The organism is Rhodococcus sp. IEGM1428 (genome assembly GCF_050321865.1).
Classification (GTDB): Bacteria; Actinomycetota; Actinomycetes; order Mycobacteriales; family Mycobacteriaceae; genus Rhodococcoides.
Genome location: NZ_JBNQFW010000001.1, coordinates 182910 through 409916, shown reverse-complemented (window position 1 = coordinate 409916; position 227007 = coordinate 182910). Strand labels below are relative to the sequence as shown.

221 protein-coding genes, 3 tRNA genes and 2 pseudogenes (1 of these 226 cut by a window edge) are annotated in these 227007 nt (G+C 62.7%); 100 read left to right on the top strand and 126 right to left on the bottom strand.

All coding sequences use genetic code 11. The annotated features are described in order from the left end of the window. On the bottom strand, positions 1-541 hold the 5' portion of the coding sequence (locus ACQR3T_RS02040; protein WP_428692391.1) for an SDR family NAD(P)-dependent oxidoreductase. The gene continues 155 nt to the left of window position 1, outside the view; only the first 541 of its 696 coding nucleotides appear in the window; the start codon lies at positions 539-541; the stop codon falls past the left edge of the window. A 101-nt stretch (positions 542-642) separates the two neighbouring features. On the opposite strand from ACQR3T_RS02040, the gene ACQR3T_RS02035 reads away from it, so the two are divergent. After that, positions 643-1512: a helix-turn-helix transcriptional regulator gene (locus ACQR3T_RS02035; RefSeq protein WP_032377201.1), complete on the top strand. Its 870-nt coding sequence runs from the start codon at positions 643-645 to the stop codon at positions 1510-1512. A 12-nt stretch (positions 1513-1524) separates the two neighbouring features. On the opposite strand, the gene ACQR3T_RS02030 is transcribed toward ACQR3T_RS02035, so the two are convergent. After that, complete coding sequence (locus tag ACQR3T_RS02030) at positions 1525-2442, bottom strand: LysR family transcriptional regulator (RefSeq protein WP_428692390.1); 918 nt, start codon at positions 2440-2442, stop codon at positions 1525-1527. 118 nt (positions 2443-2560) lie between these two features. Here ACQR3T_RS02030 and ACQR3T_RS02025 point away from each other — a divergent pair, with 118 nt between their 5' ends. From ACQR3T_RS02025 to ACQR3T_RS02010, 4 genes are all read left to right on the top strand, one after another. After that, positions 2561-3409 (top strand): SDR family NAD(P)-dependent oxidoreductase, encoded by an 849-nt coding sequence (locus ACQR3T_RS02025; protein WP_428692389.1) that lies wholly within the window; start codon positions 2561-2563, stop codon positions 3407-3409. Beyond that, complete coding sequence (locus ACQR3T_RS02020) at positions 3409-4185, top strand: SDR family oxidoreductase (protein WP_428692388.1); 777 nt, start codon at positions 3409-3411, stop codon at positions 4183-4185. The genes ACQR3T_RS02025 and ACQR3T_RS02020 overlap by 1 nt, the downstream gene beginning before the upstream one ends. An 84-nt stretch (positions 4186-4269) precedes the next feature. Then, on the top strand, positions 4270-4869 hold the full coding sequence (locus ACQR3T_RS02015) for a sulfite oxidase-like oxidoreductase (protein WP_032377203.1): 600 nt from the start codon (positions 4270-4272) through the stop codon (positions 4867-4869). 1 nt (position 4870) lies between these two features. Continuing rightward, positions 4871-5623, top strand: a complete 753-nt coding sequence (locus ACQR3T_RS02010) for a ferredoxin reductase (protein ID WP_428692387.1) — start codon at positions 4871-4873, stop codon at positions 5621-5623. A 41-nt stretch (positions 5624-5664) separates the two neighbouring features. On the opposite strand, the gene ACQR3T_RS02005 is transcribed toward ACQR3T_RS02010, so the two are convergent. The 5 genes from ACQR3T_RS02005 to ACQR3T_RS01985 form a co-directional block, all read right to left on the bottom strand. Further along, entirely contained in the window at positions 5665-6825 is a 1161-nt protein-coding gene (locus ACQR3T_RS02005; RefSeq protein WP_428692386.1) for an alpha-hydroxy acid oxidase, read from the bottom strand. Between the two features lie 106 nt (positions 6826-6931). Next, positions 6932-7726 carry an ABC transporter ATP-binding protein gene (locus tag ACQR3T_RS02000; protein ID WP_428692385.1) on the bottom strand — a complete coding sequence of 265 codons (795 nt, stop codon included), beginning with the start codon at positions 7724-7726 and terminating at the stop codon, positions 6932-6934. Further along, positions 7723-8496 (bottom strand): ABC transporter permease, encoded by a 774-nt coding sequence (locus tag ACQR3T_RS01995; RefSeq protein WP_428692384.1) that lies wholly within the window; start codon positions 8494-8496, stop codon positions 7723-7725. Before ACQR3T_RS01995 ends, ACQR3T_RS02000 begins: the two co-directional genes overlap by 4 nt. Next, positions 8493-9305: an ABC transporter permease gene (locus ACQR3T_RS01990; RefSeq protein ID WP_428692383.1), complete on the bottom strand. Its 813-nt coding sequence runs from the start codon at positions 9303-9305 to the stop codon at positions 8493-8495. The genes ACQR3T_RS01995 and ACQR3T_RS01990 overlap by 4 nt, the downstream gene beginning before the upstream one ends. Continuing rightward, on the bottom strand, positions 9302-10297 hold the full coding sequence (locus ACQR3T_RS01985; protein WP_428692382.1) for an ABC transporter substrate-binding protein: 996 nt from the start codon (positions 10295-10297) through the stop codon (positions 9302-9304). Before ACQR3T_RS01985 ends, ACQR3T_RS01990 begins: the two co-directional genes overlap by 4 nt. A gap of 165 nt (positions 10298-10462) precedes the next feature. Between ACQR3T_RS01985 and ACQR3T_RS01980 the strand changes: the two genes are divergently transcribed. Beyond that, positions 10463-11329, top strand: coding sequence for an alpha/beta fold hydrolase (locus ACQR3T_RS01980; protein WP_428692381.1), 867 nt, complete (start codon positions 10463-10465; stop codon positions 11327-11329). Here the strand turns inward: ACQR3T_RS01980 and ACQR3T_RS01975 are convergent. Beyond that, positions 11316-11732, bottom strand: a complete 417-nt coding sequence (locus ACQR3T_RS01975; protein ID WP_094608197.1) for a MerR family transcriptional regulator — start codon at positions 11730-11732, stop codon at positions 11316-11318. The genes ACQR3T_RS01980 and ACQR3T_RS01975 overlap by 14 nt on opposite strands. Positions 11733-11863: 131 nt before the next feature. On the opposite strand from ACQR3T_RS01975, the gene ACQR3T_RS01970 reads away from it, so the two are divergent. Continuing rightward, positions 11864-12589 carry an SDR family oxidoreductase gene (locus ACQR3T_RS01970; protein ID WP_428692380.1) on the top strand — a complete coding sequence of 242 codons (726 nt, stop codon included), beginning with the start codon at positions 11864-11866 and terminating at the stop codon, positions 12587-12589. Positions 12590-12683: 94 nt separating this feature from the next. On the opposite strand, the gene ACQR3T_RS01965 is transcribed toward ACQR3T_RS01970, so the two are convergent. Further along, on the bottom strand, positions 12684-13634 hold the full coding sequence (locus tag ACQR3T_RS01965) for an alpha/beta hydrolase (protein ID WP_428692379.1): 951 nt from the start codon (positions 13632-13634) through the stop codon (positions 12684-12686). A 41-nt stretch (positions 13635-13675) separates the two neighbouring features. Beyond that, positions 13676-14473, bottom strand: a complete 798-nt coding sequence (locus tag ACQR3T_RS01960) for an SDR family NAD(P)-dependent oxidoreductase (protein ID WP_428692378.1) — start codon at positions 14471-14473, stop codon at positions 13676-13678. Positions 14474-14549: 76 nt separating this feature from the next. Between ACQR3T_RS01960 and ACQR3T_RS01955 the strand changes: the two genes are divergently transcribed. Further along, complete coding sequence (locus ACQR3T_RS01955) at positions 14550-15113, top strand: TetR family transcriptional regulator (protein WP_428692377.1); 564 nt, start codon at positions 14550-14552, stop codon at positions 15111-15113. Continuing rightward, positions 15110-16423, top strand: coding sequence for a lipase family protein (locus ACQR3T_RS01950; protein WP_428692376.1), 1314 nt, complete (start codon positions 15110-15112; stop codon positions 16421-16423). Before ACQR3T_RS01955 ends, ACQR3T_RS01950 begins: the two co-directional genes overlap by 4 nt. 43 nt (positions 16424-16466) lie before the next feature. On the opposite strand, the gene ACQR3T_RS01945 is transcribed toward ACQR3T_RS01950, so the two are convergent. From ACQR3T_RS01945 to ACQR3T_RS01935, 3 genes are all read right to left on the bottom strand, one after another. Further along, positions 16467-17630 (bottom strand): epoxide hydrolase family protein, encoded by a 1164-nt coding sequence (locus ACQR3T_RS01945; protein WP_032378259.1) that lies wholly within the window; start codon positions 17628-17630, stop codon positions 16467-16469. A 138-nt stretch (positions 17631-17768) separates the two neighbouring features. Beyond that, complete coding sequence (gene uvrA, locus ACQR3T_RS01940; protein WP_428692375.1) at positions 17769-20201, bottom strand: excinuclease ABC subunit UvrA; 2433 nt, start codon at positions 20199-20201, stop codon at positions 17769-17771. Positions 20202-20210: 9 nt separating this feature from the next. After that, the gene (locus ACQR3T_RS01935) at positions 20211-20567 is read right to left on the bottom strand and encodes a hypothetical protein (RefSeq protein WP_428692374.1); all 357 of its coding nucleotides are present in this window, start codon (positions 20565-20567) and stop codon (positions 20211-20213) included. A gap of 390 nt (positions 20568-20957) precedes the next feature. On the opposite strand from ACQR3T_RS01935, the gene ACQR3T_RS01930 reads away from it, so the two are divergent. Together ACQR3T_RS01930 and ACQR3T_RS01925 are read left to right on the top strand one after the other, a co-directional pair. After that, complete coding sequence (locus tag ACQR3T_RS01930) at positions 20958-21584, top strand: hypothetical protein (protein ID WP_428692373.1); 627 nt, start codon at positions 20958-20960, stop codon at positions 21582-21584. After that, the gene (locus ACQR3T_RS01925) at positions 21581-22774 is read left to right on the top strand and encodes a PrsW family intramembrane metalloprotease (RefSeq protein ID WP_032377217.1); all 1194 of its coding nucleotides are present in this window, start codon (positions 21581-21583) and stop codon (positions 22772-22774) included. The genes ACQR3T_RS01930 and ACQR3T_RS01925 overlap by 4 nt, the downstream gene beginning before the upstream one ends. A 194-nt stretch (positions 22775-22968) precedes the next feature. Here ACQR3T_RS01925 and ACQR3T_RS01920 read toward each other — a convergent pair whose 3' ends face one another. Further along, the gene (locus ACQR3T_RS01920; protein ID WP_032377218.1) at positions 22969-23421 is read right to left on the bottom strand and encodes a MarR family winged helix-turn-helix transcriptional regulator; all 453 of its coding nucleotides are present in this window, start codon (positions 23419-23421) and stop codon (positions 22969-22971) included. A gap of 62 nt (positions 23422-23483) precedes the next feature. On the opposite strand from ACQR3T_RS01920, the gene ACQR3T_RS01915 reads away from it, so the two are divergent. The 3 genes from ACQR3T_RS01915 to ACQR3T_RS01905 all read left to right on the top strand — a co-directional run bounded on the left by ACQR3T_RS01915 (position 23484) and on the right by ACQR3T_RS01905 (position 25946). Next, complete coding sequence (locus ACQR3T_RS01915; RefSeq protein ID WP_428692372.1) at positions 23484-23852, top strand: VOC family protein; 369 nt, start codon at positions 23484-23486, stop codon at positions 23850-23852. A 73-nt stretch (positions 23853-23925) separates the two neighbouring features. Beyond that, a complete protein-coding gene (locus ACQR3T_RS01910; protein ID WP_428692371.1) occupies positions 23926-24384 on the top strand; it encodes an EVE domain-containing protein in 459 nt (152 codons plus the stop codon). A 380-nt stretch (positions 24385-24764) separates the two neighbouring features. Then, entirely contained in the window at positions 24765-25946 is a 1182-nt protein-coding gene (locus tag ACQR3T_RS01905) for a lipase family protein (protein WP_428692370.1), read from the top strand. 183 nt (positions 25947-26129) lie between these two features. Here ACQR3T_RS01905 and ACQR3T_RS01900 read toward each other — a convergent pair whose 3' ends face one another. Both ACQR3T_RS01900 and ACQR3T_RS01895 read right to left on the bottom strand, forming a co-directional pair. Next, positions 26130-26903 carry a TIM barrel protein gene (locus ACQR3T_RS01900; protein ID WP_032377220.1) on the bottom strand — a complete coding sequence of 258 codons (774 nt, stop codon included), beginning with the start codon at positions 26901-26903 and terminating at the stop codon, positions 26130-26132. Between the two features lies 1 nt (position 26904). Beyond that, complete coding sequence (locus ACQR3T_RS01895; RefSeq protein ID WP_428692369.1) at positions 26905-27927, bottom strand: Gfo/Idh/MocA family oxidoreductase; 1023 nt, start codon at positions 27925-27927, stop codon at positions 26905-26907. Positions 27928-28069: 142 nt separating this feature from the next. Between ACQR3T_RS01895 and ACQR3T_RS01890 the strand changes: the two genes are divergently transcribed. After that, positions 28070-29038, top strand: coding sequence for a LacI family DNA-binding transcriptional regulator (locus tag ACQR3T_RS01890; protein ID WP_428692368.1), 969 nt, complete (start codon positions 28070-28072; stop codon positions 29036-29038). Between the two features lie 163 nt (positions 29039-29201). Here ACQR3T_RS01890 and ACQR3T_RS01885 read toward each other — a convergent pair whose 3' ends face one another. Continuing rightward, positions 29202-29342, bottom strand: coding sequence for a hypothetical protein (locus tag ACQR3T_RS01885; RefSeq protein WP_176457443.1), 141 nt, complete (start codon positions 29340-29342; stop codon positions 29202-29204). A gap of 98 nt (positions 29343-29440) precedes the next feature. Beyond that, positions 29441-30457 carry a LacI family DNA-binding transcriptional regulator gene (locus tag ACQR3T_RS01880; RefSeq protein WP_428693032.1) on the bottom strand — a complete coding sequence of 339 codons (1017 nt, stop codon included), beginning with the start codon at positions 30455-30457 and terminating at the stop codon, positions 29441-29443. A gap of 217 nt (positions 30458-30674) precedes the next feature. On the opposite strand from ACQR3T_RS01880, the gene ACQR3T_RS01875 reads away from it, so the two are divergent. Continuing rightward, positions 30675-32150 carry a sugar porter family MFS transporter gene (locus tag ACQR3T_RS01875; protein WP_428693031.1) on the top strand — a complete coding sequence of 492 codons (1476 nt, stop codon included), beginning with the start codon at positions 30675-30677 and terminating at the stop codon, positions 32148-32150. Between the two features lie 28 nt (positions 32151-32178). Beyond that, the gene (locus ACQR3T_RS01870) at positions 32179-32535 is read left to right on the top strand and encodes a universal stress protein (protein ID WP_428692367.1); all 357 of its coding nucleotides are present in this window, start codon (positions 32179-32181) and stop codon (positions 32533-32535) included. Between the two features lie 123 nt (positions 32536-32658). Here ACQR3T_RS01870 and ACQR3T_RS01865 read toward each other — a convergent pair whose 3' ends face one another. The 8 genes from ACQR3T_RS01865 to iolC are packed head-to-tail and all read right to left on the bottom strand — an operon-like array spanning position 32659 to position 41811. Further along, positions 32659-34155 carry a CoA-acylating methylmalonate-semialdehyde dehydrogenase gene (locus ACQR3T_RS01865; protein ID WP_428692366.1) on the bottom strand — a complete coding sequence of 499 codons (1497 nt, stop codon included), beginning with the start codon at positions 34153-34155 and terminating at the stop codon, positions 32659-32661. A 24-nt stretch (positions 34156-34179) separates the two neighbouring features. Continuing rightward, on the bottom strand, positions 34180-35049 hold the full coding sequence (locus ACQR3T_RS01860) for a sugar phosphate isomerase/epimerase family protein (protein WP_032378264.1): 870 nt from the start codon (positions 35047-35049) through the stop codon (positions 34180-34182). Between the two features lie 5 nt (positions 35050-35054). Further along, positions 35055-36089: a Gfo/Idh/MocA family protein gene (locus tag ACQR3T_RS01855; protein WP_032377226.1), complete on the bottom strand. Its 1035-nt coding sequence runs from the start codon at positions 36087-36089 to the stop codon at positions 35055-35057. Positions 36090-36111: 22 nt separating this feature from the next. Further along, on the bottom strand, positions 36112-37035 hold the full coding sequence (locus tag ACQR3T_RS01850) for a sugar phosphate isomerase/epimerase family protein (protein ID WP_428692365.1): 924 nt from the start codon (positions 37033-37035) through the stop codon (positions 36112-36114). 42 nt (positions 37036-37077) lie between these two features. Continuing rightward, positions 37078-39036 carry a 3D-(3,5/4)-trihydroxycyclohexane-1,2-dione acylhydrolase (decyclizing) gene (iolD, locus tag ACQR3T_RS01845; protein ID WP_428692364.1) on the bottom strand — a complete coding sequence of 653 codons (1959 nt, stop codon included), beginning with the start codon at positions 39034-39036 and terminating at the stop codon, positions 37078-37080. Next, positions 39033-39914, bottom strand: coding sequence for a 5-deoxy-glucuronate isomerase (iolB, locus tag ACQR3T_RS01840; RefSeq protein WP_428692363.1), 882 nt, complete (start codon positions 39912-39914; stop codon positions 39033-39035). The genes iolD and iolB overlap by 4 nt, the downstream gene beginning before the upstream one ends. A gap of 3 nt (positions 39915-39917) precedes the next feature. Further along, positions 39918-40820, bottom strand: a complete 903-nt coding sequence (locus ACQR3T_RS01835) for a Cgl0159 family (beta/alpha)8-fold protein (RefSeq protein WP_032377230.1) — start codon at positions 40818-40820, stop codon at positions 39918-39920. After that, entirely contained in the window at positions 40813-41811 is a 999-nt protein-coding gene (gene iolC / locus ACQR3T_RS01830; protein WP_428692362.1) for a 5-dehydro-2-deoxygluconokinase, read from the bottom strand. The genes ACQR3T_RS01835 and iolC overlap by 8 nt, the downstream gene beginning before the upstream one ends. 190 nt (positions 41812-42001) lie before the next feature. Here iolC and ACQR3T_RS01825 point away from each other — a divergent pair, with 190 nt between their 5' ends. Next, positions 42002-42772 (top strand): GntR family transcriptional regulator, encoded by a 771-nt coding sequence (locus tag ACQR3T_RS01825; protein WP_052070270.1) that lies wholly within the window; start codon positions 42002-42004, stop codon positions 42770-42772. 38 nt (positions 42773-42810) lie between these two features. On the opposite strand, the gene ACQR3T_RS01820 is transcribed toward ACQR3T_RS01825, so the two are convergent. Continuing rightward, entirely contained in the window at positions 42811-43809 is a 999-nt protein-coding gene (locus ACQR3T_RS01820) for a Gfo/Idh/MocA family oxidoreductase (protein WP_428692361.1), read from the bottom strand. Between the two features lie 78 nt (positions 43810-43887). Here ACQR3T_RS01820 and ACQR3T_RS01815 point away from each other — a divergent pair, with 78 nt between their 5' ends. The 6 genes from ACQR3T_RS01815 to ACQR3T_RS01790 all read left to right on the top strand — a co-directional run bounded on the left by ACQR3T_RS01815 (position 43888) and on the right by ACQR3T_RS01790 (position 49922). Then, a complete protein-coding gene (locus tag ACQR3T_RS01815) occupies positions 43888-44922 on the top strand; it encodes a Gfo/Idh/MocA family protein (protein WP_032378267.1) in 1035 nt (344 codons plus the stop codon). Between the two features lie 142 nt (positions 44923-45064). Then, the gene (locus ACQR3T_RS01810) at positions 45065-46099 is read left to right on the top strand and encodes a substrate-binding domain-containing protein (protein WP_428692360.1); all 1035 of its coding nucleotides are present in this window, start codon (positions 45065-45067) and stop codon (positions 46097-46099) included. 66 nt (positions 46100-46165) lie between these two features. Next, complete coding sequence (locus ACQR3T_RS01805; RefSeq protein WP_057478888.1) at positions 46166-47224, top strand: ABC transporter permease; 1059 nt, start codon at positions 46166-46168, stop codon at positions 47222-47224. Positions 47225-47227: 3 nt separating this feature from the next. Continuing rightward, the gene (locus tag ACQR3T_RS01800) at positions 47228-48046 is read left to right on the top strand and encodes an ATP-binding cassette domain-containing protein (RefSeq protein WP_428692359.1); all 819 of its coding nucleotides are present in this window, start codon (positions 47228-47230) and stop codon (positions 48044-48046) included. Positions 48047-48125: 79 nt separating this feature from the next. Then, a complete protein-coding gene (locus ACQR3T_RS01795; protein ID WP_428692358.1) occupies positions 48126-49289 on the top strand; it encodes a Gfo/Idh/MocA family protein in 1164 nt (387 codons plus the stop codon). A 96-nt stretch (positions 49290-49385) separates the two neighbouring features. Further along, positions 49386-49922 (top strand): hypothetical protein, encoded by a 537-nt coding sequence (locus ACQR3T_RS01790; RefSeq protein ID WP_428692357.1) that lies wholly within the window; start codon positions 49386-49388, stop codon positions 49920-49922. A 241-nt stretch (positions 49923-50163) separates the two neighbouring features. Here ACQR3T_RS01790 and ACQR3T_RS01785 read toward each other — a convergent pair whose 3' ends face one another. Then, entirely contained in the window at positions 50164-50712 is a 549-nt protein-coding gene (locus ACQR3T_RS01785; protein WP_428692356.1) for a dihydrofolate reductase family protein, read from the bottom strand. A gap of 475 nt (positions 50713-51187) precedes the next feature. Here ACQR3T_RS01785 and ACQR3T_RS01780 point away from each other — a divergent pair, with 475 nt between their 5' ends. Beyond that, complete coding sequence (locus ACQR3T_RS01780; RefSeq protein ID WP_428693030.1) at positions 51188-51679, top strand: ATPase; 492 nt, start codon at positions 51188-51190, stop codon at positions 51677-51679. Further along, positions 51676-52107, top strand: a complete 432-nt coding sequence (locus ACQR3T_RS01775) for a hypothetical protein (RefSeq protein ID WP_428692355.1) — start codon at positions 51676-51678, stop codon at positions 52105-52107. Before ACQR3T_RS01780 ends, ACQR3T_RS01775 begins: the two co-directional genes overlap by 4 nt. 166 nt (positions 52108-52273) lie before the next feature. Here ACQR3T_RS01775 and ACQR3T_RS01770 read toward each other — a convergent pair whose 3' ends face one another. Next, positions 52274-53329, bottom strand: coding sequence for an Ldh family oxidoreductase (locus ACQR3T_RS01770; RefSeq protein WP_428692354.1), 1056 nt, complete (start codon positions 53327-53329; stop codon positions 52274-52276). Positions 53330-53420: 91 nt separating this feature from the next. Here ACQR3T_RS01770 and ACQR3T_RS01765 point away from each other — a divergent pair, with 91 nt between their 5' ends. The 3 genes from ACQR3T_RS01765 to ACQR3T_RS01755 are packed head-to-tail and all read left to right on the top strand — an operon-like array spanning position 53421 to position 55710. Further along, complete coding sequence (locus ACQR3T_RS01765) at positions 53421-53735, top strand: putative quinol monooxygenase (protein ID WP_428693029.1); 315 nt, start codon at positions 53421-53423, stop codon at positions 53733-53735. 42 nt (positions 53736-53777) lie between these two features. Continuing rightward, on the top strand, positions 53778-55193 hold the full coding sequence (locus ACQR3T_RS01760) for an NAD-dependent succinate-semialdehyde dehydrogenase (RefSeq protein WP_428692353.1): 1416 nt from the start codon (positions 53778-53780) through the stop codon (positions 55191-55193). A 58-nt stretch (positions 55194-55251) separates the two neighbouring features. Further along, positions 55252-55710, top strand: a complete 459-nt coding sequence (locus tag ACQR3T_RS01755) for a cupin domain-containing protein (protein WP_269608052.1) — start codon at positions 55252-55254, stop codon at positions 55708-55710. A gap of 92 nt (positions 55711-55802) precedes the next feature. Here the strand turns inward: ACQR3T_RS01755 and ACQR3T_RS01750 are convergent, their stop codons facing one another. After that, on the bottom strand, positions 55803-56507 hold the full coding sequence (locus ACQR3T_RS01750; protein ID WP_428692352.1) for a GntR family transcriptional regulator: 705 nt from the start codon (positions 56505-56507) through the stop codon (positions 55803-55805). Between the two features lie 86 nt (positions 56508-56593). Between ACQR3T_RS01750 and ACQR3T_RS01745 the strand changes: the two genes are divergently transcribed. Further along, positions 56594-58033 (top strand): CitMHS family transporter, encoded by a 1440-nt coding sequence (locus ACQR3T_RS01745; protein ID WP_428692351.1) that lies wholly within the window; start codon positions 56594-56596, stop codon positions 58031-58033. A gap of 8 nt (positions 58034-58041) precedes the next feature. Then, positions 58042-58449, top strand: coding sequence for a universal stress protein (locus tag ACQR3T_RS01740; protein ID WP_428692350.1), 408 nt, complete (start codon positions 58042-58044; stop codon positions 58447-58449). Between the two features lie 648 nt (positions 58450-59097). On the opposite strand, the gene ACQR3T_RS01735 is transcribed toward ACQR3T_RS01740, so the two are convergent. The 6 genes from ACQR3T_RS01735 to prpD form a co-directional block, all read right to left on the bottom strand. After that, a complete protein-coding gene (locus ACQR3T_RS01735) occupies positions 59098-60126 on the bottom strand; it encodes a methionine synthase (RefSeq protein ID WP_428692349.1) in 1029 nt (342 codons plus the stop codon). After that, complete coding sequence (locus ACQR3T_RS01730; RefSeq protein ID WP_428692348.1) at positions 60123-61124, bottom strand: putative oxygenase MesX; 1002 nt, start codon at positions 61122-61124, stop codon at positions 60123-60125. Before ACQR3T_RS01730 ends, ACQR3T_RS01735 begins: the two co-directional genes overlap by 4 nt. Before the next feature lie 230 nt (positions 61125-61354). Next, entirely contained in the window at positions 61355-62308 is a 954-nt protein-coding gene (locus tag ACQR3T_RS01725; RefSeq protein WP_428692347.1) for a LysR family transcriptional regulator, read from the bottom strand. Positions 62309-62358: 50 nt separating this feature from the next. Then, complete coding sequence (locus ACQR3T_RS01720) at positions 62359-63480, bottom strand: bifunctional 2-methylcitrate synthase/citrate synthase (protein WP_428692346.1); 1122 nt, start codon at positions 63478-63480, stop codon at positions 62359-62361. After that, a complete protein-coding gene (prpB, locus tag ACQR3T_RS01715) occupies positions 63480-64391 on the bottom strand; it encodes a methylisocitrate lyase (RefSeq protein ID WP_428692345.1) in 912 nt (303 codons plus the stop codon). The genes ACQR3T_RS01720 and prpB overlap by 1 nt, the downstream gene beginning before the upstream one ends. After that, positions 64391-65893 carry a 2-methylcitrate dehydratase PrpD gene (prpD, locus tag ACQR3T_RS01710; protein ID WP_428692344.1) on the bottom strand — a complete coding sequence of 501 codons (1503 nt, stop codon included), beginning with the start codon at positions 65891-65893 and terminating at the stop codon, positions 64391-64393. The genes prpB and prpD overlap by 1 nt, the downstream gene beginning before the upstream one ends. A gap of 180 nt (positions 65894-66073) precedes the next feature. Between prpD and ACQR3T_RS01705 the strand changes: the two genes are divergently transcribed. The 3 genes and pseudogenes from ACQR3T_RS01705 (at position 66074) to ACQR3T_RS01695 (ending at position 70652) form a co-directional block, all read left to right on the top strand. Beyond that, positions 66074-67501, top strand: a complete 1428-nt coding sequence (locus tag ACQR3T_RS01705) for a short-chain fatty acyl-CoA regulator family protein (protein WP_428692343.1) — start codon at positions 66074-66076, stop codon at positions 67499-67501. A gap of 1247 nt (positions 67502-68748) precedes the next feature. Next, positions 68749-68880, top strand: a pseudogene (locus ACQR3T_RS01700) (transcriptional regulator); the annotation flags it as partial. A 329-nt stretch (positions 68881-69209) separates the two neighbouring features. After that, complete coding sequence (locus ACQR3T_RS01695) at positions 69210-70652, top strand: amino acid permease (RefSeq protein ID WP_428692342.1); 1443 nt, start codon at positions 69210-69212, stop codon at positions 70650-70652. Between the two features lie 50 nt (positions 70653-70702). Here the strand turns inward: ACQR3T_RS01695 and ACQR3T_RS01690 are convergent, their stop codons facing one another. Beyond that, complete coding sequence (locus ACQR3T_RS01690; protein WP_428692341.1) at positions 70703-72196, bottom strand: PucR family transcriptional regulator; 1494 nt, start codon at positions 72194-72196, stop codon at positions 70703-70705. Between the two features lie 157 nt (positions 72197-72353). On the opposite strand from ACQR3T_RS01690, the gene ACQR3T_RS01685 reads away from it, so the two are divergent. From ACQR3T_RS01685 to ACQR3T_RS01665, 5 genes are all read left to right on the top strand, one after another. Beyond that, positions 72354-73754 (top strand): NAD(P)/FAD-dependent oxidoreductase, encoded by a 1401-nt coding sequence (locus ACQR3T_RS01685; protein WP_428692340.1) that lies wholly within the window; start codon positions 72354-72356, stop codon positions 73752-73754. A gap of 21 nt (positions 73755-73775) precedes the next feature. After that, complete coding sequence (locus ACQR3T_RS01680; RefSeq protein WP_428692339.1) at positions 73776-74123, top strand: cupin domain-containing protein; 348 nt, start codon at positions 73776-73778, stop codon at positions 74121-74123. A 25-nt stretch (positions 74124-74148) separates the two neighbouring features. Continuing rightward, positions 74149-75645: a CoA-acylating methylmalonate-semialdehyde dehydrogenase gene (locus ACQR3T_RS01675; RefSeq protein WP_428692338.1), complete on the top strand. Its 1497-nt coding sequence runs from the start codon at positions 74149-74151 to the stop codon at positions 75643-75645. A gap of 618 nt (positions 75646-76263) precedes the next feature. Continuing rightward, positions 76264-76911 carry a TetR/AcrR family transcriptional regulator gene (locus ACQR3T_RS01670; protein WP_428692337.1) on the top strand — a complete coding sequence of 216 codons (648 nt, stop codon included), beginning with the start codon at positions 76264-76266 and terminating at the stop codon, positions 76909-76911. Continuing rightward, positions 76908-78446 carry an MDR family MFS transporter gene (locus ACQR3T_RS01665; RefSeq protein ID WP_428692336.1) on the top strand — a complete coding sequence of 513 codons (1539 nt, stop codon included), beginning with the start codon at positions 76908-76910 and terminating at the stop codon, positions 78444-78446. The genes ACQR3T_RS01670 and ACQR3T_RS01665 overlap by 4 nt, the downstream gene beginning before the upstream one ends. Positions 78447-78657: 211 nt before the next feature. On the opposite strand, the gene ACQR3T_RS01660 is transcribed toward ACQR3T_RS01665, so the two are convergent. Then, complete coding sequence (locus ACQR3T_RS01660) at positions 78658-79026, bottom strand: winged helix-turn-helix transcriptional regulator (protein WP_269605391.1); 369 nt, start codon at positions 79024-79026, stop codon at positions 78658-78660. Positions 79027-79166: 140 nt separating this feature from the next. On the opposite strand from ACQR3T_RS01660, the gene ACQR3T_RS01655 reads away from it, so the two are divergent. Continuing rightward, entirely contained in the window at positions 79167-79829 is a 663-nt protein-coding gene (locus tag ACQR3T_RS01655; RefSeq protein WP_057477930.1) for an SDR family NAD(P)-dependent oxidoreductase, read from the top strand. Between the two features lie 92 nt (positions 79830-79921). Here the strand turns inward: ACQR3T_RS01655 and ACQR3T_RS01650 are convergent, their stop codons facing one another. Beyond that, the gene (locus ACQR3T_RS01650) at positions 79922-80356 is read right to left on the bottom strand and encodes a MarR family winged helix-turn-helix transcriptional regulator (RefSeq protein ID WP_428692335.1); all 435 of its coding nucleotides are present in this window, start codon (positions 80354-80356) and stop codon (positions 79922-79924) included. A 62-nt stretch (positions 80357-80418) separates the two neighbouring features. Between ACQR3T_RS01650 and ACQR3T_RS01645 the strand changes: the two genes are divergently transcribed. After that, positions 80419-81420 carry an amidohydrolase family protein gene (locus ACQR3T_RS01645; RefSeq protein ID WP_428692334.1) on the top strand — a complete coding sequence of 334 codons (1002 nt, stop codon included), beginning with the start codon at positions 80419-80421 and terminating at the stop codon, positions 81418-81420. Positions 81421-82173: 753 nt separating this feature from the next. On the opposite strand, the gene ACQR3T_RS01640 is transcribed toward ACQR3T_RS01645, so the two are convergent. After that, on the bottom strand, positions 82174-83295 hold the full coding sequence (locus ACQR3T_RS01640) for an ABC transporter permease (protein WP_428692333.1): 1122 nt from the start codon (positions 83293-83295) through the stop codon (positions 82174-82176). Then, complete coding sequence (locus ACQR3T_RS01635) at positions 83292-84353, bottom strand: hypothetical protein (protein WP_428692332.1); 1062 nt, start codon at positions 84351-84353, stop codon at positions 83292-83294. The genes ACQR3T_RS01640 and ACQR3T_RS01635 overlap by 4 nt, the downstream gene beginning before the upstream one ends. Positions 84354-84451: 98 nt before the next feature. On the opposite strand from ACQR3T_RS01635, the gene ACQR3T_RS01630 reads away from it, so the two are divergent. The 9 genes from ACQR3T_RS01630 (at position 84452) to ACQR3T_RS01590 (ending at position 95170) form a co-directional block, all read left to right on the top strand. Further along, positions 84452-85060 (top strand): TetR/AcrR family transcriptional regulator, encoded by a 609-nt coding sequence (locus tag ACQR3T_RS01630; RefSeq protein ID WP_428692331.1) that lies wholly within the window; start codon positions 84452-84454, stop codon positions 85058-85060. Between the two features lie 1757 nt (positions 85061-86817). Continuing rightward, positions 86818-87582 (top strand): aKG-HExxH-type peptide beta-hydroxylase, encoded by a 765-nt coding sequence (locus ACQR3T_RS01625; protein WP_269604740.1) that lies wholly within the window; start codon positions 86818-86820, stop codon positions 87580-87582. Further along, complete coding sequence (locus ACQR3T_RS01620) at positions 87579-88619, top strand: radical SAM/SPASM domain-containing protein (protein WP_428692330.1); 1041 nt, start codon at positions 87579-87581, stop codon at positions 88617-88619. The genes ACQR3T_RS01625 and ACQR3T_RS01620 overlap by 4 nt, the downstream gene beginning before the upstream one ends. Next, the gene (locus ACQR3T_RS01615) at positions 88579-88893 is read left to right on the top strand and encodes a hypothetical protein (protein ID WP_428692329.1); all 315 of its coding nucleotides are present in this window, start codon (positions 88579-88581) and stop codon (positions 88891-88893) included. The genes ACQR3T_RS01620 and ACQR3T_RS01615 overlap by 41 nt, the downstream gene beginning before the upstream one ends. 63 nt (positions 88894-88956) lie before the next feature. Continuing rightward, positions 88957-89136, top strand: a complete 180-nt coding sequence (locus ACQR3T_RS01610; protein WP_269604746.1) for a hypothetical protein — start codon at positions 88957-88959, stop codon at positions 89134-89136. A gap of 91 nt (positions 89137-89227) precedes the next feature. Beyond that, complete coding sequence (locus tag ACQR3T_RS01605; protein WP_428692328.1) at positions 89228-91663, top strand: B12-binding domain-containing radical SAM protein; 2436 nt, start codon at positions 89228-89230, stop codon at positions 91661-91663. Next, positions 91660-92466, top strand: a complete 807-nt coding sequence (locus tag ACQR3T_RS01600) for an aminoglycoside phosphotransferase family protein (RefSeq protein ID WP_428692327.1) — start codon at positions 91660-91662, stop codon at positions 92464-92466. Before ACQR3T_RS01605 ends, ACQR3T_RS01600 begins: the two co-directional genes overlap by 4 nt. A 128-nt stretch (positions 92467-92594) precedes the next feature. Beyond that, positions 92595-93929, top strand: coding sequence for a PP2C family protein-serine/threonine phosphatase (locus ACQR3T_RS01595; RefSeq protein ID WP_428692326.1), 1335 nt, complete (start codon positions 92595-92597; stop codon positions 93927-93929). Further along, complete coding sequence (locus tag ACQR3T_RS01590) at positions 93926-95170, top strand: MFS transporter (RefSeq protein ID WP_269604754.1); 1245 nt, start codon at positions 93926-93928, stop codon at positions 95168-95170. The genes ACQR3T_RS01595 and ACQR3T_RS01590 overlap by 4 nt, the downstream gene beginning before the upstream one ends. Before the next feature lie 13 nt (positions 95171-95183). Here the strand turns inward: ACQR3T_RS01590 and ACQR3T_RS01585 are convergent, their stop codons facing one another. The 8 genes from ACQR3T_RS01585 to ACQR3T_RS01550 all read right to left on the bottom strand — a co-directional run bounded on the left by ACQR3T_RS01585 (position 95184) and on the right by ACQR3T_RS01550 (position 103185). Then, the gene (locus ACQR3T_RS01585; protein WP_428692325.1) at positions 95184-95699 is read right to left on the bottom strand and encodes a GNAT family N-acetyltransferase; all 516 of its coding nucleotides are present in this window, start codon (positions 95697-95699) and stop codon (positions 95184-95186) included. 281 nt (positions 95700-95980) lie between these two features. Then, positions 95981-96847, bottom strand: coding sequence for a hypothetical protein (locus ACQR3T_RS01580; protein WP_428692324.1), 867 nt, complete (start codon positions 96845-96847; stop codon positions 95981-95983). Positions 96848-96965: 118 nt separating this feature from the next. Then, entirely contained in the window at positions 96966-97457 is a 492-nt protein-coding gene (locus ACQR3T_RS01575; RefSeq protein WP_428692323.1) for a Mov34/MPN/PAD-1 family protein, read from the bottom strand. Then, positions 97454-98875 (bottom strand): ThiF family adenylyltransferase, encoded by a 1422-nt coding sequence (locus tag ACQR3T_RS01570; protein ID WP_428692322.1) that lies wholly within the window; start codon positions 98873-98875, stop codon positions 97454-97456. The genes ACQR3T_RS01575 and ACQR3T_RS01570 overlap by 4 nt, the downstream gene beginning before the upstream one ends. Before the next feature lie 11 nt (positions 98876-98886). Then, on the bottom strand, positions 98887-99882 hold the full coding sequence (locus ACQR3T_RS01565; RefSeq protein ID WP_428692321.1) for an SMODS domain-containing nucleotidyltransferase: 996 nt from the start codon (positions 99880-99882) through the stop codon (positions 98887-98889). A 10-nt stretch (positions 99883-99892) separates the two neighbouring features. Further along, a complete protein-coding gene (locus ACQR3T_RS01560; protein ID WP_428692320.1) occupies positions 99893-100480 on the bottom strand; it encodes an SLATT domain-containing protein in 588 nt (195 codons plus the stop codon). Between the two features lie 217 nt (positions 100481-100697). Beyond that, entirely contained in the window at positions 100698-101873 is a 1176-nt protein-coding gene (locus tag ACQR3T_RS01555) for a site-specific integrase (protein WP_428692319.1), read from the bottom strand. A gap of 1063 nt (positions 101874-102936) precedes the next feature. Then, positions 102937-103185 (bottom strand): hypothetical protein, encoded by a 249-nt coding sequence (locus tag ACQR3T_RS01550; protein ID WP_428692318.1) that lies wholly within the window; start codon positions 103183-103185, stop codon positions 102937-102939. A gap of 84 nt (positions 103186-103269) precedes the next feature. Here ACQR3T_RS01550 and ACQR3T_RS01545 point away from each other — a divergent pair, with 84 nt between their 5' ends. Then, a complete protein-coding gene (locus ACQR3T_RS01545) occupies positions 103270-104037 on the top strand; it encodes a GAF and ANTAR domain-containing protein (protein ID WP_428692317.1) in 768 nt (255 codons plus the stop codon). 128 nt (positions 104038-104165) lie between these two features. On the opposite strand, the gene ACQR3T_RS01540 is transcribed toward ACQR3T_RS01545, so the two are convergent. Next, positions 104166-104870, bottom strand: coding sequence for a TetR/AcrR family transcriptional regulator C-terminal domain-containing protein (locus tag ACQR3T_RS01540; protein ID WP_428692316.1), 705 nt, complete (start codon positions 104868-104870; stop codon positions 104166-104168). Between the two features lie 721 nt (positions 104871-105591). Here ACQR3T_RS01540 and ACQR3T_RS01535 point away from each other — a divergent pair. Further along, positions 105592-105714, top strand: coding sequence for a hypothetical protein (locus ACQR3T_RS01535; protein ID WP_428692315.1), 123 nt, complete (start codon positions 105592-105594; stop codon positions 105712-105714). A 265-nt stretch (positions 105715-105979) separates the two neighbouring features. On the opposite strand, the gene ACQR3T_RS01530 is transcribed toward ACQR3T_RS01535, so the two are convergent. Genes ACQR3T_RS01530 through ACQR3T_RS01485 form a run of 10 tightly spaced genes read right to left on the bottom strand, consistent with a single transcriptional unit; the run spans position 105980 to position 115723 of the window. Beyond that, on the bottom strand, positions 105980-107356 hold the full coding sequence (locus ACQR3T_RS01530; protein WP_428692314.1) for an FAD-binding oxidoreductase: 1377 nt from the start codon (positions 107354-107356) through the stop codon (positions 105980-105982). Further along, positions 107353-108177, bottom strand: a complete 825-nt coding sequence (locus ACQR3T_RS01525; protein ID WP_428693028.1) for a sulfurtransferase — start codon at positions 108175-108177, stop codon at positions 107353-107355. Before ACQR3T_RS01525 ends, ACQR3T_RS01530 begins: the two co-directional genes overlap by 4 nt. A 23-nt stretch (positions 108178-108200) precedes the next feature. Next, a complete protein-coding gene (locus ACQR3T_RS01520) occupies positions 108201-108884 on the bottom strand; it encodes an alpha/beta hydrolase (RefSeq protein ID WP_428692313.1) in 684 nt (227 codons plus the stop codon). A 10-nt stretch (positions 108885-108894) separates the two neighbouring features. Beyond that, entirely contained in the window at positions 108895-110004 is a 1110-nt protein-coding gene (locus tag ACQR3T_RS01515) for an acyl-CoA dehydrogenase family protein (protein ID WP_428692312.1), read from the bottom strand. Next, the gene (locus ACQR3T_RS01510; protein WP_428692311.1) at positions 110004-111032 is read right to left on the bottom strand and encodes an ABC transporter substrate-binding protein; all 1029 of its coding nucleotides are present in this window, start codon (positions 111030-111032) and stop codon (positions 110004-110006) included. Before ACQR3T_RS01510 ends, ACQR3T_RS01515 begins: the two co-directional genes overlap by 1 nt. A 31-nt stretch (positions 111033-111063) precedes the next feature. Beyond that, positions 111064-112038, bottom strand: a complete 975-nt coding sequence (locus ACQR3T_RS01505; protein WP_428692310.1) for an ABC transporter substrate-binding protein — start codon at positions 112036-112038, stop codon at positions 111064-111066. Further along, on the bottom strand, positions 112035-112754 hold the full coding sequence (locus ACQR3T_RS01500) for an ABC transporter ATP-binding protein (RefSeq protein ID WP_428692309.1): 720 nt from the start codon (positions 112752-112754) through the stop codon (positions 112035-112037). The genes ACQR3T_RS01505 and ACQR3T_RS01500 overlap by 4 nt, the downstream gene beginning before the upstream one ends. A gap of 5 nt (positions 112755-112759) precedes the next feature. After that, positions 112760-113620, bottom strand: a complete 861-nt coding sequence (locus ACQR3T_RS01495) for an ABC transporter permease (RefSeq protein WP_428692308.1) — start codon at positions 113618-113620, stop codon at positions 112760-112762. 37 nt (positions 113621-113657) lie between these two features. Beyond that, positions 113658-114644, bottom strand: coding sequence for a ketopantoate reductase family protein (locus ACQR3T_RS01490; RefSeq protein WP_428692307.1), 987 nt, complete (start codon positions 114642-114644; stop codon positions 113658-113660). Then, positions 114641-115723, bottom strand: coding sequence for an LLM class flavin-dependent oxidoreductase (locus ACQR3T_RS01485; protein WP_428692306.1), 1083 nt, complete (start codon positions 115721-115723; stop codon positions 114641-114643). Before ACQR3T_RS01485 ends, ACQR3T_RS01490 begins: the two co-directional genes overlap by 4 nt. Before the next feature lie 375 nt (positions 115724-116098). On the opposite strand from ACQR3T_RS01485, the gene ACQR3T_RS01480 reads away from it, so the two are divergent. Then, entirely contained in the window at positions 116099-116692 is a 594-nt protein-coding gene (locus ACQR3T_RS01480) for a CGNR zinc finger domain-containing protein (protein ID WP_428692305.1), read from the top strand. 681 nt (positions 116693-117373) lie between these two features. On the opposite strand, the gene mobF is transcribed toward ACQR3T_RS01480, so the two are convergent. Next, a complete protein-coding gene (mobF, locus tag ACQR3T_RS01475; RefSeq protein WP_428692304.1) occupies positions 117374-121417 on the bottom strand; it encodes a MobF family relaxase in 4044 nt (1347 codons plus the stop codon). A 328-nt stretch (positions 121418-121745) separates the two neighbouring features. Here mobF and ACQR3T_RS01470 point away from each other — a divergent pair, with 328 nt between their 5' ends. The 5 genes from ACQR3T_RS01470 to ACQR3T_RS01450 all read left to right on the top strand — a co-directional run bounded on the left by ACQR3T_RS01470 (position 121746) and on the right by ACQR3T_RS01450 (position 125472). Next, positions 121746-122279 (top strand): hypothetical protein, encoded by a 534-nt coding sequence (locus tag ACQR3T_RS01470; RefSeq protein WP_428692303.1) that lies wholly within the window; start codon positions 121746-121748, stop codon positions 122277-122279. Beyond that, a complete protein-coding gene (locus tag ACQR3T_RS01465) occupies positions 122276-122482 on the top strand; it encodes a hypothetical protein (protein ID WP_428692302.1) in 207 nt (68 codons plus the stop codon). Before ACQR3T_RS01470 ends, ACQR3T_RS01465 begins: the two co-directional genes overlap by 4 nt. Before the next feature lie 434 nt (positions 122483-122916). Then, positions 122917-123549, top strand: a complete 633-nt coding sequence (locus tag ACQR3T_RS01460) for a hypothetical protein (protein WP_428692301.1) — start codon at positions 122917-122919, stop codon at positions 123547-123549. Beyond that, complete coding sequence (locus ACQR3T_RS01455) at positions 123546-124757, top strand: PrsW family intramembrane metalloprotease (protein WP_428692300.1); 1212 nt, start codon at positions 123546-123548, stop codon at positions 124755-124757. The genes ACQR3T_RS01460 and ACQR3T_RS01455 overlap by 4 nt, the downstream gene beginning before the upstream one ends. Before the next feature lie 346 nt (positions 124758-125103). Beyond that, on the top strand, positions 125104-125472 hold the full coding sequence (locus ACQR3T_RS01450; RefSeq protein WP_428692299.1) for a histone-like nucleoid-structuring protein Lsr2: 369 nt from the start codon (positions 125104-125106) through the stop codon (positions 125470-125472). Between the two features lie 218 nt (positions 125473-125690). On the opposite strand, the gene ACQR3T_RS01445 is transcribed toward ACQR3T_RS01450, so the two are convergent. The 10 genes from ACQR3T_RS01445 to ACQR3T_RS01400 form a co-directional block, all read right to left on the bottom strand. After that, entirely contained in the window at positions 125691-125858 is a 168-nt protein-coding gene (locus tag ACQR3T_RS01445) for a hypothetical protein (RefSeq protein WP_155290501.1), read from the bottom strand. After that, positions 125855-126193, bottom strand: coding sequence for a hypothetical protein (locus tag ACQR3T_RS01440; protein WP_141214736.1), 339 nt, complete (start codon positions 126191-126193; stop codon positions 125855-125857). The genes ACQR3T_RS01445 and ACQR3T_RS01440 overlap by 4 nt, the downstream gene beginning before the upstream one ends. Before the next feature lie 200 nt (positions 126194-126393). Next, positions 126394-126729, bottom strand: a complete 336-nt coding sequence (locus ACQR3T_RS01435; protein WP_428692298.1) for a hypothetical protein — start codon at positions 126727-126729, stop codon at positions 126394-126396. Positions 126730-127058: 329 nt separating this feature from the next. Further along, complete coding sequence (locus tag ACQR3T_RS01430; RefSeq protein ID WP_428692297.1) at positions 127059-127595, bottom strand: DnaB-like helicase N-terminal domain-containing protein; 537 nt, start codon at positions 127593-127595, stop codon at positions 127059-127061. Positions 127596-127703: 108 nt separating this feature from the next. Next, positions 127704-128009: a hypothetical protein gene (locus ACQR3T_RS01425; RefSeq protein ID WP_032389898.1), complete on the bottom strand. Its 306-nt coding sequence runs from the start codon at positions 128007-128009 to the stop codon at positions 127704-127706. Between the two features lie 175 nt (positions 128010-128184). Beyond that, a complete protein-coding gene (locus tag ACQR3T_RS01420; protein WP_428692296.1) occupies positions 128185-128751 on the bottom strand; it encodes a hypothetical protein in 567 nt (188 codons plus the stop codon). Between the two features lie 440 nt (positions 128752-129191). Then, positions 129192-130067 carry a DUF2637 domain-containing protein gene (locus ACQR3T_RS01415; RefSeq protein ID WP_428692295.1) on the bottom strand — a complete coding sequence of 292 codons (876 nt, stop codon included), beginning with the start codon at positions 130065-130067 and terminating at the stop codon, positions 129192-129194. Further along, complete coding sequence (locus tag ACQR3T_RS01410) at positions 130064-130414, bottom strand: hypothetical protein (RefSeq protein WP_428692294.1); 351 nt, start codon at positions 130412-130414, stop codon at positions 130064-130066. Before ACQR3T_RS01410 ends, ACQR3T_RS01415 begins: the two co-directional genes overlap by 4 nt. Next, the gene (locus tag ACQR3T_RS01405; RefSeq protein ID WP_428692293.1) at positions 130414-131202 is read right to left on the bottom strand and encodes a ParA family protein; all 789 of its coding nucleotides are present in this window, start codon (positions 131200-131202) and stop codon (positions 130414-130416) included. The genes ACQR3T_RS01410 and ACQR3T_RS01405 overlap by 1 nt, the downstream gene beginning before the upstream one ends. Positions 131203-132372: 1170 nt before the next feature. Continuing rightward, on the bottom strand, positions 132373-132570 hold the full coding sequence (locus tag ACQR3T_RS01400; protein WP_032368532.1) for an excisionase family DNA-binding protein: 198 nt from the start codon (positions 132568-132570) through the stop codon (positions 132373-132375). Between the two features lie 139 nt (positions 132571-132709). On the opposite strand from ACQR3T_RS01400, the gene ACQR3T_RS01395 reads away from it, so the two are divergent. Both ACQR3T_RS01395 and ACQR3T_RS01390 read left to right on the top strand, forming a co-directional pair. Further along, entirely contained in the window at positions 132710-133345 is a 636-nt protein-coding gene (locus ACQR3T_RS01395) for a helix-turn-helix domain-containing protein (protein ID WP_428692292.1), read from the top strand. 220 nt (positions 133346-133565) lie between these two features. After that, positions 133566-134537 carry a tyrosine-type recombinase/integrase gene (locus tag ACQR3T_RS01390; protein WP_428692291.1) on the top strand — a complete coding sequence of 324 codons (972 nt, stop codon included), beginning with the start codon at positions 133566-133568 and terminating at the stop codon, positions 134535-134537. Between the two features lie 1198 nt (positions 134538-135735). Here the strand turns inward: ACQR3T_RS01390 and ACQR3T_RS01385 are convergent. The 10 genes from ACQR3T_RS01385 to ACQR3T_RS01340 all read right to left on the bottom strand — a co-directional run bounded on the left by ACQR3T_RS01385 (position 135736) and on the right by ACQR3T_RS01340 (position 145850). Next, positions 135736-136731: a hypothetical protein gene (locus ACQR3T_RS01385; RefSeq protein WP_428692290.1), complete on the bottom strand. Its 996-nt coding sequence runs from the start codon at positions 136729-136731 to the stop codon at positions 135736-135738. Next, the gene (locus tag ACQR3T_RS01380) at positions 136724-138628 is read right to left on the bottom strand and encodes a hypothetical protein (protein ID WP_428692289.1); all 1905 of its coding nucleotides are present in this window, start codon (positions 138626-138628) and stop codon (positions 136724-136726) included. The genes ACQR3T_RS01385 and ACQR3T_RS01380 overlap by 8 nt, the downstream gene beginning before the upstream one ends. After that, positions 138625-139551 carry a phosphoribosyltransferase-like protein gene (locus ACQR3T_RS01375; RefSeq protein ID WP_428692288.1) on the bottom strand — a complete coding sequence of 309 codons (927 nt, stop codon included), beginning with the start codon at positions 139549-139551 and terminating at the stop codon, positions 138625-138627. Before ACQR3T_RS01375 ends, ACQR3T_RS01380 begins: the two co-directional genes overlap by 4 nt. A 299-nt stretch (positions 139552-139850) precedes the next feature. Further along, positions 139851-139927 (bottom strand) — tRNA-Leu (locus tag ACQR3T_RS01370). Positions 139928-139972: 45 nt separating this feature from the next. Beyond that, complete coding sequence (locus ACQR3T_RS01365; RefSeq protein WP_428692287.1) at positions 139973-141424, bottom strand: short-chain fatty acid transporter; 1452 nt, start codon at positions 141422-141424, stop codon at positions 139973-139975. A 116-nt stretch (positions 141425-141540) separates the two neighbouring features. Next, positions 141541-142485 carry a Ppx/GppA phosphatase family protein gene (locus tag ACQR3T_RS01360; protein WP_269595965.1) on the bottom strand — a complete coding sequence of 315 codons (945 nt, stop codon included), beginning with the start codon at positions 142483-142485 and terminating at the stop codon, positions 141541-141543. Then, positions 142482-143012, bottom strand: coding sequence for a DUF501 domain-containing protein (locus ACQR3T_RS01355; protein WP_428692286.1), 531 nt, complete (start codon positions 143010-143012; stop codon positions 142482-142484). The genes ACQR3T_RS01360 and ACQR3T_RS01355 overlap by 4 nt, the downstream gene beginning before the upstream one ends. Continuing rightward, positions 143009-143560 carry an FtsB family cell division protein gene (locus ACQR3T_RS01350; protein ID WP_032377245.1) on the bottom strand — a complete coding sequence of 184 codons (552 nt, stop codon included), beginning with the start codon at positions 143558-143560 and terminating at the stop codon, positions 143009-143011. The genes ACQR3T_RS01355 and ACQR3T_RS01350 overlap by 4 nt, the downstream gene beginning before the upstream one ends. A gap of 192 nt (positions 143561-143752) precedes the next feature. Further along, positions 143753-145039: a phosphopyruvate hydratase gene (gene eno, locus ACQR3T_RS01345; protein WP_008718800.1), complete on the bottom strand. Its 1287-nt coding sequence runs from the start codon at positions 145037-145039 to the stop codon at positions 143753-143755. An 88-nt stretch (positions 145040-145127) separates the two neighbouring features. Next, positions 145128-145850 carry a lytic transglycosylase domain-containing protein gene (locus ACQR3T_RS01340; protein WP_428692285.1) on the bottom strand — a complete coding sequence of 241 codons (723 nt, stop codon included), beginning with the start codon at positions 145848-145850 and terminating at the stop codon, positions 145128-145130. 148 nt (positions 145851-145998) lie between these two features. Here ACQR3T_RS01340 and efeU point away from each other — a divergent pair, with 148 nt between their 5' ends. The 6 genes from efeU (at position 145999) to ACQR3T_RS01310 (ending at position 152702) form a co-directional block, all read left to right on the top strand. After that, complete coding sequence (gene efeU / locus ACQR3T_RS01335) at positions 145999-146919, top strand: iron uptake transporter permease EfeU (RefSeq protein WP_428692284.1); 921 nt, start codon at positions 145999-146001, stop codon at positions 146917-146919. Between the two features lie 14 nt (positions 146920-146933). Next, positions 146934-148073, top strand: a complete 1140-nt coding sequence (gene efeO, locus ACQR3T_RS01330) for an iron uptake system protein EfeO (protein WP_428692283.1) — start codon at positions 146934-146936, stop codon at positions 148071-148073. Then, the gene (efeB, locus tag ACQR3T_RS01325; RefSeq protein WP_080730481.1) at positions 148054-149304 is read left to right on the top strand and encodes an iron uptake transporter deferrochelatase/peroxidase subunit; all 1251 of its coding nucleotides are present in this window, start codon (positions 148054-148056) and stop codon (positions 149302-149304) included. The genes efeO and efeB overlap by 20 nt, the downstream gene beginning before the upstream one ends. A gap of 369 nt (positions 149305-149673) precedes the next feature. After that, on the top strand, positions 149674-151404 hold the full coding sequence (locus ACQR3T_RS01320; RefSeq protein WP_428693027.1) for a DEAD/DEAH box helicase: 1731 nt from the start codon (positions 149674-149676) through the stop codon (positions 151402-151404). A 1-nt stretch (position 151405) separates the two neighbouring features. Then, the gene (locus ACQR3T_RS01315) at positions 151406-151948 is read left to right on the top strand and encodes a hypothetical protein (RefSeq protein WP_428692282.1); all 543 of its coding nucleotides are present in this window, start codon (positions 151406-151408) and stop codon (positions 151946-151948) included. A gap of 112 nt (positions 151949-152060) precedes the next feature. Continuing rightward, positions 152061-152702 carry a dihydrofolate reductase family protein gene (locus tag ACQR3T_RS01310; protein ID WP_428692281.1) on the top strand — a complete coding sequence of 214 codons (642 nt, stop codon included), beginning with the start codon at positions 152061-152063 and terminating at the stop codon, positions 152700-152702. Between the two features lie 111 nt (positions 152703-152813). Here ACQR3T_RS01310 and ACQR3T_RS01305 read toward each other — a convergent pair whose 3' ends face one another. The 3 genes from ACQR3T_RS01305 to ACQR3T_RS01295 form a co-directional block, all read right to left on the bottom strand. Next, positions 152814-153728, bottom strand: a complete 915-nt coding sequence (locus tag ACQR3T_RS01305; protein ID WP_428692280.1) for a MazG family protein — start codon at positions 153726-153728, stop codon at positions 152814-152816. Positions 153729-153730: 2 nt separating this feature from the next. Then, positions 153731-157309 (bottom strand): transcription-repair coupling factor, encoded by a 3579-nt coding sequence (mfd, locus tag ACQR3T_RS01300; protein ID WP_230594600.1) that lies wholly within the window; start codon positions 157307-157309, stop codon positions 153731-153733. A 216-nt stretch (positions 157310-157525) separates the two neighbouring features. Beyond that, complete coding sequence (locus ACQR3T_RS01295; protein WP_428692279.1) at positions 157526-158095, bottom strand: TetR/AcrR family transcriptional regulator; 570 nt, start codon at positions 158093-158095, stop codon at positions 157526-157528. 55 nt (positions 158096-158150) lie between these two features. On the opposite strand from ACQR3T_RS01295, the gene ACQR3T_RS01290 reads away from it, so the two are divergent. After that, positions 158151-159131 carry an alpha/beta fold hydrolase gene (locus tag ACQR3T_RS01290; RefSeq protein ID WP_428692278.1) on the top strand — a complete coding sequence of 327 codons (981 nt, stop codon included), beginning with the start codon at positions 158151-158153 and terminating at the stop codon, positions 159129-159131. Position 159132: 1 nt separating this feature from the next. Here ACQR3T_RS01290 and ACQR3T_RS01285 read toward each other — a convergent pair whose 3' ends face one another. Continuing rightward, entirely contained in the window at positions 159133-159777 is a 645-nt protein-coding gene (locus ACQR3T_RS01285; protein WP_032377254.1) for a ScbR family autoregulator-binding transcription factor, read from the bottom strand. Between the two features lie 189 nt (positions 159778-159966). Further along, a complete protein-coding gene (locus tag ACQR3T_RS01280) occupies positions 159967-160599 on the bottom strand; it encodes a TetR/AcrR family transcriptional regulator (RefSeq protein ID WP_080730482.1) in 633 nt (210 codons plus the stop codon). A 244-nt stretch (positions 160600-160843) separates the two neighbouring features. Between ACQR3T_RS01280 and ACQR3T_RS01275 the strand changes: the two genes are divergently transcribed. The 8 genes from ACQR3T_RS01275 (at position 160844) to ACQR3T_RS01240 (ending at position 168338) form a co-directional block, all read left to right on the top strand. Continuing rightward, positions 160844-160914: transfer RNA gene (locus tag ACQR3T_RS01275), tRNA-Gln, on the top strand. 54 nt (positions 160915-160968) lie between these two features. After that, positions 160969-162441, top strand: a complete 1473-nt coding sequence (gene glmU / locus ACQR3T_RS01270; protein WP_032377256.1) for a bifunctional UDP-N-acetylglucosamine diphosphorylase/glucosamine-1-phosphate N-acetyltransferase GlmU — start codon at positions 160969-160971, stop codon at positions 162439-162441. Further along, the gene (locus ACQR3T_RS01265; RefSeq protein WP_032377257.1) at positions 162438-163421 is read left to right on the top strand and encodes a ribose-phosphate diphosphokinase; all 984 of its coding nucleotides are present in this window, start codon (positions 162438-162440) and stop codon (positions 163419-163421) included. The genes glmU and ACQR3T_RS01265 overlap by 4 nt, the downstream gene beginning before the upstream one ends. A 182-nt stretch (positions 163422-163603) precedes the next feature. Then, positions 163604-164236, top strand: a complete 633-nt coding sequence (locus ACQR3T_RS01260) for a hypothetical protein (protein ID WP_230592568.1) — start codon at positions 163604-163606, stop codon at positions 164234-164236. 18 nt (positions 164237-164254) lie between these two features. Further along, positions 164255-165451: a sensor histidine kinase gene (locus tag ACQR3T_RS01255; RefSeq protein WP_428692277.1), complete on the top strand. Its 1197-nt coding sequence runs from the start codon at positions 164255-164257 to the stop codon at positions 165449-165451. After that, entirely contained in the window at positions 165448-166110 is a 663-nt protein-coding gene (locus tag ACQR3T_RS01250) for a response regulator (RefSeq protein ID WP_032404276.1), read from the top strand. The genes ACQR3T_RS01255 and ACQR3T_RS01250 overlap by 4 nt, the downstream gene beginning before the upstream one ends. A 93-nt stretch (positions 166111-166203) precedes the next feature. Further along, the gene (locus ACQR3T_RS01245) at positions 166204-166956 is read left to right on the top strand and encodes an ABC transporter ATP-binding protein (RefSeq protein WP_032377260.1); all 753 of its coding nucleotides are present in this window, start codon (positions 166204-166206) and stop codon (positions 166954-166956) included. Then, positions 166953-168338 (top strand): FtsX-like permease family protein, encoded by a 1386-nt coding sequence (locus ACQR3T_RS01240; RefSeq protein ID WP_428692276.1) that lies wholly within the window; start codon positions 166953-166955, stop codon positions 168336-168338. The genes ACQR3T_RS01245 and ACQR3T_RS01240 overlap by 4 nt, the downstream gene beginning before the upstream one ends. Positions 168339-168414: 76 nt before the next feature. On the opposite strand, the gene ACQR3T_RS01235 is transcribed toward ACQR3T_RS01240, so the two are convergent. After that, entirely contained in the window at positions 168415-169410 is a 996-nt protein-coding gene (locus ACQR3T_RS01235) for an aldo/keto reductase (protein WP_428692275.1), read from the bottom strand. 101 nt (positions 169411-169511) lie between these two features. Here ACQR3T_RS01235 and ACQR3T_RS01230 point away from each other — a divergent pair, with 101 nt between their 5' ends. Then, a complete protein-coding gene (locus ACQR3T_RS01230; RefSeq protein ID WP_428692274.1) occupies positions 169512-170363 on the top strand; it encodes a helix-turn-helix transcriptional regulator in 852 nt (283 codons plus the stop codon). Between the two features lie 4 nt (positions 170364-170367). Here ACQR3T_RS01230 and egtD read toward each other — a convergent pair whose 3' ends face one another. Genes egtD through egtA form a run of 4 tightly spaced genes read right to left on the bottom strand, consistent with a single transcriptional unit; the run spans position 170368 to position 174640 of the window. Then, complete coding sequence (egtD, locus tag ACQR3T_RS01225) at positions 170368-171336, bottom strand: L-histidine N(alpha)-methyltransferase (RefSeq protein ID WP_428692273.1); 969 nt, start codon at positions 171334-171336, stop codon at positions 170368-170370. Further along, complete coding sequence (egtC, locus tag ACQR3T_RS01220; RefSeq protein WP_032377263.1) at positions 171333-172082, bottom strand: ergothioneine biosynthesis protein EgtC; 750 nt, start codon at positions 172080-172082, stop codon at positions 171333-171335. Before egtC ends, egtD begins: the two co-directional genes overlap by 4 nt. Continuing rightward, a complete protein-coding gene (egtB, locus tag ACQR3T_RS01215; protein WP_196249095.1) occupies positions 172083-173387 on the bottom strand; it encodes an ergothioneine biosynthesis protein EgtB in 1305 nt (434 codons plus the stop codon). Continuing rightward, positions 173384-174640 (bottom strand): ergothioneine biosynthesis glutamate--cysteine ligase EgtA, encoded by a 1257-nt coding sequence (egtA, locus tag ACQR3T_RS01210; RefSeq protein WP_428692272.1) that lies wholly within the window; start codon positions 174638-174640, stop codon positions 173384-173386. The genes egtB and egtA overlap by 4 nt, the downstream gene beginning before the upstream one ends. A 145-nt stretch (positions 174641-174785) precedes the next feature. Between egtA and ACQR3T_RS01205 the strand changes: the two genes are divergently transcribed. Further along, positions 174786-175991: an aminotransferase class V-fold PLP-dependent enzyme gene (locus ACQR3T_RS01205; RefSeq protein ID WP_428692271.1), complete on the top strand. Its 1206-nt coding sequence runs from the start codon at positions 174786-174788 to the stop codon at positions 175989-175991. Here ACQR3T_RS01205 and ACQR3T_RS01200 read toward each other — a convergent pair. Beyond that, complete coding sequence (locus tag ACQR3T_RS01200) at positions 175898-176833, bottom strand: DMT family transporter (RefSeq protein ID WP_428692270.1); 936 nt, start codon at positions 176831-176833, stop codon at positions 175898-175900. The genes ACQR3T_RS01205 and ACQR3T_RS01200 overlap by 94 nt on opposite strands. A 73-nt stretch (positions 176834-176906) precedes the next feature. Here ACQR3T_RS01200 and ACQR3T_RS01195 point away from each other — a divergent pair, with 73 nt between their 5' ends. The 3 genes from ACQR3T_RS01195 (at position 176907) to pth (ending at position 179033) form a co-directional block, all read left to right on the top strand. After that, positions 176907-177503 carry a TetR/AcrR family transcriptional regulator gene (locus tag ACQR3T_RS01195; RefSeq protein WP_428692269.1) on the top strand — a complete coding sequence of 199 codons (597 nt, stop codon included), beginning with the start codon at positions 176907-176909 and terminating at the stop codon, positions 177501-177503. A 191-nt stretch (positions 177504-177694) separates the two neighbouring features. Beyond that, on the top strand, positions 177695-178357 hold the full coding sequence (locus tag ACQR3T_RS01190) for a 50S ribosomal protein L25/general stress protein Ctc (RefSeq protein WP_032377266.1): 663 nt from the start codon (positions 177695-177697) through the stop codon (positions 178355-178357). Between the two features lie 88 nt (positions 178358-178445). Beyond that, positions 178446-179033, top strand: a complete 588-nt coding sequence (gene pth, locus ACQR3T_RS01185) for an aminoacyl-tRNA hydrolase (RefSeq protein WP_230594531.1) — start codon at positions 178446-178448, stop codon at positions 179031-179033. Between the two features lie 91 nt (positions 179034-179124). Here the strand turns inward: pth and ACQR3T_RS01180 are convergent, their stop codons facing one another. Further along, on the bottom strand, positions 179125-180759 hold the full coding sequence (locus tag ACQR3T_RS01180; protein ID WP_032377268.1) for a fatty acyl-AMP ligase: 1635 nt from the start codon (positions 180757-180759) through the stop codon (positions 179125-179127). Between the two features lie 218 nt (positions 180760-180977). Here ACQR3T_RS01180 and ACQR3T_RS01175 point away from each other — a divergent pair, with 218 nt between their 5' ends. Together ACQR3T_RS01175 and pnuC are read left to right on the top strand one after the other, a co-directional pair. Then, positions 180978-182612 carry a peptide chain release factor 3 gene (locus tag ACQR3T_RS01175; RefSeq protein ID WP_428693026.1) on the top strand — a complete coding sequence of 545 codons (1635 nt, stop codon included), beginning with the start codon at positions 180978-180980 and terminating at the stop codon, positions 182610-182612. 6 nt (positions 182613-182618) lie between these two features. Then, a complete protein-coding gene (pnuC, locus tag ACQR3T_RS01170; RefSeq protein ID WP_094608285.1) occupies positions 182619-183272 on the top strand; it encodes a nicotinamide riboside transporter PnuC in 654 nt (217 codons plus the stop codon). Between the two features lie 166 nt (positions 183273-183438). On the opposite strand, the gene ACQR3T_RS01165 is transcribed toward pnuC, so the two are convergent. Then, on the bottom strand, positions 183439-183663 hold the full coding sequence (locus tag ACQR3T_RS01165; RefSeq protein WP_230592570.1) for a hypothetical protein: 225 nt from the start codon (positions 183661-183663) through the stop codon (positions 183439-183441). 70 nt (positions 183664-183733) lie between these two features. On the opposite strand from ACQR3T_RS01165, the gene ACQR3T_RS01160 reads away from it, so the two are divergent. Continuing rightward, positions 183734-184084: a hypothetical protein gene (locus ACQR3T_RS01160; protein ID WP_230594533.1), complete on the top strand. Its 351-nt coding sequence runs from the start codon at positions 183734-183736 to the stop codon at positions 184082-184084. Between the two features lie 10 nt (positions 184085-184094). Here the strand turns inward: ACQR3T_RS01160 and ACQR3T_RS01155 are convergent, their stop codons facing one another. From ACQR3T_RS01155 to ACQR3T_RS01140, 4 genes are all read right to left on the bottom strand, one after another. Further along, positions 184095-185093, bottom strand: a complete 999-nt coding sequence (locus ACQR3T_RS01155; RefSeq protein ID WP_428692268.1) for an enoyl-CoA hydratase/isomerase family protein — start codon at positions 185091-185093, stop codon at positions 184095-184097. Positions 185094-185142: 49 nt separating this feature from the next. Beyond that, the gene (locus ACQR3T_RS01150; RefSeq protein ID WP_032377272.1) at positions 185143-185826 is read right to left on the bottom strand and encodes a DUF4166 domain-containing protein; all 684 of its coding nucleotides are present in this window, start codon (positions 185824-185826) and stop codon (positions 185143-185145) included. 109 nt (positions 185827-185935) lie between these two features. Further along, on the bottom strand, positions 185936-187732 hold the full coding sequence (locus ACQR3T_RS01145) for an ABC-F family ATP-binding cassette domain-containing protein (RefSeq protein ID WP_032377273.1): 1797 nt from the start codon (positions 187730-187732) through the stop codon (positions 185936-185938). After that, positions 187732-188667 (bottom strand): 4-(cytidine 5'-diphospho)-2-C-methyl-D-erythritol kinase, encoded by a 936-nt coding sequence (locus ACQR3T_RS01140; protein ID WP_032378281.1) that lies wholly within the window; start codon positions 188665-188667, stop codon positions 187732-187734. Before ACQR3T_RS01140 ends, ACQR3T_RS01145 begins: the two co-directional genes overlap by 1 nt. 95 nt (positions 188668-188762) lie before the next feature. Here ACQR3T_RS01140 and ACQR3T_RS01135 point away from each other — a divergent pair, with 95 nt between their 5' ends. The 3 genes from ACQR3T_RS01135 (at position 188763) to ACQR3T_RS01125 (ending at position 191185) form a co-directional block, all read left to right on the top strand. Then, positions 188763-189752, top strand: a complete 990-nt coding sequence (locus tag ACQR3T_RS01135) for a helix-turn-helix transcriptional regulator (RefSeq protein WP_032377274.1) — start codon at positions 188763-188765, stop codon at positions 189750-189752. A gap of 12 nt (positions 189753-189764) precedes the next feature. Next, a complete protein-coding gene (locus ACQR3T_RS01130; RefSeq protein ID WP_032377275.1) occupies positions 189765-190580 on the top strand; it encodes a DNA/RNA non-specific endonuclease in 816 nt (271 codons plus the stop codon). Between the two features lie 101 nt (positions 190581-190681). Further along, the gene (locus ACQR3T_RS01125) at positions 190682-191185 is read left to right on the top strand and encodes a hypothetical protein (RefSeq protein ID WP_037175379.1); all 504 of its coding nucleotides are present in this window, start codon (positions 190682-190684) and stop codon (positions 191183-191185) included. Between the two features lie 3 nt (positions 191186-191188). Here ACQR3T_RS01125 and rsmA read toward each other — a convergent pair whose 3' ends face one another. From rsmA to ACQR3T_RS01110, 3 genes are all read right to left on the bottom strand, one after another. Continuing rightward, positions 191189-192064 carry a 16S rRNA (adenine(1518)-N(6)/adenine(1519)-N(6))-dimethyltransferase RsmA gene (gene rsmA, locus ACQR3T_RS01120; protein ID WP_428692267.1) on the bottom strand — a complete coding sequence of 292 codons (876 nt, stop codon included), beginning with the start codon at positions 192062-192064 and terminating at the stop codon, positions 191189-191191. A gap of 18 nt (positions 192065-192082) precedes the next feature. Continuing rightward, complete coding sequence (locus ACQR3T_RS01115; protein WP_032378282.1) at positions 192083-193210, bottom strand: resuscitation-promoting factor; 1128 nt, start codon at positions 193208-193210, stop codon at positions 192083-192085. A gap of 101 nt (positions 193211-193311) precedes the next feature. Next, on the bottom strand, positions 193312-194139 hold the full coding sequence (locus tag ACQR3T_RS01110; RefSeq protein WP_428692266.1) for a TatD family hydrolase: 828 nt from the start codon (positions 194137-194139) through the stop codon (positions 193312-193314). A 21-nt stretch (positions 194140-194160) separates the two neighbouring features. On the opposite strand from ACQR3T_RS01110, the gene metG reads away from it, so the two are divergent. After that, entirely contained in the window at positions 194161-195705 is a 1545-nt protein-coding gene (gene metG / locus ACQR3T_RS01105) for a methionine--tRNA ligase (protein WP_428692265.1), read from the top strand. Positions 195706-195776: 71 nt separating this feature from the next. Here metG and ACQR3T_RS01100 read toward each other — a convergent pair whose 3' ends face one another. After that, positions 195777-197156 carry a WS/DGAT/MGAT family O-acyltransferase gene (locus tag ACQR3T_RS01100; RefSeq protein WP_428692264.1) on the bottom strand — a complete coding sequence of 460 codons (1380 nt, stop codon included), beginning with the start codon at positions 197154-197156 and terminating at the stop codon, positions 195777-195779. Positions 197157-197327: 171 nt separating this feature from the next. On the opposite strand from ACQR3T_RS01100, the gene ACQR3T_RS01095 reads away from it, so the two are divergent. Together ACQR3T_RS01095 and ACQR3T_RS01090 are read left to right on the top strand one after the other, a co-directional pair. Next, the gene (locus ACQR3T_RS01095; RefSeq protein ID WP_428692263.1) at positions 197328-198347 is read left to right on the top strand and encodes an alpha/beta hydrolase; all 1020 of its coding nucleotides are present in this window, start codon (positions 197328-197330) and stop codon (positions 198345-198347) included. Positions 198348-198361: 14 nt separating this feature from the next. Next, the gene (locus ACQR3T_RS01090; protein WP_032377281.1) at positions 198362-198790 is read left to right on the top strand and encodes an SRPBCC family protein; all 429 of its coding nucleotides are present in this window, start codon (positions 198362-198364) and stop codon (positions 198788-198790) included. 4 nt (positions 198791-198794) lie between these two features. On the opposite strand, the gene rsmI is transcribed toward ACQR3T_RS01090, so the two are convergent. Further along, complete coding sequence (rsmI, locus tag ACQR3T_RS01085; protein WP_428692262.1) at positions 198795-199619, bottom strand: 16S rRNA (cytidine(1402)-2'-O)-methyltransferase; 825 nt, start codon at positions 199617-199619, stop codon at positions 198795-198797. A gap of 107 nt (positions 199620-199726) precedes the next feature. On the opposite strand from rsmI, the gene ACQR3T_RS01080 reads away from it, so the two are divergent. Continuing rightward, positions 199727-201238 (top strand): dolichyl-phosphate-mannose--protein mannosyltransferase, encoded by a 1512-nt coding sequence (locus ACQR3T_RS01080; protein WP_032404897.1) that lies wholly within the window; start codon positions 199727-199729, stop codon positions 201236-201238. A 24-nt stretch (positions 201239-201262) separates the two neighbouring features. On the opposite strand, the gene ACQR3T_RS01075 is transcribed toward ACQR3T_RS01080, so the two are convergent. The 3 genes from ACQR3T_RS01075 to ACQR3T_RS01065 form a co-directional block, all read right to left on the bottom strand. After that, a complete protein-coding gene (locus tag ACQR3T_RS01075) occupies positions 201263-201685 on the bottom strand; it encodes a DoxX family protein (RefSeq protein ID WP_032377283.1) in 423 nt (140 codons plus the stop codon). A gap of 66 nt (positions 201686-201751) precedes the next feature. Next, positions 201752-202120, bottom strand: a complete 369-nt coding sequence (locus ACQR3T_RS01070; protein ID WP_032377284.1) for a GntR family transcriptional regulator — start codon at positions 202118-202120, stop codon at positions 201752-201754. 10 nt (positions 202121-202130) lie between these two features. After that, a complete protein-coding gene (locus ACQR3T_RS01065; RefSeq protein ID WP_428692261.1) occupies positions 202131-202799 on the bottom strand; it encodes an SDR family oxidoreductase in 669 nt (222 codons plus the stop codon). Between the two features lie 62 nt (positions 202800-202861). Here ACQR3T_RS01065 and arsC point away from each other — a divergent pair, with 62 nt between their 5' ends. Both arsC and soxR read left to right on the top strand, forming a co-directional pair. Further along, entirely contained in the window at positions 202862-203209 is a 348-nt protein-coding gene (arsC, locus tag ACQR3T_RS01060) for an arsenate reductase (glutaredoxin) (protein WP_428692260.1), read from the top strand. 61 nt (positions 203210-203270) lie between these two features. Then, the gene (soxR, locus tag ACQR3T_RS01055; protein ID WP_080730484.1) at positions 203271-203771 is read left to right on the top strand and encodes a redox-sensitive transcriptional activator SoxR; all 501 of its coding nucleotides are present in this window, start codon (positions 203271-203273) and stop codon (positions 203769-203771) included. Here soxR and ACQR3T_RS01050 read toward each other — a convergent pair. From ACQR3T_RS01050 to ACQR3T_RS01025, 6 genes are all read right to left on the bottom strand, one after another. Beyond that, positions 203687-204589: an SDR family oxidoreductase gene (locus ACQR3T_RS01050; RefSeq protein WP_428692259.1), complete on the bottom strand. Its 903-nt coding sequence runs from the start codon at positions 204587-204589 to the stop codon at positions 203687-203689. The genes soxR and ACQR3T_RS01050 overlap by 85 nt on opposite strands. A 74-nt stretch (positions 204590-204663) precedes the next feature. Next, positions 204664-204834 carry a hypothetical protein gene (locus ACQR3T_RS01045; protein ID WP_165430185.1) on the bottom strand — a complete coding sequence of 57 codons (171 nt, stop codon included), beginning with the start codon at positions 204832-204834 and terminating at the stop codon, positions 204664-204666. Between the two features lie 74 nt (positions 204835-204908). Continuing rightward, positions 204909-205583: a ScbR family autoregulator-binding transcription factor gene (locus ACQR3T_RS01040; protein ID WP_032404301.1), complete on the bottom strand. Its 675-nt coding sequence runs from the start codon at positions 205581-205583 to the stop codon at positions 204909-204911. 188 nt (positions 205584-205771) lie between these two features. After that, the gene (locus ACQR3T_RS01035) at positions 205772-206206 is read right to left on the bottom strand and encodes an effector binding domain-containing protein (protein ID WP_242459024.1); all 435 of its coding nucleotides are present in this window, start codon (positions 206204-206206) and stop codon (positions 205772-205774) included. After that, positions 206203-206658: a GyrI-like domain-containing protein gene (locus ACQR3T_RS01030; protein ID WP_032377291.1), complete on the bottom strand. Its 456-nt coding sequence runs from the start codon at positions 206656-206658 to the stop codon at positions 206203-206205. Before ACQR3T_RS01030 ends, ACQR3T_RS01035 begins: the two co-directional genes overlap by 4 nt. Before the next feature lie 139 nt (positions 206659-206797). Further along, positions 206798-207997 (bottom strand): MFS transporter, encoded by a 1200-nt coding sequence (locus ACQR3T_RS01025; RefSeq protein WP_428692258.1) that lies wholly within the window; start codon positions 207995-207997, stop codon positions 206798-206800. An 85-nt stretch (positions 207998-208082) separates the two neighbouring features. Between ACQR3T_RS01025 and ACQR3T_RS01020 the strand changes: the two genes are divergently transcribed. Continuing rightward, on the top strand, positions 208083-208973 hold the full coding sequence (locus ACQR3T_RS01020; protein ID WP_037175413.1) for a LysR family transcriptional regulator: 891 nt from the start codon (positions 208083-208085) through the stop codon (positions 208971-208973). A gap of 129 nt (positions 208974-209102) precedes the next feature. Here the strand turns inward: ACQR3T_RS01020 and ACQR3T_RS01015 are convergent, their stop codons facing one another. From ACQR3T_RS01015 to ACQR3T_RS00985, 7 genes are all read right to left on the bottom strand, one after another. Then, a complete protein-coding gene (locus ACQR3T_RS01015; RefSeq protein ID WP_428692257.1) occupies positions 209103-209984 on the bottom strand; it encodes a glycosyltransferase family 2 protein in 882 nt (293 codons plus the stop codon). Positions 209985-210225: 241 nt separating this feature from the next. Beyond that, positions 210226-210762, bottom strand: coding sequence for an acyltransferase (locus tag ACQR3T_RS01010; RefSeq protein ID WP_428692256.1), 537 nt, complete (start codon positions 210760-210762; stop codon positions 210226-210228). A 130-nt stretch (positions 210763-210892) separates the two neighbouring features. Further along, positions 210893-210965, bottom strand: a tRNA-Ala gene (locus ACQR3T_RS01005). Between the two features lie 55 nt (positions 210966-211020). Further along, a complete protein-coding gene (gene sepX / locus ACQR3T_RS01000) occupies positions 211021-211890 on the bottom strand; it encodes a divisome protein SepX/GlpR (RefSeq protein WP_032377294.1) in 870 nt (289 codons plus the stop codon). A 145-nt stretch (positions 211891-212035) separates the two neighbouring features. Continuing rightward, entirely contained in the window at positions 212036-212683 is a 648-nt protein-coding gene (locus ACQR3T_RS00995; protein ID WP_428692255.1) for a GNAT family N-acetyltransferase, read from the bottom strand. 72 nt (positions 212684-212755) lie between these two features. After that, entirely contained in the window at positions 212756-214015 is a 1260-nt protein-coding gene (gene glp / locus ACQR3T_RS00990; RefSeq protein ID WP_428692254.1) for a molybdotransferase-like divisome protein Glp, read from the bottom strand. A 33-nt stretch (positions 214016-214048) separates the two neighbouring features. Then, on the bottom strand, positions 214049-215002 hold the full coding sequence (locus ACQR3T_RS00985) for a UTP--glucose-1-phosphate uridylyltransferase (protein WP_032377297.1): 954 nt from the start codon (positions 215000-215002) through the stop codon (positions 214049-214051). A 107-nt stretch (positions 215003-215109) separates the two neighbouring features. Between ACQR3T_RS00985 and ACQR3T_RS00980 the strand changes: the two genes are divergently transcribed. The 4 genes from ACQR3T_RS00980 (at position 215110) to mscL (ending at position 217533) form a co-directional block, all read left to right on the top strand. Further along, positions 215110-215706 carry a 5-formyltetrahydrofolate cyclo-ligase gene (locus tag ACQR3T_RS00980; protein WP_428692253.1) on the top strand — a complete coding sequence of 199 codons (597 nt, stop codon included), beginning with the start codon at positions 215110-215112 and terminating at the stop codon, positions 215704-215706. Positions 215707-215849: 143 nt separating this feature from the next. After that, positions 215850-216206 carry an FmdB family zinc ribbon protein gene (locus ACQR3T_RS00975; protein ID WP_032377299.1) on the top strand — a complete coding sequence of 119 codons (357 nt, stop codon included), beginning with the start codon at positions 215850-215852 and terminating at the stop codon, positions 216204-216206. A gap of 88 nt (positions 216207-216294) precedes the next feature. Continuing rightward, the gene (locus ACQR3T_RS00970; RefSeq protein ID WP_428692252.1) at positions 216295-216957 is read left to right on the top strand and encodes an SAF domain-containing protein; all 663 of its coding nucleotides are present in this window, start codon (positions 216295-216297) and stop codon (positions 216955-216957) included. A 96-nt stretch (positions 216958-217053) separates the two neighbouring features. After that, positions 217054-217533: a large conductance mechanosensitive channel protein MscL gene (mscL, locus tag ACQR3T_RS00965; RefSeq protein ID WP_428692251.1), complete on the top strand. Its 480-nt coding sequence runs from the start codon at positions 217054-217056 to the stop codon at positions 217531-217533. 131 nt (positions 217534-217664) lie between these two features. Here mscL and ACQR3T_RS00960 read toward each other — a convergent pair whose 3' ends face one another. From ACQR3T_RS00960 to ACQR3T_RS00930, 7 genes are all read right to left on the bottom strand, one after another. Next, complete coding sequence (locus ACQR3T_RS00960; RefSeq protein ID WP_428692250.1) at positions 217665-218108, bottom strand: hypothetical protein; 444 nt, start codon at positions 218106-218108, stop codon at positions 217665-217667. A 142-nt stretch (positions 218109-218250) separates the two neighbouring features. After that, the gene (locus ACQR3T_RS00955; RefSeq protein ID WP_428692249.1) at positions 218251-219048 is read right to left on the bottom strand and encodes an MspA family porin; all 798 of its coding nucleotides are present in this window, start codon (positions 219046-219048) and stop codon (positions 218251-218253) included. A gap of 773 nt (positions 219049-219821) precedes the next feature. Beyond that, on the bottom strand, positions 219822-220319 hold the full coding sequence (locus ACQR3T_RS00950; RefSeq protein ID WP_032377304.1) for a MogA/MoaB family molybdenum cofactor biosynthesis protein: 498 nt from the start codon (positions 220317-220319) through the stop codon (positions 219822-219824). 89 nt (positions 220320-220408) lie between these two features. After that, positions 220409-221923 (bottom strand): S1C family serine protease, encoded by a 1515-nt coding sequence (locus ACQR3T_RS00945; protein WP_428692248.1) that lies wholly within the window; start codon positions 221921-221923, stop codon positions 220409-220411. Positions 221924-222038: 115 nt separating this feature from the next. Next, on the bottom strand, positions 222039-223508 hold the full coding sequence (locus ACQR3T_RS00940; protein ID WP_428692247.1) for an ATP-binding protein: 1470 nt from the start codon (positions 223506-223508) through the stop codon (positions 222039-222041). Continuing rightward, positions 223508-224194 (bottom strand): response regulator transcription factor, encoded by a 687-nt coding sequence (locus ACQR3T_RS00935; protein ID WP_032377306.1) that lies wholly within the window; start codon positions 224192-224194, stop codon positions 223508-223510. Before ACQR3T_RS00935 ends, ACQR3T_RS00940 begins: the two co-directional genes overlap by 1 nt. A 55-nt stretch (positions 224195-224249) precedes the next feature. Next, positions 224250-224864 carry a trimeric intracellular cation channel family protein gene (locus ACQR3T_RS00930; RefSeq protein ID WP_428692246.1) on the bottom strand — a complete coding sequence of 205 codons (615 nt, stop codon included), beginning with the start codon at positions 224862-224864 and terminating at the stop codon, positions 224250-224252. 114 nt (positions 224865-224978) lie between these two features. Here ACQR3T_RS00930 and ACQR3T_RS00925 point away from each other — a divergent pair, with 114 nt between their 5' ends. The 3 genes and pseudogenes from ACQR3T_RS00925 (at position 224979) to corA (ending at position 226863) form a co-directional block, all read left to right on the top strand. Next, positions 224979-225260 carry a PASTA domain-containing protein gene (locus ACQR3T_RS00925; protein ID WP_428692245.1) on the top strand — a complete coding sequence of 94 codons (282 nt, stop codon included), beginning with the start codon at positions 224979-224981 and terminating at the stop codon, positions 225258-225260. A 137-nt stretch (positions 225261-225397) separates the two neighbouring features. Then, positions 225398-225738, top strand: a pseudogene (locus ACQR3T_RS00920) (VOC family protein). Positions 225739-225846: 108 nt separating this feature from the next. Beyond that, a complete protein-coding gene (gene corA / locus ACQR3T_RS00915) occupies positions 225847-226863 on the top strand; it encodes a magnesium/cobalt transporter CorA (RefSeq protein ID WP_317805091.1) in 1017 nt (338 codons plus the stop codon). Positions 226864-227007 lie beyond the last annotated feature (144 nt).

Genomic DNA, 227007 nt, shown 5'->3' with positions numbered 1-227007 from the left:
CATTGATGCGAATTCCGCTCAGGCCCTTGGCATATTGGGTCGTCAGCATCGTGACAGCCGACTTCGACGCAGAGTAGGCCGGAGCAACCACGCTGGATTCGACGCGAGACGGATCGTGTGTCGCTGCGAAAGACCCCATCCCACTGCTGACATTGACGATGACGGGATCGGTCGAGCGCCGTAGCAACGGAAGGAATGCTGCTGTCGTGCGGACGATTCCGAGAACGTTCACGTCGAGAACCGACAACACATCCTCGGCGGTCAGCTCGTCGGCGGCACTGTGAGGTCCGGCGATGCCGGCGTTGTTGATCAGTACGTCGACAACCCCCTCCTGGCCTTGTACGTCCGAAGCTGCAGCTGCGACGGATTCGGCATCGGTGACGTCGATCTGCACGAACCGAGCCCCCACTGCTGCGGCAGCAGTCCTACCCCGCTCGACATCACGTGCTCCGAGAATGACGGTGTGTCCCCGATCGATCAGTCGTCGGGCCGTTTCGTAGCCGAGGCCCTTGTTTGCTCCGGTGATGAATGTGATGGTCATGTCCCCATTGTTCAGGGCGACCATGGCTCGTTCCAGGCACGCCTCGACGGTAGGACAATCGGTACCACCCTGATACACGCCCGAAGAGCGACAATGGAACCGTGACCTCGACAACGGACGGACTCGGCGCGACGATCAGATCGTGGCGCGATCGACTCTCACCCGATGCTGTCGGTCTACCGACCGGACGTTCACGCCGGGCTGCGGGGCTCAGGCGGGAGGACCTCGCCGATCTCGCGGGTATTTCAGTGGACTACATAGTGCGGCTCGAACAGGGGCGAGCTAAGACCCCGTCGGTCCAGGTGGTGTCGTCCTTGGCGCGTGCCCTTGCGCTGACCGTGCCCGAGCGAGACCATCTCTACCGCTTGGCCGGTCACATTCCGCCGGCCGACGGCACCATCTCCGACCACATCCCGCCCGGCGTGAGGCGGGTCGTCGGCCGGCTCCATGAGGGTGCAGTTGCCGTGTTCGCGGCCGATTGGGAACTGCTGTGGTGGAACCGAACATGGGCTGCGCTGGTAGGCGATCCGTCATCCGTGGCTTCGGCCAGGAGGAACTTTGCTCGCGATTGTTTCCCCCTCGCCGCAGACAAACCAGGAATGTCGGCCTGGCCGGTGACGCCGTCCGGAGGCGAAGACGCGGTTCGGGCGGCAGTCGTGTCAGACCTTCGGCGGGCAACCGGGCGGTTTCCCCACGACTCGAGGCTGAGGGGGTTGATCGATGAGTTGCGCGTCGGCAGTCCAGAATTCGAGGCGTTGTGGTCCGTCGGTGCCGTCGGTTCACATCGCGAGGATCACAAAGTGGTTCACCACCCGACCGTCGGACCGATCACCGTCGACTGCGACGTACTCACCGACGGTGACGCAGAACTGAAAATCGTCATCATGACTGCCGCACCCGGTTCGGAGGACGAGACCAAGCTGCGCTTGGCCACGGTCGCCGGCAGCGTGGCTACGACTGAATTCGCATGAAGGGCAGGATCGTCAAAGGCTGCGGTTCTCGGTTCGTATTCTGCGGGCTTCGCCGAGAAGCGAGTCGACAACGGCGCTCGTCGAGTTCGTACGATGTGGCAGCGTTACAGCGCAGGTAGTCCGCCCACTCCACCCTGGATCATCGACCTGGACCGTGGTTACACCGTCCGGCACTGCGGCTGCTGCTAGCTCGGGTATGACCGTGATACCCAATCCTGCTGCGACACAGCCGAGACGGGCAGTCCACTCCCGTATCCGAGCACCGACTTGCGGATTCGGCAAGGTGGGCCACGCCCCGAATTGCGGGTCGTTGCGGACACCCTTGCCGACGATCCACGATTCACGCGCGAGTTCGTCGACGTGTACGCGACCTTGGTGCGCGAGCCTGTGCTCGATTCCGACAGCTAGCAGGAGCTTTCCGTCGATCACTGTGTCGACGCGCAATCCGCTGAGGTCGTATTCGGCAAGCCCGTCGCCGACAGCGATCACTGCGACGTCGATGCGTCCGGCACGTAATTGTCGCAGCTGTGCCGGGGTCGAACTTTCGACGATCTCGACGGCCAGTTCCGAGTGCGAGTGTCGAACTCGGGCTATCGCGCGCGGCACGAGAACCATTGCTGCGGTGGGAAATGCTCCTATCGACACTGATCCAGTGAGTAGTTTCTCGGCTTCGGTGAGTTCGCGGGTTGCCGCGTCGATCTCGTGCAACACGGTCGCTGCGCGCGCCGCAACGAGTGTCCCCGCCGCTGTTGGCCGCACTCCGCGTGCACCGCGCTCGAACAAGGTCGATCCCGCGGCCGCTTCCATCGATGCGACCTGCCGAGAGATCGCCGACTGCGTGTAGCCCAGGATCTGAGCTGCAGCAGTGAACGATCCGGTCTCGAACACCACGCGTACCACTCGCAGTCCGCTCAGACTCCATTCCGTCACCCCGTCATTCGACCACATCGAGCCATGCATGACTCGCATATCGAATATGCGTAACTGTCGCTGGTGGAATGGCTGACAGAGGCGCACGCTGACTACACCGACGAAAGGAAGTGCGAGAGTGACCGTCAGCAACAGAACGTGGTTCATCACAGGCTCGTCCAAGGGGTTCGGTCGCCTGTGGGCCCAGGCTGCGCTCGAACGCGGTGATCGTGTCGTCGCGACCGCTCGTAACACAGCCGATCTAGAGCATCTGGTCGAAGAATTCGGAAATCTTGTGCTGCCGCTGCGTCTCGACGTCACCGACCGAGACGGAGTGTTCACGGCGGTAGGGCAGGCAGCGGAACACTTCGGAACCATCGACGTGTTGGTCAACAACGCGGGATTCGGACACTTCGGCATGGTCGAAGAACTCACCGAAGTCGAAATCCGCACTCAGATGGAGACCAATTTCTTCGGAGCACTGTGGGTTACACAAGCTGTCGTTCCGATCATGCGAGCACAACGTTCGGGACGCATTCTGCAGATCACGAGCGAAGGCGGAGTCCGTGCATTCCCGGGAATCGGCGCCTACCACGCGTCCAAGTGGGCGCTCGAAGGTTTGTCCGAATCCCTCTGGCAGGAAGTCGAACAGTTCGGAATCCAGGTGACCAACGTCGAACCGGGACCGTACAACACCGACTGGCTTGCCACCGGCTCACGAACCAGCGCGGTCGATAGTGCCTACGACGACGTGCGGGCCACGACCGCAGGAGGTTTCGACGTCGGAGACCCTGCCGCGACGTCCGCCGCGATCCTGCAACTCGTCGACACCGACCGTGCCCCGCATCGCCTGTTTCTCGGCAAGACCTACGACGACATCGTCCCCATCTATCAGGACCGACTCGAGACGTGGCGGCGGTGGCAGCCCACGGCACTGGCCGCCTTCGGCCACATCGCAAACACCGCCACAACCAGGGGAGAACACTGATGACACAACCGTCGACAAACCCGGCCCGCGAGGATGACACCCGATACGCCGACCGTCGGATCGCCCTGGTCACGGGCGCTTCCGGCGGGATCGGACGCGCCGTCGCCACCCGACTCGGAGCTGACGGGATGGCCGTCGGTGTGCACTACTCGGGCAACCGCGAGCGAGCTGTGTCCACCGCCGATGCAGTCATCGCCGCAGGCGGCGAGGCCGTCGTACTGTCCGCCGATGTCGCCGACGAGAATTCGACCGCGGCCATGTTCGACGAACTCGAGGCCACCTTCGGTGGAGTGGACGTCGTCGTCCACACCGCCGGGATCATGCTGTTGTCGCCGCTCGTCGACATGTCGTTCGACGATTTCGACCGCATGCACCGAACCAACGTGCGCGGCTCGTTCCTCGTGAGCCAAATGGCTGCACGACGCGTCCGCGCAGGCGGTGCCATCGTGAACTTCTCCAGCTCGGTGGTCAAGCTGGCGTTACCCGCCTACGGTGCATACGCAGCAACCAAAGGTGCCGTCGACGCGCTGACTCCGATCCTCGCGAAAGAACTGCGCGGACGCGACATCACGGTGAACGCCGTCGCACCAGGGCCCACCGCGACTCCGCTCTTTCTCGACGGCAAACCCCGAGAAGCGATCGATGCGATGGAGAAGATGACACCTCTCGAAAGACTGGGTCGACCGGAGGACATCGCCGAGACCGTCGCCCACCTGGCCGGTCCTGCTCGATGGATCAATGGTCAGGTCGTGTACGCCAACGGCGGAATCGTCTGACCCCCTTCTCGGATATTGGGCAGCTCCACGTCGAATGCGTCCTGACTTGTCAGACTCCCGACCACGAGCGCACAATTCGTCACCATGGCACTGATCTCGAAAGGCTTCGTCGGCCGCCGACGCGGCGACGACGGGCGCACTCCCCCCGGTCAGTATCTGACCAAGGATTTTCCCGTCCTCGCGATCGGGCCCGCGCCCGTGGTCGCGACCGACACATGGTCGTTCTCGATCACCACCGAACGGGGCGAGACTCGCAGCTGGACCTGGGACGAATTCGCGGCACTTCCACACGACACTCCGACCGTCGACATCCACTGCGTCACCAAGTGGTCGAAGCTCGATACCACCTGGAAGGGCGTGAGCCTGGACGTTCTGCTGGACGGTCTCGACACCGATGCCGGATACGTTGTGGTGCACGGCTTCGACGGCTACACCACCAACCTCCCCCTCGAGGACCTCAGGGACGGGAAGGCGTGGCTGGTCACCGAGTTCGACGGCGCTCCGTTGACTCGCGAACACGGCGGTCCGGCACGGCTTCTCGTTCCACATCTGTATTTCTGGAAATCGGCGAAGTGGATCTCACGCATCGAACTCACCCTGAACAACGAGCAAGGCTTCTGGGAGCGCGGTGGGTACCACGACTACGGAGATCCGTGGCGTGAGCAGCGGTACCAGGGCGACTGACGTGACATCGGCGGCTGGGGCGAAACCCTGGCTCGTTGCCACGGTGCAGACCGTGCGCCGTGAGACACCCACCGCGTCCACCCTGGTTCTCGACGTCGACGGATGGCCAGGCCATCTTGCCGGTCAGCACGTGGACGTCAAGCTCACCGCCGAAGACGGCTACAGCGCGCAGCGAAGCTACTCCGTGGCGTCGGCTCCCGACGGCACGTCGCGCATCGAGATCGCGGTCCAGAACGTCGCGGACGGCGAGGTGTCCCCCTACCTGGTCGAGGCCGTCGAGGTCGGCGATCGCATCGAGATCCGCGGGCCGGTGGGTCGATGGTTCGTCTGGCGGCCGTCCCATCCCTCCGAGACACCGTCCCCGCCGATCCTGTTGGTGGGTGGCGGCTCCGGCATCGTCCCGCTCCGCGCGATGGTTCGCGCGCAGGCTTCGGCGACGGGGGGACGAGTGCCTTTCCGGGTGTTGTACTCGGTGCGCGAACCCGCGGAGGTCTACTTCGCCGACGAGTGGGCTCACCCTCCGGCCGGCGTCGATGTCACCATGATCCACACGCGGCGTGCCCCTGCCGGCAACGCACGGCCCCTCGGCCGCATCACGATCGAGGACCTCGACGCCCACGGATGGCCGGCAGAGTTCGAGCCGCGGTGTTACATATGCGGCCCCACGAGCTTCGTCGACACTGTGGCCGACATGCTGGTGGCGCGGGGTCACTCGGCATCGAACATCCGTACCGAGCGTTTCGGACCGAGCTGAGCGAGGCCGAGTGCGTAGATGACGGACATGAATGGGAGCAATCAGCTCCGTAATGTCACTCGTCCTCGAACGTCCGCCAACGACTGTGCACCCATCAGCTGCATCGTCCGCGTCGCCTCCGACCGAAAGATCTCGAGAGCGGAGGCGACGCCCCTCTGCCCACCGGCCATCAGCCCGTACAGATACGCACGCCCCACCATCGCGGCCGTGGCTCCCAACCCCACCGCAGCGATCAGATCGGATCCGGTCGTGATTCCGGTGTCGACGTACACCTCGACGCCGGAACCGACGGCATCGACCACCTCCGGGAGAAGTTCCAGAGGTGTCGGTGCACGGTCGAGCTGACGCCCACCATGATTGGACACCACCAGCGCGTCCGCACCTGACTCGACGACGTCGCGTGCGTCGGCGACGTCCTGAATTCCTTTCACCACAAGCTTTCCCGGCCATTCGGATCGCAGCCATTCGAGGTCGGCCAGACTCAACGAGGGATCGAACATACTCTTCACGAGCTCACCGACGGTGCCATCGAAGGACGTCAGATTCGCGAATTCCAGCGGTTCGGTCGTCAGCAGTTTCAGCCACCAACTGGGGTGCCGCGTCATGTCGGTCAGGGTCCGCATGTTCAGAGTCGGGGGAATCGTCATTCCATTGCGCACGTCGCGCAGACGGTTGCCGGGAACGGGTGTGTCCACGGTCAGGACCAGTACGTCGACCCCGGCCTGGACCGCTCGTTCGACGAGGTCCTTACTGGCCGCCCTGTCCTTCCACAGGTAGAGCTGAAACCACGTGGCACCGGTCGGTGCAGTACTCGTCACGTCCTCGATCGTTGCGGTGCCCATGGTCGAGAGCGCGTACGGCACACCTGCTGCCTCTGCTGCCCGTGCTACCGCTGTTTCGCCTTCGTGGTGCATCATTCTGGTGAAACCGGTCGGAGCGAGGATCAACGGGAGCGCAGCCTTCCTACCCAAGATCGACGTCGACGTGTCGACTGCGCTCACATCACGCAGCACGTGTGGTCTGAACTCGACTCGTTCGTACGCTTCGCGAGCGCGAGCCATGCTGACCTCGCCCTCGGCACCACCCGAGACGTACTCGAACACCGATCGCGGAGTGCGGCGCCGAGCAATCTCGGCGAGATCAGCGACGGTATGCGCGCGCGAGAGGCGTCGTTCGACGAGATCGACTTCTCTCGACCGCATTTCGAGGAACGGTGCCACCTCTCGCCAACGAGGAAGCCGCCGATGTGTCCGTGGTCTGTTCGGGTCAGCTGGATCTGTCATCGATTCGCCTCTCGTTCGATATCCGTCAGGCCACCGACACGGCGGGACCTGCGAGGTCCGGACGAATGCGCCGAAGTACGTCCATCCGCAGCGAACCGAAGAGCTCCGAACTCTTGGTACTCAGTTGATCTCGCGAATCCGGCAGTGCCACCGGCACGGTGGCCGTCACCGATGCCGGAGCTCCCCCGAGAACGATCACCTTGTTGGACATGTACACCGCTTCGTCGACGTCATGGGTGACGATGATGACCGTCATCCTGAACTCGCGTTGCACTTTCATCGTCAGGTCTTCGAGATCGGCGCGGGTCTGGGCGTCGACGGACGCGAACGGCTCGTCCATCAGGAGAACGCGAGGCTCGAACGCGAGCGCCCGCGCGATGGCGGCACGCTGCTGCATTCCGCCGGACATTTCCCACGGGTAGAGGTCACCGCGACCTTCGAGTCCGACCGATTCGAGAGCGGATTCGGCACGTTGGCGCCGCTCCGCCTTGCCCGTGATGCGACGCAGTGGAAGTTCCACGTTCTCTCCGACACGCATCCACGGAAGCAACGAACGTCCGTAGTCCTGGAAGACGACTGCCAGATCCGCCGGTGGCCCGTCGACCTTTCGTCCGTTGACCGACACCTCACCCGTGGCGGACGTAAGCCCGGCAACTGCACGAAGCAGGGTGGATTTGCCGGTCCCGGAATGGCCTACGATGCAGACCAATTCACGCTCTTCGACAGTGAAGTGGACGTCGCTCAGCACAGGTCTCGAGGCTCCGGCGTACGTCTTGCAGAGTTTCCGAACGTCCACTGCGGGCGTGGGTCGGTTGTTCATTGTGTTGCTGTCGTTTCGAGACGTAGTCGGTGCCACCGAAGGGTCCTTCTCTCCAATAGAGCGAACAGTAGATTGAGTCCGTAGCCCAGTAGTCCGAGCATGATGAGTCCTGCCCACATATCCGTCATCGCGTACGTGCGCTGGGACTGCAGAACGAAATATCCGATACCTTCGGACGACGCGAACAGCTCGCTGCCCACCATCGCCACGACGGCGACGGCAACGCTGGTTCGCATTCCCGCGATGATCTGGGGTGTGGCGGAACGTAGGAACACGCGCATGCTCGAATCCCACAGGCCGAGGCGGTAACTGCGTGCCACGTCTCGCACCAGTGGATCGACGGCGCGCACTCCGTCGACGGTGTTGAGCAACGTCGGCCACATGCACGCGAAGGCGATGATGGCCACCTTCTGCACGACGTCCGTTCCGAGCAGCACGATCGTCAACGGGATCAGAGCGATAACCGGTGTGGCCCGGATGAATTCGAGTGTAGGAGACAGCGCACGATGCGTCTGCGGCATCGTGCCCAAGGCAAGTCCGCACAGAATTCCGATCGTGACGCCCAGGACGAATCCGATGCCGAAGTTTCTGAGACTCGGCACGACGTGGACCGCGAACTGATCGGAGAACCACAGGTCCGCGAACCGCGACATGATCTCGCGCAGCGGCGGAAAGTAGAACGACGAACTGCTGCTGGACACGAACCACCACAACCCGACGAGCAGAATCGGAAGCCAGGCCTCGACGGCGATCGAACGGATGCGGGTCACGATGGAATCCTCTGCGATGGGTGCCAGCGGCACAGCCGGCGCTCGCCCGCGGCGAACAGATACAGCACGGCGACACCCATGAGGGCGGTCACCAGAGTCAGGGCAAAGACGTCGACCATCTGCGCATTCATCTGAGCCTGCGCGAGCGTCTTACCGATACCGGGTACCGCGGCCAACAGTTCGATTCCGATCGCCAGGAGCATCGCCATGACCGCAGCAATACGAAAACCGGTGGCCACGAACGGAGTAGCGGACGGCACGATCACGAAGCGGATGACCTGAAACTTACTCAGCCGATACGACCGCGCCGCTTCGAGCGCAGCACCGTCGACATCCCGAACCCCGTACATCGTTTGGAGCAGGATCGGCCACACACAGGCCGCCACCACCACGGTCAGCTCCGTCTGTCGGGTGGTTCCGTAGATGAGCGCGACGAGAGGGATGATTCCCAGCGTCGGAATGGACCGAAGGAACTCGATGATGAATCGGCAACTGCGATAGGCGAAGTCACTCGTCCCGAGCAGAATTCCCACCGGCACCGCAATGATCGTCGAGTACAGCAGACCCAGGGCCCAGCCGGTCATGGTCGACGCGATGTCGGTCCAGAACGAGGTCGTCGCCGCCATCTCCAATACTCGGCCAACCACCGGAACCGGCCCGGGGATCGTGTCCGCGGCGAACAGCCCCGACGCCGACAGCGCAGCCCAACCGAGTATCAGCACCACCGGAGCGATTGCCTTCTGCGCTGCGGAGGGCATCACCGGTCGCACTCGAAACACAGGGGCGGTGCGCAGCGCCGCACTGGTCATCGGGTCAGCCCACTGACGTCGGCCGATGAATCGAGAGCGCCGTTCGCCCGGAGAATGGTGGCGATACCGTCGATTCCCGCTGCGTCGACGCGACTTTCGAGTGCCGGGTAACCCGTGTCTCCCACTGTGTCGGCGGGGGTGCCGAAGTGTTCGACCATGGCGGCGCGCATGTCGTCGGGGTGCGAGTCTGCATACTCCACGGACTCGTCGAGCGCTGCCTGGAACTTGTCCACCACCTCGGGATTGGTCTCCACATACTCGCGAGTACCGGTGACGACGACTCGGGGTGCGGGGCCGAAGACCTCCTCGATGGGGTCACCCATGGGTGCCTCGAATTGTCCGGTCTTCAGCAGAAGACTGGCGAAGGGATCGCCGACCAGCGCCGCGTCGATGCGATCTGCGGTGAGTGATTCGCCCATGGCTGAGAACGGAACCTCGATGATCGAGACACCGCTGCCGTCGCCGCCTGCTTGGTCGACGACACCTCGGACCCCGTACTCGGATGCCGATGCGAGGAGGTTCACCCCGACCGTCTTGCCTTGTAGGTCTGCGGCGGTCCGAATAGGACTGTCGGCCTTGACGAGCAGTGTCGACCCGGTGCGCCCGTCCGGGCCGGCCGCGAACGTGGAGACGCCGCCGACCACGGCAAGTGGAATACCTTTACCGGCCGCCATCACCGCTCCGGGACCGGTGTTCGGGTTCATGTCGACCTGACCGCTCAGGAGACCACCGACCAGGTCCGCCGGCGTGATGTCGACGAGCTCGATGTTCAACCCGTTGCGCTCGAAGATGCCCTGATCGACGCCCAACAACACTGCGGCGTAGTCCGACAGTTGAACATTGCCGAGACGGACGGTGGTCAGCCCGTTCTCCGACGCCGCAGGCGCGGCTTGCGTTCCACCGCATGCGGTCGCGGTGAGCGCCAGAAGGACCCCCGCGGTCGCGGCAATCGATCGCGTTCGGACATGTCGGCGGCGCAGTGGAATCATCATCGATCACCTTCGGTTGGCTCGGACCCGCTGCCTACTACAGCGTCGAAAGGTGACGATAGTGACGGAGGACACATTTCGGAACGGATCATCCGTCCACATCTTGGGTCGCACAGTGTGGAGAAAATCCATCCCGCCGGTCGGAGCCTTCCCTTACTGTCTGCAGACATGACCATCGATCGAGTACCGGTATCCGGCGGAGACGTCGTCGTCGAAACGCACACCGGGACCAGTGAGCCGGTCCTGGTCGTGCACGGGGTTTCCAGCCAGCGCATGCTCTGGAGTTGGCTGCGCGCGGAATCGCCGCACCTGACCCTCGTCGCACCGGATCTACGCGGCAGAGGTGACAGCGTGGAGGTCACGGGACCGTCATCGCTGACCCAGCACGCAGACGATCTGAACGCCATCATGGATGCCTTGGCACTCGACTCCGTGCACGTGTGCGGAATGTCGATGGGAGGGTTCGTAGCGGTCGAATTCGCAGCCCGGTATCCGACCCGGGTGAAGAGTCTCGTTCTTGTCGACGGGGGTGTGCCGGTACCACCGCCCTCCGGTCTCACACAGGACAACGTTGCGGCTGCCTTCGGGGACAAGATTGCGCGAACACAGCAGCGGTGGAACGACATCGACGATTACATCGAGTTCTTGGTGTCGACGTCACTGCCGCTACTCGACCCGGCCGATCCGCTACTACGGACGTACGCCGACCACGATCTGGCCGACGGAACGATTCGACTGTCTTCGGCTGCTGTCGTCGCCGACGCCACGGACGTGTTCTTCGGCGCTTCACGATTCCGGGAACTGACGATGCCGATTCGATTCCTGCACGCGGAGTGGAGCATTGGTGCAGATTCCGCCCCGATGTACTCGCCGCAGGACATCGAAGCACTCGACCTGACGTCCATCACCCCGATGCCGGGACTCGATCACGCAGGGACGATCATGACTGCGGTCGGTGCGGCTGCAGTGGGAGAAACGATCGACGAAGCAATCGACGCAGAGCCAGAAGGAGTCGGGCAGTTCAACGATGCGTAGCAGATGCGTCCGCCTCGAACGGTGCCCATGGGGTGTCTCGAAGCGCAGGACAATGTTCGGGTGTCGGGTTGTGTGCAATGTCGATCATCCGATCGAGGACGTCACGCGTGGCGGCCAGATCGGCCATGGCCGCGGTGATTCGGTCTCGTTCGACTCTCATGATCTCGAAGGCCTCGGGCGAGCTCTGGCCGCTGTCTATACACGGCAGTAGTTGCAGAATCTTCCGACTCGAAAGACCAGCGGAGAAAAGTTGCTGGAGTAACTTCACGCGCTCGACGGCAGACTCAGGGTAGACGCGTTGTTCGCTGGAGGTACGTTCGGACGCCAGCAAGCCCTGCTCTTCGTAGTAGCGAAGAGCTCGCGTGCTCACTCCTGCCAGGTGTGCCACCTCGCCTATACGCATCCAGTATCTCCCTCGGAGCAATATTTCGGTTCTTGGACTTGCCCTTGACGTTAACGTGAAGTTTTAGCCTTGTCGATGTCGGACCGATCAGGACCGAAAAAACCAAAATTCGCGAAGAAAGCAAGGTCCCCATGGACTTCTCCGACCAGATCGCCCTCGTCACCGGAGCCAACCGTGGCATCGGCCGTCACTTCGTCCTCGAACTGCTCGATCGAGGTGCGGAGAAAATCTACGCGTCAGCTCGCAAACCCGAAATGCTCGACTTCGACGACAACCGGGTGGTGCCGTTGACGCTCGACTTGCTCGACAGCGAATCGGTGAGAGCGGCGGCGTCGACGGCGTCCGATGTCACACTGCTCGTCAACAATGCGGGCATCTCCACCGGTGCCGCGCTCGTCACCGGTGACCTCACCGAGGTTCGACGCGAGATGGACACACACTTCTGGGGCACACTGCACGTCATTCGGGCATTCGCCCCGGTACTCGCAACACAGGGTGGCGGCTCGATCGTCAATATCTTGTCGGCTCTATCTTGGTTCGCCACAACGGGATCCGGGGCCTACTCTGCCGCGAAGGCCGCCGAATGGAACATGACGAACGGTGTACGCCTGGAACTTGCACCGCAGGGAACATTCGTACAGGGCGTACTTCTCGGCGCTGCAGATACCGCCATCGCCGCCGGCTACGACGGACCGAAGATCGATCCCCGCACAGTACCGCGTGCCGCCCTGGACGGTCTGGCGGCCGGCTCCATCGAAATCATCGTCGACGAATGGACCGCTATGGTGAAGTCCTCTCTCGCCGGCGATCCCGCAGCTTTCTATGCACAGATGTCCGAACTACTCGGAGCGAACTGACTTTCCATCCCAACTCCCGACCCCCAACCGAAAGGCACTGGGCGGGGCCATACGGATTCGATCCGAGAACTGTGGGGGGCACCGAACCGTTCGGTCAGGCGGAGGGGACGGCCCGGAGTTGCAGGGGCACGTTGTCGGCCAGAAACGTCAGTTGATCTCGTATCACCGAGGAGAACAGTGGCTCGACGTACGGATCGAAATGGCCACCGTCGTAGGTCCGTACTGTGGCCTTGCGAACCCTTGCCGCGGCGCGTTGTGCGACGGCAGCCGGGGTGACGGAATCATCGGACGCAATCTGCACCAGCGTGGGGCAGTCGATCGCGGACATCGTACTGCCCGGGGAATACCGCCAGATCTTCAACAGTATCCGGGCCGCCACGGTCTCGGGGTAGTCGCCGTCCTTCAGATCGGACTCGAGCACCAAGCGGTCGCGCCCTTTCATCGCGTCCGGTGAGACCATCACTGCGCGAGCCCCCGGCAGCCCGACACTGTCGACGTAGCGCGGCGATCGCCCGAGCACAGCGCGGACGCTGTCGGTGATGGCGGCCGGTGCCAGCCGCAACGCCTGCCGGAACCCGGTCGCGCGAACGGCGGCGATGCCGTCGACGTGGGGCACCTGGGCGATGACCGCTGCAAACCGAGTGCCGTTGCCCGCCAATGTGAGTACGTGGCCACCAGCGAACGATGTACCCCATCCGACGATTCGGTTCTCGTCGACACCGTCGAGCGAGCGAGCGAAGTCGACTGCGCTTCGCCAATCGGCAAGCTGCGAACCCACATCCAACAGTTGGCGCGGTTCGCCGTCACTGTCCCCGAAGAACCGATAGTCGAAGACGCAGACCACGTAACCAGCCTCGACGAAACGCTCGGCGTACGCGTACAGGCGCATCGCCCGAGGAGTGCCGAATCCGTGCGCCATCACGATTGCCGGCCGTGCCTTGGCGGCGGACCCAGCGGGACGAAAGACCGTTGCTGCGCATCGAACTCCGTCCGACATGAACGATGTTTCGGCACGGGTGAAGCCGGTGTGGTTGTCGGTGGTCATGCGTTTGTCTCTCTGTTCTTCAGCAGCGTGGTGATCGGATCTCACAGCTTGAAAGGGTTGAGGGTTTTGCCGAGGTAGTAGCCGATGCGAGTCGGAATCGGCTTCGCGGCAGCAGCAGTCACTTTGTTGACCATCCCGGGCACGCACACCGGCGTGCCGTTGTTCACTGCCCGCCATCCCGCTCGGACAACGTCCTCGGGCGACTGCCATAGCAGAGAGGGCAGCTTCGATGATGCTGCATCGCGAGTTCCCATGACGTCGTGGAACTCACTGTGGGTGAAACCAGGGCAGAGCGCAGTCACGTGGATGCCGTGCGGCCGCAACTCCATATCGAGTGCTTGCGACATGTCCAGGACATAGGACTTGATTCCGGTGTACAGCAGACTTGCACCAGGCGGCAGCAATGCCGCCAACGATGAAAGATTCACGATTCGGCCGTACCCGCGTTCTTTCATGCCGGGCACCGTGAGATGAGCGAGTTCGGTGACGGCAGTGATCATCACCTGTATCTCCGCGGCGTGTGCGTCGAACGGCGCATCTGCGAACGTGGAGTTCCCCGACATGCCCGCGTTGTTGACGAGGATATCCACGTCGACGCCGAGGGACTTCGTTTCCCCGAAGATGGCCCGAGGCGCAGAGCGGTCGGCAAGGTCTGCGGGCACGACGTCGCATCGCACGTCGTATTGGGACGACAGCTCGTCCGCCAATGCAATGAGTCGGTCCTCGCGGCGCGCGACGAGAACCAGGTTGTGCCCCTCAGCCGCGAGGTGACGAGCAAAAGCCGCGCCTATGCCCGCTGATGCTCCGGTGACCAGTGCGGTTCTTCGGGTTCTCGACATCGACTTGCCTCCACTCTTGAACGGTATTCAAGGACGTTAGCAGGGTCTTGAAGACCATTCAAGATATGGTTGTCGTATGCCCAGGAATCGCGGACTTCACGACCGGGAGAGCAAGCGCGAGGACATCGTGATCGCCGCCCGCGAGATGTTCGTCTCCGACGGCTTCGATCGCACCTCGATCAGCCGTCTCGCGAAAGCAGCGGGTGTCACGGCGAATACGCTGTACTGGTACTTCGGCGACAAAGACGACATCCTGGTCGCTGTTCTGACGGCCATCGCCGCCGAGGACGCCACGGATTATCTCGACGTCGTGGATCTACCGTTGGCCGACCGGCTGTTCTGGCTGGTGGAGCGGCTACGAAGAGTTGGTCCGTTGGTCTCCACCGTTCACGATCGGGTGACCGAGTCCAAGGCCATCGACCAATGGCACAACGGGTTTCATACCTTCGCGGAATCGCTGTTCGCCGCAGATATCGAGGCTGCAGGCCTGTCCGAGGACGCAGCCGATGCCATGCTCCGCATCGGTACGTTCGTCGTCGAGGGATTGCTGACTCACACGGCGTCACCTGAAGTCTCCCGAGCTGTCATCGACCAACTCGTCGACACCATCACACCCGCACCAGGAAGTAATCCACTATGAGTACCCAACCCGATACCGCGTCGACCGGTCGTCCGCAAGCCGCGGTCGACCACGACGACGCGGAATCGACCATCGCGATTCCCAGCATGGACCCGTTCTATCGGGCCCCTGCCGGATTCGAGCGCGTAGAGCCGGGGACCGTGTTGCGGTCCCGCGAGGTGACCCTCGCGCTGTTCGGTGTCATTCGGCAGAAGGTGTCGGCGTGGCAACTTCTGTACCGGACCACCAGCCTCGACGGGGCAGCGCGTGTCGCGGTAACGACGGTGATTCTTCCGGTCGGGGGCCGAGCGCGAACGCAGCGCGCTCTGCTGTCCTATCAGTGCGCGATCGACGCCGTGTCGGATCGGTGCTTCCCGTCCTACGTCCTGCGGGCGGGCGCGCGAGCCGTCGGCTCCGTACCGCAGTTCGAGTTCATGATCATTCTGTACGCACTGCGCCGCGGATGGGTTCTGTCCCTTCCCGATCACGAGGGCATGAACGGGCAGTGGGGAGCACCGATCGAGCCCGGCTACTGCACACTCGACGGCGTCCGCGCGGCACTGTCTTTCGAGCCGCTCGACCTCGCAGCCACCACCCCTGTCGCGCTGTGGGGGTACTCGGGTGGCGGATTGGCGACGTCGTGGGCCGCGGAGGCTGCAGCCGACTACGCCCCTGAACTCGACATCGTCGGCGCTGCACTCGGATCGCCCGTCGGCGATCCCGGATCTGCATTCTCCCGCCTCAACGGCACGGTTTTCGCGGCGCTGCCCGCCATGGTGGTGGAGGGACTCCGTCGCACCTACCCCGTACTCGACCGCCTCGTTCGCGAACACGTTGCTGCGGCGGGGCTCGAAACGCTCTCATCCCTGCACCGCAAAACGACAGTGCACGCCGTCATGTCCATGGTGATGCACGATCTGGAGCGACACCTCGATATCCCGATGGCAGACCTTCTGGCGACGCCCGAGATGGTGCAGATTTTTCAGGACATCCAACCCGGCAAGTCAGCACCCAACTTTCCGCTTCTCGTGGTGCAGGCAGTGCATGATCCGATGATCGACGTCGACGACGTGGACGGGCAAGTGCGCCGGTATCACTCTGCGGGAGCGAACGTCACATACATCCGTGATCGCCTCAGCGAACACCTGTCGCTCCACCCGCTCGCAGCCCCCGTCACCCTGGATTGGCTCTCGGATCGCTTCGCGGGCAAGCCGACCGACGAATCGTCCACGAACACCGTGTGGTCGCTGGCTGGATCATTGCCGGGGTTGCGCGGGTTGCTCGGACTCGCAGTGTCCACCGGACGCGCATTCGCCGGCCGAATCGGTTGAGTTACAGCGACCGAGCAGCAACGCTGACGGTCCGAGACAGCGGTCAACCGGCCGACGGTAACGCAGACAGAAACGAGCGCAGATCCGCGGCAAGACGCACCGGCTCCTCCATCGCCGCAAAGTGACCACCGTGATCCGGCACCTCGGTCCAGTGCACGATGTCGAACTCCTGGTCCGCGAGGTGCCTGATGCCGATGTCGTGCGCGAACATGATGGCTCCCACCGGTTGCGACGGCTTTGCCGTTGGACCACCCCAGGCCCCACCCTCGGCCGCGTACACGGTGTAGGCGGCGCTCCCGGCGCTGCGAGTCAACCAGTACAGGGTGACGTGAGCGAGTATCCGGTTGCGGCCGAGGGCGCCATCAGGTTCCTGGTCGAACGGGTAGGTCCACGCACGGAATTTGTCCAGCATCCATGACAACTGACCGATGGGACTGTCGGTCAGGGCAGCACCGATCAGTTGCGGACGAGTCGACTGGATGGAGATGTACCCGAACTCCGACTCCATGAACTCGCCCACACGTCGGTATCGGTCCAATTCGGTTTCGGTGCAACGCTTCTGCTCTGCCTCGTCTGGTTCCTGGAAGGGTGCCCCGATGGACCCGTTGACATGAATGGCGGCGCAGTGGTCCGGATCGAGACGACCCATCGCCGGTGCGACTCCGGCACCGTAATCACCGCCCTGCACCACATAGGAGCCGTATCCGAGGAAACTCATCAACTCCACGAAAGCGTGGGCCACGCGATCGGTACTCCACCCGTCGTCTGACAGCGGCGTGGAGAAGGCGAATCCGGGGACGGATGGCACTATCACGTCGAATGCCTGAAGTTCGTCGTCCTCAGGCTCGGTCAGCAGTGGAATGAGGTCGAGGAACTCGAGGTACGACCCCGGCCATCCGTGACACAGCAGAACAGGAGTGGAGTCGGCTCGCGACGACCGCACGTGCAGGTAGTGGATGCGTTGCCCGTCGATCTCCACCATGTACTGAGGAAGCGACGCGAGCTGCTTTTCCACCTCTCGCCAGCTGAAGTCGTCGACCCAGGTGGTCGCCATCGAACGGAGCACGGACACAGGCACTCCGGTGGTCCAGTCGTCGGCACCGAGGGGTTCAGGCAGGCGGGCGTCGCGAACACGCCGGGACAGGTCGTCGAGCTCCGACTGCGGGATGTCGACGACGAACGGGATGGGAGGCGCGGTGATTGTCATGACGTCATCGTGCACTTCATCGCGGACAGCAGTGGTCCTGAATTACCGAAATGCCCCCGGAATGCCCACGGTGCAGTTCGGATAGTTGTCGGTCGCGTCGGTAAAGCAGGCTGAAGGTAAATGAGACGAAGCGACAGTTCAGGATTGGAGCCGACGGGCCAGATACGGTCCCGTGATGCTGGTCGGAGACGCCGCCACGTCGGCGGGCGTGCCGGTGGCAACCACGGTGCCCCCGTTGTCGCCGCCGCCGGGACCGAGGTCGATGACCCAGTCTGCAGAGGCTATGGCATCCAAGTCGTGTTCCACCATCACCACTGTGTTGCCCGCGTCGACAAGCAGGTGTAGTTGACGCATGAGCATTGCGACATCGGAGGGATGCAGCCCTGCCGTCGGTTCGTCCAGCAGATAAAGGGCAGTGCCGCGACGGGTGCGCTGCAATTCGGTGGCAATCTTGATGCGCTGCGCTTCTCCGCCGCTCAACTCGGTGGCGGGTTGACCGAGCCGAAGGTAGCCGAGCCCGATATCGCGCAAGGTCTCCAGACTGCGGGATGCTCCTGCGATATCGGCGAAGAACATCGCGGCCTCGTCCACCGACATATGCAATACCTGGGCGATTGTCTTGTCGCGCCACGTTATTTCGAGAGTTTCGGGGGTGTACCGGTCACCATGGCAAGTGGGGCAAGGGCCATAGGTGCCGGGAAGGAACAACAGCTCCACCTCGACGAAACCGTCGCCCTGGCACGTGGGGCACCGTCCGTCGGCGACGTTGAAGGAGAACCGTCCTGGTGACCATCCGCGGGCCTTGGCCTCATCGGTGGCGGCAAACAGTTTGCGGACGATGTCGAACAGTCCGACGTAGGTAGCCAGTGTCGATCGGGGGGTTCGGCCGATGGGGCGTTGATCCACCCGGACCAGACGGGTGAACATCTCCATTCCGGAAACCTCGGCCACGTCGACCTCGATCTGCGCGTCATCGTCCTCGTCTGCCGCGGTCTCCAGTTGGTGGCGCGCCACCTCGAACAAGACCTGGCTGACGAGCGTCGACTTCCCCGATCCCGACACACCCGTCACCGCCGTGAGCACCCCGTGTGGGAACTCGGCCGTCAATTCCTGCAGATTGTGCCGTGTGACTCCGCTCAGAGTCAGCCAGCCCTGGATGGGGCGTGCCTCACGCTGCGCGGATTCCGCTCGACCGAAGAGGTGCCTGCCGGTGACCGATTCCTCGATCTCCTCCAAGCCAGCAACGGGGCCGCTGTACAGAACCCGTCCACCGCCCTCGCCGGCCGCGGGACCGATATCGACCACCCAGTCGGCGCGGCGGACAACGTCCATGTCGTGTTCGACGACGAACAAGGAATTGCCCGACGCCTTCAGCTGGTCCAGGACGTCGAGCAGTGGCTCGGCATCCGCGGGATGCAGCCCGGCGGAAGGTTCGTCCAAGACGTACACCACCCCGAAGAGACCGGAACGCAGTTGCGTGGCGATCCGCAACCGCTGCGTCTCGCCGGGCGACAGGGTCGTCGAGTTACGCCCGAGCGCCAAATACCCCAAACCCAACTCGAGCAACACGTCGATTCTGGCCAGCAGGTCGGCGGTGATGCGTACCGCCACCTCGGTTCCCTCCCCTTCCTGTTCGCCGATCGGGCGCAACACTTGCGCAAGTTCGGTCAAGGAAAGTGCATTGATCTCGGCGATCGAGCGGCCCGCGATGGTGACGGCCAGTGCGTCGGCGCGCAGCCCACTGCCGGAGCACATCGGGCAGCGGACGGTCTCGGTGAATTGCAGCGCGCGGTCCCGCATCCGCTCGCTGTTCGAGTCCGCCAGAACATGCATGACGTGACTCCGAGCGCTCCAGAACTTGCCCTCGTAACTGTGGTCGACACGGCCCTCTTCGGGTGCGATCCACACCTTGGGGTGCTCCTCGGTGAAGAGCAGCCAGTCTCGGTCCTTCTTCTTCAGCGTGCGCCACGGCGCGTCGATGTCGATACCCATGCCGGCAACGACGCTGCGCAGGTTGGCACCCTGCCACGCACCCGGCCACGCCGCGATCGCTCCGTCGCGAATGCTGAGCGAGGGGTCGGGAACGAGCAATTCCGTTGTCACATCGTGGAAGTCGCCCAATCCGCCGCATCGCGGGCATGCACCGGCGACCGTGTTGGGTGAAAACGCCTCCGCCGCGAGCAGCGGCGCACCGTCGGGATAGGTACCGGCCCGGGAGTACAGCATGCGGAGCAGGTTGGACATTGTGGTGATGGTGCCGACGCTGGAGCGTGAGCTGGGCGAACCCCGTCGTTGCTGCAGTGCAACGGCCGGTGGAAGGCCGGTGATGGAGGCGACGTGGGGCGCGCCTACTTGCTGAAGCAGTCGACGCGCGTAGGGGGCAACCGACTCGAAGTAGCGTCGCTGGGCTTCGGCGTACAAGGTGCTGAAAGCCAGTGACGACTTTCCGGACCCCGACACCCCTGTGAACGCGACAAATGCATTGCGGGGTATGTCGACATCGACGGCGGCGAGGTTGTGTTCGGTAGCACCGCGCACACGGACATACCCGTCCCATGTTGAGTCCGTCACCGAACGAGCCTAGCTGGCGTCCTCGGCCCGAGGGCGCCGAAGCGGCGGGATCCATTGCATCGGCGGGTCGGCATGATCCGTGAGCTTGAAAAGAAGAACGTTTCCGCGCCGTTTATGCGTCACGCTCAGGTGCGAACGTGGAATCTGGGCCAGCAAGCCCAACTTTTTCCGTGATCCGAACAGCCCGGATCGCTTGCGCGCCAGTGCGTACGACGTCGTCTCGGACATCGCAAGTACCACCGACGGAGGCATCTTCTGACGTCGAGCCGCGCGGGCCCGCCCCGCCATCAGGCCACACATTTCCCATGCGGTCGTCGAGTTCCCTCCGCCGCCGATACCGGCACCGAGACCCGTACCCACGGGCACAAGCGAAAGTCGAACCACTGGAACGGCGGTGCTGCCCGTCACTTTTGCCGAATCCGGGAACGATCCTTCGGAACAGCTGTGTAGGCGCATCGGTTTCGCCCGCTTTCCCCGCGTGATCACTTTTCGTATTGCGTGATATCGCGGCCATCGCGAATGCAGTCTCGCGACAAGGGCAAACCTCTGATTTCCGAGTTGTAAATGTACTTGCGGTTCTTTTCGAGCAGAGCGACAGCGGATACCCACGCGCCTTTGATATCAATGAACTTGGCGATGAACGATCGCACATTGTTGCACCGCAAGCACCACCCTGCTCATTCCACCGCTGTTGGTCTGCACCGATCACGAGGTCCGTGTGCAGGTACGGACAACACTCGGCACCGAGGAGTACCCGTGACACAGATACATGTTGCGCCCCACAAACATCGGGTGCCGGCGGAGCATCGTGTGCTCGGACTCGACCGACGCACGTTTCCACCGGCGCTATTCGTCGTCGCGGTCTTCGTAGTGCTGACCATCTTCGTGCCACGTGTCAACGCGGCCATCGACTGGGACGATCCCGTGGTCGCCGGCGAGCAACTCGCTCTCACCGACACCATCGTCTTCACCCCGGCCACCGGCTGGGATGTCGAGGCGGGCTTTCGTGCAGACGACGAAGGACGCAGGTCCGGCGATGCCATCGTCGCCGGGAAGGGCGTCACTTTCCAGGTCTCGCCGGACACGTTCGACGGCACCCCCGGTGAATTGTTGGACCAGGTGGAGAAGGTCACTTCCCGCACCGATGACCCGACCTTCCGGGTCGACGGCGACCGGACCACTCTCACGACGGCGGCGGGCGAGACCGGTGTCGCGCAGCCCTACAGCAGTGTGACCGGCGACGGTGTGGTCGCAGCATTCGTCATGTCCGGTACCGGTCTGAAGGTCACCGCTTACGGTCCTCCCGCTCAGATGACCGCGGGCGTCGACGACATCAAGAACATGATCGCCAGCATCCGGACCGTAGACGGGAACAACTCATGAGCGAGACCGGCACCGACACCACGCGCAGCTCTGAAGGCACCGAGGCCAGGCACCGCCAGGCCCGTGCGATCGAGGTTTCCGGTTGGGGTGAGCGTTTCCACTTCGTGCAACCCCATAATCTTTCGTTCTGGGTCTACCTGGCTTTGACTGCGATCGGCGTGTTCCAGGCGTGGGCGTTCTTCGCGCCGTCGGCCGGTTTCTATGCCGACGCTTTCGCAATCTCGGCAATACTGTGTGGTTTGTGTGGGCTGGCGTGGTTCGCCTGGTTCCGTCATATAGACCGTTGGGAGCGCCAGCCAGGCCGCCTCGTCCTCGCTGCGCTTCTCTGGGGCGCTATCCCGGCCACCTTCGCGTTCGCCTACACCGTGAACACCGCAATGCTCGGCATCTACTCCAAGCTGTTCGGTCAGGTGTGGAGCGCCGACTGGGCAGCCGGTGCTACTGCACCGATCACCGAAGAGGCCGCAAAACTCTGCGGATTCATCCTCCTCATGGGCCTCGCCCCGCGATTGATTCGGACCGCGAACGACGGTCTGATCGTCGGCGCGTTCCTCGGACTCGGATTCGCGGTCTTCGAGGATTTCCTGTACGCGGCCAACTCCACTGCCCGGGCGTTCGGTACCGATCCGGTCGGTCAGGCAGTGCAGATGTCGTTCACCCGCATCGCCGTCAGCTTCGTCTCCCATCCGCTCTTCAGTGCCCTCGTCTGCACGGGTGTCATCTACATCATCGGCACCGCGGCCCAGCCACGCCGGATCGGGCGCGGCCTGGCATTCGTCTTGTTGGGCATGTTTCTTCACTTCACCTGGGACGACGCCACCGGCCTCGGTATGGGTGGCATCCTGACGTTCCCCGTCATGATCGGCTCCATCGTGCTCGGGTTCACAGTGCTGACCATCGCGTTTCGACGAGCAGCGCCGCGTGAATACCAGTTCGTCCGCGACATCCTCGCCCCCGAGGTCGAAGCGGGGACCGTGACCGACGCAGAGGTGGACGGCATCCTTGAAAAGAAGGCGCGTAAGGCGTTCATCAAGTCCGCGCCCCATCACAAGTCCCGTCGAGCACGCAAGCATCTTCGGCGCGCGATTCTCGACCTCGCCCACGACCTTGCCAACGGCAAGGGAGCCGACACCGAGGCCGTGCGTCACTCTCGCTCGGAGGTCGAGCGCCTGCGCGTCAAGGCAGGCTGACCGACAACCGAACGAAACCGACACCGCCCGAACGTGTTTCGGTCGGTACCATTTTTTCGTGTCCCGGCCCTATGACGTCAGAGTCAATCCCGCACGGCCGGCGCCGGACGCGACCTGGACCGCTCTCGATCCGTTCCTGGCGGACATCTGAAAGTTCACTGGACAATGGGCGTGGCAAGCCAAGATCCGTTGGGTCACCCGTTCGGATGGGTCAGCGACTCGATGATGGTCGACAGAATGCGCCGGGTCGCGACCTGGTCCTGATCGGACAACCCTGCGAGCATCTGCCTCTCGATTGCCCTGACGGCCACCGTCGCCCGGGCCAATCTCCGTCGTCCGGCGGCAGTGAGACTGGTGGGCAGGGCCTTGCCGACGGGTGCTCGAGCGGGCCGACTTACATATCCATCGCGTTCGAGCGATTGCAGGAGAACATTCATCGCCTGCCGCGTGACAAAGGTGCCCCGTGCCAGATCCGAGTTCGACAGGCCCGGACGCTGCGACAGAAGCTCGAGGCACGAATAGTGGGTCACCGTCATCCCGAGGGGCCGAAGGGCCGCTTCCATGGCCGCACGAAGCGCACTGGAAGCCTCCTTCAGCTGATAACCCAGAGACGTCTTCAGGTCGATACCCTCATCCGCTTGACTCATGTCAGTAGTTTGACATAGCTTGGTTCGTGTCAACAAACTGACAAACGAAACGGAGCATCACCATGGCGGTCACCGGACCCGACTTCATCAACCTTCAAGCAACCGACCTCGCTGCATCGCAGTCGTTCTACGAGCACTATCTCGGTCTCGTACGTTCACAGGCCGGCCCGCCTCACGCCGTCGTTTTCGAGACGTCCCCGATCGCATTCGCGCTCCGCGACGTCATCCCCGGCACCGACATCGCGTCCACCCCGCAGCCCGGCATCGGTGCGGCAATCTGGTTGCACGCCAAGGATGTTCAGGCCATCCATGACGCCCTCGTCACCGATGGCAAGACGATCGTCTCCGCGCCGATCGACGGACCTTTCGGCCGCACGTTCACATTCGCCGACCCCGACGGCTATCACATCACCCTCCACGACCGTGCCTGAGTCGCGCACGTCGGCTTTGGGCGCCCACAGGTCCCGCCGAAGGCCCGACCGCACAACGATCTTGAATAGCCACATGCCCCCGAAGACCCGACCGAAGCCCGCCACGGACACGCCGGAGCAGCGGTTCTGGATCAACACCGTCAGCCTGGACCATGTCGAGGCAGCTACCGAGGGTGGCTTCACGCAGGCCGACCACGGCGCGAGAACGCGTCTTGGTCGACCTCGGCCGGGCGACGACATGATCTTCTACTCCCCCCGCACGAGCCTGCACAAAGGAACTCCGGTCCAACAATTCACAGCATGGGCGACCATCACCGGGGACGAGCCCTACCAAGTCGACATCACCGACGATTTCCGACCGTGGAGACTGGCCGCCACATTCCACCCCTGCACACCCGTAGACACACGACCGCTTGTCGATCGATTGTCGCTCATTCCAGACGCTGCCCACTGGGGTCTTCCCTTTCGTCGCGGACTCTTCACCATTCCCCGAGAGGACTTTTCGATGATCTGCGCCCGGATGCGCCGCTGACCACTCCACAACCACGTCACACCGACAACGTCGATGGTGACGTCACAACCGATCACGACGCCATAGCCGACTTGGCTGCAGCCACCACATGCTGCCGATACTGCCGGCCGGGGAACTCGTTGCGGTGCTGCTCAGCGACCTGCGCTGACACCTGTTGTCTGACCATCGCGGCTGCATCCGAGGCAGCGATCGACAGGGCGGGAACCCGTAGTTCTCGTTCATACGAACTCCGGTGCCCCAGTCGGACTCGTACCGACACTGTGCGGATTTCAAGGGAGCAGGTGGTCCGCGGGCATGTCTCCATTTTGCGTTCACCGACCGCCTCGCGCGGTACGGTGACCGCGGGGATGGGTACGGCTCGAGAAGAATGTCGGGGGATCATGACTCTGTTCGGTGTGCTCGATCGCGTACTGACTCGACAACTGCCCCTGGAGCCTCCCGACGATCCCCATGCCGCGATCCTTCCGACCCCGATCGACAACGACGCCTTCTTCCTCACCCCTCCCGGCATCGAGGACCTCGCGCCCGGTGCGGTGATCCGGCAGCGCACGACCCGCGGTCTGGTGCCCCGGCCGCGAACCGTCCTGCATCAGTTCATGGTGCGATCGACCGACGCGCGGGGTCTCCCCGCCGGCGTCACCGCCTCGCTGTTGATCCCGAAGCGGCCGTGGACCGGGCGCGGCCCGCGGCCCGTCGTCGCCCACAACGTGGCCATCGATTCCCTAGGAGCCAAGAGCACACCGTCGTACCGGCTCGTGCACGGTGTCGGTGCCGACCTCCCGCCGGTGATGCCGCTCTGGCTCGCCCGCGGATACGCCGTCCTCGTCGCCGATCACCAGGGCCCGCGGATGTCGTACTCAGAAGGCACGATGGCCGGGCATGCCGTCCTGGACTCGCTACGCGGGTTGACGGTCGTCGCCCCGGAGCTCGCCGACAGCCCAGTGGTGGCCTACGGCTACAGTGGCGGCGCGATCGCCACCACGTGGACGGCGCAGCTGCAGCCGAGGTACGCGCCGGACGTGAGGTTGGCGGGTGCCGTCGCCGGTGGAACGCCCACCGACTTCTCGATGCTGCTGGACACCATGAACGGCACCGTCGCGGCCGGACTGCTGGGCGCGGCGAGCATGGGTCTCGCGCGTGAGCACCCCGAGATGGTCGAGCTGTTCGGCCCGAAGGCGCTGCTGTTGGCGTCCTGGGTGAAGGACATGTCCGTCCTTCCCCTCGCCTTGGGCGGGTTGGCACGCATACGAATCGAGGACTTGGCGTCCGAGCCCGACCCGTTCGATTCCGACATCGCGCGGCGGGTGATCGCCGCGAATCGTCCGGGTGCCGACGCGCCGTCGGTGCCGGTCGCGTTCTTCCACGGTTCCGCGAGTAAGTGGATCGGCGATCGCTTCATCCCCGAGGCCGGCGTGACTGCCCTGATCGAGCAGTGGCGCAGCAAGGGTGCCGACGTGCACTACGAGCCCGTGGCAGGCGACCACTTCATCGGCGCCATGACTGGGCTGCCGTTCGTGTTGCGTTGGATTGCAGGGCAATTCGCGGCCAACGGTTCGGGTTAGCTCGCCGCCCGCCGAGTTCGGGGTGATAGGTCTGCGTCGGGTCGCGGGTGTGGGCGCACACCCTGGACGCGGACCCGTATTCGACGTTGCACCACCGACTGCGTCTGTACATGACTGCTGGGAGGGTCCGCGAATGGTGGGAGATCCGAACCTAGGTCTGCTGCATACGGGCGAGGCCAGAAGTCAAGGAACCTCGAACGCGGAAACGAACGCATCGAGGGCTGTGTCGGAGTCGCCAGACGCCCAGCCTTCGAGGCCGACGATGCCGGTGTACCCGATGCGACGCAGAGCAGCAGCGATTGCTGGGAAGTTGATCTCGCCGGTCCCCGGCTCGCACCGGCCCGGAACGTCGGCAACCTGAATTTCGCCGATGTACGGCAACGATTCCTCGAGTAGTGCGATGAGGTTTCCTTCGCCGATCTGGGCGTGATAGAGATCGAGGTTCATCTTCAAGAACGGGCTGTCGACAGCCCGCACCAATGCACGAGTGTCCGATGCTTTGGCAAAGGGCGTCCCCGGATGGTCGACGGCAAGATTGAGATTCTCCAGCGTGAACACCCGTCCGGCTTGTTCTCCCAGTGCCGCGATCGAGCGCAGAGTCTGCACCGCGGTCAACCACATCGTCGGCGTTACGACCTCCACCGGGCGCACCGGGAGTCCGTTCCCGTCGAGGCCGGTTCCATGCAGGTTGAGCCGCGGACAATCGAGCTTCTCTGCCACGAGAAGCGACTGTGCAGCAGTCGAGAGAAGTCGCTCGATGCCTGCCGCTTCGGTGAGATTGCCGTCGAGGTATCCGGTCATCGAGGAGAATGTGGCACCACTGGACCGGAGAGCATCGACGTCCTTGGTGGACCAGTTCCAGATCTCGACGTGCAGTCCACGCGCTGCTATCCGCTCGACGCGCTCGACGAAAGGGAGTTCCAGGTAGAGCATTTCAGCGCTCGCTGCCAGAATCATGTCATTCTCCCAGTTCCACAGCAGCGCCGGTCTCGACGCTGCGGATGCAGGCGAGAGCGATCTGCAGGGCAGCCCGCGCATCATGGCCGGTCACGACCGATGGCGTGCCGAACCTTACGGCGTCGACGAATGCCGTGAACTCGCCGATGTACGCCGCGCGCAGTAGCTCTGTGTCGCTACGTGCAGTGTCGACGTGCGCGCCAGAAGCGCTGTACAGGGTCATGTCGTTGCTCCGGCCGTCGCCTGCGGTGACCATACCTGCCGAACCGAAGACTTCGCTGCGCACGTCGTACCCGTAGAGCGCGCTGAAGTTGGCCTCGGCTGTGGCAATGGCACCGTTGTCGAATTGCACTGTGACGACGGCAGTGTCGAGGTGTCCACTGCCTTTGGCGTCCGGGCGCACGAGGGCGTCGGCGATGGCGGTGACGCGCTGTGCCGTCGCGCCGGGGTTGAGGAACATCAGCGTGTCGAAGTCGTGAATGAGCGTCTCGAAGAAGATGGTCCACGGCGGAATGCGAGAGGGGTCGGCCGTGAACGGGCCAGGGTCGCGGGTCAGAGACCTCAAAAGCTGTGGTGTGCCGATCTTTCCGTCGTCGATCGCTGCGCGGGCGGCAACGAAACCCGGTGCGAAACGTCGGTTGAATCCGACCTGAAGTACGACGCCCTCAGTGTCGGCGGCGGCGATCGCACGATCTGCATCCTCGAGAGTGACGGCCATCGGCTTCTCGACAAAGATATGTTTGCGCGCGGCTGCGGCTTTCACAACGAGGTCGGTATGGCTGCGTGCGGGCGCGGCGACGACGACGGCATCGATCTCGGCGTCGTTCAATGCTGTGTCGACGTCGGTGTACGCCTTCGCGACGCCCAGGCTGTCGGCGAGCTGGCGGGCTGCGCCGTCCACCGGATCGACGACCGCTTCCAGGACGGCACCGGGGACTCGTCGAGCAATGATCTCGGCGTGGTTCTTTCCGATGCGGCCCGCTCCGATCAGAGCCACGCGAACCGTGGCGACAGGGTTTGGCATACGTTCTCTCCTGGTGTGATTGCGCTGTTCAGGGCTAACTAGTACGTTCTAGTTGCAGAACACTAGGGGGCTTGCCGCGATCGGTCAACTAGCGTTCTCGTGAGACGAAAGGAGTCCAGTGGTCGACAGCGCGCGCCCGACAATGGCTGACGTTGCGAGGATCGCGGGCGTATCGCCTGCGCTCGTTTCCATCGTCATGCGTGGAGTCGAGGGCGCGAGCGACGACACTCGGACACGGATCAAGGCGATCGCGGAGAGCATCGGCTACGTCCCTGACCGGCGAGCTCAAAAGCTTCGCCAGGCCAGCTCGCGACTGTTGGGTGTCACGTTCGATCTGCAGCAGCCGTTTCACGGGGACCTCGTCGAACGCATCTACACGGCGGCAGCGCGTCACGGATACGATGTCACGCTCAGCGCCGTCGCTCCGAGTCGCAATGAACGGAGCGCGGTGCAAGCATTGCTGCGTGAGCGTTGCGAAGCGGCCATACTTCTCGGATCACGTTTGTCGACAACGGAACTCGTGGAAGTCGACGGCCGTACGCCAGTAGTCGAAATACTGAAATCTACCCACGGTATCGCGTCGGTGCGTAGCGATGACGTCGCGGGTACAGGCGCGATTGTCGATCATCTGGTCGAAATGGGACACGCCCGCATCGCTCACATCGACGGCGGCACATCGACGGGGGCGCACGACAGGCGACGCGGATTTGTGGCCGCCGCACACAGGCATGGAATCGACGCGCGTGTCGTCGACGGCGGAATGTCGGAAACCGACGGCGCAGAGGGTATGCGCACCCTTCTCGAATCCGCCGAACCCCCCACGGCAGTCGTAGCGTTCAACGACAACTCGGCGACGGGTGTGCTCGATCATCTCGTGCGCCGAGGAATCGACGTCCCATCGGCTATTTCGGTTGTCGGCTACGATGATTCACGCTTGGCTCGCATCGCCCACATCGACCTGACCTCGATGTCGCAGGACGTATCGGCACTGGCGGATTCAGCGGTGGAGAGCGCACTGGGACGCATCGCCGGCGCCGAACCGACCGAGGTTGTTCTGACGCCCCGCCTGATCAGACGGGGCACGGTGGCTCCGCCACCCGCCAACACGTAGCCGCACCCCCTGCCGGATGGCCCGAGCGAGTCCTCATGAGATCGGCCACACGAGACCGGTCTCGGCGGTTGTGTAGCGTACCGATGATCGAAAACCCGAATTCATTCCTGGCGGTGCCCACGTGCGACCCGCGCCGACCTTGCCTACGCCGGCGACAACGTTCTCAATTCCTGATAGACCCTGCAGCGCCGATGATTCCGGAGGCGACGAACCCGAGAATCAACACGAACAGCATCACAGCGAACGCAATTGCAGCGGCAGCCGACTTCACTGCGGTACCGCCGGCCTCGACGAAGTTCGACATCTGATCTCCCAGTTCCAGTGCGTCATGAGACGCAGTTACTTAAGCGCGTTAGTAGAACTAACTATGGGCTACATCACAGGCCGAAGTCAACAGTTCGGTTACAAACCCCTTCGCTTCAAGGCGTCAACTCGCTCGGCAGAACGCACGGGTCCGGTGCTTCCGCGCACGATGAGATGCGGTTCGACGATCATCTCGGACGCCGGCGCGGAGCCGTTCTCCAGGCGTGTCACCGCGAACGCCACGGCGTTCTCGGCCAGAGCATCGACGTTCTGTCGCACAGTCGTCAGATCGATCCGAGACAGCCGCGCGAGGTCGCTGTCGTCGTACCCGACGATCGACACATCCCCGGGAACATCGATTCCGGCGCGGTCGAGTGCATCCATGAGGCCCAGCGCGCAGCGGTCGTTGCCCGCAAGAACCGCCGTCGGCAAAGTGCCTTCGTCGAGCATGAGATGTCCTGCCGCAACTCCCGACGCCTCATCATGTGCTCCGGCGATCACTCGAATTCGATCGCCCAGGTTCTGTCGATCCATCGCGCCACGATAAGCGGCGCTTCTGATCGCTGATCCCGCGCCGGATCCCCCGTCGATGTGATAGATCTCGCGGTGCCCCAGTTCGATCAGATGGTCGACGGATTGCCGAACACCGCTGTCGTCTGCGCTGCGCACGCTGTCGAAGCTGCTTCGAGACAACGGTTTTGCCACGACGACTACGACGGCGCGCTCTTCCAACTCCTCGAAGTACGATTGTTCCGAACTCGGGCCGAGAAGGATCAGTCCTTCGCATCGGTGGCCGATCAGAGATTCGACGGCAGCCACTTCGTCGCGCCCCGGTGCGCTGGCGGACAGCAAAACCTCGTAACCCGCGGCTTTCGCGACCGGATAGATTCGCTTCACCAACTGAGCTTGGAACGGCTGCTCGACGTCGACCAGAACTCCGATGGTTCGACTGCGTCCGCGGGCCAACAGCTGAGCGGTGGCGTCGGGTTTGTATCCGAGTTCATCGGCGATTCGAAGGACGCGCTCTCGCGTTCGCTCCCCCGCACCGGCCTTACCTCCGAGAACGAACGATACAAGCGTGCGTGACACCCCCGCCCGGACGGCAATGTCGTCCATCGTGGGCTTTCGCACTCGCGCTCTGCCGCGAGAATCCGCGTCAGACCGTCGATCGCCCTGATCACTTCCAGTCACTGACTCCCACTCTCGCGAACCCGGACGGCGTCGACAAACCGTACCTCCGAGCGCTCTCGATCGTTGTGCGTTCGACCGGGAGCTCAGCAGGTAACGCCATGTGACCCACTTCTCATTTCAACGTCAGTATGTTAAGACATACATACATAGAGATTCTGCTCTAGCCCATCGCCAACCCCGGGTATCGGAGGATGAGAAACAGATGTCTTCAGCTCAACCAACCTCACGGAGTGCGCTCCCGCCCGACACCCCGGGCACGCATTCCCGACGACTGGGCGTCATCGCAGTCGTCGCGACGTTCGGCGGCCTGCTGTTCGGCTACGACACCGGTGTCATCAACGGTGCGCTCGAACCGATGAAGGACGACCTGGGGCTCACGTCGTTCACCGAGGGTCTCGTCGTCAGCATTCTCATCTTCGGTGCCGCGATCGGCGCCCTGGTGGGAGGGCGTCTGTCCGACAAATACGGGCGACGCCACAACATCTTGTTGCTCTCCGGCGTCTTCGCTCTCGGCACGATCGGGTGTGTGCTTGCCCCCTCGTGGGAGGTGCTCGCGGTATTCCGATTCGTCCTCGGTCTTGCAGTCGGTGGCGCGTCCGCCACCGTTCCGGTCTACCTCTCCGAAGTTGCACCTGCCGAACGACGCGGATCTCTGGTCACCCGCAACGAGGTCATGATCGTGAGCGGCCAGTTCGCGGCCTTCATCATCAATGCCATCATTTTCAATATCTGGGGTGACCACGAGTCGGTGTGGCGCTACATGCTCGTGGTCGCACTCTTTCCCGCGATCGCGCTGTTCGTCGGCATGCTGCGCATGCCCGAGAGTCCGCGCTGGCTCGTGCTGCAGGGTCGCGACGACGAGGCACTAGCAGTGCTGAAGCAGGTGCGGACCGACGAACGCGCGGTGGCCGAAATGGCCGAAGTACACGCTCTGGCCGAAGAAGAGAGACTCTCCCAGACCGGAGGTGCCGCAGACCTGTCCGTCCGCTGGATCCGACGGCTGATCTTCATCGGCGTCGGCCTCGGCGTCTTTCAGCAGTTCACCGGGATCAACTCGGTCATGTACTACGGCACACAGCTGCTCAGCGATGCCGGCTTCTCCGACAGCGCGGCAATCATCGCCAACACGCTCAACGGGTTGTTCAGCGTTCTCGGCATCACTGTGGGTTTGCTCATCATGAACAAGGTGAACCGCCGGACGATGCTCATCGCCGGCTTCGGGCTGACGACCTTCTTCCACCTCCTCGTCGGGCTGTCCGCGCTACTACTGCCGGACGGCACTGCCAAGGCGTACTTCATCCTCGTCTTCGTCGTCTTGTTCGTCTTCTGCATGCAGGGCACCATCGGCCCCCTGGTATGGCTCATGCTTGCCGAAATCTTCCCCCTCAAGATCCGCAGCTTCGCAATCGGAGTCTGCGTGTTCATGCTCTGGTTGGCCAATGCTCTTGTTGCGCTCGCATTCCCGCCTGTTGTCGAGGCGCTGGGGATAGCGCCGACCTTCTTCATCTTCGTCGGGCTCGGAATCCTGGCACTGATCTTCATCGTCACCCAGGTACCGGAAACCCGCGGGCAATCACTCGAACAGCTAGAGGCCGGATTCCGTCGCGAGTATTCGTGAACCGAACGCAACGAAAGGACGTCACGATATGGCAATACTGGTTGCAGTAACCGACAACGAAGAGGGCCGCCACGCCCTGCGCGTCGCGGCCGAGGAAGCAAGCACCATGCGCACCGAACTGATCGTGGTTAATTTGACCCTCGGCGGACTCGACGTCAGCGAACTCGACGCAGGGCTTGCTGTGCAGGTAATCGACCGTGCCGGACGCGCAGACCGCGACCCAGCAACGGCGGTCCTCGACGAGATCGACGCACATCCCGAAGTGACGCGGCTCGTCATCGGAATCAAGAAGCGAAGTCGCGTCGGCAAAGCGTTGCTGGGCAGCATCACTCAGCGTCTGCTGATGATGTCGCCCGTCCCGGTCCTGAGCGTCCAACCCAGCTGAGTACGACCGACGGTGCCGGCGCTGAATCCGACCCGTCACCGATATGTGTCCACGCAGCGCGAAACCCCCGCTCCGACAATGGGAGCGGGGGTTTCGCGGTTCAGGGCTCAGTCGTTTCGGGTCTCAGTCGTTTTCTGGAAAGCCGAGGTTGATGCCACCGTGGCTCGGATCGAGCCACCGACTGGTGACGGCTTTGCCTCGGGTGAAGAAGTGCACGCCTTCCATCCCGTGGGCGTGAGTGTCACCGAACAGACTGTTCTTCCACCCACCGAAGCTGTAGTACGCCATGGGCACCGGGATCGGGACATTGATGCCGATCATGCCGACCTCGACCTCGTTCTGGAAACGCCGGGCCGCACCGCCGTCGTTGGTGAAAATGGCGGTGCCGTTGCCGTACGGGTTCGAGTTGATGAGCTCGAGTGCCTCGTCGTAGGTATCGACACGGACCACCGACAGGACCGGGCCGAAGATCTCGTCGGTGTAGATGGACATGTCGGTGGTGACATTGTCGATCAACGTCGGCCCCAACCAGAACCCGTCCTTGCCGCCGTCGGCCTGGACTGTGCGGCCGTCGACGACGATGGTGGCGCCGGCGGCTTCGCCGGCATCGACGTAGGAGGCAACCTTGTCGCGGTGCGCCTTGGTCACCAGCGGTCCCATATCGGCGCCCGTGGTTCCGTCGCCCGTGACCAGCGGCGTGGTGCGCTCGACGATCTTCGCAACCAGGTCGTCGGCGATATTCCCGACAGCCACCAGCGCGGAGATGGCCATGCAACGCTCACCGGCAGAACCGAACCCGGCGTTGACCATGGCGTCGGCCGCGAGGTCCAGATCGGCGTCGGGCAGGACGATCGCATGGTTCTTCGCTCCGCCGAGAGCCTGAACGCGCTTACCGTTCGCGGTGCCGGTGGAGTAGACGTACTGCGCGATCGGTGTCGATCCGACGAAGCTGATCGACTTGATCGACTTGTTCTCGAGCAGTTCGTCGACGGAGACCTTGTCGCCCTGCAGGACGTTGAAGACACCGGGAGGTAGGCCGGCCTCTTCCCACAGCGCGGCGATCCACAGCGACGCCGTCGGATCCTTCTCGCTGGGCTTGAGAACGACAGTGTTGCCTGCGGCGATGGCGATGGGGAAGAACCACATCGGGACCATCGCCGGGAAGTTGAACGGGCTGATGATGCCGACGGGGCCGAGGGGCTGACGGATCGAGTAGATGTCGACCTTCGTCGATGCGTTCTCGGTGAAGCCGCCGTTGAGCAGATGGGGAATGCCACAGGCGAATTCGACGACTTCCTGGCCGCGACTGATCTCGCCGAGTGCGTCGGAGAGAACCTTGCCGTGCTCGGCGGTGATGATCTCGGCGAGCTCGCCTTTCTTGGCGTTGAGTAATTCACGGAACTTGAAGATGATCGCGGTTCGCTTGGCCAGCGAGGTGTCTCGCCACGCCGGGAATGCTGCTGCGGCAGAGGCGATGACCGTGCGCGCATCCTCGACGGTGGCCAGCGCTACCTGTCCGGTGATCTGTCCGGTCGCGGGGTTGGTGACCGGAGCGGTCTTGTCGGACGTGCCGGCGAACGGCTTACCGTCCACCCAGTGTGCAATAACGTTGTCGGTCATGTTGTGTCCCTATGTAAGTGAAAATCAGGAGTGCTCGGAGACGTACTTCCGAATGGTGTCGAGCTGATAGCGCGAGACCTCGTGCGCGTTCTCGTTCTCCGCGAACACACTCGAGACCATGACGGTGTCGCGGTCGTAGAAGCCGAGCTTGGCGAGGCCGCCGAAGAACTGGTTCCAATCGACATCGCCGTCACCGATCTTGAGGTGCTGATGCACGCGTACGGCGTTGCCCGGAGGATTGGTGATGTACCGAAGCCCGTGCGAGCGATGATGATCCATCGTGTCGGCCACGTGCACCAGTCGCACCATGTCGCCCGCCGCCGCCATGATCGCGTCGAGATCGCCGCCCATGTGGAACTGGTGACATGCCACGATCACCATGCCGATGTTCTTCGAGTTGATACCGCGAATGGTACGAACCGCCGCCAGACCGTCCTCGACGAAGTCGTCGGGATGCGGATCGATCAACACATCGAGACCTTCTCGTTCGATGATGGGAACAAGTTCCTCCATCGACCGGTAGAAGGCCCGTTCGGATTCCTCTGGCTTCTCGGGTCGGCCGCTGAACTCGGTGTTCATGGTCGACACACCGAGGTCGACGGTGATCTGAATCGCGCGCTTCCAGTATCGAACTGCAGCCTCACGCGCATCCTCGTCGGGACCGGACCACCGCAGCACCGGAAGTACCGATGCAATACCGACACCGGCGTCGGAACACGCCTTCTTGAACTTCGCGACGAGATCGTCGTCGGCTTTCGGATGGTTGAAGAAAGGGATCATGTCCACGTGCGGCGTCAACTGCAACCACTCGTACCCGAGATCGGCTACCACACGCGGCAATTCGAGCAGCGAATAGTCCTGATGGAACGGAGTCGGATCGAGAGCGATCTTCATTCGCTTCACGCGCCCGGGATCGAGGAACGCGGAACCATGTCCACGGCCACGGGAGCACCCGACTCGAGCGACTTCACTCCGGCCTCGCACACAGCTGCTGCAGCATAGCCATCCCATGCGCCGGGACCGTCGACGTAGTTGCCGGTCTCGGCACCCGAGCGCACGGCGTCGACCCACCGCTGAATTTCCGTGTCGTATGCCTGACCGAAGCGCTCCTTGAACGACGGTGTGATCGTGCCGCCCCAGGTTCCGGGTGCGGACCTACGCACCAGGCCCACATCGAGACCGATCATGGCACTACCGCGTTCGGCCACGACCTCTGTCCTGACCTCGTACGCGACGCCCGTGGTCACGAACACCTCCGCGTCGACGTGCCGACCGGTCTCGGTCGTAAAGATGGCGATCTGTGGATCCTTCAGTCCCGCCGGCGCATTCGTGTTGGCCGACGGTGTGATGATCTGCACGGTCGTGATTTCCTCGTCGAGCAGGAATCGGGTGACGTCGACTTCGTGCACCAGCGAATCCTTGACGATCATCGCGCTGTCGAAATGCGGCGGCACCGCCGGGTTTCGATGTGCGCAGTGCACGACGAGCGGCCGACCTATATCTCCGGAGTCGATCAAAGCTTTGAGATCTGCGTACTCGTTGTCGAAGCGGCGCATGAATCCGACCTGGATGAGTTTCTTACCCAGTTCGGCCTCCGCCTTCACCACTGCGAGCGAGGTTTCGACGTCCGTGGTCAGCGGCTTCTCGCACATGACGGGCTTGCCGTACTCGAGACACGCGAGGAGCTGCTTCTCGTGTGTCGGACCGGGGGTCGCGAGCAACACGGCATCGACCTCGGGATCGGCGATGGCGTCGATCGGGTCGTTGACGACCCGAGCGCCAGGGATGGACGCAGCGAGCTCTTCGGCCTTTTCGGTGAAGTAGTCGTTGACGACGGCAACGCGTGCACCGGCGATCTTCGAGGAGATGCGAGCGACGTGGTCGGCACCCATCATGCCGACCCCGAGGACGGCGATGCGCAGTTCGTTGGTCATGAAAAAAGTCTCCTTGCGGGTATCAGCTGAACCGGATGGACGGGATCCCGCAGGAGCCCAGGTACTTACGAGTGCGCTGTGCGATCGGCAGCGGATAGTCCGGCTCGCACGGATACATGTCCTGCTCGACGATCGCGAAGATGTCTGCTGTGAGCTTGCCTGCATCGGCCAAACGCTCGATGGTCGACAGCAGTGGCGGCATGTCCGGGATGCCCAGGGGCGGTTCGGTCATCGCGCCGAGCTTGCAGGCCTCGCCGAACGGCAGGTCCTCCGCCTCGACTCGGGCGCGGACGGCTTCGTCCACCTGCTTGAGATGCAGGTATCCGATGCGCTCCGGTGCGCGCTCGATGATGGCGATGTTGTCTCCGCCGCAGTAACTGATGTGGCCGGTATCGAGGCACAGATTAACGAACTCGCTCGACGTGCCGTCGAGGAACCGATAGACGTTCTCCTCGGTGTCGACGTGAGAGTCCGCGTGCGGGTGGTACTGAGCCTTGACGCCGTACTGCTCGAACATCCGCTTGCCGAGCTCGTTCATGCCCTCGGTCTTCTTGCGCCACTGATCGGTGGTGAGCGTGCGGTCTTCGAGCACCGCACCGGTGGACGGGTCGCGCCACATCTCGGGAATGACCACGACGTGCTTTCCGCCCACTGCCGCAGTCAGTTTCGCGACGTCCTCGATCTGAGTCCACACCGCATCCCAGGAATCGTCCTGGTGCAGATGCTCGAAAACGGTTCCGGCAGAAAGCTTCAGATTGTGTGCAGCGAGCTCGTCGGACAGCTTCTGCGGATCGGTCGGGAGATATCCGAACGGCCCGAGCTCGATCCACTCGTAGCCCGATGCGGACACCTCGTCGAGGAACCGGCCGTACGGGGTCTGCTGCGGGTCCTCCGGGAACCAGACGCCCCACGAATCAGGTGCCGATCCCACGCGAATAACGCTCATGAAAATAGTTCCTCTCGAAATATGCCGAATGTTCTGGTGTGACTACTGGCCGGACGGACGCAGGAACGGCCGCTGGATCTTCTTCCACTTCTGGTACGTCTCGTATGCGGTCTTCGTCGACTCGAGGGTCGAGGTGGCACTGACCGGCACATCCCACCAGGATTCGGAATCCGGTGCAGCGATGAGTGGGTCGGTTTCGACGTGGATGACCGAGCTCGTCTCGCTCGCCTTGGCTGCCTTCACCGCATCAGTGAACTCGTTTCCGTTGTTCACGCGGACGACGTCGACGCCGAGGCTTGCCGCATTCGCGGCGAGGTCGACGGGCAGGATGCCACCGTCCAGGCGACCGTCTTCGCTGCGGTAGCGATAGTCGGTGCCGAACCTTTGCGATCCGAGTGACTCCGACAGCGATCCGATGGAAGCGAACCCATGGTTCTGCACCAAGATCATGATGACCTTGACGCCTTCCTGTACGGCGGTGACCAGTTCGGTCGCCATCATGAGGTAGGAGCCGTCGCCCACCAGGATGAACACGTCGCGGTCGGGCTCGGCCATCTTCGCACCGATACCGCCCGCTACTTCGTAGCCCATGCACGAGAAGCCGTACTCGACGTGATATCCCTTCGCATCCCTTGTGCGCCAGAGCTTGTGCAGATCACCCGGCATCGAGCCGGCTGCACACACCACAACGTCGCGGGGGTCGGACAGGGTGTTCGCGAGACCGATGACCTGGTTCTGATTCAGCGGTGCGGACGAATCCTCGATGGCGTACACCGACGTCACCGTGTCGTCCCATGCCTGAGCGAGCTCGGCGACCCTGCTGCGATAGTCGTCCGACACCGTGAAGTCCCCGACGGCCTCGGCCAGCGCGTCGATGCTCTCGCGGGCATCTGCGACGACGGAGACACCCCCCTGCTTGACCGAGTCGATCGAGGCCACGTTGATGTTGACGAACTTCACGTCGGGGTTGGTGAACGCGGTCCGCGAAGCGGTAGTGAAATCGCTGTAGCGCGTACCGATTCCGATCACGACGTCGGCTTCGGTGGCGAGCGCGTTGGCGGCCGTCGTCCCGGTGGAGCCGACGGCACCGACGGATTGCGGGTGGTCGTACGGCAACGATCCTTTGCCCGCCTGGCTCTGCCCGACGGGGATACCCGTCGCTGCGCAGAACGAGGCAAGTGCATCGGTTGCACGCGAATAGATCACGCCGCCGCCTGCGACGATCAGCGGCTTCCGCGCACTGCGAATCACCTCGGCCGCCCGATCGACGGCGGACTTCTCCGGAACAGGCCGGGCCATGTGCCACGTGCGGGGAGCAAACAACGATTCCGGCCAGTCGAATGCTTCGGCCTGCACGTCCTGCGGGATGGCGACGGTCGCCGCACCCGTCTCGACCGGATCGGTGAGCACGCGCATCGCCCCGAGCAGAGCGCTCGGCAGCTGCTCGGGGCGCCACACCCGGTCGAAATAGCGCGACAGGGGCTTGAACGCATCGTTGACCGTGACGTCGCCGCTCGACGGGAGCTCGAGTTCCTGTAGCACCGGCGCGCTGGCGCGGGTCGCGAAAGTGTCTGCGGGAAGCAGCAATACAGGAAGACGGTTGATCGTGGCCAGAGCTGCGCCGGTCAGCATGTTGGTCGAGCCCGGCCCGACACTGGCCGTCACTGCCCAGGCCTGCAGACGGTCTTTCTGGCGCGCATAAGCCACGGCGCTGTGCACCATGGCTTGTTCGTTACGCCCGAGTACGTACGGCAATTCCGGTTCGGTGCCGGCTTCGACAGCGTCGATCTCGGCCTGGAGCAATGCTTGCCCGAGGCCCGCGACATTCCCGTGACCGAAGATGCCGAAGGCTCCCGCGAAGAACTTGGTGCGGACGCCGTCGCGCTCGACGAACTGGTGGGCCAGAAACTTCACGACGGCCTGCGAGACGGTCAGATGCACTGTCGGTTCGGCGTTGTCGTTCTTGCTTGCCGAGATCGGCGCTGTGGACACCACAGTCATGCTCCTGTCGGTGCGGTGTGGAGGGGAAGGCGGGGGTCGACCGGTTGGTCGGTCCAGCTGCCGCGAATCCAGGTGTGTTCGGGATCGTCGACGATGTTCCAGGCACGCTCGGCTCCGGGTCCGGCCATGACGTTGAGGTAATACATGTGGTAGCCGGGGGCAGCAACGGACGGACCGTGGTAGCCATGCGGCACGAGTACCACGTCTCCGGTTCGCACTTCTTCGAGCACCTCGATCGGTCGCTGCGGGGTGCCGTAGACCCGGTGGTAGCCGAAACCTGCAGTGCCCTGGGGCCCGTCGGCGATCTCGAAGTAGTAGATCTCCTCCAGTGCCGATTCGGTCGCCGTGTTCTCGTCGTGCTTGTGGCCGGGATACGAGGACCAATTACCACCGGGGGTGATGACCTCGCAGGCGATGATCGAGTCGGCCTCGAACGCGTCTGCCGTTCCGAAATTGTGGACCTGACGACTGCAATTTCCTGCGCCGCGAAGTTCCACGGAGATATCCGAAGCCGGCACATACCGGAACGGGAACTCGTTCTTCGCCCGGGCGCCGCAGAGGGCGAACCGGCCGCCGGCTGCGCTGGCCACCGAGTACGCCGAATCCCTCCCGACGTAGGCGAAGTCGGACGGGCCGTCGAACACCGAGGCTCGGCCCGTGAGCTCGAACGTGGTGCCGGCACTGGTCACCGATGCCGATCCCGCCAACGGGAGCACCATGATCTCGTCCGGACCCGAATTCAGGTCCACCGACTGACCGGCAGAGAGCGTGATAGTCCACAGGCTCGATTCGGTCCACCCCGCGCTGTCGGGTGTGACGGCGACGTCGAATCCGTTCGTGCTACCTGCACCGGCAGCGATGTAGTACTGGGAGTTCATGTTTCACCTCACCATGTCGACGGCGGTACCGACAGCAGCTTCGACGTTTCCGTCCGGCGGGTAGAGCAACGTGCGACCGACGATCAGGCCCCGAACCGCGGGAATCTCCAGCGCGCGTGCCCAACTGGCGTACGTCTCCTCCGGAGCGGTCTGCGGGTCGCCACCGAGAAGCAGAGTCGGGAACGTCGTTGCATCCATGACGCGTTCCATCTCGGGCACGACGGGAAGCTTCATCCACGTGTGGGCCGAGCTGGATCCGAGGCCTTGGGTGATGTGAATCGACTTGATGACCGCGTCGGTACTCAAGTCGTTCTTGACACGACCTTCGACCCTGCGTGAGAGGAACGGCTCGACCATGGCGATGAGGTTCGCGGCGGCCAGTTCGTCGATTGCCTGCGCGCAGGCGGTCATCGTCGCCAGAGTGCCCGGATCGTCGAGCGCTATCCGGGTGAGCATCTTCGCACCGTTCATCCGCGCCTTGGCCGTGGAAGCCGCTGTGGCACCGGTCATTCGATCGTCCAACTCGAACGACGCGCCGGCCAAGCCACCGCGGTTCATCGAAGAGAAGACCACCTTGTCCTCGAGCGCACCGAGCAGCACGAGGTCGTCCAGGATGTCGGCGGACCCGAGTACACCGTCCACGCCGGGGTTGGCGAGCGCGGTGCGAAGCCGGTCCAGCAGCTCGGTGCGGCTGTTCATGGCGGTCATGTTCGATCCGACCGACAGTGCTCCCCGTGCCGGATGGTCGGCAGCAACGATCATCAGCCGGCCGTTGCCGCGGATCGTCGGGCGGGTGACACGAGTTGCCCATGCACGTTCGATGGCCTGCGGGTCGGTGGCGCGAATCGCGGTGACCTCGGCGTAACTGGCGGCCGCGGGTGCGGGGCTCAAGGTGGTCTCAGACATTGACAGCCTCCGTAGCGGTCTGTTCGGCGAGTAGAGCGACTTCGGTAGCGGTGGGCATTGCCGTCGAACATTCGAGGCGCGATGCCACGATCGCTCCTGCGGCATTGCCGTAACGCAGGATCTTCTCCAGAGGCCAACCGGCGAGCAAGCCGTGGCACAGCGAACCGCCGAAGCTGTCTCCCGCCCCGAGTCCGTTGACCACGTCGACGAAGTTCGGTGGCACGGTGACGGTCTGCGTTCTGGTCTTGCCGAGAACACCTTTCGGGCCCATCTTGACGATGGCGAGGGAGACCCCGAGATCGAGGAGCGCATCGGCTGCCTTGTGCGGGTCGGTTTCACCGACTGCGATCTGGCACTCTTCCTTGTTTCCGACGGCGACCGTGACCTGTGCGAGCGCCCGGCGCACCTGCTCCGTCGCGGCGGCCGGCGAATCCCAGAACATCGGCCGGTAGTCCAGATCCAGCACGGTCAACGGTGCCCGGTCTCGGGCCTCCCATGCAGCGAAATGAGCGCTGCGACTTGGTTCTTCGGACAAACCGGTGACTGTCGACCAGTACAGGCGTGCGTTGCGGACAGCATCGACGTCGATGTTCTCCGCACGGACCTGGAGGTCGGGTGCCGACGGCTTCCGATAGAAGTACAGCGGAAAGTCGTCGGGCGGGAAGATCTCGCAGAACGTGACCGGAGTCGCGAACTGGTCGTCGGTGACGACAAATCGGTTGTCGACGCCCAACCGGGCCAGTTCCGCGGCCACGTATCGGCCGAAGGGGTCGTTACCGACACCGGAGATCAACGCCGAACGGCAGCCCAGTCGCGCGGCGGCGACGGCGACGTTCGCGGCGCTACCGCCCAGGAACTTTCCGAAGGTGTCGACCTCCTCGAGACCGACGCCGGTCTGCAGAGGATAGATATCGACACCGCTTCGCCCGATGGCGAGGACGTCGAAGGCCGCGGTGTTCGCGTCGGCTGAGGTGGTCACGATCGACTCCATTGGTGTGAGGTGTTCGTTTTCGGTGAGGGCTTCCGCACGTTTCTTCGGTGCGTCCACTGTGCGTGAGCTCACATACGAATGTCAATAGTTTGTCCTGACATTCTTACTTCCGGTCAAGTGATGTTATCCATCCCCTAGACTTCGTACAAGCCGGTGCCCCACAGCGCCCACCGACAGACGGGAGAGACCAGTGACCACGTCGAACACAGCGGCGGCTGGAACCGAGGCGGCTCAACTGCCCGTCGAACTCAACCGGTCGAGTCCGGTGCCCCTGTACTTTCAACTGGCCCAAGCAATCGAATCCGCCATCCTGCAGGGCGTCCTCGCGCCGGGAGAACGCTTCGAGAACGAACTGGCTCTTGCCAAACGACTGAGCCTGTCTCGTCCCACCACTCGCCGCGCAATACAAGAACTCGTCGACAAGGGGCTGCTGGTACGTAAGCGGGGCGTCGGCACACAGGTGGTTCAGAGTCCGGTCCACCGACCGGTCGAGCTCACCAGCCTGTTCGATGACCTCGCCCGCGCCGGGCAGAATCCGACAACCCGCCTCCTCGACTACCAGGTCGGTCCGCCGACCCACGACGTCGCACAGGAACTGAACATCTCCGACACGACGGACGTCGTCACCATTCGCAGGCTCCGAAGCACCAACGGTGAGCCACTCGCAGTCATGGTCAATTATCTGCCGAGCGAACTGGCCCCGGAGCCGGACGAGCTGGAGACCCAGGGCCTGTACTCCTCGCTGCGTACGCGAGGAGTACACATCAGGCTCGCCCGCCAGCGCATCGGTGCCCGAGCGGCCGACCGCGAGGAGGCGGCCCTGCTCGACGAAAAGTACAAGGCACCCCTACTGACCATGCACCGCACTGCTTTCGACGATTCGGGGAGCGTCGTCGAGTTCGGAGCGCACGTGTACCGGGCGTCCCGGTACTACTTCGACACCACCCTGGTCGATCGCTGAAGGACCGATCCACACCAGGACATCGGTAACCGCCGTGGTCAGAAAGGACTCTCGACCGCGACTGTTCTACCGCCACCGTGCATCGAGGTGATCAACGCCTGCGCCACCACGCTCGCCTGCAGCCCGTCACGCGCCGATGCCAGTGTGGATGTGCGCCCTTCGGTGATCGAATCGATCCACTCGCCCAGCTGGAGTCGATAGGCGTCGGCAAAGCGAGGCACCCAGTCCTTCGAGTACGAATGACTGTGCCGCAGAGCGTGATCGGTCAGCGTCCGAACCGGCTCCGCCAGACGACTCGCGCCGTCTTCGCCGACCACCTCGCAGCGGATGTCGTACCCGTAGCCGGCGTTGAGGAACAATTCCACGGTCGTCAGGACGCCGTTCTCGGTTCGCAACAGCATGAACTGCGGATCGCGGCGATGCTCTATCCGCTTGCTCGCGCGAGTGGCATGCCAGCTGACCTCGACCACCGGGGAGTCGAGCAACCACGGCACCGTATCGAGTTCGTGTATCGCGGACCCGGTGATGCTTCCCTCCGAATCGCCGCCCGGCCCGGAGGTGACCGTGCGACTCGAACAGTGCACGATCAACGGGTCTCCCACTGCGCGCGAGGACACCGTGTGCTTCAACTCGACGTATCCCGGGTCGAATCGGCGCATGAAACCCACAGTGAGCAAGGGAATTCCGCCCGAAATCGCAGCCTCGTGGGCTCGCACCACCGTTGAACATTCGACGACGGTCGCTGCGAGCGGCTTTTCACACAGGACAGGCTTGCGGGCCTCGATACAGGCGAGCACCAGATCGGCGTGGGTGGAGTCGTGGGAGGCGATGACAACGGCGTCGACGTCCGTCCGCGAAATCAGACCGTACGGGTCGGTGACACCATCCGCACCGACCTCAGCAGCCAGACCGGCCGCGCGGGTCGCGTCGACGTCGGCCACGACCGTGACGGTCGCACCCGACACCACCGAATGCAGATTCCTGATGTGGTCGGCCCCCATCACACCGGCTCCGATGACTCCTACGCGCACGCTCATGGCGCCTCACTATCGATCTCGATGAAAACATCCGAATGTCCGGACATATGTACAGCAAGCGATACTAGGGTGTCCGGCATGACTTCGACCACAGAACTACTACTTCCACCCTCGCGCATCGCACCGCCGATGGATGCGCCCTCCCTTCGGTGGGGCATCCTGGGTCCGGGATGGATCGCTGCGCGATTCGCAGAGGCACTGCGCCACCACACTTCTCAGAAGATCACGGCTGTCGCCTCGAGAAACGCGCAGCGGGGCTCGGCCTTCGCTGCGGACTGGGGAATCCCGACCGTCCACGGCAACTACGACGACCTCGTCACACGCTCCGATGTCGACGTCGTGTACATCGCCACCCCGCACACTCTCCACTTCGAGCACGCGACGCTCGCACTGGAAGCAGGTAAACACGTCGTGGTGGAGAAGCCCCTCGCCCTCGACGCCCACCAGGCTCGCACCATCGCCGAGCTCGCCCGATCCACGGGACTGTTCGCAATGGAGGCCATGTGGACTGCATTCCTGCCGAAGTTCGACGTGATCGACCAGATCCTGGCGCAGGGATTGCTCGGTGAGATCAGTACCGTCCTGGCCGACCACGGCGAGAACTTCGACACCGATCATCGAATCTACGACCCCGCACTCGCCGGTGGGCCGCTCCTCGATCTGGGAACATACGTCGTTTACTTCGCCCAGAAGGCGCTGGGCCGGCCTGCCGGTGTCACGGCGGTGGGACAGCAGGCGAACTCGGAGCTGAACGGTCAGATCTCGGCAATCCTGACCTCGCCGACAGGTGCTCACGCCGTTCTCAACACCACCATCCTGGCCGACACACCGAACCTCGGTTCCATGTGCGGCACGGCGGGAATGCTTCGTACGGCGGACGTCTTCTACCGACCGGGAGACTTCACGGTATCGCTGCGGGACGGACGATCGGCTCGGTTCGTCGACGACGTCAGCGGCTACCCCGCCGGACTTGCGTACGAGGCCGCCGAGGCGGCCCGTCGGATCGCCACCGGAGAGCTCGAAAGCCCTTGCCACACAATGATCGACGCCATCTCCACCCTCGAGACCCTCGACGAGTTGCGGCGCCTGCTCAGGATCGATTTTCCTCTCTGATTGCCGCTGACTCAGAGATTGTGCAGTCCTAATGTCTGGACAAACTATTGACTTTCCGGTGTGACCGGTATTACATCTTCTTAGGCAGTACGCCCGGCCCGACATCAGCGGGTCGTCTGGTCATCGAGAGGATGTTTGGAAAATGACGTCTCGTCTGGGTTCGGTAGCGGACAGGTCCCCAAAGAACCTGGGGCGCAAAACCATCGCATTGGCGATGGGGGTCGCGTTGGCGGCATCGGTCGCCGCGTGTTCGTCCTCGGGAGGTGCTCCCGAGGAGTCCGACTCCGGAAGCAACGCGGGAACGGCAGATACGCCGAAGGCAACGATAGCGATGATCACCCACGAGGTCCCAGGCGATACGTTCTGGGATCTGATTCGCAAGGGTGCCGAGGCAGCGGCCGCGAAGGACAACATCGAACTGCGCTACTCCGCAGATCCCGAGGCACCGAACCAGGCCAACCTCGTCCAGAGCGCGATCGACTCGAAGGTCGACGGCATCGCGGTGACGCTGGCCAAGCCCGACGCCATGGCACCCTCCGTCGAGGCCGCGGAAGCGGCAGGAATTCCGGTGGTTGCGTTCAACTCCGGATACGACTCATGGAAGGACATGGGAGTAGGCCAGTACTTCGGCCAGGACGAGACCATCGCCGGCCAGGCCGCAGGTGCCCGCCTGACCGCTGACGGCGCGAAGAAGACCCTCTGCATCATCCAGGAGCAGGGCCAGGTGGCTCTCGAATCCCGATGCGCCGGAGTCACATCCGGATTCACCGGTGGCAGCACTGAAATTCTCAACGTCAACAGCAAGGACATGCCGTCCGTGGAGGCCACGATCACAGCCAAACTGCAGCAGGATCCCTCCATCGATCACATCGTCGCACTCGGAGCCCCGATCGCTCTGACTGCGGTGCAGTCCAAGGCCAACGCCGGCAGCAACGCCACCGTCGTCACGTTCGACACCAATGCCGCACTGGTCGATGCGATCAAGTCCGGCGACGTGGCGTGGGCGATCGATCAGCAGCCGTACCTGCAGGGCTACCTGGCCATCGACTCGCTGTGGCTCTACCTCAACAACGGCAACACCATCGGCGGCGGCACCCCGGTGCTGACCGGACCCGCGTTCATCGACTCGACCAATATCGACGCCATCGCCGAGTACGCCGCAAACGGTACTCGCTGAACCCGACGCTCACCGGCACCCGATCATCGCTGCCGGTGAGCGTCGCACCAGCAGGGAAGGAATACCATGTCCACGCAGGCCGACCTGGATCTGTCCAAACACACTGTCGTCGTCGATGAGCGGGTGAAGAAGCAGAAGCCGCTGCAGCGCTTGTTGATTCGCCCGGAGATCGGAGCTCTCTTCGGAGCGATCATCATCTTCGTGTTCTTCTGCATCGTCGCACCACCGTTCCGCTCCCCCGAAGCGCTCGCCACCGTCCTCTACGCGTCGTCGACGATCGGCATCATGGCGATCGGGGTGTCGTTGTTGATGATCGGCGGCGAGTTCGACCTCTCCACCGGGGTTGCAGTGACCTTCTCGTCCATCATGGCGTCGATGATTGCCTACAACCTGCACCTGAACGTGTGGATCGGATCGGCGCTGGCGTTGGTGCTGGCGCTGGCGGTCGGGTTCCTCAACGGATACCTGGTGATGAAGACCAAGATCCCCTCGTTCCTGATCACACTCGCAAGCTTCTTGATGCTCACCGGAATCAACCTCGCCGTCACCAAATTGGTGACCGGACAGGTAGCAACACAGTCGATCTCGGACATGGACGGATTCGATTCCGCCAAAGCGGTGTTCTCGTCCTCGTTCTCGCTGTTCGGCGTCTCCATCCGCATCACCGTCGTGTGGTGGATCGTGTTCACTCTCGCAGCCACCTGGGTACTGATGAAGACCCGGATCGGCAACTGGATCTTCGCCGTCGGCGGCAACCAGGACTCGGCTCGCGCGATCGGTGTACCGGTGACGAAGGTCAAGATCGGCCTGTTCATGTTCGTCGGCTTCTGCGCCTGGTTCGTCGGTATGCACCTGCTGTTCGCGTTCAACACCGTTCAGTCCGGCCAAGGCGTCGGCAACGAGTTCCTCTACATCATCGCCGCGGTTATCGGCGGGTGCCTGCTCACCGGCGGGTTCGGAACTGCCATAGGTGCTTTCATCGGTGCGTTCATCTTCGGAATGGCCAACCAGGGCATCGTCTACGCCGGCTGGAACCCCGACTGGTTCAAGTTCTTCCTCGGCGCGATGCTGCTGTTCGCCGTCATCGCCAACAACTCGTTCCGCACCTACGCCGCGAAGAGGTAAATCATGACCGTTCATGCCGACACACCCATCGAATCCGAACCCGCAGGCGGAGGGAATACGCCCCTCATCGAACTGAAGAACGTGGGAAAGAGCTACGGCAACATCATCGCTCTGCAGGGCATCAACCTACGCGTGGGTGCCGGTGAGGTCACCGGAGTCCTGGGCGACAACGGAGCCGGCAAGTCCACGTTGATCAAGATCATGGCCGGCTTGCATCAACAGAGCGAAGGAGAGCTACTGGTCGACGGGAAAGCGACCACGTTCGACTCGCCCAAGGATGCGTTGAACGACGGCATTGCCACGGTTTATCAGGACCTCGCCGTTGTAAGCCTGATGCCGGTGTGGCGCAACTTCTTCCTCGGCCAGGAGCTCCGCAAAGGCAGCGTGTTCAAATCGCTCGACACCAACGCCATGCGCGCGACGACCATCGAAGAACTGCACAAGATGGGCATCGATCTACCCGACGTCGATGCACCCATCGGCTCCCTCTCCGGTGGTCAGCGTCAGTGTGTTGCCATCGCCCGCGCCATCTTCTTCGGTGCGCGTGTTCTGATCCTCGACGAGCCGACCGCAGCCCTCGGCGTCAAGCAGTCGGGAATGGTGCTGCGCTACATCTCCGCAGCCAAGGAACAGGGCTTCGGCGTCGTCTTCATCACCCACAATCCTCACCACGCGTACATGGTCGGCGATCACTTCGTCCTACTCAACCGTGGACGCCAGAAGCTCGACTGCAGCTATGAGGACATCTCACTCGACGACCTCACGAAGGAAATGGCGGGCGGCGACGAACTCGACACCCTCACCCACGAACTTCGGCGGTAAGTCGGGTCCGTTACCCACATGCTGTATCGGGCCGGTCCGACAGGACCGGCCCGCACATCTTTCGAAAAGGAGTTTCGTTGTGCGATCGACTCGGTCTGTTCGTGTCGGAGTAGCTGGTTTCGGGTGGATGGGACGGGTGCACACCCAGGCGTATTCTCGGCTGACGCAACACTATCCAGACCTGGGCCTGCGCCCGGAGTTGGCAATGGTCGCGGACGAGCTCGAAGGCCGAGCGGACGACGCTGCCGATCAGTTCGGCTTCGCGGCGGCCACCACCGATTGGCGCGAGATCCAATCCGAACCCACGATCGAGGCCGTATCGATCACCGCGCCCAACTTCCTGCATCGCACCATCGGAACCGCAATGGTCGAAGCGGGAAAGCACATCTGGATCGAGAAGCCGGTCGGCCTGACCGCCGGCGATGCGCGTGCTGTCGCACTCGCGGCGGACAAGGCGGGCGTGCAGACGGCCGTCGGATTCAATTACCGCAATGCGCCGGCGGTCGAGGAAGCCAAAGCCCTGATCGAATCCGGCGAACTCGGATCCATCACCCATGCCCGCTTCCGATTCTTCAGCGACTACGCGGCACATCCCGACGGAGCGTTGAGTTGGCGCTTCGAACGGGCCCGCGGCGGTAACGGCGTACTCGGCGATCTCGCCTCACACGGAGCCGATCTGGTCTTCTACCTGCTGGGCGAAATCGAGTCCCTGGTGGCAGACACTGCCATCTTCGTCCCCGAGCGAACGAAGCCGAGCGGGTCCGCCACAGGGCACGCTCTCGCCGTCGGAGGTGAACGCGGGGCCGTCGAGAACGAGGACTTCGTCAGCAGCCAACTCCGCCTGCACAGCGGAGCGCGCGTCGTTCTGGAAGCCAGTCGCGTGGCCGTCGGCGATCAGAACGCTTACGGATTCGAGATTCACGGCACGAAAGGTGCTGTGTCGTGGGACTTCCGCCGGCTGGGCGAACTCTCCCTCAGCACAGGTGACCGATACCAGGATCAACCTGCATCCACTGTCTACGTCGGACCTTCGCACGGGGAATACGGCGCATTCCAACCCGGTTCGGCGTCTTCCATGGGTTACGACGACCTCAAAGTCATCGAGGCAATGCGCTTCTTCAAGTCGATCAGGGACGGAAAGCCCTGCGGCGCAACGCTACGAGATGCCGTCCGCAGTGCTGGGGTACTCGATGCGATGTCCGAATCGGTTGCATCGGGACGCTGGATCCAGCCTGGCACCTGACGGAGGCCAACATCTGTGTCAACGAACTCCGCCGCCTTTCGTACTCGAGGTGGGCAGCCGCGATGAGTTCGGTGCCCACCCGAGGTCTGACCATGTATGGACAACATCGAAGCGAAGATCATTGCCCGCACCGGCCGCGGCACCGCCAGCGAGAAGGAAAGCGACGGAGCCGCACGCTGGTCGGACATTGCAGCGACACTGCAATCCGGAGAGATGACGAGTTGGCTCAATGTCCGTTGTCGTCGAGGCGGTGTCCACACCCGGCCGGTATTCGCGGCGTGGGGTGAGACGTCATTCTTCTTCGCCACCAAAGCGTCGGCGTCGAAAACTGCGCACCTGCAGAACGACAACGAGGTCTCCCTCGCCATCGACCTCGGCGAGGTGCATCTCGTCGTCGACGGTGTTGCCGAACGCCTCACAACGGCGGACGACATGCACCGTGCCTCCGCAGCCATGCTCGACGTCTTCGGCTGGCCCACCGAGGTTCGAGGCGATGAACTCGACGCACCGTACGCGGCACCGACGTCCGGTGGGCCACCCTTCCAGGCCTGGGAGCTGCGTCCCACCCGCGCTTACGCATTTCCGACCCGAGACCAGGTCGAGCCGACGAGGTTCATGTTCGGGGCGAGTTGACCCTTGATTCGCGGACGTTCACGATGCACGGCTCGACCCTCACTCTGGGGTGATCGCGTCCCAGAGCTCGCAGTGATGCTCAGCGCGATGATCGACCCATCCGATCTATCGCGACGGTTCGGACTTCGACCTGGACATGATCGACTGTCGAACCTTCGACGGTGGCATTCAGGAGTTGGTGTACAGCCCTGTCCCCCACACGTAGCCCGAGCCCGAGCAATGGATTCGCGTTCGACAACCGTCACCGGTCGACCCCGTAACGCATCAAGGACGATCCGGACCGAAACGCTCGGCACTCCAGCAGGCGCAGTTTCTGCGACGGGGTGCCGTCGAAAAGTCGTTCGCCATGTCCGCGCGCGTACGGGTACTGGAACAACCTGTACTCGTCGACGAGGTCGGCCGCGATCAGATCCCGACACAATCCGATACTCCCCGTGCAGACGATGTCGGCACCGTCCAACGCCTTGACCCGCGTGACCTCCTCGATCAGATCTCCGGACAGCACAGTCGAATTCGTCCACCCGGGGTCCTTCATGGTCGAGGACACGACGTACTTTGCGACGCGATTCAGATGTTGAGTCACCCCCGTCGTGTCATCGGTTTTCGGCCCCCAGAAGTCACGCATACCCTCGAATGTCACCCGCCCAACCAAGAAGCCGTCCGACGCATCGCGTTGCGCGGCCAGCGCCGCGTCGAGTTCGGGGTCGTGCCCTGCTCGGTCGAACCAATCGTCGGTCGCCTCGATCACGCCGTCGACCGTGATGTTCTGCGTGACAACCAGTGTGCGCATCACCGGAAAGTACCACTGTGTCCACCCACTTCTCGCCCGTTTCAGGCACCTGTCGTTATACCTGTGCGGTGAGTTTGCGGACTTCGTTCGGTCAGAACCCATAGCAAGGTTCTACATCTACCGATGCGAAGGATTTGGTATGCAGATAATTCATACTCTGCCAGTGTTGTTCGTCGACGATCACGACACCGCTATCGACTGGTACACAAAGCTGTTCGGCCGCACCTTCGACCGACGGCCGATGGACCCCGACGCCGAATGGGACCTCGGCGACGGGCGCGGAGTACAGATCTATCACGACCCCACACGGGCCGGCGGGCACGATGTCGTCCTCGGAGTACCCGACCTGGACACCGCACTACTCGACATCGGCTCTCGCGGTATCGACGCCGAGGCATTCACAGTGCCCTCCGGGCAATTCAAGCTCGCCGTACTCCCTGACCCTGCCGGCAACAACGTAATCCTGTCCCAATCACTGACCGACCCAACGCCCCCGATCGAGCGATTCACCAGCACCCGCACCATCGGCGCGGCGGCGTCGGACATCTTCGCGTTCCTGACCGACCCCGACAATCACCAACACACCGAGCCGACCGATTGGGTTCGCGACGCTATCGACACGTCTCCGATCACCGGCCCGGGAAACACGTTCGCGGTCAACATGTTCCTCGAGGCGGCGGGTGGACACTACGTAATGCACAACCTCGTCACAGCATTCGAGCGCGACCGCATCATCGCGTGGCTGCCGTGTTCAAAGAGCAGCGACGGCGAACTCGACGCAGGCGGATGGTGGTGGCGTTACGACCTGGCATCTCACGACGACGGAACTCGGGTGACCCTTAGCTACGATTGGAGCGACACACCCGCAGCAGTGCGAGAGGAGATCGGCGGGATGCCAGCGGTTCCGAAGAGTTTCCTCGACGATTCGCTGGAGTCATTGGACGCAGCGATCCGCACCGGCAAATGAGCGTTTCACTGGCCACTTTGGATCCCATTCTGGGCCGGTGGCGGACATCGGGCACCGTCGTGGATCGACACGGGAATCCCGAAAGTGGAATAGCGGGTACGGATTCCTACACCGCGTTGCCGGGCGGACAGTGGATTGCGCACGACGTCGACGTCACGATCGGTGGCCACCGCACCCTCGCGCACGAACTGATCGGCGGGGCACACCCCGACGGGGGCTGGCGCATGTACGCATTCGACGAAGCCTCCGAACCCGGGCTCATGCGACTGTCGTTGCGCGAGGACAACCTTCTCCCTCTGGAGGGCAACGGTATTCGCAGCTGGTTCCACTTCCGAGCCGGGACCAGCCACATGACAACTCGATGGGAACAATTCGACGGCGACGGATGGACGACGTGGATGTCGATGCGATTCGACAGGATCGGTTGAAAGCGAAAGCTACTCAACGCGTCTCGACGTTCCGATGATCGGGCACTTCGCCCGATTCGGTGCCCGTTGCTCAGCGAGTGGGGAGGCGGATCGCGAAGCCCCACCCCCTGGCCGAGCCGTTGTCTCGCAGCCACATCTGGAGAATACCTCGAGGGCGGGGCAGGATTCAGAAGGGAAGAGAGGTGCCGGTTTCAGTTGCCAGTGCCCGGATGTCGGCGAGGGTCTGTTCGGCCAGCACCACTCCCCCGTCAGCGAGATTGCTTGCCGCAGCGTTGTCCTCGACCTCGCCGGGGTAGTAGATGCGGTCGCTACCTTCCGCTAGCGGGGTGGAATGCACCTCGTCGATCAGTCCTTGTACAGCCTCGAGATACTGCTCGGTCTTGCCTGCGCTGGCGACGTCGATGGCGATGAACATGTGGCCCGCTCCACTGGGCCGGTCTGAGACGTACGGTCCCGTCACCGCTGTGCCGGTGTTACTGCCGGTGAGCGCGCCGGAGAGGATGTCCATCATGAAGGTGATGGCGTAACCCTTGTGGCCCGCCATGGGCAAGATGACGCCGTCGATCGCCTCGGATGCGTCGGTGGTGATGCGGCCGTCGGCGTTCATCGCCCACGTGTCCGGGATCGATTCGCCTCTGTTTCGCGCGAGGTAGATCTTGCCCCGGGCAACGGCGGTGTTGGCGATGTCGACGACCACCGCTCCCCCTGGCGTGGGTGCAGGTGCCCCGATCGACCAGGGGTTTGTGCCGAGGCGTTTCTCGCGCCCACCCCACGGTGCCATCGCTGGGCTGGCGTTGGTGGTCAGGATGGACGCGCAGCCGTCGAGTGCTGCACGCCGGGTGTAGTACATCGCCGTGCCGAAGTGGTTCGAATTGCGGACTCCGACCATTCCGATGCCGTATCGACGTGCCCGTTCGATCGCCGACTTCCGGGCGGTTTCCGTCAATACCTGGCCGATACCGTCGCGGCCGTCGAGGATCTGCAGGGCACCCGCATCCGCGACGACTTCCGGTGCGGTGACCGCAGTCATCGCACCGGTACGGAGCCGCGCCACGTACCACGGCAAACGGAGCACACCGTGGGACTGATGCCCCCACAGGTCGGACTGCACGAGACTGTCCGCCACGAGTCGGGAATCGGCTTCGGGAACGTCGTGAGACCGCAGGACCGCGGCAGCGAACTCGGTGAGCGCATCGGGTTCGATGCGGGTTTCGTCGGTCATGGAATCAATCCCTCGTTTCATTCGATACGTTTAGGTATACACTACGACATACATAACGTGGATCACATTCGAGTCGAGGAGCCTTTCCGTGATGAACCTGCTGGTGTCAGTGAGCGTCAAGCCCGACAAGCGCGAGAAATTCATTGGCGCGATCGTCGAGAACGCAGTGTCGTCGGTGCGAGATGAGCCCGGATGCCATCAGTTCGACGTATTCGAGGACGAGAGCACACCCAACCACTTCTTCTACTACGAGCGTTACTCCGACCGCGCTGCGTTCGACGCGCACAAAGCGTCCCCACATTTCGCTGCCTGGCGGGAGATCGCCGAGGACGTAATCGTTCCCGGCTCGCAACACAACACGTTCGGCAGTTCCGTCACCACCGTGATCGCGTCCGAGTCCGTCTGACATTTCTCGTTTTCGGGCCACCTATCCAGGAGAACTTCATCAATGTCTGCTTCCATCACAACCATCAACCCGGCGACCGGCCGCGAGCTCGCTACGTACGAGGCGATGAGCGACGCGGTCATCGACGCTGCGCTCGACACTGCTTCGGCCTCCCAGACCGATTGGGCGCATACCGGTTTCGATGACCGCTCGAAAATCTTGCACGCCGGAGCCGCCGAATTGAGATCCCGCGCGGAGTCACTGGCGTTGTTGGTGACCCGAGAGATGGGCAAGCCGCTCGCCGAGTCCCGCGCCGAGGTCGAAAAATGCGCTGTCGGTCTCGAGTATTACGCCGACAATGCTGCCGGCTTTCTCGCCGACGAGATCTACGAGACCTCCGCCGACACCTCCTGGGTGTCGTACGAACCCATCGGGATCGTGCTGGCGATCATGCCGTGGAACTTCCCGCTCTGGCAGGTCTTTCGTTTCGCTGCGCCCGCGCTGATGGCCGGGAACGCTGCATTGTTGAAGCACTCTCCCAACACCACGGGCTCTGCTCTCGAAGCTCAGGCCATTCTCGAAGCCGCGGGGTTGCCCGCAGGATTGTTCACCACCCTGCTCGTCGCCGAGGTCGACGTACCGGCGGTCACCGAACGCCTCATCTCCGATCCCCGCGTCGGTGCCGTGACCATCACCGGCAGCGAACGCGCCGGATCTGCAGTGGGCTCCATCGCCGGACGCGAAATCAAAAAATCGGTGCTCGAGCTCGGCGGCTCGGATCCCTTCATCGTTCTCGCCGACGCCGACCTCCCCAAGGTCGCGCACCTGGCCGCCAAGGGCCGCTTCCTCAATGCCGGCCAATCGTGCATCTCCCCGAAACGGTTCATCGTCGAAGCCCCGGTGGCCGACGAGTTCACCCGACTGGTCGTCGCCGCAGTCGAATCGCTGACCGTCGGCGATCCCGAAGCCGACGGTACCGACGTCGGCCCCATGGCCCGAGCTGATCTACGTGACGGCGTCGCTGCACAGGTCCAAGACTCCGTCGATGCGGGAGCGACCCTGCTCACCGGCGGCACGGCTCTCGATCGGCCCGGCAACTTCTACGCCCCCACGGTCCTGGGCAACGTCGGAACCGGGATGGCCGCGTATCACGAAGAATCGTTCGGCCCGGTCGCGTCCATCATCACCGTGGCAGACGCCGACGAAGCAGTACACGTCGCCAACGACACCCGATTCGGGCTGGGCGCCAGCATCTGGAGCGCAGATGTCGACAAGGCCATTGCCGTCGGAAAACGCGTCACCTCCGGTGCATGCTTCGTCAACGCCGTCGTCGCCTCCGACGCCCGAATGCCCTTCGGCGGCACCAAGCGATCCGGTTACGGCCGAGAACTCGCCTCCGCCGGTATCCGCGAATTCGTCAACGTGCGTACCTGGTGGGCCATGAACACTCCAGCCACGGTCGCACCCACATCGGAGTGACACCCAACTGCCCAGTGCACTGCCCTACACCCCGCGTCACCCGAAAGGACCATCACCGATGACAACCACCGAAGGCCGTACCGTCACCGACTCCGCCAGCGACGACGGCCGCCCCGCTGTCGTGCTTCATTCCTCCGGCATCACCCCACGCCAACGCGGCGGAGGAGCCCGCACGATTCCGCTTGTCTCACAACAGGTCGGCGCGAAGGACTTCCTCAACGGCATCACCATGTTCGCCCCCGGATCGGCGATCCCCGAACACATCCACAACTGTGACGAGTCGGTACTGGTCCTTAAAGGATCGGCCGTCGCACACATCGACGGCAAGGAGTATCCCGTCACGGTGGGCGACAACTCGTTCATCCCGGCAGGTATTCGACACTTTTTCCACAACACCTCCGACACCGACGAACTCCACATCTTCTGGACCTACGCCTCCATCGACGCCAACCGCACCGTCATCTCCACCGGCGTGACCACCCGCATCGACGAGGAACACGGCACGAACATCGCCTGACGAGTTCGCCCGCGTCATACCCGAAGGCCGCAGGACTCCGGCAGGACTCCGAGTCCTGCGGCCCGCACGACGATCAGCCGGTCGGACAAAGCTCAGGCGGTGACGACATCGATCCGAGGACCACGGCCCGCACGTGCAGGATTCATCACTGCATCGAGGATGGTTCGCTCAGTGGCCTCGAGGTGCTCGGCCGCCGCTGCCTTTGCAGCCGTCGAGTCTCCGGCGATGATCGCCCGACACATCTGCTGATGCTCCACCAGCGAGCGCTCGAGGCGATCCGGGCTGGTGTGCGCAATCGACCTCAAACGCGCACTGTGCGGCCTTAATTCGGCAATCGATCGAGACAAGTGCGCGTTACGCGTGTACGAGATCACCGCCCGATCGAACTGCTCGGCGAGTTCGTAGAAGCGCTCCCACCGCTGACTCGACGGTTTCTCGTTCTCCATGCTGTCGAGCTCGCCGAGAATCTCGATGAACGGCGCAGCCGCAGCCGGATCGAAGCGCACGGCATCGGCAACCATCCCGGTAGCCGTCGACTCGAGCAGTGAGCGAAGCTCGAAAAGATCACGCACCCCCGATATCGATATCGGTGCCACCCGTGCACCCTGCCGGTCGACCAGCGTGACGAGACCTTCGGCCTCGAGCCGCACAAATGCTTGCCGCACAGGGGTTCTGGACGCATTCAGCCGCTCACCGATGGAAATCGCGCCCAGCGACGAGCCAGGCGCGATCTCACCCGACATGATCTCCGCCTTGAGCTGCGCATACACCCGATCACTCTTGCTGTCGCCCGTCATGAATGCATCGTAGCCAACCGCTCGGCACTCGCAAAGGAATGCCATACGGTATACAGTGATGCACACCACTACACGAAAGGGCGACGATGCTCGTCATACTCGGTTTTTCCATGATCGCGGTTTTCATGTACCTGATCATGAGCAAACGCATCACACCGGTCGCAGCACTTATCCTGGTGCCTACTGCGTTCGGCCTGTTCGCAGGCGCAGGTCTGGGCCTGAGCGACATCATCATGGAAGCTCTGCTCAAACTCGCCCCCACTGCAGCACTGCTGTTCTTCGCCATCACGTTCTTCGGAATCATGATCGACGTCGGGCTCTTCGACCCCCTGATCAGACTGATCCTCAAATTCGTCAAGAACGATCCGATGCGTCTGGTCGTCGGTACCGCACTACTGACCTCGATCGTCTCCCTCGACGGTGATGGATCGACCACCTTCATCATCGTGACGTCGGCATTCCTGCCGATCTACCTCAGACTCCGCATGAGCCCGGTCGTCCTGACCGTCGTCGCAGCCACAGCCAATGGTGTCCTCAATACTGTTCCGTGGGGTGGATCGACAGCACGGGCCTCAGCAGCACTCGGCGTCTCTCCGATCGACATCTTCGTCCCGATGATCCCCGCCATCGCAGCAGGCCTGATCGCCGTCACCGTCCTCGCCTACTTCCTCGGCCGCGCGGAACGCAGGCGAGTCGGCACCCTCACCCTCGATCCCGAATCACGCATCCTCCAGCGCGAAAGTGTGACCACCACAGCAGGAACGGGAAACAGCGCCTCCACCGGATCGGATCGACCGGCCGCCGGCTCTGCAGACACAGGCGACGACACGCCTGCGACAGCAACCCCCGATACCAGCGACTTCGGCGACCTCCCCGACGACGCTGCGGCACACCTGCACCGACCCAAAGCCCGCCCGAAGCTGTTGTGGCTCAACCTCGCTCTCACCGTCGCCGTGATGACACTGCTCGTCCTCGATATCGTCGAACCACCCGTGACATTTTTGATCGCCGTCGGCATCGCACTCGTGCTCAACTTCCCGCGTGTCAGCGAACAGTCCGACCAAATCAAATCCCACGCATCGAGCGTCGTCTCCGTCGTCGCCCTCGTCTTCGCGGCATCGGTTCTCACCGGCGTACTCAACGGAACCGGCATGGTCGAAGAAATGTCACGATGGCTCGTCGACGTGATCCCCGACGCCTTCGGACCCCACCTGGCTATCGTTGCCGGCGCGCTCAGCATCCCGCTGACATTCCTGATGAGCAACGACGCCTTCTTCTTCGGAGTACTACCAGTGCTCACCGAAACCGCATCGCACTACGGCATCACCAGCGAAGAAATGGCACGGGCTGCCATCGTCGGTCAACCCCTGCACACGTCGAGCCCGTTGGTTGCATCGTTCCTCCTGCTCATCGGACTCGCCAAAGTCGAACTCGGAGCGCACCTTCGAAAAGCAATTTGGCGCGCATCACTCGTCTGCGTGGTCATGCTCGCCGTGGGCGCACTCACCGCCGCCTACCCCGGATAAGGACATCCATGAATATCGTCATCGCACAGAACGATCGACCCGAAAGCCGACTCGCATTCGACTGGGTTCTGAACCATGGCACCGCAATGGCCAGCAGCCCCACCGGACTACGCGTCCACGTCGTGCTCGTCGGCGGTGCTGATTCTCCGGCGAGCCCCAACTACAGCTCCCCCACACTCGGAGAATCGATCGCCGCCGAACTTGTAAAAGTCGAAATTTCTCACACCGTCCATTCAGCTGGCCATGATGCAGCGACACAGATCATCGAAGTCGCCGAGTCAGTCTCGGCCGACCTCGTGGTCATTGGCATGCGCCGTCGATCGGCAACGATGAAGCTGCTACTCGGCAGCCAAGTCCAACGAGTCATGCTCGACGCACCCTGCCCCGTCGTAACCATAAAATCCCCGCTCGACTGAACCCGAGTAGCGCAGAAGATATGCCCGGTTACCGGTCCTCGAATCACCGTAACCGACACATCTGCACGTGGTCACTGACGCACCGGTCACGCTGAGAGGCGAGAACGCAGAACAGATGTAGGACGCCGGGTCCGCAATGCTCCCTCCACAATGTGCGTCATGCCCTTGATCGGTGGCAGAGCGGATTCAGATCCCACTGCGTCATTTGTTTATTCACAGCCGTCGACGTAGGCAGAAGTCCACGACCCCCGCCGAAACCCGTTGCTCACGCTACATTTTCGGAGCCATAGGTACTCCGTGCCCCAGTCGGACCCGAACCGACACTGTGCGGATTTCAAGTCCCTAGAAGTGAATTCGACTGAACGTCTCTGGACTCGATACTTGTTGATTTGCAACGATTTTCGTCTATCACCGCCCGAACCGGTCCACCTCGAATCGTACCGACTTGTGACACTCTCGTGACATCGAGCGTCACTCGCATCAGCACGATCGAACCGTCCCGAGACGAAGGGCCCTGGTAGATCTGTCCGAATGCCGTACTTCCGAGGGCGCACGGATCCTTGCGTCCGCCGGCATCGAGCCCAACTGAAGCGGCGCGTACCCGCAGCGCCGATGTCAGCCGACTCGGGTGTCGCCGGGTCACGCGAATCACTCGGACAACTGACGTCGCAGAAGGTCCGCACCAGCGGTGAGCGCGACCATCTTGTCTCGTGCGACGCGTCGGTCGAGTGGTGCCATACCGCAATTTGTACTCGGGTACAGCTTGTCCGCGTCGACGAACGGAAGTGCACGGCGGAGGGTTTCAGCGACTTCTTCGACAGTCTCGACGGTGTTGCTCGCTACATCGATCGCACCCAGCATGACCTTCTTACCCCGAAGCAGTTCGATCAGGTCCACGGGTACGCGCGAATTGTGGCTCTCCAGCGAGACGATGTCGATCGAAGACTGTTGCAGCAGTGGGAAAGACCGTTCGTACTGTCGCCACTCGGACCCGAGTGTTGCCTTCCAGTCGGTGTTGGCTTTGATTCCGTAGCCGTAACAGATGTGAACGGCAGTTTCGCAATTCAGCCCTTCGACTGCGCGCTCGAGTGTCGCGATCCCCCAGTCTTCGAGCTCGTCGAAGAACACGTTGAATGCGGGCTCGTCGATCTGGATAATGTCGACGCCGGCCGCTTCCAAGTCCTTCGCCTCTTCATTCAGAAGAGTCGCGAACTCCCACGCGAGCTTCTCACGACTCTTGTAATGGTCGTCGTAGAGCGTGTCGATCATTGTCATAGGGCCAGGCAGTGCCCATTTGATCGGCTGGTCGGTCAATGCTCTGAGGCCACTCGCATCGGCGGCAAACACTGATTGTTCCCGGCTCACCGCGCCGACAACCGTCGGGACGCTTGCGTCGTATCGGTCGCGAATTCGCACTGTCTCGCGCCGATCGAAATCGACACCCTTCAGATGCTCGATGAACGTGGTCACGAAGTGCTGACGCGTCTGTTCACCATCGCTGATGATGTGGAGCCCTGCACGACGCTGCTCATCGGCTGCAAGCGACTGAGCGTCCAGCTTCCCTTCGCGCAATTCGTCGTCTCGCAATTTCCACGGCGACCAGAGCTTCTCCGGCTCGGAGAGCCACGAGGGCTTGGGGAGGCTTCCGACGATCGAGGTGGGCAGGAGTGGGTTCATCTTCGATACCTTTCGGTCTCGCACGGTCGGGTGCGTTGCTCGGTGGCCCACCGCTTCAGGACTGAGCCGTACGGCTGCATGAGATTCACGTCGGTGAATTCGGCTTGTGTCGTCGCAAGTCGATTGCGCTCGACACGGTCGTAGGTCACCTGCGGAAATGAATAGTTGTCGTTGTCGAGACTCGGCCGGTAGACCTCCGAGGCGGCAGTGTTTGCGTTGTAAATTTCAGGACGATAGATTTTCTGGAAACTCTCCATTGTCGCGATCGTTCCGGCGAGTGCCAAGCCTGAATAATCGTTGAGCAAGTCACCGCAGTGGTAGAACGCCAAGGGAGCGACGGACCCCTGAGGCATGAAGTAGCGAACCCCGAGACCCATCTTTCCGAAGTACTGATCGGTGATCGACTTGCCCTCTGCCTCGTACTCGAAACCGAGCACCGGATGGTGATTCCTGCGGCGACGGTACGTTCTGGACGTCGACACGCTGATACAGATGACCGGGGGCTGCGAGAACCGTTCACGGTACTCGCGCGAATCGACAAAACGCTGAAAGACCTGGCCGTGCACATCGCCGAAGTCGCTGGGAATGCCCACTGTTCGGTGCTTCGGGAGTTGAACGATGAAATCGTAATCGCGAATGTACGAGGAGAAGTTGTTTCCGACGATGCCCTTCGTGCGGGTGCCGGTAGTGGTATCGACTATGCCGACATCGAGAATTTCGATTACCGGAAAGGCTGCGTCTGCTCCATCGAACGCGAGATGCAGATCCACCGAGATGATGTCCAATTCGAGTGCGTAGCGGTCGCTACCTTGGTTGTCGTCCTGAACCAGCTCGTTGAGCCGGGTGTGCATCATCGTCATCGCGCTACGTAAGTTCCGTCGACCGTTCTCGCCGCGTGCGAGATTCGCGAAGTTGGTCGTGTGACGCGAGTTCGTCGACGGGGTGTAGTCCTCGTCGAAGCGCGTCGTACTGATGCTGAAAGTACAGTCGTTCGTCATGCTGACCAGTAGCCCCAATCACGTGCGGTGAATGTGGTGACAAACGCGTCACCACACGGGTTCATTAACTGAGCCGTCGCGCTACTTCGACCGAAGTTCTCGGCGGTCGGGCCGGTTTCTCAGGTAGACAGAACCGAAAGGCGGCTGTCCGAAGCAGCCTGCGCACCAGCCTAGTTGGACCACTCGTCATAGGATAATCACTCTCGACAATGGCTGAACATAGGCAAAGGCTATGTCAATAGGTCGACGCCGAAGCCAGACACGACGTCGCGCATCTCTGCCACGAAGCGCTGAGCCTGGACGGTCAACGACACCGAAGCATGACCGATCCAACCGATCTCGATGCGATCGTCGACGTCGAGCGGAACAGCAATGATGGACGGATCGAGATCATCCGAGACGATGCCGGTGGAGATCGTGTATCCGCCCAGACCGATCATGAGGTTGAAGATGGTGGCACGATCGCTCACCCGGATCTCTTGTCTGGACGAACGGGTGGAGAGTATCTCTTCGGAGAGGTAGAAGGAATTGTTCGCGCCCTGGTCGAACGTGAGACGCGGAAATTCTTCGAGATCACTCAGCTCCACACTCTTTCGCCCCGACAGGGGATTCGTGCGGGCGATGAAAATATGCGGCGACGCCAGAAACAGCGGCGTGAACACCAGACCTGCCTCGCGAATCAGCTTGTCGATGACGCTTGCATTGAACTCGTTGCGATAGAGGACACCGAGTTCACTGCGGAGCGTGCGGACATCCTCGATGATTTCCCACGTGCGGGTCTCTCGAAGGCTGAACGAATACTCCGGAGCCTCAGACGCTTTCACCATGCGAACGAAGGCGTCGACGACGAACGAGTAGTGCTGAGTCGAGACGGCCAAGAGCCGTCGAGCAGGCCCTCGGCCGAGGTACCGCTGTTCCAAGAGCTCTGATTGCTCGACCACCTGACGCGCGTAGCCGAGAAATTCGGCTCCATCCTCGGTGAGTGTCACCCCGCGGGTCGAGCGAACGAAGAGGGTCCGACCCACGCGACGTTCCAGGTCTTTCAATGCGGCCGACATGGTCGGTTGTGCAACGTACAGCAAGTCCGCCGCGGCACTGATGGACCCCTCGGCGGCCACTTCTACGAAGTAGCGCAACTGCTGAAGGGTAATGCCTCGCACCGTGCTCGCGACGTCCCGTGCCATGAATCAAATCATCGCACGCAGTGGGGAATCGGACTCACGGGTAGCCGGCGTCAGGCGACGACAGCGCGTTGCGGCACTCCCGAGTACTCGCTCAGTGGTCGGATCAGCGCGTTCGACGCACCTTGCTCGATGATGTGAGCCGTCCAACCGGTGATGCGACTCATGACGAAAATCGGCGTGAACACGTCGATGTCGAAGCCCATCAGGTAATACGCCGGGCCAGTAGGGAAATCGAGGTTGGGCTTGATGCCGGTGGCGTCGTTCATTGTCTTTTCGAGGATGTCGTACATGCGCACCCATTTGTCTCCGCCGGTCACCGTAGCGACATCTCGGAATGCTGCGTTCATCGTCGGTACGCGCGAGTCGCCGTTCTTGTAGACACGGTGACCGAAGCCCATGACCTTGTCCTTGCGCGCGAGTTTGTTCTGCAGCCACTGTGCGGCCCGTTCGGGATCGTCGATCTCGAGCATGTCTCGCATGACAGCTTCGTTGGCACCTCCGTGCAATGGGCCCTTCAGTGCTCCGATGGCGGCGGTGACGGCGCTGTAGATGTCCGACAGTGTCGAGGTGACCACGCGAGCAGCGAAGGTGGAGGCGTTGAAGCTGTGCTCGGCATACAGGATCAGGGAAACCTCGAAGGCCTTGACGATCTCCGGTTCGGGAACGGAGCCGAAGCACATGTTGAGGAAGTTTTCCGCGAATCCCAGATGCGAATGAGGGGCGATGGGATCGAGGCCATGTCGGCGGCGATGGTCGGCGGCGACGATGGTCGGCAACACTGCCGTCATGCGCAGAGCCTTGGACAGGTTCGCTGATGCCGAATTGTCCTCCTCAGCAGCGTCTTCCGCACCGAGGTAGCTGATCGCGGTGCGCACCACGTCCATCGGATGACAATTGTCGGGCATTTTCGTGACGAGCGAGAGCAACGAGCGGTCTGCTCGCCGTTGGGCTCGCTCGCGCTGAACGAACAGTTCGAGTTGCTGCACGGACGGGAGCTCACTGTGCCACAGCAGGTAGGCGACCTGCTCGAAGGTGCAGTGCGCGGCCAGATCCTGCACGGCATATCCCCGGTAGGTCAACGAGTTCGTCTCGGGTACCACCTTGGAGATAGCGGTGGTGTCGACCACGACACCGGCCAGCCCTTTGTAGATCGTGGGAATCGCCTCGGTCATCACTGCTCTCCTAGGCTGAAATTGAAAATTCCGGTGTCGAATTCGTTGAAACGCTCGTAGTCGAGCAACTCGTACAGACGTGAGCGGGTCTGCATCCGGTCGAGGAGTCCTTTCTGCGTTCCGCGGTCGTGGATCTCACGCAGTCCGGTTTCGATGGCCCCCATGGCCAGTCGCAATGTGGTGACCGGATAGATGACAGCGTTGTAGCCGATGTCCTCGAGGGTGTGCGCGGAGATCAGCTCGGACTTGCCGAACTCGGTCATGTTCGCCAGCAGCGGGGTGTCCACTGCGGCACGGAATTTCGCGAAGTCGCCTTCCTCGACGAGTGCCTCGGTGAAGATCAGGTCTGCTCCGGCGTCCGCGTACGCTTTTGCTCGCTCGACCGCGGCGTCGATTCCGTCTATACCCGCTGCGTCGGTGCGGGCGCAGATGACGAAGTTCGGATCACGTCGCGCGGTGACGGCCGCACGGAGGCGTCGCACCATCTCGTTTGTCGGGACGATCGCTTTGCCGTCGAGGTGCCCGCAGCGTTTCGGGTTGATCTGGTCTTCGAGGTGCAACCCGGCGATCCCCGCATCCTCGGCCGCCAGCACCGTGCGTGCCGCGGACATCGGCTCACCGAATCCGGTATCGGCGTCGATCAGCACCGGCAAATCGGTGACCGCCGCGATCTGCGCACTGTGGGTGATGACCTCGGTCAACGTGGTGAGTCCGATGTCGGGCAAACCGAGCCCGGCAGAGAATGCGCCACCGGAGATATAGACCCCCTCGAAACCGATCTCCTGAATCAACTTTGCGGTCAGCGGGTTGATTGCGCCGGGAAGCCGAGTGATCGACGTCGACGCAAGCGCGGCGCGTAGCGCAATTCGCTTGTCCGCGGCCGATGTCGAGGCGGCGATGAGACCCGGCATCAGAAGATGCCCTTCGGGGTCTTCGGAGCCCTCGCCAGAACATCGTCGGCGACAGTGAAGGTCAGCTGATCGAGCTCGCCTGCGGCGAGCTCGGAAGCCCGCTCGGCGGCGTCGAGGAAGCGGTCCTGTTCCGCGGGTGCGATCACGCCGTCAGCCAACGAACGGAACTTCGCGATGTACTGCTCACGGGCGAACGGACGGGCACCGAGTGGGTGCGCGTCGGCGACCGCGAGTTCGTCGACGATGACCGTGCCGTCTTTCAGCGCGATCTCCGCGCGTGCCCCGAACGCCTTCTCGTCCGGATCGACCGAGTGGTACCGGCGAGTCCACTCGGGGTCCTCTGCCGTCGAGATCTTGTTCCACAACGCGACCGTGTTCGGCCTCTGCGCACGAGCGGGGGCATAGGAATGTTCGTGATGCCAGATTCCGTCCTCGAGCGCGACCGCGAAGATGTACATCACCGAGTGATCGAGGGTTTCCCGGGAGGCGGTGGGATCGAACTTCTGTGGATCGTTCGAGCCGGTGCCGATGACGTAATGCGTGTGGTGACTGGTGTGCAACACGATCGTCTCGATCTGTTCGAGATCGGAGATCTTTTCGCGCATTCGCCGGGCGAGGTCGATCGGGGCCTGGCTCTGGTACTCGGCGGAGTGTTCCTTGGTATAGCTGTCGAGGATTGCATGCTTGGCTTCACCCGGGCCGGGAAGGGGCACATGGTATTCGGCGTCCGGTCCACCGAGAAGCCACGCGATGACCCCATCCTCACCCTCCCAGATCGGCGACGGGGCACCCTCGCCGCGCAGTGCTCGATCGACGGCTTCGACGGCGACCTTCCCGGCGAGTGCGGGAGCGTAGGCCTTCCAACTCGAGATCGACCCCTTGCGGGACTGACGGGTGGCCGTCGTGGTGTGCAGCGCTTGCCCGACGGCCTGGTAGATGGTTTCGGTGTCGAGGCCGAGCAGGGTACCGATACCGGCGGCAGCAGAGGGCCCGAGATGGGCGACGTGGTCGATCTTGTGCTCGTGCAACGAGATTGCGCGAACGAGGTCGATCTGAATCTCGTACCCGGTGGCCAGACCACGGATCAGATCACGCCCCGAGCGCGCGGCGTGCTGGGCGACCGCGAGGATCGGCGGAATATTGTCCCCCGGGTGGGAGTACTCGGCGGCGAGGAACGTGTCGTGAAAGTCGAGTTCTCGCACCGCTACCCCATTGGCCCACGCGGCCCACTCGGGTGAGTACTTCCCACCGATTCCGAACACAGTGGCACCGGGGCTGTACGGGTGCGCCTGCGCCTGTGCGCGGGCGCTCGTCACCGGTCGCCGAACCAGCGACGCCGCAGCCACCGAGGCATTGTCGATGATCCGGTTGACGATCATCTCCGCCGTCGCTTCGGGGACTTCCACCTCGTCGGCGGCGACCTCGGCGACCTTCCAGGCCAGATGCTCGGACTGAGGGAAGTTCTCGGCGGATGTGCGAGTGCGTACGAGGTGGGTCTTCACAGAAAATCCTCCGTGCTGATGAAAGGGATTACTACGCTTCATTCACAAGTTACGCAGGTGTCCGGACCTGCGGAAGACATCGCAAATGCCTATTTTTGCGATGCAGTTCCTGCAAATCGGCAAAGGTTGCGAAGTCCAGTTCGGTTACAGTGTCGACACCCGAAGGAGGCAACGACAGAGATGCAGAAGATCTACGCAGGCGGGCGCCTGCGGCGCCTACGCGAGGAACGACAGCTGACGCAGTCCGCTTTGGCAAAGACACTCGAACTCTCGCCGAGCTACTTGAACCAACTCGAGAGCGACCAAAGACCTCTGACCGTTCAGGTACTGCTCAAGCTCAACACGATGTTCGAGCTCGAACCCTCGTTCTTCGCCACCGACACCGACGCTCGCCTCGTCGCCGACCTGCACGATGTCCTCACCGAAACCTCCGATCGAGGCGAGGTGTCGATGTCCGACATCCAGGAATTGGTCTCGCGCATGCCGGAGATCGGGCGCACCCTCGTCTCCCTGCACCGCAAGCTCCATGCAGCGACCGATCAGGTGGACCGGCTCACGGTCGGACTCGATGGGCGCGGACCAGACGTCCCGACGGGTGGCCACGCCCCGATGCCCTACGAGGAAGTCCGAGACTTCTTCTACGACCGCCGCAACCACATCCCCGAATTGGATACTGCGGCAGAGGAACTCTTCGAGCGCAATGGGCTCAGTATCGGGGCACTCGATCTACAACTCGCACAGGTCATCGAAACGGACCACGGCATCACGGTGACTATCGGCGACGATGATCCCGGCTCACTCGGCCCCAAACGAATCTTCGACGACACCGGCGGGACCCTCGTGCTCGCGCGTCGACTGACCGCCGGGCAACGCGCCTACCAGATCGCAACCCAGCTGGCATTTCTCTCGCATTCGACGACGATCGACGCGATCGTCGATGCCGACTCGAACCTGAGCACTCAGGCCCGGGAGCTGGCCCGCGTCGGGCTGGCCAACTATTTCGCCGGAGCCCTGCTGTTGCCCTACGAACGATTCCTCGCCGCTGCAGAGTCGCTGCGATACGACATCGATCTACTGTCGCTGACTTTCGAGGTCGGCTTCGAAACCGTGTGTCACCGATTGTCCACGTTGCAGCGACCGGGCGCGAAGGGCGTTCCGTTCTTCTTCGTTCGCACCGACCGAGCCGGCAACATCTCGAAACGCCAGTCCGCAAGTGCATTTCACTTCTCACGTGTCGGTGGAAGCTGCCCACTGTGGGTTGTGCACGACGCATTCGCGGCATCGGGACGAATACTGACACAGATCGCGACCATGCCCGACGACCGCTCCTATCTGTGGATTGCGCGCGCCACCGACAGTGGCGGACTCGGATACCGATCACCACAGAAGAGTTTCGCGATCGGCCTCGGATGCGACATCGCGTATGCGAACGAACTGGTATATGCCGACAACCTGCCGGTCCACTCCCCCGGTGCATCGATACCCATCGGTCCCGGATGCAAAGTGTGCGAACGCACCTCGTGTTCACAACGCGCATTCCCACAACTCGGACGCCGGCTACTCGTCGACGAAGACGTCGACACCGACCTGCCCTACCCGTATACCTGAACTGTGAGTAGCACGATCCGAGTTCGACACCCGACAGTGGCGGCGAGGAACGTCCGGCCTGTACGGCGACTCAGTCGAACTCGAAGTTAGGGACGGAATGCAGCCGAAACCCATCCACAACTTCGAGTTCGGCGGAAGAGGTGCCCCCCAGTCGGACTCGAACCGACACTGTGCGGATTTTAAGTCCCTGGAAGTGGATTCACGTAAACTACGATGGACTCGATATTTATTTATTTGCAACGTTTTTCGTGCATCGACGTCCGATCGAGTCCATGCACGAACGTACCGACTTGTGACACTCTCGTGACACCGAGCTACCGCCAGTGCTCCGGCACGGCACAGTCGTAATCAGCCGCGGACGACTACGGTTTCGGGTGGACGAGCGCGCCATCCCGCATCAACACTCTGTGCGGACTCGTGACAACGAGACTCATTCGTCGCAAGCCGACATCGCCCTGGAGTCGGTAGGCAAGTGCATCTATGTGACCCCACCGCAGTTCAGCGTCGAGCGGGCAAGTTTCGTCACTGTCGTTGTATGGCCAGGATTTCGCTGACTGGCTGCCTACTCGGTCCGTCTTGGATTTGCAGAGCCGGACGAGATAGCCGTCGCGGGGATACGCAGTGGTGCCGCCTACCTGAAGGCCGGGAGTTCGCTGCGGCGATGATGCCGGCGAAGCCGAAAAGCCAAAGGCGGCGACAACAGACGCGAAAGCGTCCACGACATCGTGCGGAAGCAACAGTTACCGCACCGTCAACAGATATCGACGCAAACCGTATGCCTGGACATGGCCTAGTTGAAGTTGGGTACTCGACCACGACGACACCGACAAAATCCAGGTACTGACGAAGGACCGTTTCATCATGCGATGCGCCGCAAACGAATTGATGGAACGAGAAGGGATTCGGGTTGCGGGCGTGTTCGGCGTCGATGTCACTGTCAGCGCCGTGCGAGCCGAACGCTACCAACTACAAACCGATTCGATTCACACGCGGCGACACAGAAGGCTCTCGTCGTTCCGACACGGCCCGCTGACGTGTACCCGGTGGACGTAGGCGCATCAGTGAAACGCAGCGGCAACATCGCAGAGCGCACCGGCCACACATTCCCTCTCGCACGCGGGCGCAACGAATTTGCCGAGCAAGTTCGCGTGCTTGTGGCATCACTGCCGATTCAGGTACTGGCAGTCCCCCAAGCTCGGTACCGCTTCTGAGGTGGGGGTAGGAGTACGACCGACCTTCGCACCGAAATTCGTGACTTTCTCAGCTCACGGCGATCACGCATATCGCCGGAGGAACCCGGCCTGCCTGCGTACGGCGGCAACAGACGCGTCAAAGAGCTTCGTCGCGAGGAGGTCGTCATGATGGCCAGCGTTTCGATCCGAAGAGATCGACAAAACTGGCGGTAACCGGTGTGCCGTTGTCGGCACACGATTGCTGAATCCGACGAACAGGGATACCGCGCCCGAGAATCAACACAATCGACGCCGACGGCACGAATCACAATCGTGGTCGTCCCCGCAGTCAGAGCTCCTTGCAACACCATCTCTCCTACATACGTATGAACGGGGACCGTCGATCTCGTCAGTTCGCGGATAGCTAGGTTCTGCGACAACCAGGATCGTGATGGCAGTCACAAAAGCATGGGTTTCAAGCCCACCGGCCCGTTCGCTGGGGCCATGCCTACATTCGCGGAGAGGGAACAACTGCCATGGCGCAAATCGCCGATCGATCCAACACCCTGAAACCGGGGCTCAAGCAACGTCATCTGACGATGCTCTCGCTTGGTGGCGTCATCGGCGCCGGCCTGTTCGTGGGTTCGAGTGCCATCATCAACCAGGCCGGTCCGCTGGCGTTCGTCACCTACGCGATCACCGGATTGATCGTGTTGCTCGTGATGCGCATGCTCGGCGAAATGGCTGCCGCGAAGCCCTGCACAGGATCGTTCACCGACTACGCGCGTATGGCTTACGGACGATTCGCCGGATTCTCGACAGGTTGGCTCTACTGGTACTTCTGGGTCATCGTCGTGGGATTCGAGGCTGTAGTCGGCGGCCAGATGATCAACAAATGGGTACCGAGTATCCCCGTCTGGGCAATCGCTCTGGCGTTGATGATCATCATGACCGGCATCAACATGCTCTCGGTCGGATCGTTCGGCGAGGCCGAGTACTGGTTCGCCGGTATCAAGGTCGTGGCCATCGTCGCATTCATCGCGGTCGCAGCGTTGTTCGCCTTCGGCATCTGGCCCGGTTCCTCACTGACGTTCGCCAACATGACCGACCACGGTGGGTTGCTCCCCAACGGTCTCGGCACGTTGTTCGTCGGTGTCGTCGTCGTCATTTTCTCGATGACCGGCGTCGAAGTGGTCACGATCGCCGCAGCCGAGTCTGCAGAACCTGCGAAAGCCATTCGCAAAGCAGTCAATTCCGTCGTCTTCCGAATCCTCGCGTTCTTCGTGATTTCCACATTCCTGATCGTCATGATCGTTCCCTGGAGTGACGTCGTCCCGGGCCAGTCTCCCTTCGTTGCTGCACTCGACCGCATCGGCATTCCAGGATCAGCCGATCTGCTCAACCTCGTGATCTTGGTAGCTGTTCTCTCCGTGTTGAATTCGGGCCTGTACACCGCGTCACGTCTGCTGTTCGTCATGGGTTCCCGTGGGGATGCCCCGCAATGGATGACCACCACCAACTCGCGAGGCGTGCCGGTGAAAGGCATTCTGTCGTGCACGATCGTCGGCTACGGCTGTGTCGTTCTCTCCGCCCTCTACCCCGACACAGTCTTCCTGTTCCTGATCAACGCCTCGGGCGCGGTATTCCTGTTCGTCTACTTCATGATCTGCATCTCCGAGCTACGCCTTCGTCGTCGATGGGAGAAGGAAAGCCCCGGAATCCTCGAATTCCGGATGTGGCTGTACCCGGTCCTCCCACTGATCGTCACCGTCGCGATCGTCGCGGTCCTCGTGAGCATGGGCCTGCGAGAGCAGAACCGAATCGAGCTGTTCCAAGGAATCGCCGTGTGGGTCGCACTCTCGATCATCTATTTGTTGCGGCGCAAGTTCGGGAATCTCCGAAACGACGACGTCATCGACGGTCGACTCGACAGCACAGTCCCGTCGAAGCCGTCGACCGATACCCCCGCCGTCAACTGATCGACCCGCCCGCGGCGTAGGCCGCGGATCCACTGACCGGGATCCGTGGCCTACGCGCTTTCGACCAGTTCGGACACCGACAGCCGTGCCTGATTCGCTGCCTCGAACGCCAGCCACAGCAACGCAGACCCTTTTGTCGATGTGACCTTGAGTTCGGTGAGCTGCTCGACTTTCTTGAGCCGGTATACGAGCGTCTGCCGGTGAACGCCCAACTGATCGGCGCTGCGCTGCCAGTTCGAATCGTTGGCGAGGAAGACGCGAACCGATTCGACCAATTCCCCGTCCGACGCCGCATCATGGGTCACCAGCGGCCCGAGGACCCGCACGACCAAGCGGCGTGTGTCCTCCACGCTTCGGGGGAACACACCCGAATTGCCTTCGAGTTCGTCGTACGACACGGCCGTCACGCCCATCGACGTCGCACGTGAGGCCGCGATCTGCGCCTGACGCACGGACTCTGCGACATCGCCGGACGGCTTCAGCGGCGCGCTCAGCCCCACCACGCAATTGGGAGCGAGTTTCGATGCCAGCGCGCTCAGCAACTCGACATCGTGGGGAGCGATCGCGATGAGCATCGGACTCCGGTATGTCAGCAGCGGGGCCGAGCGCTGCAGCCGGGTGTCCAAATGCACGCTCTCGTGCGCCAACGGTGACGACTCGGGCGAGGTCCAACACACAGCCACCACAGGTCCAGGCATGCCGCGATGTCGCAGTTCCGGCCACACTGCCGACGGTGCGATGGATCCATCCAACAAACCGAGTAGCAGATCCTGCCCGGACGCGCGAAGGCTGTCCCTCCGAACGGCGTCGTGTTCGAGTTCGAGCGCAATGAGTCCCGCGATATGTTGCAGTAGAACACGATCGGACACAGGGTCGACTCGGGCCGATCCAGCAACCAGCACGGCGTCACCTGATCCTGGTACAGGCACCGACACTTCCGGTGATGACCGCTTCGCCACGCTCACGTCGGAGTGCGTGGCCGTGGCACGCGCGGAATTGCGTCCACGGGCGATGCAGTCGCCCGACGAGGTGTCACGGACCTCGAGCGTCAGGCCGGTAGCACCCTCGAGGGTGGACACACGATCGTCGAACGAGCCTCGGGCATGTAGTGATTGCCAGTAGACGTCGTAGAGGCGTGTGATCGTGGCTATGCGGTACCTTTCGCCTTCCACGGCGCTTTCGATGACCGTGCGTGCCAGTGCGACGAAATGTAGATCGAAACTTGCGGCGAGTATCGGAAACCGCCGGTTCTCCGCCACCGCGAGTAACGCCGACGAGACTTCCGGGGCGTGGGGTTCCCTGGCGATAACCAAGGCGCTGACTTTGCTGTCGATCAACCGGGTGATCCAGTCGATCTGCGCCTCCTCGGTCACAGGCATCCCGCTGCCCGTCGTCATCATCAGGTCGCCCGCATCGACCCATTCCCAAGGATCAGGAAGATCGCACGCATGTGCCCACGTCACCAGCCGCGCTCCACCAGCGGTTCCCGCCAGGTACGACAACCCCAACGATGGCACCGACGTCAATCTGTCCACCGAAATCATGGCGTCCCTTCCCAGTCGTTAATACAAATGTATAGACCTGACCGGGAAGACTGTCCACCTGGCGTATGTCCCCGCTCACATCGATCGCGTGAGAATAGTTTCACCAGCCCAGCGGCTCGGCCGCGGCCCGACACAGTCCGATTCTTGGAGGCACGACATGGTAGTGAACGACGCCCGCACAGGAGGACACACCTCGCAGGGCGTGCCCCTGTGGCTCGATGACCGCGAGACGGTGACTCGCCGACCCGCACTAGCCCAGAACATCACTGCTGATGTCGCGATCGTCGGTGCAGGATTCACCGGACTATGGGCAGCCTACTACCTTCTCCAGGAAGACCCCTCACTGAAAGTGGTTCTCCTCGAACGTGAATACGCCGGATTCGGCGCATCCGGCCGCAACGGCGGATGGTGCTCGGCGATCTTCCCCGTGTCCTTGGCGCGGGTGGAGAAGCTCTACGACCACCAGGCTGCCATCGAACTCCAACACGCCATGAACGACACCGTCGCCGAAGTGGGCCGTGCGACCAATGCCGCGGGCATCGACTGCGACTACAGCCCGGAAGGATTCGTCTCGCTGGCCCGCACTCCGGCGCAACTCACCCGAGCGCACGCAACCGTGGCCGGTGCAGATGCCTTCGGCGTACCCGGCCAGTGGAAGTTTCTCGACAAGAACGCAGCTACGTCCATAATCAACGCCGACGGAGTACTCGGAGGTGTTCACACCCCGCACTGCGCGTTGCTACACCCGGACAAGCTCGTTCTCGGTCTCGCATCGTGGATCGAGAATCATGGCGGAGTAATCTACGAGGACACCGCTGTCACCGACTTCGGCGACGGCAGGGCCCAGACTCCTGGTGGAACGGTGACAGCCGGCGTCGTCGTCCGTGCTACGGAAGCATTCACCCCAGAGTTTCCGCAGTACCGCCGCAACGTCGCCCCCCTGTACTCGCTCGTCGTCGCCACCGAACCCCTCCCTCAGGACCTCCGCACACGTGTAGGACTGGACACCCGGACTGCGTTCAACGACATGCGCAACCTGCGCATCTATGCCCAAGTCACCTCCGAGGGCCGGCTCGTCTTCGGCGGCCGCGGCGCCCCCTATCACTTCAGGTCGGCGGTATCACCGAAGTTCGATGTCAACACCAAGATCCACGACAAGATCGTCTCGACCATGGAAGATTTCTTCCCTTCCCTCGCAGGTGTGAACATCACCCACAAGTGGGGCGGACCGCTGGGGGTACCCCGCGACTGGTTCCCTTCGGTTGGTTACGACCGCGCCTCCAAGATGGCTTGGGCGGGACCGTATGTCGGCGACGGCGTCGCGACCAGCAACCTCGCCGGACGCGTCCTGCGGAACCTCATCACCGGCACCGACGACGGACTGAACCGCTTACCGATCGTCGACCACCATTCTCGCAAATGGGAAGTCGAACCATTCCGTTGGTTCGGAGTCAACGCAGGCCTGCAAGCCGCGACCGCTTCCGACCTGGAAGAGCGCGTTACCGGCAAACCCTCGAAAATTTCGGCCATGCTCGAAAAACTCACCGGCGCGCACTGACCCACAGACAGGGACCTTCACATGCCATCACTGATCCACCTCGACTCAGCCACCGTCACCGGCGAACTCACCCCCGCCGGCCAGCGTCCCGGTGCCGACAGCGGCGACCCGCAACTGGCAACCACGACCGTCGATGGCGGCACCGAAGCCCAGATCGGCATCTGGGAATGCCAACCAGGTGGCTGGCCCGTCGTCGACCGCCCGAACACCGAGACGTGCTACATCATCTCGGGTGCCGCGACATTGACCGATGACGACACCGGCAAGAAGACCGAGATCAAGGCCGGTGATTACCTCACTCTCCCCCCAGGGTGGAGTGGACGCTGGGACGTCACCGAAACCCTGCGCAAGGCCTACACGATCTTCTGAAAACCTCGAAGCTGATTGGAAACTTATGTCTGACAACACTATCGGTCACTGGCTCGACGGTAAGCCGTTCGCCGGCACGTCCGACAAGACCGCTCCGGTCACCAACCCCGCGACCGGACAGATCACCGGACAGGTAGCGCTGGCCACCGTCGACGATGCACGCACGGTCATCGCCTCTGCCGCAGCAGCATTCCCGGCGTGGCGAGATACCTCGCTGGCCAAGCGAACCGCGATCATCTTCAAGTTCCGTGAATTACTCAACGCCAAGAAAGGCGAGCTCGCCGAGATCATCACCGCCGAGCACGGCAAGGTTCTCTCCGACGCGCTCGGCGAGATCAGTCGCGGCCAGGAAGTCGTCGAATTCGCCTGTGGCATTCCCCATCTGCTCAAGGGTGGCTTCACCGAGAACGCATCGACGAAGGTCGATATCTACTCGATCCGTCAGCCTCTCGGCCCCGTCGGCATCATCAGCCCGTTCAACTTCCCGGCGATGGTGCCGATGTGGTTCTTCCCCATCGCCATCGCCGCAGGCAACACGGTCGTTCTCAAGCCCAGCGAGAAGGATCCGACCGCGTCGCTGTGGATCGCCGAGCTCTGGGAAGAAGCAGGCCTACCTCCCGGTGTCTTCAACGTCCTCCAGGGCGACAAGGTCTCCGTCGACGAACTACTCGAGAACAAGGCAATCAAGTCGATCAGCTTCGTCGGATCGACACCGATCGCGCAGTACGTCTACTCCACCGGCACCGCGAACGGTAAGCGCGTTCAGGCTCTCGGCGGAGCGAAGAACCACGCGATCGTCCTGCCCGACGCCGATCTCGACCTCGCAGCCGACGCCATGGTCAACGCCGGGTTCGGTTCTGCCGGTGAGCGTTGCATGGCCATCTCCGCGCTCGTCGCTGTCGGGAACATCGCCGACGACCTGGTTGCGAAGATCGTCGAGCGCACCACCCCACTGGTCACGGGCGACGGAACCACCGGCGCGGACATGGGACCGCTGGTGACCAAGGCGCACCGCGACAAGGTTGCCTCCTACGTCGATGCCGGAGAAGCCGCCGGCGCCACCATCGTCGTCGACGGCCGCACAGTCCAGGCCGACGGAGGCAAGGACGGGTTCTGGTTGGGGCCGACGTTGATCGACAACGTCACCACCGACATGTCCATCTACACCGACGAGATCTTCGGCCCGGTCCTGTCGGTGGTCCGTGTCGATACCTACGACGAGGCCCTCGAGCTCATCAACTCGAACCCGTACGGCAACGGCACCGCCATTTTCACCAACGACGGCGGTGCGGCCCGGCGTTTCCAGAACGAGGTCGAGGTCGGCATGATCGGTATCAATGTCCCGATCCCGGTGCCCATGGCGTACTACAGCTTCGGTGGGTGGAAGAACAGTCTGTTCGGTGACACTCACGCCCACGGGATGGAAGGCGTGCACTTCTTCACCCGAGGCAAAGCCGTCACCAGTCGGTGGCTCGATCCGAGCCACGGTGGCATCAACCTCGGCTTCCCAGAAAACGACTGAGACCTGAAACGACTGAGCCCTGAGAACAGCTGAGCCCCGAAAACAGCTAGATCGAATCTGCCAGAATCCGCCGAGAACTCACGGACTCAGCCCATGAACTCATCAGAGACGGTGAGGTCGACGTAATGACGCGTCGACCTCACCGCTTTTCCGGATTGACAGGACCATCAAGCCTCTCGTTCGCATCGACATCGTCGAAAATCGTTGCACTCCAGAGCATTTACGCGCACTGGCGTGGCAACTGCACGACCAGAACGAGCTAGTGCAGGACGATCTGATCGTGTCCGTCGTCGAGGACACCCGCGCCGACTGGTCGTTCGGACACGGAGACGCACAGTTTCTATAAAGACACTTGTAAGGGTGATCCATACTGCGCCGCTGGTCACCAGGACCGGTCGTGGAATCATCTCCGCAATGGCGGTATGGGGGTCGGCGGTATCGATTCAAATTGATGTGTCCACTGCGCGCCACCGGACGAAGACCGCGATCGTCACGTCCAATCGCGAACCGCCGGGGTGGCTGACCATGACCGCCGCCCTCCTCAATCAATTCGTCATCGACCGACTGACCTGCCCCGCATTAATATGCAGTCCTGCAAATTTGCAGTACTGTAGATAGGTGCCCACTACCGACAAGCTAGGCCGGCGAGACCGCAAGCGCGCCGAGACGCGCGCCCGGATAGAAGAAGCCGCGTTGACTCTCGTGCTCAGGGACGGACTCGGCGAGACCACCGTGGACGCGATCAGCGATCTGGCCGACATCTCCACCCGGACGTTCTTCAACTACTTCGAAAGCAAGGACAGTGCTGTCCTGGGCGTTCACCCCGCCGAAGTCACCGACGAACTGATCGCCGATTACATACACGAGCACCCGGGCCCGGACCTGATCCCCGCCATCGTCGGCTTGATGCTCACGGTCATGGGATCCCCTCACTCGAGCCGAGCCCGAATGAAAACCGACCGCCTCGAAGTCGTCAAACGGCATCCAGAGATTCTCGGTGGCCACATGGCGCACTTCACCGCCCGGGCGAGCAAACTCACCCAGACCATCGAGACGATGCTCACTGGAACGCCGTTCGAGAAAACGACCGACAGAACTGCGCACGCCGAACTGCTGTTCGTGCTGTGCGGCGGTGCAGTGCGCATAGCCCTTCGCGAGTGGGCGACATCTCTCGACGACTCCGACGTCGACGCCGACTCGAGAGTGACCGACATCGAACGCCGAGCAATCTCGCTCGTACACGAGCTACGAGAAGGACTGTCATGACAACCGCTGACAAAACCGTCGAACAGGCCCCCGTCACCGACGACAGGCGCAGCATCCTGCTCGTCTTCGCCGGCCTCATGGTGACGATGTTGCTCGCCTCACTCGACCAAACCATCTTCAGCACCGCTCTGCCCACCATCGTCGGCGAACTCAACGGTGTCGACCAGATGCTATGGGTGACAACGGCATACATTCTCGCCTCGACGATCATGTTGCCGATCTACGGCAAGGTAGGTGACCTCATCGGCCGAAAATCGCTGTTCATCTTCGCAATTGCATTGTTCATGGCGGGATCGATAGTCGGCGGACTCGCACACGACATGCCCTGGCTCATCACCGGCCGCGCGATCCAAGGACTCGGCGGCGGCGGCCTGATGATCCTCGCTCAGGCAATCATCGCCGACGTCGTTCCCGCACGCCAACGCGGCAAGTACATGGGCATCATGGGCGGCGTCTTCGCGCTCTCTTCGGTCGCAGGCCCCCTACTCGGCGGATTCTTCACCGAAGGAATTGGATGGCGCTGGGCTTTCTGGATGAACATCCCCCTGGGCGTCCTCGCGATCGCCTCAGCAGTATTTTTCCTGAGACTCCCCACGATCGACCACGACAAACCCCGACTGGACGTCACAGGAATGACGCTTCTCGCACTGGCCTCGACGGGCGTGGTGCTCATAACGACCTGGGGCGGAACAACGTACGCCTGGAATTCCCCCACAATCATCGCCCTGATCATCGCAACGGCCGTTGCAGCTGTCAGCTTCGTCGCGGTCGAGAAGGCAGCCGCGGAACCCATCATGCCGCTACACCTTTTCCAAGACCGGAACTTCAATCTGACCACCGTCGCCGGACTCATCATCGGCGTCTCCATGTTCGGTGCACTCGCCTACCTGCCCACATATCTCCAGATGGTCACCGGCGCGGGAGCAACGAAAGCCGGGTTGCTGATGATCCCCATGATGGCCGGTCTACTGGTGACATCGATCGTGTCCGGCCAACTCGTCAGCAAGACCGGACGCTACAAATACCTACCCATCATGGGCTCGGGAATCGTAGTCCTATCACTGATCTTGCTATCGACGATGACCGCCGGCATGGAAGTGTGGATCATCTGTGCGTACCTGGCCGTCATGGGAATCGGACTGGGTATGAGCATGCAGATCCTCGTACTCATCGTGCAGAACTCCTTCCCGATCACCGAAGTCGGCACCGCCACCGCATCGAACAACTACTTCCGACAGATCGGCGCATCCCTCGGCTCCGCGGTGGTCGGCACGCTGTTCGTCTCCCGACTGACCTCACTCTTGGGAGGAGCCTCGACCGACGGATCATCACCGGAGAGTTCGTTGACACCCGAGTCCGTGCGAGCACTACCCGACGCCGCACGGGAGGTCATCGTCAACGCCTACAACGACGCCCTCACACCGGTCTTCCTCTACATGGTGCCCCTGATGATCATCGCGCTGCTGCTTCTGGTCTTCATCGACGAAAAACCCCTGGCGACAACGAGAGAGCGCACCCCCGAGCACCCGCAGTAGCGAAAATTGCATCGGTAGCCGCCACGCCCAGATCAAGCTGGTATCACAAGGTTTTCACTGGTATCGAGGACCTCCAGACACATCGGTGCCGCACGTAGCCGAACTGCGGTCGCCCGTCATAGCTGTATCCGGTGTGCCGGCTCGCAGTAGAAGCAGCGCGTCTACATGCGACTTCTCCGTGGTCACGCGAGCCGATCTTTCTCGTGGATGATCATGATTGCCGGCTGTCGAAGTCGTTCCTATGTTGTCGGATCTCGTCGGTATGGGCTGATGCCCACATCGCCAGACCCAAGACATGTTCGAGAAGCGAGACACCGAGGTGGGTCAGGGCATATTCGACTCGCAGCGGCACCTCCGGGTACACGGTACGTGTGAGCAGGCCGTCGCGCTCGAGGTGACGCAGCGTAAGGGTGAGCATCCGCTGAGATATGCCAGGGACCGCGCGCTGCAACTCCCTGTATCGCATCGGCGCATCACGAAGCACGGCGATCACGAGAATGCCCCACTTGTCTCCGACACGATCGAGAATTCCGCGGATCAATGCCGCATCCTCGCCCCACCCCTCGCACGGCCCGGGCATCGGAGTGCCGAGCTCGACGGTGCCGGTCTTCCTGGTCGACATGGCGCTCCTCACGAACACGAATGTGCCCTCTTGTGCCGCGGATACGACACACAGAAGATGGGGTGACACACAAATAGTAACCGACCAGGAGTGAACCCATGTCGTTGATTGTCATAGTCGGTGCCGGCCCCGGAATGGGGTTGGAAATCGCCCGCGTTTTCGGGCGCACAGGTTTCACCGTCGCCCTCGTCGCCCGAAACCAGGCGAAGTTGAGTTCGCTGACCGAACAGCTGAAAAGTGAGGGGATCGACGCGCACGGATTCACCGCAGACCTCCTCGACGAGGAATCGATTACCACGGCCTTCACCCAGATCCGCGCCACACTCGGCACCGTGGACGTTCTCGAATTCTCGGCGGCCGACGCGACTCTGCCTGCTGCCGGCGTCCTCGACGTCACGCCCGCCAACCTTCAGCCGCAGCTCGACTTCTACTTCAGCGCAATACATGTCGTGAGACAGGTCGTCGACGACATGATCGCCGCGAAAGCCGGCACCATCATCGTCACCACCGGCGGCGGATCGATAAACCCGACACCGTCTTTCGCCAACATCAATATCGCGTCGGCCGGCCTGCGCAACTGGGTTCTCAACCTGCACAACGTACTCGCCGAACACGGCGTGTACGCGGCACATCTGGCCATCAACGCATGGATCGGATCCGGGCAACCCGGCACCTCTGCCGCCGAGATCGCTCCCACGTACCTCGAACTGCACGAAAAGCGGTCCGATGCCGACCCCCGCTACCCTGCCGCACCGATGTGACGCCACACCGTGTCGAGGTGAAGCACCACCACTGACCGCGGCCTCGAGCCGGGTTCCCGCGGCGCACTTCACCGAACACGAGCAGTCCATATTCAGTCGACTGCATCCCCGCACAGGATTTCGAGACTGTCCAACAGGACACGGATCCGGTCGGGGGGCAGGAGCTGGAGCCGCCGCGACAGGCTGGGGCGCATCCGACCCCCGATGTCAGCGGTGGTTCGCACACCATCGTCGGTCAGTCTGATCCGTGATCGGCGCGAGTCCGCGGAATCGATCTCGCGAATCACCAGGCCCGCGTCGGCAAGCTTGGACAACGACCTGCTCAGCATCGACGGGTTCAGACCGAGATCTACGACGAGATCACCGGGAGTATCGATGCCCACCTTCACGGTGCGAAGCACCAGAAAGTCGACGAGATCCAGGTGCGCGACAGCGGAGACGTGCACGCGAGCGTCGGTCAAGACCAGCTTGTTGAGGCGATACAGCGCGTCGAGGAGCTGCAATTCGGGTGCGTCGGTGTCAACCATGTAAAGAACCTAACATCTGAATATTATTGACAAGTAGCAACTATTGCGCGTTGAGTGTGAGTATGACCCACGACAACGCCACCACACCCGGCCGTATCGACTTCCATCACCACTTCATGCCGTCCAGCATGCTTACCTCTGGCTTGTTCGGCGACACATCCGGCTGGAAATTCAAGGAAGACGAGAGCGCCTGGTCACCGCAGGTCAGTGTCGACTTCATGGACCGACTGCAGATCGACACCGCGATCCTGTCCGTACCCAACGACATCGAATCCCGGCTCCCGGAGAACAAGCGCCATCACTTCGCCCGCGAGGTGAACACCCTGTCCCGTCAGGCCGCGGACGACCATCCAGGACGATTCGGACTGTTCGCTCATCTGCCGACACCGACCGACACCGACGCCGCACTCGAAGAGTTGACCTACGCGTTCGACGTGTTGGGAGCCGACGGAATAACCCTGACCAACGTCTACGGCACCGGAGATCAGGCCCGATCGCTGGGCGACCCTATCTTCGAGCCACTGTGGGCCGAGCTCGACCGCCGCAACGCGCTCGTGTTCCTACACGGTGAGCAGACACCCGGTAGCAATCGTGCCCCGAGCAGATTCCTGCCCACCCCGATCAGCGAAACTCCGAACGAAACCTACAAAGGTGCAGCCGATTTGGTGACCAGTGGACGCAAACGCCAGTACCCGAACGTGCGGATAGTCCTCTCCCATTCGGGTGGGAGCACGCCGTACCTCGCTGCTCGCGTCGCCGCGCTGTGTGCATTCCATCTCGACTGCGAACTGACAGCAGACGAGATCCTCGAGGACTTCCGAACGTTCTACTACGAGACCGCCCTATCCGGATTCGAAACCAACCTGGTGGCACTCGAGAACTTCGTTGCACCGGACCACATTCTCTTCGGTACAGACTTCCCCGCCGCGAACCCGCGCACTGCGAGCTGGTTCACCGACAACGTCGACACCTACTTCGCCGACAGGCCGACAATGCTCGCGCAGGTCATGCACGACAACGCCTACCGTCTCCTACCTCGACTGACAGCCGGAACCCCAACGTAACCAAAGTCTTTCGGCACTCAGGATAGATCAGCTACTCCAACCGCTGATCGACCGGGCCATGGCAGCACCGACGCCGGCTCACGAATGTGGAAGTTGACGTGGAACGGGCACGCCCCACCATGGTGGGGCGTGCCCGTTCCGCCGGTGACCGGTGCCCTGTTCGACGCTCTTGGTCTGCAAAGCCGGTATGGCCGCACAAGGGTCAGTTGTCGGCAGCACCATCCCCGACCCGTGGTCGACGACCGCGTGTACGGTGACGCCGTAGGACGCGAGTAGGACACTGGCGCAGAGTGTTCGAGCTTCACCGGTCGAGATTCCCAGTGCGCAGAGCCTGCGTTCGGTGGTGCCTCGTCGCATTGGGTTTGCGCGAGCAGTAAACGCCCCAGTGACAGCACGGAACCGGTAACGACTGCGGCATCAACGTCGTCCACATCGAATCGCCCTCCGGCAGCCACGAACTCACTGTCGCGGCGTGATCGCGGTGCCAGGCCTCCGCCGCGAGGTGACCGACCCACGATCTTGTTCAAACCAGATAGAAAGCATTGCAGCACAGCGCGTTCGGTCGAACAGGCCCACATCATTCGACCCGCCACCGCCCTTCGCGGCAGCCGAGACAGTCACCTTTACGATCCGCGAACATCGCTGTAGCGCGATCCTCGGTAAAACGACCGCGTACGCGCCTACACGCACTCCCCGGTAGTCGGAGTTGAATTTCCGAGTCCGCCGGGGAGTGGTGCAGATCAAGCGCAGATTTCAAACGCGCTCACTGATCGAACCGGGGTCGGTGACCTCTGCAGCTGCGACGGTCGGTTCGAGCGTAACGGCTTTCGCTCGTCGACGGTGGCCGATGACGACCCCCCCGCATCCGATTCCCGCCCACACCGCCATGGTGAGCAGAACAGGACCCAGGCCCGAGCCATCGAAGTACGCAATACGCTTCAGTCCGTCCAGTCCCGTGGACGTCGGAAGCAGCGGATGCAGGAACTGGTAGAACGACGGTGCCAGATCGAGTCCGACCGCAACGCCCGATGCCGGGACCCCCAGCATGATGTACAGGCTGAGTGAGATGAGCATCATGACCGGTCCGAAGTTCACGAAACCTCCGAGCGTGACAATCCCGCAGGTGAAAGCAAGAAGAAACACCATCCCTGCGACTCCGCCGATGTTGTCGTGCAAGGTTCCGGTGATTCCGTAGGAAATCAGCACTTGAATTCCCGCCGCGATGCTGCTCATCACGCCCAACAACAACACTTTCCACCTGATACGCACGCCGGGTGCAACCAGCGACGCCACGGCGGTCGTCAGAAAGCCTGCCAGGATGGCTCCGAGTCCGACATACATCACGCCGGCACCTACCGCGTCCGATTCCGGGAGTGGAACCAGATTCTCGACATTCACCGTTGCATTCGTCGATGCAGCAAGCGCGGTCACGAATCGCTCCGCAGCGATGGTCGATTGCGTATTGCCCGCCTGCGCTGTATACAACGTCGAGGTCGTCGGATCGTATACGGCTCGGGTATCCAGATCGAGAAGTCGCTCGGTACCCTCGTCCACCGTCGCAACACGGTCGACCACAAAATCGTCATTGTTGAGGGCATCGCTGCTCTGGACGAATTGCATTGCGGCCGGACTGTTTCCGACAACGTCGATATGAACACCGTTCGGTCCGGGGCTGTGGAAGAGTCCGATGTAGGTGAGAGGTAGGACGAACATCATGAACAACGGGAGCAACAGTCCGCCCGTCAGCATGCGCCTCCGTTTCATCTGCTGCGGAGTCGCGGAATGCTCGTCGCCGAAGTAGAAGCGGAAGTGGTTGGTTCCCTGCGTTGGGAAGTCTGCGTTCGATGCATCTGACGCAGTTCCTGTTTCACTCATTTCGAGTCTCCGTTCTCGGGTGCGGGGATTGCGGCGAACGAGCTCAGGATCGGTTCATCCGGATCCTTTTTGTGCCGAAGCACCGAGAGCCCGAGTAGTCCGGCGGCCAAGAATCCCCACATCGCCATCACTGCAACTGTGCCCCCGATACTTGCTGCCGGGAAGTACACGAGGCGCTTGAGGCCCTCCAGTAGCGCAGGCGTGGGAAGGAAGTTGTTCAGTGCGGTGAAAAAGCCCGGGACCATCTCAGGCGCAATCGCCGCACCCGACGAGGGCACTCCGAGTAGCACCATGATCAGCAGGGTGGGGATCATCATCCCCGGTCCGATCAAGCGCATCCCCCCTAGATGGAAGGAACCGACAACGAACGCCGACAGCGCAAGCAGTACGAGCACCTCCAGAATGCTTCCGGACACCGCGCCGTACACCCCGTATGCAACGAAGGCCGGCACTACCGCGGACACCACGCTCATGACGGCAATGACGGTCAGCTCGACACGCAGCGAAAGGCCGGGCAGGAGCAATTGGAGAACGGTCGCAGTCAAGAAGCCGCCGAGAATCGCCGCGAGGCCGACGAACATCAGCGATGCGCCCAACCTGTCGGTGGAGCTCGTCGGTGCTACGTCGAAGACGGTAGGCGCAGTGCCGACCGTCTTGCCCGCAATCGAACCGAAGAGGCCCTCGACCGCTTGCGCAGCGGCCAGATTCCCTTCGGACGCGACGTACACGATGTTCGTTGCAGGATCGTAGGCACCACGCGTTTCCAAGCTGGACACAGCGTGCTTTGCAGCGTCGACATCTGCTACGACTCCGACGTCGAAGGACGACCCGACCTGCGCCTGAACCTGCTGCGCGAATTGCTCGACTTGCGTCGACGTTCCAACGATCCGCACGTCCATGTCGTGCGGCGTGGGCGAATGCAGGCCCCATGTGTAGAGCAGAGGGAGAACCGTCATCAGGAAGAGCGGCACCACCATTCCCCCGAGCATCATCACCGTCGGTGACGGTTTCTTGCGCGGACGTGCTTCCTGCGCACCCGCTGCCAGCTGGTCGGTCACAATCGAACTCCTCGTCGCTAGTTTACATCTGTTCAGTACTATACATCTGTAAGATACGACAGGCGAGAGGAGCGCATCACCGATTAAGGTGGACCACGATGACCGCAAACATGGACCCTCGGGCAGTACGCAGTCGAGAACTGTTACTGGACGCTGCTGCCGAACTGGTGTCTCACCGTGATCCTGCGGAGGTGTCGATCACCGACATCGCCTCGGCTGCCGGCGTCAGCAGGCCGACCCTGTATCTGCACTTCCAGGACCGAGACACTTTGTTCGCCGCCGTCGTTCGGAGGCGATTGCAGTCGATAGCCGCGCTGGACGACGACGTCGTGGTGGACCGAGATCAGGCAGAACGCAGCATCGGGCTCGTTGTGGCCGAACTGGGTTCGGACCGCGAGTTCTACCGCAAACTGATCGGGGCTCAATCGAACTCGCGATCCCGCGAGCAGGTGATGACCGTTTTGCGTGAAGGATTGGGCCAGTACCTCCGACAACAAAGACTGGGCGACACCTCGCCGAACTCCCGTCAATCGAGGCGGCTCGACGAAGAAGCATGGTTCATCACGGGCGGAATGGTGACGGTGCTATCGAAGTGGCTCGACGGCGACCACGTCGACGAGCCCTCGGAGCAACGTTGGTTGGCCGAACGACTGTGGCATCTCTTGTCGACCGTGGCGAGTGCCCCTGAACCGCAGGAGCTGCAGTAACGAAGTACTACGCTTCCATCGTCAGATCCGTGACGGTGCGCTCGTCCGATCTTGTGCGATGACGCGAGTCCGTCAGGATGCCGGCCATCTCGAGCGCTTCCCGCAGTAGTTCCACCAGACTTAGTTGTGACAGCCTTGTGACAGCGAATCACCTGCGGAAACGACCATCGAACCCGAAGACCGACCCTGAGCAGCACAAATGTGAAGATGCGGCGACGATGAAGGTAACTCCCGCGCGGATCTGAAATCCGCTGTCTCGGTTGTCCACTCAAATCCGTGGTAGGCCGCCGAAGTCCACGCTACCATCCGAAAAGCACTGTCCTGGTCCGAAAATCTGGATCCATATGGACTCTGGTGCCCCCAGTCGGACTCGAACCGACACTGTGCGAATTTCAAGTCCCTAGAAGTGGATCCACCCAGACTTCAGTGGACTCGATTTTTGTTTATTCGCAACGCTTTTCGTGCATGACCGTCCAGCCCAGTCCAGGTCCGAACGTACCGACTTGTGACACTCTCGTGACACCGAACTGCCACCGATTCTCCGACACCGGACAGTCCTGATCGGTGTCGGACAGCCACGGTATCGGATGGACGAAGAGCGTCCTGGCGATCGACGCTCTGTGCGGACTCGCGACAACGAGACTCATTCGTCGCGAACCCATGTCGCCCTCGAGTCAGTCGAAAAGTGCAACGGCGAACCCCACCGCATTGGTCCAACGGATTGTTGGACAAGTGCTCCTCCGGGCGAGGCGTTAGCCATCCGGCGATGATGCTGACGGAAGCGAACAATTGCCGAGTTGCCAACAACAGGCACGATGCCGCCGACGGCATCGCGCGGAAACGGCAGTTCCCGCACCGTCAAGCCTTCTTGACGGTGCGTAGACGTGTATGAGTCGCCGACCGACGTAGGTGTGTGTGGACTTCGCCCGCCGCTCGGCGTCGGTCAGATGGTATCAAACCAAACGACAGAAGCGTTTGGCGTACGGGAACTGCAACGGAATGCGTTGTTTGCCAGACAGATCAGCAGCGCTACTCCGGATCGTCTGACGTAACGGTGGCCTACGCCCCCGCGAAGCCCGGGCCGGGTCCATCTGCGCCAACCTTCAGCGGAAGAGCGTCACTCTGGCTGCGAACTGCGTTGGGATAATGAACGATACGCGGCGGATGGCCCGCCGGAGCATGTCTCAAATAAAGCTCGTGTCCGTTGCAATAAATTACACATTTACCCAAGTCGTTACAGATATTGGTGTGCTGTAAAAAGGGCCGATATTTTGCGTTCTTTTTAATTAGGCATAGCTAAGTATTGGTTTCAACTGCACTGCGAACGAACAGCTTTCGTGGTTCACATGGTTTTTACGCAAAAAGAGACCACATGGGACGCAACTCGGTTACCGTGGCTATCGGCGTCATTGAAACCCGTAACTTGTGCCACTAGGTCGAGGTCCGCAGGGGGCTTATTCGTGAGCAACATCAGTTCTTCGGTTCTTCAATCCTCCGGCGTGCAAATGCACACACGCGGAGAATCCGAGCCTCATGGGGTCCTGACGACGGGATCCATCTATGCAGAGTCCAATGCCCTGTTGGCCAAAGCCCAAGCTACGTATTCACTCCTGGCTGAAGTGGCTGAGGAGCTACATGGTGCGGACATTACGCCGACGCATGGCCTGTCCGACGACACCGTAGGGCGGCGTTGGCTGGACGATTTCCACGCGCAAACCCGAGGCGTTTCACTGTCCGGCTTCACTTCGTTCGCTCCTGTGACACGCAACCTAACCCCCGCAACGCCTCGCGCCTGGCCGTCAGGTGCGGAAATAATCTCCGCGGACGCTCCTGCGACGCCGTGGACCATCACTCATTCCCGATTGTTCGATGACGTCCTCAATCCTTCTGGCACCGACATCAGGCTGGTAGGTGCCACCGCAGCCGAGACCTCCAGTATCAAAGACGCCGTAAAGTTGCTCCGTGCAGTCGTTCCCGACTTGTATGCAGGCATCTTGCCCCACACGTCGTTCGTCTTCCTGGTTGACGGCACCGACGCGTTCGAGAGTGCCAGCGATCGCCGGCTACCACGCGCGGCGTATCTGAATCGAGACATGGCCGGTGACGTCGTGCGTACAGCAGAAGCACTACTTCACGAATCGACACACCAAAAGCTCTACGATCTTCAGTTGCTGTACACGATCTACGGCGCGACCTACGATCCCGCTTCGGCACCAACCATCCGGCCGCCGTGGCATCCTCCCGATACCCAGTGGAGCATCGACCGTACGACGGCCGCGTCCCACGTCTACGTGCACCTGACGTACTTCCTCGAACGGCTCCGGGAATCGGTACCTGCAGGGTGTGACGCCGAAGCGGTTTCGCGCAGTGCAACGCAAGCAAGGAGTCGAGCCGACAGCCTGCTGGGTGCCCTGACACCGCACCATTTCACTCAGTTCAACGCGCACGGACGGGCATTTCTGTCCTGGCTTCGCCACGCGCACCACAACATATCGACCATTCTGCAGGAGGGCACTCAATGACCGATTCGATCACCGACGATATCCGAGCTCCGCTCGACCTCGTACTTCACACACCGGTCAAGGGCTGGTTGCAGATAACGGCTGCGTGCAACATGCGCTGCAAACAGTGTTACGGCGACTGTGGATCCGAACCACCGACGGACGAACTCCAAACGGAAGAGTTCATCAGGGTGTTGAAAGACATGGCCGATACAGGTGTCATCGAGCTTCTGATGGAAGGCGGCGAACCGCTCGTTCGCCCAGATCTTTTCGAGATTCTGGCCTCGTGCACCGACCGTATCCTAATCCGGCTTCGTACCAACGCCACTTTGCTGGACGCCGCCATGGCCACCAAGCTCAAGGAAGTCGGCGTTGGCAGCGTGGTGGTCGATTTCATGGGCGCATCTGCCGAGACCCACGACTGGCACTACGAGACCAGCGGGGCGTTCGAGAAGACGAAGCGGGGCTTCGAGGTTGCGGTCGAGCACGGTCTCGACCCGGCCGCGCTGATGATCATGACCCGACGCAATGTGACCGAGTTGCAGGACTTCGTCGACATGGCGGTAGCCCTCGGGGCGAAACGGGTCGGTATTCTGCGGCTCTACCCTCTCGGCAGGGCACGCGACAGTTGGCAGGAGATGGCGCTGACCCTGCCCGAACAGATGCAAGCACTGGCCGAGGTCGAGGTACCCGACGGCATCCACCTCATGCGTTCCTGGCATCCACGCGACGCTAATTGCTGTTGGCAATCAACAGGCGTCACCTCCTCGGGACGCTCGGTGGGATGTTCCTACCTCAGAGAATTCGTCAACTTCGGCGACCTACGCACCCAAGACTTCCTGTCGACTTGGCACCATCCGCACGCCGAGCATCTACGGAAGCGGCAAGTGCACCCTCACTGCCCTGACTGCGCCGAAACGCAGGGTTCTGCGGGCGGCTGTCGCTCCACCGCATTCGCATTCACAGGCGACTGGAACGCGCCTGATCCTTTCTGCACCACAACAAATGGAGGTATCGATGTCAGCGTTCTCCCCCCACGCCGTGATCCGCAAACCTGACAACCTTCGTGTCCGCTCGGTTCCCGAATGGGGTTGCCTGCTGGTGTACACGCCCTCGACCCCCAATTTGCATTACCTCGACGCGCATTCGTGGCTGATTTTCGAGCTGTGCGACGGCCGAGAGCGCAAGCAGATATTCGAGGATTTCGTAGACAACGTTCCGTCCGACACCCCGATGGACAAAGCGCAGTCCGCATTCGACGACGTTGTGACGACCCTGCTCGGCAACGGAGTCCTTGAGACACCCCAGCCAGCCGAAGTGTACTCGGCTTAAGCCTGACCACGCAGCTCGACCCTTACGGGGGCGCTGCCCTGAGAAGACCGAGGAGGTGATCCAATGACCAATCATAACGACCGAGATGCGCTGCTCAAACGCCTGAAGGGCAAGCTGCGGGAAACCCCACTGGGCGATCCTGCGGTGGAAACCATTCAGCCGGAGATTCGATCCGTATCGCAATACGCGATGCTGCCGTCGATGCGCGCAGGCTTCCGACTCGACGACGCCGACGACGCGTGAGCGGACGAGATGCTGCCGTGGCACCTTCCAGTCGCGGCAGCACCTCGCCGGATACGAGGCCCAGCTCGTCAAACCCAGATGGAGAATCAATGTGGCGCAGCCGATTCAATTGCGTGTACCCGGATCCGACCCAGACCCTGGTTCGACCACGCTCCTGATCAACCCCCCACTATGGAATGCCTACGCCCCGCACCTTGCCATCCCGCTCCTGGCGGGAGTGCTCCGCGATCATGGCCTCGCGGTACGCAGCCACGACGCCAGCATCGCCGTGCTGGACTGGATTCTCAGCAGGGAAGGACAGCAAGCCCTCGCACCACGACTGACTAAAACCGCTGACCAACGATTGTCAGCCAAGGCCATCTTGGTCCACCCCCACGTGCTTGCCTCGATCGATGAGGCGAAGACGGTCATTCGCGACGCGGCAACCCTGGCCGACGCACAACGACACACCTGGGCACGCACCGTGATGCGCAACGCAATGTGGTGTGCATCAGCGGCATTCGAGGACTTTTCTTTCGACTTGGTGGCGAACCAGCTGTACTACGCGGCAACGTCCACCGACGCGGTTCTCGCGGCCACCGATGACCCCGAACGAAACCTCTACTGCTGGGCCCAGGAGCGGATGCTCCCCGAGTCGATTCTGTCCGCGCCCGAAATCGGAGTTGTCGGCCTCAGCATATCCGCGGATACCCAACTCATCGCGGCGATGACCATGGCACGACGAATCCGACGGTTACGCCCCGACATCAAAATCATATGCGGCGGAAACTACACAACCCGCATGGTTCAAGCGTGGCAAGTGCGCCACCCCTTCTTCGACCTCGTAGACGCGTTCGTACTCGCAGAAGGCGAGGAAGCGCTCCCCTCGCTCGTGAGAGCCTTCCACGCCGGCGAAAATGGCGCAGGAATTGCGGGAGTGATGGTCGCCGGCGACGACGGGAATGTAAACCACACCGCTCCCCGCCCTGTGAAGCTGGACTCGGTTGCCCCACCGGACTTCTCGGAAATGCCCTTGGACCGGTACTTCGCACCGGGCCCGATCCTGCCGCTCTACGCCTCGCGCAGCTGCGCATGGTCCTGCGCGTTCTGCTCTATCCCATTCGCATCCAACAACTTCCGGCGCAGACCCGGAGCAACGACCGTAGACCACATGGAAGCTCTCAACGCCCAGTACGGAGCCCGACATTTCATGTTTGTCGACGAAATCATGACGCTGAACGTACTGCGCGAGGTGGCGACCGAGATCGTCCGCCGAGGTATGGACATCTACTGGTACGGCGAGACACGCTTCGCCGCCGGATTCGACCAGGAACTGGCGGATCTGCTCTATGCCTCCGGCTGTCGCCGCCTGAACTTCGGCCTGGAGAGCTACAACCAACGGGTCCTGGATCTGATGCGTAAAGGCACCAAGCTCAGACACATCGACGACACCATCGAATACATGCTCGCCGCCGGCGTCCCTCCCCACCTGTTCGTCATCCACGGCTTTCCCGGAGAAACCAAAGACGAGGCTCAGCGCACGATCACCTACGCCAAGTCCGTGATCGATCGAGCACGACACCACTTCGGTAACCCTTACGCGACGTGGGGCGGCGCGCCCTTTGTTCTGGACATCCATTCACCGATCGGCCAGCACCCCGATGAGTTCGGGATTTCCATACTCGATCCACCTGACGGACATGACCTCGCTCTCGCCCGGGACTACACCGTCAACGGCGGCGGACTCGACCGCACCGAGTCGGAGTTGCTCGCTCGTCAGGCACGCGACGACACTGTAATCGAGAGAAACGTGTGGTTTCGCAGCCACACCCGCATCGCACTGTCGGAGGTGGAGGAGTTCACCTTCCTCCGTGCCTGTGCACAGGCCCCCCTGGCCCAAACCAGACGCGTCGCCATCGTCGCCCGCCCAGTGCGCGATTCGGATCGACTGACGATTTCCGGAACGTGCACAATGATGCCGTGGGCGGCCGACCCCTCGGGTGACGAAGCTGCGTTGGTCCTCTACAACGGCGACCTCGACACCTTCGTTCAGCTCAACTGGCCTCATGCCAAGGACGAGACAATTTTGAGATCGATGCCTTCCGCTCGGGTGGTCGCGGAGTTCTTCGCCCAGCACTCCATACAGTGGGGCGGCGTCACCGGCAGGGAGCTCGTCGCGCTGCTGGTCCGGCATGGCCTCCTCCGAACAGAACGAAACGAAACGGTCCTGAGTCCCAACCCACTGTTCGTCGCCGAACCGGCGGTGCTCGAGACCACTGACCCGACCGGGTACGTCATCCTGCATCACCCGACCAACGGCAACACGGTTCGCATCGGCACCATCGGGCAGGTTGTCTGGCTCAGCTGCAGCCTCGAACCAACCGCGCGATCGCAAGTGTCGGCGTGGTTTCCGGTAAGCGATCCGGCGCGAACAATGTTGGCGCAGTCCACGTTCGACGATCTCGCCGAGCTGGGATTCTTGTATGTCGACACCGCTGTCGACCGGACCGCGGAAGTCGACAACCGCGCTGCCGCAGGTGTGCAATGACGACGCCGATATCGGTCGAGGTCCTCTCGGGCGGTGCCTCCCACCAGGGTAAAGTGGTTCGGGTCGGTAGCACAGTGCGACGGCCCATGGGCTCGTGGAGCACGGCGGTGCACGCTCTCCTCCGGCATCTCGAGGCACAAGGATTCCCAGGAGCGCCCCGTGTGCTCGGTGTCGAGGGCGACTACGAATTGCTGTCGTTCATCCCAGGCCGCGCTCCTTCGCTGCCGCCACCACAATGGTCGCGGACGGAACAAGCCGCCACCAGCGTCGCATCGTTGCTACGCAGCTACCACGACGCCGTTGATGAATTCGATTTCCATCGGTGGACCAATTGGGCGGACTTCGTGCCCGAACAGTACCGAGAGGGAGGGATACTGGGCCACAACGACACCGTTCGCTCAAATATTGTCTTCAGCGAGAAAGACTACACTGCAATTGCTTTGATCGATTTCGATCGAGCAGCACCCAGCAGCGTCGTGTACGAGCTCGCCGTCGCAGCCAGTCAATGGATACCACTCAGGGGCGAAGAAGACGATGATGACATCGTATCGGGCCTACGCACCAGCAACAGGCTACGTAAATTCCTCGACGACTACGGCGTCGACGACAGTACGCAACGGATCGAAATACTGGCCGCAATCGAAGACAACGAGGAACGGAACCACACGACCCTGACCGACCTCGCACGCTCTGGGCATACCGCGTACCGCTCCATGGTCGAGGGCGGAGCACTCGACCGAATCAGATCGAGGCAGGCCTTTCTCGCCCGACATCATTCGACATTCAGCGATGCGCTGCGGTGAACCAAGAACAGCAGCGCCCACCGACGCCAGCATCTTCGGCCTCCAGCATTTCGATTCCGCTCCCATTCGTCGGTGACCACAGAGAACTGCGCCCAGACAGACGAACACACGCGATCGCGCCGTCTGCCGTGACACTTGACTGGGTCCGACCGCTTCCGCCGAATCTGGTGGACGAACTCGACCGAGGGCTGACACTGGATGCGCAACAACTATTCGACGCCGTCGTCGATGTCACACGGATCTTGAACGACGCCCATTCGACTGGCCTCGCCGCCCTGACGACGTGGAGTTTGCGTTGGGAGGGTGCATTGAGCGCCGCGATGCTCCCGGGTATGGCCGACGTGGTCTCCACATGGCAAGCGCCGTTCACTGATCCGCCCGAACCCGGACCGGGCCGCGATCTCTACATCATTGCAACAGTCCTGGTACGTGCGTTGGCCGGGCGATGGCCCCACGATCGACACGATGCCCTCGTGATGGCAGGGGTCTTGGGCGGCGAATGGCCCTTGGGTGCAGATCATTTCGTCCGAAAGGCGGTGCACCCGATAGCAGACCACCGCGCAGCAACAGCATCGGATCTAACCGCATCCCTGCCGTCGACATCATCGGCGTTCATACCCGAGTCCCGCCTGGCAGCGGCCGTGGAAAGCGTAACCGGATGGCAGAAGGCGCAGGGACGGACCAACGGAGACAACGAGGACGTCGCACTTTGGGATCGAACAGACCGAACCGTCGTCGCCCTTCTCGCCGATGGCGTGTCCGGACGCGGAAACGGCACGGGACTACTCGCCGCCGAAACCATTGCGACGCAGCTACACCAGTGCTGGGAGGATGACAACATGCACCCCGCACACTGGTTGCAGACGTGCCATAACGAGTTGCGCAGCCTCGCGGCTCGGCGCGGCATGGAGGGACCCGGACAGCGCCCCGCCGCCACCGCCATTGGGCTCCGCATCACCGCAGACGGCGCGATGCAATCCGCATCGGTCGGAGATTCGGTGGCCTTCTTGTGTCGTCGTACCGATCGCGGAGTCATTGTCACTCGACTGACGCCCGAGGATTCGATCATTGCGCAGCGGACACGCGAAGGTCACCCGATTCGACCGGAAGATCTCGCTGTCGTGACCCGCGCGATCGGCGTCGGTGACGCCATCACCCCGCATCAACGGCACATCCACCTCCATACGGGAGACATCGTCGTCGTCGTCAGCGACGGCGCAAGCCGTGGCCACTCTGTCGACGGAGGAAGCGACTGCTGGCAGTTCGAGGATGCGCTGGAAGAACTCGCGCGGGCGCAACCATCGCCGGCGCTGCTCGCTTCGCAATTGTGCCGCAGAGCCGAAGAATTGGGCGGTCAAGACAACGCCACCGCGTGGGTAGCGGCTATCGTGGCACCCCACGTCGGTGTCGACCGGCCCGAGCCCGGTTGGATACGCCGTATGGAAGTCGACACGATCGCGTGACGGCGACACCCCCATCTCGCACAAAACGAACAGCACTGGGTGCATTGGTCGCTGCGTCCGGGATATCCAACATCGGTGATGGAGTCCGGCTGGTCGCAATGCCGCTGTTGGCGTCACAGCTAACGGCCGATCCACGATTGATCAGTATCGTCGCTGCTGCGGGCCAACTGCCCTGGCTGGCCGCCCCGGTTCTTGGTCTAGTGGTCGATCGACTTCGTCCGATACGACTGATGAGCGCGATCAACGTGCTCCGCGGAGTCATCGTTGCGGTACTCGCGCTGACGGTCGCAGCGACCGGAGGCCACATAGGCCTTCTCATCGGTACGGCGCTCATGCTGGGATTCGCCGATGTGTTGGCGGATTCGGCCGCTCAGGTAGTGATCCCCACTCTGGTGGCGGACAGTGACCTCGAATCCGGCAACGCCAAGCTGTTCGGCGCGCAAGCGACAGCGGCACTGTTCATCGGTCCTCCGCTGGGCGCGTGGTTGATTTCGATTAGTTACGCCGCACCGTTCACGTTCGACGCAGCCACCTTCGCCGTGTCGTGCATTCTGCTCACTACTATCTGGAAGCACGACCGCCAATCTCGTGATGTCCCACTTCGCAGAAACATCAGGGAGGAAGCCACCATCGGGTTCCGATGGTCATGGTCCGACTCGATCATGCGCAGACTGATCACCGTCGTGATGGGATTGAGTTTCTTCGACGGGATGGTCGGCGGCATTCTCGTCTTGTTCGCCACGCGCAACCTGGGAATGAGCGACATCGGATATGGTGTTTTTTTGTCGGCAGCCGCGCTCGGTAGCGTTGCCGGTACGGCTCTGACCGGCCGCCTACTCGGCCGTATCCGGGTGAAGTCACTTCTGGTGTTGTCCACCGTCGGTGCAGGCACCAGCTACGTGATTCTGGCAGTGTCGGCTGGACCGATCGTGGCAGGCGCGATGCTCGCGATCAACAGCGCGATGACCATGGTGTGGAACGTGCTGACGGTCTCGGCGCGCCAGCGAATCGTTCCGGAGGACATCTTGGGGCGGGTGACCACCACTTACCGTATGGCAGCGTGGGGATCACTTCCGGTGGGTGCCTTGGTTGGGGGCGTGATCGCGCGAGAAGTGAGCGTGCGCGCCGTGATTGCTGTGTCCGGTATCGCTCTGGTGGCACTAACCGCATTGGTGATCAGATTGCCGGCAGGCGCACTGGACGCACCAGGCGTTAGCGGGAGTAGCACTGGGGGCGATTAACTGAGCCCGAGCGTCAACCGCAGAGTTCTTTGCGGTGGACTTCCACTTCACGCTTGTCATTGTCCAGCCGTAGCTCGATAGGCCGGTATCCCTGCTTGCGCCACCACGCGATGCTCTCTTGCTGACTCACCATCGGCCCGACGAACACACTCGTCCACCCCGACCCAGCCAACGTCCGTTCCAGCGCGCCGAGAACTGGCTCACCGACGCGGTCGAGACCTTCATCGGCGTCGACGACGAAACTCCCGACCCACGGTTGCTCTTCACGGGGATGCGGAACAAGCAGCGTCAGCGCACCGACCACCCGTTCGCTTGCGCGAATCACCAGACAGTGCGAGTTCTCCATGACCGTGTTGTGCCACAGAAACATCTCGACATCTTCTTCGGTAAAAGTCTCGACACCGGTGTGCAACGTACTGGCATCCAAAAAATTTGGATTGCTGTTGAACACGGGCAAGAACTGCGCAGGGCCGTCATCTGGCCCGACCTCGGAAACTGAGTATTCTCCTGCATCGAAGATGAGCTCCATACGTACAAGATATGCGAGCCAGCCGGCGCTGCTCAGACCTTCGCCCAATGGCCCCATTTTTCGTCGTTGTCTGTTGTTGCCACGGCAGCGCCCACACTCAGTGGCTCGGAACGGAACACCAACCGGGGCTTCACGCGAGCCGCTGGTTCCTGGATTCGACGCATAGGTGCTGTGCAGACCTTGGGAGGCCAGTTACCGCACCGTCAAGAACAGGTTGACCTGAGGCCTGTTGGCACTAATCCGAGATGGCGGCCTCTCAGCCAGTGCAACAGAGAAGGACGTCAGGCTTCGGGCGCAGGAGGTGATTCCGCGAAAGTCCACCCCTGGTCTTGGTTCCAGTGCCATCCGAGGCCTGACTTTCCGACCAACCACAAGTCGGTAAAGCCGTGCGGTAGGTCGGGCTCTCTGGAGGGCATGACGTTGAACTCGAGCGGAGTCGCAAACTGTCGATACTCGGTAAACTCCGAATCTTCTACAAGCTCCGGTGCGCCGTCCAGGTGCAGGTAGATGCCGCGATAGGGGAAGTCCGGTTCCGAGGTGACTTTCTTACGGATGCCGGCGGGGTCCTTGCCGTCGCTGGAGAGGAACTGCTCTACCATCTCAAGTGTGAGGTCCGGATCCGTATTACCGGTCGTGCTCCACATGAACGTTGTGACAACTTGCGTGGTCATTGAGCCGTCGGGAATTCTCATCACTTCCACGACGCCGGGCAAATTCATAATCTCCTCAAAGAACCTTGCTGCGTTGGGGTCCGATCGCACGAGGCGAAGATTTTCGAGACCTTGCTCCTCCAGTTTGTGGAGTAGACGAGTCAGTCGATCCTCCAGGCCACGAAAGACCACGCCAAATTGACAGATTACCCGCCAGCTCTTCGTCAAAGCGGGAGCATCGAATCCCCTGTGCCGCTTACGGTGTTGGCTCAACGAGCTTCGGAATTCGGGGTTGGTTATTGTACCTACTTCAAGGACGCCGAGATGTTCTCCGACACCGTCTGCCCCGATACTGCGATGGACTCGGTAGTCGACCATGCCATTTTCACTACCGTCGTCATGCAGGACGAGGACAACCGCCGAGTTGTGTTCGACGATGCGCCGGGCGAGCAGCTCATCGGTCGATTCCTTTTTGGAGACAATACGTTTGGGTTTCACATCTGATCCTTCGGGTGAACGTGCGAGTTGGTGTTCGTGTTGTTTCGGGCGTGACGCGGCCTGGCCTGCAGACGCCTCGGCGCTGCACTCTCCTGTGTTCAATCCGTGGCGCTCAGAGCTAGAGCGAAGCCACGTCGAGGAGGACGTCGTGGTAGCGACCAAGGAGTCGTCTTGGCAGTGAGCTTGGTGTGCTGAGCATCGCGTACAGCTGAATGTCTCGATGGTTGAGTTCGAGTGCCGCTACGACCAACGCGACCGGTCGCTTGTTCTTCGATGACATCAGACGCATCGCTGCGTGATCGATTGCGCTAGGTGGTGCCGGGGCAGGGTGGGTGTGCCATTCGCCAACGTATCCGATGACTGGATCAGACTGAAGGTCCAGATATTCTGCGAGAACCGTTGTAGCGTCACGTCCCCGGCGCAGGTAGTGCGTGCGCGCTGCAGTGTGGTCGGGTACTAGCAAGGCGTCCTCGATATGCAGTCCGTTTTGTGTTCGGTAGCCGACGAGTACTCCCCCATACTCACACCTTCTGGATGCGCGCGCGTGCGCGCGTAGCGCGTTGTGAGCCTGTTGGGTGAGTGACAGTTGCGGTCTTCGTGGCGCAGTCACGGGTCCTCTCGCTTCTCACCGGCGGGTGTCGGCGGTCTACCGGTGAGGGTTCCGATAATGTGGCGTACCGCCATTGCTGCTGTTTCCGCTACGGCGTGAGGAGGGGTAACCGAGATGGGTTCGCCGCAACCGGCTTCGAATGCTTCTGGGCTGGTAGAAGGATGCTGTTTCGTTGTGGGTAGTGACGGAGCGCCGCCGTGGGGCGGGATGACGTCGACGCGCCGCGTCCTGCCCTCGTTCTGAACGCAGACGGTGACCATACGGCGTCCGGAAGATCGTGCGGCGTCTTCGAGCATCGAGGTGACGGCACCGTCTGCAGAGGCGTCCACCACGAGGTCGTATTCGGCGAGTAGGTCAAAGGCTTGTTGCGGATCGGTTAGCGGTGTTTCGTCAGTGAACAGGTCGGCGTTGTTGTATGGCCGGGCCAGTAGTTCATCCTTGACAGCTTGTGCCTTGCGTTTGCCATAGCGGTGGTCCTCCGTGACGAAATGTCGCGTCGTGTTGCCCGGTCGCAGTATGTCTCCGTCTCGGATAGTGAGCTTCCCTAGGCCTGCTCGCGAGAGTCCGTCACATATGAAGGAGCCGAGAGCCCCGGCACCGACAACATAGACATGTTTGGTGGTGAGTGCGACTGAGTCAGGTCCTGCTCGGAGTTTCATCGTCGCCCTGTCGGCGGATGCTGATAAGGCGACTCGGGGCGTCCGGTCTTCGGTACCGAGTGTGCCAAAAGTGACCGCGAGAACCCCAGCCTGACCGGACCGCTGATACCGGAGAAGCAGGACTTGAATACGACGGCGCTTGATCGCATTCTCGACTTGCTGCCGGTTCGGGACGAGAGCTATTAGGTCGTTCCAATTCTTCGGCGGGCTCGGCAGGTGCCCGATGTCGGTTACGTATCCGCCGAGCATTCCCTTGGTGCTGTTTTTGGGTACCTTGCCCGCTCCAGCGTCGCGGATGGTGAGGCCGTCAGGGCGAAACCGCAGATGTTGGCGCGGTTCGTTCAGCTCTGAGTAGATGACCACCCGAGGTTCGACGGGCATGTCGAGGTATGCCTCAATGTCGAGCACGGGTGTGTCTTCCGGCCATCCGTCAGCGTTGGTCGTGAACCACAATTCGATTCGGTCGAGGAAGGCTTTCGGGTCGAGCCACGGCTGGGTATCGCGGTCTGTGCGGGTGTATAAGCAGAGTGTTCCGTTCGCGTCCTGATGCCATGTCGAAAGTACTTTCCTGCGGGTCGTGACGATAGGTGGAAGGTATGGAAAGCCTGGCGGCAGAGCGATGGTCAGGTGGCTGTTGCTGAGCGTTGCGTTACTGACAATCCCCTTCGAGGTGTCACTGACCAGGCGATATCCGCGACCGACGAGACCGTTGATGAAGGTCTCTCGCAAGTAGGCGATTTCTTCTTCCCATGCTGGCATCGGTGGACCGGTCAGCCGAAACGAAGATTGCCGGGCGTGGGTTTCCGATCGCCTGGCTTTCGCTCGGTTACGTGGGCTTTCGGGGCGCCGTTCGGGCTATACCCGGCGGGCATGGGGAAAACGTTGTCGAAATCGTCATTGGCACCGAGGATTCCCTGCAGAAGTAGTGCAGCTTTACCTGCCTGATCCTCTGCCATGTCGTACGCAGCGCGTGCGTCGGCGGCGGCGGCGGCAAACGTGTCGCGTGCGGTCTCGAAATCTGCTCCTTCGTCGAAGCTGAGTACCTCTCCGTCCATCGTCGGATCGGGTATTTCGAACCCGTCGTCGGCGATTCGCCGGAAGACATCAGCCACCCCTTCAACGGCGGACGCGAACAGTTCGGCCATCGATTGGCCCGACACCTGTCCTTCCTCGCATGCGGTAAACAGCGCCATCTCGACGGTGAACCCACCTGGTTTCGCTTCTTGGCCCATCAATGTCCGGCGAGCTTGCCTTAGGAGCTTGACGCAGGGGACATACAGTTCGTCGTAGTCAGCGTTCTTTGCTTCTTTGAGCTCGGTCAATTTGACCGGATTGGTCTTCAGCCAGCCGTTGTCGGTGGGAATCTCCCAGACGTCCTCGGCTTTACGAGCCGGCACGACATCGATGTAAAGGCCGTCTGCGTCGGGAATTAAGACGGTGATAGACGTGTCGTAGAGGGTGACATGGTTATCCCCATACTGGTCTACAAGGACGTTGTAGGCTCGTCCGAGTACCTCGGAGGCGTCGACATCAGTCGGGTAGTCATCGAGTCGACAGAACATATCGACGTCGTAGACCCTCCTGATCGATACCCGGCGTCCGTATGAACCAATGAGAATGGGATTGATTCCCCACTCTTTGAGTTTTTCGTCGGCGGCCAGTACGGTGCCCACTTCGTCATGAGCAGACGGTGCGTTGTCCCAATCGTCAGGGCTTGGTTCGATGTTTGACTGTGCGGTCTTGAACTGAGTAGCGAGCTCGGCCATGTCGGTGCTCCTATGGGGTGGGGCTGGTCTGCTGGGGATGGTCGATGGCGAACGTTTGCCCACCGCGAGAGAGGTTCTTGCGGGCCCTTCGGTAGAACAGACCGGCGGGTGCTTCCGCAGTGTGTCGGGTTTCGGAGTACCGGTCTGTCAGCGCGCGAAGATCGTCTCGAGCAGACAAGGAATCCGATGATCGAAGGTCGACCAACAGCATGCGGCGCGCGTCGTCTTGAATGTCGTGGAAGGCGTCGGCGCAGGTCTGCGCGGTTCGAGCGCGGCGTTCTGCACCTAAGACGGTCATGATGCCGGTGAGAGCCGCCGCTCCTAGCGTGGCTGCCCCAACCACTAACGCGGGCAACAGATCAGTAATTGCCGCACCGCCGCCGCCCAGACCGAGAAGGGTTGCTGGTATTCCCAGGGCCAGGTTGCAACCACGCCAGAACTTGCCTTGCTCAAACTGGTTTTGGCTGGACCATCGAGCGCTTTCTTCTAGACGAGAAAGTTCTTTTCCTATCGCTGTGAGGTCGGAGGAAACGTCAGATGGCACCGCGTAGTGCTCGCCCGGTGTCGTAGGCTCCGACTTCTGCTTTCGAAACCACATGAAGAATCCCTCTCATCGAGCGCGCATCGGCTCTGGTCGGCCTAGTGCTGTTGTCAGCACTACCGTCGAAGAACCGCCCCTTTGGTCTCATACACTACATGTTGTGCCCCTGGAATCTAGATGACACGACATATTGCGAACAACATTCATGGAATTCGCAGTAGCTTGGCCGCGACGCCTGCCACATGAGCGAGTTGTGGGGCTCGCGTCCTGCCCATCAAAGTCCGATGTCGGTCACGGCGTTGCCAATCAGTGGCGCATGCTCGCGGCGGTAGACCTCGACCGAGTCGAGGCTGGCGTGGCCGGTCTGCCGGGCGATGGCGGATCCGTCGGCACCGTTGCGGGTGCCTTGGGTGACGAAGCCAGCGCGGAGCGAGTGTCCACCTAGCTTTGACAGCACCGAGGGGTCGTATCCGGCGTGTTCGGCGCGGCGGCGGATGGTCTGGTGGACCGCTGCTCCGGACAATGACGTTGCGCCCAGGTTGCCGTTCTTCGCGACGGCGCGAAACAGCGGTGCGCGGGCGGCGGTGCGCGGTACTCCCCCACGACATACGTGCTCGCTGAACGGTTCTCGCTTCCGGAGTAAGCGGATCACAGACGGGCGTCCACCGACATCGAACGCAGCCACGACCTGCACCCAGCGAACGTAGGCGCAGGGCGGGCAGGTCTCATGGGATTCGGTATACGGCAAGGCCTTCACTGCTCCGCTGCCTTCTTGGTCGGTCTTCGACTTCCGCAGTCGGATGTGGAGGCCGTCGTGCCGGTGCACGGCCACGTCGCCGCAGACAAGTTCTGAGAGCTCGCTGCGCCGGAATGCTCCGGCGAACCCGAGAAGCAGGATCGCCGAGTCGCGGCGTTCGAGGACATCGTCGGCCCAGCCGCGGGATCGCTTTCGTGCTGTCTCGACGAGAAGTTTTATGTCGTCGACCAGGAGCGGGTCTCGCGGGGTGCGGGGCCGGTCTCCCGACGCGGCATACTCCCGCCGGATTCTGGACGGGGTTGCTGTGACAAGTTCATGTGCTGATGGCGAGAGATGACCGGTAGTTCGGTGCTGGTGGTTGATCGCCGCTATCCAGGTGCCGAACGTAGCGACGGCGTAGGCCCGCTCCCCCGTTTCGGTTCGGGTGTCCAATGCGTCGACGAGATAGGCGGCGACGGTGATCGGATGCGCCGGTAGCGTCACGTGACCATTCGTCTCGCACCAGGTGGTGAAGCGTCTCCACGCCGCGGCGCAGGTCTTGCGGGTTCCCTCGGACCGGGAGGAGTGCACGGCACTCGCGATCCGCTTCGCGACAGCGGGTGGGATCTCCGGCTCGACAGCGACCGACCTGCCAGCTTCGGCAGAGCCCGGAACGGTGGCCACGGCGGATGTTCGGCCTGGTCGGAAGTCCATATCGGCAGCCTAGCGCAGGTCGCCGACACGCCTGCAGCACAAAACTGAGCTGGCTTTTCCCCTTAGATGCTGCGGAAAATGCAATTTTCGTGGGCGACTTCGGAGACTGTTTCGTCGTGCCGTAGCTCTCGGGCGCTTAGGCCGACATGCATGCGAAACCTGTTTCAGCACAACCGTTTCTATGACCGGGCCCGAGATGTCGCGGGTATCGACGAGGTCAGTCAGATCAAGTTGTGACAGCCTCGTGACATCGAGCCTCACGCGAAGACGACGATTGAACACATAAACCAGCCCTGAGCTGCACGAATGCGAAGATACGGCGGCGATGAAGCGAGATCCCGCGCGGATCTGAAATCCGCTGTCTCGGTTGTCCACTCAGATCCGTGGGAAGCCACCAAAGTCCATGCTACCACCCCAAAAGCACTGTCCTAGTCCAGTAATCTGGATCCATATGGACTCCGGTGCCCCCAGTCGGACTCGAACCGACACTGTGCGAATTTTAAGTCCTTGGAAGTGGATCCACGTAGACTACAATGGACTCGATATTTGTTTATTTGCAACGCTTTTCGTGCATTGTCGTCCTGACGAGTCCATGCTCGATAGTACCGACTTGTGACACTCTCGTGACACCGAACTGCCGCCGATCCTCCGACACCGGACAGTCCCGATCTGTGCCGGACAGTCACGGTATCGGGTGGACGGAGAGCGCCATGCCGAATCGACAGACTGTGCGGACTCGTGGCAACGAGACTTATTCGTCGCACACCGACACCGGCCTGGGTCAGTAGGCAAGTGCGTCTGTGTGACCCAACCGCACTTCGGTGTCGAGCGGGCGTGTTTCGTCACTGTCGTTGTGCAGCCTGAATTTCGCCGCCCGGCGACCCGCTTGGTCCGTCTTGGTTTTACGGAGCCGGCCGAGAAGGCCGTCGCGGCGATACTCAGTGACGCCACCTGACGGCTCACAGGTCGCCGGTACTACGACAAGTTCGAAATGCTGTCGTATCAGTACTCCGCGCAGCCAAGTCACAAGGCGCAAACATGGGCCCGCACACCACCGGCTCTTTCACTTATCGATGAACCACGCACGCTCAAAGTCGTCATGCTCTGACCAATGTCCCGCGATGAGCTTCAGAATCGCATCGTGAGTGTCGTGGCCGATCAGGTCATCGCCAGTACGAGCCTCAATGTCTCGCGCCATCCTTCGGAATGTCCCGAAGTCGCTATGCTCAGGAAACTCGTCTTCACCGGTCCGCTCCCGCAGATTGAGCTCTGCCTCGTCCAACCGATTATTAATGAACCTCAGAATCGTCATTCCAGCAGCTTACTGAGCTCCCCTACGACCCAATCCAGCTGACGGACAATAGGAGAGCCCATCGCGACTCACCCCGAGTGTTCGTTGCCCAGTATCGCTGCGCCGACCGTACGGTGGAATCGACCCGAGCAGTCCTCGGACCTACTGACCGCCCTCGGTGCGACGATCACCGACGACGCCGACCTCACTGTCGCTTCGCGACCGCTGGTATCCCTCGCTGCTGATGCGATCGACGGCGCGTCCAGCTGCGGGGTGACCGTCGCGGTCGCGGAGCGCACCTTCACCGCGGTCCACAGTGACGTGCGCACGCTGATCGTCGACTCCGATCAATATCAAGCCGGGGACGGGCCGTGCCTGCACGCCGCCCGCACCGGTGAAGTGGTCCGCGTCGACGTCATCGCATCCGATCGACGCTGGCCGGACTTCGCCGCCTCCGCCCGCCAGGAGAACATCTACTCGTTCCTCGCTGCCCCGCTCTATAGCTCGCACACCCGGTTCGGGTCTCTCATTCTGTACGGAGAGAGACCGTCCGCGTTCGATGATCGCGACGTCGCGATAGCCACCGCCCTGACCGACGCGCTCGCGCATGCACTCGGTGACTACGAACGATTCGACGACATGCGCACCGAGAACACCGGGCTCCGCACAGCCATGTCTCACCGAGCACCGATCGAGCAGGCCAAAGGCATGCTCATGGCGATCCACAGAACCGATGTCGACGCCGCATTCGATATGCTCACCGAGCTGTTACAGAGCAGAGACGTAAAAATCCGCGATCTCGCCGTCCACCTCGTTGCCGACTGTTCGGTCCCACACGATCGACGCACCCAGACGCATTCAACAGGCAAATGACAAAGATCCCGTAGAAAGCTTCTCCCCGCCCGTCGCATCGCGTCCTGGACAGCGGCGAAGCCGTCCAGTTTGGTCACACCGCCTGAGCGCGTCTGACCGCTCGGGACTCGTCAGCGTCGGTCAACCCGTCACGGCAGCTGTTGTCCAGTTCCATGGAGGATATCGTTCAATCCGCGGACCAGCGTCTCCAACCCGTATTCGAGCTCGCGGGCTCCGTCGTATTCGGCGACGATCGGCGGGAGTGCCGAGAGCATGGGAAACTGGTCGGAGGGAAGCCGACGCGTCGCAATCCTGCGGCGGTCAGCAGTGTCGTCGGGACGCTCCACTGACTCCTGAGCTTCGCTGAGTATGTGGCCTCGCAAGAACGACAAAAGACAGCGATAGCCAGAAATTGCTTCCGGCACAGTGTATCCCGAGTCAATCAGGAGTTTCAGAATACTTTCGAGGGGTGTCAACGTGCTGCGCGTTCCCAGCCCCAGAGGGGTCGAGCGAGGACGCGTCGCCAGAAGAACCGCGGCGTTTGGATGTTCGAGGGCGAGAGCGCGGTAATGCCGGGCAAAGATGCCGAGTTGACGCTGCCAGTCGGGGTCGGCTGAGTCGACCGTGATCAGAGTGTCCAGAACCGAGTCGGCGACGGCGTCGAGTAGCGCTTGCTTCGTCGGCACGTAGCGATAGACGGTCATCGGGTCGCGGTGAATCGATGACGCGAGCCTGCGGATTGACAGACTCTCCAGGCCGGTTCGGTCGATGATCGACAGGGCTACCGCGACGACGTACTCGCGGTTGATTCCGTCTCTGACCGGCGGCGAATGCTGATTCGACTGCAACACCATCCCCCTCCACATACGCAGGGACGCTCGAGAAGCGCCAGCGCGGGATCCTCCCCCGGAGACCGAACAGACCCGCTGCCCAGAAACAATCGTAGATGAGTTGTCGACTGTACCCGCAGGCCGTCGACGTACGCCCACCAGTCTGCGCGCGCAGAACACTGCACGCTGGTGGGTAGCGGCGACTGTGCTGCGCTCCTCGCCGCTGATCCATCGAGAGGTTCGCGAACACACGAACGAGACCGGTCAGCTGGTCAATAACGAACCGTGGTTATAAGCAAGCCAATCCCCGACGCTGGTCCGGGCCTAGGCGAACAAGGTTCCCTCGACCATGGTGTCCATTGCAAGGTCCTCGGATCTCTCGCGTATTCATCACTGCTGGTCACAGTGCGAGCGTTCAAAATGACATCGCCGAACCGGCGGCCCGGATAACATCCGAGCCAGCGCGGTGTCCGCTATGGCAGGCTCGGGACCACCAGGATCCGCAGTCGTCAAGTTCGCTGATCAAGTCAAATTTCGATGTCTCGGCCAGGGTCACCGTGTTGGGTGTGCCGAGCAGCGCAGGCGCGTACTGCATGGGTGTGGAGCGCGCACCTGCCGCTCTAAGGCTGGCAGGTCTGGTCGAGGCGCTACGCGCCTCGAGTGCTGACGTCGTGGACGCAGGCGACTTGACCACGCGCCTGGAGCGGCCCGACAAGTACGCACCATCCCCGCCGACGACATGGACATGGCCATCGACTCCGGCCTCGCCGAACCACTCGACCCCGCCGACCCCGACAGCCCCGTGAGTTTCGAGGGCATCGAATGGACCTTCAACGCCCGCATGGGCGCCTGGGTTCCATATACCTGATCGAAGTCCACAAACTGTGGACCTACAGAATGAGTACGCAGTCGGGGTGCCGGTCGCCGCGCCCGAATGGGAACCATTATCCCAGGCACTGGCTTCACATTCCCCGCCCCGATATCGGTTGGCGTATTGGCCTTGTATTGACCGGCAGTGACCAGTTCCATTAGCTCAATACTTTGCTCGTGCTGCGATTATCGGGGGTGATCGAATGGCAGATCCTGACGCGATCCGCGCTGTTTCGGTATCCAGCCAGACACTGACAGGACCGTCATCGCGTTGGGAGGGCCTTACCGGGATTCAGAATGCCTCTCGGATCGAACACGGCTTTGATTCCGTGCATCAATTCGCCGACTTCGCTGCCGATTTCGTCGCCGAGCCACTGTTTTTTCAGCAGTCCAACGCCGTGCTCACCAGTCAAGGTGCCACCGAATTCGAGTGCTGCACCGAATACCTCTCCGGCCGCTGTCCACACTTCGGCCGGTATCTCCCCACTCGGGACGACGAAGATCGGGTGCAGGTTTCCGTCCCCGGCATGGGCCATCGTCGCCACTGTCACTCCGTGCGCGTCGGCGATGCGCTCGATACGGTCGGTCATCGGACCCAGCTGCGATCGCGGCACCGCGACATCCTCGATCAGGACTCGCCCGAGCCGCTCCAATGCAGGTAACGCACCGCGCCGGATGCGCACCAACTCGTCTGCGGACTGTGCATCGACGCTTCGCTCGACGTACGCTGCCAACGGCTCCAGCAATTGCTCGACGAGAGCGGCCTCGGACGCCGATCCGGCACCGTCGGCTTGAACCAGCAGGAATGCATTTCCTCTTGCACTCAACGCGGTTCCCTCGGCCGCATCGATGGCGCGAAGGCACGCGAAGTCCAACAACTCACATACCGACGGCTGTAATCCGGCCGCGGTGATCGCCGACGCAGCAGCAGCGGCCTCACCAACCGAGCCGAAGAATGCTGCGACGGTGTCGGTGGACGCGGGGGCTGGTCGCAATCGCAGCGTCGCTTCGGTCACGACACCGAGCGTTCCCTCGGATCCGACGATCAGTGACGTGAGATCATATCCCGCAACACCTTTGACGGTACGCCCGCCCGTTCTCACCACTCGCCCGTCGGCGAGCACCACTTCGAGTCCGAGTACCGAGTCCTTGGTGACCCCGTACTTGGCACACCTCAGACCGCCGGCATTGGTGGCGATGTTGCCACCGATGGTCGAAATCGCGACACTTCCCGGATCGGGAGCGTAGCGAAGCCCCACTTCTGCTGCGGCCGAATCTATGTCGGCAGTGATCACGCCAGCCTGCGCTCGGACGACCTGATCCTGCTCGGACAGTTCGACGATGCTGTTCATTCTTTCCAGGCTCAGCACCACCTCACCCGATCGCGCCACTGCCCCACCGGACAGTCCGGTGCCCGCGCCCCTGGTGACGACCGGAACACCGAACCGTCCCGCGGCCTTCAACAGCGCCGACACGTCGCCGGTCGACTCCGCGAACACCACCGCCACGGGTGAACCCTCGGGCTCCCAACCGGACCTGTCGATGCTCAGACTCGACAGCACAGCTGAGTCGAACACCGCCTTTCGACCGAAGAGAGAACTCAGTTCGCCGACGAAATCGGTATCGACCACCGCCGTCATCGAGGCGACGTTCCGGTTGCGACCGGACGGGCCGGGTCCGTGGACCATTGTGACCACGAACCCGGATAGAGCGCAGCGTCGATACCTGCGAGCTTCAGGGCGAAGATCTCGTGGGCTGCGGTGACTCCGGAACCGCAGTACACCGCCACGTCGTGACCGACCTCGGAGAAGCGATCACGCAGCACCTCGGCCGGGAGAAACGTGCCGTCGGAGTCGAGATTACCGGCCGTCGGCAGACTCACCGCGCCCGGAATGTGGCCGGCTCTCGGATCGATGGGTTCGGCCGCACCGGAGTACCGCTCGGCCGCCCGCGCGTCGATCAACGTTCCCGAATCCGCTTGTACAGCAGCATCGTCGGCTGTCACGGTAGGTAGATGTCCCCCGGTGAGCACGATGTCGCCCGGCTCGGAGGGGGTCTGCTCTCCCGACACCGTCTCGTTGCCTGCGCCGATCCAAGCGGACAATCCCCCGTCGAGCAGGGTCACGTCCGCCACACCTGCCCAGGTCAGCAGCCACCACGCCCGCGCGGCAGCGAGATTACCGGTGTTGTCGTAGACCACCACGGGTATGCCGGCTCGCAGTCCCCACCGCCGCGCCGCAGCCTGAAGAGTCTCGACGGTGGGCAGGGGATGGCGTCCGTCCTCGGGCTCGCCGTGAGCGGCCAGCTCGGTGTCGAGGTCGACGAACACCGCACCGGGAATGTGAGCATCGAGGTAGTGGCGGTGCCCGTCCGGGTCTCCGAGGGCCCACCGGACATCGAGCACCACCGGCGGAACGGCGCTGTGCAGCGCAGCGTTCAGCCGGCCCGGGGAGAGAATCAACTTCTCGCGACCATGCGGAGTCGTCACAGCGCGACCTCCTCGACCAGTTCGGTCTCGGCCCTGAGCGATTCCAGAAACAGCACCACCGAGGCCGCGACGGTGCGGTGGTTGAGCGAGTTCAGTACGTCGTGTCGACCGTCGGCCACCGACAGCAGACGCACATTCGATGCACCTGCGTAGCGGCTTTTCGCTTGCGCCAGTGGACTTATCGAATCGTCGGCACCGTGCAACGCGAGAATTGGACGCGTACTGGCCAATACGACGTCGTCTTCGACGGGCCGAGCCAACCGACCCACCTCCACAAGATCGTCGCTACGCAGACGCGCCTGCTGCGTCGGGCAGCTCGCTCGCGCGGTGACCTCGTCTTCCCATTCGGTCGGGCCTCGATCGCCCGCGCTGGGTAGACCGACCAATACCAGTGCCGCAGCCTCGATCCCGTCGTCCTGCACCGCGCGCAACGCGTCGATCGCTCCCGTGTCGATACCGACCAACACCACCGGGCCCACGGCGGCCGCGACCGTATCGGCAAGTTCTGCCGGGCCGTGCACCACACGCACCCGGTACGCGTCGACGGCGATGCGTGCACCGAACCGGGCGTAGACACCGGGCGAGTCTCCTCGCCCCGGAAGGACTATCAGTGTTCCGCGTGGGCCGACGCCTGCCGGCTCGTCGAACTCGAGTGTCGGACGTTCGATTATGGCTGTCATGACTGATCCTCTACGAAGACTTCAGTGCCGAGGCACCGATGATGGCGATCGATGTGTCTTGCTGCGGCGCATGCACACCGGCCGATTGAACGTTACGAAAGTGCCGCTGCAGGTGGTTGTCCTGGCTCAGCCCGGGATTGCCGATCGAGCGGACGGCCAAGCCGACAGCGTCGGTCAGTGCGCGGACCGCCAGAACCCGCGCACCGAGCAACCGCGTCGGTTCGGCGTCGGATTCGATCACCGAGAACAGCAAGTCCTCGGCACCGGACAATTGCAGTTCGATCTCGCCGGCCAGATCGCGGAAGCGATCCGTCGTTGCCAACGGCTTACCTAGGTTTGCCGGAACCCTGGTGTGCGCGAATCGGTGGAACTCCTTCTGGGCAGCACGTCCGACACCGAGGTAGAGCGCAGCCAGCGCCGTGTTCAACTGCGCGGCGGCGCGATTGTCCTGTCCACCCGCGGCGGCATCGGTCAGGTCGATGACGTGATCGGCCGGTACGTCGACGTCGAGAAACTCGACGTCCACAGAGCCACTTGCCCGCAGCCCCAGCATGTTCCAATTGTTTCCGACGGTGATGCCGGGGCTGTCGGCACGAACGACGAACGTGCCGACTCGGGTGTCGGTCTCGTCGGTACGGGCCCACACCAGAAAGTAGCTGAGCCCGTGGGCTCCTGTGACGAACCGCTTGGTTCCGGTCAGCGACCAGCCCGTCGCAGTCCTACGTGCCGTGGTCGCAGGCAGTCCACCCCGCGCCGGAGAACCGAGCTCCGGCTCGACTCGAGCCGAATTGAGAAGCGTCGGCTCGAGCGCTGATCGGTCGAGTACCTGCGCGTACAACTCTTCCGGCCACTTGGGAGTCCGTGCCTGCGCCGCGTGGGTGAACAGTGTCATCGCCGCGATCAACGCAACGGACGGATCCCCCTCTCCGAGTGCGTGCAGAATGTGGGCAGACTCCAGACTGCCGACCTCCCGTCCACCGTATCGTCCGGCCACCGAGGCCGTGAGCAAACCCGCTTGGTGCACGATGTCGATTCCGGCCTGTGGAAACTGCCCCGTGCGGTCGTACTCGGCCGCATGTTCGGCGATGTCGGCAGTGATCCGGGTCAGCTCGACGGTCATCACCTCGCTGCCGCCAATGCCGCAGTCAACTCGGAACTCAGACCATCCGACCACAGCTCCGAAGTGTTCACCTCGTTCGGCAGTGCACCGATCTCACGCAGCGAATCGGCCACCTTCTGCTGATTGGACTCGACCTCGGCCGTCGGAACCGCGAAGCTCGTGGGGTTCTGCGCCTCACCGTCGGTGATCTGGGCGAGGGCACTGTCGAGGGGCTGGTTCGTGGCTGCGGCGGTGCGCTCGGCGAACTCCTGCTGATGTCCGTCTCGAATGTAGGCATACGCTCGGTCCAAGCGCGCCAGCAGATCTGCCACCGCCGCCTTCTGACCGGCATCGTCGAGTACCCCGTCCGACACGCTCCACGGGAAGTTCCCGGACAGGATGTTCTCACCCGAACCGATCGTTTCGGCACCCGATCGATGTGCCGCGATGATGGTGTTGCCGTAGCTCGCGAAGGCGTCGATCGACCCGCCGTTGAGTGCGGCCAGACCGTCGTTGGGAGTCAACGGCTGCGGCACGATGTCGGACCAGCTCATTCCGTTCTGCTTGAGCAACTCGTTGAGGAAGTACGCGGCCGTCGTGTTCTTGACGTAGCCGACCTTCTTGCCTTTGAGCTCGGCGATCGAACGGATCGACGAGTCCCCTCCCACAACGACTTCCTGCAGCAGAGTCGTACCGGTCTGTACCGCGATCTGATCGAACTTGACCGTACCGCCCGCCGCGGCGAAGATCGGCGGAATCTCACTCGACTGGGCGACGTCGAGAGCGCCGGACTGCAGCGCCTGCAGCTGCTGGTCGCCACCGGAGAACACAGCGAACTCCAGCGAGTACGGGGTGTCGTCCAGTCCGGCGACCTGCAAGGCCTGCTCCTGCGAATTCCAGCCGGTGGCACCGACTTTCAACGACACCGAAGACAAGTCCACACCGTCCGAGGACGTCGACTCGGGGTCAGGCGAACTGCTGCACGCCGTCGATATCGTCAGCGCGGTCGCGAGGGCAAGAACTGGGAGCAGCAACCTTCGTGCGGTCATGGTCGATCTTTCGTGTGAGTGGGCAAGAACTTCATCGGACGGGGTACACAGATGGGTCGCTGGTCGCGGCGACATCGACGTTGGGCTGCAAGGATCCGACGCCGTTCATGGTGTCGGCTACGACCTGAATGTCGGCCACGACGTCGGGTGTCAGCGCGGTGGTGGACTTGTTGCCCTGCTGCACAAGCACTTCGGCGGTCTCCACCGGCGTGTTGTTGGCCTTGGCGATCGCCTGCGCCCACAGATCCGGATGCTCCTGTCCCCACTGAACGGCTTTGTCGAGTCGGGCGATCGCGTCGGTCAGCGCGGTCTTCTTGGCGGGATCGGCCAACGCAGCGTCGGTTGCGCTGAGAATTCCGATACCGGTGGTGCGCCCGTCGGTACCGTCGACCAGCAGTGTGCCGCCGCGGGAGAGCCCGATGTTTCCGAAGATGCCGAATGTTGCCCACACGTCGATGTTTCCGCTGACGAACGCCGCCTGTGCGTCGGTGGGGAGCAGGTATTGGACGGTAACGTCGCTGTAAGACAGCCCAGCTTCCTCCAACGCGCGAACGAGCAGGTACTCGGCGATACTGCCCTTGGCCGAGGAGACCGTGACCGTCTTCCCTTTAAGGTCGGCGACGGAGTTCACCCCCGATCCCTCGCGCGCGATGATCACGTTTCCGTTGCCGTCACTCTTGAATGCGGCGACTGATTTGATGGGAACGCCGGCACTGATTGCCTGCAACGTGGGCAGGTCCGCTGCGTAGCCGGTGTCGACCGATCCGCCCTTCACGGCCTCGAACAGCGGGGCTGCCCCTTGGAATTGAGCCCACTCGATGCCGTAGTCGGCACCGGCGAACGCATCGGATGCCTCGGCCAGAACCTGCAGGCCTTTCACCTGATCGCCGAAGGTCAGGGTCACTCCCGATGCGGGGGCATTGGTGTCCTCCGCGGAGCTACATGCCCCGAGAGTCAGTGCAGCGATGGACAATACCGCGAGGGTGCGGAGTACGGACTTGATCACGCGGAAGCCTTTTCTTGGGAGGCGTCGGCCACGCCGAGCCAGTTCAACAGTCGACGGCGGTTCGTCACAAATTCGGGGGAGCCGATATCTCTCGGCCGCTCGGTATCGATACGCACCTCGTGTTCGATACGCCCGTGGTCCATGACCAGGACCCGATCGGCAAGCAGCAGCGCTTCTTCCACGTCGTGGGTCACCAATAACACTGCGCAGCCGTGCTTGCGCCAGAGATCGGCAACCAACGCCTGCGCTTTCGTTCGCGTCAGTGCATCGAGAGCGCCGAAGGGCTCGTCCAGAAGCAGTAGGTCCGGCTCGCGTACCAATGCTCGGGCCAGCGAGACTCGCTGCGCCTCACCGCCGGAGAGTGTCTTCGGCCATTTTCCTGCCCGGTCCTTGAGACCGACTTCGGCAAGATATCGTTCGGCCAATCCCTTGTCCGGTCGTCCCGGTAGTCCGAGGACGACGTTGCGCCACACTCGCTTCCACGGCATCAGACGCGGGGACTGAAATCCGACCGCACGCTTGCTCGGCACCCGAACGTCGCCGTCGATGTCCTGGTCGAGCCCGGCAAGTATCCTCAGCAGCGTGCTCTTCCCGCAGCCACTGTGACCGAGCAGGACGACGAATTCGCCCGCCTCGATATCGACATCGAGGTCTTCGAGCACCCTGCGGTCACCGAATGTCTTCGACAGTCCGCGCAATCTCACCGCCAGCGTCATAGTTGTCACTTCCCTTCGAATGAGGCTTGCCAGGACAGCAACGCCTTGGACAGCAGGCGCACCAGCTGGTCGGAAATCAACCCGAGAATCGCGTACACCGCGAGGCATACGACGATGACGTCGGTTTGGAAGAAGTCGCGGCCGGTGTTCATCAGATATCCGATGCCGGCACTCGCATTGACCTGCTCGGCGAAAACCAGAGCCAGCCACGCGGTTCCGAGGGCATATCGGAGTCCCACCAGAGCCCCGGGCAGTGCGGCCGGGAGGATCACATGCCGAATCAACCCGATTCGCTTCAAACCCAGGGTCTCGCCAGCCTCGATCAGCTGTGAGTCGACAGTACGAATAGCTCCGTAGATATTGAAATACAACGGGAAGCAGACACCGAGCGCCACGAGGGCGATCTTCGGAGTCTCGTCGATACCGAACCAGATGATGAACAGCGGGATCAGGCCGACCCAGGGAATCATGCGGATCATGCCGACCGAACTGTCGAGGAGATCCTCTCCGAGCCGAAACAACCCGGCCAGCAGTGCCAGCGTCAGCGCAATCACCCCGCCGATCGCGAAACCGAACAGAACCCGCTTACCCGAGGCGATGATCGCGTCGGGCAGCTGACCGTCCGACCACAGGTCCCATCCTCTCGTCAACACGTCGAGCGGCGCGGCCAGCACATCGGGGTGCAGGACGCCGGTGACTGCGAACACGTGCCAGGCGAGCACGAGAGCGATCGGCCCCAGGGCTCGACGTACCCCACGGGGTGGGCTCCAAACAGTCCGCTTCGATCGCGGCGTGATGGCCACCAGTCCTGCGGTGGCGTCGACTGGTTCTTCGATCCGTTGGCGTCCAACTGCCAAATCGGTCATGGTGACTCGTTTCTTCGATGGAGGTTCGGACGGAGAGCTATATTGGGATGGCATTCGCGTGGGGCAGAATTGCACGCAGATCGCGCGATCCCGGCTCAGCGACGGAGTTCGCCGCGACGGCAAGGGCCTCGTTTACCGGTGTCGCTATCCCGTGCAGGCGACCGAGCAGGACGATTTCTCCGTTGAGATAGTCCGTCTCCACGCTCGACCCGCGGACGACGCTCTGCCAGGTGGATCTACGAGTACTGCTGTAGCCCTCGATGTCGGCAACACCGAGTGAAGCCAGATCGAGAGCGGAACGGCCGTAGTCGGCCACCTCGATTCCTGCAGCGGCGTACACGGACTCTGCCTCGGACCGCACTGCGGCAGCGATCTCGGCGATGTCGGCGTCATGGACGCGAAACAGATCGACGGCATTGAGTAGATTGTCGATCAGCTTGGCGGCCTTCCACCGCCCGATATCCGGGACGACATCGGTAGGGATATGGGCAAAGCCCAGATCGCGCGCGATCGTCTGCGCTGTCGAGTCGATCCCGCCGGGGAAGCGTCCCAACCAGTTCAGCGCAACGGACGGCTCGCCCGCCGATACCACTACGCCGGGTTCGACGTGAGTTCCTGGGATCCGAATCGACGCCCCGTAGACGCGGGAGAATCGGCGCAGTGCGGTGCGCTCACTGTCGAGTCCGTTCTGAAACGTCACGATCGGAATCGTCTGCGCCACAGTATCTTCCGAACCCTCAACCGAACGCCACGCCCACTGCGCCACCGCAGCTTCGACCTGCTGGGCCTTGACCGTGAGAAGCAGAACGTCTGCCGTGGTGACCGTTACCGCATCCGGACCGTCGACCACGCGGAGCCGAATCGTGCGTTCACCGGACGGCCGGACGTATCGCAACCCGTCGTCGGCAATCGCGCGATACGACGCCCCTCGTGCAACCAGGACGTAATCGATTCCGGCCGACTCGAACTCGGCCGCCAAGGTTGCCCCGACTGCGCCGGCACCGACGACGACGTAGCGACTCACGCTGCTTTTTCGCGTAAGGCCAGTTCTTGGCGAACCAGCGGAAGAACATACCGGCCGTAGTCGATCGCGTCGTTGAGATTGTCGTAGCCGCGAATGGAGATGAGCTCCGCACCCAGGTCCACGTAATCGAGGATCGCCGCGGCCACGGTTTCCGGAGTTCCGACCAGAGCCGTCGACGCCCCGCGCGCTCCGGTGGCGGTCGCTGTCGGCGTCCACAACGCCCGGTCGTGTACCTCGCCGCGTGCGGCGATCTCCAACAGCCGCTGAGATCCGACATTCTGCGGCGCGCCGGTGGAGGGCTTGGCCGCCGACCAACCACCGGACTTGTTCAGCTGCGCCAACGTCCGGTGAGCCTTTTCCCAGGCCAGTTCCTCGGTGGGCGCAATGATCGGACGGAACGTCACCCAGATGCGGGGGCGGTCCACCCGGCCCGCGAGTGAGGCCTGCTCGAACACTGCATCCATCTGCTCCTTGGTCTCCGCCAGCGGCTCCCCCCACAAGCCGAAGATGTCGCCCAGGGCCCCACCGACTCGGTAGGCGTCGGCGGAAGACCCACCGACAGACACCGGAATGGATCCTCCCGACGGACGGATCGAGGAATGGAAGTCCTCGAACTGGTAGTACGTACCGCTGTGATCGAAGGGTTTGTCCGACGCCCACACCTTGCGCAAGATCTCGATGTACTCCGCTGACCGCTCGTATCGACCCGACTTGTCCAGTCGGTCGCCTTCCCGTGCTTGCTCGGCGGTGTCGCCACCGGAAATGATGTGCACGGCCGCGCGGCCGCCACTGAGCTGGTCCAACGTGGCGAGCGCCTTGGCCGCAACCGTCGGATACATGATGTTCGGACGCAGCGCGACCAGCGGTTTCACCCGCTCGGTGTGTTGGCTGACCGCGGCGGCGACGCCGAACGGATCCCACCCCGACGATCCGTAGGGAAGCAAGGTGTAGTCGAACCCGGCGTCGTCGAGGACGCGGGCGTAGCGAACCAGGAATTTGGGATCGATTCCGGTACTCGACGTGGGGTTCAGTTCGGTCGAATCGTTGACGAAGCTGGCACTGATGAACTCGACAGGCATCAAGAAGATCCTTTGATGTGGCTACTCGACGGCAGCGTGGAGCGACTGACATGAATGGGCGCAGGCACGTACGGCCGGAGAAGAGCGACGTGATGGAGCGCAGCGCCTCTGAGGCACTGGATGGGATGCAGGAAGTCAGCGACAATCCGCGCCGACGAACGTCATGAAGTCCACGACGCGGCGGCGGGTGAGGGCAATCCCTACTCGTTGCATAGGCAATACTGAACGCGACCCGTCGGTGACCTGTCAAGCCCCTCACGCGAATGTGTTGTGCTCAACATGATTTTAAGTCGATGCCATGCGCACAGCTCAGGGGTTGACTACGACCGAGCCGGTCCACAACAGTGATGACACCGGCCCAGCAAAGGAGAAACCGTGAGTCGTCCGCCTGTGGTGGAAACCAAAGATCAACGAAGACTTGGCTTTCCGTTCCGATCCGGCAGTCTGGCGCTGGATTTCGTCGCCACTGTCGCCAAACGCGACATGAACGAGAGGGAACTTCTCGTCGACAGCGACGCCGTGCACTCCTGGATCTACGTCGCCGGACTACCACCTGCACTCGACCCGATCACCCCGGCTCGACTCGACGAGGCCATCGGCTTGCGTGAGGCCCTGAACCACTTGACTCGCTCCAGAGTGGACGGATCGCGTCCAGCACCCGCCGCAATCGACACCATCAACCGAGCCGCGTCCTACGGACCTCCCTCGCCACTGCTCGCCTACGATGCAGCCAACAGCCATTTCGGTGGACCGGTCGACGTACGCAATGTGCTCTCAATCGTCGCGCGCGAAGCCGTCGATCTGTATTCCGGTCCGTACCGCGACCGCATTCGCCGCTGCCTCGGCCACGAGTGCTCACTGTATTTCGTCGATCGATCCCGTCAAGGAAATCGACGCTGGTGCTCGATGGCGGCATGTGGAGAAAAGGCCAGTTCAGCAGCCTATCGACAACGAGCTCGGCATAACTGACTGATTCGTACCAGGAGCTTAGAAGTAGCGGCCAAACAGATCTACGACGTGTTGGCTGTGCCACCAGATCCGGCCAGGCAATCGCCAGAACGGTACGTAACTGCATCTGAGCGAAGCTGTGTTCCGCAACCGTTTCGGTCTATCGACCACACGAATTCGGACGCTTTGCCGTCGATAAGGTCGCCCACTCGTTCGATCACCGGACCGACATACGCGAACTTCCTGAGGATGACGCATCGCGAATCCACGGGGGGTTGTGTACCGGAACCACAACGAATTCGAATACATGGGCTAGCCGTAGAGAGCTACATCTACTTTCCCACAACACTTTTCGTTCCGCGGCCTGTCACTCGTCGATCGATCCAACGGCCACGACCAACATTTTGTGCTGTCGATCTTTCGACTCAGTTAGCTCAAACGAACAACTTTCAGTCCGTTAGAGCCGTAATCAGCAAGACCACTTGTCCGCTGGCGGTCGACTATCTGTCGAACTTCGCAACCTGCACGCTGCTCCCACCGGAATGCAACGCGTCCACCGCGAGAGCAAACTTCGTTTGGCTCGCCGCGGCCCGTGGGATTTGCCGACTGATTCCAAAGTGCCCTTCTGCGGACCGGCCAGGTTCACATCATTAATTCTGGCTCGGTGTCGCTGATGGCGACGGAAGGCGCGGATAGGCGGTCTCAAATACGTGGTCCGCGGATCGGTCCGGATCGGCGGGCCTGTTGTTGGCGCAGTTGCTTGCGCCGTTCGGCTTTACGTTGCTCGACGAGGCGGCGTTGTTCGGCAGCGCGTTGCTCTGCGGCCTCTCGTCGCGCCCGGTCCGTGTCGATGATCGGATCGGGCGTCGCAGGTTGCTGAGTCGGTGCCGACTGCTGTCCGGGGCGTGTGTGTGCGGGCACCTGAGCGGGTGCGGTCACTGTCTTGATACGGGCGTTGACCTGATCCCACGCTCGGGCGGCTTCCCCGTGTTCGGGTCGGTCTCCGATGAGCGTGCGGTCGGTGTCAATGCCGAATTGTTCTCGGTAGGCCCCGACTTGGCCGGCGGTGATCTGCCAGCGCAGCCGGGCACCGCCGGAGTCGGGAACCTCGCCGAGGTGGCGGGTCCAGGCGGGTTGATCGTCGACGGCGTTCTGTCCGAGCTCGCGGGTGCGTTCGGCGATCTCGGTGTATCGCCGCCGGCTCCAGGCGACGAGTTCGGGGTTGATTCCCTCCCGGTCCTGCATCGGCGGCAGCACCCAACTCGGAGCACTGTGGTCGCGTGCTTCTCGGCCGAGGGGCCAGCGTCGTTCGGCGTCGTCGAGCAGATCCGCTGCACTCGGGTCGGGGTCGGTGACACCGCGCCGCAGTTCCACGATCGCGGCGTGGGGGTCTTTGCCGGCGCGTTCGGCATTGCGTAGATGCGCGGCGAGGTCGGGCCATGCCCCGTCGTCGTCGAGGATCGTGTCGGCGTGCTCACCGAACTGGGTCCGCAGCGTCGGTTCGATGCTCTGCGCCCACGCGTGCATCTCGTCCGCGCCGTTCTCGATGTGCTTTTCGAGTCGCCAGTGCATCACGGCGGAGACGGAGTCGGCGCTGGCAAGTTCGCGCTCCGAGCGGGCGGCGGCGAGGGTGGGGGCGGCATCGAGGCCGAGCTGCTCGGCGCGGCGGTACTGGTGGACGAAGGTGTCCCATTCGGCTTCGCCGATCATCGTGTTCGCCAGCTCCGGACCCATGTTCTCGCGCACGATCGCCTCGATGCGGTGCGCGTCGATGAGCTCTCCCGCGTACTCATATCCGCCCACGTTGTAGTCGAGCTTGAGGTGCGCGACGGCGGCGTCGCGTTGCTGTTCGGTCGCCGAGACGTCCGAGCCGTCGCGGCCGATGATGGTCCGCACGACTTCGTCGGCGATCTTCTTGTCCGGATGCACGTGGATCAGGTGCGGGTCGACGATCCGGTCGATGGGCACGTACAGCTGGCTTCTCTCGCGGCCGCGGGTGAGGGCGACGTAGAGGGCTTGCCGGTTCATGGTGTCGTCGACGAGGACGTGGACCTGGTCGACGGTCATGCCTTGCGAACGGTGGATAGTGGCGGCGTAACCGAGCTCGCAGTGCTCTGTGACGTACTCGGCCGGCAGGCGGATGCTCCCGCCGTGTTCGAGGTGGCGCACGGTCAGCGATCCGTCGCGGTGCGCGGTCTTGACCGTCCACAAGTCGCCGTTGCGGACCCGTTCCCCCCTGGTACCGGTGACTCGCAGGCTGGTGTCGTTGCGGCGGGTGACGATGCGGTCCCCGGCGCTGGCGCGCAGTCCGTCGGACAGGTCGTTGCCGCCTTTCTTGACCAGTCCCTTGGCGAGTCGTTCGGTGCGGGCCCGGTCGTTGAGGTCGCGGACGGCGTGGTTGCTGTTGGCGATCATCAGCGACGTCGTCTCGGTCTCCGAGGTCTTCGCCCAGGCGGTGAAAACCTTTTCGGCGAGGTCGTCGGCCATGCCGTGTTGCACGCGGTCTTTCGCGGCGTACCAGGCGGCGACGGAGGTGTCGCCGTCGCGCAGCCGCAAGGAAATCTCGGCCTCTTCCTTGTCGCGGAAACGATGAACGTCGACCAGTTCCGGTGCCGCGCTCGATCGGGCGACCAGTCGCAGTGCACCGCCCGTATCGACGGCGGCGAGCTGCTGCGGGTCGCCGAGTAGGCGGACCACTGCGCCGTGCTCGGCGGCGATGTAGGTCAGCCGGTCCAAATTGTGTGTCGATGCCATGCCTGCTTCGTCGACGAGGATCATCGCGCCCGGGGTGGTGCCAGTGTCGAGGTGGTTCTCGTAGCGGGTGAGGACGTCGTCGATCGTGCGGCCGGTGACACCGAGTTCGTCGCCCAGGACGTCGGCGGCTTTCGCGGACGGCCCGAGGGCGACCACGTCGTATCCGGTACTGCGCCAGGCGTCGACGACGACGCGCATGGCAGTCGTCTTGCCGGTGCCGGCCGGACCGACACCAGCAGCCAGGAGGGCACCGGAGAACAGGAAATGCTCGACAAGTGCTTTCTTGTCCGCGCCGAGGTCCCAGCCTTTGCGTTGGGTGTGCGCGGCGAGGGCGGCGGTGTAGGCGTGGGCAGGTGCCATGACCGCCGTCGGGGTGTGGGCGGCACCGACGAGGCGGTGTTCGGCGGCGAGGATCGCTGCGCTGGTGTAGGTCTCGTTGCCGTGCACGGTCAGGATCGAGGAACCGTCGCTGCGCTGCAACGCCTTGGGTGTCGCGTCGACCTGGCGAGTCAATCGGATCGACTCCGCGCCGAGAGCGGCTTCGGTGACCTTCTCGGCGACCGCGTCACGCTCGGCCGCGGTCGCGAACACCAGCGGCCGTAGTTGTCGTTGGATTTCGGCTTGGATGTGCCAGCGGTTCCAGCTCGAGCGCTGTTGTGCGATGCGTGCGACTGCGGTGCGGGCGATCTCGCGGTGGTCGATCGTGGCGGGATCGGTGACGGTGATCGTGTTCCCGGTGCTCTTCTTCAAGGCTGAGTTGAGGGCGCGGCGGCCGACGACGTCGAGCGCGCGTTCGCGCCATTCCGCGCGTTGAGCACCGAGCGATTTCGGGGGTGCTTTCTCGTTGCGGGTTTCCAGGGTCGCTTGGTCGGCGAGGCGCATCTGCATCGCGGTCGAGGGGTCTTTGCCGTGGGTCTTGCGGTAGTCGGAGACGAGCTTTTCCAGGCGTGACTCGATGGCGTCGCGGCGGGAGAACTCGCTGAGCAGTGCGGTGGGGATGCCCTCGATTTCGCGGACGGCGCGTTTGTTGATTCCGGTGCCGGGGCGGTCGGCGAACACGGTGCCGAGCTCGCGGGTGACGTACTCCTCGATGAGGGTGTTGTAGCGCTCGGATGCGGCGACGGCGAGCTTGTGCAGCACGCGGCCGTCGAGGCTGCGCCATTTGCCGTCGACACCTTGCACTTTGGTGGAGATCGCGACGTGGGTGTGCAGGTTCGGGTCGCCGTTGCGGTTGTCGCGGTGATCGAACCGGGTGTACATCAGGCCGGTCGATTCGATCTGTCCGACACCGGCTTTGCCGACGCGGGTGTAGGAGGCGTTGTCCTCGACCCAGCCGATTGCATCGCTCACCGCGGCGCTGTGTGCGCGCTCGATCGCCGCGCGGGTGTCGTCGTCGCCCAGGCCCCAGAGGACCGACACCGACTTCTGTGGAGTGAACACGCAGTCGTAGCCGGCGACGGGTTGGCGTTCGCGGCGTTGCTGCGAGGCGATGTAGCGGACGAGCTCTGCTTCGCTGGCCGGTGATCGGCCGACTTCGCGGTGGAACTCGTCGGCTCCGACGCGGTAGCGGATCTGCTGGCACTGCTCCGCAGTGAGCGGCTTTCCGCCGGCGGCGCGGTCGTTGTCGATCTCGGCGCGGATGCGCTTCATCAGCGGCACCTCGTTGCGGAAACTCGCGAACTTACGGCCCAGCCGCACACTCTCGATCGCCGCGTTCCCTGTCGTACTGTCTAGGACGGCAGCCTCGATCAACGCCTGGGCTTCGGGATGCAGGCCCTCACCGAACAGTGCCCTCATCTGGTCCTCGCGGACGTAACCGGACACCCCGAGCAAGGCCGAGGCCCGCCCTCCCCAGATGCCCGGCTCGGTGCCTTCAGCGGCGTAGTAGTCGGAGAGGTCTTGGCCGCGTTCGAGGCGGATATCGGCGCTGGCGACCTCGCGGGTGAGGTAGGTGTAGCCGTCGCCCGCGTGCAGCGCGTGGACGGTCATCATCGCGGCCACCGCCGCCGACGAGCCGGTGTGCGACGAGATCTCACGGGCCGATCTCGCTCGAATTCTGCTTCTGAATTGCGCGGCACAGTCGCGATAGTACGCAGATTCCGCCCATGGACACTAATAGTGCAAGAGGTGTGTGACGTTTGGTTTTTCATTTTGCGAAGAGATAAAGGAAATTTGAAGTCGATAGTATCTAGATTTCGGACGAATTAGAACCTGCATGGACGGTGAGGGACGAAAGTTGTAGCTAGACAGATTAATCAGGGCGACCGTGGGTGCGTATGACCCTTTCGCCGGCCAGCATGTTGGCGGTAGCCTATCCAGCATGACTCCCTCGAACGGTGGACCGGTCAGCGCTCGGGAACGGGCTCGGAGAGCGAATGCGCAGAGATTGTCGGACGCACAGTTGCGTTTGAAGAATCAGGAGCAGGATCTGATTTCATATTTCGATGCCACCCGCGACGAACAAAAAATCAATGACGATGTGACCTCAAGGATCGAGCGGTTGCGGCGGGACGCGGAAACCAAACTTGACGCGACGCGCGAGCGGCGCGCAAGAGCACTTGCTGAGCTGAAGAGACGCGGTGAGACATACGCGAGCATTGCGGCCTTGGTGGATCTTTCAGTGCCAGAAGCGACGCGCTTGGTCAAATCGACGATGGCGGCACGTGCGACCGTCCGGTCCAACGTCGATCCGGCTGCAGAGAATGACGCGGGTGGCACGAGTAGCACGGAAGAGAGTGTCGAGAGCCCTGGAGATTCCGCATCGATCACCGCTGCCGAGCCCTCGAGAGATGAAGACTCGTGGGCAGATGGCGAGGGCGGGCGCAGCATCGCGGTAGGAGGTGAACGACCGTGATCGCACTTGTTGCAATCGGATTGATCGTCGCAGGAGCGCTGTGGCGCGCTGGTAAGTCAGAGACTGGTTGGCGGTTCGCTCCTCTGCGGGCAACGGGAGTCATCGCCGCGGGCGTGTTCCGCATCAGCGTGATTGCTGCGTCGATCTTGTTTGCATTTTTCGCCGCCGCCACTATTGGCGCATTGCGCAGCACCCTTCCATAACGAAGCAAGGCTTCGTCACGTGGCGATTTTCCGGCGTAGTCCGGATATTGCCCCATGCGGGTTCACGGGTACGCACCACTTCGCCTTCGCAGCGCTCGTGCTCGTGTGCGTTTGGTGTTCCACGATCATGCTATTGCATGCGTGTCAGGTCAGCAGGTCACGTGCCTACTCGTGCAACCCGCAAGGAAGCACAGTTGCATCCAACGGTGCGGGAACAGAATTCGGTGTGCTGCAAGCGGCGCACTCGGGAATTGCGTCGACACCGCAGGAGCCGAACGGGTCGAGCGTGAGGACTCATTGTCGGGAGCGATGCGACATTGTTGATTCGTGACTGTGAAACTCGGCGACGGCAGCCGACGTCAAGGTCGACGCCGAAGTAACATCTGCGATGTCCAATGGATGTGTAAAAGCACCGAACAGGGAGAGGCGCGCCTGTGACACTGACCCAACCCAGCAAGCACAGGGCGCGGGTGCCGGCCGAACACCGGGTGCTCGGCCTCGACATACGATCACTTCCACCCGCACTGTTCGTCATCGCGGTCTTCGTGGTCCTGACCATCGTCGTACCGAGAATCGACTCCTCTCTCGACTGGGACGATTCGACCGAAGCAGGCGAACAACTCGCCCTCACCGACACCATCGAATTCACCCCCACCGCAGGCTGGAACGTCGAAAGCGGTTTTCGAGTCGACCCAGGCGAATCGGTGCAGAAATCCGGCGACGTCATTCTCGCCGGCGACGGTGTGACGTTTCAGATCTCGTCGGACTCCTTCGACGGCACTCCGTCCCAACTACTGGACCAAACAGCGAAGGTCACCTCTCGTACCAGTGATCCGTCCTTTCAGGTCGAAGGCGATCGAACCAACCTCACGACGGTGACCGGAGAACCCGGCGTCCTTGCGCCCTACAGCAGCATCCGAGGAGACGGTCTCGCGGCGACCTTCGTCATCGACGGGACCGGCCTGCAGATCACGGCATACGGCCCACCCGCCCAGATGACCGCAGCCGCCGAGAACATCCGAGACATGATCACCAGCATCCGCACCACGGACGGGAACAACCGATGAGCGACAACGCAATCGAGACGTCGACGGATCCATCGGCTACCGATGCGCAGCGACGCCAGGACGACGCTGTGAAGATCTCCGGCTGGGGCGAACGATTCGAGTTCTTCCAACCTCACAATTTCTCGTTCTGGGTGTACACCGCTCTCACCGCCCTCGGTGCTGTACAAGCCTGGTCATTCTTCGCTCCGAAGGCCGGGTTCTACGCCGACGGGTTCGCGATAGCGGCCGTCCTCTGCGGCCTGTGCGGTCTCGCCTGGTTCGCGTGGTTCCGCCACATCGACCGGTGGGAACGTCAGCCCGGCACGCTCATTGCAGCTGCGCTGCTGTGGGGCGCAATTCCCGCGACGTTCGCCTTCGCCATGACCGTGAACACCGCGATGCTCGGCATCTACCCCAAGCTCTTCGGCCAAGTCTGGAGTGCCAACTGGGCCGCAGGTGCGACGGCACCGATCACCGAGGAAGCAGCCAAGCTCTGCGGATTCGTGCTTCTGATGGGCCTCGCTCCGCGCTTGGTCAGAACCGCAAATGACGGCTTGATCATCGGAGCCTTCATCGGACTCGGATTCGCCGTCTTCGAAGACTTTCTCTACTCCGCGACCGCGTCTGCCGGGTCGTTCGGGACCGACCCGTTCGGCAATGCCGTGCAGATGTCCTTCACCCGGATCGCGGTCAGCTTCATATCCCACCCCCTGTTCAGCGCATTGGTCTGCGGTGGCGTTCTCTACCTGATCGGGACCAACGCGCAACCCCGAAAAATCGGACGGGGTCTCGCGTTCGTGGCAACCGGAATGTTTTTGCACTTCATGTGGGACGACGCGGGTGGCCTCAGCGGCGGCAACGGCTTGGCCGTCTTCGGCGTCTGGATCGTCTCGATCGTTATCGGATTCACGGTACTGACCATCGCATTCCGTCGCGCAGCGCCGCGCGAGTACCAATTCGTCCGCGACATCCTCGCCCCCGAGGTCGAGGCCGGACATCTCACCGATACCGAGGTCGAAGGCGTGCTGAAGAAGAAGGCACGCAAGGCATTCGAGAAAGCAGCGCCCAATCGGCGATCCCGCAAGGCGCGTAAGCATCTCCGACGAGCAATCCTCGACCTCGCACACGACGTCGCGCGCGACAAGAGCTCAGACACAGAGGCCGTCCGACACTCCCGCGCCGAGGTCGAACGCCTCCGAGCTGATTCACAACTAACCCGGGCCCTCTGACAGCACCATCTCACTCCTGACTGCAAGCGCAATCCCTTGAACCCGGGCGACTGTGCATCCGAAAGACGGTGGCCTAAGGAGGAGATAGATCCGAACGAAACGTTCGCGGGCGTCACCGCGACCAATACTGTTGCGCTGTAGCCTTCGTAATTGCTGAACGGCATTACCTGTGCGCCAGCAATAGTGCTTTCTCGGTGTCTGAACGCCCGAGTACGGGAAACCGAATACAAGTCGTCGCGGCTCAATTGATTGGGTCGATGACCAACGCAAGTATCGGCACCGGTTACCCTGCATGAAGACGGATGCAGTGACGCTTCGTAACGTGTATCGGAAAGGTTCTACGGCTGTGGCCAAACGAGTGACAACCCAATTGGTGGACGATATCGACGGGTCGGTCATCGACGACGAGTCCGGCGAGACGATCGAATTCGCGATCAACGGCGTCGAGTACTCGATCGACCTGAAAGCGAAGAACGCGAACGAGTTTCACAAAAAGCTCGACTACTATGTCGAACACGCGACGCGAGTCGGTGGCCGCAAGCGCAAGCCCTCCCCCGCTGCTGCATCTGTCGCTACAGCGGCCGACGGATCAGCCAAGCGTGATCCAGAGCAGACACGGGCGATTCGGCAGTGGGCTTTCGACCAGGGCTACGAGATCAGCGAACGCGGCCGCATCCCGGCCGACATCGAAGAGGCGTACAACGCCGCACACTGACAGACGGGGTGCCGCCTGCGGCTACGCGAGCGGCGGCTTCTTGTTCTCTCTGCGGCCCGGGCCGTGGCAGGACGGAGTGCAGTGGAGTTCGATTCACCTGCCGCCCGCATGGCGGCCACTCGTTCGGCGTAGTCGACGGCATCGATTGCCGACGTGCACGACATGACGAAGGCCCGTCCCTTGGTTGGGGGGCGGGCCTTGTCGGGTTGATGGGGCGGTCAGTCAGTCGACGGCTTGGTGTCTTTGCCTGCGGCGACATCGCGTAGCCACTGCGGGACCGGATCGTTGTCGTACTCGCGGAGCTTGATCGAGGCTCCTGCGGCTGCGGCGCGGACCTTCCGGCGTTGCTCGGGGGTCCATGCGCGGCGTGGTTCGGTGGTGGTCATGCGCGCTCCTCGCGGTCTGCTGTAGGTCCATTGTCACTGTTGTCGTCGGTTTCCGCCAGATCGGCGCTGCCGGGGTCGATGTCACGGTCCGCGATTGCTCGGAGTGTGCGACGGTCGGTCTTGGCGATGAACGGTGTCGCGGCTACGGTGCCGAACACCGTCCAGCCGAGGGCAACCTCGTCGGGGTTGTCGCTGACGGTGCGTTCGAGGCACCAGGTGATTCGTTGCCAGGATTGGGAGCGGTTGTCCGCTCGGGTGCGTTGGTTGACGGTTCCGGCGACGCCAACGACGGCGAAGACGCCGACTATGAGGGTGATCCAGGCTTGTGCTGGCACGGGCCGGGTTCCTTTCGTGTGGCTGGTTCGGAGTGCGGCGCGCTGCGCAGCACCTTCTGACATCTCGTCAAAGTTTCCTCACGTGGCGGGCTTGTGGCGTGGGCCGAAAGATGCTCAGTGCACGGAAGCGCTCCGCGTCAACGCCGTAGCGCTGGAGAAAGTTCGCTTTCGATCTGCACCGGTCGATCTCTGCCGTCAATTCAGACCAGCAGGTCATACGCCCACTCGTACACCCAGCGAGGCAACTCGGGTGCATCGAACGGTGCAGTAGCGAAACTGGATCCGAAGCGCAGTGCGCACTCGGGGATCGCATCGACCGGGCGGGAGCCGAGGGACCTGGCTGCGACAATCCACTGTCCGCGGTGATGCACTCGGATTGCAGTCGACACTGTGCACCGCCCACCGGAGTACCCTGCGGTCAGCTGGTGGGATTCCCATTCGACGTGCTGGTTCTGTCCGAAAAAGTGCGTCAGCGTCTCGGCGAAGGACGGCCCGTAGAGGGTCCCTCGGTCGGTGTCGATGCGGATGAAGTTCATGGCGTCGGCCTATTCGAGTTGTCACGGAAATGCGAGGTGTGCGTTGAATGTTGCTCAGAACAGGGGGATTTGGTTGCGCGCCGCGAGACTGTCTCGGAGTTCTCGGAACTTGCCCAGAAGGTCTGAGGCGACTGCCTCGGTGTACCCGATGGACCGCGCAACCTCAGTAAGTGTCTTGCCGGCAGCCAGCGATTCATCTATCTCACGCCCGGCAGCGAGGTCCTCAACTTCGCCTGTACCGAGATGCTCGACGTCTGCGGCAGCCAACCGGACAGAAGCGAGAGCATCTTGACGCCGCTCATCGCCCGACTCTGTCTCTCCCCGCGCCGTCACTGTGTGCTGCCGCTGCGGAAGGCGTTCAGGCGGTTCGTCGCTTCACGTTGCGCCCTTCCGATTTCGACGAGCTGATCGAACAAGAATTCTTCCGGTGCTTCCTCGGCGAGCTGCTGAATTCTGATCCCTGCGTCGAAGAAGCTACGTCGGTAACTTTCCGACAGGACCATGCCGGCGTAGTCGGTTGCCGATGCTCCGCATGCGTTGGCTGCGGTGACGTCGGTCAGTGTTCGACGCAGCCGTGCACCGCGGTGTCCACTGGCACCTGACCGGACAAGAACGCCCAGAACACTCGCGGGGTCGCGTGGGAGGTTGTCGATGATCAGCTCCTGCACGATGCCGTACAGCTCGCGATACACGGGATCATGGAAATCATTGGCCTGCAATGAGGCTGCAATGTGGACGGCCTCGTCGGTGTCCTGCAACCACATCAGCGCGCAGATGACCAGTGCTTCCGGTGCCGTCTCCGGATGGTCCGTCAGATCAGCGTGATCTTCGTCGTCGGTGGGTTCTACTGCTCTCAACGGGGTCATCTGTTCGCCTCGTTTCTATTCGTGGGTCTGTTGCGGGAGAACTGGATTCGATATTCCGGTGGCGCTTTGCTTGGCTATGCCGTGTTCGTCCCATAGCGGACGTGTGGGTCAGATGTAGAGAAGGTTCGGTGGCGCGGTGCCGTCGAACTGCTCGAGGCTGTCGAGGACGGCGTTGTAGTTCTCGGGCCTGCAGCTTCCGAGTCCGATGATGAGGGCACAGGTTCCGTCGAGTGTGACGAGGTAGGACGGCGGGCTGCCGTTGTCGGACGATGCGTGCTCGCGCGCGTCGAGGAGAGCGGTACGGACGGCATCTGCGGCGGCGCGTTTCGCACCTTGGAGATTGGGTTCTGCTCCGGTTGCGGTAAGAATTTCGGGGTTGTCTTCGGGGTGTGTGGTGACTGTCCAGGTGATCATCGTTGGTTCCTTGTCGCTCGTGCCGGCCAGCTGCTTGTTGTCGAGGGTCACACGAGGTCCGGAAAAACGGGTTTGGCGCGGAGACCGATCAGGCGAGGGTGTGGATAACTGTCGTGTCGAGTCAGCCTGTGGATAAACGACGTTCGGCCCCGGGGCTGGGGCGGAACGTGTGGTATCAGACGTCGTCGAAGACATCGAGGAGCTTGGCGGGGTCGCGGCGGTAGCGGCCGCCGTCGAGAAATACTCCGACGGCAGCGCGGTGAACGCGGCGGAGTTCGGCCATCAGTGTGTCGTACCCGATGCGGTCGGTGATGCGCCAGGTGACAGGTCCCATGTGCAGGTCTACCCAGTGGATCGTGCGGCGTTGTTCGGACCTGTAGCGGTGGTGCGGCACTGCGGTGTGTTCTGGGCTGTCGAGCCACAGGACAGAGATCGCGGCGGCACCGAATTCTGCGCCTGGTTGGGCGGGGTAGGGGGCTTGTCCGTCGGCTCCGGCGAGTGCGGCCCGGACGGTGGCAAATCCGGTGATAACTGCGGATACTGTTTGGGCGCTGCGGAAGGTCATCATGACGTGACCCAGTGCGACGATCATTTGCGCTTCGTCGGTGGCTGCGGAGGTGGCGGTGATAGTGGCCTGTTGGGGTCCGGAGACCAGGACGGTGGTGTGGGTGACGATTCCGGTGGTCCGGGCGTTGTGTGCGGCGGTGGTCCTTCGTCCTGTGCTGGATGCATTCTGCGGCATGTCGGGCTCTCTTTCTGTTGCGGAACCGGCTCCCCGGCCCTTTCGCTCTGCCAATTTCTTTCGCCGTCATCTGGCTCGAAGGAGAGAAGGCGGCGCACTGAACCGGCGTCCTGGCCCTGATCCGGAAAGTTTTCAGCCGCAGGCGCTTTGAAAAGTTTTCGGAGCCCATCGGGCCGGAGCAACGCGGAGTCTGGGTTGGGTAAGACGGGTCAGGGTGTTGCATGCTCGACCGGAGCCAGATGTGCGAAAGAAATCGTTCTTTCTGTAGTGCGGAGCGCAGCGGAGCTCAATCTGGAGACCGCCGGAGGTGGTCCCAGGGCTGCGCGCGCCTCGACGCGGACTTAGCCATCCGGGCGCCACCACCTCACAGTCATCAACAGCCTGGGGCGATTGCGCGGGAGCGACGGAAAGCAACCTGGCTCGATGTCGCGGTAGCACTTCTATCTTGCGGACATCCGGTCACGCTCGCTGGCTGGCGTGTCATCAAACTTGAGTTGCCCGTCCTGGTGGCGATCGACGATCCCCGCGGTGACTTCTTCCCACTTCCGATATCGGCGCATCGCGGTCGATGCAACGGAGCCGTCCGTTTCTCTACCGATTCGCGCCCACGACCATTCGCGGTGGGCGTGTCGGAGCCGCGCTGTTTCCGCAACTTCCGGTGTGACGTCGTCTACTTGCAGTCGAGGCGAGTCCGCCGTGTCGACGTGTTCTCCCCGCGTGCCGTCTTCGCCCTCTGAATCGTCCCGGCTCGGACTGGGGCCTTCTTGGCTGAACTCAGTATCTGTCCTGTCCGGCTCCGCTGTGGCAGCACTTGGAGCGAATTCCACTCTGACGGCCCCGCGGGGCGCACGAAGTATGACGGCCAGCACTTCGGTCATCGCAAGGAGCGCAATAGGCGCAATGGTGGCAATACCCGCCGAGACTACGGCCGGAAGCAAGGTCGCACTCAACACTGCGTGGTACGAGTTACCCGCAATCGACGCCGATGCGGCAACACGCAAGATCGTGACGACGAAGCGACGGCCCTTGATCGTTCGGTTGTCCGTGTGGTTGGACAGCGCAATTGCTGTCACTGTTGTCGAGACGATTGCACCGTCCAACACGACTGGAATTACCCACGCCTCGCCGGGACCGATCCCAGCCATCACCGCGAGATCACGCAACACAGCGAAACTGAGCCAGAAGGACGCCCCGGCAATGCCTACTGTCAGTGCAACGGCTGTCGCGAGAGCCCACTGTAAAATCGCGGGATGGAGCGCAACGACGTCTGACGGCTTTGTTATCAACGGGGTTGCCGCGGAGTGTGATCGGCTCATCGGATTCTCGGTCCTCGTGCGAGAGGGCCCGTTCGTTGCGGGAACGGCGCACCGTCGTTGAACCTGTTGCGCAACAACTCCAAGTAGTCTTCGATCGCCGCGTTGACGAGATCCGACGGGCCCCGCGGCGCGCCCGGCGTTGCGGACAGTGCTTCGGCTGCGTTGAGAAGATCGTCGACGGTGGACTGGTAGAGGTAGTACGAACGCTTCTGTTTTGCGTTGTCCGGTGGCGGTTGCGTATTGGCCTCGGCCGACGAAACAGTGTCGTGGGGCTGTCGCGAGTTCTCCGGCGGATCGACTGGGCTCGATCCGGCGAGTGCGCTCTTCATGCGTTCGGGCCGGGCCATCACAGGTGTCCCTTCGTGAGCAGCGCAAGAGTGTCCCGATAGATCGTCGACAGGCCGCGAGATTGTGTTGTTCCCCAATCGACCAGGCTGGTTTGGGCCTCCATCGAGTCTTTGATGACAACCCGCTTGGGAACGGCATCGCCGAGAACGTTGATGCTTGCGGCGATCTCGATCAATTGTTCTCGGCCGCTGATCGTCGCGATCTCGTGGAGGTTGACGATCGCACCGAGCATGGCGAGGTCCGGGTTGTAGCTGCGCTTGACTGCATCGATGGTGCGCAGCAAGCGCGCGAGTCCATTGGCTGAGAACAGCGCTGACTGAGTCACGACGACGGCGGCGCGCGCTGCAACAAGGGCGTTGATGGTCAGCAGATCGAGGCTAGGTGGGCAATCGATGAGGATCACGTCGTACACGCCTCGTACGACGTCGATTGCGTCGCGAAGCCGCCGTTCTCGGCCGGCACCAGCGACGACCAATTGATCGCGGACATAGGCCAGGGACTCGTTTCCCGGCGACGTGGGTACCAGGTCTACGCCAGGCCAGATGGTAGGGACGACAGCATCGGCGATGGTCGCGTTCGACGACTCGGCGAGTACGTCGGCAACACCGACATCGTCGCTCGCGAGCTCGGTCCTGGTCAGGACTGTGCTGGCGTTGCCTTGCGGATCCACGTCGACAACGAGTGCACGCTTCCCGGCTTGGGCAACGGCGTAGGTGAGGTGAAAGACGGTGGTGGTCTTGCCCACTCCGCCCTTCTGGTTGCAGAACGCAAAGATGTCAGCGGGCATGGTGGGCCTCACTCTCCATGTATGAATGGGACGAACTGGGGGTATGGCGGGAATGGGATGTCATGCACGCCTTGGAACCGACAGATGTGTCGTGCCCCTTAGAAGTGTTGGATGTATTGCAGGTACGGGACTCGATTCGCGAGTCGCGCCCCAAAGGCGAAAGACATGCCATAGCGGTATGAGAAGCGTTTACCATCAACACATCCCGGGCATGAGCGACATCCCTTGTGTGCATGGGAGGTGTAACCACTGCAGGACGTATGACATCCGTTGCCAGCGAGTCATCTGAGGAACTCTTTGCGGGTAATTCAGGTATGGGACTGGCGGGGAACGCCGCCGCACTGCTAGCGGGAGCGGCCTGCACCGGCGGGCTGCTGCGCTCGTGTCCAAGCAACCAAATGTGTTGCTCTGGTCGGCTCTTCGTGGAATCGACGTGCAGAACGGATAAGAGCACCAGATCTGCACGGACTGAACGATCGAGGTCCGAATGACAGTTCGTTGTGAAAGGCAACTCGTTGGTGTCAGCATTGCAGATGGGTCGAGGGCTCAACTGGTACCTCCATAGTGGTGACGTATGAAAGACAAGGGACTTCGTTCGTTCCCTCCGGACCCCCCATGGCCCCTGAGCCAATTTCCGCACCCACGTTGTCCGCTCCACGCCCGATAGCCCCGCGCCTCGGTGGGCGCGCGGCTAATCGGTATCGCCACCCGCTCGATGATCAGTCGAGCTGATGGTGCCTCGGGGCCGGTCTCCGAGGATTTACAAAGGGTGCACAGGCCGGCGGCAGGCTGGTTGTTCGTCGGGCTCTGCCAGAAAACGACGCTGCGACAGCGACTGCGGGCGGACTTCAACGGCACGCCGGACCCACGCAGGGGTACGGCGTTACGTAGACAACCGCGAAAACAGTGTGTACGCAGATGGATTCACCTAGACATGAGTAAATCCGGCCTCCGATCATCCCCGCTCTACGTCGACAACATCCCGAAGCAGAGTGAGGGCATGAGCGCGGCAAAACGCCTTGTGAGGCGCGTCAGGACCGATTAGTATCCGAGGACGAAGCTCCTTCCTGCAAGGTGGGGATTTCGAGGACGCCCTCGGCACCGGTGCTCGTAACACCGGAACTCGCCGGGGGCGTCTCTAGTTCGTACGGGTCCGCAGTGAGAGGCATGTCAGGCAACGCCCGAGCTGACGCGTGCCGCCTCCTCCAGTCCGACGATGTACTCGTCAATGGCCGTGTCGGGAATCAGTCGGCGCTTACCGACCTTGACGCTGCGAATCTCACCGGCCGCAAGCTTGTTGAACAGGTTGGAACGTCCGAGACCCGTCCGAGCCATCGCTTCCTGGACCGAATACAACCGTCGTGACATGGTGTTTCCTCTCCGAATTTTGTGTAATGAAGCCACAATCGGGTACTCGATCGAGCCTCGTCCATGTGGTTCCACCACAACCTAGCAATTCAGTAGCGTTGCCACAACACATACGCAAAATCGGCTAGACTGCGTGCTTATGACACAGTCCTGGGCTGAACAGCTAGTGGCCCGCGTCGCCGGTGAAGTCCGGCGGCTTCGAGGCAAGGACCACTCCGCAATGTCAGCGGCGAAGCTCGCGGATCGCACCGAGGAGATCGGATATGGGATCTCGCGGTCGGTGGTCGCCGATTTGGAGACAGGGCGCAAGAAGAGCATCGACGTACCCGAGCTTCTGGTTCTCGCCGCAGCCCTCGGTGTTTCGCCGGCCCAGCTGGTTTTTCCTGATCTCCCCAGAGGCAAAGTCGAGGTACTTCCCGGGCTCGACCAGGAGTCCCACGATGCACTGCGATGGTTCAGCGGTGAAGCTGGCTTGATGAGGCCTTCGACCGACTGGTCGGAACGTGGGGACGAGGAACCAATGGACGTATGGGTCCGCGAGCAGTTCGATCCCAAGAACGATCGGGTGGGCCTTGTGCGCGAGTGGCTACAGGCGCTGCAGGCGATGCGTCGCGCACGCGTTCAGATGCGCAACGGCCTCTCCAAGCAAGACTCGGTGGAGCACGTCGAGGCAATGAAGTTCATGTATGAGGACGCGAGACGACGCTCCGAGGAACTGTTTCGTCAGATGACCGAGCTCGACATGAACGTCGGTGATGAGGTGTCCGATGGCTAGGCAACAACTACCCCCACAGATCCGCAAAATTTCCGTGCGGGACAGAAAGTCCGGGAGACAACTTACACGCTACGAAGTCACGGTGGACACCGGTAGCAAGACCACCGTCAAGGTGGATGCAGCCGGCGTACCGCAAACGGTGACTCGCCGGACGCAGAGCCGCCGTCGATACTCGACCGAGCAAGCGGCACGGAGCGCGCTCGCCGAGACCCTCAACTCTGTGAACAACGGCCTGTACGTTCACACTTCGCAGTTGACAGTCGAGATGGCAGTCAACTACTGGCTCGAATCGAAACACTCTTTGAAGCCGTCCTCCCTCCATGGCCACCGAACCAATTTGCAGCCTGTGATCTCCGAGCTCGGGCACATTCCGGTTCAGAAGCTCACGAAGCCCAACGTCGAGTCCCTGGTGAGAAACCTCCGCAACGGAGGACTTCCGACAAAGCAGGGACGACCGCGGAAACCATGGTCGGCGAGGACCGTGAACTACATGCTGGGACTGATCACTGCGATCCTCCAAGATCAGATGAAGCAGGGCAATGTAATTCGGAACGTCGGTGCGATGGTCGATCGGCTTCCCGCCGAGGCTACCGAGATGCAGACACTCTCCAAACTGGAAGTCGACAAGTTGCTCGCGCACGTGGCTCGCGAGCCGATGCAGCATGCCTGGCAGCTGGCGATGCACGGGATGCGGCGAGGCGAAATCGCCGGTCTCCGTTGGGAGGACGTCGACCTCGACAAAGCAAAACTAAAAGTCGCCAACACCCGCATCGCGGTTGGCAGCGACATCATCGAGGGTCCACCGAAGACCAAGAAGTCTCGACGAACGCTTCCGATCTCGAAGCCACTCGAGGCAGCGCTCCGGGCGGCGCGAGCGCAGCAGGCGAGGGACAAGCTGAGCCTCGGCGAGCACTACCAGGAATCTGAATATGTAGTCCGGTTGCCCAGCGGGCAGGCCGTCCACCCGAATTTGCTGACCTTCCGATGGAAGAAAATCCTCGAATCCGCGCAGCTCAGGCACGTGCGTTTGCACGACGCTCGACATACCTGCGCGACGCTCATGCACCTGCAGGGGATCCCGATCGCCGTGATTGCCGCCTGGCTGGGACACGCTTCTGCCGCGTTCACATTAAGCGTATATACGCACTCGCAAGAAGACGCATTGATAGAGGCCGCGACAAGTTTTAAATAAGACTGCAAACCGCAAAGACATACTTTCGGCACAGCGGGCAATCGCCAAGACTAGGCGACTACTGCATCCGAATCGCACGAGCAAGAGGACGATACTGCACTAGAGGCCTTCACCTGCGAAGGTACGTACCCGATTTCACGAAGGGCTTCGCTTACTGCGCCGATACTTAGATGCAACGCACCAGTACCGACATACTTGTCCGCAAAATTTGACGAACTAGCCAAAATTATGCGATGAAAATCCGAAACTGCGCTCTGATTGACGGGGCGTAAAGCATAAACACAATCACTCAACACGACGGGATACGCTCCACGGTGAATACCAATCTTCAGCGGTACTGGATTACCGACTCGCGGGAGTAGCACAAATTCTCCCGTGGTGGCGAGTTGAGACGGCGCGAGCCGTGTCGCCCGCTGATTTCGACTGAGAATATCTGGTGTGTGCAAGAATGGTGTGTCGCATTCGCGGACAGGCCATGACTTATACGTCGGAACTCGCCCCCTTACCACCTCTACGCACCGACATACACCGGACTGATTCACCAAAAGATGTGTCTCGCCCGTAGGAGTTACACCACTCTGAGAGCCCAGAGGTGCGATCCTTGGAATAATCGACACGATTGACGTATTTGCTCTAGCTCCCACGAAAGCTGTCGAAGGCAGAACTTGCTCTATGCGAACTATATGAGTCTTCTCAACCTCCTCCCAAAACTCTCTGCAGCGACGTCCGGCCAAAATACCGTTCGGCAGCACAGCCCAAACTCCAAAAATTGGGCGGAGTTCTTGCAAAACTACTGCCACAAAAGCGGCTGCTGGGCTGAGAAGACCATCGAAACCGCGATAGCGACATGCGAGACCCGCTCCGCCACGGTAACTAAAGGGCGGGTTCAAAACAACCGCTGCAAGCGGGACGTTCTTACGGACGCTATTCCAGACAGAACTAGATCTTCTCGATCTTTCGGACAGGAAGTTTACTCGGCCCAGATTCCAATGCGGGTTGCTTTTTGATAAAATGGACGTCGCATTTTGGTCGATATCCATTCCGTACAACTCGACCCTCCGCCTGAAGCGCCGCTCGACTCCAGCCAAGAGCGCACCTTGCCCAACACTCGGATCAAGTATCGCGCCCTTCATCCCAGACGGCATCCACCCTGCGATGCAATCGGCAAGCCATTCCGGCGAATAATAACTGTCCACCATTACGAATCCTCGTGACCCGATAGTCCGTTTGTATCGTCAAACCTAAAGACGCTTGTGTTAACGAAGCCCGTTATGTCGTACACGCACAGACGAGCCTCACCTTTACTGCGTCTCTTCGACCGCACCGGATGATCATACACAATCTCTACCAAATTTCCACGAGAAATTGCGTATAAAACTGCACCTACTGCATGCGGTTTAGTCCCGATCGGAGCAACACGAATACCTTCGTGGGGATTCCATGCATGAACTTCACTAAGCGTCAAGAAGGCATCAAACGGACAATTAGCCTTCGCGAATTGAACTTGCCGGTACACGAAGTTTGCCTCGATAACGGACCGATTTCTCGAATGCGCATAGAAGGAGTACTCCGGCCTGAATCCTGGAACTCCTACAATCGGAACAATGCGATCCGGCGGAGTTTCGGTACGGGACAAGATGTGGTTTAGCCTGGTACCCTCAAACCCAATCATTGGAACAAGAATTTCATCCGTTGACCCAGGCCCTAGTCGGGCAAAACCTGGGATTGGCTCGATACCGCCAATCTTTTCGGACAGGTCATAAATTCCATCTTCTGAAATTGTTCGCGAGCTAGAATAAGTCTCGGGTTCTAGATAGATTAGAGAAATTGTTATCTCACCTATCACTGCCGCCCTCAGCAGCGGTGCCCAAGTTCGATGAGCTAATGCAGTAATATCTAACGTAATCGGTCCAGGTAAACTCTGCAAATATTCAACAATGTCATCTGCATCGTGCAGGAATAGCTGTAATCCCGCACTCGCTGCATCAACTTCTGTCACCAGCACCGACTCGTTGCCCTGCGCGTCGATCGAAATAAAATTGACATCGGTGAAGTTTGTCGTCGCATGCCACTCCGAGGCGACTGACGCGCGATCTTCATCTACTCCATTGCCAAAGATGAAGGTGCCGCCTGTCTTTGCAAACTGCCGCCTGTAAATCTCGTCGGTGAAAAGCGGCTCGTCAAGCCTATCCATTGAAGAACCCGTCGTAAATCGACAATTGTTCAGGAAGAGCAGAATCTACAACTGGAACTCGCCTAGAAAGTACTTTTTGAATGGTACGCCGTGAATTTTTCGACGTGAGAGACAAGAAATCTCCTGAACCAAGAGTCATTCGGCGTTTGCGCCGATGACTGAACTCAAAGTAAGGAGAAAAAATTGGATGCATCTGAAAGTCGACGTCTTTGGTTTCGCCAGATGACCGAGCATTCTTGTCCCCTGCGAAAGAAATTAGAGCTCCGTGCATTACCGCTGCCGAGAGAACCGAGCGCACCTCGTCCATGTCAGTATCTGAATTATAGCTTATTCGAAATTGATTGACTTCCGGCGCGTGCCCCTGCGGCTCAGCTGCCATGACTTGAAAAATTCTTCCCAGTCCCAAGTTAAGGCGAACAAGTTGCGCACCACGTTCTGAAAGCCCCTCCAACTCGCGTAATGCCATCTGACCGACGCGGGACGCTGCAGCAGTTTGATCGCCTGCCGCCACTGCCTTATCTAAAGAGTGACCTCCACTAACATGAATCAGCAAGGCCTCATAAACTAACCTTAAAACATATCGTATATTACCATCCGATATCTGAGCGAAGGTTGACCAGCCGGAGTAGTACTTCCGGGTTCCGCGCTTTCCTTTCCTTAAAGTGAATAGAAGTGAATAGGAGTGGTTCCTGGTTCGAGTCATCCATTTTCTTGGATCGCGGATTGCGTCGTCTAACACATCGATCTCCCGACTATTCTGCGCCTCCGCCCAGTAACCAATCATGCAGGCGCTGACTAGCCGCATACTGTCAAAATGCTCCAGTTGTGAGTCGGGTGCTTTCTGCTGAACGAGACGGTTTCTAACGACCTCCCTTTGCCACTCACCTCCCAACAATATAGCTTCTTGCTCTTCGAGTAATTCCGGCAATAGGTGCGTAATGGAAACTTCTGGCCTGAATCCAACCGGCAACCGACTCAGACGCCCGTCACATACTTTCTCTGCAAAGGATGCAAAAGACTGCTCTTTTAGGTGATCAACAATATCAATTGTTGTGTAATCCGCGGGGTCGTGCAATGGCTGATTTTCGGCCAATGTGGTTCGCTCACGCTCAGATACATTACGGGTGCCAATTTTGAATGTATACCCACCATCACCGACATGTTTAATTAGCGTATTGATCACCCGCTGCTGATACGGCTGCAAATTTTCGAATTCATCTAAACAGAACGTGAACGTAAAACCGTCTAAGCGCACGTCTTGACGCAGAGCCTTCACCAAGTACTCAACCGGTTTACCTAGGCTCGACAAACTGAGCTGGCCAAGCGCTCGCGATATCGAGTTTAATCCTGCTTCAAGCTTCGCCAATTCGTAGCCGACACGCTTACGCAACGACTCTAGATTCTGCGGTCCATCGATATTCAGAGAAATGGATGTGAGCGCGAGGGCATCCCCGTCAGGAAAATTGATAGGTCCTGAATTATTCTCGAACCATTTTACGAACTCGAACAGCTTAAGTACAAGCTGCAGATTGACGTAGTGGCTGAAAATATGTGTCCAAGTCTCCTCCGAGACTCGTCTGCCCCTGAAGGCGGTTACAACATTGCTTTCAAACCGCCAGTATGCACCGACCGCAGTCCATTCGTTAATGTCGGACCCTACCAGCTTGGACTGACCTTCGTAGGCAAGGCCACGTAGCGTCGTAGTCTTACCTGTCCCGCGTCCCCCGATGAGCATGCACGGTCTTTTTCCGACCAACTGTGACCAGTAGACCGGTGTTGAGAAAATCTCGAATAGTTCCTCGCTAGCTAGATGCTCGGTTCTAACCTGGCCGAAGGCAAGGCTCAGCTCCTTCTGTAGCGATTCAATTCTGGAGTCAGGCAACGCGTGATCTGTCATCTTTTCCTCCGAAGCGTCGTCCATCCCGAGTTCTCGCTGGTAAAAATTGGTAGCGTGTTATCCGGCACGCCGTGCTCAAACGCTAAGGCAAGACCCATGTCACCGAACCCGAACTTGTCCTCGATTTTGTACCCGGCAGGATGGGCATAACGCGCCAAAAAGTCCGGCAATTCGGCGCGTAGGTTGGCAGGAACCAGATTTGTCTCCGAATACTCGGGATTTGCAAAGTATTCGTCAGGTAGAAGATGTGCCGGGCGCACCATTACCGTCGGACACTGCATAGCGATTTCCCGCTTGGCGTAAGCCGTACAGATGGCCGGCGTGTAGTAGACTTCTCCGATCCGCCCATCAGCCTGCAGCGATGCGAGGCTCGTCGCCGCATCACTTTGTCCGTCGGAGATTTCTCGAAACCACACTTGTAAAAATTGGGTGCCGGTTGCTGCGAGATCGTCGACAAACACCAGGTCGATAGCTCCTTGACCTTGGTTATGCGTTACGTAGTCACCTATTGCAGCAGGGTCTCGCAATTGGCCAGGGTTCGTCACGAGGTTGCCCCTTGCGCTTCTAATGAAAATGTGGCCTGAGCCGGCCGGGTCGTAGATGTCGCCAGTCGGGTATGTGACAACAACATTACGTCTGAATGTCTGCCATCGATTTACAACCGACTCGCTAGGCGGCAAGGCACTTCTGAACGTGGTCGATAGGGAATGAAACGCGGAGCTGACCATCTTTTCGACGTGGGCGCTGTTCAGATACACGAACGATTCAAGTAACGCGGCAGCTATCTCGCGGTCGCGGGCAGTACCAAAATTATCAAGCCAACCCGTAGGGTTGATGTCACCCGGTTGTCTCGGCCAGAGCCCAATATTCGAGTAGAACTGCCGCCTCGACCTCTGACAAGGCACCTCGTCTTTCAACTCCATCGTAGCGTCGTATGTACGTAGCCATGGTAGTGCCCGGGCGCAGGCTGGCGTCGCATTTATCCACTGTGCGGCGACACACGTGAGACGAAGCGAACCCGACGACCTAGCCGAAGAGGCCATGCTTACCGGACAAGACTGGCATGAGCCGCGGACAGTTCACCGGCCTCGTAGGACGCCAGTTAACTACAGGTCCAGCAAGACGACCGCCGCCAGTTATTTTGACTTGTGACATTCTGTGACACCGAAGTGCGTGTTCGAACCATCGCTGATGCAGCGTAACGCGCTGACCTGCGCAAACATGGTGCCCCCAGTCGGACTCGAACCGACACTGTGCGGATTTTAAGTCCGCTGCCTCTGCCAATTGGGCTATAGGGGCCACCGCCGGAGAACTCGCTCCAGCGGTGACGATCATATCGGGCTGCTACTGCGCCGGGATGACCGGCGGCACGAACTCGAAGGTCATACCGAGGAGCCATACGAGCAGCAAGACCACCGGGAAGTGGAAGATGAACTGCAGGAACGTGAATCCGATCAAGTCTCGCGCTCGCAGACCCAGAACCGCCAGCAGGGGCAGCATGAAGAACGGGTTGATCAGGTTCGGCAGAGCCTCGGCCACGTTGTAAATCTGGACGGTCCAGCCCAGGTTCATCTGCACATCGGTGGCCGACTGCATCACGTACGGCGCTTCGACCAGCCACTTACCGCCGCCGGAGGGAACGAACAATCCGAGTACAACGGTGTACACCGCGATGACCACGGCGAATCCACCGCCGCTACCGATGTCGGTGAAGAAATTGGCGAGGTGCTCGGAAATCGTGACGCCTCCCCTACCCTCGGCCTTGGTCAGCATGGCCGCCATCGCGGCGTACAGCGGAAACTGCACGAGGATGCCCGCGGTGGCGGGGACGGCCTTGCTGACCGAATCCAGAAAACGCCGCGGCGTCCCGTGCAGCACGAGCCCGAGCATCAGGAACACCAACAAGTACCCGTTCAGGCTGCTGACCACCGACAGCACCGGCAGCGTCAACAGCTGGGAAACAAGCCATCCCAACGTCATTGCCCCAGCGAAGAGCGGAAGAATACGGCTGTATTCGAGCCACTCCCCCGGCCTGGTGCGCGGTGCCGGTTCAGCGACGGTGTCGTCGAGATCGACCTCCATGTCAGCGGCAGTCTTGATCGCGGCACCCTTGGGAGCAGACACGTGTGCGATGACGACCGTCAACACGATGATGATCGCGCACATCAGCAACGACTGCCACGTGAAAATGGTGGTTCCGAAATCGAGTACTCCGGTGACCGAAAACAGTGTTGCCGGAAGCGATTTCGCCGTCGCCTGCAGCTGCGCAGCCGAGGATGACATTCCGAGTGCCCAGACCGCTCCGAGTCCCATGAATGCCGCAGCCCCGAGTGCTCGGTAGTCCGTCCGCAAATCGTGACGGCGCGCGATGGCACGGGCCAAGAGACCGGCGAACACCAGACTCAGGCCCCAGTTCAGGAACGAGACCGAACAGGACAGCAGCGCCACGAAACTCACTGCGCTACTGGAACTCTTGGGCACTTGCGCCAATCGGGTGATCAATCTGGCGACCGGTGGAGATGTGGCCACGACGTAGCCGGTGAGAACGACCATCGCCATCTGCAGCGTGAAGGCAGTCAGATCCCAGAAGCCGTTCCCGAATGCGTCGACCACGTTCTGCGGAGACGACCCGTTGGCGAAGGCAGCAACGGCCACGACCACCACTCCGACGAGGGCGAAGATGTACGCATCGGGGAACCACTTCTCGGTTCCCTTGGCGAGCGCTTGCGCGACGCGGGCCAGCCCTTTCTCGGCCGGTGCCTGGTCGGCCGGTGCCTGCTCGGCGGGTGACGTCATCGGTGGTCCTCACCTCGAAGGTAGCCGTGACGTGGGCCACAGCGCCTGTAAGGGTTCACCGAATCACGCAGCGATGCAACCTACATCGCCGCAGACCGCATCTGCAGAATTGCAGATCAGATCTTGATGGACATTGCGATGCCGTCGAGGATGTCGTGCTCACTGACCGTCAACGAGCTCACGGCACCGCGTCGCTCGAATTCTTCGGCCAATACGCTGCACACAATTGCACCGCCGCCGATCACGTCGACCCGACCGGGATGCATGGGGCCCAACGCACTTCGCTGCGTATGTGTCATGCCGATCAGTCGCTCGCACACCTCGAAGAGCTGGTCGAACGGCACTCGCGAGAGGTGCACGGCATCGGCGTCGTACTCGGGCAGTTCCTTGGCGATGGCCGCGATGGTCGTCATCGTGCCTGCCACCCCGACCCAGCTCGACGCGTCGCCGATCGACACTTCCTCGAACGCCTCCGCCAACTTCTCGCGGGCGTACTCGCGCGCGCCGTTGATCTCGTCCGCGGTGGGAGGATCCGAATGCAGGAATCGTTCGGTCAGACGGACACAGCCGATGTTCGCCGAGAACGCCGCCTTCACGCCTTTGGCGTCGCCCAGTACGAGCTCGGTGGAACCGCCGCCCAGATCGACAACCAGGAAAGGGCCTGCAGCAGAGTCGAGTTCACCGACTGCACCGGCGAAGGACAACCGCGCTTCCTCGTCACCGGTGATCACCTCGGCCTCGGCACCGGGAATGACCTTGCCGAGCACCTCGCGCACCATCGAGAAGAAGTCCTCGCGGTTCGACGCATCCCGGGTGGCAGAGGTGGCAACCATCCGCACTGCGGTAGCACCCGTCTTACGAATGATCTCCGCATACTCGACCAATGCCACGCGGGTGCGTTCGATGGCCTCGGGCACGAACGCTCCCGTTGCGTCGACTCCCTGACCGAGTCGCACGATCCGCATCTCGCGGGCGACGTCGGCGAGGGACTTCCCGTTGTTGTCGGCGACGAGCAGGCGGATCGAGTTGGTGCCGCAATCTATCGCTGCAACCCTGGTCATGATTTCTCCGCACGTAGTTCTTCGATGGTCGGCCAATCGGCCGGAATAGCCTTGCCACGCAACGAGTTCTCGGCGGCAAGGGCCACCGACTCGTCACCCAGCGGGTTGACGCCCGGGCCCTTGGCCAACGAATGGGCGATCAAGACGTGCAAGCATTTGACCCGATCGGGCATGCCACCACCGGTAAAATCCGTTCCGAGAGATTCGATCTCGTCACGTTCGGCCAGATAGGACACATGGGCGCGCAGGTACGCGGCAGCCAACTCGGGATCGGCACCGAGGCGTTCGGTCATCTCCCGCATCACCCCCGCCGATTCCTGGCGGCTCGCCTCTGCTGTCAGTCGCGGATCCGTCAGATAGAACAGGGTGGGAAACGGCGTGCCGTCGGGCAGCTTGGGGGCGGTTTTCACCACGCCCGGCCTGCCGTCAGGAGATCGATATGCGATCTCGAGTACGCCACGCGGTTCACGTCCGAGCTGCGATGCGACCGCATCGAGATCTTCCTGCGAGACTGCCGAGGAATTCACCCGACCGGTCCTCCTTCTGATTGTGGTGCCGGAGCGGCCGGCACGGGTTCTGGCTGTACGACGGGCATCGGTGCGGACGTCGGCTCCGCCGGCTCGTTCGATCCCTGCGGCTGAACTGCGGTGTTCCACAGGTCGGTGTACCAGGGACCCGTCGGCGCACTGTCGGCCGCGAGTTCCTCCGGGGTCTTGCCGTAGTCGCCGGGCAACTGCACCTGGTACGGCGTCTCCCCCGGCATCACGAACCGCAGGCGCTCACGCGCATCGGCCGCGATGCGGGACGGCTCGTCGAGCTGAGATTTCTGGGTCTGCAGCGCTTGTACGTCGTTCTCCAACGCTTGCCGCTCGGCAAGCACCGACTCGAGTTCGCTGCGCTGCGAGAAGTAGGTGCGTAGCGGCACTGCCAGCGTCAACGCCAGCGCGCACACCACAACGCCGAGAATGACGGCCCGTCCGGTGGACAGTCCGAGGAACGTCCGCTCGGGCATCTTGGGCCGACGAACACCGACGCGCCGGGGAGCGGCCTTGCCACCGACCACCGCGTCGCGCACCTGCTCCGATGGTTCCGGCGGGGTGGCCGTCCGACCGGAGGCGTTCTCGTCGCGAGAGACGCCCCCGGCCTTCGACCGACTCGAAGAGGAGGACCGGCCGCGGGGTCGGGGATCACGTCCACCTGGACTGGTCCCAGACCTTCCGCGCCGTGCCATCATTCATCTCCACTTCGTGCGATACGAACCTGCCTGCTATCCCTCGTAATTGAACCGGGGGAAAGACAACTCGCCGGCGTAACGCGCCGCGTCGCCCAGAGCTTCTTCGATACGCAGCAACTGGTTGTACTTGGCCACGCGCTCGCTTCGAGCCGGAGCACCGGTCTTGATCTGGCCGCTGCCGACGGCAACTGCCAGGTCAGCGATGGTGGTGTCCTCGGTCTCGCCGGACCGGTGGCTCATCATCGTCTTGTAACCGTTGCGGTGAGCGAGATCGACTGCGTCGAGGGTCTCGGTGAGCGTGCCGATCTGGTTGACCTTGACCAGCAGCGCGTTGGCCGCACCCTTGACGATGCCGTCTTCGAGACGCTCGGGGTTGGTGACGAACAGGTCGTCGCCGACGAGCTGAACCTTGTCGCCGATCGACTCGGTGAGTGCAACCCAGCCGTCCCAGTCGTTCTCGTCGAGCGGATCCTCGATGGAGACCAGCGGGTAAGCGTCGACGAGTTCGCCGTAGAACGCCGACATCTGCTCGGCGGACTTGGTCTCACGCTCGAAGGCGTAGCCGGTACCTGCGGTGTAGAACTCGGTGGCCGCCACGTCGAGTGCGAGAGCGACATCCTGGCCGGGCTTGAGGCCGGTCTTGCCGATGGCCTCGAGGATCAGGTCGAGAGCTGCCTTGGTGCCGGCGAGATCGGGAGCGAAGCCGCCCTCGTCGCCGAGGCCGGTGGACAGGCCCTTGGCCTTGAGCACGGACTTGAGTGCGTGGTAGACCTCGGCACCCCAGCGCAGCGACTCCTTGAACGTGGGAGCACCGATCGGCGCGATCATGAACTCCTGCACGTCGACGCCGCTGTCTGCGTGTGCGCCGCCGTTGATGATGTTCATCATCGGCACGGGGAGGATGTGTGCGTTCGGTCCGCCGAGGTAGCGGAAGAGCTCCAGGCCGGTGGACTCGGCCGCAGCCTTGGCGACCGCGAGCGAGACACCCAGCAGGGAGTTCGCGCCGAGGCGAGACTTGTCGGGAGTGCCGTCGAGATCCAGCAGAGCCTGGTCGACCGTGCGCTGCTCGATGGCGTCGAGGCCGATGACCGCGGGCGCGATCTCGTCGAGCACCGCGTTGACGGCCTTCTCGACGCCCTTGCCGCCGTAGCGGTCTCCGCCGTCACGAAGCTCGACGGCCTCGTGCTCACCGGTGGATGCGCCGGAGGGGACGGCTGCGCGGGTCAACGTCCCGTCGTCCAATGCGACCTCGACCTCAACCGTGGGGTTGCCACGGGAATCGAGGATCTCGCGAGCTCCGACCTGCTCAATGATGGCCACGAATGCTTCTCCTAGTAACGGGGACCGGCGGACTGTGCCGGGTGCAAGACTAGCCGCTCTTGCGTGGTGCCCGCGATGCACGGAGTTTCTACGGCCTGGTGCCCACCGAGTACGCGGCCGCGCGATCTCGCACGTCACGCAGATACTGGCCCGAGAGGTTGTACGCCATCAAGGCCGTCTCCCAGCCCTGTGCCGTCCGCAGATCGCCGCCGCGGGCGCACAGATATCGAGCCGCCGTCAACGCCGCATCGTCGATGTTGTCCGGATCTGCGATGCCGTCGCCGTTGGCGTCGACACCCCACTTCTTCCACGTCTCGGGGATGAATTGCATGGGACCCATCGCTCGATCGAACTCGGCGTCACCGTCCATGACGCCGCCGTCGGTGTCCGGAATCTCGGCGACACCCGGACCGCCGTCGAGCGGAATACCGCGGATCGGCGGTGCGACCAGGCCGTCGGGCTGCACCGAGGATCCCTGGAACGTGCCGTGCCGGCTCTCGATGTAGCCGATGCCGGCCAGTGTCGTCCACGCAATTCCGCAGTCTGCGTCCGTCTCGGTCATGATCGCGGCCGCGTGCCCGTACGACGCGAGAGCCGTCACCGAGATACCGAGCGCGTCGGTCTGAGGTTCGGCCCACGCGAGCAACAGATCGGCTGTCCGGCCGGGGGCATTGAAGTCGATCAGCGGCACCTCGGTTCCCGGACCGGGCGGAATGCCCTCGGGAATCTCACGCTTCGGCTCGCTGCTGCCACATGCGGTGAGCGCAAGGAGGACCGATGCGGTGGCGAGCACGCAGATTCGTGAGATCACCTCACCATCCTGCACACGCAAGGTAATAGAAAGCTAAAGGCCCGGAAAACCCCAGTTCAACGTGCATTCGACTGGCGATGCAGGGTGTATGTTTCTGTCAACCTTCACGCATGAGGGTCGCCTACCCTTCGCGAGGGAAGGCGTACCAATGTTCGACGTACAACAGGAGCACTACCCCGTGTCCTCAGTAGCCGTTCTCGCCGCCGCAGGCTCAGCGCCGTCGCTCGCCACCCAGATGTTCGGCAGTGGCTTGATCGGCCTGCGCGAGGGTCTCGAGACCGGGATCGTCGTGATGATCCTCGTCGCGTTTCTCGTCAAAGCGAACCGGCGCGATGCACTCAAGTGGGTGTGGCTGGGCGTGGGGCTGGCCGTTGCCATGGTGGCCGCGATCTTCTTCGTCATCCACTACGGCACATCCACGGTCACCGGACTGACCGCCGAGATCATCGCAGGCGCGGCATCGCTCGTGGCCGTGGTCATCGTGACGGCGATGGTGCTCTGGATGCGCACCGCCGCGAAGAACATCTCCGGCGAACTGCGCGCGAACATGGAGAAAGCACTCACCGTCGGGCCTGCTGCAGTGCTGACGCTCTCGTTCTTCGCCGTCGGCCGCGAAGGTGTAGAAACCGCACTGCTCATGGTCGGCTACGCCGAGAACACGAACGGCAGCCTGTGGCCTCTGCTCGGTCTGCTGCTCGGCATCGTCGTCGCTGCCGTGCTGACGGTCTTCCTGTACTTCGGTGCCGTCCGCATCAACTTTGCCGTCTTCTTCAAGTACACCGGCGTCTTTCTCATCGTGGTCGCCGCCGGAATCCTCGCCTACGGCATCCGCGCACTGCAGATCGGCGGAGTACTGCCCGGTGGCAGCGCCGTCGCCTTCGACATCAGCGCTCACTTCGACGCCTCGAGCTGGTACGGCACCGTGCTCGGCGGCATCTTCAACTTCCGCCCCGAACCCACTGTCTTCCAAGCGATCGCATGGGTGCTCTACATCGTCGTCGTGTTGTTCCTCTTCCTTCGCCCGGTCCGCGTTCCCGCGTCTCCCGAGCCCGTACTTCAGAACTCCTGAAAGGCACCACCATCATGCGTCGTTCCACCTTCGCTCTGGCCGCGGTCGCGGTTCTGCCGATAGCCCTGGCCGGATGCACCGAAAAGTCGTCCACCGAGGCCGCATCGGGCGATATCGCCGTCACTGCGACCGACTCCTCCTGCGACGTGAGCGCATCCGAGGGCACCACCGGTAACTCGACGTTCCAGATCACCAACAACGGCAGCAAGGTCACCGAGTTCTACGTCTACGGCGCGGGCGACCGCGTCATGGGCGAGGTCGAGAACATCGGACCCGGGTTGACGCGTCAGCTCATCGTCGCCCTGCCGGACCCCGGCACGTACCAAACCGCCTGCAAGGCAGGCATGGTGGGCGACGGTATCCGCGCCGATTACGTCGTCTCCGGCGACTCGGTCCGCACCGCCGACGAGAACGGCCTCCTCACCGAGGCCGCCGCCGGCTACAAGCGCTATGTCGTCAGCCAGATCGACGCGTTGCAGGACACCACGGCATCGTTCGTCACCGCCGTCAAGAGCGGCGACGTCGACGCGGCCAAGGCCCAGTTCCCCATTGCGCGTAGCTATTACGAGCGCATCGAGCCCGTGGCCGAGAGCTTCCCCGACGATCTCGACCCGCGCATCGACCTGCGCGAGCCCGATGTCGAGCCCGGTGCGGAGTGGACCGGATTCCACCGCATCGAAAAGGATCTGTGGACGCAGGGATTGCAGCCCGACACCAATGCAATGGCCGACCAACTCGAGGCCGACATCACCGAACTCGCCGACAAGATCAAGGCCGACGACTTCACCATCGACCCCATTCAGGTCGCCGGTGGCGCACAGGGATTGCTCGACGAAGTTGCCAAGACCAAGATCAGCGGTGAAGAAGACTTCTTCTCACACACCGACCTGTGGGACTTCCAGGCCAACGTCGACGGCTCCCAGGCCGCCATCGCTGCGGTGCGCCCCATCCTCGACGAGCGCAACGCCGAACTCGGTACCGCCATCGATGCCCGCTTCGCAGAACTCGACGCCGAACTGGCCAAGTACCGCAGCGGCGACGGCTTCGTCTTCTACGACACGGTGACCGAACCACAGCGCCAGGAACTCTCGAACAAGATCGACGCCTTGTCCGCCGAAGTGAGCCAGGTGCAGGGTGTCGTTGCCGGACAATAAGACTGGACAATTTTCCCGGCGGCGCCTGTTCGGTGCCGTCGGGACGGGGGCGGCACTCGTCGGAGTGGGAGCCATCGCTGGACACGCGACCGCCTCCGGAGCCGAGGCACCCGCTTCGGACGTCGTCGAATTTCGCGGAGACCACCAGGCCGGAATCGTCACCCCGGCACAGGATCGCATGCACTTCGTCGCCTTCGACATCACCACCGACTCACGCGACGACGTCGTTGCGCTGCTGAAGAAGTGGACCCTGATGGCCGAACGGCTCACCAAGGGCGAAGAGACGTTCGACGGCGGTGCCGTCGACGGTGGCCAGTACAACCCGCCGTCTGATACCGGCGAAGCACTCGGCCTGACGGCGTCGTCGCTGACGCTGACGATCGGATTCGGTCCGTCGATGTTCGACCGATTCGATCTGGCCTCGAAAAGGCCTGCGTCGCTTGCCGATCTGCAGCATTTCCCGGCCGACAACCTCGATCCTCGACGTTCCGGCGGGGACCTCTGCATTCAGGCCTGCGCCAACGACCCCCAGGTTGCCGTCCACGCGATCCGCAACCTCGCTCGCGTCGGATTCGGCACCGTCTCGGTGAAGTGGTCTCAACTCGGCTTCGGCCGAACCTCGTCCACCTCGACCACACAGGCAACACCGCGAAACCTGTTCGGATTCAAGGATGGAACGGCGAACCTCAAGGCCGAGGACCCGTCATTGCTGGACGAAAACGTGTGGGTTGCTTCCGATGACGATCAGGAATGGATGGCAGGCGGCTCCTACCTCGTCGCCCGTCGCATCCGCATGCTCATCGAATCGTGGGACCGCACCACGCTGAAGGAACAAGAGCGAGTGATCGGGCGCAGCAAGGGATCCGGCGCACCACTCGGCCAGAAAGACGAATTCGACGCACTCGATTTCGAGTCGCAGGGCCCCGAGGGCACCTTCATCGACAAGACCGCGCACGTACGCCTGGCGTCGAAGGAAAACCTCGGCGGCGTCCAGATCCTGCGTCGGGGATACAACTTCACCGACGGATCCGACGGCTTCGGACACCTCGACGCCGGACTGTTCTTCATCGCCTACTGCCGCGACCCACTGACTCAATTCGTCCCGATGCAACTGGCCCTGTCCCGCAAGGACGCACTGAACGAATACATCCAACACGTGGGTTCTGCGGTATTCGCCTGCCCTCCCGGCGTCGGAGAATCCGAATATTGGGGTTCGACGCTGTTCGAGTAGGTCGGTTCCCCGCGTTGCGTCAATGGACCCTTGCACACGTCTGACCCGTGCAGTGGTTCATTCACGCAATAGCCCGGTCCGCGTCAATGGCGCACTGCATACGTCTGACCGGTGCAACGGTCTATTGACTCGGGCGGGGTGAGCCCTCAGTCCAGCGGAGAACACCGAATCATCTGGGTGTCAAATTCTACTCAGGGTCACAAATTCCGTTATTTTGCAACCGTTTTCGGAATTATTTCGAGTTTGACAGAACTGCGCAGTCTGCTTAAGTTCTAGCGGTTCGGATTCGTCGCCGACTGCTCCTCGAAGGGATTCATGCCCCTCCCCCAGACTGCCGATACACACGCGACCTACCTCCTCGATCGTCACATGTTTGCCCTGTGGACCTGGTCTTCCGGCACTGTCGGATCTCCCCCACCCGTCGGCGATGCCCAGACGGTCGCGCTGGCAGTTCCGACATCTGACCTCTCGGGTTTCGAGGTGTCCGACGTCGACTGCGCATTGATCGAGCCCGATCGACTGGCCGACGTTGTCCTCGACGCTTCCGGTGCCTCGGTTCATGCGTGGCGGACGCACCTGACGGGCGGCGATTCTGCGCTGCCGATCGCTGGGCATGCGGTCCCCGATGCCACCGGGAGTGCGGTGGCATCGGCGGAACACGCCCTCGCCGCTTTTCGCCATACGACGGCCGTTGGCGCCGAACTGCGCACAGCGCTGGTCGCGGAGATGCGGCCATACCAGGTACGCGGCGTGAGTTGGCTTCGGGAGACCGTGTCCGCCCACGGTGGTGCGGTGCTCGCGGACGAAATGGGGCTCGGTAAGACGCTGCAGGCAATCGGCTACCTCGTCGGGCGCGCCGACGAGGGGCCGCAGGTGGTGGTGAGTCCGACGTCGCTGGTCGGAAACTGGGCGCACGAGATCGCTCGGTTTGCGCCGGACCTTTCGACGGTGATCTGGCGCGGCGGGCCACTGCCGGCGATGGACCCGAGAACGGTTCTGCTCACCGGGTATCCGACGTTGCGCACACACGGTCCGCAGCTCGCCGATCTTCATTGGGCCACTGCCGTATTCGACGAGGCACAGGTGCTGAAGAACCCGCGTACGCAGATCTCGAAGGCCGCGCGCATCATCGACGCCGGCGCGACGATCGCGATGACCGGCACGCCCGTCGAGAATCATCTCGACGAATTCTGGGCGCTGCTCAACCTCGTCGCACCGCACTTGTTCGGGAACAAGACTCAGTTCCGGCGTCGATTCATCAAGCCGATAACGGACGGTTCCGGCGTCGCCGCCATTCGGCTCCGCGCAGCGATCGAACCGGTTGTACTGATGCGAAAGAAGTCTCAGGTCGCCGCATCACTTCCGCCGAAGATCCATGCAGACCTGATCTGCGACCTCACCGAGGAACAGCAGCGGTTGTACGACCGCGTCCTGGATCAGGCGATCGACGACGGATTCGGCGATGGCGTGCAACGCCAGGCCCGAGTGCTGGCGGCTCTGACCGCACTGAAGCACGTGTGCAACCATCCGGCACTGGTCACGGGCGACTCCGACGATCTGTCGGGGCGGTCGGGGAAGCTCGACCTCTGCACCGATATCGTGGCCAACAACCTCGAAACCGATTCGCCGACAATCATCTTCACCCAGTATCGTAAGACCGGCGAGCTTCTCGTACGGCACTTCGGCGAGCAGTTCCGAGTGTCGGTGCCGTTCTTTCACGGTGGCCTGAATCAGGAACAACGGGCAGATATCGTTCGACGCTTCCAGTCCGACGACGGCCCGGCCGTACTGGTGCTGAGCCTGAAAGCCGGCGGCACCGGACTTACCCTGACTCGCGCAGCCGACGTCGTCCACTTCGACAGATGGTGGAACCCAGCCGTCGAAGCGCAGGCCTCGGATCGAGTCCACCGGATCGGGCAGACCCGCACGGTCACCATCACCACGCTCACCACCGACACCACCATCGAGGAGCACATCGCGGCCATGCATTCACGAAAGTCGACGCTGTCCGAGGTCGCCGATATGTCGGGTGTAGCCGAGCTGGCGAAGTTGGACGACGACCGACTCGTCGACACCCTGCGCCGGAAGCGAACCCGCTGACATGGCGGACGACGACTTCGGTTACACAGCATGGGGACGGGACTGGGTTCGACTCGCCCAACCGCTACGCGTGACACGACCGGACCCTCGGCTGCCCCGCGCCCGCGCGCTGGCGAAGGGCGCAAAAGTGGAGGTGACGATCTGTGCCGGCAGGATCCGAGGAACCGTCGAACACGGGCGCACAACACCCGAGGTGCGCATCGAGGTAGCACCCATGTCTTCGCCTGTTCTGAACATCCTCACCGCCCAATTGCGTGGAACCCGAACGATTCTCACCGACGAGATGTACAGCGCATGCACCGAACGAGGTCATCCGCCTGTACCCACACTCACCCGGGTCGAGTGCACCTGCTCCGACAGCACCGGTCGGTGTGTCCACGTGCTCGCCGTCTATTACGATATGGCCCGGCGTATCGACGACGATCCGCGTCTCGCCCTCGATGTCCTGGCCCCGTCCGACGGCCCTCACGAATCCGCGGCAGTCCCACAGCGGTGGACCACACTCGACGCGCTCGATCCGGCCGATTACTTCACGGTTCGGTAATCGACGACCTGCGCCATCGGACTAGTCTGATCCGATTCGGTTCAGCGATGAGTTTGCACACGCGGATCGGTCTACACGTCGTACATCTTCATCATCGACATCGGGAGCGCACATGGGACAGCTGGTTCGGGTACAGAACTTCACCGTATCGAGCGATGGAATCGCTGCTGGGGTGGACCAGAGCTTCGAGAGCCCGTTCGGACTCGACCATCTGGCCCTGATGGGGTGGTACTTCGGCACCGCCAGCTTTCCCGGGAACGCCGGTTCGGGTGGTAGTCGCGGACTCGACGACTACTTCGCCCGCGACTTCGCGAACAACATCGGTGCCGAGATCATGGGCCGACACAAGTTCGGACCCCAACGCGGACCGTGGACCGACCACGAATGGCAGGGCTGGTGGGGCGAAGAACCCCCCTTCCACACACCCGTCTTTGTCCTCACCCACCACGAGCGACCATCGATCACACTCTCCGACACCACGTTCCACTTCGTCGACGGCGCGCCGTCCGAGGTGCTGAGACAGGCAAAGGAGGCGGCCGACGGTAAGGACGTGCGACTCGGCGGCGGCGTCACCAGTATTCGGGAATTCCTCGACGCCGATCTCGTCGACACCATGCACCTCGTCGTCTCGCCCATCGAATTCGGCTCGGGCCTGAAGCTGTGGGATTCACCCGACGAGTTGAACGACAGATTCGAGCACGAGGTCGTCCCCAGCAGCAGCGGCGTCGCGCATCACCTGTTCTGGCGGAAGTAGCCGGTCCGGATCAATGCGGCTTTGTTGCACTCTGAGCGACTGAAACCCACATTGATCCCCTAGCCGAGGGACGAGGTGAGGGGTGGAGGGGGTGGAGCGGGTGGTGTAGGACTACCCCCGCAGACCCCAGTGCTCGATCCAATCCAGTGCAGACATTTCTCCCGGCGCGATGCCCGCGTTACGGGCGGATGCTTCGGCGTTGCGGATCAGGGCTGCAAAATCCAATACCCGACGCCGCAGTGCGTCCTCGGCGCTTTCTCCACCGTGCGAATGATCGACTCCGATGTGCACGACGCGTAGGCCGTCGGGAACGAGTTCGTCGGGCAGGCCGGCCTTGGTGGCTCGTCCGATCACCTTCTGCGCCAGGGCGAGTGACGGCTGCGACAGAGCAATGCCGTCGATGCACGATCGCCGCGCCTTCTCCGACGCCTTCTGCTCTTCCCAGGCGCGCTCTTGTTCGACGATGTCGATCGGTCCGCCGTCCTGGCGAGCGAGGTGCGGGCTGCGGTGGGTCAGTTTGGCAACGAGTCCCGCGGCGACGTCATCGATATCGAACGCATTCTCGGCAGCGTTCTGAGCGATTCTGGAATGAAAGAGCACCTGCAGCAACAGGTCTCCGAGTTCCTCGCGCAGGTCGTTCAAATTTCCTGCGGCTATGGCGTCGAGAAGTTCGTAGGTTTCTTCCAACAGGTAGCCGCGCAGCGATTCGTGGGTCTGCTGCGCTTCCCAGCCACCGATCGTGTGCAACCGGTCCATCAGATGTACCGCCGCGATCACGTCGTCACCGGGCAACTTCTCGGCAGAGATGACTCGTTCTCCGCGCGCGATCCGGCTCTGGACGTCGGGGTTGGCCCGGTCGGTGCTGACCAGGACGGGATCGACGGCATCGGGCGCAGCGGTGCCGGAGAACAGCCATCTCACCCGCACCGGTACCTCTTCGGTGAATTGCACGGCACCGCCGAGGAATTCGACAGCATCCACGGGTACCTGCGCCGGACGAACGGGGTCGAGCAGAACTACCGTCACCGCTACACCCCCACTGTTTGCTCCAACAAGACCGACCGAGATGGCTTCCCGTCCAAGGATAGGATGAGATCGGCGATGAACTGCACCAATTCGACGTCGCGCACGCGCGCCGCGCCCACTCCGCCACCCTCGACGCGCGGCAGCGGTAATTGCACCACTCCGGTTGTCGCCCGGTAGGTGGCGCTGGGATAGAGCCGCTTGAGGCGAATCTGCTTGGAATCGGGCAACTCCATCGGAGCCAGTTTGACCTGAGTTCCGGCGACGTTGACGTCGGTCAAGCCGTACTCCTTGGCGATCAGCCTCAACTTCGCGATGGAGACCAGGCGGCCGACCTCCTCGGGAAGGGGCCCGTACCGGTCGACGAGTTCGTCGATGACGGCGTCGATGCCAGCAGAATCGGCTGCCGCAGCGAGTTTTCGGTAGCCCTCGAGGCGCAACCGGTCGCTGGTGACGTAGTCGGGTGGAATGTTGGCGTCGACGGGTAGGTCGATGCGCACTTCCTTCGGAGCCTCGTCCGTCGTGATGGGCTTCCCGTCTGCAGCGGCGCGGTAGGCTTCGACCGCCTCACCCACGAGCCGCACGTACAGGTCGAATCCAACGCCTGCGACATGCCCGGACTGCTCGGCTCCCAGAACGTTTCCGGCACCGCGGATTTCGAGGTCCTTCATCGCAACGGCCATACCGGCACCGAGGTCGGAGTTCTGCGAGATTGTCGCCAGGCGATCGTAGGCGGTCTCGGTGAGCGGCTTCTCCGGCGGATACAGGAAGTACGCGTAGCCACGCTCGCGACTACGCCCCACTCGGCCGCGGAGCTGATGCAGCTGGGACAGGCCGAGCGAATCGGACCGCTCGACGATGAGCGTGTTGGCGTTGGAGATGTCGAGGCCGGTCTCGATGATGGTGGTACACACCAGCACATCGGTCTCGCGCTGCCAGAATCCCTGCACGGTGCGTTCGAGTGTCTCCTCGTTCATCTGACCGTGGGCGGTCGCGACCCTGGCCTCGGGCACCAGATCACGAATCTTCTTGGCGGCCTTGTCGATCGAACTGACTCGGTTGTGGACGAAGAACACCTGACCGTCACGCAGCAACTCGCGCCTGATGGCCGCGGCGACCTGCTTGTCGTTGTACGCCCCGACGTAGGTGAGCACCGGGTGCCGCTCCTCGGGCGGGGTGAGAATGGTGGACATCTCACGGATGCCGGCCAGGCTCATCTCGAGGGTTCGCGGAATCGGCGTGGCCGACATCGTCAACACATCCACGTGGGTTCGAAGCGACTTGATGTGCTCCTTGTGCTCGACGCCGAAACGCTGCTCCTCGTCGACGATGACCAGACCGAGGTCCTTCCAGGCGACACCGGTCTGCAGCAACCTGTGCGTACCGACGACGATATCGACTGTGCCGTCGGCCAACCCGGCCATGACCTCTTTGGACTCGGACCCGTGGGTGAAGCGGGAGAGCCCCTTCACCGTCACCGGGAACGACGCCATGCGTGCGGTGAAGGTCTGCAGATGCTGTTGCGCCAGAAGCGTTGTCGGAACCAGGACGGCAACCTGCTTGCCGTCCTGCACAGCCTTGAACGCGGCGCGTACTGCGATTTCGGTCTTGCCGTACCCGACGTCGCCGAGAATGACGCGGTCCATCGGGACCGCCTTCTCCATGTCGGCCTTGACGTCGGTGATGGCGGTCATCTGGTCTACCGTCTCGGTGAATCCGAACGCATCTTCCATCTCCAGCTGCCACGGAGTGTCCGGCCCGAAGGCGTGCCCGGGGGCTGCCTGACGAGCGGCGTACAGCTGCACCAGCTCGCCGGCAATTTCACGAACCGCCTTGCGCGCCTTGCGTTTGGTATTGGCCCAGTCGGATCCGCCGAGCTTGCTCAACGACGGCAGCTCGCCGCCGACGTAGCGCGAGAGCTGATCGAGCGAGTCCATGGGAACGAACAGGCGGTCGCCGGGATGGCCCCGCTTGCTCGGTGCATATTCGACGACGAGGTATTCGCGTCGGGCACCGCCGATGGTGCGTTCGACCATCTCGACAAATCGACCGATGCCGTGCTGATCGTGCACGACGCTGTCGCCGGCGACGAGCGCGAGGGGATCGACCTGATTGCGACGCTTCGCCGGAAGCTTGCGCCCCTCCCCTGCCGCGGCGACGCGGTTGCCGGTCAGATCGCTTTCGGTGACGACGACGAGCTTGGCATCGGGGAAAACCAGGCCGTCGTGCAGTGATCCGCAGAGGACGTTGACGACGTCGGCAACCGGAACCGCACCGGACTCGAGATGTGCTGCAGGCACTTCGGCCTCGGCGAGGCGTTCGATGATGCGGGTGGCGGTACCGGCACCCGCTACGGAGATGACGGCGCGGCCACCGGTGGCAATGTGCGCCCGCAGGGTGGCGAACAGGGCCGTCAGTGCTTCCTCGGACCCACGGACCTCCGGGACCGAATCGACAGCGAGTTCGACTTCTTCGCCGTTTCCAGAGGCGAGTGGGCTGATGGTCCACCACGGACGGCCGTGCACCTGGGCGGACTCGCGTACCTGTCGAAGCGATCGGTAGGCCGAGGCACCGAGATCGAGTGACGCACCTTCGAGGCTGGACGTGTCGAGGGTGGAGGTATCGAGCGGCGCGGCTCCGCCGATCGATGCTGCCGTCCAGGAGGCTTCGAGGAACTCCTGGCCCGTGCGCACCAGATCGGTTGCGCGCGTGCGGATTCGCTCGGGGTCACAGAGCAACACGTGCGTTCCGGCGGGGAGGGTATCGGCGAGCAGTTGCAGTTCGCCCGGCTGCAGCAGCGGCAGCAACGCCTCCATACCCTCCACCGGGACTCCCGCGGAGAGCTTGTCGAGCATCTCGACCAACGCGGTGTCGCCAGCATTGTCGGCCGCAAGCACTGCGGCGCGGTCGCGGACTTCCTGGGTCAGAAGCAACTCGCGGCACGGCGGAGCGATCACGAGATCGACCTCGTGATCGGGCAGTGATCGCTGGTCGGAGACCGCGAACGCGCGGAGTTCGGTGATCTCGTCGCCCCAGAATTCCACGCGCACCGGGTGATCTGCCGTCGGCGAGAAGAGGTCGAGGATGCCGCCGCGTACGGCGAACTCGCCGCGCTTGCCGACCATGTCCACGCGCAGGTATCCGAACTCGACGAGTCGGTGGATCAAGCCGTCGAAGTCGATATCGAGCCCGACCTTCAAGGTCACGGGCTCGATCTCGCCGAGACCGGGAGCCATGGGCTGCACCAGCGAGCGGACCGTGGTGACGATGACGCGCAGAGGATCGCCGTAATCGGTGTCGCCGGGACGAGCGAGCCGGCGGAGCACGTCCAGTCGCTTGCCGACGGTGTCTGCGCTCGGTGACAGTCGCTCGTGTGGAAGCGTCTCCCAGGACGGGAACATCACGACGCCGCCGCCGAGGATCTGGCGGAGTTCGTCGGTGAGATCGTCCGCTTCACGCCCGGTGGCGGTGACGATCAACAGCTGAGTGTGCTGCGCGATCGCGGCCGCGACGAACGGGCGAACCGAGTGCGGGCCGATGAGGGTGTGCTCGGCGGTGCCGATCGCGTCGGCGACGGCCACCATCGACGAATCCGTCAGCGCAATGCTGGCCAGACCCGACAGTTGCAGCGCCGCGTCGGGAACGATCGGGGCCGGCCCGGATGGCGACACGGCAGGCAGAGAATCGGAAGACAACAGCAATGCTCCTACAAGCGATTCGAGGCGACGGCTGCGCATGCACAGTCGCCTTCGAGTCTATGGGAGTACGCCGACACCCCGGCAGGCGGGAGACACGCGAGCTCAGCTCAGGGCTGCGTCGAGCATCGCGGCGAGTGACTCGCCGGCAGCAGCCGAGTCGTAATGCGGGTCGTGCAGGCATTCGGTGACGATCGCGTCGATCGCGCCGCCGGTGATGATGGCGAGCGTTCGTGAATCGACACCGTCCGTCCCACGTGCACGGACCGACGCGTCGATGATGTCGGCCAACGGACGCCATCGCTGTTCCGGCGTGTGCCCGGCTGTGGAGTTTGCCAGCGCCTCGATCAGCATGCGCGTATGCCGGGGGTGAGCGCGGAGGTGGCCGACCATGGCCCCGACGTACGCCTGAGGACCGTCCTGCGCTGGAACATCCCCGACCGCAGCAGCCACGTCCTCGACGAGCGCATCGAGAACGAATCGATACGCCGCGTCCACTACCGCATCCTTGGTTCGGAAGTGGTACAGCACAGCCGCTTTGGTGATGCCGGCGTTGTCTGCGATACGCGCGAGCGAGACGTTCGAGTATCCGTGCTCGGCGACCGCAGCGATCGTGACGGCGATCAGCTGCGCGCGCCGGGTGAGTTCGATGAAGCTCGGTTCTCTCGTTGCCACGAACGCCAGGTTACCGTACGGTCGAAATACTTACCGATCGGTTAGGAGACCGGACATGAACGACCGGATGCCGCACCCACGCCGTCGATACCTGAAGGTTGCCGCCGGGGCGTTGACCGTCGGCGCGCTTGCCCTCACGTTCGCGCTTCGATCCCCCTCACCTGTCGGGCATTGGAACAGCGCAGAGAGTGAGGATCGATTTCTCGCCGCATACGACCGCGCTTTCGAGGACTTGCCCACCCCGGCGGAGACGCTCGACGTTCGCACCGATTACGGCGTCGTCCGCGTGTATCGGTTCGCGGGCACCGGCGACTCGACGCACCCGCTACTGCTCCTGCCTGGGCGGTCCTCCGCGACCCCGGTCTGGGCAGCGAATCTTCCGGGCCTGCTGACGATCGGGGACGTCTACACCGTCGATCTACTGGGCGAACCGGGTCGCAGTATTCAGGAACGTCCGATCTCCGGTGACGGAGACCAGGCGACCTGGCTCGCACAGACCCTCGAGGCTCTGCCCGCAGACAAGGTGCACGTGATCGGGCTGTCCATCGGCGGGTGGACGGCGGCGAACCTGGCACTGCATGACAGTTCCCACATCGCCTCACTGACACTGATCGACCCGGTCGAGGTGTTTTCCGACATCCCGTGGAACACCGCGATCCGCGCCCTCCCTGCCGCCGTACCGTGGCTGCCGAAGTCATGGCGAGACGGCTTCAACTCGTACACCGCGGGCGGTGCAGAGGTCCAGAACGTTCCGATTGCAGACATGATTGAGGCCGGAATGCAGGGCTACTCGCTGAAACTGCCGCAGCCCACCCGCATCACCGATCAGCGCCTGTCGACTCTCGACGCACCGGTGCTGGCCGTCATCGCAGGAAGATCCGTGATGCACGACGCGGGGGACGCAGTCACCACAGCAGAAAGAACGCTTCCCGACGGGACTGTGCGGCTCTATCCGGACGCCTCACACGCGATCAACGGCGAATACCCGGATCGACTCCGAGAGGACATCGCAGACTTCGTTGCGAGGAACTCGTGAGTTACGGGCCGAAGCGGATGACTCGACGAGCCGCGAACTCGCGGAAGTAATCCAACTTGTTGGCAGGAACGAGGGCCGGCAGGAGGTAGTACCAGAGGCGCTCCATGCGCGAAGGCAATTCCTCGGTGGTGGAGGTGGCAACCGCAACCATGTGCACGCCGGTGAGAATCTCGAGTACGAGCGAACCGATGGTGCGTGAATCCGAGTTGGGATCGATGTCGCCCTGCGCAATTGCCTTGGCGGCGAGCCTGTCGAACGACTCGCTCCACCCGGCCATCACATTGCCCTCGGTGCCTCGGTAGTCACCGATCTGATGGCTCAATCGGAGCATGGCCGAGACCATGGGATCGCTGACCGAGAGATCGACGACGATGTAGGAGATGCCGATAGCCGCTTCGAGTGCGGGGATGCGACCGTCGTTGAACTGCGAGCAGGCAGTGGTCAGACGAGTGTTTCCCTCGTCGATGACCGCACGCGCCAATTCTTCCTTGGAACCGAAATGGAAGTACAGAGCGCCCTTGGTGACCTGAGACTGAGAGATGATCTCGCTGAGACTCGCGTTCGCGTACCCGAGGCGCAGGAATACATTCGCTGCGCCCGCGAGCACGGTGTCGCGGGTTATCTCAGCGCGGGCCTGCCTGACCATAGGATCCGCCTTCGCGATTCTGTACTGACACTGCGCAAATTACGCCCGAACGGTACCACTGAGTGGCTTTACGTCTCATGCCAACATGCATCGGTCCGATTGGGCACTGCGCCGTGAGTGACACAGCTCTCATGGCCGACAAAGGGGACGATACCCCCTCTTTCACCGCGAAGAGACGAAACCGGGTACTCATTCCTCGGTCAGTCGAGGGTCCGCTTCCAGGTTTGTCAACCCGTTCCAGCACAGATTGACCACGTGTGCAGCCACCACTTCCTTCGAGGGAGTGCGCACATCCAGCCACCACTGCGCCGTCATCGACACCATCCCGACCAGGGCCTGGGCATACATCGGGGCGAACTCGGGATCGAGGCCGCGACGCGAGAAGTCTCCGGCCAACATGTGTCCGACGCGTCCGATGGCCTCGTTGAGCAGGGACGAGTATTTGCCGTCCTCGGCAGAGGCGGGTGAATCACGAACGAGAATGCGGAAACCGTCGGTCCGATCCTCGATGTAGGTCAGCAGCGCGAGCGCGACACGTTCCACGCGGATTCGCGACCGATTGAGATCGAGAGATTTGGTGATCATCCCCAGCAACGTGGACATCTCACGGTCGACGATGACGGCGTAGAGGCCTTCTTTACCGCCGAAATGTTCGTAGACGACCGGCTTGGACACGTTGGCGCGTCCGGCGATCTCCTCCACCGACGCGGCCTCGTAGCCACGTTCGGCGAACAGCGTCCGTCCCACCTCGATCAACTGCTCACGACGTTGAGTCCCGGTCATCCGAACCCGAGGTGAGCGTTCTTGCTCCGAGGCTGACATGGAAACCGCTTCCGTTACCGACCGTGCACGTCCTGACGCCGGAATCGACGACCACCTCACCCTAGCGATGCCCGATGTATCCGATTGCCGGGCGTGTGGGAACCGACCTGCCCGGTCTGTTATACGTCGCGGTTCGACTCACCACTACCTCTCATGCGAGGATCGTTGCGCTCGGTGGGAGCGCAACGGCTTGACGAATGCGTCGTTCGATTCGTCGGCCACTGTCTGTACCACCGGTCGATTATCCGCCGTGGTGTAATGGCAGCACCTCTGATTTTGGTTCAGATAGTTCAGGTTCGAGTCCTGGCGGCGGAGCGAGCAACATCATTCACGCATGCCCGTCTTTCGCGTTACCGCCTGAGGAGCTCAATGCCTGTGCAGACCGCCGTGGTCGTTCTCGCTGCGGGTGCAGGTACCCGAATGCGCTCGAAGACCCCGAAAGTTCTGCATCCTCTGGCCGGCCGCACGATGCTCGCGCACGCCCTTCACGCGGCCGCCGACCTCGGGCCCGATCACCTGGTGACCGTCGTCGGACACGATCGTGAACGAGTCTCTTCCGCCGTGCACGATCTCGCGGCCACCTTGGGTCGCACCATCCATACCGCCGTTCAGGATCGACAGTTGGGTACCGGACATGCGGTGCAGTGCGGCCTGGCCGCGCTCCCGGACGACTTCGAGGGCACGATCCTCGTCACCGCGGCCGACGTCCCTCTGCTCGACGGCCACACCCTCAAGGCATTGCTCGACGAGCATCTGAGCGCCCCGCGTCCCGCGGCCGCGACGGTGCTGACCTTCGTCCCGGACGATGCCAACGGCTACGGCCGCATCGTTCGCACCGACGATGGCGAGGTGGCCGAGATCGTCGAACACGCCGATGCCACCCCCGCTCAGGTGCTGATCGGCGAGGTCAACTCCGGCGTCTACGCGTTCGACGCGGTGGCGCTGCGGACCGCACTCGGCAAGCTCAGCACCGCCAATGCCCAGCACGAGCTGTATCTGACCGACGTCGTCAAGATCAGCAAGGCCGACGGCAAAGCCGTCTACGGCACCCAGCTCGCCGATCCCGACCTGGTGGTGGGCGTCAACGATCGAGTGCAGCTGTCTCACGTCACGTCGGTACTCAATCGCCACATCATCGAGCGGCACATGCGGGCAGGCGTCACCGTCGTCGACCCGTCGACCACGTGGATCGACATCGATGTCACTCTCGGTGCGGACGTTCGCCTCGAGCCCGGTGTCCAGCTGCACGGCAAGACCCATATCGCCGACGACGCGGTCGTCGGGCCGGATTCGACCCTGCGTGACGTCGAGATCGGGGAGCGCGCGTCGGTGGTGCGCACCCACGCCGAGCAGGCCGTGATCGGACCCGATGCCACCGTAGGACCGTTCACCTACCTGCGTCCGGGCACCGTTCTCGGCACCGGCGGCAAGCTCGGTGCCTACGTCGAAACCAAGAACGCGACGATCGGCAACCACACCAAGGTTCCGCACCTGACCTACGTCGGCGATGCCACGATCGGCGACCACAGCAACATCGGTTGCTCCAACGTCTTCGCCAACTACGACGGCGTCAACAAGAGCCGCACGGAAATCGGATCCCATGTACGGACCGGTTCCGACTCGACGTTCGTCGCTCCCGTTCACGTGGGCGACGGCGCTTACACCGGCGCAGGGACAGTGGTTCGGGAAGATGTTCCTCCCGGCGCGCTGGCCGTCTCCGGTGGCAAGCAACGCAATATCGAAGGCTGGGTCATCGACAACAGGCCCGGAACCGAAGCTGCGCAGGCAGCGGCGCTCGCAGATCGTGATCGGCACGAACAAAAGGACGGCGAACAGCAGTGAGCACCCCCAATTGGATCGACAACCAGAAGAACCTGATGTTGTTCTCTGGTCGAGCACATCCGGAGTTGGCCGAGCAGGTCGCCAAGGAACTCGGCATCGAGATCACCCCGCAGACGGCACGTGACTTCGCCAACGGCGAGATCTTCGTGCGCTTCGAGGAGTCGGTCCGCGGATCGGACGCGTTCGTTCTGCAGTCGCATCCGTTCCCGCTCAACACCTGGCTGATGGAACAGCTGATCATGATCGACGCTCTCAAGCGTGGATCGGCCAAGCGCATCACCGCGATCCTCCCGTTCTACCCGTACGCCCGTCAGGACAAGAAGCACCGCGGCCGCGAGCCCATCTCCGCTCGCCTCGTCGCCGATCTGCTCAAGACCGCAGGTGCCGACCGCATCATCACCGTCGACCTGCACACCGATCAGATTCAGGGCTTCTTCGACGGCCCCGTCGATCACATGCACGCGCACAGCCAGCTCGCCGACCACATCCGCGGCAAGTACAGCCTCGAGCACATCACCGTCGTCTCCCCCGACTCCGGCCGCGTCCGCGTCGCCGAGAAGTGGGCGGACTCCTTCGGCGGCGCACCGCTGGCCTTCATCCACAAGACGCGTGATCCGCTGGTGCCCAACCAGGTCAAGTCCAACCGCGTAGTCGGCGAGGTCGAGGGCCGCACCTGCATCCTCATCGACGACATGATCGACACCGGCGGCACCATCGCGGGCGCGGTGAAGGTGCTCAAGGAAGCCGGCGCGGGCGACGTCGTCATCGCCGCCACTCACGGCGTTCTGTCCAACCCGGCCGCCGAGCGCCTCGCCAACTGCGGTGCCAAGGAAGTCGTCGTCACCAACACCCTCCCGATCAGTGACGAGAAGCGCTTCGAGACGCTCACCGAGCTGTCGATCGCACCCCTGCTGGCCCGCACCATCCGCGAGGTCTTCGAAAACGGTTCCGTCACCAGCCTTTTCAACGGCAGCGCATAGTACCCCTGGGTCGTTCCGCAGGCTCCACTCCCGACCTCCAGGTCTGTTTCGCTCGACCGGAACCCGCCCCACCCACTCTCCGTACGCACTGCATGAACTACGTCACGTCGACGACCGGAATATGCAGCTCGCGAGACGGGGGTGTGTGGGGCGGGTTTTGTTGTCACCTAAGATGACTCGTCGTGATCGACGCGCACTCTCTCAACGGCCCGGCTGGAACTACTACCGTCAGAATTGCTCGATGGACGCCGGGCGGGTGCGTCTGGTGCGGCAGCACCGACAGCGTCGAAACCTTCAGGAACGAGCCTCGCTGCGGTCTGTGCCGCGAGAAGGAAGCCGTCATCGACGAGGCCAAGCACTTCATCGGCATGTACGGTCTGCGGCCCCTGGGCGGCACCCTGGCGTCCGAGGACGACGAGGAGCGCGAGTACCGCGTCACCGCCCGCGATGCGCGTGAGGTCCTCAACCGCATTCGGCTCGAGAAGCTCCCCGACCCGGCCGCCGTACGCAAGGCGTTGCGCCCCAGGGCCGCTGCCGCGGTGAACGCACCGGCCTCACCCTCGTCGACGTCCGCTCCGGCGAAGGCACCGACGAAGAAGTCGCAGGCCGGTGTCACCGGAATCGATGCGATCGAACTGCAGTCCCGCGTGGAGAAGTTGCTCGGCCAACTCACCTCCGTCGACGAGCAGATCAGCGCACTCGACGGCGTACAGGGCCTCCCCGCACGCGCTCGCATGAAGGATCTCGAACGTCAGCGGACCACCGTGCTGACGACACTGGCCGCGCTCGAGAAGGCTCGTCGCCGCACCAACTGATCCACGTAGTCTGATCGAGTGCTGCGCAAGCGTTCGATCTCACGGCAGGTGCTCGATGTCACCTACGCCGTGGTCTTCGTTCTGCTCCTGCTGCCGTCGACTCTGAGCCAATCCTCCGGTTCTCCGGGCGCAGCTGTTCTGATCGGGTTCGGCATCGCATTGGCCATCCGGCGCCGATCGCCACGATGGTCCTTGGCGCTCGCCTGGGTGCTGGCCGTCGTACAGATGGTCAGCGGAGTGCTCCCCCTGTCGGCGGATACAGCGATCTTCGCGATTCTGTACTGCTCGGCCGCGTACGGCGACAACGTGGTTCGACGCCTCGGTCTCGCCTCGGCCGTCGTCGGCGGGGTGATAGCGGCGCTGTACCTGGCGTTCGTGGACGGCAATCCATTCGGGGCGCCCACGGATGCAGGATTTCAGGAACCGAGGCTGCTGCAGGCCACCGTTCTCCTCGCTGCGCTGTGGGCCATGCTCGGGCTGTCCTGGGCGCTCGGTCGACTCGCCTACGCCCGGCGGACAGCCATCGAATCGGCACACGCGCGCGAGCTCGCCGAGGTGCATCAGGCGCGAGCCGAGCAGGAAGTGGCAATCGAACAGGAGCGCAACCGAATTGCCCGGGACATGCACGACATCGTGGCGCATTCCCTGGCCGTGGTGATCGCTCAGGCCGATGGCGCACGCTACGTGCGTGCACTGGACCCCGCTGCCGTCGACACTGCACTGACGACGATCTCCGACACCGGGCGCGAGGCACTGTCCGACGTCCGGGTGCTGCTGGGGCAGCTCCGCCACAGCCAAGGCGATCTACCGACCCCCGGTCCGGGCGACCTGGAGCGTCTGCTCGATCAGATGCGCGCCACCGGCCTGAACATCGACTCCTCGATCGACACCGGCGACGTGTCGTTGGGTGCAGGAGCGCATCTTGCGTTGTACCGCATCGCGCAGGAATCGTTGACCAATGCACTGCGCCATGGCGATCCGAACTCGCCGGTGACCGTCTCCATCGAATCGGATTCTGCCGGCGTCGAACTGACGGTACGAAACAGTGTGTTCCCGGGGCTTCCCGCCGCGGAATCATCCGGCCACGGAGTGGCCGGCATGAAGGAACGCGCCGGCCTCTCCGGCGGAACCTGCACTGCGACCGGCGACGCCTCGTCATGGACTGTGACGGCGTGGTTGCCTACCACCACCCCCTCGACGAAGGGCACGACGTGAGTTCCGATCGCATCGAAGTTGCGCTGGTCGACGATCAGCAGCTGTTCCGAGCCGGCATTCGCATGCTGATCTCCTCCCAGCCCGACCTGGAATTCGTCGGGGAGGCGGGCAACGGACGAGAAGCCGTCGAACTCGCAGCGTCCGTCACTCCCGACGTGATGCTCATGGACATCCGGATGCCGGTGCTCGACGGTATCGCCGCGACCGAGCAGATTCTGGCCGCCTCCGACACACCTCCGCGCATTCTGGTTCTCACGACGTTCGACCTGGACGAGAGCGCTGCGCGAGCCATTCGTTCGGGCGCAAGCGGATTCGTGCTCAAGGATGCCGACCCGGAGTTTCTGCTCGCTGCGATCCGTACGGTCCATGCCGGAAACTCGGTGATCGCCGCGTCCGCGACGACCGGCTTGCTGGCGCATTTCACTCCGACGCCTCCGGTTCCGACGGTGCCGGCCGCATTCGAGACCCTCACTGCGCGGGAGAAGGAGCTCTTCCGGCTCACAGCCCGCGGGCTGAGCAACTCCGAGATCGCCGAGCTGGAGTACCTGAGCGAGGCGACGGTGAAAACACACATCAGCCGCATATTCGCCAAACTGCACCTGCGCGATCGAGTGCAGCTCGTGGTCTACGCATTCGAGCACGGACTGAACTCGCCTTGACCTCGGGACTGACGCCGATGTCATCCTGCAGATGTACGACGCGAAGACTCGCGCCTGATTACTTCGATCCGGCGAATTCATAGCGTTGTGGGCATGACGATCACAGCAGGCCCTGTTGCACGGGCATTTCAGGTCAGTAAGCACTTCGGCGACTCGTCCAATCCGGTGAGCGCCCTCGACAATGTGTCTCTCGACATTCACGCCGGCCAGTTCACCGCCATCATGGGACCGTCCGGTTCCGGCAAATCGACACTCATGCACGTCATGGCCGGGCTGGACAACGCCAGCTCGGGTCACTTGATGCTGGCCGGTGCAGACATCACCTCGGCCAACGACGACGCTCTGACGACGTTGCGACGCAAGCAAGTCGGGTTCATCTTCCAGTCCTTCAATCTTGTTCCCACTCTGGATGTTCGGGGCAACATCCTGTTGCCGTTCGAGCTCGACGGTCGCGCGCCCAGTGCACAGGAGTCGGCCTGGATCGAGCAACTCATCGATACCTTGGGACTACAAGGTCGGGTGAACCACCGTCCACATCAGCTCTCGGGCGGACAGCAGCAGCGCGTCGCGATCGCCCGTGCGCTGGGGACTCGACCGCATCTCATCTTCGCCGACGAGCCCACCGGCAACCTCGATTCCCGCACCGGCCGCGAGGTTCTCGGCCTCCTGGCCGCGGCGGTGCGCGAGTACGGCCAGTCGATCGTCATGGTCACCCACGATCCGATCGCAGCCAGCTACGCCGATCGCATCGTCTTCCTCGCCGATGGGCGCATCGTCAACGAACTGGGGCGTTCGAGCGCAGAACAGATTTCGAGCTACATGCTGGGAATGGAGAGCGTCCGATGAGTGCGTTGACTTCTGCTCAGGCGTCGAAAGAGCACGGTGCCAGCATTCTGGTGACATCGCTGGCGTCGTTCTTCGGAGTTGTGTTGATTCAGGCAACCGCGTTTCTGGTCGACATCTTCGGGGATTCAGACCTCGACGGTGCTGCCGTCAATGCGCTGTACAGCGTGGCGCTGGTGTTCATCGGCCTCGCGTTGTACGTCGCGGCGGTGGTCACCTCGAACACGTTCGCGACGATCGTCGCGGGCCGCACCCGCACCATTGCACTCCTTCGACTGTTGGGAGCCCGCTCTCGTGACCTGCGCCGATCGGTAGCACGCGAGGGCCTCGTCGTCGGATTGTTCGGTGGCGCAGTCGGTATGGTCCTCGGCGTCGGCGCGAGTCACCTGGCCCGGGCCGTTGCGGTCTCGGCCGGTCAGCTGCCGGATGTGCAGTACACGACCGTTCAGCCCGTGGTGCTTCTGCCCGTCGTGATCGTGGTGCTGACGACCACCGTCGCGTCGTATGTGGGGTCACGAAAGGTCCTGGACGTCACACCTGTCCAGGCAACCGGAGGTGCCGTCGACACGGGCGTGGAGGCTCCGCGGTCGCGTCGGATAAGGACCGCGCTCTCTATCGTGCTCATCGCCGGCGGCGTGGCTCTGCTGGGAATCGGTGTCTTGATCGGGATGGTCAACCCGGGCGGTGTTCTGGTCGCGTTCCTCGGTGGTGTCGCATCGTTCACCGGAATCATGGTCGGGGCGTACCGCATTCTGCCCGCCACACTGAAACTGGTCGGGAGACTGTCCGGCCGTGGACCCGCTGCCCGATTGGCGTCCGCCAACGCGATTCGCTATCCGGATCGCAGTACCCGTACCGCGGTGGGACTGTTGATCGGCGTGACGTTGGTGACGACGTTCGCGGTCGCGATGTACAGCTACCGGTCGATGCTCGTCAACGAATACGACGAGGCCACGGTCGGCCAAGTGCTCACCGTGACAGTAGGAATCATGACCGGACTCATCGGCTTCTCGGCCGTCATCGCGGCCGTCGGAATGGTGAACAACCTGCTGCTGAGCATTCTGCAGCGCACCCGTGAGATCGGTCTGCTGCGTGCACTCGGATTCACCCGCAAGCAGATTCGAGCGATGATCGTTTCGGAAAGTACTCAGATGGTGGTCGCGTCCATGGGCTTCGGTCTGATCCTCGGCATCGTGTACGGCTGGGCCGCAGCACAATCGCTGCTGGGCTCGCTGGATTCCCGCGGACTCACCGCGCCCACCCTCCCGTGGGCAGTCATCGCCGGAACCGTGTTGTGCGGTGGACTCCTCGCACTCGGGGCCTCGTTGACCCCGGCGCGACGTGCCAATCAGATCTCGCCGGTACTCGCGTTGGCGGACGCCTGATCGTGTGGTCTGTAGCGCTCGGCGATGCCGGCCGGCTGCAAGAGCCGGACGGCATCGCCGTGGGTTGACGCCCGCCTCAGACCTCGCTGTCGAGTTGCGCCATCTGAGACTCGGCATAGCGGGTGCCGGCAACCGCATCCGTCGGCACGGCCGTCTCGATTCGGGCCACCTCATCGGGGCTCAACGAGATATTCTCAGCAGCAATGGTTTCCATCAATCGCTCGACCGAGCGGGCACCGATCACCGGGACGATGTCGTCACCACGAGACATGACCCAGGCGATGGCCAACTGCGCGACGGTGATGCTGCGGTCGTCGGCGATCTCGGCGAGTAGTTCCACCAACTCGACGTTCCGGGTGAGGTTTTCCCCCTGAAATCGCGGGCTGTGCGCCCGGAAATCGTCGGCGGACAGTGGCTTGTGAGCTCGAAACGTGTTGCTGAGCAAACCACGTGAGAGCACGCCGTACGCCGTGATTCCGACGCCGAGTCCACGCGCGGTATCGAGTATGTCTGCCTCGATACCGCGCGAGACGATGGAGTATTCGATCTGGAGATCGCTGATCGGGTGCACCGCTGCCGCTCGCCGCAGTGTCTCGCTACCGATCTCGGACAGACCGATGTGGCGGACGTAGCCCGCCTCGATCATCTCGGCAAGGGCACCGACGGTGTCCTCGATCGGCACCCGTGGATCGAGTCGAGCCGGCCGGTAGACGTCGACGTGATCCACACCCAGCCGCTGCAACGTGTAGCCGAGCGAACTCTTGACGCTCTCCGGGCGGCCGTCGAAGCCGAGCCATCCACCGTCGGGCCCGCGCAGGGCTCCGAATTTCACCGACAGCACGACGTCGTCTCGGTTGCGCTCTTTCAGTGCCCTTCCTATCAGCATCTCGTTGTGGCCGGCACCGTAGAAGTCACCGGTGTCGACAAGATCGACGCCTGCGTCGACAGCAGCATGGATGGTGCGGATCGATTCCCGGTCGTTCGATTCGCCGTACGCACCGGACATCCCCATCGCGCCGAGGCCGATACGCGAGACGGTGGGTCCGGACTTTCCCAGTTGTGTTCTGTTCATGTCGTCCACTGTGCGTTCCCGACGAGAATTGCGGCAGAGAGCAGTTGTCGGAGGACTGCCGATCCCTGGCTCGAACCGGCGACGAGGCGCACACTCGATACGTGGAACGTGACGAACTGGCCGATTTTCTCCGACGACGTCGGGAACTTCTGACTCCCGGCGACGTAGGTGTTGCACCGGGACCGCGCCGCCGCACGCCCGGACTGCGTCGGGACGAGGTGGCACTGCTGGCCGGGATGTCCACCGACTACTACACCCGCCTCGAACAACGCCGCGGGCCGCATCCGTCGACTCAGATATTGAGTGCGCTGGCCCGCGCCCTGAGGTTGGACGACGACGAGCGAGACCATCTCTTCATCCTGGCCGGCCAATCACCGCCGACACGGATGGGTGCGGACAAACACGTCGGCCCCGGCCTCATGCACCTGCTGACCAAGCTCGACGACACTCCCGCCTGCGTCGTGACAGACCTCGGTGAGATCGTGGCGCACAATGCGATGTACCTCGCGCTGGCCGAGGACCCGCGCAGGTACACCGGGCTCGACAAGTACGTGGTGTGGCGTTGGTTCACCGATCCCGGCACGCGCCGCAACTTCGTTCGCGAGGACTGGGATCGGATGGGCCACAAGCACGTCGCCGATCTTCGAGCAGTGTCGGCCAGGCGAGCAGGCGATCCTGAGGTCGCTGTACTGGTCGAGCGTCTACGCGCCGCCAGTTCCGAGTTCGAGACGATTTGGAGCGAGCACCGAGTCGCATACAAGACGTCGGCGTCCAAACGCTTCGTGCATCCCGAACTCGGCGTGATCGCCGTCCACTGCGAGACCCTCGTGACGCAGAAAGAGGGCCAACATCTCCTGGTCTATTCGCCGCAACCGGGAACCGATGCCCGCGAGAAATTGAATCTGCTCGGCGTCATCGGCACTCAGCAACTGGATGCGACTCTCGCCGAGTAGATCGCTACGCACCCTTGCGCGCGAGGATGAGCGCAAAGTGCGATTCTGCATCGGTCCACAGATGGTCGACGTCGAATCCCGCTGCGGCGAGTTCTTCGGTGATGCCTTCCGGTCGAAACTTCGCCGAGATTTCGGTGCGCAGATCCTCACCGGCGTCGAAGTGCACGTGCAGATCGAGATCGGCGAGATACACCTCCTGCGGCGACGAGGCCCGTAGCCGCATCTCGATCCACTCCTGCTCGGCATTCCAGAGCGCAACGTGCTCGAACGCGTCGGCATCGAAGTTTCCGTCCAGGCGAGAATTGATCACCGACAGCACGTTTCGATTGAACTCCGCCGTCACCCCGGCCGCGTCGTCGTACGCCGGAACGAGAACCTTCGGGTCGATGACCAGCCCGACACCGAGTAGCAGGTGTTCGCCGGAATCCAGAGCATCGGCGATGGCCTTCAGAAATTCCTCGCGCTCCTCGGGGATGAGGTTGCCCAGGGTGCCGCCGAGGAACGCGATGGTGCGTGAGTGACCCGCGGGCAGATTGTGCAGTGTGTCGGTGAAATCACTGACGATGCCGTGCACCTCGAGAGCGGGAAACTCCTGCGCGATCTGCTCGATGGCCCCCTCGAGCGCCGTGACGGATACATCCTGCGGCACATAGGTTTTCAGCGATCCGTGCTTGACCCCTGCAGCCAGCAGAATCTTCGTCTTCTCCGACGAGCCCGAGCCCAACTCGATCAACATCGTCGATTCGGTTGCCTCGGCGATGTCGAGGGCATGTTCTTCGAGGAGCGCCCGCTCGGTGCGGGTCGGGTAGTACTCCGGCAGCACGGTGATCTGCTCGAACAATTCGCTACCCAACGCGTCGTAGAAGTACTTGGGCGAAAGCCACTTCGGCGAAGACGTCAACCCGTCCCGCACATCCTTGCGCAATTCGTCCACCAGTGCTGTGTCTGCGAGGTGTACCTCGACAGTGCTCATGTGTGCTCCTCTTCGTCGAGACGGGAAACGGTGAACTCCGATGCCGTGGCAACGACAAGACTGCGGTCGTCGATGTGCGTCCAGTCGGAACTGTCGTCGGTCGGTTCGGATGCGATGGTGACGGCGTCATCGGAACGACGCACCGACAATGCGTGATGCACTGCGGTGGCGTACATGTTCTCCCCATCGCCGAGCAGAAAGTTGAGCCTGGACCCCGGCGCGCGCGCTTCGATGCGCCGAACCAACGCGGCAAGGGCTGCCGGCGGGGCGAGAGTGTCGAGTAACTGCCGCAACACGATCCAGGCTGCGGCTGCGTCGGTCGGAGCAGGCAACGTGAGTGCATCGACGGCCGGCACCTCGGACCACAGGTCGGTCAGCGAGTGGGGCCAGCCGCGAACCACACCGTTGTGACTGAACGCCCAACGGCCGTCGGTGAACGGCGCGCAGGCAGACCGTTCCACCGGCATTCCTACCGTGGCCGATCGTACGGCGGCGATCACCGACGTCGAATGGAGCTGCGGCAGAACATCATCGACCGCCGAGTCGGTCCAAATGGGCATCGGATTGCGGTAGCTGCGCACCGAACCGTCCTGCCACCAGGCCACGCCGAACCCGTCGGCGTTGATGGTGCCCCCGCCGCGCATGTCGTTCGGGGCGTACGACTGTACACGTAAACTGTGTTCACCGTCGGTGAGCACTCCCCCGACGGACGTGCGGGGGCCGAGATACCCCAGGTGACGGCACATTCAGCTGGGCTCGACGTCGCGGGCCAGCCGGAAGCCGCTGAAGATCTGCCGGCGAATCGGGTGGTCCCAGTTACGGAACGTGCCCCGACACGCCACCTCGTCGGTGCCGAAGGAGCCGCCGCGCAACACCTTGTAATCGCCTCGCAGAAACACCTCGGAGTATTCGGCGTAGGGGAACGCCTCGAATCCGGGGTAGGGCTCGAAGTCCGACGACGTCCATTCCCAGACGTCACCGATGAGTTGGTGCACGCCGTCGGCAGACACACCGTCCGGGTACGCGCCCACGTCCGCCGGTTCGAGGTGCCGCTGATTCAGATTGGTATGCGCCGCAGTGGGTTCGGCGTCGCCCCACGGGTAGGCACGGCTGGTACCGGTCTTGGCATCGAAGCGCGCGGCCTTCTCCCACTCCGCCTCCGTCGGTAGGCGCTTGCCCGCCCACCGGGCGTACGCGTCGGCCTCGAACCAGCACACGTGAACGACGGGTTGGTGCGGACGCACCGGACGGCGCACCCCGAAGCTACGACGCCACCAGGTGCCGTCGGAATCGCGTTCCCAGAACTGCGGAGCACTGAGGTCGGCCTCGACGCGGTGCTGCCAACCCTTCTCGGTCCACAGATCGCGGCGTCGGTATCCGCCGTCCTCGATGAACTCGACGAACTGGGCGTTGGTGATCGGGGCGCGGTCCATCGCGAACGTCGGCACGTGCACCGTGTGGGCCGGACGTTCGTTGTCCAGCGCCCAGGGGTCGAGTGAGGTGCCCATCGAGAACGACCCACCGGTGATGATCGCCTCACCCGAGACCTGAACCGCAGACGACGGCGGCGCAGGGGCGGCGAGAACAGCGGGCCCCGAGCGTAATTGATGCGTCGCCAGCATGGTCTCGTCGTGCTGCTGCTCGTGCTGCGCGATCATGCCGAACGCGAATCCGTGCTTCTCGACCGGCCTGCCCGCAAATGTGCTGCGGTCGAGCACGTCCCAGGCCTTGTCTCGAACGGTCTGCACGTAGACGCGCGCCTCGTCGGGAGTGAGCAACGGAAGCGACGTTCGTGAAGAACGCGAGTGCTTGAACGCGTCGTACAGCTCGTCGATATCGGGACGCACTGGGTCACGGCCACCGACGTCGCGAACCAGCCAGAGTTCTTCCTGACTTCCGATGTGCGCGAGGTCCCAGACCAGCGGGCTCATCAACGGCGAATGCTGCGCCATCAGTTCGGTTTCGTCCACGCAATCGGTGAGTGCTGCACTACGGGCGCGGCTGCGTGTGAGGACCGTTTCGATCCTGTTCCTGAGTTGTTCGGCGCTCACACCGATTCCTTTCGAGTGTGGAATTCCCGCGTCGCAGAGTCGAATTCGCTCGGGGGCTCGCCGGAGTGACATCGGCGAGCGGCCGCCGACAGATAGTCGGCGTGCTCGCCGCCGAACTCCGCCGCGAGGTTCAGCAATTCGGTTGCGGCCGAGCGGAGATCGCGGTCGCCCAGCCCGACGCGCGCCGCGTCGATCCAACGTCCGGCGGTCCCTGCTCCGATCTCGGTGGCGCGAGCCACCAGCTCGGGTGTCGACAACAGCGCCTCGAACGCCGCCGCAGGAACCACCCACTGCCCGTCCGGCTGGGCATCGAGGTAACGGATCTCGAGGTGACCACACGCTCGAACCTGAGGGAAGAGGGTGGTCAGGTGATAGTCGAGATCCCCGTATGTGGGGGCGCGCCCGACGACGCCCGGATCGGCCAACCATTGTGCGAACGTCGTACCCGCGGGCGCTTCCCAGTTCTGGTCGACGCCCTGTATGCAGAGCAGCGGCACGTCGAGAGCCCACCGTGCGTAGTCGGCAATCGGGTCTCCGGTAGTGGGAACCGCGGTTCTGCTGGAATCCGTTCTACTGGAATCGAGTTCGAGCCACGTCCGCATTCGCTGGGACGCCCATACTCCTTCGGGGGCTCCCTCGAGTTCCGGGGATCGCGCGAATGCCGCCACGAAGGCCGGGCCGATGACGTGGAGCATTCGCCAACGCGCGGCAACCTCGGCTCGATCACGACCGGCGTCGACACTCACCTGCGCGGCAGCCGTGTTGCACATCATCAATTTGCCATAGGGGCCGATGGTGGTGAATCGGTTCTCCATCGCGCAGTATCTCGGCAGGACGAGAAGCCGTTCCGGAGCACGCGCGGTATCGGCCGGAACCGCCAGGATGCTGATACCGGAGCCGTCGAGCATGTCTCGCAACAACCGGGCATCGGCGTCGAGCATCGGTGCGAGATCTGAAACGGATGTATAAGGCGAGCTGGACAATTCGACTTGCCCGCCGGGTTCGACGGTGACCATACTTCCGCCCGGCAACGTCAGGGCGGGCGACTCGGGGGCGATACTGCGCGGGGAGTGGTCACCGAGTGCAGCTGCTAGCAGAGAGAGGCTGGGACGCGTCCCGTCGTCGAGGGCGGTGAGCCACTCGAGTTCGGCACCGATCAGCGCCGGTGGACCCAGCTTGAAACACACCTTCGACACGTACGCCTCGGCTGCTGGGCGTGTGCTCAGCTCGAGGGATTTCTCGTTCGACGACACTTTTTCCTTCTTTCCGCACTCACCACGTTCTTCGCTACCGAACGTACCCAGCTGCGAGGATCGAAAACGCCGTGATCCCGCGTCGTATCGAGGCTACCGATTGTGCAACCCTGATGCCGAGAGTTCGTGACAGGAAGGACGACCGATGCTCGATCAGGACCGCATTCGCCGCGACACCCCCGGTGCGTCGGGTCGGGTATTCCTCGACAGCGCCGGCTCCTCGTTGCCGCCGACCGTCGTCGTCGACACCGCCGTTGCGCACCTGCGCCGGGAAGCGGAAATCGGTGGCTATCGGGCCGCAACCGAACGAGCGAACGACCTCGCCGCGGTGAAGACATCGATCGGAACGTTGATCGGGGCTTCGGCGTCGAGCATCGCACTGAGTGACTCCGCGACGCGTGCCTGGACCGACTTCTTCTACTCGGTGCCGCTCTCCCCCGGTGATCGAATTCTGCTGTGCGAGGCCGAATACGCCAGCAACGCGATCTCCGCCCTCCACCGAGCCGAGGTCACCGGAGCGATCGTCGAGGTGATTCCGAGCGACGAATCGGGACGAATCGACGTCGACGCGCTGGCAACCATGCTCGACGATCGCGTGAAGCTGGTCTCGGTGGTGCACGCACCCACCAACGGCGGTCTGATCAACCCCGCCCGCGCCGTCGCAGATCTCGCCCACCGACACGGTGCCCTGGTACTGCTCGACGCCTGCCAGTCCATGGGGCAGATGCGCGTCGACGTCGCCGAGCTCGATGTCGACGCTCTGTCCGCCACCGGACGCAAATGGCTTCGTGGCCCGCGCGGAACCGGATTTCTCTACCTGCGTCCAGGATTGGCGTCGACGCTGCATCCACCGGCCCTCGACTTGCACAGCGCTCAATGGGAAGACGCGTCCACCTACCGAATGGCCGACGACGCCACCCGATTCGAGTTCTGGGAATGCGACGTCGCGGCCAGGCTCGCACTCGGCGCTGCCGTCGACTACCTACTCGAGCTCGGTATCGACCACGTCGCAGAAGCCGTCGCCGAACGTGCCGAATACCTGCGCGCCGGACTCCGAAAAATTCCCGGGGTGACGGTGCAGGATCTGGGCGATCGCAAGAGTGGCATCGTCTCCTTCACCGTCGATGGTGAGGATCCCGTGACTGTCCGCGACCGACTCGCCGCCGAAGAAGTGACGGTGACGGTCAGCCACCGCAGCTCGACGCGACTGGACATGACGGGCCGAGGACTCGACGCCGTGGTGCGCGCATCTCCGCACTACTTCGTCACGTTCGCCGAACTGGACACGATGCTCGCTGCGCTCGCAGGTGAGCGAAAGTTCGTAGCAGGGGTCGAAGTTCCGCTCACGTAGGCAGCCACACCGATTGCCGAGACCACGAGGCCGCCCACTCCAACCCAGGTGATCGCATCGCCGAACATGAGCCAGGCCCACACCATGGTCGTCGGCGGAGTCAGGTAGAGCAGCACACTGGCGCGGGTGGGCCCGTTGCGACGCACCACGAACAGGTACGCGCCGTATGCGCCGAAGGTCGACAGCACCACGGTCCAGGCGACGGCCAACCCGAAACCCACTGTCATCGGCGGTGCGGCATCTCCGGCCAGCATGCTCCAGGTCATGAAACCGGCTGCGCTGACCGAACATTGGATGGCCATCGACAGCGCGATCGGCTCCTTCGGTGCCAGGATTCGCTGACCGATCGTCCCTATCGACAGAGCCAGCATCCCGGCGGCCGGTAGCAGGTAGACGGGCCAGGCGAGATCCGCACCGGACATGTCCCCCACCACGACCAGCGTTACCCCGACGATGCCGACGGCGAGCCCCAGACTCTGCCTCGCCCCGACGCGTTCGCCGAATATCCTGCTCGACGCCAACGCGACCAACAGCGGCTGCAGGGCGGCGATCAGCGCGGCAACACCTGGCGGAACGCCCATCCCGATGCCGGTGATGGTGGCCCCGAGGTAGAGGAACTGGCAGAACAGGCCGAGGACGGCGTGAATTCGGATGGCGTGCCAGGTCGGTGTCAGCCGTCGATATCGGCACCAGGCGATCAGTAGCACCACGGCCGCGACATAGCGCCAGGCCAGCAGCGTGTGCGCGGGGGCTTGCGCTGTGCCGAGCTCGGCTCCGATGAAGCCCGAACTCCACAGCACCACCAGGGCAGTACCTGCCACGGCGTCGACATTTGCTTTCATGCAGCGATGTAAACATACAGGTCTGTATACTCGCAGTGCACCTGCTTCTCACCAGCGCTTTCGGAAGGCAACCATGCTCGACAAGCCACTCACCCCCGCCGGAGAACGCATTCTCACCGTCGCAAGCGAGCTGTTCTACGCCCGCGGAATTCGCGCCGTCGGTGTCGACCTCATCGCCGAGGAAGCCGGCACCACCAAGAAGACCTTGTACGACCGCTTCGGCTCCAAGGACGGCCTGGTGCAGCGGTACCTCACCCGCCGCTACGGCCTGTGGTGCGAGCACGTGAGCCGGTACGTCGAATCCCTCGCCCCGGGCGACGCGCGCATCCTGGGGGTGTACGACGCCCTCGATCTGTGGATGCGCGACAACCATCGCGGCTGTGGATTCGTCAACGCGTTCGCCGAGTTCGGTGGAACCGACAGCCCGGTACTCGAGATCATCAAGTCCGAGAAGGAATGGACCAGATCGCTGTTCGCGCGATTGGCCGACGACGCCGGGTACGCCGACGCCGAACAGCTGGGATCGCGACTGTCGTTACTACACGAGGGCGCGGTGGTGATGGGAACCGCGGGCGGCCGTGACGATGCGATATCCGTGGCGCGTGGTGTTGCCGCCGAGTTGCTCGCTGCGCTCGCAGTGGTGCGGGTAAGTGCCCCAGGGGGCACATAACCAAGCCACTGCGCAGCATCGTGTATTGTCTTCCAGGTTGTCTCGGCGAGGGTAGATCCACGATTTCAGGATCCACCGTTATCGACGCGGCTCGGCCCCGTTGGCCGCGCTCGTTCGTGTCCGCCCCGACGAGCTTGACCGCCCGACGAAGTACGCCGCACGAACCACAGTTATCAGGAGCATGTAGCACCATGGCATCGAAGGTAAACAATCTCACCGCGCAGGTCCGCACCGAATTCGGCAAGGGCGCAGCTCGCCGCGCACGTCGCGACGGCCTCGTTCCCGCCGTTCTGTACGGACACGCCACCGATCCCCAGCACCTCGCGCTGGACGCTCGCGCGTTCGCGGCTGTGCTGCGTAACGACGGCACCAACGCCGTGCTCACCCTCGACATCGCCGGCAAGTCGCAGCTGGCGCTGACCAAGTCGATCGTCGTGCACCCGATCCGTCGCAGCATCGAGCACGCCGACCTCCTCGTCCTGAAGAAGGGCGAGCGCGTCACCGTCGAGGTCAACGTCATCGTCGAGGGCGACGCCGCACCGGGCACCCTCGTCACCACCGACTCGACCGCGGTCGAGATCGAGGCCGACGCACTGGAGATCCCCGAGAACTTCGTCGTCTCCGTCGAAGAGGCTCAGATCGGTACCCAGATCACCGCAGCCGACCTGGACCTTCCGTCCGGCGTCACCCTGGTGTCCGACGGCGAGACGCTCCTCGTCAACGTCGTCGAGGCTCCGTCCGAGGAAGACCTCGAGGCCGACGGCGAAGGCACCGAGCCCATCTCCGAAGAGGGCGAAGCCGAGACTCAGGAAGAAGCAGAGTCCACGGACGAGGAAAGCTCCGACGAGAGCTGATTCTCACCCAGCACGTCGAACGGCGCGTCGCTCCCCCACGGGACCGGCGCGCCGTTCGTTTCGAATCACCGATGAGAGAATGACGACCGTGAGTGTTGACCCCGAAGCACCTGCCCTGATCGTCGGGCTCGGCAATCCCGGCCCGCAGTACGAAAAGACCCGCCACAACGTCGGTTTCATGGTCGCCGATGCCTTGGCCGGACGCATCGGCGGGGCGTTCTCCTCGCACAAGAAGTCCAATTCCGACATCGTGCAGGCACGTCTGGGGCGTCGCTCGGTGGTCGTCGCCAAGCCGCGGACGTTCATGAATCTCTCGGGCCAGCCGGTCGCCGCCTTGGCACGGTTCTTCTCCATCGACGCGGCGAACATCGTGGTGGTGCACGACGAGTTGGACATCGACTTCGGTGCTCTCCGACTCAAACTCGGCGGCGGCGAAGGCGGCCACAACGGGCTGCGCTCGATCTCGCAGCATCTGAGCACCAAGGACTATCTGCGGGTTCGCGTCGGCGTCGGACGCCCACCCGGACGAATGGATCCTGCGTCGTTCGTCCTCAAACCGTTCTCGGCCGCCGAACGCAAGGATCTCGGCGTTGTCGTCGAAGAAGCCGCGGACGCCGCCGAACTTCTGCTCTCGGCCGGGCTCGAAGCGGCCCAGAACAGGGTGCACCCGCGCTGAACCTCACACCCCTGTTGTGAGGTGCGCGCCTGTTCTCGCTTCCGAACGCACGCGCGCACCCCGCAAAAAAGGTGTGACGTCTCCTGCCGTTTCAGGCGATCAGTGACGCCGAATTGGCCCGTCGCAGTTTGCCGCTCGACGTCTTGGGAATGCTGCCCGGTCCGAGCACAGCAACGGTGCGGGGTCGCACTCCGACCTCCGAGTGCACGGCGTGGACCACCTCACGTTCGATGCGCTTGACCTCGTCCGCATCGCCGATGTCGTTGGTTTCCACGGCTACAGCGAAACTTTCACGCTTGTCGCCTGCATCGAGCCGGATGGCGACGGCATTGCCGGGCCGCACACCTGCGACGGTTTGTGCCGCCCGTTCGATGTCGGTGGGATAGATGTTGCGACCGCCCATGATGATGACGTCCTTGATGCGTCCGCAGACGACCACCAGTTCTTCCTCGGTGATGTACCCGACGTCGCCTGTGTCGAGCCAGCCGTCGGCGTCTTGCGTCGAGACCGGCCCCTCGACGGTGATGTACCCGGGGGTGACGGCCTTGCCCCGCACTTCGATGATGCCGACACCTCTAGCGGTCAGCACCTGCCCCTCCTTGTCGACGACGCGGCCCTCGAGGCCCGGCACGAATTTGCCGAGTGTGGCGAGAGATCGAGTGTTGCCACGGGTGGACGGAACGGCTCGACCCAGAGTCTCGAGCAGGTCCGCGTCGACCACGTCGATCACCTGACCGCGAGCGGGGTCCGGAATCGACACCGCCAGAGTGGTTTCCGCCATTCCGTACACCGGAGCGAGAGCCAACGGGTTCAGCTTGTACCGGGCACCGGCCTCTGCCAACGCGATCATCGTGTCCGGATCGACCGGCTCGGCCCCGTTCCAGGCGTAACGCAGAGTGGACAGGTCGAGGTCCAGATCGTCCTCGGCCTGGCGCAATCGACGCGCAAGCAGTGAGTACGCGAAATTCGGTGCCGCCGTGACGGTGCCGCGGTACTTGTGAATGAGCTTGGCCCACAACAGCGGTGAACGCAGAAAGTCCAGCGGAGTGATGCTGACGACCTCGGCACCGACTTGCATCGGCACCGAGAGAAAGCCCACCATCCCCATGTCGTGGAACAGCGGCAGCCAACTGACCATCACGTCGGACTCGACGTCGAACTCGATGCGGTCGATCATCGCGTACGCATTGACGTAGAAGTTCTCGTGCGTGATCCGTACGGCTTTCGGCGAACCGGTCGAACCGGACGTGAGCTGCTGCAACGCGATATCGGATTCTGCCGTCGGCACCGGGTCGATATCGCGACCGGTCTTCATGTCCTCGATCTTCAACACGGTGATGCCGCGCTCCTCGAGCACCGGGGCGGCGATGTCGAACGGCGCCCCGAGAACGACGGCCTTGGCCTCGATCATCCGCACGACGGTCTCGGTGTCCTCGCCCCACACGGCGAGGTCGGTCCGCGGAGTCGGCTGATGCAGCATCGTCACCGACGCTCCGCGCATCCACGTCGCCTGACACGCGGGTGCGATGTCCACCGGCTGACCGGCCAGGATGCCGATCGCGTCACCGTGCACGACGCCCGCGTCGGCCAACGCGCCTGCCATCCGACGCGCCTGCTCGTGAATTTCGCCCCAGGACTGCCGCAGCGCCTCATCCGGCTCGCCGGTGACCAGACCTCGCTTGCTGGTGCTCGCGGTCTCGAACATTTCCTCGGTGAACTTGCTCAACGCGCGTCTCCTCGTGAGGTGGATCCCGCCCCACCGAACACAGTAGGCAGTCCCGCCCCGCCCGCGAGGCACAACAGGCCGCGTATCCTGAGAAATCGAACGCAGGATTTCTGCCCGGTCACCGTGTCGGTGCCGCCTTCTACGAGAATGAGGTTTTCGTGAGTACCCCGTCCAGTACCCCCGACGTCGACGCAGCGCTCGAAGGGTCCGGACCGGCAGTGTGCGGCGATTCCGGGCCCTCTCGAAACCCCTCCAAAGAGCTCGAGACCGAAGTCGCCCGGCGTCGAACCTTCGCGGTGATCTCTCACCCCGACGCCGGTAAATCGACGCTCACCGAGGCACTGGCCCTGCATGCCCGCGTCATCTCCGAGGCCGGAGCCATCCACGGCAAAGCCGGCCGCCGCTCCACCGTCTCGGACTGGATGGAAATGGAGAAGGCCCGCGGAATCTCGGTGAGTTCGACTGCGCTGCAGTTCAATTACCACACCTCACCCGATGCCGAGATCACCAACGTCATCAACCTCGTCGACACTCCCGGCCACGCCGACTTCTCCGAGGACACCTACCGCGTGCTCACGGCCGTCGACGCGGCCGTGATGCTCATCGACGCTGCCAAGGGCCTGGAACCGCAGACTCTCAAGCTGTTCCAGGTGTGCCGACAGTTCGGCATCCCGGTGATCACCGTGATCAACAAGTGGGACCGCCCGGGCCAGTCGCCGCTGGAGTTGCTCGACGAGATCGAGTCGCGGATCGGCCTCACTCCGACGCCGCTGTACTGGCCCGTCGGCATTGCAGGCGATTTCCGCGGGCTGCTCGACGTGCAGGACGGCAGCTACATCCGCTTCACCCGAACCGCGGGCGGTGCGACCATCGCTCCCGAGGAATTCATGTCGGCCGAGGCAGCCGCCGAACGCGAGGGCATCGACTGGGAGACCGCAGTCGAGGAGAGCGATCTCCTGATCTCGAGCGGTCAGCGGCACGATCAGGAGATGTTCCTGGCCGGCCAGACCTCGCCGGTGATCTTCGGCTCGGCGATGCTCAACTTCGGTGTGCGGCAGATCCTCGACACCCTGGTGGCCCTGGCCCCCGCGCCTGGATCTCGTGACGACGTCTCCGGCGGCGTGCGCGAGGTGACCGATCCGTTCAGCGCTGTGGTGTTCAAGGTGCAGGCGGGTATGGACACCGCCCATCGGGACCGACTCGCCTTCATGCGCGTGGTGTCGGGCGTTTTCGAGCGCGGAATGGTGGTCACACACGCCCAGACCAAGAAGCCGTTCACCACCAAGTACGCCCTGACGGTGTTCGGTCGCGATCGCACGACGGTCGAGAACGCCTACCCGGGAGACATCGTCGGCCTCGTCAACGCGACCGCGCTGGCTCCGGGCCACACCCTGTACTCCGACAAGAAGGTCGAATTTCCGCCGATTCCGTCGTTCGCGCCCGAGCACTTCTCGGCACTGCGCGTCGACAGTGCGGACAAGTACAAGAAGTTCCGTCGCGCCGTGGAGCAGCTCGACTCCGAGGGCGTGGTTCAGGTGCTGCGCAACGACATTCGCGGCGACGCCTCCCCGGTACTCGCGGCCGTCGGTCCGATGCAGTTCGAGGTGGTCACCGCACGAATGAAGACCGAGTTCGGCGTCGACGCCCGGATGGAACCCCTCGGTTACTCCCTCGCCCGGCGGACCGACGCGGCATCGGCCGTCGAACTGGGTCGTCAGCGTGGGGTCGAAATCTTCACCCGGACGGACGGGGCGCTGCTGGCGCTCGTCAGCGACAAATGGCGCTTGCAGTACATCCAGAAGGAAATGCCGGAGTTGACCCTCGAACCGCTCGTTGCCGCGGGCGATCAGTAGCACCTTGTGCTGATCGATCTGCTCGACGCCGAATTCAGCGTGTTCGGCCACCCCGTGCTGTGGCGTGAGGTGGTCGGCAACGGCTTCGGGCTGCTCTCGGCCATAGGTGGGATGCGACGCGTCGTGTGGGCGTGGCCGGTGGGCATCATCGGAAACGCGTTGCTGTTCACCGTGTTTCTGGGCGGCGTGTTCCATACACCGCAGGCACTCGATCTCTACGGCCAGGCCGGACGCCAGCTGATGTTCATCGCCGTGAGTGTCTACGGGCTGGTGCGCTGGATGCGAGATTCCAAGCGATCGGGGGCCGCTGTGCTCCCGCGGTGGGGTACTGCGCGGGAACGGACCGCCATGCTCGTGGTCGCGGTCGTCGGCACGGTGGTGTTCGCGCAGCTCTTCGGCTACCTCGGCTCGTTCGGCAAATGGGCCGACGCGTGGATCTTCACCGGATCGATGCTGGCCACCTTCGGAATGGCCCGCGGCCTCACGGAGTTCTGGCTGATCTGGATCGCAGTGGACGTAGTGGGGGTACCGTTGCTCGTCGTCGCCGGTTTCTACCCGTCCGCAGCTCTCTACGTGGTGTACGCCGCGTTCGTCGCCTGGGGTTTTGCCGTGTGGTTCAGGATCCAGAACAAATACATCGGTCGAAAAATAGCGTCTTAAACAATCGTGATGCTACTCTCAGTGTGTCCGAACAAACTTAGAGTACGTTTTGGCGTGCTCGACGCCGAGTGAGTCGTCCTGATCGATATCCGATCGTGACATCTCGGCACCGAGTCACCTGGGAACACGATGAAGTGGAAGACGACATGACGACACAGGGATCGAACTACCCATTGGCCGGGATCAAGGTCGGTGGCGCTCCTGCGCATCGTTTGGCGACGCCGCCGAAGTCCGGCTCCACTTCGCCCACCAGTGCCCGCACCGATTCTTCGGCGGCAGCGCCCGCCGAGAAGGCGGTCGAGGCCGCAACCACCGAGAAATCGGCCGAAGCGGCCACGCCCACCGAGAAGGCGTCCGCAACAACGCCTGCACCAGCAACGTCGTCCGTCACGGATTCAGCGACCCCCCGCGCGGATCGACGTCGTCCAGAGAAGCCCGCCACGGAATCGAACGAGGTTGAAGTGACTACAAGCGATCAGATCTCAGAACACGGCCTGCCCACCAACGGCCGCTCCACGTCTCACGGATCGGCCGGCTCCACGCCGACGCTCGGGCGTGGCCAGGCTCCCGACCGCCGTACCGCCATGGGCGTCGCCTCGGTACGCATCGCAGGCCGGCTGACCCAGAACGAGCTCGGCAGCCGCACCGGTGACATCCGCACCCCCGATACCTCCGTCGGCCCCGACGAGCTGCTGCAGCTTCTCGGCGAATACCTCGTCTCGGGTGGCCTGCAGAACCCCGAGATCCACGTGCGTTCCAACGGCCAGACCATCGTGCTGGACCTGCAGAACCCGGCCAAGGGTTACCGCTGACCCCAGACGGTCACAACAGCTGCTGGAAGACCTCTGGTCGCACCATTTCGAGTACCAGAGGCTTCCACTGCGGTGCACGGTCCTTGTCGACCAACACCGCGCGTACACCCTCCGCGAAATCTGGCTCGGTGATGATCCAGGTGGCCATTCGCAACTCGCGGTCCAGGCATTCCCGCAACGTGCTGTCTGCTCCGCGCGCAATCAGCGCGTCGGTGGCCATCAGGGACGTCGGAGACAGCGTCGCCAGCTGAGTCTTCGTTGTGCGCGACCACGGTGTATCGCACTCGAGTGCGTCGATGATGTCGACGAGAGACTCCTTCTCGAACACTGCCGCCACCGCCTCCGCGTCGAACGACAGCTCCGTCGACGACGGTGCTGTGGTGTGACGCTCGAGCGCTTCGTGAATATCGGTGCCGGCGAGGATGTCGGCCTTCAGCTCGTCCACCACCTCGCTCGGGCAGAAGTGCGTGGCCAATCCGAGTGCGAGTGCGTCCGATCCGGTGATGCGCGTACCCGTGAGCGCCAGGTAACGCCCGACACGACCGGGCAGCCGCGACAGAAAATAGCTCGACCCCACATCCGGCACGAAGCCGATCGCCGTCTCCGGCATGGCCAGTACCGCGTTCTCTGTGACGATGCGGATGCTGCCGTGAATCGAGATACCCAGACCTCCACCGAAGGCCGCTGCCTCGATGACGGCGATGTACGGCTTGGGGTAGTTCGCGATCAGTTCGTCGAGATCGTATTCCGCCGCGAAGTACTGCGGACCGGCGTCGTGGTCGCCGTCGACGACTGCCTGCCGAATCGCCTTGATGTCTCCGCCCGCGCAGAACGCCCGCGGCGAACCACTCGTCACCAGAACCGACGCGACAGCATCGTCGTCTCGCCACGCATCGAGAGCGTCTCGGATGCCATGGATCATGGCACCGTTCAACGAGTTCAGAGCCTCCGGCCGATTCAGAACGATATGTCCGACCCCGCCGGACACCTCGGCTTCGACAACGGCCACAGTTGACTCCTTCACACGCGCATCGCCCGACGCGTAACAGTAGCGCGCGCTACTCGCGAGACTCCACCGATCGCGGGCGCGCGTCACCGGGGATGTCGGCAGGTCGACACGGCCTCTCCTCTGCGGTGAACCATCCGCGATACAGAAACAACTGGCCGAGCACCGGACTCTGAACCTTGATCTCGATGCGATGCCGCTCCTCGGCTGCGTCCCACCACTCCCGACCGATCGTCAGCGCCGACGCCACCTTCGGCAACTTCGGTGCCAGCGGGCCGAGCAGGAATCTCGGCACTTCGCTCTCGAGTATCAGACCGCCCTCGTCGTCGACCTCACACCTGGTGTGCACCACCATGTCCGAGGAGAATCCCAGATAGTCCAGGGCATACGCGTCGGATTCCGCCGAGGAGACCATCACCGAGTTCATCCCCTGAGGATGGCCGACGAAGGCGAAACGGCGCACGAAAGACAGTGTCTCGCGGCCCAATTCGTCGACATACGCGTAGTTGGCGATGGTGAACGGCACGTCCTTGCCCACGCCGGCGGGAAACAGTCCACGCTTGCGGCCGGCCCACAGCAACGGCGGCGGCACCAGCCGAGAGTGCGTCATCTCCTCCATGACGCCCACCCCGAATTGGGCGAGATGGTCCGAGGACTTCAATCCGAAGCGCCACTGAACCTTGGGATGCAGACGGGAGAAATCCGAACCGAGTACTTCCGCGACCACCGATGCCATGTCTCCAGTATGCGCATCGGGCACGTGAGCGAAACTTCGTAGCAGGCTACGAGCCAACTATTACCCCGGGTCGTTCCGCAGGCTCCACTCCTGCCACATGCCGCAGGCTCTACTCCAACTCGGCGGCCAGTTCCATCCACCGTTCCTCGGCAACGTCCTTGTCCGCAAGGACCTGCTTGAGCTCGGTGTCGAGAGCGACGAGCTTGCTCTGCTCGGTGGACGCGTCGACGAGCTCGGCGTGCAGCTCGACCTCACGCTTGGAGAGTCGCAGGACGAGCTTCTCGAGCTTGCTGAGTTCCTTGCGGGCCGCGCGCTCCGAGGCCGCATCACGGGTGGCCTTGCGCGGCGCCCCGCCGGTGGTCAACGAGTCCGGCGTCGCGTCGGCGGCGAGGACGGCCCGCCGACGCAGGTACTCCTCGATGCCGCCGGGAAGGTTGGTGAGCTTGCCGTCGCCGAAGAGTGCCCACGTCGAGTCACAGATGCGCTCGATCAGGTACCGGTCGTGACTGATGACGACGAGCGTGCCCGCCCAGCCGTCCAGGATGTCCTCGAGCTGCTGCAGGGTGTCGATGTCCAGGTCGTTGGTGGGCTCGTCGAGCAACAGCACGTTGGGCTCGGCCATCAGCACTCGCGTCAACTGCAGGCGGCGTCGTTCGCCACCGGACAGATCTCCGACCGGCGTGCGCTGGCGAGCGGGGGTGAAGCCCAGCCTCTCCGCGAGCTGACCGGCAGAAATCTCCTTGTCGCCCAACGTGATCCGCTCGGCCACTTCCTTGACCGCGTCGAGGACACGCAGCTTCTTGGGCAGGTCGTCCAATTCCTGCTTCAGCCAACCGATCTTGACGGTCTGGCCCTGAATGCGCTTGCCCGCGGCGGGCTGCAGTTCACCGGCGAGCGTGCGGAGCATCGTCGTCTTACCCGAACCGTTGACGCCGACCAGACCGACGCGCTCGCCGGGAGCCAGACGCCACGTGAAGTCCTTGACCAACTCGCGGCCGTCGGGAGTTTCCAGGCGTGCGTCCTCTAGTTCGATGACGACCTTGCCCAGCCGACGCTGAGCGAAGGAGGACAGTGCTACGGAGTCACGGGGCGGCGGGACATCGGCGATCAATGCCTCGGCGGCCTCGATGCGGTACTTGGGCTTGGACGTTCGCGCAGGAGCACCGCGGCGCAGCCATGCAAGTTCCTTGCGGGCGAGGTTGCGACGCCGCTCCTCGGATGCGTCGGCCTGACGGGACCGTTCGGCGCGCGCGAAGACCCAATCGTTGTAGCCACCCTCGTAGGTTTCGATACCACCCCCGACGACCTCCCACGTCTGATTGGCGACGGTATCGAGGAACCACCGATCGTGAGTGACGACGACGAGTGCGCTGCGACGCGACACCAGGTGCGCAGCGAGCCATTGCACTCCTTCGACGTCCAGGTGGTTGGTGGGCTCGTCGAGCACGAGCAAGTCCAGGTCCTGCACGAGCGCCGCAGCCAGCGCGACGCGACGCCGCTCGCCGCCGGACAGGTTGTCGATCGACGCGTCGAGCCCGGAGCTGCCGACCGGTCCGAGATCGGCGATGCCGATGCCCGTCAGGATGTTGCGCACCCGAGAATCACCGGCCCATTCGTGCTCGGCCATTCCGAGTGGGTCGAGCACCACCTGGCCGACGGTCGACCCGGGCGGAAGCACCCCGCGCTGGGTGACGACGGCCATCCGCAGGCCGTTGACTCGGCTGACGCGTCCCGAATCGGGCGGTTCGAGACCGGCAAGAACCTCGAGCGTGGTGGTCTTGCCACCGCCGTTGAGGCCCACCATGCCGATGCGCTCGCCCTCCTGCACACCGAGGGAGACGCCGTCGAGCAGCGGCTTGACGCCGAAGGACTTGCTGACGTTTTCGAGATTGACGAGATTGACCATCAGGAAAAACCAATCGATTCATTAGTGACAACACGAGCGCCGGGAACCGGCCCACTCGCAACACGGACGGTGCGGCACACGCCGGCACCGGACAGTTCAGCGCTCACCGACACCGCCGCGTCGGCGTCGGCGCACAGAAACGCACATGTGGGGCCCGAGCCCGAGACGATGCCCGCCAACGCCCCGGCCGTGACCCCCGCTCGAAGGGTGCGACGCAGCTGTGGCATCAGCGACACCGCAGCAGCCTGCAGATCGTTGCCGAGTAACGGTGCGAGTGCTCGCGCATCACCGGACGTGAGCGCATGCATCAGATCCTCGGTGCCACCGAGGCGAGGCGGACTACCCTTGGCACGCAACTCGTCGAGCTCGTTGTACACCGCGGGCGTCTGCAGACCGCCCTTGGCCAACGCTAGTACCCAGTGAAAGCTGTTGCGCGAGAGCACCGGAAGCAACTTCTCACCGCGTCCTGTTCCCACCGCGGTTCCGCCGTGCAACGAGAACGGCACGTCGCTACCAAGTTCGGCCGCAATCTCGTCCAGATCGTCGCGAGAGAGATCCAGATGCCACATCGCATTGAGCGCCACCAGCGTCGCGGCGGCATCGGCACTTCCGCCTGCCATGCCTCCGGCCACAGGAATGCCCTTGTCGATGGTGATCTCCACCGACGGCTCACGCCCCACCCGACGCCCCAGCAACACCGCGGCCTTCCACACCAGATTCCGCGAATCGGTGGGAACCACCTTCGCGTCGTCGCCGCGCACCCGAACCGAGAGCGACGTGGCCGGAATTACCGACAGCTCGTCGGAAAGCGAGAGCGCCTGGAACACCGTCGTCAACTCGTGAAAGCCATCGGGACGCAGGTCACCGACCGCGAGATGCAAGTTCACCTTCGACGGGGCCCGAACGACAACGGGTGTGGGAACGACAGACAGCACGAGTAACCACAGTAGTGGAGAAACAGCGGCCGAGTTCACCACCAGGGTTTTGCATGCGGACCGAACATGTCCGCATTGCGTGGCATCGTGTGAGCATGAAAGAAACCTCGGCACGGCTGCTGCGGTTGCTGTCCCTGCTCCAGACCCGTCGCGATTGGGCGGGCGCGGAGCTGGCGGAGCGGCTCGATGTCACCCCGCGGACGCTGCGACGCGATGTGGACAAGCTGCGCGATATCGGTTACCCGGTCAATGCGACGCCGGGGGTGGGCGGCGGCTATCAGCTCGGCCCCGGTGCCGAGATGCCGCCGCTGCTGCTCGACGACGACGAGGCACTGGCGGTGGCGTTCGGGTTGCAGTCCGCCGCCGGTGGGTCGGTGGCAGGCATCGGCGAGGCGTCGCTGCGGGCCCTGACGAAACTGCGGCAGGTGATGCCGTCGCGCATCCGGCATCGGCTCGATGCGCTGCGAATCGATGTGGTGGAACAGACGCCGCGTTCGGCGGTGGACGCCTCGGTGCTGTCGACGGTGGCGGCGGTGTGTCACGGACACGAGCGGCTGCGATTCGATTACCGCAAGCACGACGGTTCCGAGTCCAGACGTGAGGTGGAGCCGTACAGCCTGGTGCGGGCGGGGGCACGCTGGTATCTGCTGGGATGGGATGTGCTGCGGGAGGATTGGCGATCGTATCGAGTGGATCGCCTGATTCCGAAGATTCCGACGGGTCCTCGGTTCACCCCACGAGAGTTGCCTGCAGGCGGGGCGGCCGCGTTCGTCTCGAAGGGAATCGATCGCGCGTTCACTCAGGTGCAGGCGAGGATCGCACTGCATGCGCCGATCGAGACCATCGCTCCGATGATCGACGAACAATGGGGCGCAATCGAATCCATCGACGAGCACACCTGCGCGGTGGTGCTGTCCGGCGATTCGCTGCCGTCGATCGCGCGATGGCTGGCGGCGTTCGACACCGATTTCACCGTGCTCGATCCACCGGAACTACGTGAGGAATGCCGAGTCGTGGCAGAGCGACACGCGAGACTGACCGACCGGTACCTGGCGGCGGTTCACTCTCCGGTAACCGACACGTGAGTCAATGGACCGATGACCACACCATTCGGTTTCGACCCGAAGTTCCTGGCCGACATCGACGTTCCGTTGCCCGATCGCGCAGGTGTGGTGGTACTGCCGTACACGCACTTCTCGGTGTCCATCGACCCCGACCGACGCCTCGCCGCGGTCACCGGCGTCAACATCGACGGCGCCAGCCTGAAGGATGTCGAACGGGGCGACGACTGGCGATTGGACGACCGCCTGCCGGCGTCGCAGCAGGCCGGTAACGAGCTGTACTCGAACAACGACCTCGATCGCGGACACCTGGTTCGCCGGCGAGACCCGGTGTGGGGTGAGCTGTCGGTGGCCACCCGCGCCAACCAGGACACCTTCCACTACACGGTGTGCGCTCCGCAGACGGCCACGCTGAACCAATCGAAGACACTGTGGCTCGGGCTCGAAGATTACGTTCTGGGCTACGCAGAGCAATACGGCCGACGTCTTTCGGTGTTCAGCGGCTGTGTATTCGCCGACGACGATCCCATCTACCGAGGCATCGCCATTCCGCGGCGGTTCTTCAAAATCGCTGTGTGGTCCCAGGATTCGAGTCCTGCGTGCACCGGCTACGTGCTGGACCAGTCGCCGTCTCTCGACCCGATCCTCGACAAACCGCTGCGACTCGAGACCGATCCCCCACCCCTCGGCCCCTACCGGACGTACCAGGTTCCGGTGGCCGACATCGCGTCGGCGACGGGTCTCGAGCTGGACCTTCTGATCGAAGCCGATCGTTACGCACCGGTGGCCGCGGCCCGCGGTGCGGCGTCGAGGTGGACCGAGCTGACGCGACTGTCGGACATCCACCTCTGAACGAACCACTTGGTTCGATACGGAATCGTGACGCGCAACGGAGCGGAATGCCAATAGCATTGCTCAGCATCTGACGAGGCGTCGACGAACAGGGGTTCGACATGCGAAGACGATGGACGACGGCACTGGTGGCGCTGGCGATGACAGTGGGAGCACTGTTCGTCTCGAGTGGCACAGCGGCGGCTGCACCGCATTCCCATCTCGCGACCGTATCGATCCCGAGCGCGTACCCCTGGGAAGCGCCCTACACGCTCGAGGTGAACGGTTACAGCGGCCTTCGATCCGACTTCGGCGGGCCATATCACGCATTCCTGGCGATCACCGCGCAGCCGCCGACCACCGACCCGATCTACAGCCAGAACTGGCGTTTTCTGTCGTTCGCTTCGCACACCGAAGTGCAGTGGCGCAACACGACGACCGGAGCCTCTGGCGTCGCACACGAGGACAGAACGGCGAGGTACCCGTGGGGTGAGGCGTACATCGACACCGGCCTCGGGTGGGTCGAGTACACGATCACGGTCACCTCTGGAGCATTGATTCAGCAGCTCAATCCGCAGCGGGTCACGTCGTCCGGCGCACTCGAAGTGACCCTGAACCCGTTCTGACGGTCAGGCTTCGGTTGCGGCCAAACGGACGAAGGCTGCGGCGTCGATGGTCTCGCCGCGTGCCGTCGGGTCGATTCCGGCCTCGCGAAGTCGCCGTTCGGCGGCAACCGGGGAACCGGCCCACCCCGCCAGGGCTGCTCGTAAAGTCTTGCGCCGCTGCGCGAATGCGGCATCGATCACGGCGAAGACGGCCTTGCGGTGCGCTGTGTCCGTCGGCCACGGCGGCTCGGCGTACCGATCGATGCGAACCAGGCCCGACTCGACTTTGGGTACCGGCCAGAACACCGAACGACCCACTGCGCCTGCCCTTTTGACGTCACCGAAGAATCTGGCCTTGACGCTGGGGATGCCGTAGATCTTGCTTCCCGGCACCGCGGCCAGTCGATCGGCCACCTCGGCCTGGACCATCACCACAGCCACCCGAAGACTCGGCAGTTCCGAGAACAGATGGATGAGCACGGGAACGGCGACGTTGTACGGAAGATTGGCCACCAAGGCGGTCGGCTCCCCGGCGATGTCCGCGGCACGAATGCGAAGGGCGTCGGCCTCGATAACTGTCAGGCGGTCGGCCAGAGTCGGGGCCCGGTCGGCCACCGTGATCGGCAGACGGGTCGCGAGCTTGGGGTCGATCTCGACGGCGATGACGGCCTCGGCGACATCGAGCAGCGCGAGTGTCAGCGATCCGAGACCGGGGCCGACCTCGAGCACCGTGTCTTGCGGGCCGACTCCGGCGGAGGCGACGATGCGTCGGACGGTGTTGGCGTCGTGCACGAAGTTCTGGCCGAGCTGCTTGGTGGGCCGTACATCGAGCTCGGCGGCCAACGAGCGGACCTCGGCGGGACCCAGCAGGGCCGCGGATCCCCTCACATGTTCGGACACGGCGGAAACTCTACGGGACTAGCGGTAACCCAGACGCGAGGTGCATGCCGGCCATGCGCCCCAACCCTGGGACTTCTGTGTCACCGATGCGATGGCGATCTGCTCTTCGCGGGTGGCGAGATCGGCGCGCGGAGCGTACTTGAGGCCGCCCTGGCGTTCCCAGGTGTTCTGGTCGAACTGCACGCCGCCGTAGAAACCGTTGCCGGTGTTGATCGCCCAGTTCCCGGTTGCCTCGCACTGGGCAAGCGCGTCCCAGATCGCCCCGTTCTCCACCGGCGGCACCTCGGTACCGGGCTTGGCTCCGACGCGAACCGTCTTCGGCTGCGCTGGCACCTTGACCACTTCGTCGACCTTCTCGCGGCCGACCTCGACACCGTTGACCATGTTGATCTTCCAGGTGATGTCGGAGACACCGGGAGCGCCGGGATTCTCGACGACGGTCTTGCTCATGTTCATCGTCGGATCCTCGATGCGCTGCTCGGGAGCGTCGACATCGGTGGTCTCGGACTTGGTGACGGTCCGATCGCGCGTCACGACGATCTCTGCGCCGTCGGTGACGGTGGCGTCCGGATCCGGGGTGACCGTATCGGCCTCTTCCAGCGGCTTGCCCGCTGCTTCGAGGAATTCACGCACGGTCGGTGCGGCCAGAGTGACCGGGGTGACCGGGGATCCGCCGTCGACCAGCGAGACCTGCTTGGGGAGAGCCACATCGAGCTCGGTTCCGTCGAGGGGCAGTCGTTCGGATCTGGACGCGGACACGTGCACGTCCTCGGCCAAACCGGTCTGCTGCAGCGCCTCGTCGACGGTCAGGGCGGTGGTCCAGATGTCCTCGGGCTTGCCGTCCACGTTCAGCGTGATCTCACGGGCGCGGCGCAGCACCACGGTGTCGCCGTCGTTGAGCCCGGAGTCCGGGGCGGGAACAACCAGATCCTTGTCCGACGGCGCGTAGCCTGCGTCGACCAAGGCGCTGTTGACGTCGGTCTTCATCGTGCTCAGCGAAATCATGTCGCCGTCGACGTCGATGGTCACGGTCTTGTGACGGCTCACGGCCATCACGCCACCGGCGACGAGCGTCATCAACAGGGCCGCGATGACCAGGTAGAGCGTGGTCGAACGGGCGGAGTTGAGACGTCTGATAGTCGACAAGTTTCGTATTCCTGGCGGTTGCGAGCGTGACTCGGTACGCGAAACGCCGAGTTCGGTCACGGTACGGTAACGAATTAGTACCCGCGCCGCAACTTCAGCTGCTACAGGCCGTACACCCGCTCGGCATTGGCAGTCGCGTGCGCCGCCAGCTCTGCGGGATCCTGACCGCGAACTTCGGCCAAAGCCCTGACGGTGTACGGCAGGCAGTACGGCTCGTTCGGTGCGCCACGGAACGGATGTGGGGTGAGGAACGGAGCATCCGTTTCCACCAGCACCAACTCGTCGGGCACCAGCACCGCGGCCTCACGCAACGCGTGCGCGTTCTTGAAACTCACGGTTCCGGAAAAACTGAGAACGTACCCGGCGTCGACGCAGACCCGTGCGGTCTCCGGACCGCCCGAGAAGCAGTGGAAGATCACCGTCTCGGGAGCGCCCTCCGATCTCAGAACAGCCAGCAGGTCCTCGTCTGCCTCACGGTTGTGAATCATCAGGGGTTTGCCCAGGCGCTTCGCGAGATCGATGTGCCAGCGAAATCCCTCGTGTTGCTCGGCGACCGTCGCGCAACCGTCGAGCTTGCCGGGCCAGTAGTAGTCCAGTCCTGTCTCACCGACGGCAACCACGCGCGGATCGGTTGCCAATCGCTCGATCTCGGCCTTGGCGTCGTCGTCCAGCACATTCGCGCGGGTGGGATGAATGGCCACCGCGGCCCATACCCGCGGATCCCAGGACGCAGCGTCGACGGCGAAGCGCGCGGCATCGAGATCGTCGGCGATGGTGACCACGCGGGTGACGCCGACGGACTCGGCCTTGTCCACGATCGCGGCCACACTCGCCGCGTCGGTCGCGCCGCACGCATCGAGGTGGGTGTGCGCGTCGACGAGGGTGCCGACGGGCTCGGGCAACGGTGGTGCGGGACGGTCTCTACTCACGATCGTTAGAGTAGGCGCACCATGACTGCGCCAGCTGATGCCTCACGGCCACCCTTCTACGTCACCACGGCGATCGCGTACCCCAACGGCGCTCCCCACATCGGGCACGCCTACGAGTACATCGCCACCGACGCCATCGCGCGCTTCAAGCGCCTCGACGGTTACGACGTGCGATTCCTGACGGGAACCGACGAGCACGGCCTGAAAATGCAGCAGACTGCGCAGACCGAGGGCGTCGACGTTCGCGAACTCGCCGCACGCAACTCCGACGCGTTCCAGGCCGCTCAGGATCTGCTGAAGATCTCGTATGGGCGCTTCATCCGCACCACCGACGCCGACCACCACACCGCCAGCCAGGAACTGTGGAAGCGGATGGAGGCGAACGGCGACATCTACCTGGACTCGTACTCCGGGTGGTACTCGGTGCGCGACGAGGCGTTCTACACCGAGGCCGAAACGACTCTCGGCGAGGACGGCTCCCGCGTCGCGACGGAGACGAACACTCCCGTCGAGTGGACCGAGGAGTCGTCGTACTTCTTCCGGCTCTCGCAGTACCAGGACAAGCTCCTCGCGCTGTACGACGCGTCGCCGGACTTCATTGCGCCCAACACGCGCCGAAACGAGATCGTGAATTTCGTCAAGGGCGGACTGCGCGACCTCTCGATCTCGCGAACCACGTTCGACTGGGGCGTACCGGTTCCCGGCGATCCCGCGCACGTGATGTACGTCTGGGTCGACGCACTGACCAACTACCTCACCGGTGCCGGGTTCCCCGAGACCGAATCCGAGGCGTACCGAAAGTTCTGGCCGGCCGATCTGCACATCATCGGCAAGGACATCACGCGCTTCCACACCGTCTACTGGCCTGCGTTCCTGATGTCTGCGGGTATCGAGCTTCCCAAGCGGGTGTTCGTGCACGGGTTCCTGAACGTCAAGGGCGAGAAGATGTCCAAGTCTCTCGGCAACGTGCTGGACCCGCAGTCGTTGGTGGAGAACTACGGCCTCGATCCGGTGCGCTTCTTCTTCCTGCGCGAGGTCTCGTTCGGTCAGGACGGCAGCTACAGCCACGAGGCCATCGTCGCTCGCGTCAACGCCGATTTGTCCAACGAACTCGGCAACCTCGCACAGCGTTCGCTGACGATGGTCGCGAAGAATCTGGAAGGAAAGCTCCCGACGCCGGGCGACTTCACCGCCGAGGACGAGGCGATGCTGGCTCGTGCGGACGCGCTGCTGGAGATCTGCCGACGCGAATTCGATGTGCAGGCAATCCATTCCGCACTCGAAGCGATCTGGTCGGTACTCGGTGAGACCAACCGCTACTTCTCGCTGCAGCAGCCGTGGGTGCTACGCAAGACCGATCCCGATCGCATGGCCACCGTGCTGTACGTGACGATCGAGGTGCTACGCATCGTCAGCATCCTGGCGCAGCCCGTCATGCCCGATTCCGCGTCGCGCATCCTCGACCTGCTCGGTGCGTCGAACCGCGAATTTGCCGATGTGGCAACACGTTCGGTACCCGGCACGGCATTACCGACCCCGACGCCGGTGTTCCCCAAGTACGAGTAGAGCGCTCCGCGCATGTGAGCAGAACTTCGACCCCCACTACGAAGTTCTACTCACATGCGGCGAAGCCGCTCTCACAGGGTCTTTTCGAGCTCCTCGAGCGTGTTCTCCAGATGCGTCAGCATGCGCTGCAGGTGCGGCACACTGCGTCGGCACCCGATGAGTCCGAAGTTCAACGAATCGCCGTTACTGGCGACGGTGATGTTGAGCGCCTGCCCGTCGGCCACGATCGACGCCGGGTAGATGCCGTCGAGTTTCGCGCCGTTCCAGTACAGATCCTCCTTGGACCCCGGCACGTTGGAGATGATGACGTTGAACGGCGGCGGGGTGTAATCGACGAATCCCGGTACCGGACCGAACAGCAACGGAGCCATGGTGACTGCTCCGACGGCGAGCGCTTCGAGTGTGTTGAGTTCGCTCATCATCTGCTTGCCCTTGACGGTCGAATCCTTGATCCGTTCCAGCCGCACGATCGGATCGGATTCGTCGGTTGCCAGATTGCACAGGATGGTCGTCACCGAATTGCCGGCGTCCTTGTCGTCGCCCTCCTTGCGCAGCGATACGGGCACCATGGCGATCAGAGGCTCCTCGGGCAACGCGCTCTGATCGATGAGGTACGCGCGCAGAGCTCCGGCGCACATCGCGAGCACCATGTCGTTGAGCGTGGCGTCGAGCGCCGTTCCGACCGTGCGGATGCGCTCGATCGACCAACTCTCGGCGGCGAAGCGGCGCGCGCCGCCGATGGGCACGTTGAACATCGTCCTCGGCGCTTGCAACGGCAGTTGCGCACCCTCTTTCTTCAACGCGCGCAATCCGATTCGTGCCGTCGCAGGCGCGAAGTCGACCAGGTCCCCGACGATCTTGCGTCCCATCGAGAGCCCACTCCCCAACTGCGCCAACCGCCCGGGCTGTTCGACGGGAGCCTGCTTCCTGCGCTTGCCGAACAGCGACGGGTCCCAGGTGGCAACTCCGCTTCGGTCGTCGGGGTCGGTGGTGAGAGTTCGCTGCATCAGCTTCAACGCGCTCACGCCGTCGACCAGTGAGTGATGCACCTTGGTGTACAACGCGATTCGACCGTCGGCCAGTCCCTCGATGATATGCAGCTCCCACATCGGCCGGTAGCGATCCAGCGGTGCACTGTGGTTGAGCGAGAGGAACTGGAACAGTTCCCGAATGCGTCCGGGTGCCGGCAGCACCGTACGGCGAACGTGGTACTCGAAGTCGACGTCCGGATCGAACGCCCAGGCCAGATTGCCCATGATCTGCACCGGACGCGAAGGCCGCTTTCGGAAGAGTTCGTGCACCTCTCCGGTGGTGAACTTGCGGTGCACTTCCTCGGCGAACTCGTGCGGATCGCCGGGCGGGACGAACAACTCCAGACCGCCCACGTGCATCGGGTGCTCCCGTGACTCGGCGATCAGAAACATCGATTCCGTGATGGGCATGAGTGCCATGAGCTGTCCCTTTTCCATTTGTTTTCGGTCACGGTACGGCACCGAATGTGACTCAGAACACGACCTTACGTCCGGTCACGAAAAGCTACCCGCTATTGTCCGTTACCAGGGGTTCCAAATAGAGCGGGGTTCCAACGCACGGCGCACACGCTCCGCGCAACGACAACGGGGATGGAGGCGACGGCCATGAATCCGGCGCTCACCGTAGTGAAATCGACCGACCCGGCGGCCACCGCACGCCGACGCGACATCCGCGGCGCGAGCCTGCAGTCGCAGATCCTGTCCAAATACCTGCAGTTCACCGTCCGCCCGTTTCTGACCGTGTGGGCGCAGGCCCCCTCTCTTCCGTGGCCGATGGGGCTGGTCGACTACGCCGGTCTGCTCGTCCCGCAGATCAGCGGCACCACGCGCAGCCGCGTCATGCTGGCCGAGTGCGAAGCCGAGTGGATCCGCGCCGAGGGAACCGGAAGCGATCGCGTGGTCCTGTACCTGCACGGCGGTGCGTTCGTCTGCTGCGGCCTGCGTACCCATCGCCGGATGACCTCACGGGTCTCCAAGCAGGTCGACGGATCGGTGTTGTCGGTGAACTACCGGATGATGCCGCGCAATCCGATCACCCATGCGGTCGAGGACGGCGTGGACGCGTACCGCTTCCTTCTCGATTCCGGTTACCGCCCGGAGCAGATCATCCTGGGCGGCGATTCGGCCGGCGGGTACCTCGCGTTCATGGTCACCCTGGCGCTGCGCACCGTCGGCCTGCCTGCACCCGCGGGAATCTTCACCATGTCCCCGCTGACCGATATGGACCCCACCGGCAAACTCGACCACGAGAACGCGTCGAAGTGTTCCGTGTTTCCGTCCAACGCGGTTCCCGCACTGACCGCACTGGCCGATCGCGTCGACGCGCGCATCGTCGTCGAGGGGCACCGGGGCCCGCGGGTCTCACCCGTCGACGGCGACCTCTCCGGCCTGCCGCCGGTGTTGATTCAGGTCGGTTCGACCGAAATGGTCTATGCCGACGCCGAACTCATGGCTCAGCGTCTCGCGGTCGCCGGAGTCGACTGCGAACTTCAGGTGTACGAGGATCAGGTCCACGTGTTCCAGGCGGCCGATTTCGTCCCCGAAGCCCGACGTGCGCTTCGCGCCATCGGCGAGTTCGCCCGGAACGTCAGCCCCCGTACAGAAAGCTGAGATACCTTCTCCCCATGGCAGTCACAGTGAACAAGTCCGTCGACATCGACGCCGACGCAGCGACAATTCTCGACGTCCTCGCGGACGTCGAAGGCATCCCCTCGTGGTCCCCGGTCCACAAGAAGTGCGAGGTGGTCGATCGCTTCGAGGACGGCAAGCCGAACCACGTCAAGATGAACGTCTCGATCATCGGTGTCAACGACGAGCAGTTGGTCGCGTACACCTGGAGCGAGAACGAAGTGTCGTGGACCTTGGTGGAAAGCACTCAGCAGAAGGCCCAGGACGGCCGGTACACGTTGACGCCCAAGGACAACGGCACCCACGTCGAGTTCGAGTTGACGGTCGACCCGAAGATTCCGCTACCAGGCTTCCTGGTGAAGAAGGGAACCAAGACCATCCTCGAGGCAGCCACCGAAGGTCTGCGTCAGCAAGTAGTGGGCTGACCCGCTACTGCTCTTTCCGCGCAGCGAGTACTGCCTCGTAGACCTCACGTTTGGAGACGCCGTCGACCGCCACCTGGGCGCAGGCGTCTTTCAACCGCATGCCCGACGCCACCAGGGTTTCCACCTCGGCCACGAGATCCTCGGGATCCTCGGCGACGGCGACCGCTCCTTCGAGTACGACGGTGATCTCGCCGCGCACTCCTCCCCTCGCCCAGTCGAGCAACTCCCCCAGCCCGCCGCGTCGGACCTCCTCGTAGGTCTTGGTGAGCTCCCGGCACACCGCGGCGCGACGATCGGGACCGAGTACGTGGACGGCGTCCTCGAGACACGCGACGAGACGGTGCGGTGCCTCGAAGAAGACGATGGCCCGCGGTTCGGCGAGCACCGACTGGAAGTAGGTGCGTCGCTGGCCTTGCTTACGCGGCGCGAACCCGTCGAAGCAGAACCGTTCGACCGGCAGACCCGACAACGCGAGCGCAGTCGTGACGGCCGACGGACCGGGCAGACAGGTCACCGGCAGATCCGCATCGACGCACGCGGCCACGAGGCGGTAGCCGGGATCGCTCACCGACGGCATCCCGGCGTCGGTCACCAGCAGCACCGTCTTGCCCTCGGCCACGGCCTCGACCAGCGCCGGCAGCCGGGCCGTCTCGACCTGGTCGTAGAAACTGACCACGCGCCCTGCGATCACCACGCCGAGCGAGGACGCGAGTTGTTTGGTGCGCCGGGTGTCCTCGGCGGCGACGACATCGGCACTGCCGAGGGCATCACGCAGGCGCTGCGAGGCATCACCGACGTCGCCCATCGGGGTGGCGGCAAGGATGAGCATGACTCCAGTGTCCCGCATGCAGTGCGGCGGCCTGTCATGCACCGCGGATCAACGCCTACGATCGGTACGTGACCTTGCTGACCTCTGAGCGCTCCGGCGACCGGTCGATGGTCAGTCCCGGGCCCACGGTTGCCGCGCGCGACTGGTTCCACGACACCGATGCCAGGCGCGGCTGGATCGTCACCCTCGTGATCACAGCCGTCTGCGCGATCACGCGATTCACGATGCTGCGCTACCCCACCGATGCCGGGACCCCGGTCTTCGACGAAAAGCACTACGCGCCGCAGGGCTATCAGGTACTCACCGGCGGCGGTCTGGAGGACAATCCGGCGTACGGCCTGGTGGTGCATCCACCGGTCGGCAAACAGCTGATCGCCGTCGGAGAAGCGCTGTTCGGTTACAACGGGTGGGGTTGGCGTTTCTCGTCGGCCGTGGCCGGAACTCTGTTGGTGCTGTTGGTGATTCGAATCGTGCGACGCCTCGCACGGTCGACGCTGGTCGGTGCGATTGCCGGGATCCTCCTGATCGTCGACGGGGTCACCTTCGTCAGCAGCCGGATCGGCATGCTGGACATCTTTCTCGCGTTGTTCGTCACCGCGGCACTGGGCTGCTTGATCGTCGACCGCGACGACATGCGACAACGGTTGTCGAGAGTGCGTGACGAGGGCCGGATGGACGCGAGTGCGCTCGGTCCGCGAATGGGTGTGCGATGGTGGCGATTCGGAGCCGGCATCATGCTGGGGCTCGCCTGCGGCACCAAGTGGTCCGGCCTGTACTTCATTGCGTTCTTCGGATTGCTGAGTGTGGCATTCGATGTGGCCGCACGTCGCTCGTACGGCGTCGGGCGCCCCTGGCGGGGAACGGCATTGCGCGACATCGGGCCTGCGCTCTACGCATTGGTCGTCGTTCCGATCGCGGTATATCTGATGACCTGGTGGGCATGGTTGACCTCCGAGACGGGCGTCTACCGGCACGAGGTCGGCAGCGGCATCGGTGCCGGAGGGCCGTTTTCGTTCGTGCCCGAAGCCCTGCGGTCACTGTGGTACTACAGCGGCAGTGTGCTGCAATTCCATGAGGGACTGACCAATTCGGCCGGCAACCGGCATCCGTGGGAATCGAAGCCGTGGACGTGGCCGATGGGCCTGCGCCCGATGCTCTACTACTTCGCCGACGGCGAGAGCGTGTCCGGCTGCTCGGCGTCCTCGTGCGTGAAGGCGATCATGCTGATCGGCACGCCCGCGATGTGGTGGCTGGCGTTGCCGATGCTGGCCTGGGTGATCTGGTCGGTGTTCGTTCGACGCGACTGGCGCTACGCAGCAGTGCTTGTCGGCTACTCCGCAGCACTGCTGCCCTGGTTCACCACACTGGACCGGCAGATGTACTACTTCTACGCGGTGGCGCTGGCCCCGTTCATGGTGATGGGCTTCGCTTTGGTGCTGGGCGACATCATCGGCAAGGCAACAGCGTCAGCCGAACGGCGAGGTACCGGGCTACTGCTGGTTGCCCTGTACCTCGCCGTGGTGATCGCGAATTTCGTCTGGCTGTGGCCGATCCTCACCGCGATGCCGATCACGCCGCAGATGTGGCAGGAGCAACTGTGGTTACCGAGTTGGCGCTGACCGACGATCGCCGCTGGATGCAGATCAGCGCAGAATTGCCGTCTTGCCTTTGGTGAGTCCGTCGATGCTGACGCGGCCGGCACCGAATGCGGCCAGCAGCAACGCGCCGACGCCGAGGGCGACGACGAGCTCGTAGCCGTTGTCGGCGGCGAACACACCGTGCTCGAAGTGAACGAAGACCGCGGCACCGAGCATGTCGAGGAAGAGCAGCAGGCCGGCAATGGGGGTGAAGATTCCCAGTACCAGAGCACCGCCGCCGATGAGTTCTACGAATGTGGCGAAGTAGGCGGACGCCGTGGGGAGCGGGACGTTCATCATCTCGAAGCTGGCCGCGGCACCGTCGAGACCGTAGGTGTTCAGCTTCTGCCAGCCGTGAGCGATGAAGACGACTCCCAGACCGATGCGGGCTACAAGGGCGACGGCGTCGCGGACGAGGGTGGAATTCATTGTGCATCCTTCTGACACGACTACATGGGCCGCACCACGATGTCAGAATTATGTTGAAGCGTCAACTTAGCTATCGTTTGCACCTTTCAGTGCTGATTCGAGGAACGTTCGAGCCTGGTCGTCGTCCAGGCCGATGGAACGGACCGTCTTGACGAATTCCGTCGCCGCTCGGGCCGCGATATCACGCGAGGGATCACCGCCCGATGCAACGAAGGAACCCGATCGTCCGCGTGTCTCGATGACGCCTTGCTGCTCGAGCTCTCGGTACGTCTTCGCTACCGTGTTCGGCGCGATCTTCAGCTCCTCGGCAAGGCCGCGAACCGTCGGAATCTTGGTACCGGCAATCAGATCTCCCGACCGCACCAGCCCGAGAATCTGCATCCTCAACTGCTCGAACACCGGTGTCGTGTTCGACGAATCGATATGAACGCGCACTGTCCGTGCCTCAACCGACCGCGTCGACTGCGTCGACGATGGACGTCGAACCGGACGTCAACATCAGAGTCTTGTGCACTGCCGCACCGGTATCGAGCAGGCGCGCGATCACGGCGGCCACATCGGCACGCGTCACCTCGCCCGATTCGAGGGGTGGCTCGGTGAGCGATACCGAGTCCGTGGGATCTTCGTCCGTCAATTTGCCCGGACGCAGAATGGTCCAGTCGAGACCGGACCTGGCCGAAACATTCTCTTCTGCAGCAGTTTTGGCGTTGATGTAGGCCTTCCAGCCATCGTCCAAGTCCTCTGCCACCGGCTCTCCCGCACCGAACGAGCTGATCAGCACGTAGCGGCGAACACCGGCCTTCTCGGCCGCGTCGGCCAGCAACACCGCGCCCGCGCGATCGACGGTGTCCTTGCGCTCCGGGCCGCTGTTGGGCCCGGCACCGGCCGCAAACACCACTCCGTCGGCACCGTCGAGTACGGCCGCCAACTCGTCGACGGACGCAGACTCGAGATCGATCACCTGCGGCAGTGCGCCGAGTGCTGTGACGGCATCGACGTGGTCGCCGTTGCGAATCAACGACACCGCACGATCTCCGTGCGCCGTGAGTACCTGCGTGAGATGCTGGGCGATCTGGCCGTGCCCACCTGCAATGACAATCCGCTTGTCGGTCATAACCACTCCCGTTCCTGGCCTGAATCTGTCGGCTGGGCTACCCGCGTGGCAGGATCGCAAACATGACCCTGACCGCGACCATCTATCACAATCCCCGGTGCACTACCTCTCGTACCGCGTTGAAATTGATCGAGGAAGCGGGCGTCACCCCGCGAGTGGTCCGATACCTCGAATCGCCGCCCACCGAGGACGAGCTCCGCACCCTGCTTGCCGACGCCGGTCTCGAACCCCGGCAGGCCGTTCGCACCCGCGAGAGCATCTACAAGGAGTTGGGCCTCGGATCCGCGGACGACGACACGTTGATCGCCGCGATGATCGAGCATCCGGTTCTCATCGAACGCCCGATTGTGGTGACAGAGAAGGGAACCGTGCTGGCGCGGCCTGCCGACAAGGTGCACACCGTTCTCTGACCTCGACGGCCTCGGTGAGCAACTCGTGCGGGAAGGCAAGACCTGAAGTAATGTCGAGGTCGTGCCGATGCCCGAGTGGAACGTTCGTGAGCTGACTCCAGGCCAACTCTCCGAGCGCAGTGGCGTTGCCGTGTCTGCGCTCCACTTCTACGAGAAACAGGGGCTGATCACCAGCCGCCGAACCACGGGCAATCAGCGCAGGTTCCACCGCGAGACCTTGCGACGCGTGGCGTTCATCCGTATCTCACAGAAGGTCGGAATTCCGCTGGCCGAGATCCGGCAGGCACTGAGCGAGCTTCCGGACGAACGGACGCCGACGCGCGAGGACTGGGCCCGCCTCTCGACGCGATGGCATCGCGAACTCGATTCTCGGATAGAACAATTGACCAGGCTGCGCGACAACCTGACCGGGTGTATCGGCTGCGGATGTCTATCTCTTGCCGGTTGCGCTCTGGCCAATCCGCACGACGAGCTCTCTCATTCGGGTCCGGGTGCGCGCACGCTGGATGTCGATTTCGACGACCCCTCCACGCGACGCGGCACCAGCAACTTCGAAAATTGATCGTTGGCGCGCTGCAGCACGAACTCGTAGGGCGGCGCGAACTTGCGGGCCATCCAGTAACCGAACCTGATGTCGTTGGAGGAGTACACGAGGTACTTGCGCTTGGCGATTCCGGTGAGGATGGCATCGGCGACCACGGACGGTTCGACGGCACGCTTCTCGAATCGATGCTGCAACTTCTGCACGCGCGGATCGTCCCGGTCGACGCCGGCAATCTGAAGTGTGTCCACGAGACCGGTTTTGACGCCGCCCGGAACGACCAGGCTGACGCCGATTCCATGGCGCTTGAGGTCGTACTTGAGCACCTCGGACACTCCGCGCAGGCCGTATTTGCTTGCACTGTACGCAGCGTGCCATGGGAGAGGAATCAATCCGGCCGCGGACGAGACGTTGACCAGATGACCGCCGCGTCCGGCCTCGACCATGGGCGGCAGAAACTTCTCGATGATGTGAATCGGCCCCATGAGATTGACGTCGACCATCGACTTCCAGTGCCGGTGCTCGAGGTTCTCGACGGTTCCCCACGCCGAGATGCCGGCGATGTTCATCACGACGTCGAGGTTGCCGAACTCGGCATGGATGTCGTCCGCGAACGCGGTGACCGCCTCGAAATCGGACACATCGAAGGGCAGCGAGTGGCTGACGGTACCGCCCGCGCGACCGACCATGTCCACTGTCTCGGCCAGTCCTGGGCCGTTGATATCGGTGAGGAAGAGCTCCGCTCCCACCTCTGCGGCAGCGATGGCCGTCGCCCGACCGATTCCGCTGCCCGCGCCCGTGATCAACGTCTTTTTTCCGCGCAGATCGTATGTAGCCATCGAAGCCTGTATCCCCCACCGGTTGCCACGTTCAGTTCGATTTCGACCCTACGCGGTGACGACCGGCAGGGTTGTCACAATCTTTGCGACATCTCGTCTCGGTAGTCGGCAATGGTGTGCTCGATACGCGCAGCGTCGTCGTCCGCACCGCGTTTGCGCGCGTCGTCCGCGCGCTGCTGCAATGTGCCGATCGCTTTCCGCAGTTCGTTGTCCGACATTCTCGATTTCTGAGCAGTGTGTTCCATGTCACACAGTGTGCCCGGCATGCGGAAGCCCGGCAAGCACTACCCGATCACGATATTTCTCGGTGCGAAACTGCTCAGACGGTGACGGATGCAGAAGTGATGTTCTCGCGCACGAAACTGGACAGACTCCGTGCTGCGAACTCACGGAAGTAGGCGAGCTTGTCGGCGGGCACGAGCGAAGGGAGCACGGTGTTCCATACCTTTTCCATCCGTGCGGGTGCATCTTCGAGACGTGACTGCGCCTCGGACACCATCAAGACCCCGGCGAGCATCTCGCACACCAGCAATGCTGCGTTGCCCGCATCCAGGTGATCGGCAACGTCGCCGTGCTCGATCGCTCGCTCGAAAAGATGCTCGAAAATGTTTCCCCACGTACCGAACACACTGCCACGCGCGGTGTCGGAACCGTCGATCTCCATCTGCAACCGGTACATGACTCGAACCAAAGGATCCGAGGCCGCGAGCTCGAGCACGGAGTACGAGATTCCGATGACGGATTCGAGTGCCGGGCTACGGCTGTCGACCAGGCCTGCACACGCGGTGGACACCCGCTCGTGGCCTTCGTCGACGATCGCGCGGGCCAGCTCTTCCTTGGACGCGAAGTGGAAGTACAACGCCCCCTTGGTCACGCCGGATTGCGCAGAAACCTGACTGAGGGTGGCATTTGCGTGCCCCACCTCGAGAAAGAGATCTGCCGCGGCGCGTAGTGCGGCTGCGCGCGTTGCTTCTGCTCTGAGTTGTCTCACCATGTTGCTGCACCCCTGCTCTGTCGACCTTGCGATGACATCGACGCCCTGTCCACGCTGCCTGCCCGTCGACCGACGGCATGAGAGCCGAATTGACGACGCCCAATCGGGCCGACTGCGCTCGACAATAGTAACCGGTTCGATGGTGACTTTGTGATTCGAAAGTGACAATTGCGTGAAGAAGGTTCCGTTTACAAAACTATTGAAATGAAAAGTTCCACTTCCCCAGATTTTGTAACGACTTCTACTTCCTCTTTGTATGCCCGAAAAATTACCCCGGACGCCACACAGTCGTCGACCTGAGCCCACACGTCCTCGACAGGGTCCGCCAAAGAACCACTCGGTGTGAATACTGCAAACACACCGGTCGGTATTGAAACGAATACATCCCCCGCATCGACGTCAGCGGGAGAATCGACCGAAACAGCGACGACTGCATTGACCGTGCCGTGCGGATCCGGAACGTAAACCGTGCTCACTTCGTTCGCGCCGATGTGCTTCTCGCGCACGCGATCTCGCAAGAATCGCATCCATTCGCTACCGCTGGATTCGGCACCGGCGTCCACCCTCGGCGCTACCAATCCACTGAACAGTTCCGCACTGCGCGCTGTCACTCGAAAGCTCACGACGAACCACCGGGCACAGTGATCGCCAGATAGAGATCGATTTTGTATGCGTGCGGATAGCACTCGTAATCGCCGGTGAACGATCGCACTATCTCACCCTGTTCCTCCGCATGATCGATCTGAGTCCACAGTCGGGTGAGAACCTCGGGGAAATACCCCACTGCAGAAAATCGTGCATATTTCGCAGCAGGGACTTTCGCGACGAGATGCCCTCGCGCAACCTGACCCAGCGAGGAACACAAATAACCGACTATCTGTGTGTTGTAAGAGCCGATACCGGGGGCGAAGTCGGTATAAATCGAAGCCAACGGTCCCGACGTGTCCTGATTGAGCACGGCAGACCAGGCCTGATCCAAAGCGGGGTCGTTGAGCCTGCCCAGTGCCCGTTTGGGGCTGCGGACTGGAAGACCGGCAACCCACGTTTCAGGGAGGTCGACGATCTCGAACGACATTCGTACTCCAAAGAGAAGTTGCAGGGGCAGATCCTGTGCTCGGAACCGGTCCGGTCGAGGATATCGCCCGTCAATCTACCGGCCCGACGGGCAGGTCGATCGTCAATCGATCAACCATACCGTCAGCCCGTTTCGATTGCTAACCAACTTCTGCACGCACAGCCGAGGCTTCGGGCGCTCTCAGGTGTCGAGCCGCCAGCACCGCGACGACCAGCCCGAAGCCACCGACGCTCAGCCATGGCAGCAGGTCGATCGCGGACGCCGCGAAGGTGCCACCGACGAACCCCCCTGCAGCGATGGCGAGGTTGACCAACGCGACGTTGAGCGTCGCGGCGAACCCCCCGCCCAGTGCTACGACCGCAGTGGTCACGATCGGAAGCGCGGCCATCTGCGCGGCACCCCACACCGCCAGCGCGGGAAACACCACCGCCGCGGAGCCACCGGACAGTGCGAGCGCGGCCACCGCGACCATCGCAATCACGGCGAGCACGGTCACCCAGAACGTATCGGCCCGTCCGCCCAGGTAGCCCCCGATGGCATTGCCCAGCAATCCCGCTACGCCGAATACCCCCAGCCCCATCGAAATGCCGCCGGATCCCATCCCGGCCGACTGTTCGAGGTAGACACCGAGGTAGGGAAAGAAGAAGTTGGACACGAGCAGAATCCCGACGGCCACTCCCAGCAAGCCGAGAACGCCGGGCACGGTGACCACCCGGAGTTGGTGGATGCCCCCACGTACTCCCGAACCCTCGATTCGACGCGGCAGAACGGTCCACAGACCCGCCGCCAGCACCGCTCCGAGCACGGCCAGCGCCACGAACACTGCACGCCACCCGGCAACCCCGCCGAGATAAGTGCCGATCGGTGCCCCGAGGAACATCGCGCTCATCAGACCCCCGAAGACCAGAGACACAGCTTTTCCGCGCGCCTCCGGCGCAACGAAGGTGGTGACGGTGCTGACGGCAACGCCGAGCGCGACTCCCTGCGTCGCCGCGGACGCAATGCGTCCGATCAGAAGCAGCGGAAGCCCGGGCGCCGCTGCCGCAACCAGGTTCGCCGCCGCGAATACGAACAGAAGCGCGGTCAGCAGTGCGCGTGGATGACGATGCGCCAGGGCGAGGCCCAGTGGGATGGCGAGAATTCCGACCGAGAGCGCATACACAGTGACGGTGAGCCCGGCGGCACCGACGGTGGTGTTCAGATCCCGGGCCAGCTGAGGAACGAGGCCGATGGCCACGAACTCTGCTGTTCCGATCACGAATGCGACGGCGGCGAGCAACAGGACAGGGGGCGACAGTAGAGATCGCTGCTGCACATGGGCATACATGGTGGACGTCATGCCGACGACGCTAGAACCGAATCGGTATAGGATCAAAGACGAATTTGCAGTGCGCTGTATAGACAATCCCTATAGGAGACGGCGAATGAGCATCCGCCAGTACGAATATGCACTCGCCGTGGCCGAGGAGGGGTCGGTGACCGCGGCGGCCGAGAAGCTCCGCGTCGCTCAGCCGTCGATCTCGCAACAGATCAGGTCGCTGGAGAAGGAACTCGGCGTGGAACTGTTCCTCAGGACCTCCCGCGGACTGAGCCTCACCGTCGCCGGACGCGCCTTCGTCAAGGAGGCCTCGATCGCGGTGTCCGCCGCTCGCCGCGCTCGCGCCGCTGCGACGGCGTGCTCAGGCACAGTTGCCGGCGAGCTGGTCGTCGTCGTGGAAACCGGACTGGGGATGTGCCAACTCCCGCGAGCCATCGGAGAGTTGCGGCGACGGTATCCCCGCCTCGAGGTGACCCTGTACGAGGAGTCGGACCCCCAGGCCATCGACCGCTTGGTGCGCACCGGCGAGGCAGACCTGGTGCTCTCCAGCGACTACGGCCACTACGACCCCGACGCCACGGTCATCGGCGACGAATCGTATGTCGTCGTACTGTCCGAAGGACATCCGCTGTTGACCAGGAAAGTACTGACGCTGACTGAACTGGCGTCTGCGCCGTGGGTTCGACTGCGACGGGGCAGTGCTCGCGACGACGTCATCACGCACGCACTTCGCTCGCACTCGTTGTCCGTATCGACGGTCGCGCGCGCATCCCAACTGGCCACTGCAGTCAAGCTGGCCTCGGAGGGTCTGGGCGTCACACTGATACCGGCCTCAGCCGTGCCACCGGGATACGGGCACCTTGCGCGCCCGCTCGATCCGCCGGTGTCGCATGCCGTTCGCGCAAGCGTCCGCTCGCCTTCCGGTCCCGCCGAGTCTGCGTTGCTCGACTATCTGGGCCACGAGAATTGGTGCGGCCTCGACCTCGTTCACGCCTGAGACCGACAACTTCATCGCCCTGATTTTCGGGCGAAACGGACTTTGTGGATATTGCCCCAGGGTTTATCGATTGCTGAGAAATCGACGACTTATTACAGTGCTGTTATTCATCGTCGGGCAACCGAGAATTCACTTCCCGGAGGCGGCCGCAAATCGATCTTCGCGAATGGCGGACAGATGCCGGTCGGATGTATCGCTCGAGTCGGAATGCGAAACCGGGAGAATGCGCGAATCGCATGTGGACAACATGCGCGTCAGCGGCCAATGAACAGTGTGCAGGATCATATCCGCGACCAACAAACGACGTAGCGACTTACCCGCCAGGCTGTGGAACGCCCAGGTCCGATAGGAACTGAGTACGTAGTGGCGGTATTCGAGTGGCGGTGTGAGCAGTCGACGCCCCGATACCTCGACACACATCGTCTTGATCTGTGCGATGTGCAGCCCGACGTGGTAGAGGCACAGCGAAAGATCGATGTCCTCGTGCAGGTCGGTTCGCAAACTCACTCGGTCGCGGGCCGCCTCCCAGGCAGAGCGACGAATGGCGAAGTTGTTGCCGGACGCTGCAGATACCCGCAGCTCATCGGGCTTTCGCTTGGTCGTGTACTTGACGAAGGCCCGGTAAGGAGCAGCCCAGGGCGAGTCGTAGAGAAAGATCGGTCCGGTCACCGCGGCGTAGTCCAGCCGTCGATCGAAGAAGTCCAGAATCGATTTCGCCCAGCCTGCGCCGACGTGGGTGTCGGCGTCGATGCGTCCGATGATCGATCCGCTCGCGTGATCGAATCCGGCATTTCGTGCATGCACGACTCCCCGCTCGCACTCGGCCACGAGTTTCACCATCGGAAATCGACGTCGGCGGTCGAGCACGATTTCGGCGGTGTCATCGGTGGAGTTGTTGTCGACGACGATGATTTCGTGAATGTGTTCTTGCTGCTCGAGCAGTGCATCCAAGCATTCACCCAAGTGGGCGGACTCGTTGAATGCAGGAACAACGATCGAAAGAGTGTTCACCCGTGCCAACCCCTGACGAATTGTTTAGGCAATCGTGTGGCTCGATTCGATTGCAGAATTCGTTAGTCCCGAAATACGAGCCGCGGACGGATCTGATGCTACCTCAATATTGCGGAAAGATAATTCGTCGATTTATGCGTGATAAACAATATGAATTACGACTGACGATCACCGAACGTACTTCGATTCACTCGAACAACAATAAAACGGGTACTCGGCCGGTTTGACCGCAGTGAGCCGACTAATCGTTCAGGGTTCGGATTCGTCTCGCCGGACTGCCCACGTAGACCCCGTCGGGATCACAGTCCTTGGTCACCAGAGAGTCGGCACCGATGATGCAGCCCGAGCCGACGCGTACGCCCGGCATGATGACGGCACTGGAGCCCACCCAGGTTCCCGATCCGATCGTCACCGGCCTGCCCACCAAGCGCCCTGCCCGTCGAGTCGGAGCGCCCACCTCGTGCGTGCTGGTCAACACGCGTACATGATCGGAAAGAAAGACCCCGTCACCGATATCGATGTTCGCCACCGTGTCGAAGTAGCAGCCGTAATTGACGAACACCCCGGCACCCAGACGAAGCACGCCTCGCCCCTGGACCATCTGACCGCCGTAGACGAGCGCCTGGGCACCTCCCCGCACACGCGCTCCCCGTAGCGCACGTCCGCGGAGTATCGCGGGCAGAAGCGGGCAGTTGGCCAACGCCACCACGGCCGACTGCCGCACCTGGAACACAGCCCATAAGACGTCGTCGGCTACGTATCCTCGCCAACCGCGCATGAGCAAAACCTTAGCTGTGCGCACTGAGCCGACCGAGCGACACACACGCAGCTCGGAAAGATGGGGACGTCTGGAACGCAAAAACAGGCCCGATCGATGGTGTCGATCGGGCCTGTAATCGATTGCGGTGTGGAGCTGAGGGGAATCGAACCCCTGACCTTCTCGATGCGAACGAGACGCGCTACCAACTGCGCCACAGCCCCTTTGCCGTCATCTAGACCGGCTGGGTAACTCTAGCAAAGCCGTGTCGGACGGCCGCTACGCGCCCTGCGCCCGGCGCAAGTTCCGGTCGTCGTCACGGCTGGCTTGGAACGGCTCGTCGTAGTGGTCGAGATGCTCGAACTCGGGATCCTCGTCGTCGATCTCGAGCACAACTGCGCCGGGTCGACGTAGTCGCTGCGGGACGAGCTCGAGCTCTTCGTCGGTCTCCGACTCCACCCCGAGCCGGGACCGGCCCATTCGGGTGAGCCGTCGCCGGCGCACCTCTTCCTCGATCTGCACCTGCCTACGCAGGTAGTACAGGTAACCGACGAGGACGGCAACGGACAGACCGCACAGCCACCAGATCGTCGGAGAAATGATGAACGCCAATGCCGCTGTGGTGATCGCGGCGAAAACCAGACCCAGTACTGCGCGCTGCCGGAAGGCATACCGCGCAGCGCGGGCGATCGCGTCCGCCTCGGGATCGAAACCGCCGCGGCCGCGTCGGCGAGGCACGAAGTCGTCGTCGACGACACCGGGCTCGTGCGCGGCTGATCTCTCGCGCGCTGGTTCCTGAACCGGTGCGTCGCGTTCGAGATCGTTCTCTGCTGCGTGAGTGTCCATCGGGTCCTCCGCGGTACCGGGTAGATCGGGTGAGTCGATACGAACAGTCGCCAGTGTCGGGCCGAAGATCTCACGGGCAGGCGCGGAGACTCGAAGGTCGTCCTCCGGCCGCCAGTCAGGATCGCTGCGGTGGCCGGTCGCTGGGCCGCGCTGCTTTCGCTTGGTGCCACCCCGATGCAGCACGCGCGTGGCGAGCGCCGCGTCCGTGGTCTGCATGATCTGGGGACGCTTGGTCATCAGCATGGGAAGAAGAACGAAGAGCCAGACGGCAACGAGACCGATCCAGATGATCGAGTTCGGCATCGGCGATGTTCTCCTCCCTTGGGCAACGGCGACAGTCGTGACGACATCAGGCTATGGGGAGGAGGTGCAAGAACCACGCAGACGCGCCGACCCGAATTACACTCCTGTCACTTTGACAACAGGAGTGCCATTTTCTCGGGAGATATCAGGCCCATGCGGCCCGTCCCGAACGAACCAATCGATCGACGACGGTTCCCTGTACTTCACCGGAGGTGATGGCCACGAGCTTGTGATCGCGCCATTCACCGTCGACGTCGAGATACTTGTAGAGCAGACCTTCTTCGCGGAACCCGACGTTGCGCAGCACTGCCTGGCTGGCGAGGTTTTCCGGTCGCACCGTCGCTTCGACGCGATGGAGTCCGACGGGGCCGAAGCAGTGGTCGAGTCCGAGCGCGAGGGCTGCCGTAGCGACGCCCTTACCGTTGACGTCCTTGGACACCCAGTAGCCGATCCACGCGGACCGCAATGCGCCGCGAACGATGTTTCCGGTGGTGATCTGACCACAGAATTCGCCATCGACCTCGATGACCATGGGCAGCATGTGCCCTTTGCGAGCCTCGGACTTGAGGCCCGAACACAGGGTGGGCCAGGAAGAGATGTGGTGCCGTGAATTCCAGCTGCCCTCGCCGCTGGGTTCCCAGGGCTCGAGGTGCGCGCGATCTTCGGTGCGAATCCGGCTCCAGGCTGCCGCGTCTCGCATCCGTACCGGGCGTACCGTCACGGTTCCGCCGTCCACTCTGACAGGACCCAATTTCGCCGGCCAACCTGGGTGGCTCGACCACGTTCGCGGCATCCGTCGATGGTATGCGCTACGCACAGTGGCGTGGTTATGTGCCCTCCGCGGCGCTCGAACGTGCCACTGGCGTCAGCCTCTCTGAGCGAGGAACGAGACCTTCACTTCTTCGCCGGTGCGGATTTCCGTGATTTCGGGATCGATGACGACCAGGCAGTTTGCCTCGGCCAGGGTCGCGAGGAGATGCGACGACGATCCCGGCGCGCCCCCGAGCGCCTGAACCAGATACTCGCCCGTGCCCTCGTCGCGCATGAGTTGACCCCGAAGAAATCCTTTGCGGTCCTCGATCGAGGTGATCGGCGCTACGGTTCGCGCCGTGACGGTCCGACGCATCGGCTGTCGTCGACCGAGCGCGATGCGAATCAACGGACGCACCATCACCTCGAACACCACCAGCGCACTGACGGGGTTCGCCGGCAGCAAGAAGGTAGGTACTTCGTCGCGTCCGAGTTGGCCGAAGCCCTGAACCGAACCTGGGTGCATGGCGACTCGTTCGACCTCCATGTCGCCGAGCTCACCGAGCGCCTCCCGCACACCGTCCGACGCGCCGCCGCCCACTGCCCCGGCGATGACGACGATCTCGGATCGGATCAATTGGCCCTCGACCACCTCGCGCAGACGCTTGGGATCGGTACTGACGATCCCGACGCGGTTGACGTCGGCTCCGGCGTCGCGCGCTGCGGCGGCAAGTGCGTAGGAGTTGACGTCGTACACCTGTCCGGGCCCGGGGGTCCGATCGGTGTCGACCAGTTCACCGCCCACGGAGATCACCGACAACCGGGGACGCGGATGCACCAGCACCTTGTCGCGGCCGACCGCTGCGAGCAATCCGACCTGAGCGGCACCGATGATCGTGCCTGCACGAACAGCCACGTCGCCGGGTTGGACGTCGTCGCCGATCTTGCGGACGTAGTCACCCGAGCGCACCGGACGGAACACCTTGACGCGGGCTCGACCGCTGTCGGTGCGATCCAGCGGCAGCACCGCATCGGCCAGGGTAGGTAGTGGTGCGCCGGTGTCGACGCGTACCGCTTGACGAGGTTGCAACCGGATGGGTTGACGCGACCCGGCGGACACCTCCCCGACGACGGGCAGCGTCAGGTCGATGCGCTCGTCTTCCTCGTTGCGCAGATCCGTACCGGCCGCTGCCACGTCCACGCTGCGCACTGCGTAGCCGTCGATCGCCGCCTGATCGAAACCGGGAAGGGGACGCTCGGTGACCACTTCTTCGGCACACAGCAGGCCCTGTGCTTCCGAGATGGCGACCCGAACAGGCCGTGGAGCCACCGCCGCGGCGGTCACCCTGGTCTGCTGATCTTCGACCGAGCGCATCTGGCCCTTCCTCTATGGCATCGACCCGCGATGCTATTCGTACGTGGTCAGTTCCGGTGCCCAGCTGTCGCTCAAGCGTTCGTTCAGCCATTCGCGCAGCGCTGGGCCGTAATCGTCACGTTGTAGAGCAAAGTCAACCGCAGCGCGCAGGTATCCCCCGGGATTTCCGAGGTCGTGTCTCGATCCGCGGTGCACCACCACGTGCACGGGATGGCCTTCTTCGATGAGAAGCGCGATGGCATCGGTGAGCTGCAGCTCGCCGCCGGCACCGGGCTTTATCCGTCGCAGAGCGTCGAAGATTGCGCGGTCGAGCAGGTACCTGCCCGCCGCAGCCAGGTTGGACGGGGCGTCCTCCTGCTTGGGCTTTTCGACCATACCCGTGACCTTGAGGACGTTCGGGTTGACCGCGTCGGGCACGATCTCGACGGAGAAGACGCCGTAGGAGGAGACCTTGTCGTCGGGAACCTCGATGGCGCACAGCACCGAGCCGCCGCGCTTGGCGCGCACGCGAGCCATGACGTCGAGCACACCCCGCGGCATCACCAGATCGTCGGGAAGAAGAACTGCGACCGAATCCTCGTCGTCGTCGAGGGCTTCTTCGGCACAGGCGACGGCATGCCCGAGTCCGAGAGGTTCGTGCTGGATGACCGACTGCACGTCGAGGAGTTTGGGCGCGACGCGCACCTTTTCGAGCATTTCGAGCTTGCCGCTCGCTTCGAGCTTCTTTTCCAGAACAAGATCCTCGACGAAGTGGGCGACGACACCGTCCTTGCCGGGTGAGGTGACGATGACCAACCGCTGTGCACCGGAATCCGCCGCTTCTCCGGCGACGAGTTCGATACCTGGTGTGTCGACGACCGGAAGCAGTTCCTTCGGAACGGTTTTCGTGGCCGGCAGGAACCGGGTACCCATGCCTGCGGCAGGAACGATGGCCGTGCGGAAATGCACAGGCGTGGCGGCGGTCGTCGCGGTAACGGCTTCTGTCATGGTGCTCACCCTATCCATGGTTTCTGGTGATCTGCTCGCCGTGTGCTGCGTTCTACCTCCGAGTGCATATCGTTGATCGACTGCACAGGAAGGGTGAGTGAACCGTTGTGAACGTTCCCGAATTCTCGGAGAACACGCCCAAGGATCGTTGGCGGGCACATGTCCTCGCCGAACGCCGACTGCTCGACGATGCGCAGCGCGCGGTGGAGTCCTCCGCACTCTGCCATGCCGTGGCCGAGTTGGCGGCCGAACACCCGTCGGTAGCGGCGTACGTGCCGGTCGGCAGGGAGCCGGGTTCGATCGAGATGCTCGACGCGATGGCCGCGGCCGGCTCCACCGTCTTGCTTCCGAGTGCGCACGAGCCGGGACCGTTGCGCTGGGTGACGTACTCCGGGAGCGAATCGCTGGTGGCCGCACCCTTCGGCCTGCTCGAGCCGTCCGGACCGATCCTCGATCCCGATGCCGTCTCGGCCTGTTCGCTGGTGCTGATTCCGGCGCTGGCCGTCGATCGGCGTGGCGTCAGACTCGGCCGCGGCGCGGGGTTCTACGACCGAACACTCGACCTGTGCGGACCCGACACGATGCTGGTCGCAGTGGTGCGCGACAGCGAAGTGGTGGATCGACTACCGGACGAGCCACACGACCGAAGGGTGACGCACGCGTTGACCCCCAGCGGCGGACTCGTACGCTTGGGTACGGAATAACGTTCCGATTCGATTGGTTGGCACTCCTGACTGTAGAGTGCTAATGCTCTCCCAGTTTCGACGAACAGATAAGACACCGGCGGTGTTCGGCCTCGGCTCGCAGAGCAGCCAATCTCCTCGGTGACCAGCGCGGAGGAATCACGATGCCCACTTACTCATACGCATGCACCGAGTGCGACAACCGCTTCGACATCGTCCAGTCCTTCACCGACGACACGTTGACGGTGTGCCCGGCATGCTCCGGCAAGCTTCGAAAGCTGTTCAATTCCGTCGGCATCGTCTTCAAGGGCAGCGGCTTCTACCGCACCGACAGTCGCGGCGGCTCGAGCACCTCGAGCGAGGGCGCAGGCGAGAAGAAGTCCGATGCTGCCGCCGCGAAGTCGGACTCGAAGTCCGAGTCCAAGTCCGACTCCAAGCCGGCCGAGAAGAAATCTTCCGATTCGTCGTCGTCGAGCTCCTCGTCTTCGTCTTCCACCACGAAAGCTGCTGCAAGCCAGTAGCTTCCCGCTTCATCCACAGGCCGGGCCGTTATCCACAGCCCGGCCTTTTCGGCGTTCGAAGTGCCCTCGTCGGCGATAGCGTTCCAGCATGACCGCTCGTAAGAACCGACTCGACTCGACTCTGCTCGATCGCATCACCCTCCGGCCGGCGTGGGTCGGCTCCCCGAAGTTCCGGCGGGTGGCGGCAGGCGCATTGGTGGCACTCGCAGCGGTCTTGTTCGTCGACGACGCCGCCGGCGACGACCGAGTAGAGGTGATCACCGCAGGACGCGATCTGACACCCGGGACGGTTCTGACGCCGGCCGATGTGGTCGTCAGCGACTGGGATTCGGCCAGTGTTCCCGAGGGCGCACTGATCGATACGGCTGCGGTGGACGGCCAGACGCTTACCGGGCCGGTACGAGCGGGCGAGTTGCTCACCGACGTACGCCTACTCGGATCTCGGACCGCCACGACGGCGCTGGGGACCGAGGCACGCGTCGTACCGGTGCATCTCGCGGACGCCGGGGTGAGCGACCTGCTGCGCGAAGGTGATCAGGTCGACGTGTTGACCGTCGAGGTACAGGAAGACCCGAACGCCGTCCCCGCCGCCCGAGTGCTGGCGTCTGGAGCCGTGGTCGTACTCGTCTCCGCCGACGCCGGAGGGAGTCGACAGCGAGATCGCGTGGTGCTGCTCGCGTTACCGACCAACGACGCGACGACGGTGGCCGCCGCGTCATTGGTCAGCGCACTGACGGTCACGCTGCACTGAAAGGCCCCGTTACTGGCGATTCACACCGGCCGCAGTACGACGATCTGGGTTAACGTCTGACGAGACAGAACATACCGAACGTTGGGAGAAGGGCTCATGCTGAAGGGCTTCAAAGACTTTCTGTTGCGCGGCAACGTCGTGGACCTCGCAGTTGCAGTGGTCGTCGGTGCGGCATTCACCGCCATCGTCACCGCATTCACCACCAACATCATCAACCCCCTCGTCGCGGCCGTCGGCGGCAGCAACGAACTGGGATGGGGCATCGAAATTTCGAGCGGTAATTCCGCGACGTTCATCAACGTCGGGGCGGTGATCACGGCGATCATCAACTTCATCATCATCGCCGCGGTTGTCTACTTCGTGCTGATCCTGCCGGTGAACACCGCGAAGAAGCGCTTCGTCAGCCAGCCGGAGAAGGAACTGAGCGACGTCGACGTGCTGGTGCAGATCCGCGACATCCTCGCGGGCGGAACCGCAGCGGGACAGAAACTTTCGACGGCCGCCGACACCACCGGCGGTAGCGGAGAAGCAATCGATTCCTCCTCCCCCGACCTAGGTAAGCACTCGAAGGACTGACATCTCGCTCGCCCGCGCTTGGTGGGCCCCTTATCGAATGAATGTGCCAGTCACGCACTCTGAGTGCGTGACTGGCACATTCATTCGTTGGTGGGGTGGTGATGGGACAGACCGAGAGGCCCGTCAGGCGATCAGTTGGTGAACGTCGACAGCGGAAGCGCGTCGAGGGTGATCGTCGTGCCGTCCGCCTCGCACACAGACTTCACTGCTGCGCCGTTGTCGACGAAGGCCTTACCGGATTGGCCATCGGGGGCAGAGAGCTCGAGGGTGTCCGCAGGCAACGCATCGGTGAATGTCGTGAGCGAGCTTGCAACGTCACCTGACGCAGTGCTGGGCAACGCTTTCACCTTGTCGATCGCGGCTTGCTTGTCAGCAGTCCACTTCTCGACGTTCTCGGCCGACCCTGGTCCAGCCGCAACCAGCGCCACGAATGCGTTGTGGTCGGAGGCGAACGTGTTGCAGACGTCGGTATTTTCACCGGACGCCGCAGCGTCGTCGCTGCTGCAACCGGCGGCAAGACCGAGAGCAAGGACCGCTCCTGCGGCAACAACGGTGAAACGGGCTTTGGAGTGCATCTCTTGTTCAGTGCCTCTCTGGAAAAGTCGAACGATACGTGCCGAACATAGTTCAGGCCCGTACGGAGTTATCCGTACGGGCCTGAACTGGTCCAAAACTTGGCGGATGAAACTAGCTCATCCAGCTACTCCTGATCGAAGATCAGTTGAAGCGAACCGGGACGCCGTAGGTGACTGCGACGTCACCCTGTGCGCTGGTGACTGCGACGTACGGACGAACCGAGACGTTGCCCAGGATGCCGGTAGCAGTGCCGTGCAGGTTCGCGACCTGGATGGAGCCGCTCTTGCCAACACCCTCGGAGCCGGAGCCGGTGACGCCGTCGTTGATCGGCAGTGCAGCAGACTCGGACTGAACGATTCCGGGGCCGTTCTCCAGCGCGATGGAGGCGGTGGCCTGCGGGATCAGGTCAGCGTGGAAACCGAGGCCGGACGTCGAGGTGCCCTTGCCGCCAAGGCTGACAGAGGGATCGAGGTAGTTACCGGTTGTGTTGCCGTCGCCATCAACCTCGGGGTTGATGAGCTTGATTTCACCGCCGGACTCGTTGCCGGAACCAATGTCGAATCCGAGAGTAGGCGAAGCCCACTCGATGGTGACAGAGCCGCCGATGCTGAGCGGGTACCCGATCTGGTACCCGATCTTGACGTCGCCCTCGAAGTCATCAGCAGACGGTCCGGTGACGTCCCAGCTTGCCTTGCCATTTGCGAACCACTCGCGGGTGAGCGGGTTTCCGTCGAGCGAAGGAACGCCCTGGATGAAGGTGTCGGACAGCGTCACCGTGATGGTGTTGCCGTCACGGTCGACGACCGTGTTGGAGCTGTCGACAGCGGCGGAAGCGGTTCCGGTACCGAGCACCAGGCCGACTACCGAAGCGCTGGCAGCAACTGCGACGCTCATGGACTTGAGTCCCCGGCTGCGCCGCGACTTCTGGATCTCCGTCATTTATTCCTCATCATGTTCAGTCCCAGCGCGGTGTCGCACGGGGAAGCTTGTGGCTTTCACCCTCGAACTAGATCGCACGCAACGGTGTGTGCGAGCCCGAGCCGGATGGAGCCGTGAAGGCCACATCCTCGATCCAACAGTTCCGAGATGAAGGGCGCGGCACCGGTTGGTCCCACGCCCTGATCCTTGGAAGCTGAGGGGAACATTAGAGGAGATGCCTGACCGTGACAATCCCTACGATCGGCCCCCAAACGTTGCCGACTCGTGATGTGTTTCGGCGGCGTGAACAACTTTCACAGCAGTGTTAGCGATAACCAGAGTCACAGCATCTCTCGGAGGCGTCGAACTGTTACATCTGCCTCATTCAAAAAAACCAACCCTGATGTGGGAATACTCCGCCATCGCCATGTCCCGATCGGCCGAATAGTCCGGTCTGCTCGGCGTCCGCTACGCCCGTTTTGGGCCTTGCCGTCCGAAGCTACCAACGGGTAGCTCGCTAACGCTAGGTAAACGAGTAACTAACAGACCTGTCATTCCAGCCAAAAAAATGTGTCGTGGATCACATCAAAAGTAATGAGGTGGTCGCTGCTGCTTCAACCATTCGTCCGACTGCGAACCGCTCGAGTCCGCATCCGGGCCGTCGCTTCGCTCGTCCCCAGTCGTCTCGGGGAGCACCTCGCCGAATATGCGAGCGAGCCGGGCCCGTTCTGCTCGGGCCCGGCTCGCTTCGTCTTCGGCCGATCGATCGTCGTTCGGCTCGTTCATCGGTGTCGCTACGCGTCCAGCCCCGACAGTTCGGCGATGACCTGGCTCGCCAATGGCGTCAGCGTGGCCATGCCGTCGCGAATGGCTGCCCGCGACGACGCCAGGTTGACCACCAGAGTGCTGCCCGACACGCCGACCAAGCCTCTCGACAACCCCGCGTCCAGCGAGCCTGCTGCCAGACCCGACGAACGCAACGCCTCGCTGATACCCGGAATCTCACGATCGAGTACCTCAGCGGTGACGTCGGGGGTCACGTCGCGCGGCGAGACACCAGTGCCGCCGATCGACACCACCAGATCGACTCCACCGATCACCGCTGTGTTGAGAGCGTTTCGCACGTCTACTTCGTCGGCGGTCACTGCAACAACGCCGTCGACGAGAAAACCTGCCTCGGTCAACAGTTCGGTGACGAGAGGTCCCGTCGAATCCTTCTCGGTGCTGTGCGCAGTCCGGTCATCCACGATGACGACCAACGCGCGCCCTGCCAGTGGTGCGTCGAGTTCCATACCGCTCACCGTAGTAGTAAGGCCTCCACCCGGCTCACGCTGTGCATAAATCGTTGCAACCGTCCCGTGCCTGCCCGCTTCCCGCAACATCAGCGACCGCCCGGGAAGGACGGGATCTGGAAGGGCAACTGCTGTTCCTGCTGCTGCGTCTGAGGCTGCTGCTGAGCCGGGGCCGGGTCCGCCGTTCCGAGCGTCACCTTGGCCGTCTTCTCGCTACCGCCGTCGGTGTAGGTGACAGTGACCGAGTCTCCGGGAGCGTGCGAGCGGACCGCCGCGATCAACGCGTCACCGCTCGAGATGATCCGATCGTCGAGCTTGGTGATCACCGCGCCCTTCGGAATTCCTGCCGACGCCGCCGGACCACCCTCGGTGGCCTCGACGACGGTCGCGCCGTTGGCATCGTCCTTCGACGGCACCTGAACCCCGATCATGGCCTGGGTCGCCTTGCCTGTGGTGGTCAGCTCGTCGGCGATGCGCTTTGCCTGATCCACCGGGATCGCGAACCCGAGCCCGATCGAGCCGCTCTGCGTACCGGATCCCTCGCTGCCGCCGAGTGTGGCAATTGCGGTGTTGATACCGATCAGCTGGCCGTCGGTGTTGACGAGCGCACCACCGGAGTTGCCCGGGTTGATTGCAGCGTCGGTCTGGATGGCGTCGATCACCGAGTTCTGATTGCCTGACTCACCGGAAGTCGACACCGGCCGGTTGAGTGACGACACGATGCCGGTGGTGACGGTGCCCGCCAAGCCGAGCGGTGAACCGATCGCGACAACCTGCTGTCCCACTTCGAGATTCGACGACGAACCGAGTTCGATGGGCGTCAGATTGGATTTGCCCTCGGCTTTGATGACGGCCATGTCGGACACCGAGTCGGCACCGACGATCGTGGCGTCGGCCACCGAGCCGTCCGAGAATGCAACGGTGAGTTTGCCGTTGGCGCCTGCGCCCGTCGCAACGTGGTTGTTGGTGAGGATCAAGCCGTCGCTGCTGAGGATAACGCCCGAGCCCTCACCCTCTTCCTGCGAACCCTTGACCTGAATCTGCACCACGCTCGGGAGGACCTTGTTCGCGACGGCCTGAACGGAGCCGTCGGGGAAGTTCGCAGCCGGCTGCGCGGCTGTGACAGTCGAGTTCAACGAATTGCTGACTGCGCCCCCGTTGCCGTTGGCGTTGTTGGTCGCGATCGCACCGACCGCGCCGCCGATTCCGCCGCCGACCAGAACGAGAGCGATGGCTCCGGCCACCAGCGCCGAGCGACCGGGCCGGGTCTTCACAGTGCCCTGCGCCGAATTCGACTGCGGTGCAACGTGCTGCGGCTGCGCATGGGCCTGCATGGACGCCTGGGGATGACCCTGCTGGCCGTACGGCCCGTAGCCGGGCTGGTAGGCCCCCTGTCCGTAGCCGGCGTACTGCTGCGGGTAACCCTGCTGCGGCGGTTGCGACCCTGCGTTGTGGGGTTCGTTCTGCTGTGACGGGAACTGCTGGGTCGGATGCTGCTGGGTCGAGTAGTTCTGCTCGTCGCCGCCCGAAGCCCGGTTTGCCGGATGCTGCTCGGACCCGGCACCCTGTCCGGGCTGTTCGGATTCGTTACGGTCGTCACTCATCGTTGCTGCTTCCTTCAGTAGGGACCCAGAGGTCCGCCCGCCTTCTTGCTACTCACTGTGCAGGGCGGTACTGAGAGCGCGCTGAGATCCGGCTATCAGTTTGCCGAGAGTGCTGTCAGTTTTCCGAGAGTGACTGCGGATCCGGGGCACCTTCGCCCGGCAGCACGATCCGAATGAGCGCACCGCCGCGTTCGGATACCTCGACCCCGATGGTGCCGCCGTGTTTGACGACCACCTGTCGCACGATGGCAAGCCCCAGGCCACTTCCGGGCATCGAGCGCGACGCCGTGGAACGGTAGAAGCGCTCGAACACCAGCTCGCGATCTTCCTCGGGGATGCCTGGGCCCGCGTCGTCCACCGTCAACTCGAGCAGACCATCACCGATCTGCCGCATAGCGATTCGTACTTCCCCGCCGCTCGGACTCCACTTCGCTGCGTTGTCCAGCACGTTCAACACGGCCCGCGACAATCCCGCCTGGTCGCCGTAGACGAACCAGGGCATGAGCGTTGCGTCGAAGTCGATTTCGTTGCGGCGTCGGCGTGCTCGTTCGAGGCTGCGTTCGACGGCATCGGCAAGGTCGACGCGCTCGAACACCGTCTCCGGTGCGTCCTCACGCGCCAGATCGACCAGATCTCCTACCAGCGTGGACAGTTCCTGAATCTGCGCCACCACATCGGTTCGCAGTTCGGCCATGTCCTCGTCCGGAATGGACGGGGCACCGGGGCGGCCGGCCGCGATGAGCAACTCCATGTTGGTCCGAAGCGATGTCAACGGTGTGCGCAGTTCGTGGCCTGCGTCGGCGACCAATCTGCTCTGCCTGCCGCGAGATTCGGCGAGCGCCCGGAGCATCGTGTTGAAACTCTCTGTCAAACGGGCCAATTCGTCGTCACCGGTTACCGGAATCGGCGTCAGATCATCGGTACGCGCCACTCGTTCGGCTGCGGCTGTCAATCGAGCAATCGGCCGTAAACCGGTGCGGCCCACAGCCATGCCTGCGCCGGCAGCCAACACCACGCCGCAGCCACCGACGATGAGCAGAACCCACGCCAGACGATCGAGCACCTCTCCGGTGGGCAACAGCCGCTGTGCGACAACGAGGGTGCTGCCGTCCTCGGTGCGGATGGCCAGCACTCGCTGATCGTCGAGCGTGCGCAGCGACGATTCCTGATCTCCGCGCACCACGGCGAGTTCGGCGTCGCCGATCGGGACCTTCGGCCCGGGCGGGTTGTAGCTCGACATGTCCGGATAGATCAGCGCCACACTCACGTCGGTGCTGTACAACGTGGCACCGGCAACGAAGCGAGGATCGTACGAAACCAGGGTCGACTCCGCCAAAGCCGATGCACGAGAACGCAATTGCGTGTCCACATCGCCGTACAGCGCCCGCGACACAACCGTGTACGCGGCAATGGCCATGACCGCGACCGCAATTGCCACGACCGAGGCGGCCAGCAGCGTCACCCGCCAGCGCAACGACACCGACCGAGTCAGAGGAGTCGGCGGCCGCATTGCTGTCGGCGGCCGCATCGCGGTGGGCGAGCTTCCGCCGACGTCGGCCGTCCTGCGTCCGAACGGAGCGACCATCACGGGGGCGTTTCGCGTAGGACGTACCCGACACCGCGAACGGTGTGGATCAGCCGCGACTCCCCCTCGGCCTCGGTCTTACGGCGCAGATAGCCGACATACACCTCGAGCGCGTTGCCCGACGTCGGAAAGTCGTAGCCCCAGACTTCCTCGAGGATTCGACTTCTGGTGAGGACTCGGCGTGGATTCGTCATCAGCATCTCGAGCAACGAGAATTCGGTTCGGGTGAGGCTGATGGAGCGTTCGGCACGCGAGACCTCCCGGGTGACCGGGTCCAGAGACAGGTCCGCGAACGTCATGGTTTCCGAGTCGATGCCCGCCTCCATCGCGGTGCGCCGTAGCAACGCTCGCAGACGGGCCAGTAGTTCTTCGAGCGCGAACGGCTTGGGGAGGTAATCGTCGGCCCCCGCATCGAGACCGGCGACGCGCTCGGACACAGAATCCCGAGCCGTCAGCACGAGAATCGGCAGGTCGTCACCGACACTGCGCAATCGCCTGCACACTTCGAGGCCGTCGAGCCGAGGCATCATCACGTCGAGTACCAACGCATCGGGCCGCCCCGCCGCTACCTGCTCGAGCGCGTCGAGCCCGTCGACCGCCAGGTCCACGGTGTACCCGTTGAACGTCAGCGACCTACGCAGCGACTCACGCACCGCTCGATCGTCGTCGACCACCAATATCCGCATTCGTACAGTTTGTCCTGGTCGACTGAGATCTGTCTGAGAGGGGTACCTACTCCGCCTAGAGCACCGGAAGGTTCCGTGCGAGCGGGAGGTTCCACTTCCGCCACAGCGCAAGCAGACGCAACCCGGTCGCAAGCACTGTTCCCACTATCAGTCCCACGTTCTCCGGCAGTGCCAGAACATCGGCGAACACGACCGTCGACGCGCCGAGCAACGCCGGCAAGGCATACAGGTCTCGATGCAGCAGCAGGGGCACTTCGTTGACCAGTACGTCTCGGATCACGCCGCCGGCCACCGCCGTCGTGGTGCCGATGAGAGCTCCCGACAGAGCGCTTCCGCCTGCAGCCAACGCGATCGTCGCACCGGTCGACGCGAACAGTCCCATCCCGAAGGCGTCGAGCACCAGAACGCCGCGTCGTACCTTGCCCATCTGCCGATGAGCCACGAACACCGCCAGCGACGCAAAAAAGCCGACGGTGATGTTCGGCCACGTGTCCAACGACGTCGGCGGGTGGATTCCGAGAAGCAGATCACGAATGATCCCACCGCCGATACCCGTCGTGATTCCGACGACGCAGACCCCGAAAAGGTCCAGTCGTCGATGCACTCCGACCAGGGCACCCGACGCGGCGAACACCGCGATACCGATCAGGCCCAACACGTCGAGAAGCATCGGATCAGCATGTCACGGCACTGACAGGGTTTTGACAGCAACATCCGAGGCTCGACTCAGCATCGGCGAGCAGTGTCGTGTTGTCAGCGATTCCGCCTCACCGAGGAGAACATCATGCGTATCGGATTCAAGAAGACCATTGCCACAATCGCCGTAGCCGGTGCCCTCTCACTCGGTGGCGGTGCCATCGCCCAGGCCGCACCGGATCGGGCCACGATCCCTGCTGTCGCAGGGACCTCGGAATCGGACGCCCTGCAGGCACTCTCGGATGCCGGCTTCACCAACGTCACCACCGACTACGACCGCCCCGACGCCACCGTGATCGGAACGAATTTCCAGGCGGGAACCAAGGTCAGCGAAAACGCGTCCATTCTGGTCATCGTCGGCAAGGGCTAGCTCGACGCATGACCGTTGCTGATCAGCGGTAGACACGCCTGTCGGATCGCCTAAAATTCGTTCAGGGGCCACCGCGCCCGGAGACAGGGACGCTCGAGCACCGCCTCGCCGCCCGACCCTGTGCAAGGAGCACGCCCATGAGCGAGGCCATGAAGTTCGGACGCATTGCGGCCACGATCCCCGTAACCGACATCCAGCGCTCGATCGAGTTCTACCGCGACCTGCTCGGCATGGCGGTGATCTTCACCAACGGCACACCAACCGGATTTGCCATTCTGCGACGGGATGACGCCGAGCTGCACCTCACCACAATGCGGCACACCTGATGGTCGCCGACGCCACAGGCCTGTACACCCATCTGATCGACCGAGGCGTCCGCATCGTCAAACGTCTGCGCGACGCCGAGTACGGGCTCCGGGGCTTCGTATTCTGCGACCCCGACGGCAACAGGATCGACGTCGGGCAGCCGCTCTCCTAGGGCAGGTGCGCGAAACGCACTTGCTGCTGCGCCTCCTCGTTGTTTCAGACGATAGTCTCGATCGGGTGCCGTCCGGCACGTCTGTTTCTCGAACCGAGGTGACCCGAAGTGCCGATCGTCGACAACGCCGTCTACGTGGAGGGGAAGCGAACCGCGAACCCCGAAAGCCTCGATATCACTTTCGAGTGCATGCGAGATCGCCACGGAATGGCATGGATTGGCCTCTACCGACCCGAGCTCAGCGAAATCAACGCTGTGGCAAACGAATTCGGGCTTCATCGACTGGCCGTGGAGGACGCCATTGCGGCCCATCAACGGCCGAAGCTCGAACGGTATGCCGAGCAGCTCTTCGTCGTACTGCGCCCAGCCAGATATATCGACGAGACCGAAAAGGTCGAATTCGGCGAATTGCACATTTTCCTCGGCGTAGATTTTGTGGTCACCATTCGCCACGCCGAATCACCCGAACTCGGCAAGGTGCGCCACCGGCTCGAGGAATCCCCCGAATTGCTCGGACTGGGGCCAGAAGCGATCCTCTACGGCATCCTCGATCAAGTCGTCGACGAATACGTTCCTGTCATCAAGGGGTTGCAAACCGACATCGACGAGATCGAGGATCAGCTGTTCACCGGCGATCCGAGTGTGTCGCGTCGAATCTATTCGCTGTTGCGTGAGGTATCCGAATTCGATCGTGCTGCAAAGCCTTTGGTCGACATGATCGAATCGCTCAAGCGCGGTTCGGACAAGTATCACGTCGATGTCGAATTGCAGCGCAATCTTCGCGACGTGCTGGACCACGCGATCCGCATCTCGGACCGCATCGAGGCGTTCCGGTCAAACCTGCAGAACGCTATGACCGTGCACTCCACCATGGTGGCGCAGCAGCAGAACGAAGAAATGCGCAACATGACTCAGGTCAGCCTGGAACAGAACGAACAGGTCAAGCGCATTTCATCCTGGGGTGCAATACTTTTCGCGCCCTCTCTGATCGCCGCCATCTACGGCATGAACTTCGACGACATGCCCGAACTGAAATGGCAGTTCGGCTATCCACTCGCGCTGGTCGCCATGGTGATTTGTTCCAGCGCGCTGTACGTGGTGTTCAAACGCCAGAAGTGGCTGTAGTGCGCTCCGCGCAGTGGGGGGGGGGGGGGGGGGGGGGGGGGGGGGGGGGAAAAAAAAAAAAAAAAAAAAAAAAAAAAAAAAAAAAAAAAAAAAAAAAAAAAAAAAAAAGAAGAAAGAAAAGCAACAACACCCCAACCCCTCCCC

Excerpts from the sequence above, each read along its gene's own strand:
- ACQR3T_RS01560 (WP_428692320.1), bottom strand. The coding sequence starts at position 100,480 with ATGTGGTTTCGAAAGCAGAAGTCGGAGCCTACGACACCGGGCGAGCAC.
- ACQR3T_RS01030 (WP_032377291.1), bottom strand. The coding sequence starts at position 206,658 with ATGTCGTTCGAGATCGTCGACCTCCCTGAAACGTGGGTTGCCGGTCTT.
- ACQR3T_RS01985 (WP_428692382.1), bottom strand. The coding sequence starts at position 10,297 with ATGATGATTCCACTGCGCCGCCGACATGTCCGAACGCGATCGATTGCC.
- ACQR3T_RS01240 (WP_428692276.1), top strand. The coding sequence starts at position 166,953 with ATGAGTGCGTTGACTTCTGCTCAGGCGTCGAAAGAGCACGGTGCCAGC.
- ACQR3T_RS01195 (WP_428692269.1), top strand. The coding sequence starts at position 176,907 with ATGCTCGACAAGCCACTCACCCCCGCCGGAGAACGCATTCTCACCGTC.
- ACQR3T_RS01610 (WP_269604746.1), top strand. The coding sequence starts at position 88,957 with ATGACCAATCATAACGACCGAGATGCGCTGCTCAAACGCCTGAAGGGC.
- ACQR3T_RS01920 (WP_032377218.1), bottom strand. The coding sequence starts at position 23,421 with ATGAGTCAAGCGGATGAGGGTATCGACCTGAAGACGTCTCTGGGTTAT.
- ACQR3T_RS01600 (WP_428692327.1), top strand. The coding sequence starts at position 91,660 with ATGACGACGCCGATATCGGTCGAGGTCCTCTCGGGCGGTGCCTCCCAC.
- ACQR3T_RS01650 (WP_428692335.1), bottom strand. The coding sequence starts at position 80,356 with ATGGTTGACACCGACGCACCCGAATTGCAGCTCCTCGACGCGCTGTAT.
- ACQR3T_RS01905 (WP_428692370.1), top strand. The coding sequence starts at position 24,765 with ATGACTCTGTTCGGTGTGCTCGATCGCGTACTGACTCGACAACTGCCC.
- egtC (WP_032377263.1), bottom strand. The coding sequence starts at position 172,082 with ATGTGCCGTCACCTGGGGTATCTCGGCCCCCGCACGTCCGTCGGGGGA.
- ACQR3T_RS01690 (WP_428692341.1), bottom strand. The coding sequence starts at position 72,196 with ATGATTTCGGTGGACAGATTGACGTCGGTGCCATCGTTGGGGTTGTCG.
- ACQR3T_RS01285 (WP_032377254.1), bottom strand. The coding sequence starts at position 159,777 with ATGGTCAGGCAGGCCCGCGCTGAGATAACCCGCGACACCGTGCTCGCG.
- ACQR3T_RS01760 (WP_428692353.1), top strand. The coding sequence starts at position 53,778 with ATGTCTGCTTCCATCACAACCATCAACCCGGCGACCGGCCGCGAGCTC.
- ACQR3T_RS01235 (WP_428692275.1), bottom strand. The coding sequence starts at position 169,410 with ATGAACAGAACACAACTGGGAAAGTCCGGACCCACCGTCTCGCGTATC.
- ACQR3T_RS01675 (WP_428692338.1), top strand. The coding sequence starts at position 74,149 with ATGTCTGACAACACTATCGGTCACTGGCTCGACGGTAAGCCGTTCGCC.
- ACQR3T_RS01860 (WP_032378264.1), bottom strand. The coding sequence starts at position 35,049 with ATGAAGATCGCTCTCGATCCGACTCCGTTCCATCAGGACTATTCGCTG.
- ACQR3T_RS01820 (WP_428692361.1), bottom strand. The coding sequence starts at position 43,809 with ATGAGCGTGCGCGTAGGAGTCATCGGAGCCGGTGTGATGGGGGCCGAC.
- ACQR3T_RS01310 (WP_428692281.1), top strand. The coding sequence starts at position 152,061 with ATGGGACAGCTGGTTCGGGTACAGAACTTCACCGTATCGAGCGATGGA.
- ACQR3T_RS01205 (WP_428692271.1), top strand. The coding sequence starts at position 174,786 with ATGCTCGATCAGGACCGCATTCGCCGCGACACCCCCGGTGCGTCGGGT.
- ACQR3T_RS01855 (WP_032377226.1), bottom strand. The coding sequence starts at position 36,089 with ATGACCAACGAACTGCGCATCGCCGTCCTCGGGGTCGGCATGATGGGT.
- ACQR3T_RS01770 (WP_428692354.1), bottom strand. The coding sequence starts at position 53,329 with ATGACCGACGAAACCCGCATCGAACCCGATGCGCTCACCGAGTTCGCT.
- ACQR3T_RS01790 (WP_428692357.1), top strand. The coding sequence starts at position 49,386 with ATGGACAACATCGAAGCGAAGATCATTGCCCGCACCGGCCGCGGCACC.
- ACQR3T_RS01135 (WP_032377274.1), top strand. The coding sequence starts at position 188,763 with ATGAAAGAAACCTCGGCACGGCTGCTGCGGTTGCTGTCCCTGCTCCAG.
- ACQR3T_RS01500 (WP_428692309.1), bottom strand. The coding sequence starts at position 112,754 with ATGACGCTGGCGGTGAGATTGCGCGGACTGTCGAAGACATTCGGTGAC.
- ACQR3T_RS01960 (WP_428692378.1), bottom strand. The coding sequence starts at position 14,473 with ATGTCGAGAACCCGAAGAACCGCACTGGTCACCGGAGCATCAGCGGGC.
- ACQR3T_RS01010 (WP_428692256.1), bottom strand. The coding sequence starts at position 210,762 with ATGCGCGGTTGGCGAGGATACGTAGCCGACGACGTCTTATGGGCTGTG.
- ACQR3T_RS01415 (WP_428692295.1), bottom strand. The coding sequence starts at position 130,067 with ATGAGCCGATCACACTCCGCGGCAACCCCGTTGATAACAAAGCCGTCA.
- ACQR3T_RS01810 (WP_428692360.1), top strand. The coding sequence starts at position 45,065 with ATGACGTCTCGTCTGGGTTCGGTAGCGGACAGGTCCCCAAAGAACCTG.
- ACQR3T_RS01125 (WP_037175379.1), top strand. The coding sequence starts at position 190,682 with ATGCGAAGACGATGGACGACGGCACTGGTGGCGCTGGCGATGACAGTG.
- ACQR3T_RS01680 (WP_428692339.1), top strand. The coding sequence starts at position 73,776 with ATGCCATCACTGATCCACCTCGACTCAGCCACCGTCACCGGCGAACTC.
- ACQR3T_RS00970 (WP_428692252.1), top strand. The coding sequence starts at position 216,295 with ATGACCGCTCGTAAGAACCGACTCGACTCGACTCTGCTCGATCGCATC.
- ACQR3T_RS01655 (WP_057477930.1), top strand. The coding sequence starts at position 79,167 with ATGTCGTTGATTGTCATAGTCGGTGCCGGCCCCGGAATGGGGTTGGAA.
- ACQR3T_RS01520 (WP_428692313.1), bottom strand. The coding sequence starts at position 108,884 with ATGACAGCCATAATCGAACGTCCGACACTCGAGTTCGACGAGCCGGCA.
- ACQR3T_RS01660 (WP_269605391.1), bottom strand. The coding sequence starts at position 79,026 with ATGCCCGGGCCGTGCGAGGGGTGGGGCGAGGATGCGGCATTGATCCGC.
- ACQR3T_RS00925 (WP_428692245.1), top strand. The coding sequence starts at position 224,979 with ATGCGTATCGGATTCAAGAAGACCATTGCCACAATCGCCGTAGCCGGT.
- mfd (WP_230594600.1), bottom strand. The coding sequence starts at position 157,309 with ATGGTGGCCGTCGCCGACGCGATCGGCACCGCCGAGCACACCCTCATC.
- ACQR3T_RS01915 (WP_428692372.1), top strand. The coding sequence starts at position 23,484 with ATGGCGGTCACCGGACCCGACTTCATCAACCTTCAAGCAACCGACCTC.
- ACQR3T_RS00975 (WP_032377299.1), top strand. The coding sequence starts at position 215,850 with ATGCCCACTTACTCATACGCATGCACCGAGTGCGACAACCGCTTCGAC.
- ACQR3T_RS01245 (WP_032377260.1), top strand. The coding sequence starts at position 166,204 with ATGACGATCACAGCAGGCCCTGTTGCACGGGCATTTCAGGTCAGTAAG.
- ACQR3T_RS01785 (WP_428692356.1), bottom strand. The coding sequence starts at position 50,712 with ATGCGCACACTGGTTGTCACGCAGAACATCACGGTCGACGGCGTGATC.
- ACQR3T_RS01880 (WP_428693032.1), bottom strand. The coding sequence starts at position 30,457 with ATGGACGACATTGCCGTCCGGGCGGGGGTGTCACGCACGCTTGTATCG.
- ACQR3T_RS01395 (WP_428692292.1), top strand. The coding sequence starts at position 132,710 with ATGACACAGTCCTGGGCTGAACAGCTAGTGGCCCGCGTCGCCGGTGAA.
- mscL (WP_428692251.1), top strand. The coding sequence starts at position 217,054 with ATGCTGAAGGGCTTCAAAGACTTTCTGTTGCGCGGCAACGTCGTGGAC.
- prpB (WP_428692345.1), bottom strand. The coding sequence starts at position 64,391 with ATGCCGGGTCTCATCGCCGCCTCGACATCGGCCGCGGACAAGCGAATT.
- ACQR3T_RS01965 (WP_428692379.1), bottom strand. The coding sequence starts at position 13,634 with ATGACCACCGACAACCACACCGGCTTCACCCGTGCCGAAACATCGTTC.
- mobF (WP_428692304.1), bottom strand. The coding sequence starts at position 121,417 with ATGATGACCGTCCACGCGCTGCACGCGGGCGACGGCTACACCTACCTC.
- ACQR3T_RS01885 (WP_176457443.1), bottom strand. The coding sequence starts at position 29,342 with ATGTCGAACTTCGTCGAGGCCGGCGGTACCGCAGTGAAGTCGGCTGCC.
- ACQR3T_RS01025 (WP_428692258.1), bottom strand. The coding sequence starts at position 207,997 with ATGACGTCCACCATGTATGCCCATGTGCAGCAGCGATCTCTACTGTCG.
- iolC (WP_428692362.1), bottom strand. The coding sequence starts at position 41,811 with ATGGAGTCGATCGTGACCACCTCAGCCGACGCGAACACCGCGGCCTTC.
- efeO (WP_428692283.1), top strand. The coding sequence starts at position 146,934 with ATGCGTCGTTCCACCTTCGCTCTGGCCGCGGTCGCGGTTCTGCCGATA.
- ACQR3T_RS01725 (WP_428692347.1), bottom strand. The coding sequence starts at position 62,308 with ATGGCACGGGACGTCGCGAGCACGGTGCGAGGCATTACCCTTCAGCAG.
- ACQR3T_RS01095 (WP_428692263.1), top strand. The coding sequence starts at position 197,328 with ATGGAGGCGACGGCCATGAATCCGGCGCTCACCGTAGTGAAATCGACC.
- ACQR3T_RS01585 (WP_428692325.1), bottom strand. The coding sequence starts at position 95,699 with ATGGAGCTCATCTTCGATGCAGGAGAATACTCAGTTTCCGAGGTCGGG.
- ACQR3T_RS01805 (WP_057478888.1), top strand. The coding sequence starts at position 46,166 with ATGTCCACGCAGGCCGACCTGGATCTGTCCAAACACACTGTCGTCGTC.
- ACQR3T_RS01290 (WP_428692278.1), top strand. The coding sequence starts at position 158,151 with ATGAACGACCGGATGCCGCACCCACGCCGTCGATACCTGAAGGTTGCC.
- ACQR3T_RS02015 (WP_032377203.1), top strand. The coding sequence starts at position 4,270 with ATGGCACTGATCTCGAAAGGCTTCGTCGGCCGCCGACGCGGCGACGAC.
- ACQR3T_RS02020 (WP_428692388.1), top strand. The coding sequence starts at position 3,409 with ATGACACAACCGTCGACAAACCCGGCCCGCGAGGATGACACCCGATAC.
- metG (WP_428692265.1), top strand. The coding sequence starts at position 194,161 with ATGACTGCGCCAGCTGATGCCTCACGGCCACCCTTCTACGTCACCACG.
- ACQR3T_RS01570 (WP_428692322.1), bottom strand. The coding sequence starts at position 98,875 with ATGCCAGCATGGGAAGAAGAAATCGCCTACTTGCGAGAGACCTTCATC.
- ACQR3T_RS00950 (WP_032377304.1), bottom strand. The coding sequence starts at position 220,319 with ATGGAACTCGACGCACCACTGGCAGGGCGCGCGTTGGTCGTCATCGTG.
- ACQR3T_RS01360 (WP_269595965.1), bottom strand. The coding sequence starts at position 142,485 with ATGACCAGGGTTGCAGCGATAGATTGCGGCACCAACTCGATCCGCCTG.
- ACQR3T_RS01080 (WP_032404897.1), top strand. The coding sequence starts at position 199,727 with ATGGTCAGTCCCGGGCCCACGGTTGCCGCGCGCGACTGGTTCCACGAC.
- ACQR3T_RS01800 (WP_428692359.1), top strand. The coding sequence starts at position 47,228 with ATGACCGTTCATGCCGACACACCCATCGAATCCGAACCCGCAGGCGGA.
- ACQR3T_RS01280 (WP_080730482.1), bottom strand. The coding sequence starts at position 160,599 with ATGTCAGCCTCGGAGCAAGAACGCTCACCTCGGGTTCGGATGACCGGG.
- ACQR3T_RS01740 (WP_428692350.1), top strand. The coding sequence starts at position 58,042 with ATGAATATCGTCATCGCACAGAACGATCGACCCGAAAGCCGACTCGCA.
- ACQR3T_RS01720 (WP_428692346.1), bottom strand. The coding sequence starts at position 63,480 with ATGACCGAGGCGATTCCCACGATCTACAAAGGGCTGGCCGGTGTCGTG.
- ACQR3T_RS01615 (WP_428692329.1), top strand. The coding sequence starts at position 88,579 with ATGTCAGCGTTCTCCCCCCACGCCGTGATCCGCAAACCTGACAACCTT.
- ACQR3T_RS01745 (WP_428692351.1), top strand. The coding sequence starts at position 56,594 with ATGCTCGTCATACTCGGTTTTTCCATGATCGCGGTTTTCATGTACCTG.
- ACQR3T_RS01535 (WP_428692315.1), top strand. The coding sequence starts at position 105,592 with ATGGCCATCGACTCCGGCCTCGCCGAACCACTCGACCCCGCCGACCCC.
- ACQR3T_RS01665 (WP_428692336.1), top strand. The coding sequence starts at position 76,908 with ATGACAACCGCTGACAAAACCGTCGAACAGGCCCCCGTCACCGACGAC.
- ACQR3T_RS01470 (WP_428692303.1), top strand. The coding sequence starts at position 121,746 with ATGACTCCCTCGAACGGTGGACCGGTCAGCGCTCGGGAACGGGCTCGG.
- ACQR3T_RS01075 (WP_032377283.1), bottom strand. The coding sequence starts at position 201,685 with ATGAATTCCACCCTCGTCCGCGACGCCGTCGCCCTTGTAGCCCGCATC.
- ACQR3T_RS01555 (WP_428692319.1), bottom strand. The coding sequence starts at position 101,873 with ATGGACTTCCGACCAGGCCGAACATCCGCCGTGGCCACCGTTCCGGGC.
- ACQR3T_RS01455 (WP_428692300.1), top strand. The coding sequence starts at position 123,546 with ATGAGCGACAACGCAATCGAGACGTCGACGGATCCATCGGCTACCGAT.
- ACQR3T_RS01730 (WP_428692348.1), bottom strand. The coding sequence starts at position 61,124 with ATGACGAACGACTGTACTTTCAGCATCAGTACGACGCGCTTCGACGAG.
- ACQR3T_RS01765 (WP_428693029.1), top strand. The coding sequence starts at position 53,421 with ATGAACCTGCTGGTGTCAGTGAGCGTCAAGCCCGACAAGCGCGAGAAA.
- ACQR3T_RS01970 (WP_428692380.1), top strand. The coding sequence starts at position 11,864 with ATGGACTTCTCCGACCAGATCGCCCTCGTCACCGGAGCCAACCGTGGC.
- ACQR3T_RS01695 (WP_428692342.1), top strand. The coding sequence starts at position 69,210 with ATGGCGCAAATCGCCGATCGATCCAACACCCTGAAACCGGGGCTCAAG.
- ACQR3T_RS01945 (WP_032378259.1), bottom strand. The coding sequence starts at position 17,630 with ATGACAATCACCGCGCCTCCCATCCCGTTCGTCGTCGACATCCCGCAG.
- rsmI (WP_428692262.1), bottom strand. The coding sequence starts at position 199,619 with ATGCTCATCCTTGCCGCCACCCCGATGGGCGACGTCGGTGATGCCTCG.
- ACQR3T_RS01145 (WP_032377273.1), bottom strand. The coding sequence starts at position 187,732 with ATGGTCAATCTCGTCAATCTCGAAAACGTCAGCAAGTCCTTCGGCGTC.
- glp (WP_428692254.1), bottom strand. The coding sequence starts at position 214,015 with ATGCGCTCGGTCGAAGATCAGCAGACCAGGGTGACCGCCGCGGCGGTG.
- efeU (WP_428692284.1), top strand. The coding sequence starts at position 145,999 with ATGTTCGACGTACAACAGGAGCACTACCCCGTGTCCTCAGTAGCCGTT.
- ACQR3T_RS01980 (WP_428692381.1), top strand. The coding sequence starts at position 10,463 with ATGACCATCGATCGAGTACCGGTATCCGGCGGAGACGTCGTCGTCGAA.
- ACQR3T_RS00955 (WP_428692249.1), bottom strand. The coding sequence starts at position 219,048 with ATGACGGAGATCCAGAAGTCGCGGCGCAGCCGGGGACTCAAGTCCATG.
- ACQR3T_RS01540 (WP_428692316.1), bottom strand. The coding sequence starts at position 104,870 with ATGGTGTTGCAGTCGAATCAGCATTCGCCGCCGGTCAGAGACGGAATC.
- ACQR3T_RS01865 (WP_428692366.1), bottom strand. The coding sequence starts at position 34,155 with ATGACCGACAACGTTATTGCACACTGGGTGGACGGTAAGCCGTTCGCC.
- ACQR3T_RS01870 (WP_428692367.1), top strand. The coding sequence starts at position 32,179 with ATGGCAATACTGGTTGCAGTAACCGACAACGAAGAGGGCCGCCACGCC.
- ACQR3T_RS01200 (WP_428692270.1), bottom strand. The coding sequence starts at position 176,833 with ATGAAAGCAAATGTCGACGCCGTGGCAGGTACTGCCCTGGTGGTGCTG.
- glmU (WP_032377256.1), top strand. The coding sequence starts at position 160,969 with ATGCCTGTGCAGACCGCCGTGGTCGTTCTCGCTGCGGGTGCAGGTACC.
- ACQR3T_RS01755 (WP_269608052.1), top strand. The coding sequence starts at position 55,252 with ATGACAACCACCGAAGGCCGTACCGTCACCGACTCCGCCAGCGACGAC.
- ACQR3T_RS00935 (WP_032377306.1), bottom strand. The coding sequence starts at position 224,194 with ATGCGGATATTGGTGGTCGACGACGATCGAGCGGTGCGTGAGTCGCTG.
- ACQR3T_RS00930 (WP_428692246.1), bottom strand. The coding sequence starts at position 224,864 with ATGCTTCTCGACGTGTTGGGCCTGATCGGTATCGCGGTGTTCGCCGCG.
- ACQR3T_RS01685 (WP_428692340.1), top strand. The coding sequence starts at position 72,354 with ATGGTAGTGAACGACGCCCGCACAGGAGGACACACCTCGCAGGGCGTG.
- ACQR3T_RS01890 (WP_428692368.1), top strand. The coding sequence starts at position 28,070 with ATGGCTGACGTTGCGAGGATCGCGGGCGTATCGCCTGCGCTCGTTTCC.
- ACQR3T_RS01990 (WP_428692383.1), bottom strand. The coding sequence starts at position 9,305 with ATGACCAGTGCGGCGCTGCGCACCGCCCCTGTGTTTCGAGTGCGACCG.
- ACQR3T_RS01510 (WP_428692311.1), bottom strand. The coding sequence starts at position 111,032 with ATGACCGCACGAAGGTTGCTGCTCCCAGTTCTTGCCCTCGCGACCGCG.
- ACQR3T_RS01630 (WP_428692331.1), top strand. The coding sequence starts at position 84,452 with ATGACCGCAAACATGGACCCTCGGGCAGTACGCAGTCGAGAACTGTTA.
- ACQR3T_RS01705 (WP_428692343.1), top strand. The coding sequence starts at position 66,074 with ATGCAGAAGATCTACGCAGGCGGGCGCCTGCGGCGCCTACGCGAGGAA.
- ACQR3T_RS01380 (WP_428692289.1), bottom strand. The coding sequence starts at position 138,628 with ATGACAGATCACGCGTTGCCTGACTCCAGAATTGAATCGCTACAGAAG.
- egtD (WP_428692273.1), bottom strand. The coding sequence starts at position 171,336 with ATGAGCACTGTCGAGGTACACCTCGCAGACACAGCACTGGTGGACGAA.
- ACQR3T_RS02000 (WP_428692385.1), bottom strand. The coding sequence starts at position 7,726 with ATGAACAACCGACCCACGCCCGCAGTGGACGTTCGGAAACTCTGCAAG.
- ACQR3T_RS01425 (WP_032389898.1), bottom strand. The coding sequence starts at position 128,009 with ATGATCACCTGGACAGTCACCACACACCCCGAAGACAACCCCGAAATT.
- ACQR3T_RS01955 (WP_428692377.1), top strand. The coding sequence starts at position 14,550 with ATGCCCAGGAATCGCGGACTTCACGACCGGGAGAGCAAGCGCGAGGAC.
- ACQR3T_RS01815 (WP_032378267.1), top strand. The coding sequence starts at position 43,888 with ATGACTTCGACCACAGAACTACTACTTCCACCCTCGCGCATCGCACCG.
- ACQR3T_RS01925 (WP_032377217.1), top strand. The coding sequence starts at position 21,581 with ATGAGCGAGACCGGCACCGACACCACGCGCAGCTCTGAAGGCACCGAG.
- ACQR3T_RS00985 (WP_032377297.1), bottom strand. The coding sequence starts at position 215,002 with ATGACAGAAGCCGTTACCGCGACGACCGCCGCCACGCCTGTGCATTTC.
- ACQR3T_RS01385 (WP_428692290.1), bottom strand. The coding sequence starts at position 136,731 with ATGGATAGGCTTGACGAGCCGCTTTTCACCGACGAGATTTACAGGCGG.
- ACQR3T_RS01045 (WP_165430185.1), bottom strand. The coding sequence starts at position 204,834 with ATGGAACACACTGCTCAGAAATCGAGAATGTCGGACAACGAACTGCGG.
- sepX (WP_032377294.1), bottom strand. The coding sequence starts at position 211,890 with ATGCCGAACTCGATCATCTGGATCGGTCTCGTTGCCGTCTGGCTCTTC.
- ACQR3T_RS01910 (WP_428692371.1), top strand. The coding sequence starts at position 23,926 with ATGCCCCCGAAGACCCGACCGAAGCCCGCCACGGACACGCCGGAGCAG.
- ACQR3T_RS01485 (WP_428692306.1), bottom strand. The coding sequence starts at position 115,723 with ATGCCTGTCGAGTTCATCAGTGCCAGCTTCGTCAACGATTCGACCGAA.
- ACQR3T_RS01620 (WP_428692330.1), top strand. The coding sequence starts at position 87,579 with ATGACCGATTCGATCACCGACGATATCCGAGCTCCGCTCGACCTCGTA.
- ACQR3T_RS01065 (WP_428692261.1), bottom strand. The coding sequence starts at position 202,799 with ATGACCGACAAGCGGATTGTCATTGCAGGTGGGCACGGCCAGATCGCC.
- iolD (WP_428692364.1), bottom strand. The coding sequence starts at position 39,036 with ATGACTGTGGTGTCCACAGCGCCGATCTCGGCAAGCAAGAACGACAAC.
- ACQR3T_RS01040 (WP_032404301.1), bottom strand. The coding sequence starts at position 205,583 with ATGGTGAGACAACTCAGAGCAGAAGCAACGCGCGCAGCCGCACTACGC.
- ACQR3T_RS01365 (WP_428692287.1), bottom strand. The coding sequence starts at position 141,424 with ATGACGTCACCCGCCGAGCAGGCACCGGCCGACCAGGCACCGGCCGAG.
- ACQR3T_RS01130 (WP_032377275.1), top strand. The coding sequence starts at position 189,765 with ATGACCACACCATTCGGTTTCGACCCGAAGTTCCTGGCCGACATCGAC.
- ACQR3T_RS01735 (WP_428692349.1), bottom strand. The coding sequence starts at position 60,126 with ATGAACCCACTCCTGCCCACCTCGATCGTCGGAAGCCTCCCCAAGCCC.
- ACQR3T_RS01640 (WP_428692333.1), bottom strand. The coding sequence starts at position 83,295 with ATGAGTGAAACAGGAACTGCGTCAGATGCATCGAACGCAGACTTCCCA.
- ACQR3T_RS00945 (WP_428692248.1), bottom strand. The coding sequence starts at position 221,923 with ATGAGTGACGACCGTAACGAATCCGAACAGCCCGGACAGGGTGCCGGG.
- ACQR3T_RS01950 (WP_428692376.1), top strand. The coding sequence starts at position 15,110 with ATGAGTACCCAACCCGATACCGCGTCGACCGGTCGTCCGCAAGCCGCG.
- ACQR3T_RS01750 (WP_428692352.1), bottom strand. The coding sequence starts at position 56,507 with ATGACGGGCGACAGCAAGAGTGATCGGGTGTATGCGCAGCTCAAGGCG.
- ACQR3T_RS01975 (WP_094608197.1), bottom strand. The coding sequence starts at position 11,732 with ATGCGTATAGGCGAGGTGGCACACCTGGCAGGAGTGAGCACGCGAGCT.
- ACQR3T_RS01190 (WP_032377266.1), top strand. The coding sequence starts at position 177,695 with ATGGCATCGAAGGTAAACAATCTCACCGCGCAGGTCCGCACCGAATTC.
- ACQR3T_RS01895 (WP_428692369.1), bottom strand. The coding sequence starts at position 27,927 with ATGCCAAACCCTGTCGCCACGGTTCGCGTGGCTCTGATCGGAGCGGGC.
- ACQR3T_RS01320 (WP_428693027.1), top strand. The coding sequence starts at position 149,674 with ATGTTTGCCCTGTGGACCTGGTCTTCCGGCACTGTCGGATCTCCCCCA.
- ACQR3T_RS01050 (WP_428692259.1), bottom strand. The coding sequence starts at position 204,589 with ATGGCTACATACGATCTGCGCGGAAAAAAGACGTTGATCACGGGCGCG.
- ACQR3T_RS01315 (WP_428692282.1), top strand. The coding sequence starts at position 151,406 with ATGGCGGACGACGACTTCGGTTACACAGCATGGGGACGGGACTGGGTT.
- ACQR3T_RS01530 (WP_428692314.1), bottom strand. The coding sequence starts at position 107,356 with ATGACGGCGGTGGTCGATACCGATTTCGTCGGCGAACTGAGTTCTCTC.
- ACQR3T_RS01850 (WP_428692365.1), bottom strand. The coding sequence starts at position 37,035 with ATGAGCGTTATTCGCGTGGGATCGGCACCTGATTCGTGGGGCGTCTGG.
- ACQR3T_RS01410 (WP_428692294.1), bottom strand. The coding sequence starts at position 130,414 with ATGGCCCGGCCCGAACGCATGAAGAGCGCACTCGCCGGATCGAGCCCA.
- ACQR3T_RS00995 (WP_428692255.1), bottom strand. The coding sequence starts at position 212,683 with ATGCCGCGAACGTGGTCGAGCCACCCAGGTTGGCCGGCGAAATTGGGT.
- ACQR3T_RS01100 (WP_428692264.1), bottom strand. The coding sequence starts at position 197,156 with ATGGCACTCATGCCCATCACGGAATCGATGTTTCTGATCGCCGAGTCA.
- ACQR3T_RS01445 (WP_155290501.1), bottom strand. The coding sequence starts at position 125,858 with ATGACCACCACCGAACCACGCCGCGCATGGACCCCCGAGCAACGCCGG.
- ACQR3T_RS01515 (WP_428692312.1), bottom strand. The coding sequence starts at position 110,004 with ATGACCGTCGAGCTGACCCGGATCACTGCCGACATCGCCGAACATGCG.
- ACQR3T_RS01435 (WP_428692298.1), bottom strand. The coding sequence starts at position 126,729 with ATGAACTTCATCCGCATCGACACCGACCGAGGGACCCTCTACGGGCCG.
- ACQR3T_RS00960 (WP_428692250.1), bottom strand. The coding sequence starts at position 218,108 with ATGCACTCCAAAGCCCGTTTCACCGTTGTTGCCGCAGGAGCGGTCCTT.
- ACQR3T_RS02005 (WP_428692386.1), bottom strand. The coding sequence starts at position 6,825 with ATGCGGTCGAGAGAAGTCGATCTCGTCGAACGACGCCTCTCGCGCGCG.
- ACQR3T_RS01430 (WP_428692297.1), bottom strand. The coding sequence starts at position 127,595 with ATGACCCCGTTGAGAGCAGTAGAACCCACCGACGACGAAGATCACGCT.
- ACQR3T_RS01420 (WP_428692296.1), bottom strand. The coding sequence starts at position 128,751 with ATGCCGCAGAATGCATCCAGCACAGGACGAAGGACCACCGCCGCACAC.
- ACQR3T_RS01565 (WP_428692321.1), bottom strand. The coding sequence starts at position 99,882 with ATGGCCGAGCTCGCTACTCAGTTCAAGACCGCACAGTCAAACATCGAA.
- ACQR3T_RS00940 (WP_428692247.1), bottom strand. The coding sequence starts at position 223,508 with ATGGTCGCTCCGTTCGGACGCAGGACGGCCGACGTCGGCGGAAGCTCG.
- ACQR3T_RS01775 (WP_428692355.1), top strand. The coding sequence starts at position 51,676 with ATGAGCGTTTCACTGGCCACTTTGGATCCCATTCTGGGCCGGTGGCGG.
- ACQR3T_RS01645 (WP_428692334.1), top strand. The coding sequence starts at position 80,419 with ATGACCCACGACAACGCCACCACACCCGGCCGTATCGACTTCCATCAC.
- ACQR3T_RS01150 (WP_032377272.1), bottom strand. The coding sequence starts at position 185,826 with ATGGCATCGGTGGTCGCGGAAGTACTCGGTTCGGATTTCTCCCGTCTG.
- ACQR3T_RS01900 (WP_032377220.1), bottom strand. The coding sequence starts at position 26,903 with ATGATTCTGGCAGCGAGCGCTGAAATGCTCTACCTGGAACTCCCTTTC.
- ACQR3T_RS01090 (WP_032377281.1), top strand. The coding sequence starts at position 198,362 with ATGGCAGTCACAGTGAACAAGTCCGTCGACATCGACGCCGACGCAGCG.
- ACQR3T_RS01550 (WP_428692318.1), bottom strand. The coding sequence starts at position 103,185 with ATGACGATTCTGAGGTTCATTAATAATCGGTTGGACGAGGCAGAGCTC.
- ACQR3T_RS01495 (WP_428692308.1), bottom strand. The coding sequence starts at position 113,620 with ATGACCGATTTGGCAGTTGGACGCCAACGGATCGAAGAACCAGTCGAC.
- ACQR3T_RS01375 (WP_428692288.1), bottom strand. The coding sequence starts at position 139,551 with ATGGAGTTGAAAGACGAGGTGCCTTGTCAGAGGTCGAGGCGGCAGTTC.
- ACQR3T_RS01400 (WP_032368532.1), bottom strand. The coding sequence starts at position 132,570 with ATGTCACGACGGTTGTATTCGGTCCAGGAAGCGATGGCTCGGACGGGT.
- iolB (WP_428692363.1), bottom strand. The coding sequence starts at position 39,914 with ATGAACTCCCAGTACTACATCGCTGCCGGTGCAGGTAGCACGAACGGA.
- arsC (WP_428692260.1), top strand. The coding sequence starts at position 202,862 with ATGACCCTGACCGCGACCATCTATCACAATCCCCGGTGCACTACCTCT.
- ACQR3T_RS01020 (WP_037175413.1), top strand. The coding sequence starts at position 208,083 with ATGAGCATCCGCCAGTACGAATATGCACTCGCCGTGGCCGAGGAGGGG.
- ACQR3T_RS01835 (WP_032377230.1), bottom strand. The coding sequence starts at position 40,820 with ATGTCTGAGACCACCTTGAGCCCCGCACCCGCGGCCGCCAGTTACGCC.
- ACQR3T_RS01405 (WP_428692293.1), bottom strand. The coding sequence starts at position 131,202 with ATGCCCGCTGACATCTTTGCGTTCTGCAACCAGAAGGGCGGAGTGGGC.